General features: G+C 72.5%; 207 protein-coding genes and 1 riboswitch (2 of these 208 running past the window's edge). Of the genes, 88 read left to right on the top strand and 119 right to left on the bottom strand.

The annotated features are described in order from the left end of the window. The 4 genes in view from ACIGAQ_RS15785 to ACIGAQ_RS15770 are tightly spaced (at most 46 nt apart) and all read right to left on the bottom strand, a layout consistent with a single transcriptional unit that may run on beyond the window. Window positions 1-682: the 5' portion of a DUF6286 domain-containing protein gene (locus ACIGAQ_RS15785; RefSeq protein ID WP_399783026.1), read on the bottom strand. The gene continues 53 nt to the left of window position 1, outside the view; the window shows 682 of its 735 coding nt (coding positions 1-682); its start codon is at window positions 680-682; its stop codon lies off the left edge, out of view. Beyond that, window positions 679-1,062 carry an Asp23/Gls24 family envelope stress response protein gene (locus ACIGAQ_RS15780; RefSeq protein ID WP_311683859.1) on the bottom strand — a complete coding sequence of 128 codons (384 nt, stop codon included), beginning with the start codon at window positions 1,060-1,062 and terminating at the stop codon, window positions 679-681. The genes ACIGAQ_RS15785 and ACIGAQ_RS15780 overlap by 4 nt, the downstream gene beginning before the upstream one ends. Beyond that, complete coding sequence (locus tag ACIGAQ_RS15775; protein WP_399783023.1) at window positions 1,059-1,244, bottom strand: hypothetical protein; 186 nt, start codon at window positions 1,242-1,244, stop codon at window positions 1,059-1,061. Before ACIGAQ_RS15775 ends, ACIGAQ_RS15780 begins: the two co-directional genes overlap by 4 nt. Before the next feature lie 46 nt (window positions 1,245-1,290). After that, on the bottom strand, window positions 1,291-1,764 hold the full coding sequence (locus tag ACIGAQ_RS15770) for an Asp23/Gls24 family envelope stress response protein (RefSeq protein ID WP_311683855.1): 474 nt from the start codon (window positions 1,762-1,764) through the stop codon (window positions 1,291-1,293). An 87-nt stretch (window positions 1,765-1,851) separates the two neighbouring features. Between ACIGAQ_RS15770 and ACIGAQ_RS15765 the strand changes: the two genes are divergently transcribed. Next, the gene (locus ACIGAQ_RS15765) at window positions 1,852-2,565 is read left to right on the top strand and encodes a nucleopolyhedrovirus P10 family protein (protein WP_399783019.1); all 714 of its coding nucleotides are present in this window, start codon (window positions 1,852-1,854) and stop codon (window positions 2,563-2,565) included. 406 nt (window positions 2,566-2,971) lie between these two features. Here the strand turns inward: ACIGAQ_RS15765 and ACIGAQ_RS15760 are convergent, their stop codons facing one another. From ACIGAQ_RS15760 to ACIGAQ_RS15750, 3 genes are all read right to left on the bottom strand, one after another. Further along, window positions 2,972-3,775, bottom strand: coding sequence for an enoyl-CoA hydratase/isomerase family protein (locus ACIGAQ_RS15760; RefSeq protein ID WP_399783016.1), 804 nt, complete (start codon window positions 3,773-3,775; stop codon window positions 2,972-2,974). A 150-nt stretch (window positions 3,776-3,925) separates the two neighbouring features. Beyond that, the gene (locus ACIGAQ_RS15755; RefSeq protein ID WP_010037790.1) at window positions 3,926-4,144 is read right to left on the bottom strand and encodes a helix-turn-helix domain-containing protein; all 219 of its coding nucleotides are present in this window, start codon (window positions 4,142-4,144) and stop codon (window positions 3,926-3,928) included. A gap of 362 nt (window positions 4,145-4,506) precedes the next feature. Further along, the gene (locus tag ACIGAQ_RS15750; protein ID WP_362281979.1) at window positions 4,507-6,105 is read right to left on the bottom strand and encodes an ABC-F family ATP-binding cassette domain-containing protein; all 1,599 of its coding nucleotides are present in this window, start codon (window positions 6,103-6,105) and stop codon (window positions 4,507-4,509) included. A 234-nt stretch (window positions 6,106-6,339) separates the two neighbouring features. Between ACIGAQ_RS15750 and ACIGAQ_RS15745 the strand changes: the two genes are divergently transcribed. Next, on the top strand, window positions 6,340-6,750 hold the full coding sequence (locus ACIGAQ_RS15745) for a VOC family protein (RefSeq protein ID WP_399783012.1): 411 nt from the start codon (window positions 6,340-6,342) through the stop codon (window positions 6,748-6,750). Here ACIGAQ_RS15745 and ACIGAQ_RS15740 read toward each other — a convergent pair. From ACIGAQ_RS15740 to ACIGAQ_RS15730, 3 genes are all read right to left on the bottom strand, one after another. Further along, entirely contained in the window at window positions 6,747-8,147 is a 1,401-nt protein-coding gene (locus tag ACIGAQ_RS15740; RefSeq protein WP_362281983.1) for a hypothetical protein, read from the bottom strand. The genes ACIGAQ_RS15745 and ACIGAQ_RS15740 overlap by 4 nt on opposite strands. A 244-nt stretch (window positions 8,148-8,391) precedes the next feature. Beyond that, window positions 8,392-9,519 carry an alpha/beta hydrolase family protein gene (locus ACIGAQ_RS15735; protein ID WP_399783009.1) on the bottom strand — a complete coding sequence of 376 codons (1,128 nt, stop codon included), beginning with the start codon at window positions 9,517-9,519 and terminating at the stop codon, window positions 8,392-8,394. Between the two features lie 72 nt (window positions 9,520-9,591). After that, entirely contained in the window at window positions 9,592-10,323 is a 732-nt protein-coding gene (locus tag ACIGAQ_RS15730; protein WP_311683836.1) for a class II aldolase/adducin family protein, read from the bottom strand. Between the two features lie 346 nt (window positions 10,324-10,669). On the opposite strand from ACIGAQ_RS15730, the gene ACIGAQ_RS15725 reads away from it, so the two are divergent. From ACIGAQ_RS15725 to cobC, 15 genes are all read left to right on the top strand, one after another. Next, on the top strand, window positions 10,670-11,911 hold the full coding sequence (locus ACIGAQ_RS15725) for an anion permease (protein WP_399783006.1): 1,242 nt from the start codon (window positions 10,670-10,672) through the stop codon (window positions 11,909-11,911). Between the two features lie 33 nt (window positions 11,912-11,944). Then, window positions 11,945-12,166: a hypothetical protein gene (locus ACIGAQ_RS15720; RefSeq protein ID WP_053670757.1), complete on the top strand. Its 222-nt coding sequence runs from the start codon at window positions 11,945-11,947 to the stop codon at window positions 12,164-12,166. A gap of 115 nt (window positions 12,167-12,281) precedes the next feature. Continuing rightward, window positions 12,282-12,441, top strand: a riboswitch (cobalamin riboswitch). 99 nt (window positions 12,442-12,540) lie between these two features. After that, window positions 12,541-13,476, top strand: coding sequence for a cobalamin biosynthesis protein (locus ACIGAQ_RS15715; RefSeq protein WP_399783003.1), 936 nt, complete (start codon window positions 12,541-12,543; stop codon window positions 13,474-13,476). Between the two features lie 2 nt (window positions 13,477-13,478). Continuing rightward, window positions 13,479-14,987 carry a cobyric acid synthase gene (locus ACIGAQ_RS15710; protein WP_399783000.1) on the top strand — a complete coding sequence of 503 codons (1,509 nt, stop codon included), beginning with the start codon at window positions 13,479-13,481 and terminating at the stop codon, window positions 14,985-14,987. Further along, entirely contained in the window at window positions 14,984-18,640 is a 3,657-nt protein-coding gene (gene cobN, locus ACIGAQ_RS15705; RefSeq protein WP_399782998.1) for a cobaltochelatase subunit CobN, read from the top strand. The genes ACIGAQ_RS15710 and cobN overlap by 4 nt, the downstream gene beginning before the upstream one ends. Further along, window positions 18,637-20,631 carry a putative cobaltochelatase gene (locus ACIGAQ_RS15700; protein ID WP_362281998.1) on the top strand — a complete coding sequence of 665 codons (1,995 nt, stop codon included), beginning with the start codon at window positions 18,637-18,639 and terminating at the stop codon, window positions 20,629-20,631. The genes cobN and ACIGAQ_RS15700 overlap by 4 nt, the downstream gene beginning before the upstream one ends. Continuing rightward, window positions 20,631-21,230, top strand: coding sequence for a cob(I)yrinic acid a,c-diamide adenosyltransferase (gene cobO, locus ACIGAQ_RS15695; RefSeq protein ID WP_399782994.1), 600 nt, complete (start codon window positions 20,631-20,633; stop codon window positions 21,228-21,230). The genes ACIGAQ_RS15700 and cobO overlap by 1 nt, the downstream gene beginning before the upstream one ends. Then, a complete protein-coding gene (locus ACIGAQ_RS15690; protein WP_399782991.1) occupies window positions 21,227-22,642 on the top strand; it encodes a cobyrinate a,c-diamide synthase in 1,416 nt (471 codons plus the stop codon). Before cobO ends, ACIGAQ_RS15690 begins: the two co-directional genes overlap by 4 nt. Beyond that, window positions 22,639-23,370: a precorrin-2 C(20)-methyltransferase gene (cobI, locus tag ACIGAQ_RS15685; protein ID WP_399782988.1), complete on the top strand. Its 732-nt coding sequence runs from the start codon at window positions 22,639-22,641 to the stop codon at window positions 23,368-23,370. Before ACIGAQ_RS15690 ends, cobI begins: the two co-directional genes overlap by 4 nt. 63 nt (window positions 23,371-23,433) lie before the next feature. Further along, window positions 23,434-24,252, top strand: coding sequence for a precorrin-4 C(11)-methyltransferase (gene cobM, locus ACIGAQ_RS15680; protein WP_094056461.1), 819 nt, complete (start codon window positions 23,434-23,436; stop codon window positions 24,250-24,252). After that, window positions 24,249-25,496 (top strand): precorrin-6y C5,15-methyltransferase (decarboxylating) subunit CbiE, encoded by a 1,248-nt coding sequence (cbiE, locus tag ACIGAQ_RS15675; RefSeq protein ID WP_399782984.1) that lies wholly within the window; start codon window positions 24,249-24,251, stop codon window positions 25,494-25,496. Before cobM ends, cbiE begins: the two co-directional genes overlap by 4 nt. Further along, window positions 25,493-27,193 (top strand): precorrin-3B C(17)-methyltransferase, encoded by a 1,701-nt coding sequence (cobJ, locus tag ACIGAQ_RS15670; protein ID WP_399782981.1) that lies wholly within the window; start codon window positions 25,493-25,495, stop codon window positions 27,191-27,193. Before cbiE ends, cobJ begins: the two co-directional genes overlap by 4 nt. Continuing rightward, a complete protein-coding gene (locus tag ACIGAQ_RS15665; protein ID WP_362282014.1) occupies window positions 27,190-27,777 on the top strand; it encodes a precorrin-8X methylmutase in 588 nt (195 codons plus the stop codon). The genes cobJ and ACIGAQ_RS15665 overlap by 4 nt, the downstream gene beginning before the upstream one ends. Beyond that, a complete protein-coding gene (locus ACIGAQ_RS15660; protein WP_399782978.1) occupies window positions 27,774-28,718 on the top strand; it encodes a sirohydrochlorin chelatase in 945 nt (314 codons plus the stop codon). Before ACIGAQ_RS15665 ends, ACIGAQ_RS15660 begins: the two co-directional genes overlap by 4 nt. After that, window positions 28,708-29,763, top strand: a complete 1,056-nt coding sequence (gene cobC / locus ACIGAQ_RS15655) for an Rv2231c family pyridoxal phosphate-dependent protein CobC (RefSeq protein ID WP_399782975.1) — start codon at window positions 28,708-28,710, stop codon at window positions 29,761-29,763. The genes ACIGAQ_RS15660 and cobC overlap by 11 nt, the downstream gene beginning before the upstream one ends. A 287-nt stretch (window positions 29,764-30,050) precedes the next feature. Here cobC and ACIGAQ_RS15650 read toward each other — a convergent pair whose 3' ends face one another. Next, entirely contained in the window at window positions 30,051-30,944 is an 894-nt protein-coding gene (locus tag ACIGAQ_RS15650; protein WP_399782972.1) for an SCO1860 family LAETG-anchored protein, read from the bottom strand. A gap of 152 nt (window positions 30,945-31,096) precedes the next feature. Continuing rightward, window positions 31,097-32,194: an amidohydrolase family protein gene (locus tag ACIGAQ_RS15645; protein WP_362282018.1), complete on the bottom strand. Its 1,098-nt coding sequence runs from the start codon at window positions 32,192-32,194 to the stop codon at window positions 31,097-31,099. 161 nt (window positions 32,195-32,355) lie between these two features. Between ACIGAQ_RS15645 and ACIGAQ_RS15640 the strand changes: the two genes are divergently transcribed. The 5 genes from ACIGAQ_RS15640 (at window position 32,356) to thpD (ending at window position 37,068) form a co-directional block, all read left to right on the top strand. After that, complete coding sequence (locus ACIGAQ_RS15640) at window positions 32,356-33,456, top strand: pyridoxal-phosphate-dependent aminotransferase family protein (protein WP_399782969.1); 1,101 nt, start codon at window positions 32,356-32,358, stop codon at window positions 33,454-33,456. Window positions 33,457-33,840: 384 nt separating this feature from the next. After that, complete coding sequence (ectA, locus tag ACIGAQ_RS15635) at window positions 33,841-34,347, top strand: diaminobutyrate acetyltransferase (RefSeq protein ID WP_311683799.1); 507 nt, start codon at window positions 33,841-33,843, stop codon at window positions 34,345-34,347. Between the two features lie 91 nt (window positions 34,348-34,438). Then, window positions 34,439-35,710, top strand: a complete 1,272-nt coding sequence (gene ectB, locus ACIGAQ_RS15630; RefSeq protein ID WP_311683797.1) for a diaminobutyrate--2-oxoglutarate transaminase — start codon at window positions 34,439-34,441, stop codon at window positions 35,708-35,710. 38 nt (window positions 35,711-35,748) lie between these two features. Beyond that, a complete protein-coding gene (locus tag ACIGAQ_RS15625; protein ID WP_311683795.1) occupies window positions 35,749-36,147 on the top strand; it encodes an ectoine synthase in 399 nt (132 codons plus the stop codon). Window positions 36,148-36,153: 6 nt separating this feature from the next. Then, window positions 36,154-37,068: an ectoine hydroxylase gene (thpD, locus tag ACIGAQ_RS15620; protein WP_311683793.1), complete on the top strand. Its 915-nt coding sequence runs from the start codon at window positions 36,154-36,156 to the stop codon at window positions 37,066-37,068. Window positions 37,069-37,184: 116 nt separating this feature from the next. Here the strand turns inward: thpD and ACIGAQ_RS15615 are convergent, their stop codons facing one another. The 5 genes from ACIGAQ_RS15615 to ACIGAQ_RS15595 all read right to left on the bottom strand — a co-directional run bounded on the left by ACIGAQ_RS15615 (window position 37,185) and on the right by ACIGAQ_RS15595 (window position 41,919). Continuing rightward, window positions 37,185-38,237, bottom strand: coding sequence for an aminotransferase class V-fold PLP-dependent enzyme (locus tag ACIGAQ_RS15615; protein ID WP_362282025.1), 1,053 nt, complete (start codon window positions 38,235-38,237; stop codon window positions 37,185-37,187). 96 nt (window positions 38,238-38,333) lie between these two features. Continuing rightward, window positions 38,334-39,065 (bottom strand): DsbA family oxidoreductase, encoded by a 732-nt coding sequence (locus ACIGAQ_RS15610; RefSeq protein WP_311683789.1) that lies wholly within the window; start codon window positions 39,063-39,065, stop codon window positions 38,334-38,336. 74 nt (window positions 39,066-39,139) lie between these two features. Continuing rightward, window positions 39,140-39,634 (bottom strand): GNAT family N-acetyltransferase, encoded by a 495-nt coding sequence (locus ACIGAQ_RS15605; RefSeq protein WP_399782962.1) that lies wholly within the window; start codon window positions 39,632-39,634, stop codon window positions 39,140-39,142. Between the two features lie 46 nt (window positions 39,635-39,680). After that, entirely contained in the window at window positions 39,681-40,289 is a 609-nt protein-coding gene (locus ACIGAQ_RS15600) for a DUF1349 domain-containing protein (protein ID WP_311683785.1), read from the bottom strand. Window positions 40,290-40,389: 100 nt separating this feature from the next. Next, window positions 40,390-41,919 carry an aldehyde dehydrogenase (NADP(+)) gene (locus ACIGAQ_RS15595; RefSeq protein ID WP_311683783.1) on the bottom strand — a complete coding sequence of 510 codons (1,530 nt, stop codon included), beginning with the start codon at window positions 41,917-41,919 and terminating at the stop codon, window positions 40,390-40,392. Between the two features lie 132 nt (window positions 41,920-42,051). On the opposite strand from ACIGAQ_RS15595, the gene ACIGAQ_RS15590 reads away from it, so the two are divergent. The 6 genes from ACIGAQ_RS15590 to ACIGAQ_RS15565 all read left to right on the top strand — a co-directional run bounded on the left by ACIGAQ_RS15590 (window position 42,052) and on the right by ACIGAQ_RS15565 (window position 47,823). Then, window positions 42,052-42,825: an IclR family transcriptional regulator gene (locus ACIGAQ_RS15590; protein WP_010037854.1), complete on the top strand. Its 774-nt coding sequence runs from the start codon at window positions 42,052-42,054 to the stop codon at window positions 42,823-42,825. A 3-nt stretch (window positions 42,826-42,828) separates the two neighbouring features. Further along, window positions 42,829-43,299 (top strand): GNAT family N-acetyltransferase, encoded by a 471-nt coding sequence (locus tag ACIGAQ_RS15585; RefSeq protein ID WP_311683779.1) that lies wholly within the window; start codon window positions 42,829-42,831, stop codon window positions 43,297-43,299. An 86-nt stretch (window positions 43,300-43,385) separates the two neighbouring features. Continuing rightward, window positions 43,386-44,381, top strand: a complete 996-nt coding sequence (locus ACIGAQ_RS15580; protein ID WP_399782957.1) for a hypothetical protein — start codon at window positions 43,386-43,388, stop codon at window positions 44,379-44,381. Continuing rightward, complete coding sequence (locus ACIGAQ_RS15575) at window positions 44,378-45,637, top strand: sensor histidine kinase (protein ID WP_399782954.1); 1,260 nt, start codon at window positions 44,378-44,380, stop codon at window positions 45,635-45,637. Before ACIGAQ_RS15580 ends, ACIGAQ_RS15575 begins: the two co-directional genes overlap by 4 nt. Further along, window positions 45,634-46,296, top strand: a complete 663-nt coding sequence (locus ACIGAQ_RS15570) for a response regulator (protein ID WP_399782951.1) — start codon at window positions 45,634-45,636, stop codon at window positions 46,294-46,296. Before ACIGAQ_RS15575 ends, ACIGAQ_RS15570 begins: the two co-directional genes overlap by 4 nt. A gap of 75 nt (window positions 46,297-46,371) precedes the next feature. Beyond that, window positions 46,372-47,823: a peptidoglycan D,D-transpeptidase FtsI family protein gene (locus ACIGAQ_RS15565; RefSeq protein ID WP_399782948.1), complete on the top strand. Its 1,452-nt coding sequence runs from the start codon at window positions 46,372-46,374 to the stop codon at window positions 47,821-47,823. Between the two features lie 72 nt (window positions 47,824-47,895). Here ACIGAQ_RS15565 and ACIGAQ_RS15560 read toward each other — a convergent pair whose 3' ends face one another. Continuing rightward, on the bottom strand, window positions 47,896-49,353 hold the full coding sequence (locus ACIGAQ_RS15560) for an NCS2 family permease (protein ID WP_399782946.1): 1,458 nt from the start codon (window positions 49,351-49,353) through the stop codon (window positions 47,896-47,898). 269 nt (window positions 49,354-49,622) lie between these two features. Here ACIGAQ_RS15560 and ACIGAQ_RS15555 point away from each other — a divergent pair, with 269 nt between their 5' ends. The 3 genes from ACIGAQ_RS15555 to ACIGAQ_RS15545 all read left to right on the top strand — a co-directional run bounded on the left by ACIGAQ_RS15555 (window position 49,623) and on the right by ACIGAQ_RS15545 (window position 53,804). After that, on the top strand, window positions 49,623-50,222 hold the full coding sequence (locus ACIGAQ_RS15555) for a SigE family RNA polymerase sigma factor (RefSeq protein WP_399782943.1): 600 nt from the start codon (window positions 49,623-49,625) through the stop codon (window positions 50,220-50,222). After that, the gene (locus ACIGAQ_RS15550; protein WP_399782940.1) at window positions 50,219-51,067 is read left to right on the top strand and encodes a hypothetical protein; all 849 of its coding nucleotides are present in this window, start codon (window positions 50,219-50,221) and stop codon (window positions 51,065-51,067) included. Before ACIGAQ_RS15555 ends, ACIGAQ_RS15550 begins: the two co-directional genes overlap by 4 nt. A 520-nt stretch (window positions 51,068-51,587) precedes the next feature. Then, the gene (locus ACIGAQ_RS15545; RefSeq protein WP_399782937.1) at window positions 51,588-53,804 is read left to right on the top strand and encodes a family 43 glycosylhydrolase; all 2,217 of its coding nucleotides are present in this window, start codon (window positions 51,588-51,590) and stop codon (window positions 53,802-53,804) included. A gap of 3 nt (window positions 53,805-53,807) precedes the next feature. Here ACIGAQ_RS15545 and ACIGAQ_RS15540 read toward each other — a convergent pair whose 3' ends face one another. The 14 genes from ACIGAQ_RS15540 to ACIGAQ_RS15475 form a co-directional block, all read right to left on the bottom strand. Further along, on the bottom strand, window positions 53,808-54,905 hold the full coding sequence (locus tag ACIGAQ_RS15540) for a dienelactone hydrolase family protein (protein WP_399782935.1): 1,098 nt from the start codon (window positions 54,903-54,905) through the stop codon (window positions 53,808-53,810). After that, window positions 54,887-56,014, bottom strand: coding sequence for a pectinesterase family protein (locus ACIGAQ_RS15535; RefSeq protein ID WP_399782932.1), 1,128 nt, complete (start codon window positions 56,012-56,014; stop codon window positions 54,887-54,889). Before ACIGAQ_RS15535 ends, ACIGAQ_RS15540 begins: the two co-directional genes overlap by 19 nt. Window positions 56,015-56,120: 106 nt before the next feature. After that, on the bottom strand, window positions 56,121-57,428 hold the full coding sequence (locus ACIGAQ_RS15530; protein ID WP_399782929.1) for a polysaccharide lyase family 1 protein: 1,308 nt from the start codon (window positions 57,426-57,428) through the stop codon (window positions 56,121-56,123). A 32-nt stretch (window positions 57,429-57,460) separates the two neighbouring features. Next, window positions 57,461-58,252 carry a rhamnogalacturonan acetylesterase gene (locus ACIGAQ_RS15525; RefSeq protein WP_399782926.1) on the bottom strand — a complete coding sequence of 264 codons (792 nt, stop codon included), beginning with the start codon at window positions 58,250-58,252 and terminating at the stop codon, window positions 57,461-57,463. A 148-nt stretch (window positions 58,253-58,400) separates the two neighbouring features. Further along, on the bottom strand, window positions 58,401-59,750 hold the full coding sequence (locus ACIGAQ_RS15520; RefSeq protein ID WP_399782923.1) for an ABC transporter substrate-binding protein: 1,350 nt from the start codon (window positions 59,748-59,750) through the stop codon (window positions 58,401-58,403). 177 nt (window positions 59,751-59,927) lie between these two features. Continuing rightward, a complete protein-coding gene (locus ACIGAQ_RS15515; RefSeq protein WP_399782920.1) occupies window positions 59,928-61,448 on the bottom strand; it encodes a family 43 glycosylhydrolase in 1,521 nt (506 codons plus the stop codon). Next, window positions 61,445-62,290: a PmoA family protein gene (locus ACIGAQ_RS15510; protein ID WP_399782917.1), complete on the bottom strand. Its 846-nt coding sequence runs from the start codon at window positions 62,288-62,290 to the stop codon at window positions 61,445-61,447. Before ACIGAQ_RS15510 ends, ACIGAQ_RS15515 begins: the two co-directional genes overlap by 4 nt. After that, a complete protein-coding gene (locus ACIGAQ_RS15505) occupies window positions 62,287-63,462 on the bottom strand; it encodes a Gfo/Idh/MocA family protein (RefSeq protein ID WP_399782914.1) in 1,176 nt (391 codons plus the stop codon). The genes ACIGAQ_RS15510 and ACIGAQ_RS15505 overlap by 4 nt, the downstream gene beginning before the upstream one ends. Before the next feature lie 64 nt (window positions 63,463-63,526). Next, on the bottom strand, window positions 63,527-64,423 hold the full coding sequence (locus ACIGAQ_RS15500) for a carbohydrate ABC transporter permease (RefSeq protein ID WP_394814280.1): 897 nt from the start codon (window positions 64,421-64,423) through the stop codon (window positions 63,527-63,529). Then, window positions 64,420-65,355, bottom strand: coding sequence for a carbohydrate ABC transporter permease (locus ACIGAQ_RS15495; RefSeq protein ID WP_399782910.1), 936 nt, complete (start codon window positions 65,353-65,355; stop codon window positions 64,420-64,422). Before ACIGAQ_RS15495 ends, ACIGAQ_RS15500 begins: the two co-directional genes overlap by 4 nt. Before the next feature lie 119 nt (window positions 65,356-65,474). Then, the gene (araD, locus tag ACIGAQ_RS15490) at window positions 65,475-67,205 is read right to left on the bottom strand and encodes an L-arabinonate dehydratase (protein ID WP_399782907.1); all 1,731 of its coding nucleotides are present in this window, start codon (window positions 67,203-67,205) and stop codon (window positions 65,475-65,477) included. Then, window positions 67,202-68,113, bottom strand: a complete 912-nt coding sequence (locus ACIGAQ_RS15485; RefSeq protein ID WP_399782904.1) for a dihydrodipicolinate synthase family protein — start codon at window positions 68,111-68,113, stop codon at window positions 67,202-67,204. Before ACIGAQ_RS15485 ends, araD begins: the two co-directional genes overlap by 4 nt. Continuing rightward, window positions 68,110-68,769 (bottom strand): GntR family transcriptional regulator, encoded by a 660-nt coding sequence (locus ACIGAQ_RS15480; protein WP_311683738.1) that lies wholly within the window; start codon window positions 68,767-68,769, stop codon window positions 68,110-68,112. The genes ACIGAQ_RS15485 and ACIGAQ_RS15480 overlap by 4 nt, the downstream gene beginning before the upstream one ends. Window positions 68,770-68,919: 150 nt before the next feature. Continuing rightward, window positions 68,920-69,516, bottom strand: coding sequence for a TIGR03086 family metal-binding protein (locus tag ACIGAQ_RS15475; protein ID WP_399782901.1), 597 nt, complete (start codon window positions 69,514-69,516; stop codon window positions 68,920-68,922). Between the two features lie 132 nt (window positions 69,517-69,648). Between ACIGAQ_RS15475 and ACIGAQ_RS15470 the strand changes: the two genes are divergently transcribed. Continuing rightward, window positions 69,649-70,866: an MFS transporter gene (locus ACIGAQ_RS15470; RefSeq protein WP_399782898.1), complete on the top strand. Its 1,218-nt coding sequence runs from the start codon at window positions 69,649-69,651 to the stop codon at window positions 70,864-70,866. A gap of 115 nt (window positions 70,867-70,981) precedes the next feature. Here ACIGAQ_RS15470 and ACIGAQ_RS15465 read toward each other — a convergent pair whose 3' ends face one another. Together ACIGAQ_RS15465 and ACIGAQ_RS15460 are read right to left on the bottom strand one after the other, a co-directional pair. Further along, the gene (locus ACIGAQ_RS15465; RefSeq protein WP_399782895.1) at window positions 70,982-72,145 is read right to left on the bottom strand and encodes a hypothetical protein; all 1,164 of its coding nucleotides are present in this window, start codon (window positions 72,143-72,145) and stop codon (window positions 70,982-70,984) included. Next, a complete protein-coding gene (locus ACIGAQ_RS15460; RefSeq protein WP_311683730.1) occupies window positions 72,142-73,083 on the bottom strand; it encodes a 5-dehydro-4-deoxyglucarate dehydratase in 942 nt (313 codons plus the stop codon). Before ACIGAQ_RS15460 ends, ACIGAQ_RS15465 begins: the two co-directional genes overlap by 4 nt. A gap of 223 nt (window positions 73,084-73,306) precedes the next feature. On the opposite strand from ACIGAQ_RS15460, the gene ACIGAQ_RS15455 reads away from it, so the two are divergent. The 8 genes from ACIGAQ_RS15455 to ACIGAQ_RS15420 all read left to right on the top strand — a co-directional run bounded on the left by ACIGAQ_RS15455 (window position 73,307) and on the right by ACIGAQ_RS15420 (window position 80,981). After that, window positions 73,307-74,116: an NAD(P)-dependent oxidoreductase gene (locus ACIGAQ_RS15455; RefSeq protein ID WP_362282094.1), complete on the top strand. Its 810-nt coding sequence runs from the start codon at window positions 73,307-73,309 to the stop codon at window positions 74,114-74,116. 300 nt (window positions 74,117-74,416) lie between these two features. Continuing rightward, window positions 74,417-75,184, top strand: coding sequence for a DeoR/GlpR family DNA-binding transcription regulator (locus ACIGAQ_RS15450; RefSeq protein WP_311683726.1), 768 nt, complete (start codon window positions 74,417-74,419; stop codon window positions 75,182-75,184). 79 nt (window positions 75,185-75,263) lie between these two features. Next, window positions 75,264-76,637, top strand: coding sequence for a sugar ABC transporter substrate-binding protein (locus ACIGAQ_RS15445; protein ID WP_362282097.1), 1,374 nt, complete (start codon window positions 75,264-75,266; stop codon window positions 76,635-76,637). Next, window positions 76,634-77,575: a sugar ABC transporter permease gene (locus tag ACIGAQ_RS15440; protein ID WP_311683722.1), complete on the top strand. Its 942-nt coding sequence runs from the start codon at window positions 76,634-76,636 to the stop codon at window positions 77,573-77,575. The genes ACIGAQ_RS15445 and ACIGAQ_RS15440 overlap by 4 nt, the downstream gene beginning before the upstream one ends. Further along, the gene (locus tag ACIGAQ_RS15435) at window positions 77,572-78,423 is read left to right on the top strand and encodes a carbohydrate ABC transporter permease (protein WP_311683720.1); all 852 of its coding nucleotides are present in this window, start codon (window positions 77,572-77,574) and stop codon (window positions 78,421-78,423) included. Before ACIGAQ_RS15440 ends, ACIGAQ_RS15435 begins: the two co-directional genes overlap by 4 nt. Beyond that, window positions 78,420-79,409, top strand: a complete 990-nt coding sequence (locus ACIGAQ_RS15430) for a zinc-dependent alcohol dehydrogenase family protein (RefSeq protein ID WP_311683719.1) — start codon at window positions 78,420-78,422, stop codon at window positions 79,407-79,409. The genes ACIGAQ_RS15435 and ACIGAQ_RS15430 overlap by 4 nt, the downstream gene beginning before the upstream one ends. An 83-nt stretch (window positions 79,410-79,492) precedes the next feature. Beyond that, window positions 79,493-79,714: a hypothetical protein gene (locus ACIGAQ_RS15425; protein WP_311683717.1), complete on the top strand. Its 222-nt coding sequence runs from the start codon at window positions 79,493-79,495 to the stop codon at window positions 79,712-79,714. Window positions 79,715-79,778: 64 nt separating this feature from the next. Then, window positions 79,779-80,981 carry a TerD family protein gene (locus ACIGAQ_RS15420; RefSeq protein WP_399783196.1) on the top strand — a complete coding sequence of 401 codons (1,203 nt, stop codon included), beginning with the start codon at window positions 79,779-79,781 and terminating at the stop codon, window positions 80,979-80,981. Window positions 80,982-81,096: 115 nt separating this feature from the next. On the opposite strand, the gene ACIGAQ_RS15415 is transcribed toward ACIGAQ_RS15420, so the two are convergent. The 3 genes from ACIGAQ_RS15415 to ACIGAQ_RS15405 all read right to left on the bottom strand — a co-directional run bounded on the left by ACIGAQ_RS15415 (window position 81,097) and on the right by ACIGAQ_RS15405 (window position 83,431). Further along, window positions 81,097-81,672 carry a helix-turn-helix domain-containing protein gene (locus tag ACIGAQ_RS15415; RefSeq protein WP_311683715.1) on the bottom strand — a complete coding sequence of 192 codons (576 nt, stop codon included), beginning with the start codon at window positions 81,670-81,672 and terminating at the stop codon, window positions 81,097-81,099. Between the two features lie 156 nt (window positions 81,673-81,828). After that, window positions 81,829-82,866, bottom strand: a complete 1,038-nt coding sequence (locus tag ACIGAQ_RS15410) for a LacI family DNA-binding transcriptional regulator (RefSeq protein WP_399782885.1) — start codon at window positions 82,864-82,866, stop codon at window positions 81,829-81,831. 112 nt (window positions 82,867-82,978) lie between these two features. After that, a complete protein-coding gene (locus ACIGAQ_RS15405; RefSeq protein ID WP_399782882.1) occupies window positions 82,979-83,431 on the bottom strand; it encodes a VOC family protein in 453 nt (150 codons plus the stop codon). 162 nt (window positions 83,432-83,593) lie between these two features. Between ACIGAQ_RS15405 and ACIGAQ_RS15400 the strand changes: the two genes are divergently transcribed. Beyond that, window positions 83,594-84,109, top strand: coding sequence for a DinB family protein (locus tag ACIGAQ_RS15400; protein WP_311683709.1), 516 nt, complete (start codon window positions 83,594-83,596; stop codon window positions 84,107-84,109). Between the two features lie 36 nt (window positions 84,110-84,145). Here the strand turns inward: ACIGAQ_RS15400 and ACIGAQ_RS15395 are convergent, their stop codons facing one another. The 5 genes from ACIGAQ_RS15395 to ACIGAQ_RS15375 all read right to left on the bottom strand — a co-directional run bounded on the left by ACIGAQ_RS15395 (window position 84,146) and on the right by ACIGAQ_RS15375 (window position 90,929). Then, a complete protein-coding gene (locus ACIGAQ_RS15395; RefSeq protein WP_399782879.1) occupies window positions 84,146-85,162 on the bottom strand; it encodes a 1-aminocyclopropane-1-carboxylate deaminase in 1,017 nt (338 codons plus the stop codon). 89 nt (window positions 85,163-85,251) lie between these two features. Continuing rightward, a complete protein-coding gene (locus tag ACIGAQ_RS15390) occupies window positions 85,252-85,893 on the bottom strand; it encodes a GntR family transcriptional regulator (protein ID WP_311683706.1) in 642 nt (213 codons plus the stop codon). A 106-nt stretch (window positions 85,894-85,999) separates the two neighbouring features. After that, window positions 86,000-87,583: a TROVE domain-containing protein gene (locus tag ACIGAQ_RS15385; RefSeq protein ID WP_399782876.1), complete on the bottom strand. Its 1,584-nt coding sequence runs from the start codon at window positions 87,581-87,583 to the stop codon at window positions 86,000-86,002. A gap of 336 nt (window positions 87,584-87,919) precedes the next feature. Then, window positions 87,920-89,365: an alkaline phosphatase PhoX gene (locus tag ACIGAQ_RS15380; RefSeq protein WP_399782873.1), complete on the bottom strand. Its 1,446-nt coding sequence runs from the start codon at window positions 89,363-89,365 to the stop codon at window positions 87,920-87,922. A 145-nt stretch (window positions 89,366-89,510) separates the two neighbouring features. Continuing rightward, on the bottom strand, window positions 89,511-90,929 hold the full coding sequence (locus tag ACIGAQ_RS15375; protein ID WP_362282124.1) for a hypothetical protein: 1,419 nt from the start codon (window positions 90,927-90,929) through the stop codon (window positions 89,511-89,513). Window positions 90,930-91,236: 307 nt separating this feature from the next. On the opposite strand from ACIGAQ_RS15375, the gene ACIGAQ_RS15370 reads away from it, so the two are divergent. After that, on the top strand, window positions 91,237-93,066 hold the full coding sequence (locus ACIGAQ_RS15370; protein WP_399782869.1) for an endonuclease/exonuclease/phosphatase family protein: 1,830 nt from the start codon (window positions 91,237-91,239) through the stop codon (window positions 93,064-93,066). Window positions 93,067-93,110: 44 nt separating this feature from the next. Here the strand turns inward: ACIGAQ_RS15370 and ACIGAQ_RS15365 are convergent, their stop codons facing one another. From ACIGAQ_RS15365 to ACIGAQ_RS15345, 5 genes are all read right to left on the bottom strand, one after another. Then, window positions 93,111-93,806 (bottom strand): antibiotic biosynthesis monooxygenase, encoded by a 696-nt coding sequence (locus ACIGAQ_RS15365; protein ID WP_311683697.1) that lies wholly within the window; start codon window positions 93,804-93,806, stop codon window positions 93,111-93,113. 241 nt (window positions 93,807-94,047) lie between these two features. Then, window positions 94,048-94,413 carry a DUF3618 domain-containing protein gene (locus ACIGAQ_RS15360; RefSeq protein WP_362282133.1) on the bottom strand — a complete coding sequence of 122 codons (366 nt, stop codon included), beginning with the start codon at window positions 94,411-94,413 and terminating at the stop codon, window positions 94,048-94,050. Beyond that, on the bottom strand, window positions 94,410-94,832 hold the full coding sequence (locus ACIGAQ_RS15355; protein ID WP_311683693.1) for a phage holin family protein: 423 nt from the start codon (window positions 94,830-94,832) through the stop codon (window positions 94,410-94,412). The genes ACIGAQ_RS15360 and ACIGAQ_RS15355 overlap by 4 nt, the downstream gene beginning before the upstream one ends. Window positions 94,833-94,885: 53 nt before the next feature. Continuing rightward, window positions 94,886-95,593, bottom strand: a complete 708-nt coding sequence (locus ACIGAQ_RS15350; RefSeq protein ID WP_399782864.1) for a hypothetical protein — start codon at window positions 95,591-95,593, stop codon at window positions 94,886-94,888. Continuing rightward, entirely contained in the window at window positions 95,590-95,766 is a 177-nt protein-coding gene (locus ACIGAQ_RS15345; RefSeq protein ID WP_399782861.1) for a hypothetical protein, read from the bottom strand. Before ACIGAQ_RS15345 ends, ACIGAQ_RS15350 begins: the two co-directional genes overlap by 4 nt. A gap of 153 nt (window positions 95,767-95,919) precedes the next feature. On the opposite strand from ACIGAQ_RS15345, the gene dapA reads away from it, so the two are divergent. Continuing rightward, window positions 95,920-96,819, top strand: coding sequence for a 4-hydroxy-tetrahydrodipicolinate synthase (gene dapA / locus ACIGAQ_RS15340; RefSeq protein WP_399782859.1), 900 nt, complete (start codon window positions 95,920-95,922; stop codon window positions 96,817-96,819). On the opposite strand, the gene ACIGAQ_RS15335 is transcribed toward dapA, so the two are convergent. From ACIGAQ_RS15335 to ACIGAQ_RS15310, 6 genes are all read right to left on the bottom strand, one after another. Continuing rightward, a complete protein-coding gene (locus ACIGAQ_RS15335; RefSeq protein WP_399782856.1) occupies window positions 96,820-98,031 on the bottom strand; it encodes a WD40 repeat domain-containing protein in 1,212 nt (403 codons plus the stop codon). After that, window positions 98,028-98,585 carry a SigE family RNA polymerase sigma factor gene (locus ACIGAQ_RS15330; protein ID WP_311683684.1) on the bottom strand — a complete coding sequence of 186 codons (558 nt, stop codon included), beginning with the start codon at window positions 98,583-98,585 and terminating at the stop codon, window positions 98,028-98,030. The genes ACIGAQ_RS15335 and ACIGAQ_RS15330 overlap by 4 nt, the downstream gene beginning before the upstream one ends. A 174-nt stretch (window positions 98,586-98,759) precedes the next feature. Next, window positions 98,760-98,993, bottom strand: coding sequence for a hypothetical protein (locus ACIGAQ_RS15325; protein ID WP_399782852.1), 234 nt, complete (start codon window positions 98,991-98,993; stop codon window positions 98,760-98,762). 105 nt (window positions 98,994-99,098) lie between these two features. Continuing rightward, window positions 99,099-100,088 (bottom strand): 2,3,4,5-tetrahydropyridine-2,6-dicarboxylate N-succinyltransferase, encoded by a 990-nt coding sequence (gene dapD / locus ACIGAQ_RS15320; RefSeq protein WP_311683680.1) that lies wholly within the window; start codon window positions 100,086-100,088, stop codon window positions 99,099-99,101. A 53-nt stretch (window positions 100,089-100,141) separates the two neighbouring features. Beyond that, window positions 100,142-100,735, bottom strand: coding sequence for a TetR/AcrR family transcriptional regulator (locus ACIGAQ_RS15315; RefSeq protein ID WP_399782849.1), 594 nt, complete (start codon window positions 100,733-100,735; stop codon window positions 100,142-100,144). Further along, window positions 100,735-101,055, bottom strand: coding sequence for a multidrug efflux SMR transporter (locus tag ACIGAQ_RS15310; RefSeq protein ID WP_311683677.1), 321 nt, complete (start codon window positions 101,053-101,055; stop codon window positions 100,735-100,737). The genes ACIGAQ_RS15315 and ACIGAQ_RS15310 overlap by 1 nt, the downstream gene beginning before the upstream one ends. A gap of 199 nt (window positions 101,056-101,254) precedes the next feature. On the opposite strand from ACIGAQ_RS15310, the gene ACIGAQ_RS15305 reads away from it, so the two are divergent. Next, window positions 101,255-102,088, top strand: a complete 834-nt coding sequence (locus ACIGAQ_RS15305) for an AbfB domain-containing protein (RefSeq protein ID WP_399782846.1) — start codon at window positions 101,255-101,257, stop codon at window positions 102,086-102,088. A gap of 65 nt (window positions 102,089-102,153) precedes the next feature. On the opposite strand, the gene ACIGAQ_RS15300 is transcribed toward ACIGAQ_RS15305, so the two are convergent. Genes ACIGAQ_RS15300 through ACIGAQ_RS15265 form a run of 8 tightly spaced genes read right to left on the bottom strand, consistent with a single transcriptional unit; the run spans window position 102,154 to window position 108,711 of the window. Further along, window positions 102,154-102,486 carry a metal-sulfur cluster assembly factor gene (locus ACIGAQ_RS15300; RefSeq protein WP_003989431.1) on the bottom strand — a complete coding sequence of 111 codons (333 nt, stop codon included), beginning with the start codon at window positions 102,484-102,486 and terminating at the stop codon, window positions 102,154-102,156. After that, on the bottom strand, window positions 102,483-102,953 hold the full coding sequence (sufU, locus tag ACIGAQ_RS15295) for a Fe-S cluster assembly sulfur transfer protein SufU (RefSeq protein WP_094052692.1): 471 nt from the start codon (window positions 102,951-102,953) through the stop codon (window positions 102,483-102,485). Before sufU ends, ACIGAQ_RS15300 begins: the two co-directional genes overlap by 4 nt. 18 nt (window positions 102,954-102,971) lie before the next feature. Next, complete coding sequence (locus ACIGAQ_RS15290) at window positions 102,972-104,228, bottom strand: cysteine desulfurase (RefSeq protein WP_362282160.1); 1,257 nt, start codon at window positions 104,226-104,228, stop codon at window positions 102,972-102,974. Beyond that, window positions 104,225-104,989, bottom strand: a complete 765-nt coding sequence (gene sufC / locus ACIGAQ_RS15285; protein ID WP_311683669.1) for a Fe-S cluster assembly ATPase SufC — start codon at window positions 104,987-104,989, stop codon at window positions 104,225-104,227. Before sufC ends, ACIGAQ_RS15290 begins: the two co-directional genes overlap by 4 nt. A gap of 7 nt (window positions 104,990-104,996) precedes the next feature. Further along, entirely contained in the window at window positions 104,997-105,314 is a 318-nt protein-coding gene (locus ACIGAQ_RS15280) for a non-heme iron oxygenase ferredoxin subunit (protein ID WP_020273986.1), read from the bottom strand. Next, a complete protein-coding gene (gene sufD / locus ACIGAQ_RS15275) occupies window positions 105,311-106,495 on the bottom strand; it encodes a Fe-S cluster assembly protein SufD (protein WP_311683666.1) in 1,185 nt (394 codons plus the stop codon). The genes ACIGAQ_RS15280 and sufD overlap by 4 nt, the downstream gene beginning before the upstream one ends. A gap of 54 nt (window positions 106,496-106,549) precedes the next feature. Continuing rightward, complete coding sequence (gene sufB, locus ACIGAQ_RS15270) at window positions 106,550-107,971, bottom strand: Fe-S cluster assembly protein SufB (protein WP_311683664.1); 1,422 nt, start codon at window positions 107,969-107,971, stop codon at window positions 106,550-106,552. Further along, window positions 107,968-108,711 (bottom strand): ArsR family transcriptional regulator, encoded by a 744-nt coding sequence (locus ACIGAQ_RS15265; RefSeq protein WP_362282167.1) that lies wholly within the window; start codon window positions 108,709-108,711, stop codon window positions 107,968-107,970. Before ACIGAQ_RS15265 ends, sufB begins: the two co-directional genes overlap by 4 nt. A 161-nt stretch (window positions 108,712-108,872) precedes the next feature. Between ACIGAQ_RS15265 and ACIGAQ_RS15260 the strand changes: the two genes are divergently transcribed. From ACIGAQ_RS15260 to ACIGAQ_RS15245, 4 genes are read left to right on the top strand one after another with little or no spacing between them, the layout of a single operon-like run. After that, window positions 108,873-109,667 (top strand): aminoglycoside N(3)-acetyltransferase, encoded by a 795-nt coding sequence (locus tag ACIGAQ_RS15260; RefSeq protein WP_399782838.1) that lies wholly within the window; start codon window positions 108,873-108,875, stop codon window positions 109,665-109,667. Between the two features lie 49 nt (window positions 109,668-109,716). Then, on the top strand, window positions 109,717-110,640 hold the full coding sequence (locus ACIGAQ_RS15255; protein ID WP_399782835.1) for an ABC transporter ATP-binding protein: 924 nt from the start codon (window positions 109,717-109,719) through the stop codon (window positions 110,638-110,640). Next, window positions 110,637-111,413, top strand: coding sequence for an ABC transporter permease (locus ACIGAQ_RS15250; RefSeq protein ID WP_399782832.1), 777 nt, complete (start codon window positions 110,637-110,639; stop codon window positions 111,411-111,413). Before ACIGAQ_RS15255 ends, ACIGAQ_RS15250 begins: the two co-directional genes overlap by 4 nt. Window positions 111,414-111,417: 4 nt before the next feature. Next, a complete protein-coding gene (locus ACIGAQ_RS15245; RefSeq protein ID WP_399782829.1) occupies window positions 111,418-112,467 on the top strand; it encodes a heme A synthase in 1,050 nt (349 codons plus the stop codon). A 45-nt stretch (window positions 112,468-112,512) separates the two neighbouring features. Here ACIGAQ_RS15245 and ACIGAQ_RS15240 read toward each other — a convergent pair whose 3' ends face one another. The 3 genes from ACIGAQ_RS15240 to ACIGAQ_RS15230 all read right to left on the bottom strand — a co-directional run bounded on the left by ACIGAQ_RS15240 (window position 112,513) and on the right by ACIGAQ_RS15230 (window position 115,135). Then, complete coding sequence (locus ACIGAQ_RS15240) at window positions 112,513-113,628, bottom strand: amidohydrolase family protein (protein WP_311683653.1); 1,116 nt, start codon at window positions 113,626-113,628, stop codon at window positions 112,513-112,515. Window positions 113,629-113,781: 153 nt separating this feature from the next. Next, complete coding sequence (locus ACIGAQ_RS15235) at window positions 113,782-114,114, bottom strand: hypothetical protein (RefSeq protein WP_399782826.1); 333 nt, start codon at window positions 114,112-114,114, stop codon at window positions 113,782-113,784. Window positions 114,115-114,181: 67 nt separating this feature from the next. After that, the gene (locus ACIGAQ_RS15230) at window positions 114,182-115,135 is read right to left on the bottom strand and encodes a heme o synthase (protein ID WP_311683649.1); all 954 of its coding nucleotides are present in this window, start codon (window positions 115,133-115,135) and stop codon (window positions 114,182-114,184) included. Between the two features lie 347 nt (window positions 115,136-115,482). Here ACIGAQ_RS15230 and tkt point away from each other — a divergent pair, with 347 nt between their 5' ends. The 5 genes from tkt to pgl are packed head-to-tail and all read left to right on the top strand — an operon-like array spanning window position 115,483 to window position 122,112. Beyond that, window positions 115,483-117,570 carry a transketolase gene (tkt, locus tag ACIGAQ_RS15225; RefSeq protein WP_399782823.1) on the top strand — a complete coding sequence of 696 codons (2,088 nt, stop codon included), beginning with the start codon at window positions 115,483-115,485 and terminating at the stop codon, window positions 117,568-117,570. 34 nt (window positions 117,571-117,604) lie between these two features. Next, a complete protein-coding gene (tal, locus tag ACIGAQ_RS15220) occupies window positions 117,605-118,723 on the top strand; it encodes a transaldolase (RefSeq protein WP_311683645.1) in 1,119 nt (372 codons plus the stop codon). Window positions 118,724-118,727: 4 nt separating this feature from the next. Continuing rightward, complete coding sequence (gene zwf, locus ACIGAQ_RS15215) at window positions 118,728-120,251, top strand: glucose-6-phosphate dehydrogenase (protein WP_311683643.1); 1,524 nt, start codon at window positions 118,728-118,730, stop codon at window positions 120,249-120,251. Then, window positions 120,248-121,330: a glucose-6-phosphate dehydrogenase assembly protein OpcA gene (gene opcA, locus ACIGAQ_RS15210; RefSeq protein ID WP_311683641.1), complete on the top strand. Its 1,083-nt coding sequence runs from the start codon at window positions 120,248-120,250 to the stop codon at window positions 121,328-121,330. The genes zwf and opcA overlap by 4 nt, the downstream gene beginning before the upstream one ends. Continuing rightward, window positions 121,327-122,112, top strand: coding sequence for a 6-phosphogluconolactonase (gene pgl / locus ACIGAQ_RS15205; protein WP_311683639.1), 786 nt, complete (start codon window positions 121,327-121,329; stop codon window positions 122,110-122,112). The genes opcA and pgl overlap by 4 nt, the downstream gene beginning before the upstream one ends. A 65-nt stretch (window positions 122,113-122,177) precedes the next feature. On the opposite strand, the gene ACIGAQ_RS15200 is transcribed toward pgl, so the two are convergent. The 5 genes from ACIGAQ_RS15200 to ACIGAQ_RS15180 all read right to left on the bottom strand — a co-directional run bounded on the left by ACIGAQ_RS15200 (window position 122,178) and on the right by ACIGAQ_RS15180 (window position 128,771). Then, window positions 122,178-123,017: a carbohydrate ABC transporter permease gene (locus ACIGAQ_RS15200; protein ID WP_311683637.1), complete on the bottom strand. Its 840-nt coding sequence runs from the start codon at window positions 123,015-123,017 to the stop codon at window positions 122,178-122,180. Further along, window positions 123,014-124,375 (bottom strand): sugar ABC transporter permease, encoded by a 1,362-nt coding sequence (locus ACIGAQ_RS15195; RefSeq protein WP_311683635.1) that lies wholly within the window; start codon window positions 124,373-124,375, stop codon window positions 123,014-123,016. The genes ACIGAQ_RS15200 and ACIGAQ_RS15195 overlap by 4 nt, the downstream gene beginning before the upstream one ends. A gap of 6 nt (window positions 124,376-124,381) precedes the next feature. After that, entirely contained in the window at window positions 124,382-125,707 is a 1,326-nt protein-coding gene (locus ACIGAQ_RS15190; protein ID WP_399782816.1) for an ABC transporter substrate-binding protein, read from the bottom strand. 37 nt (window positions 125,708-125,744) lie between these two features. Continuing rightward, on the bottom strand, window positions 125,745-127,364 hold the full coding sequence (locus ACIGAQ_RS15185) for a glycoside hydrolase family 13 protein (protein ID WP_311683631.1): 1,620 nt from the start codon (window positions 127,362-127,364) through the stop codon (window positions 125,745-125,747). A 135-nt stretch (window positions 127,365-127,499) separates the two neighbouring features. Further along, a complete protein-coding gene (locus ACIGAQ_RS15180) occupies window positions 127,500-128,771 on the bottom strand; it encodes an ABC transporter substrate-binding protein (RefSeq protein WP_399782813.1) in 1,272 nt (423 codons plus the stop codon). Between the two features lie 122 nt (window positions 128,772-128,893). Between ACIGAQ_RS15180 and ACIGAQ_RS15175 the strand changes: the two genes are divergently transcribed. From ACIGAQ_RS15175 to ACIGAQ_RS15165, 3 genes are all read left to right on the top strand, one after another. Further along, window positions 128,894-129,409 (top strand): PadR family transcriptional regulator, encoded by a 516-nt coding sequence (locus ACIGAQ_RS15175; protein ID WP_399782811.1) that lies wholly within the window; start codon window positions 128,894-128,896, stop codon window positions 129,407-129,409. After that, window positions 129,406-130,161 carry an ABC transporter ATP-binding protein gene (locus ACIGAQ_RS15170; RefSeq protein ID WP_399782808.1) on the top strand — a complete coding sequence of 252 codons (756 nt, stop codon included), beginning with the start codon at window positions 129,406-129,408 and terminating at the stop codon, window positions 130,159-130,161. The genes ACIGAQ_RS15175 and ACIGAQ_RS15170 overlap by 4 nt, the downstream gene beginning before the upstream one ends. A gap of 66 nt (window positions 130,162-130,227) precedes the next feature. Then, window positions 130,228-132,510, top strand: coding sequence for an ABC transporter permease (locus ACIGAQ_RS15165; protein ID WP_311683626.1), 2,283 nt, complete (start codon window positions 130,228-130,230; stop codon window positions 132,508-132,510). Between the two features lie 200 nt (window positions 132,511-132,710). Here ACIGAQ_RS15165 and pgi read toward each other — a convergent pair whose 3' ends face one another. The 12 genes from pgi to uvrC all read right to left on the bottom strand — a co-directional run bounded on the left by pgi (window position 132,711) and on the right by uvrC (window position 148,371). Beyond that, a complete protein-coding gene (pgi, locus tag ACIGAQ_RS15160; protein WP_399782804.1) occupies window positions 132,711-134,366 on the bottom strand; it encodes a glucose-6-phosphate isomerase in 1,656 nt (551 codons plus the stop codon). 76 nt (window positions 134,367-134,442) lie between these two features. Continuing rightward, window positions 134,443-135,711, bottom strand: a complete 1,269-nt coding sequence (locus tag ACIGAQ_RS15155; RefSeq protein ID WP_399782801.1) for an MFS transporter — start codon at window positions 135,709-135,711, stop codon at window positions 134,443-134,445. 119 nt (window positions 135,712-135,830) lie between these two features. Further along, window positions 135,831-136,166: an RNA polymerase-binding protein RbpA gene (locus ACIGAQ_RS15150; protein ID WP_003957010.1), complete on the bottom strand. Its 336-nt coding sequence runs from the start codon at window positions 136,164-136,166 to the stop codon at window positions 135,831-135,833. 207 nt (window positions 136,167-136,373) lie between these two features. Next, window positions 136,374-136,604 carry a preprotein translocase subunit SecG gene (secG, locus tag ACIGAQ_RS15145; protein WP_009300451.1) on the bottom strand — a complete coding sequence of 77 codons (231 nt, stop codon included), beginning with the start codon at window positions 136,602-136,604 and terminating at the stop codon, window positions 136,374-136,376. Window positions 136,605-136,705: 101 nt separating this feature from the next. After that, window positions 136,706-137,482: a triose-phosphate isomerase gene (tpiA, locus tag ACIGAQ_RS15140; RefSeq protein WP_362280804.1), complete on the bottom strand. Its 777-nt coding sequence runs from the start codon at window positions 137,480-137,482 to the stop codon at window positions 136,706-136,708. Between the two features lie 6 nt (window positions 137,483-137,488). Further along, window positions 137,489-138,700 carry a phosphoglycerate kinase gene (locus tag ACIGAQ_RS15135; protein WP_362280801.1) on the bottom strand — a complete coding sequence of 404 codons (1,212 nt, stop codon included), beginning with the start codon at window positions 138,698-138,700 and terminating at the stop codon, window positions 137,489-137,491. 138 nt (window positions 138,701-138,838) lie between these two features. Beyond that, window positions 138,839-139,846, bottom strand: a complete 1,008-nt coding sequence (gene gap / locus ACIGAQ_RS15130) for a type I glyceraldehyde-3-phosphate dehydrogenase (RefSeq protein WP_010039682.1) — start codon at window positions 139,844-139,846, stop codon at window positions 138,839-138,841. 245 nt (window positions 139,847-140,091) lie between these two features. Further along, on the bottom strand, window positions 140,092-143,046 hold the full coding sequence (locus ACIGAQ_RS15125; protein WP_399782797.1) for a M14 family zinc carboxypeptidase: 2,955 nt from the start codon (window positions 143,044-143,046) through the stop codon (window positions 140,092-140,094). Between the two features lie 156 nt (window positions 143,047-143,202). After that, window positions 143,203-144,192 carry a DNA-binding protein WhiA gene (gene whiA / locus ACIGAQ_RS15120; RefSeq protein WP_399782794.1) on the bottom strand — a complete coding sequence of 330 codons (990 nt, stop codon included), beginning with the start codon at window positions 144,190-144,192 and terminating at the stop codon, window positions 143,203-143,205. After that, a complete protein-coding gene (gene yvcK, locus ACIGAQ_RS15115) occupies window positions 144,183-145,262 on the bottom strand; it encodes a uridine diphosphate-N-acetylglucosamine-binding protein YvcK (RefSeq protein ID WP_311683612.1) in 1,080 nt (359 codons plus the stop codon). Before yvcK ends, whiA begins: the two co-directional genes overlap by 10 nt. Beyond that, window positions 145,259-146,218: an RNase adapter RapZ gene (rapZ, locus tag ACIGAQ_RS15110; RefSeq protein ID WP_362280793.1), complete on the bottom strand. Its 960-nt coding sequence runs from the start codon at window positions 146,216-146,218 to the stop codon at window positions 145,259-145,261. Before rapZ ends, yvcK begins: the two co-directional genes overlap by 4 nt. Beyond that, on the bottom strand, window positions 146,215-148,371 hold the full coding sequence (gene uvrC / locus ACIGAQ_RS15105; RefSeq protein WP_399782789.1) for an excinuclease ABC subunit UvrC: 2,157 nt from the start codon (window positions 148,369-148,371) through the stop codon (window positions 146,215-146,217). Before uvrC ends, rapZ begins: the two co-directional genes overlap by 4 nt. Before the next feature lie 262 nt (window positions 148,372-148,633). Here uvrC and ACIGAQ_RS15100 point away from each other — a divergent pair, with 262 nt between their 5' ends. The 4 genes from ACIGAQ_RS15100 (at window position 148,634) to ACIGAQ_RS15085 (ending at window position 152,250) form a co-directional block, all read left to right on the top strand. Next, window positions 148,634-148,786 carry a hypothetical protein gene (locus ACIGAQ_RS15100; protein WP_311683606.1) on the top strand — a complete coding sequence of 51 codons (153 nt, stop codon included), beginning with the start codon at window positions 148,634-148,636 and terminating at the stop codon, window positions 148,784-148,786. A 258-nt stretch (window positions 148,787-149,044) separates the two neighbouring features. Then, window positions 149,045-150,001 carry a hypothetical protein gene (locus ACIGAQ_RS15095; RefSeq protein ID WP_399782786.1) on the top strand — a complete coding sequence of 319 codons (957 nt, stop codon included), beginning with the start codon at window positions 149,045-149,047 and terminating at the stop codon, window positions 149,999-150,001. Between the two features lie 306 nt (window positions 150,002-150,307). Then, complete coding sequence (locus tag ACIGAQ_RS15090) at window positions 150,308-151,345, top strand: LacI family DNA-binding transcriptional regulator (protein WP_399782784.1); 1,038 nt, start codon at window positions 150,308-150,310, stop codon at window positions 151,343-151,345. Then, a complete protein-coding gene (locus ACIGAQ_RS15085) occupies window positions 151,342-152,250 on the top strand; it encodes a carbohydrate kinase (protein WP_399782782.1) in 909 nt (302 codons plus the stop codon). The genes ACIGAQ_RS15090 and ACIGAQ_RS15085 overlap by 4 nt, the downstream gene beginning before the upstream one ends. Before the next feature lie 118 nt (window positions 152,251-152,368). On the opposite strand, the gene ACIGAQ_RS15080 is transcribed toward ACIGAQ_RS15085, so the two are convergent. Continuing rightward, window positions 152,369-153,232 (bottom strand): helix-turn-helix domain-containing protein, encoded by an 864-nt coding sequence (locus ACIGAQ_RS15080; protein ID WP_311683599.1) that lies wholly within the window; start codon window positions 153,230-153,232, stop codon window positions 152,369-152,371. Between the two features lie 102 nt (window positions 153,233-153,334). Here ACIGAQ_RS15080 and ACIGAQ_RS15075 point away from each other — a divergent pair, with 102 nt between their 5' ends. After that, entirely contained in the window at window positions 153,335-153,886 is a 552-nt protein-coding gene (locus ACIGAQ_RS15075; RefSeq protein ID WP_399782778.1) for a YceI family protein, read from the top strand. A 120-nt stretch (window positions 153,887-154,006) separates the two neighbouring features. Here the strand turns inward: ACIGAQ_RS15075 and uvrA are convergent, their stop codons facing one another. Beyond that, window positions 154,007-157,036 carry an excinuclease ABC subunit UvrA gene (uvrA, locus tag ACIGAQ_RS15070; protein ID WP_311683595.1) on the bottom strand — a complete coding sequence of 1,010 codons (3,030 nt, stop codon included), beginning with the start codon at window positions 157,034-157,036 and terminating at the stop codon, window positions 154,007-154,009. A gap of 222 nt (window positions 157,037-157,258) precedes the next feature. On the opposite strand from uvrA, the gene ACIGAQ_RS15065 reads away from it, so the two are divergent. Together ACIGAQ_RS15065 and ACIGAQ_RS15060 are read left to right on the top strand one after the other, a co-directional pair. Further along, on the top strand, window positions 157,259-157,948 hold the full coding sequence (locus ACIGAQ_RS15065; protein ID WP_399782775.1) for a maleylpyruvate isomerase family mycothiol-dependent enzyme: 690 nt from the start codon (window positions 157,259-157,261) through the stop codon (window positions 157,946-157,948). A gap of 35 nt (window positions 157,949-157,983) precedes the next feature. Next, window positions 157,984-158,640, top strand: coding sequence for an MBL fold metallo-hydrolase (locus ACIGAQ_RS15060; protein ID WP_311683591.1), 657 nt, complete (start codon window positions 157,984-157,986; stop codon window positions 158,638-158,640). A gap of 434 nt (window positions 158,641-159,074) precedes the next feature. Here the strand turns inward: ACIGAQ_RS15060 and aroQ are convergent, their stop codons facing one another. Beyond that, on the bottom strand, window positions 159,075-159,548 hold the full coding sequence (aroQ, locus tag ACIGAQ_RS15055; protein ID WP_399782772.1) for a type II 3-dehydroquinate dehydratase: 474 nt from the start codon (window positions 159,546-159,548) through the stop codon (window positions 159,075-159,077). Window positions 159,549-159,649: 101 nt separating this feature from the next. Here aroQ and ACIGAQ_RS15050 point away from each other — a divergent pair, with 101 nt between their 5' ends. Continuing rightward, a complete protein-coding gene (locus tag ACIGAQ_RS15050) occupies window positions 159,650-160,696 on the top strand; it encodes a S66 peptidase family protein (RefSeq protein WP_399782769.1) in 1,047 nt (348 codons plus the stop codon). A 103-nt stretch (window positions 160,697-160,799) separates the two neighbouring features. Then, window positions 160,800-162,068: an MFS transporter gene (locus ACIGAQ_RS15045; RefSeq protein ID WP_399782767.1), complete on the top strand. Its 1,269-nt coding sequence runs from the start codon at window positions 160,800-160,802 to the stop codon at window positions 162,066-162,068. Between the two features lie 87 nt (window positions 162,069-162,155). Here ACIGAQ_RS15045 and ACIGAQ_RS15040 read toward each other — a convergent pair whose 3' ends face one another. The 7 genes from ACIGAQ_RS15040 to ACIGAQ_RS15010 all read right to left on the bottom strand — a co-directional run bounded on the left by ACIGAQ_RS15040 (window position 162,156) and on the right by ACIGAQ_RS15010 (window position 170,834). After that, complete coding sequence (locus ACIGAQ_RS15040; RefSeq protein ID WP_311683582.1) at window positions 162,156-163,256, bottom strand: ionic transporter y4hA; 1,101 nt, start codon at window positions 163,254-163,256, stop codon at window positions 162,156-162,158. 37 nt (window positions 163,257-163,293) lie between these two features. After that, on the bottom strand, window positions 163,294-163,596 hold the full coding sequence (locus ACIGAQ_RS15035) for a hypothetical protein (protein ID WP_311683580.1): 303 nt from the start codon (window positions 163,594-163,596) through the stop codon (window positions 163,294-163,296). 128 nt (window positions 163,597-163,724) lie between these two features. Further along, complete coding sequence (locus tag ACIGAQ_RS15030) at window positions 163,725-164,726, bottom strand: TerC/Alx family metal homeostasis membrane protein (RefSeq protein ID WP_311683578.1); 1,002 nt, start codon at window positions 164,724-164,726, stop codon at window positions 163,725-163,727. A 237-nt stretch (window positions 164,727-164,963) separates the two neighbouring features. Next, entirely contained in the window at window positions 164,964-166,982 is a 2,019-nt protein-coding gene (locus ACIGAQ_RS15025) for a TerD family protein (protein WP_399782762.1), read from the bottom strand. A gap of 76 nt (window positions 166,983-167,058) precedes the next feature. Next, the gene (locus ACIGAQ_RS15020) at window positions 167,059-167,637 is read right to left on the bottom strand and encodes a TerD family protein (RefSeq protein ID WP_311683574.1); all 579 of its coding nucleotides are present in this window, start codon (window positions 167,635-167,637) and stop codon (window positions 167,059-167,061) included. 139 nt (window positions 167,638-167,776) lie between these two features. Continuing rightward, complete coding sequence (gene uvrB, locus ACIGAQ_RS15015) at window positions 167,777-169,921, bottom strand: excinuclease ABC subunit UvrB (RefSeq protein WP_311683572.1); 2,145 nt, start codon at window positions 169,919-169,921, stop codon at window positions 167,777-167,779. A gap of 40 nt (window positions 169,922-169,961) precedes the next feature. After that, the gene (locus ACIGAQ_RS15010) at window positions 169,962-170,834 is read right to left on the bottom strand and encodes an MHYT domain-containing protein (protein WP_311683570.1); all 873 of its coding nucleotides are present in this window, start codon (window positions 170,832-170,834) and stop codon (window positions 169,962-169,964) included. A 291-nt stretch (window positions 170,835-171,125) separates the two neighbouring features. Between ACIGAQ_RS15010 and ACIGAQ_RS15005 the strand changes: the two genes are divergently transcribed. Beyond that, window positions 171,126-172,001, top strand: coding sequence for a glycerophosphodiester phosphodiesterase (locus ACIGAQ_RS15005; protein ID WP_399782758.1), 876 nt, complete (start codon window positions 171,126-171,128; stop codon window positions 171,999-172,001). 66 nt (window positions 172,002-172,067) lie between these two features. Then, window positions 172,068-172,622 (top strand): methylated-DNA--[protein]-cysteine S-methyltransferase, encoded by a 555-nt coding sequence (locus ACIGAQ_RS15000; protein WP_311683566.1) that lies wholly within the window; start codon window positions 172,068-172,070, stop codon window positions 172,620-172,622. 161 nt (window positions 172,623-172,783) lie between these two features. Here ACIGAQ_RS15000 and ACIGAQ_RS14995 read toward each other — a convergent pair whose 3' ends face one another. Next, window positions 172,784-173,212: a VOC family protein gene (locus ACIGAQ_RS14995; protein ID WP_399782754.1), complete on the bottom strand. Its 429-nt coding sequence runs from the start codon at window positions 173,210-173,212 to the stop codon at window positions 172,784-172,786. A 107-nt stretch (window positions 173,213-173,319) separates the two neighbouring features. On the opposite strand from ACIGAQ_RS14995, the gene ACIGAQ_RS14990 reads away from it, so the two are divergent. Further along, window positions 173,320-174,228 carry a pseudouridine-5'-phosphate glycosidase gene (locus ACIGAQ_RS14990; RefSeq protein WP_362280747.1) on the top strand — a complete coding sequence of 303 codons (909 nt, stop codon included), beginning with the start codon at window positions 173,320-173,322 and terminating at the stop codon, window positions 174,226-174,228. Between the two features lie 152 nt (window positions 174,229-174,380). Then, window positions 174,381-175,280: a carbohydrate kinase family protein gene (locus ACIGAQ_RS14985; RefSeq protein WP_399782751.1), complete on the top strand. Its 900-nt coding sequence runs from the start codon at window positions 174,381-174,383 to the stop codon at window positions 175,278-175,280. Window positions 175,281-175,561: 281 nt separating this feature from the next. On the opposite strand, the gene ACIGAQ_RS14980 is transcribed toward ACIGAQ_RS14985, so the two are convergent. Next, on the bottom strand, window positions 175,562-176,356 hold the full coding sequence (locus ACIGAQ_RS14980) for a methyltransferase domain-containing protein (protein ID WP_399782748.1): 795 nt from the start codon (window positions 176,354-176,356) through the stop codon (window positions 175,562-175,564). A 297-nt stretch (window positions 176,357-176,653) separates the two neighbouring features. Between ACIGAQ_RS14980 and ACIGAQ_RS14975 the strand changes: the two genes are divergently transcribed. Next, a complete protein-coding gene (locus tag ACIGAQ_RS14975) occupies window positions 176,654-177,781 on the top strand; it encodes a magnesium and cobalt transport protein CorA (protein ID WP_362280739.1) in 1,128 nt (375 codons plus the stop codon). Between the two features lie 36 nt (window positions 177,782-177,817). Here ACIGAQ_RS14975 and ACIGAQ_RS14970 read toward each other — a convergent pair whose 3' ends face one another. Beyond that, window positions 177,818-178,249, bottom strand: coding sequence for a CBS domain-containing protein (locus ACIGAQ_RS14970; RefSeq protein ID WP_362280736.1), 432 nt, complete (start codon window positions 178,247-178,249; stop codon window positions 177,818-177,820). A gap of 164 nt (window positions 178,250-178,413) precedes the next feature. Beyond that, entirely contained in the window at window positions 178,414-179,046 is a 633-nt protein-coding gene (locus ACIGAQ_RS14965) for a uridine kinase (protein ID WP_399782744.1), read from the bottom strand. Between the two features lie 100 nt (window positions 179,047-179,146). Between ACIGAQ_RS14965 and ACIGAQ_RS14960 the strand changes: the two genes are divergently transcribed. The 3 genes from ACIGAQ_RS14960 (at window position 179,147) to ACIGAQ_RS14950 (ending at window position 182,396) form a co-directional block, all read left to right on the top strand. After that, complete coding sequence (locus tag ACIGAQ_RS14960) at window positions 179,147-179,845, top strand: DUF2293 domain-containing protein (RefSeq protein WP_399782741.1); 699 nt, start codon at window positions 179,147-179,149, stop codon at window positions 179,843-179,845. 263 nt (window positions 179,846-180,108) lie between these two features. Further along, the gene (locus tag ACIGAQ_RS14955; RefSeq protein ID WP_399782738.1) at window positions 180,109-180,588 is read left to right on the top strand and encodes a DUF1772 domain-containing protein; all 480 of its coding nucleotides are present in this window, start codon (window positions 180,109-180,111) and stop codon (window positions 180,586-180,588) included. Window positions 180,589-180,905: 317 nt separating this feature from the next. Then, window positions 180,906-182,396, top strand: coding sequence for a glutamate synthase subunit beta (locus ACIGAQ_RS14950; protein WP_311683549.1), 1,491 nt, complete (start codon window positions 180,906-180,908; stop codon window positions 182,394-182,396). A gap of 165 nt (window positions 182,397-182,561) precedes the next feature. Here ACIGAQ_RS14950 and ACIGAQ_RS14945 read toward each other — a convergent pair whose 3' ends face one another. Then, the gene (locus ACIGAQ_RS14945; RefSeq protein WP_311683547.1) at window positions 182,562-183,047 is read right to left on the bottom strand and encodes a carboxymuconolactone decarboxylase family protein; all 486 of its coding nucleotides are present in this window, start codon (window positions 183,045-183,047) and stop codon (window positions 182,562-182,564) included. A 47-nt stretch (window positions 183,048-183,094) separates the two neighbouring features. On the opposite strand from ACIGAQ_RS14945, the gene ACIGAQ_RS14940 reads away from it, so the two are divergent. Continuing rightward, window positions 183,095-184,507 (top strand): PLP-dependent aminotransferase family protein, encoded by a 1,413-nt coding sequence (locus ACIGAQ_RS14940; protein WP_399782734.1) that lies wholly within the window; start codon window positions 183,095-183,097, stop codon window positions 184,505-184,507. Window positions 184,508-184,529: 22 nt separating this feature from the next. On the opposite strand, the gene ACIGAQ_RS14935 is transcribed toward ACIGAQ_RS14940, so the two are convergent. From ACIGAQ_RS14935 to ACIGAQ_RS14925, 3 genes are all read right to left on the bottom strand, one after another. Continuing rightward, window positions 184,530-185,342: an SAM-dependent methyltransferase gene (locus tag ACIGAQ_RS14935; RefSeq protein ID WP_311683542.1), complete on the bottom strand. Its 813-nt coding sequence runs from the start codon at window positions 185,340-185,342 to the stop codon at window positions 184,530-184,532. A 92-nt stretch (window positions 185,343-185,434) separates the two neighbouring features. Beyond that, entirely contained in the window at window positions 185,435-185,689 is a 255-nt protein-coding gene (locus tag ACIGAQ_RS14930) for a DUF397 domain-containing protein (protein WP_030246665.1), read from the bottom strand. Next, the gene (locus ACIGAQ_RS14925) at window positions 185,690-186,550 is read right to left on the bottom strand and encodes a helix-turn-helix transcriptional regulator (RefSeq protein ID WP_311683538.1); all 861 of its coding nucleotides are present in this window, start codon (window positions 186,548-186,550) and stop codon (window positions 185,690-185,692) included. A gap of 246 nt (window positions 186,551-186,796) precedes the next feature. On the opposite strand from ACIGAQ_RS14925, the gene ACIGAQ_RS14920 reads away from it, so the two are divergent. From ACIGAQ_RS14920 to ACIGAQ_RS14910, 3 genes are all read left to right on the top strand, one after another. Beyond that, window positions 186,797-187,570, top strand: a complete 774-nt coding sequence (locus tag ACIGAQ_RS14920; protein ID WP_399782730.1) for an ATP-binding protein — start codon at window positions 186,797-186,799, stop codon at window positions 187,568-187,570. After that, entirely contained in the window at window positions 187,567-187,998 is a 432-nt protein-coding gene (locus tag ACIGAQ_RS14915) for a hypothetical protein (protein WP_399782728.1), read from the top strand. The genes ACIGAQ_RS14920 and ACIGAQ_RS14915 overlap by 4 nt, the downstream gene beginning before the upstream one ends. Before the next feature lie 250 nt (window positions 187,999-188,248). Continuing rightward, the gene (locus tag ACIGAQ_RS14910; RefSeq protein ID WP_399782725.1) at window positions 188,249-190,204 is read left to right on the top strand and encodes an ABC transporter ATP-binding protein; all 1,956 of its coding nucleotides are present in this window, start codon (window positions 188,249-188,251) and stop codon (window positions 190,202-190,204) included. 89 nt (window positions 190,205-190,293) lie between these two features. On the opposite strand, the gene ACIGAQ_RS14905 is transcribed toward ACIGAQ_RS14910, so the two are convergent. The 3 genes from ACIGAQ_RS14905 to ACIGAQ_RS14895 form a co-directional block, all read right to left on the bottom strand. Beyond that, a complete protein-coding gene (locus ACIGAQ_RS14905) occupies window positions 190,294-190,476 on the bottom strand; it encodes a hypothetical protein (RefSeq protein WP_311683532.1) in 183 nt (60 codons plus the stop codon). Between the two features lie 158 nt (window positions 190,477-190,634). Next, a complete protein-coding gene (locus tag ACIGAQ_RS14900; protein ID WP_362280711.1) occupies window positions 190,635-191,324 on the bottom strand; it encodes a DUF899 domain-containing protein in 690 nt (229 codons plus the stop codon). Window positions 191,325-191,492: 168 nt separating this feature from the next. After that, the gene (locus tag ACIGAQ_RS14895) at window positions 191,493-192,857 is read right to left on the bottom strand and encodes an amidohydrolase (RefSeq protein WP_311683528.1); all 1,365 of its coding nucleotides are present in this window, start codon (window positions 192,855-192,857) and stop codon (window positions 191,493-191,495) included. 134 nt (window positions 192,858-192,991) lie between these two features. Here ACIGAQ_RS14895 and ACIGAQ_RS14890 point away from each other — a divergent pair, with 134 nt between their 5' ends. After that, entirely contained in the window at window positions 192,992-193,939 is a 948-nt protein-coding gene (locus tag ACIGAQ_RS14890) for an endonuclease/exonuclease/phosphatase family protein (RefSeq protein ID WP_399782720.1), read from the top strand. 30 nt (window positions 193,940-193,969) lie between these two features. Here the strand turns inward: ACIGAQ_RS14890 and ACIGAQ_RS14885 are convergent, their stop codons facing one another. Then, window positions 193,970-195,862: an FUSC family protein gene (locus tag ACIGAQ_RS14885; protein WP_399782717.1), complete on the bottom strand. Its 1,893-nt coding sequence runs from the start codon at window positions 195,860-195,862 to the stop codon at window positions 193,970-193,972. Between the two features lie 295 nt (window positions 195,863-196,157). On the opposite strand from ACIGAQ_RS14885, the gene ACIGAQ_RS14880 reads away from it, so the two are divergent. The 3 genes from ACIGAQ_RS14880 (at window position 196,158) to ACIGAQ_RS14870 (ending at window position 198,281) form a co-directional block, all read left to right on the top strand. Next, entirely contained in the window at window positions 196,158-197,129 is a 972-nt protein-coding gene (locus tag ACIGAQ_RS14880; RefSeq protein WP_399782714.1) for an expansin EXLX1 family cellulose-binding protein, read from the top strand. 132 nt (window positions 197,130-197,261) lie between these two features. After that, on the top strand, window positions 197,262-197,663 hold the full coding sequence (locus ACIGAQ_RS14875) for a RidA family protein (RefSeq protein ID WP_311683520.1): 402 nt from the start codon (window positions 197,262-197,264) through the stop codon (window positions 197,661-197,663). Window positions 197,664-197,675: 12 nt separating this feature from the next. After that, the gene (locus tag ACIGAQ_RS14870; protein ID WP_399782710.1) at window positions 197,676-198,281 is read left to right on the top strand and encodes a gamma carbonic anhydrase family protein; all 606 of its coding nucleotides are present in this window, start codon (window positions 197,676-197,678) and stop codon (window positions 198,279-198,281) included. On the opposite strand, the gene ACIGAQ_RS14865 is transcribed toward ACIGAQ_RS14870, so the two are convergent. Both ACIGAQ_RS14865 and ACIGAQ_RS14860 read right to left on the bottom strand, forming a co-directional pair. Then, window positions 198,276-199,004 carry an aspartate/glutamate racemase family protein gene (locus tag ACIGAQ_RS14865; RefSeq protein ID WP_362280693.1) on the bottom strand — a complete coding sequence of 243 codons (729 nt, stop codon included), beginning with the start codon at window positions 199,002-199,004 and terminating at the stop codon, window positions 198,276-198,278. The genes ACIGAQ_RS14870 and ACIGAQ_RS14865 overlap by 6 nt on opposite strands. 5 nt (window positions 199,005-199,009) lie before the next feature. Beyond that, window positions 199,010-200,461: an NCS1 family nucleobase:cation symporter-1 gene (locus ACIGAQ_RS14860; protein WP_362280690.1), complete on the bottom strand. Its 1,452-nt coding sequence runs from the start codon at window positions 200,459-200,461 to the stop codon at window positions 199,010-199,012. Window positions 200,462-200,624: 163 nt separating this feature from the next. Between ACIGAQ_RS14860 and ACIGAQ_RS14855 the strand changes: the two genes are divergently transcribed. Further along, a complete protein-coding gene (locus ACIGAQ_RS14855; protein WP_311683513.1) occupies window positions 200,625-201,278 on the top strand; it encodes a GntR family transcriptional regulator in 654 nt (217 codons plus the stop codon). On the opposite strand, the gene ACIGAQ_RS14850 is transcribed toward ACIGAQ_RS14855, so the two are convergent. The 3 genes from ACIGAQ_RS14850 to ACIGAQ_RS14840 all read right to left on the bottom strand — a co-directional run bounded on the left by ACIGAQ_RS14850 (window position 201,275) and on the right by ACIGAQ_RS14840 (window position 204,065). After that, entirely contained in the window at window positions 201,275-201,985 is a 711-nt protein-coding gene (locus tag ACIGAQ_RS14850) for a uracil-DNA glycosylase (protein ID WP_311683511.1), read from the bottom strand. The genes ACIGAQ_RS14855 and ACIGAQ_RS14850 overlap by 4 nt on opposite strands. Continuing rightward, entirely contained in the window at window positions 201,985-203,340 is a 1,356-nt protein-coding gene (locus ACIGAQ_RS14845; protein ID WP_399782705.1) for an MFS transporter, read from the bottom strand. Before ACIGAQ_RS14845 ends, ACIGAQ_RS14850 begins: the two co-directional genes overlap by 1 nt. A gap of 83 nt (window positions 203,341-203,423) precedes the next feature. Further along, window positions 203,424-204,065 carry an ArsR/SmtB family transcription factor gene (locus ACIGAQ_RS14840; RefSeq protein ID WP_399782702.1) on the bottom strand — a complete coding sequence of 214 codons (642 nt, stop codon included), beginning with the start codon at window positions 204,063-204,065 and terminating at the stop codon, window positions 203,424-203,426. A 356-nt stretch (window positions 204,066-204,421) separates the two neighbouring features. On the opposite strand from ACIGAQ_RS14840, the gene ACIGAQ_RS14835 reads away from it, so the two are divergent. Further along, window positions 204,422-204,907 carry an RNA-binding S4 domain-containing protein gene (locus tag ACIGAQ_RS14835; protein ID WP_399783193.1) on the top strand — a complete coding sequence of 162 codons (486 nt, stop codon included), beginning with the start codon at window positions 204,422-204,424 and terminating at the stop codon, window positions 204,905-204,907. 89 nt (window positions 204,908-204,996) lie between these two features. Here ACIGAQ_RS14835 and ACIGAQ_RS14830 read toward each other — a convergent pair whose 3' ends face one another. The 3 genes from ACIGAQ_RS14830 to ACIGAQ_RS14820 all read right to left on the bottom strand — a co-directional run bounded on the left by ACIGAQ_RS14830 (window position 204,997) and on the right by ACIGAQ_RS14820 (window position 207,381). After that, window positions 204,997-205,470: a DoxX family protein gene (locus ACIGAQ_RS14830; RefSeq protein WP_399782699.1), complete on the bottom strand. Its 474-nt coding sequence runs from the start codon at window positions 205,468-205,470 to the stop codon at window positions 204,997-204,999. Between the two features lie 219 nt (window positions 205,471-205,689). After that, complete coding sequence (locus ACIGAQ_RS14825; RefSeq protein WP_399782696.1) at window positions 205,690-206,364, bottom strand: class I SAM-dependent methyltransferase; 675 nt, start codon at window positions 206,362-206,364, stop codon at window positions 205,690-205,692. 105 nt (window positions 206,365-206,469) lie between these two features. Further along, window positions 206,470-207,381, bottom strand: coding sequence for an acyltransferase domain-containing protein (locus ACIGAQ_RS14820; RefSeq protein WP_399782693.1), 912 nt, complete (start codon window positions 207,379-207,381; stop codon window positions 206,470-206,472). 76 nt (window positions 207,382-207,457) lie between these two features. On the opposite strand from ACIGAQ_RS14820, the gene ACIGAQ_RS14815 reads away from it, so the two are divergent. Continuing rightward, window positions 207,458-207,796: a DUF6343 family protein gene (locus tag ACIGAQ_RS14815; protein WP_399782690.1), complete on the top strand. Its 339-nt coding sequence runs from the start codon at window positions 207,458-207,460 to the stop codon at window positions 207,794-207,796. A gap of 12 nt (window positions 207,797-207,808) precedes the next feature. Here the strand turns inward: ACIGAQ_RS14815 and ACIGAQ_RS14810 are convergent, their stop codons facing one another. The 4 genes from ACIGAQ_RS14810 to rpsA all read right to left on the bottom strand — a co-directional run bounded on the left by ACIGAQ_RS14810 (window position 207,809) and on the right by rpsA (window position 211,632). Then, on the bottom strand, window positions 207,809-208,189 hold the full coding sequence (locus ACIGAQ_RS14810; protein WP_311683496.1) for a tetratricopeptide repeat protein: 381 nt from the start codon (window positions 208,187-208,189) through the stop codon (window positions 207,809-207,811). A gap of 50 nt (window positions 208,190-208,239) precedes the next feature. Continuing rightward, entirely contained in the window at window positions 208,240-208,860 is a 621-nt protein-coding gene (coaE, locus tag ACIGAQ_RS14805; protein WP_311683494.1) for a dephospho-CoA kinase, read from the bottom strand. A gap of 156 nt (window positions 208,861-209,016) precedes the next feature. Then, entirely contained in the window at window positions 209,017-209,955 is a 939-nt protein-coding gene (locus ACIGAQ_RS14800) for a PAC2 family protein (RefSeq protein WP_399782686.1), read from the bottom strand. Between the two features lie 183 nt (window positions 209,956-210,138). Further along, window positions 210,139-211,632 (bottom strand): 30S ribosomal protein S1, encoded by a 1,494-nt coding sequence (rpsA, locus tag ACIGAQ_RS14795; protein WP_114251453.1) that lies wholly within the window; start codon window positions 211,630-211,632, stop codon window positions 210,139-210,141. Window positions 211,633-211,995: 363 nt separating this feature from the next. Here rpsA and ACIGAQ_RS14790 point away from each other — a divergent pair, with 363 nt between their 5' ends. Both ACIGAQ_RS14790 and hrpB read left to right on the top strand, forming a co-directional pair. Continuing rightward, on the top strand, window positions 211,996-212,805 hold the full coding sequence (locus ACIGAQ_RS14790; protein ID WP_399783190.1) for a class I SAM-dependent methyltransferase: 810 nt from the start codon (window positions 211,996-211,998) through the stop codon (window positions 212,803-212,805). A gap of 102 nt (window positions 212,806-212,907) precedes the next feature. Then, a complete protein-coding gene (gene hrpB / locus ACIGAQ_RS14785; protein ID WP_399782683.1) occupies window positions 212,908-215,448 on the top strand; it encodes an ATP-dependent helicase HrpB in 2,541 nt (846 codons plus the stop codon). Here the strand turns inward: hrpB and ACIGAQ_RS14780 are convergent. The 3 genes from ACIGAQ_RS14780 to ACIGAQ_RS14770 form a co-directional block, all read right to left on the bottom strand. Further along, the gene (locus tag ACIGAQ_RS14780) at window positions 215,438-216,430 is read right to left on the bottom strand and encodes a DUF3068 domain-containing protein (RefSeq protein WP_399782680.1); all 993 of its coding nucleotides are present in this window, start codon (window positions 216,428-216,430) and stop codon (window positions 215,438-215,440) included. The genes hrpB and ACIGAQ_RS14780 overlap by 11 nt on opposite strands. A 25-nt stretch (window positions 216,431-216,455) precedes the next feature. After that, window positions 216,456-216,590, bottom strand: a complete 135-nt coding sequence (locus ACIGAQ_RS14775; RefSeq protein ID WP_362280659.1) for an SPW_0924 family protein — start codon at window positions 216,588-216,590, stop codon at window positions 216,456-216,458. A 184-nt stretch (window positions 216,591-216,774) separates the two neighbouring features. Beyond that, window positions 216,775-218,520: a lytic transglycosylase domain-containing protein gene (locus ACIGAQ_RS14770; protein WP_399782676.1), complete on the bottom strand. Its 1,746-nt coding sequence runs from the start codon at window positions 218,518-218,520 to the stop codon at window positions 216,775-216,777. A gap of 317 nt (window positions 218,521-218,837) precedes the next feature. Here ACIGAQ_RS14770 and ACIGAQ_RS14765 point away from each other — a divergent pair, with 317 nt between their 5' ends. Then, window positions 218,838-219,692: a DUF4184 family protein gene (locus ACIGAQ_RS14765; RefSeq protein WP_399782673.1), complete on the top strand. Its 855-nt coding sequence runs from the start codon at window positions 218,838-218,840 to the stop codon at window positions 219,690-219,692. Between the two features lie 507 nt (window positions 219,693-220,199). Here ACIGAQ_RS14765 and polA read toward each other — a convergent pair. Further along, complete coding sequence (polA, locus tag ACIGAQ_RS14760) at window positions 220,200-222,926, bottom strand: DNA polymerase I (protein ID WP_399782670.1); 2,727 nt, start codon at window positions 222,924-222,926, stop codon at window positions 220,200-220,202. Between the two features lie 473 nt (window positions 222,927-223,399). Between polA and ACIGAQ_RS14755 the strand changes: the two genes are divergently transcribed. Continuing rightward, on the top strand, window positions 223,400-224,508 hold the 5' end (the start) of the coding sequence (locus ACIGAQ_RS14755; RefSeq protein ID WP_399782667.1) for an FdhF/YdeP family oxidoreductase. 1,171 nt of this gene lie beyond the right edge of the window; only the first 1,109 of its 2,280 coding nucleotides appear in the window; it begins with the start codon at window positions 223,400-223,402; the stop codon falls past the right edge of the window.

Genomic DNA, 224,508 nt, shown 5'->3' with positions numbered 1-224,508 from the left:
ACAGTCCCAGGCCCCGCACCGCGTCGCCGAGCACGGCGTCCAGGTCGGTCCGCACCTCGTCCAGTTCCCGGAAATGCGACAGGGCCCGGACGTCCGCCCGGCGCCGGCGCACCTTGACCCGCGCCGACTGCACGCCGGCCACCTCCACGGCCCGGTCGCGCAGGGCGCTCGCGGCGGCGTCCCGGTCCAGCCCCGCCCGTACCCCGGCGTGGGTGCGGCGCATAGGCAGCACGTGCCGCAGGCCGGGGGTGACGGCCAGGAGGATCAGCCAGAGGCCGAGCGCGGCGGCGATCCCGGCCCCGACGAGCACCCAGGTGTCGTCCAGGGGCCGTTCGGCGAGCTGCCGGGCCAGGTCCCGGCGCCAGCTCATGCCGGGCCGGCCGGCGCGCACCGAGACGATGTCGTAGAGGAACAGTCCCGCCAGGCCCAGCAGCAGCACCGCGACGATGCCCGCGGGGACGCGGCGCACCGACCAGAAGCGGCCCGCGCGGCCGCCCTCGCCGTCATCCCCGGCCGGCGGCGTGGGCCGGTCGGGTGCGGTGCCGTCGTCCGTGTCCGGCTTCCGCAGGACGGGCAGGCGCTGGGTCACGCCCTCGGGTTCGCTGCCCTGAAGTCCGGCGCCCTCGGGTTCACTGCCCTGGGGTCCGGTGCCCTGGGGTCCGGCGCCTTGGGGTTCGCTCATCGCGTCCTCCGCTGTCCGGCTCCGGGTGCCCCGGCCAGGTGCAGTCCCTCCACCTGGACGACGACCTCCGGCACCTGCATGCCCACCAGCTCGCCCACCCGTTCGACGACCCGGCGCCGCACGCTGCGGCAGCGGTCGCCGATGTCGCAGGGGTAGTCGAGCTCCACGTGCACCCGGACGTGGACGACGTCGTGGTGGACGGTGACACTGGCCGACGGCCGGTCGGCGTCGGGCGGCAGCGTCCCGACGGCCTCGCGGGCCGCCTGGGAGGCGATCTTCGCCACGACCCGGTCGGCGATGCTCGTCGCGCCGCGCTCACCCGGCGGTACGACGGTCGGCTGTCTGTCGAGCTCACCGGCCCCCGTGCTCACGGGCGTCACCGCCGCCCTTCGTCACGGCTACGGAAGAAGTCGCCGAAGTCCATGTCCCCCTCCAGGAACCGGCCGACGACGAAGCCGACGGCGCCCAGCGCCGCCACCAGCAGAAACGCTCCGAATCCGCCGAAATATCCGGCGAAGGCCAGCGCCATGCCGGCGATCATTCCGGCCACGCCCATGCTCATGCGCTCCTCAGCTCCTCTTCCGCAGTGCCGTGCCCTGGCCCGTGCCTCACTGGATCCGGCGTTCCGGTTCCTCTTCCTCCTCGTCCGGCAGCTTCACGTCGCTCACCGCGATGTTGACCTCGACGACCTCCAGGCCGGTCATCCGCTCCACGGCCGTGATGACGTTCTCCCGCACGTCCCGGGCCACGTCGGCGATCGACACGCCGTAGTCGACGACGATCTCCAGGTCGAGGGCGGCCTGCACCTCGCCGACCTCGGCCTTCACACCGCGCGTCACGCCCGCCTTCTGGCCGCCGGGCACCCGGTCGCGCACGGCCCCGAAGGTGCGGGACAGGCCGCTGCCCATGGCGTGCACGCCGTCCACGTCGCGTGCGGCCAGCCCGGCGATCTTCTCCACGACGCCGTCCGCGATGGTCGTCCGGCCCCGGGAGCCCGGGTCTCCCCCGCCGCGCTTGGTGAGAGGGCTTCTGCGCGCCGCCGTCTCGCTCTCCCCGCCCCGGTTCTCGGTCATGTCAGTCATCGCCGTACGTCCTTTTCGGTCGTCGTCCTGCGACCACGGTAAGCACGGTTACGCGGGAGCGCGCCTCTGATGCGGCAGGCTGGAGGAATGACGGCCGACCGATGGACGCGAGCAGTGAGACATCAGCTGGGTCTGGGCAGGCTTCTGCCGCTGGGTGAGGCGCGGGACGGCGCCTGGATCGCCGAACGGGCGGCCGAGGCGGTGCTGGGGCGCGCGGCGCGAGGCACCCCGGGCGTGCGCCTCGACGCGCTGCGGATCGCGCTCGCGGACCCCGCGGACACATCCGAGCCGGCCGTGCCGGCGCCGCCGAGTGCCCTGCCGCCGGGGCCGCTGCGGGTCACGGCGGAGTTCACGGCCACGGCCTCGCAGCCGTTGCCGGCGACGGCTGCGCTGCTGCGGGCGGCGCTGGCGGGCGCGGCGGCCCGGCAGGTCGGCCTGACGGTCACGGAGATCGACCTGAAGGTGACGGGCCTCCTGGAGGAGGACCCGGACGGCGAGCCCGGCGCCGCGCTGCCCGAGCCCCCGCGCGCCGAGCGGGTGGAGGGCGGCGACGAGGGCCGCGTGGCCGCCGCCGCGCTGGAGGTGGCGGGCGTGATCGGGCTGACCGGCACGCTGGGCCACCCGGTGCACATCGAGGAGCGGTCGGCCGAGGCCGCGCTGACGCACCGCCATGTCCGGCTGGAGGTGGCGGTGGCCGCGGACCACCGGGCCGGTGACGTGGCCCGCGCGGTCCGCTCGGCGGTCGCGGAGGCCCTGCCGGACCACCCGACGGTGGCGGTCGTGGTGAGCGCGGTCGGCTGACCACGCCCCGGCCGAGCGCGGGAGTCTCAGCCCCGATGCTGCCCACGCGCCGGCCGAGCGCGGCGGTCCCAGCCCCGAGGCTGCCCACGCGCCGGCCGAGCGCGGCGGTGTCGGTCCCTGACGCTGACCGTGCACCGGCCGGTGCGGCGGTCTCAGTCGCCGACGCTGACCACGCGCCGGCCGAGCGCGGCGGTGTCGGTCCCTGACGCTGACCGTGCCCCGGCCGGTGCGGCAGTCTCAGTCGCCGACGCTGCCCACGCGCCGGCCGAGCGCGGCGGTCTCGGTCCCTGACGCTGACCGTGCCCCGCCGAGCGCGGCGGTCTCGGTCCCCGACACTGCCCACGCCCGGCCGAGCGCGGGAATCTCAACCCCGATGCTGCCCACGCGCCGGCCGAGCGCGGTGGTCTCAGTCGCCGACGCCCGCGAGGTCCCGCAGTCGGCGGGCCTGGGACTGGCGCTCGGCGCGGCGCTGGTCCTCGTAGGTCCGGTCCTGGGCGCCGCGCAGCAGGGCCTTGGTCTCGACGACGGCGTCGCGGGGCGCGGCGAGCACGGCCGCGGTGAGATCGCGGACGGTGTCGTCGAGCTGGTCCGCGGGCACGGCCACGTTGGCGAGCCCGGTGTTGACGGCCTCCTCGGCCGTGACGAAGCGCCCGGTCACGCAGATCTCCAGCGCGCGGGCGTAGCCGACGAGCCCCACCAGCGGATGCGTGCCCGTCAGGTCGGGCACGAGTCCGAGGCTGGTCTCACGCATGGCGAACTGCACGTCGTCGGCGACGACGCGCAGGTCGCAGGCGAGGGCGAGCTGGAAGCCCGCCCCGATGGCATGCCCCTGGACGGCGGCGACCGAGATGATGTCGCTGCGCCGCCACCAGGTGAACGCCTCCTGGTATTCGGCGATGGTCGCGTCCAACTCGGCGTCGTCGCCGCGCGCGAGGTCGATGAACGACGGTTCCCCGTCGAAACCCTCGGGCGTGAACGCCTGCCGGTCGAGTCCGGCCGAGAAGGACTTGCCCTCGGCCCGCAGGACCACGACACGGACGGAGCCCGGCAGCAGCCGCCCGGCCTCGGTCAGCGCCCGCCACAGAGCGGGGCTCTGCGCGTTGCGCTTGGCCGGGTTGGTCAGCGTCACCGTGGCGATCGCGTCGTCGACGGTGAGCCGTACGCCGTCCTTGTCGAGTACGGGAACGAGGTCCTTGTCGGGCGAAGCCATGGGACGCCTCCGATGTGTGCGGTCGTCTTCCGCGCCGTACGCCGGCTGGTGCACCGGCCGACGGCACAGCTAAGTGACTGCACAGTAACCACCCGGTCGATCAGGGATACGACCGGGTGGCCACCATCGAAGCCGAGGGGCCACCCGGGGTCAGGCCGTGGCCTTCTTGCCCCGGGTCGCCCCGCCACGCCCTCGCAGCGTGACGCCCGACTCACTGAGCATGCGGTGCACGAAGCCATACGAGCGGCCGGTCTCCTCGGCCAACGCCCGGATGCTCGCACCGGCGTCGTACTTCTTCTTCAGGTCTGCCGCGAGCTTGTCGCGCGCGGCGCCGGTCACCCGGCTGCCCTTCTTCAGAGTCTCGGCCACCCGTGCCTCCTCATGGGAAGTGCGCTCTGGTCTCCTCATGATCACCCCTCCGGGCCCTGATGGCCACCCATTCGGCAAGGTCCGTGAGACAAGGTTGTGACGACGGGAGCGCATCCCCACAAGCGGAATTCCGAATTCCGAAGCGTGCCGTCACGGTGGCCGAATGCGTCGTTCCGGGAAATGCCAGGTCAGAGAGACGAGGCGGCCGAGCCCCGAAGGATCAGGGGCTCGGCCGCGAATTCGATGTAGGACACACCTCGGTACGAGGAGATCTCACACAGATGATGGATCACCGATGGGCCGAATGATCCATACGCCGTTGATCACGCATTCGATCAAGCGGCACTGACGCCCGGCGTGCCTCAGGCGAGGGCGACGAGGTCCGCGTAGTCTGAGCCCCACAGGTCCTCGACGCCGTCCGGCAGCAGGATGATGCGCTCCGGCTGGAGCGCCTCGACCGCGCCCTCGTCGTGCGTGACGAGGACGACCGCGCCCTTGTAGGTGCGCAGCGCGCCGAGGATCTCCTCGCGGCTGGCCGGGTCGAGGTTGTTGGTGGGCTCGTCGAGGAGCAGCACGTTCGCCGAGGACACCACGAGGGTGGCGAGGGCGAGGCGGGTCTTCTCTCCGCCGGAGAGGACCCCGGCGGGCTTGTCGACGTCGTCGCCGGAGAACAGGAACGAGCCGAGCACCTTGCGGACCTCGACCAGGTCCATGTCGGGCGCCGCGGAGCGCATGTTCTCCAGGACCGTGCGGTCCGGGTCGAGGGTCTCGTGCTCCTGGGCGTAGTACCCGAGCTTGAGGCCGTGGCCGGGGACGACCATGCCCGTGTCGGGCTGCTCGACGCCGCCGAGCAGCCGCAGCAGGGTGGTCTTGCCGGCGCCGTTGAGGCCGAGGATGACGACGCGGCTGCCCTTGTCGATGGCCAGGTCGACGTCGGTGAAGATCTCCAGCGAGCCGTACGACTTCGACAGGCCCTCGGCCATCAGCGGGGTCTTGCCGCAGGGCGCGGGCTCGGGGAAGCGGAGCTTGGCGACCTTGTCGGACTGGCGGACCGCCTCCAGGCCGGAGAGCAGCTTGTCCGCGCGGCGGGCCATGTTCTGCGCGGCGACGGTCTTGGTCGCCTTGGCGCGCATCTTGTCGGCCTGCGAGTGCAGGGCGGCGGCCTTCTTCTCGGCGTTGGCGCGCTCGCGCTTGCGGCGCTTCTCGTCGGCCTCGCGCTGCTGCTGGTAGAGCTTCCAGCCCATGTTGTAGACGTCGATCTGGGCGCGGTTGGCGTCCAGGTAGAACACCTTGTTCACGACCGTCTCGACCAGGTCGACGTCGTGGGAGATCACGATGAAACCGCCGCGGTAGGTCTTGAGGTAGTCCCGCAGCCAGATGATCGAGTCGGCGTCGAGGTGGTTGGTCGGCTCGTCGAGCAGCAGCGTGTCCGCGTCGGAGAACAGGATCCGGGCCAGCTCGATGCGGCGGCGCTGGCCGCCGGAGAGGGTGTGCAGGGGCTGCCCGAGCACGCGGTCGGGCAGGTTGAGCGCGGCGGCGATCGTGGCGGCCTCGGCCTCGGCGGCGTACCCGCCCTTGGTGAGGAACTCCGTCTCCTGGCGCTCGTACTGCTTGAGGGCCTTCTCGCGGGTGGCGCCCTGGCCGTTGGCGATGCGCTGCTCGTTCTCGCGCATCTTGCGGATCAGGACGTCGAGGCCGCGGGCGGAGAGGATGCGGTCGCGGGCGAGGACGTCGAGGTCGCCCGTGCGCGGGTCCTGCGGGAGGTAGCCGACCTCGCCGGAGCGGGTGATGGTGCCGCCGGCGGGCACGCCCTCGCCCGCGAGGCACTTGGTGAGGGTGGTCTTGCCCGCGCCGTTGCGGCCGACGAGGCCGATGCGGTCGCCCTTGGCGACGCGGAAGGTGGCGTTCTCGATGAGGACACGGGCACCGGCGCGCAGCTCGATACCGGAGGCGGAGATCACGGACAGACTCCAGGGCGGATACGGGGGCGGGATGGGCGGCTGAGGACGTTCCCGCCGTCTAATGCGCGAGGAGAATGGCCATGAGGAACAGTCTAACGGGGGCGTGCAACCACTTTTTCTGCGTGCGCGTGTTCGGTTCGTCTCGCGGGGACGTCGCCGGTGCCCGGTGCGAGACTGGACCACGGGTCCGGATCGGCGAGGATCCCGGCGACCGAGCACGAGGGAGTGATCGGTATGGCAGGCACCGGCGGGCGCCCGAGCGTCTATCCGACGCTGCTGTACGACGACGCGAAGGCGGCAATCCGCCAGCTCACGGAGGCCCTCGGCTTCAGGGAGCTGTCGTTGTTCGAGGGCGAGGACGGCTCGGTGCTCCACGCCGAGCTGACGCAGGGCAACGGCGCGGTGATGATCGGCACCCGCGGCACCGGCAGCGTCTTCGACCGGGCCATGAAGGGCGCCGGCACCGCGGGCGTCTACGTGGTGGTGGACGACGTGGACGCGCACCACCGCCGGGCCGTGGAGCACGGCGTGGAGATCCTGATGCCCCCGACGGACCAGGACTACGGGTCCCGGGACTACATGGCCCGGGACGTCGAGGGCAATGTCTGGAGCTTCGGCACCTACGCGCCCGCGACGGGCGGCTAGCTGCCGCCCGTGTGCACCTGGAAGGCGGCCCGGCGCACGGCCTTGGCGAGGGCCGGGTCGGGGTGCGCGGCGGCGAGCGCGACCAGGACCTGAACCGTGCGCGGGTGCCCGACGGCCCGCACCTCGTCCAGCAGCATCGGGACGGTCGGCTGCACGGCGGACTCCAGGTGCCGGACGAGCAGCGGGGCCTCCCCGTGGTCGGCGACGGCGGCGGCGGTGTCCACCCACAGCCAGGTCGCCTCCTCCCGGGTGAGGACCTCGTGGGCGTCCTCGGGGTCGGCGCCGTCGTGCTCGGCCAGCCACAGCAGCGCGTACGGCCGGAGTGTGGGCTCGTCCAGCACGGCGCGCACGTCGGGCTCGGCGGGGGCGCCGACGACGCGCAGCGCCTCGAAGGCCAGGCCGCGCAGCAGGGCGTCCTCGCCACGGGCGGCGTCGAGGAGCTCGGTGACGGCGCTGCCGACGGTGCGGGCGGCGAGCCAGGCGCGGTACTCGGCGCGGGCCGCGTTGGGGCGCAGCTGGGCGCAACCGCGGAGCATGTCCTCGGCGGCCTGCTCGATGTTCCCGGCGGGGCTCTGCGCGGCGACGCAGATCTGCTCCAGCTTGACCCAGACCGCCCAGCTGCCGAGCGGGGTGAGCGTGGCCTGGCCGTCGCCGTAGGTGAGGGCGCCGACCGAGGCGAGGGCGCGCAGGGCCCAGTCGAGGAGGGGCGCGAGCGGGGCGTCGGTGGGCTCCGGTTCGGCCACCGGCTCGGGCTGGGGGCCGTAGGGGATCTCGCAGCGCGCGGTGCGCAACTCGGTGACGCGCTGCTCCAGGAGGTCGAGGAGCTGTTCGACGGGGACGGGGCCGGCGGACAGCTGGAGGAAGGAGAGCACCTGCGGCATGGCCGAGACGACCTCGGCGACGGCGGCGGGCTCGTGCTCCTCGGGCTCCGGGTGGGCGAGGGACCAGGCGTCGAAGAGGGCGACCCAGCCGCGCAGGACGGCGCTGTCGTCGCGGTTCCAGGCGCGCAGCCGCCAGCCGGGGCGGGCGCTGTCGCCGTGCACCTCGATCAGGCCGGCGAGCCGGGCGGTGTCCCAGTCGGCTCTGACCTGAGCCGGGGTCAGGCCGAGGTCGCGGGCCGCCCGTTCGGCGGTCGTCTCGGAGAGGGTGGCCTTGCCGTCGGCGGTGGCGCTGTCCCCTCCGGGGCCGAGCGCGGCGTCGGCCCAGCGGGCGACGCGGGCCGCGTCGGCCAGACCTGAGCGGGCCATTCTGGCCAGCTCCGCCGGTGCCGGGGTGCCCTCCGGGGGGCGCGGGGCGGGTCGGCGCGAGCGCCGCTGGTTCATCGCTGCGGGGGCGGCGGCCAGGGGTCGCGGGCGGACGAGTCGAAGCCTGGAGTCGCGCGGGATACGGGACGTCACGGGGGCAGTCTTCCGGTTGACGGTCCGAAAACCCAAACGGAATGTCACGGCGGGCGACGGGGATGGCCAAGGCACCGGTTCCCGGGAGGGGACGAGGGCCGGGAACAGGCCAGTGGTACGGCGCTAAACGGAATCATCGCGACCGGTCGGTGGAGCGCGGGCCGGGACGTGGTTGCAGGGGGGCGAAGGGGGCGTGAACGGGGGGTGCGTGCGGCCGGGCCGCGGAGCGTCGCGGGTGGTGCCGTCACATGAGTGGGGTCATGAAGCGGCGGAGGGTTTCTTCGTAGGTCTGGGGGTCGGCGTTCCACATGGCTCCGTGGGGGGCGTTGCCGACGGTGCGCAGGGAGACCAGGTCGGGGCGGGCGTCGGCGAGCCGGCGGGAGAGCCGCCAGGGGGCGACCGTGTCACCCGGGCCGTGGAAGATCAGGGCCGGGACGCGCAGGCCGTCGTGCGGGACGGGGGCCGTCGCCCGGCCGCCGGGCATGCCGGTGCGGCCCTGGGCGGCGCGCACGGCGAGGGGCAGCAGCGCGCCCGGGGTGCGCCGGGCCGCGGCGAGGGCGCGCAGGGTGGTCTCCCAGCTGAGCACCGGGGAGTCCAGGACGAGCCCGGAGACGTGCTCGCGCAGACCCGAGCGCTCGGCGGCGCGCAGGGCCATGGTGGCGCCGGTGGACCAGCCGTGCAGGACGACCTGCCGGGCTCCGTGGCGCACGGCGTAGCGGATCGCGGCGTCCAGGTCGCGCCACTCGGTCTCGCCGAGGTGGTTCAGGCCGTCGGCCGGGCGGGGTGCGCCGAGGTCGCCGCGGTAGGCGAGGGCCAGGACCGGGAAGTGGCTGCGGTGCCAGAACCCCATGAGGTTCAGCGCGAGTTCGCGGGTGGTGCCCAGGCCGTGCACGGCGATCACCCAGGTGTCCCGGGCGGCGGGCACGAACCACGCGGGCAGGGCACCGAGTTCGCCGGGCACGTCGACGTCGGCGTGTTCGATGCCGAGGGCGGAGCCCGGGTCCCCGACGTGGACGTTCGGGGTCAGCCAGACCTTGTCGCCGGGTCCCAGGGTGCCGTGGGTGACGCGCTCCAGGCGGCGCACGACGGTGTCGGCGGTGTGCGAGGCACCGGCCAGGACGGGGCCGACGATCGCGTGGGAGCCGTCGCCGGACAGGCCGTAGCGGCCGGGCCGCAGGGCGGCCAGGTCCCGGGTGAGGGTGATCTGCCCGGCGGCGGTGCCGTGCACCGTGAGTCGGGGCTCGGTCGGCAGCGGCCGGCCGGCGGGCGCCTTGAGCGCGGCGTCGCTGGCGAGCCGGCCGACGGCGACCGCGGCGGCCCCGGCCCCCAGCAGGGCGGTGACGGCAGCGGCCGTCGCTCTGACAGTGCGCACGGCTCCAGTGTCCCGGCGCGGTCCGGGGGCGACCAGTGGGAGGCGGCGGCGGGGTGACGCCGCGCTCCGGGGTCAGCGCCGCTGGCCGTAGCCGCGCAGCCGCTCCTCCACCTCCGCCAGCTGTTGTCCGGACAGCAGGCTCGGGGTGAGCCCCGGCACGGACGTGGCGGTGAGCCACAGGCGGCACATCCACTCCAGCTGGGCCGTGCGGTCGTAGGCCTGGTCGAGGGTGGCGCCGTGGGTGACGGTGCCGTGGTTCTGCAGGAGGCAGCCGGAGCGTCCGGCGAGGGCGCGGAGCATGTTCCCGGCCAGCTCGTCGGTGCCGTACGTGGCGTAGGGGGCGACCCGGACGGGTCCGCCGAGCGCCGCGGCCATGTAGTGGATCAGCGGCAGCTCGGTCACGAGCGTGGACACGGCCGTCGCGTGCACGGCGTGGGTGTGCACCACGGCCCGGGCGTCGGTCGTGCGGTGGACGGCGAGGTGCATGGGCAGCTCGCTGGTCGGGACGAGCGTGCCGAGGACCTGCCGGCCGTCGAGGTCGACGCCCGTCACGTCCGCGGGCGTCAGGCGGTCGTAGGGCACGCCGGACGGGGTGACCAGGACGGTGTCCCCGACGCGCACCGAGACGTTGCCGGAGGTGCCGACGACGAGTCCGTCCGCGACCGTGCGGCGGGCCGTCGCGACGAGTTCCTCCCAGGCGCGGGCCTCGTCGGGGCGGGCGCTCCTGCGCGGCCCCTCCCCCGTGTCCGGTCCGCCGCCCCGGACGTCCGGCGTGTCCCGCTCGTCGTCTCGCCGCTCAGCCATGCCGCGATCCTGCCAGGCGGACCGCCGTTCCGGGAGCGCGGGCGGGGGACGCGGCGTTCGTCCACGTCGGGGCGTCCGGGTCCACGACCCACCGCGCCCCCCCGCTTCCGCGCTGCCGGACCGGGGAGACCCCCTGCCGGGCGACCGGAACGTGTGCCGCGGGTCACTCGATCGGCTGAAGAGATTCGCGCGGGGGCCTGGGCCGAGGGGGCGCGGGGAGCCTGACAGCAGGGCGGAACGTCGAACCCCCGTTGAGGACACCCATGCGCCCCTCCCAGTTCATCTTCCGTTCACTCGGGTTACCTACGTTCGTCCAGCCAATGACCTCGAACGATTGCCTGGGTAAATGGAAAGCTTCTCGCTGATCCTCGCGATTGTGGTGGTAACCGCACTCGCGTTCGATTTCACGAACGGTTTCCACGACACCGCGAACGCGATGGCCACGACCATTTCCACGGGCGCCATGCGGCCGAAGGCCGCGGTCGCCATGTCCGCGGTCCTGAACCTGGTCGGCGCCTTCCTGTCCGTCGAAGTCGCCAACACGATCTCCAAGGGCCTGGTCGACGAGGCCGGCATCCGTCCCGAAGTCATCTTCGCCGCCCTGGTGGGCGCGATCCTGTGGAACCTGCTGACGTGGCTGGTCGGACTGCCGTCCAGCTCCTCGCACGCCCTCATGGGCGGTCTGATCGGCGCCACGATCGCCTCGGCGGGCGTCGGCGCGGTGCACGGCGACGTGCTGGTGACCAAGGTGCTCATCCCGGCGATCGCCGCCCCGCTGGTGGCGGGCCTCGCGGCGATGCTGGCCACGCGGCTGACGTTCTCCCTGGGCCGCAAGGCCGACGGCAAGGCGTCCGAGAAGGGCTACCGGGCCGGCCAGATCGCCTCGGCGGGCCTGGTCTCCCTGGCGCACGGCACCAACGACGCGCAGAAGACCATGGGCGTCATCACCCTGGCCCTGGTCGCCGGCGGCGCCGTGGCGCCCGACTCGGACCCGCCCCTGTGGGTCATCCTGTCCGCGGGCGTCGCGATCGCGCTCGGCACCTACCTGGGCGGCTGGCGCATCATCCGCACGATGGGCAAGGGCCTGACCGACCTCCGGCCGCAGCAGGGCTTCGCCGCCCAGACCAGCGCGGCCACGGTCATCCTGGCCTCCTCGCACCTCGGTTTCTCCCTCTCCACGACCCACTCCGTGTCCGGTGCGGTGATGGGCGCGGGCCTCGGCCGCAAGGGCGGTGTGGTCCGCTGGTCGACGGCGACCCGGATGTTCGTCGCCTGGGGCCTGACCCTGCCGGCCGCCGCCCTGGTGGGCGCGCTCGCCGAGTACGTCACCGGCTTCGGTGACTGGGGCACCGCCGTGGTGGCCGCCTTCCTCGTCGCCTCCTCGGCGGCCATCTGGAAGATCTCCCGGCGTGAGGTCGTCGACCACACCAACGTCAACGACACCGCCGCCGACGAGGAGCCGGCCGGCGTGGTGACCACGGCGATGGCCGCGGTGACGCCGCCGCCGGCGGGCACCACCGCCGACGTGCCGCCCATCCCGGCCCAGGCGACCGCCGAGCGGACGCCCTCCACGACCACCACGGTCTGACCCCGCCCACCGGTTAACAAGGAAGAAGCAGAGATGAAGATCGACTGGGCGGCCCTCGGCTCCGTCTTCGGCGTCAGCCTCGTGGTCACCGTGGCCCTCGTCGGCCTGTTCACCCTCGGCATCACCGGCCTGTCGCGCCGCGAGCGGGCGGTGGCGCAGGGCGGCTCCGCCAGCCTCGCGGTGACGGGGGCGTACGCGTGCTTCGCCGCGTGCGCGGCGGCCGTCGGCTACGGCATCTACCTGATCGTGGCCTGACGCCCCGATCGCACAGCGTGTCCGCCGGGCGGCACGGGACCTCGGTCCCGTGCCGCCCGGTCGTCGTGTGCGCGTGGGCGTGGTGTGGGGTTCTCCACACTCTCCCCGCGCAGGTCAAGGGCAAGTTGACGGCGGTTCGCGCCCGTGGTGGACTTCCGGGGCCAGTACGGCGGCAGGAGAGGAAGCCGGTGTGAGTCCGGCGCGGTCCCGCCACTGTCACCGGGGTAGCCATCCCCCGGGAGCCAGGAACTCTCACCGCCGGTCACGTCGAACCAGGGCGCGGACACCCTGAGTGAGGACACGTATCGCCATGCGCGGCTGCCGATCGAGGTTCAGCACCCCACCCCTGCCTGCCCTGTTGGGCGGCTGAGCCCATGGGTGCCGGTCGCGTCTTCGCGTACGGTGCCGCCGCCGGCCTGATCGGTGACCTGCTGCTCGGCGACCCCCGCCGGGGGCATCCGGTCGCCGCGTTCGGGCGGGCCGCGGGTGCCGTGGAACGGGTGCTGTGGCGGGACCACCGCGGGTGGGGCGCCCTGCACACCGCGGTGTGCGTGGGAGGAGCCGTCGCGCTCGGGGCCGTCGCCGAGCGTGCCGCACGGAACTCCGCCGCCGCCTCCGTCGCGCTCACCGCCGCCGCCACCTGGGCCGTCGTCGGGGGCACTTCACTCGCCCGGGAGGCGGAGACCGTCGGGCGTGCCCTGGAGGCGGGGGACGTGGGGGCGGCCCGGGCGCGGCTGCCGCACCTGTGCGGACGGGATCCGCAGGCCCTCGACGCCGACGGGATCGCCCGGGCCGTGGTCGAGTCCGTCGCCGAGAACACCTCCGACGCGGTGGTCGGGGCGCTGGTGTGGGGGGCCGTCGGCGGGGTGCCGGGGCTGCTCGGGTTCCGGGCCGTCAACACCCTGGACGCCATGGTCGGGCACAAGTCGGCCCGATACCGGCGCTACGGATGGGCTTCGGCGCGTCTCGACGACCTCGCGGGATGGCCGGGCGCGCGGCTGACCGCCGTGCTGGCGGTGCTGGCCGGGCCGGATCCGCGCGGGGCCGTGCGCGCCTGGCGGGCCGACGCGGCGCAGCATCCGAGCCCCAACGCCGGGCCCGTGGAGGCCTCGTTCGCCGGGGCGCTCGGCGTGCGGCTGGGCGGGACGCTGTCGTACGGCGGGCGGGTGGAGCACCGGCCCGTGCTGAACACCGGCGGGCGGGCCGTCGCCCGGCGCGATGTCGAACGGGCCGTGCGGCTCTCGCGGCGCGTCACCTGGCTGGCGCTCGGAGTGTGCGCCGGCGCGCGGTTGCTGAAGAGGGGGAAGTGACTATGAGCGGTGGGCTTCTCGTCGCCGGGACCACCTCCGACGCGGGCAAGAGCGTCGTGACGGCCGGGATCTGCCGGTGGCTGGTGCGGCAGGGCATCAAGGTCGCGCCGTTCAAGGCGCAGAACATGTCCCTGAATTCGTTCGTGACGCGGGAGGGCGCCGAGATCGGGCGGGCGCAGGCCATGCAGGCCCAGGCCTGCCGCGTCGAGCCGACCGCGCTGATGAACCCCGTGCTGCTCAAGCCCGGGGGCGAGCAGAGCAGTCAGGTCGTGCTGCTGGGCAAGCCGGTGGGTGAGCTGAGCGCGCGCGGCTATCACGGCGGGCGGCAGCAGAAGCTGCTCGGCACGGTGCTGGACTGTCTGGAGCAGTTGCGGGGCACGTATGACGCGGTGATCTGTGAGGGGGCCGGTTCTCCCGCCGAGATCAACCTGCGGCGGACGGACATCGTCAACATGGGCATCGCCCGGGGTGCCGGGCTTCCCGTGCTCGTCGTCGGCGACATCGACCGGGGCGGTGTCTTCGCCTCGTTCTTCGGCACGGTGGCACTGCTGTCCCGTGAGGACCAGAGGTGCGTCGCCGGGTTCCTGGTCAACAAGTTCCGCGGGGACGTCTCCCTGCTGGAGCCAGGCCTGGACATGCTGCACGGGCTGACGGGCCGGAAGACGTACGGCGTGCTGCCGTTCCGGCACGGGCTGGGGATCGACGAGGAGGACGGGCTGCGGGTCTCCCTGCGGGGAGCCGTGCGGGAGTCCGTCGTCGCGCCGCCGCTCGGCGAGGACGTGCTGCGCGTCGCCGTGTGCGCCGTGCCGCTGATGTCCAACTTCACCGACGTGGACGCCCTGGCCGCCGAACCGGGCGTCGTGGTGCGGTTCGTGGACCGGCCGGAGGAGCTGGCCGACGCCGACCTCGTCGTCGTACCCGGCACCCGCGGGACGGTCCGGGCGCTGGACTGGCTGCGCGAGCGGGGACTCGCCGACGCCCTGGTGCGCAGGGCCGCCGAGCAGCGGCCCGTGCTCGGTGTCTGCGGCGGCTTCCAGCTCCTCGGCGAGCACATCGAGGACGACGTCGAGAGCCGCCGGGGCCATGTCGACGGGCTGGGGATCCTGCCCGTGCGGGTGCGCTTCGCCCGCGAGAAGACCCTCACCCGGCCGGAGGGCGAGGCCCTCGGCGAGCGGGTCGAGGGCTACGAGATCCACCACGGGGTCGCCGAGGTCACCGGCGGCGAACCCTTCCTGGACGGCTGCCGGGTCGGCCAGACCTGGGGCACCCACTGGCACGGCTCGCTGGAGTCGGACGGCTTCCGGCGGGCGTTCCTGCGCGAGGTGGCGGCCGCCGCGGGCCGCCGTTTCGTGCCGGCTCCGGACACCTCGTTCGCCGCGCTGCGCGAGGAGCAGCTCGACCGGCTCGGCGACCTGATCGAACAGCACGCGGACACCGACGCGCTGTGGCGGCTCATCGAGTCCGGCGCGCCGCAAGGACTGCCCTTCATTCCACCGGGAGCACCCGCATGAGCACTGTGTTGTTGTTGTCGACCGCCGACACGGACCTGCTGGCGGCCCGGGCCGCCTCCGGTGCCGACTACCGGATCGGCAACCCGACCCGCGTGGACGTCCGGGAGGAGCTCCCGGCCCTGCTGGACGGGGTGTCCGTCGCCGTGGTCCGGCTGCTCGGCGGCAAGCGGGCCTGGGAGGACGGGCTCGCCGCGCTGAAGGCGTCCGGGATCCCGACCGTGCTGCTGGGCGGCGAGGCCGTGCCGGACGCGGAGCTGATGGCCGAGTCGTCGGTGCCGGCCGGGGTCGTCGCCGAGGCGCTGAAGTACCTCGTGGAGGGCGGGCCGGAGAACCTCACCGAGCTGGCCCGGTTCCTGTCCGACACGGTGCTGCTCACCGGTGAGGGCTTCGCCGCACCGCGCAAGATGCCCGAGTACGGCGTGCACGGTGAGCGGGCGTACGGCGAGGGCCGTCCGACCGTCGGCGTGCTCTTCTACCGGGCCCACGAACTGAGCGGCAACACCGCCTTCGTGGACACCCTGTGCGACGCGATCGAGGCCCACGGCGCCAACGCCCTGCCGGTGTACTGCGGTTCGCTGCGCGGCGCGGACGAGGGGCTGTACGAGATCCTGGGCCGGGCGGACGCCCTGGTCGCCACCGTGCTGGCCGCCGGCGGCACGCACGCCTCGCAGGCCTCGGCGGGCGGCGACGAGGAGGCCTGGGACATCGGCGCGCTGGCCGGGATGAACGTCCCCGTGCTGCAGGGGCTGTGCCTGACGTCCTCGCGGCAGGCGTGGGAGGAGTCGGACGCCGCCCTGTCCCCCATGGACGCCGCGATGCAGGTGGCGATCCCGGAGTTCGACGGGCGGCTGATCACCGTGCCGTTCTCCTTCAAGGAGCAGGGCCCGGACGACGTGCCCGTGTACGTGGCCGACCCGGAGCGGGCCGCGCGGGTCGCCGGCATCGCCGTACGGCACGCCCGGCTCAAGCACAAGGCGAACGCGGAGAAGAAGCTCGCGCTGGTCTTCACCGCGTACCCGACCAAGCACTCGCGCGTCGGCAACGCGGTCGGGCTGGACACGCCCGCCTCGGCCGTGCGGGTGCTGGACGCGCTCCGGGACGCCGGATACGCCGTCGAGGGCTACCCGGACAACGGCGACGAGCTGATCCACCGGCTGATCGAGGCCGGCGGACACGACGTGGAGTGGCTGACGGAGGAGCAGCTCGCCTCGGCGCCCGCGCGGGTGCCGCTGGCGGACTACCGGGCCTGGTTCGGCAAGCTCGACCCGGAGCTGAGGGACGCCATGACCGAGGCGTGGGGCGAGCCGCCGGGCAGTCTCTACGTCGACGGGGAGGACATCGTGCTGGCGTCCCTGCAGTTCGGGAACGTCGTGGTGATGATCCAGCCGCCGCGCGGCTTCGGCGAGAACCCGATCGCGATCTACCACGACCCGGACATGCCGCCCTCGCACCACTACATGGCGGCCTACCGGTGGCTGGAGAACAGCTTCGGCGCGGACGCGATCGTGCACATGGGCAAGCACGGCACGATGGAGTGGCTGCCCGGCAAGGGCCTCGGGCTCAGCGGCGGGTGCGCCCCGGACGCCGTCCTCGGTGACCTGCCGCTGGTCTACCCGTTCATCGTCAACGACCCGGGCGAGGGCACCCAGGCCAAGCGCCGCGGCCACGCCACGGTCGTCGACCACCTGGTGCCGCCGATGGCCCGCGCCGACACCTACGGCGACCTGGCCAAGCTGGAGCAGCTCCTCGACGAGTACGCGCTCGTCTCCGACCTGGACCCGGCCAAGGCCCCGGCCGTGCGGGCGCAGATCTGGACGCTGGTGAAGGCGGCCGAGCTCCACCACGACCTGCACGTCGACGAACAGCCGGACGACGAGGCGTTCGACGAGTTCGTCATGCACATCGACGGCTACCTGTGCGAGATCAAGGACGTGCAGATCCGCGACGGCCTGCACATCCTGGGCGGCGGTCCGGTCGGTGAGCCGCGCGTCAACCTGGTGCTGGCCGTGCTGCGCGCCTCGCAGGTGTGGGGCGGCCGGGCCAACGCGCTGCCGGGCCTGCGGGCCGCGCTGGCGGAGCACTTCGGGCTGGTGGAGAAGGAACTGCTGGCCGAGCCGGGCGCCCCGGTGAAGGTGCCCGTCGAGCTGACGGACCTGGTGGACGGCCCGTCCCGCAGCGCCGCCGACGCGATCGACCTGCTGGAGCAGTTGTGCCGGCGGATCGCGGAGGGCATGGAGGAGCGCGGCTGGGACGCGGCCGCGGTTCCCGCGCTGGTCCGCGAGGTGCTCGGCGCCGAACTGCCCGACGCCGTCGCCGTGCTGGAGTTCGCCTGCGCCGAGGTCGTGCCCCGGCTGGAGAGGACCACCGACGAGATCGGGCACATCCTGCGGGCCCTGGACGGCGGGTACGTCCCGGCCGGTCCGTCCGGCTCGCCCACCCGCGGCCTGGTCAACGTGCTGCCGACGGGCCGGAACTTCTACTCCGTCGACCCCAAGGCGATCCCGTCCCGGCTCAGCTGGGAGGTCGGGCAGTCGCTCGCGGACTCGCTGGTGCAGCGCTATCTCCAGGACACCGGGGAGTACCCGAAGTCCGTCGGCCTGACGGTGTGGGGCACCTCCGCCATGCGCACCCAGGGCGACGACATCGCCGAGATCCTGGCGCTGCTGGGCTGCCGTCCGGTGTGGGACGACGCCTCGCGCCGGGTGACCGGGTTCGAAGTGATCCCGCTCACGGAGCTGGGCCGGCCGCGCATCGACGTCACGGTCCGCATCTCCGGTTTCTTCCGGGACGCGTTCCCGCACGTGGTGGGGCTGATCGACGACGCCGTGCGGGCGGTGGCCGAGCTGGACGAGCCGGCCGAGTCCAACTACGTCCGGGCGCACGCCGACGAGGACACCGCCGAGCACGGCGACCGGCGCCGCGCCACCGCCCGCATCTTCGGCTCCAAGCCGGGGGCGTACGGGGCCGGTCTGCTGCCGCTGATCGACGCCCGCAACTGGCGCTCCGACGCGGACCTCGCCGAGGTGTACGCGGTGTGGGGCGGCTACGCCTACGGCCGCGGCCTCGACGGGCGGGCCGCGCGCGGGGACATGGAGACGGCGTTCAAGCGGATCGCGGTCGCCGCGAAGAACGTCGACACCCGTGAGCACGACCTGGTCGACGCCGACGACTACTTCCAGTACCACGGCGGCATGGTCGCCATGGTCCGCCACCTCACGGGCGCCAGCCCCGAGGCGTACGTGGGCGACTCGGCCACCCCGGACCAGGTGAAGACGCGCACACTGGGCGAGGAGACGCACCGCGTGTTCCGGGCCCGGGTGGTCAACCCGCGCTGGATGGCGGCCATGCGGCGGCACGGCTACAAGGGCGCCTTCGAGATGGCGGCGACCGTCGACTACCTCTTCGGGTACGACGCCACGGCCGGGGTCGTGGACGACTGGATGTACGAGAAGCTCAGCGCCGAGTACGTCTTCGACCCGGAGAACCGGGACTTCATGAAGAAGTCCAACCCCTGGGCGCTGCGCGGCATCACCGAGCGGCTGCTGGAGGCGGCCGAGCGGGGCCTGTGGGCCGAGCCGGACGCGGAGACGCTGGAGCGGCTGCGCGCCACCTACCTGGAGCTCGAAGGCGACTTGGAGGGCGACGACAAGTGACCACCCCGTTCCCGTTCACGGCCGTCGTCGGCCAGGACGACCTGCGGCTCGCGCTGTTGCTGAACGCCGTGTCACCGGCGGTCGGCGGTGTGCTGGTGCGCGGCGAGAAGGGCACCGCCAAGTCGACGGCGGTGCGGGCACTGTCGGCGCTGCTGCCGGCGGTCCCGGTCGTCCCCGGCTGCCGTTTCTCCTGCGACCCCGTCTCCCCCGACCCGGGGTGCCCGGACGGGCCCCACGAGACCGGCGGCGGTGTGGAGCGGCCCGCCCGCATGGTGGAGCTGCCCGTCGGCGCCTCCGAGGACCGGCTGGTGGGCGCGCTGGACATCGAGCGGGCGCTGGCGGAGGGCGTGAAGGCCTTCGAGCCGGGCCTGCTCGCCGACGCGCACCGCGGCATCCTCTACGTCGACGAGGTCAACCTCCTCCACGACCACCTGGTCGACCTGCTGCTGGACGCCGCCGCGATGGGCGCCTCGTACGTCGAGCGCGAGGGCGTCTCCGTACGGCACGCAGCGCGGTTCCTGCTCGTCGGCACGATGAACCCCGAGGAGGGCGAGCTGCGGCCGCAGTTGCTCGACCGGTTCGGGCTGACCGTCGAGGTCGCCGCCTCGCGCGAGCCGGACCAGCGGGTCGAGGTCGTGCGCAGGCGGCTGGCCTACGACGACGACCCGGCCGCCTTCGCGGCCCGGTGGGCCGAGGAGGAGGCCGAGGTACGGGCGCGGATCGTGGCGGCGCGCGAGCTGCTGCCGTCGGTGCGCCTCGGCGACGGGGCGCTGCGGCAGATCGCGGCGACCTGCGCGGCCTTCGAGGTGGACGGCATGCGCGCCGACATCGTGATGGCCCGGACCGCGACCGCGCTGGCGGCCTGGGCCGGGCGGACGGACGTGCTCGCCGAGGACGTCCGGCAGGCGGCGCTGCTCGCGCTGCCGCACCGGCGGCGGCGCAACCCCTTCGACGCGCCGGGGCTGGACGAGGACAAGCTGGACGAGACGCTGGAGGAGTTCGGCGGCTCGCAGGACGACGACCCGGATCCGGACCCCGGGCCGGACGGGCCCGGCGGGGGCGGCGGGCAGCCGGACCCCGGCGAGGGTCCCGAGGGCGGTGACACCGGTGCCTCGCCCGAGGCCGGGGAAGGCGGGCAGCCGCAGCCGTCGGGAGGCGGCGAGCAGTCGGCCGTACGGCCCTCCGAACCGTTTCGCACGAAGGTGCTGAGCGTGCCCGGCATCGGCGAGGGCGTCGCCGGGCGTCGCTCGCGGGCGCGGACCGAGCACGGGCGGACCACCGGGGCCAGGCGGCCCCGGGGCGCGCTCACCAAACTGCACCTGGCGGCGACCGTGCAGGCCGCCGCGCCGCACCAGCGGGCCCGCGGACGGTCCGGGCCGGGCCTGGTGGTACGCCGGGACGACCTGCGGCAGGCCACCCGCGAGGGGCGCGAGGGCAATCTCGTGCTGTTCGTGGTGGACGCCTCCGGGTCGATGGCGGCCCGGCAGCGGATGAGCGCCGTGAAGGGCGCCGTGCTGTCGCTGCTGCTGGACGCCTACCAGCGGCGGGACAAGGTCGGTCTGGTGACCTTCCGGGGCACGGGCGCGGACGTCGCGCTGCCGCCGACCTCGTCGGTGGACGCGGCGGCGGCCCGGCTGGAGTCGCTGCCCACGGGCGGACGCACGCCCCTCGCGGCGGGGCTGCTGCGGGCGCACGACGTGCTGCGCGTGGAGCGGCTGCGGGATCCGGCGCGGCGGCCGCTGGTCGTGGTGGTGACGGACGGGCGGGCCACGGGCGGTCCGGAGCCCGTCGCGCTGGCCGGGCGTGCGGCGCGGCTGTTCGCGGCCGACGGGGTCGCCTCCGTGGTGGTGGACTGCGAGTCGGGGCCCGTGCGGCTGGGGCTGGCCGGGCAGCTCGCGGGTGAGCTGGGCGGCACGGCCGTGACGCTGGACGAGTTGCGGGCCGACTCGATCGCCGGGCTGGTGAAGGACGTACAGAGGAGGGCCGCGTAATGCCGCAGGGACAGCCGAGTGTGGTGCCCGACGACGGGCTGACGACCCGGCAGCGCCGGAACCGGCCGCTGGTCGTGGTGCACACGGGCATCGGCAAGGGCAAGTCCACCGCCGCGTTCGGGCTCGCGCTGCGGGCCTGGAACCAGGGGTGGCCGATCGGGGTGTTCCAGTTCGTCAAGTCGGCGAAGTGGAAGGTCGGCGAGGAGAACGCGCTGCGGGTGCTGGGGGCGTCCGGGGAGGGCGGGTCCGTCGACTGGCACAAGATGGGCGAGGGCTGGTCCTGGGTGCAGCGTGATGCCCAGATGGACAACGAGGAGAAGGCCCGCGAGGGCTGGGAGCAGGTCAAGCGGGACCTGGCGGCCGAGACGTACAGGCTGTACGTGCTCGACGAGTTCGCGTACCCGATGCACTGGGGCTGGGTCGACACCGACGAGGTGGTCGACGTCCTGCGCGACCGGCCCGGGACGCAGCATGTCGTGATCACCGGGCGGAACGCGCCGGCGAAGCTCGTGGACCTCGCCGACCTCGTGACCGACATGTCCAAGGTCAAGCACCCCATGGACGTCGGGCAGAAGGGGCAGAGGGGCATCGAGTGGTGAGTGCTTCCGTCCCCCGGCTGGTCGTCGCCGCGCCCTCCTCGGGCAGCGGCAAGACCACCGTCGCCACGGGGTTGATGGCCGCGTTCGCCGCGCGGGGGCTCGCCGTGTCCCCGCACAAGGTCGGACCGGACTACATCGACCCCGGGTACCACGCGCTCGCGACCGGGCGGGTGGGGCGGAACCTGGACGCCTACCTGTGCGGGCCCGAGCTGGTCGGGCCGTTGTTCCTGCACGGGGCGCGGGGCTGTGACCTCGCCGTCGTCGAGGGCGTGATGGGGCTGTACGACGGGGCGGCCGGGGAGGGGGAGCTGGCCTCCACCGCGCAGGTCGCGAAGTTGCTGCGGGCGCCGGTGGTGCTGGTCGTGGACGCGTCGTCGCAGTCGCGGTCGGTGGCGGCGCTGGTGCACGGGTTCGCTTCCTGGGACCCCGAGGTGCGGATCGGGGGCGTGATCCTGAACAAGGTCGGGTCCGACCGGCACGAGGAGCTGCTCCGGGAGGCGCTGGACTCGGCCGGCGTGCCCGTTCTGGGTGTGCTGCGGCGGGTGGGGCAGGTGGAGACGCCGTCGCGGCATCTCGGGCTGGTTCCTGTCGCCGAACGGCAGGGTGCGGCGGTCGAGGCTGTCGCTGCGATGGCCGCGCAGGTCCTGGACGGTTGCGACCTGGTGGCGTTGGAAGCGCTGGCACGTGCGGCCGGTGCCGTACCGGGGGGCACCGCCCCCTGGACCCCCGCCTCGCCCGCCCATCACCCGACTCGGTCGGACGAAAAGCCGACACCCCGTTCCGGCCCGGCTCCGTCGGACGGACAGCGCGCGCCCGTCGTCGCCGTCGCCGGTGGATCCGCCTTCACGTTCTCCTACGCCGAACACACCGAACTGCTCACGGCCGCCGGGGCCGAAGTCGTCACCTTCGATCCGCTGCGGGACGAGGAACTGCCCGAAGGGACCCGGGGGTTGGTGATCGGGGGCGGGTTCCCGGAGGTGTACGCCACCGAGCTGTCCGCCAACGAGCCGTTGCGGAAGGCCGTCGCCGAGCTGGCGAACGGCGGCGCTCCCGTGGCCGCCGAGTGCGCCGGACTGCTGTATCTGTGCCGGGAGCTGGACGGGCTGCCGATGTGCGGGGTGCTGGACGCCTCGGCGCGGATGAGCGAGCGGCTCACCCTGGGCTACCGGGACGCCGTCGCGGTCGGCGACAGCGTGCTCGCGGCGGCCGGGACGCGGATGCGCGGGCACGAGTTCCACCGGACCGTCGTGGAGCCCGGGTCGGGGGCGGAGCCCGCCTGGGGCGTGCGCACCCCTCGGCCCCGGGTCGAAGGTTTCGTACAGCGCGGTGTGCACGCGAGTTATCTGCACACGCACTGGGCGTCCGAGCCCGGTGTCGCCCGTCGGTTCGTGGAGAGGTGCCGGACGTCATGAGCAGCAGGCTGGTCGGAGTCGGGGTGGGCCCCGGGGATCCGGAGCTGGTCACGGTCAAGGGCGTCAACGCCCTGCGGGATGCCGATGTCGTCGTCGTGCCCGTGATGGACACGGGCGAGCGCGGGCGGGCCGAGGCGACCGTGGTGCACTACGTGCCCGAGGAGAAGGTCGTCCGGGTCGTGTTCGCGCTGAACGAGCGCAGCGACCGGGGCCGCCGCGAGGCCGCCTGGGACGCGGCGGGCGCACGCGTCGCCGAACTGCTGCGGGCGCACGACGCCGTGGCCTTCGCGACCATCGGCGACCCCAACGTGTACTCGACCTTCACCTACCTCGCGCAGACCATCGCCGAGCTGGTGCCCGGGACCGTCGTGGAGACCGTGCCCGGCATCACCGCCATGCAGGACCTCGCCGCCCGGTCGGGCGCCGTGCTGACCGAGGGGACCGAGCCGCTCACGCTGGTGCCCGTCACCGCCGGGGCGACCGTGCTGAAGGAGGCCCTCGCCGGGCCGGGCACGGTCGTCGCCTACAAGTTCGGCCGGCAGGCCCATGAGGTCGCCGAGGCGCTGCGCGAGACCGGGCGGATCGAGGGCGCGGTGTGGGGATCGGCGCTGGGGCTGGCGGAGGAGTCGATCCGCCCGGCCGCCGACCTCGACGGCGCTCCCCTGCCGTATCTGTCGACGCTCATCGCGCCCGCCCGGCGCGAGGGCGGCCGCGGCGGAAAGCTCTGATCTCACCCGTTCACCCGTCTCTTCACCCATCACCGTCGAACCCTGTACGAGAGGACCCACCCCATGGCCGACGCCCCCGCCGGCAAAGTGACCTTCGTCGGTGCCGGCCCCGGCGCCGCCGACCTGCTGACGTTCCGTGCCGCGCGCGCCATCGCCGAGGCCGACGTCGTGATCTGGGCGGCCAGCCTGGTCCAGGCCGAGGTCCTCGACCACGCGCGCGAGGACGCGGAGATCCTCGACTCGGCGACCATGTCCCTGGAGGACGTCGTCGCCGTGTACGAACGGGCCCGTGGCGAGGGTCTGAAGGTGGCCCGCATCCACTCCGGCGACCCCGCCCTGTGGGGCGGCACGCAGGAGCAGCTGGACCGGTGCGCCGAGATCGGCATCGCGACCGAGATCGTGCCCGGTGTGTCCTCCTTCTCGGCCGTGGCGGCGCTGGCGCAGCGGGAGCTGACCATCCCGGAGGTCGCCCAGTCCGTGGTGCTGACCCGGCTCGGCGGCGGCAAGACGCCGATGCCGCCCGGTGAGGAGGTCCGCGAGTTCGCCAAGCACGGCACGACCATGGCGGTCTTCCTGTCCGCCGCCCGCAGCGGGCAGCTGGTGCGGGAGCTGCTGGAGGGCGGCTACCCGACGACGACCCCGGTCGTGGTGGCGTACCAGGCGACCTGGCCGGAGGAGCTGGTCGTGAAGTGCACGATCGGCACGCTGGAGGAGACGGTCAAGGAGCACAAGCTCTGGAAGCACACGCTCTTCCTGGTCGGACCCGCCCTCGACGCGCACGGCACGCGCTCGCACCTGTACCACCCGGGGCACTTCCACGGCTACCGCAAGGCCGACCCCGAGGCCCGCCGGGCGCTGCGCGAGCGGGGGGCGAGTACGTGATCACGGTGGTCGGCACGGGGACGGGACGGGCGCCTGCCGACGGCGTCCTCGCCGACGCCCTCGCCGGTGCCGAGCTGGTCGTCGGCGGGCGGCGGCATCTGGAGGCCGTACCGCTGCCCGACGGAGCGGAGCGGGTCGTGCTCGGGCCGCTCGCTCCCGCCCTCGACACCATCGAGGAGTACGCCGGCGAGGACCGCCCGGTGGTGGTGCTGGCCTCCGGCGACCCGGGGTTCTTCGGGATCGTGCGGGTGCTGGCGGAGCGATTCGGGCCGGAGCGGCTGGACGTGCGGCCCGGGGTGTCGTCCGTCGCCGCCGCCTTCGCGCGCGTCGGGCTGCCGTGGGACGACGCCGTGGTGGTGAGCGCCCACGGGCGGGAGCTGCGGACGGCCGTCAACGTGTGCCGGGCGCGGGCGAAGACGGCCGTACTGACCGGCCCGGGGGCCGGGCCGGCCGAGCTGGGTGCCGCGCTGGCCGGCGAGGACCGGGTGCTGGTGGTCGCGTCCGGGCTCGGCTCCGCCGCCGAGCGCGTGGAGCGGGTGACGCCCCAGGAGGCAGCCGCCCGGGACTGGGGCCCGGCGGTCAGCGTGGTGCTGTGCCTGGACGAGAGCCGTGCGCTCGGGCCGGTGCGGACGGTCGCGGGGCCCGGAGAGCGGCCGGCCGGCTGGGCCCTGGACGAGGCGGAGTTCGCACACCGCGACTCGATGATCACCAAGTTCGAGGTGCGGGCGCTGGCCCTGGCCCGGCTGGGTCCGCGGCCGGGCGACCTGGTGTGGGACGTGGGCGCGGGGTCCGGCTCGGTGGCCGTGGAGTGCGCCCGGCTCGGGGCGGCGGCCGTCGCCGTGGAGAAGGCGCCCGACGGGGTGGAGCGGATCCGCGCCAACGCCGCCGCGCACGGTGTGGACGTGCGCGTGGTGCAGGGCGCGGCGCCGGACGCGCTGGACGGGCTGGCCGACGACCCGGACGCCGTGTTCGTCGGGGGCGGCGGGCGGGAACTGCCCGCGATCGTCGGCGTGTGCGCCCGGCGGGCCCGGCGCGCGGTGGTCGTCGCGATGGCGGCGCTCGACCGGGTGCCCGCCGTGCGCACGGCGCTGACGGGCGCCGGTTTCTCCTGCGACGGGGTGCTGTTGCAGTCGTCCCGGCTCGCGCCGCTGCCGGGTGACGTGACCCGGCTCGCGGCGACCAATCCGGTTTTCCTGTTGTGGGGCGTCAGAAAGCCCCTGGATCGTGAGGGAGTTGCCCAGTGATCGGCCTCATTTCCGCCACCGCGGCGGGGGCGGCGGCGCGCGACCGGCTGGCCGCGGCGTGGCCGGACCGCACCCGCGTGTACGACGGACCCGTGGCGGACGCCGTCCGGCGGGCGTTCGCGGAGTGCGAGCAGCTCGTGTGCTTCCTGGCGACCGGCGCGGTCGTGCGGATCGTCGCCCCGCTGCTGGCGGACAAGGCGAGCGACCCGGGTGTGGTGTGCGTCGACGAGGCCGGACGGTTCGCCGTGTCGCTGGCCGGCGGGCACGGCGGCGGTGCCAACGCCCTCGCCCGCGAGGTCGGGGAGGTGCTGGGCGCCGAGCCCGTGGTGACGACGGCGACGGACGCCGTGGACCTGCCCGGCCTTGACACGCTCGGTCTGCCCGTGGAGGGCGAGGTCGCCGCCGTCTCGCGGGCGCTGCTCGACGGTGAGCCGGTGGCGCTGCGGGCCGAGGTGGCCTGGCCGCTGCCGCCGCTCCCGGTCGCGGCCGAAGGGGCGTACACGATCCGGGTGACCGACCGGCTGGTCGAGGCGGCCGAGCGTGAGGTGGTGCTGCGGCCGCCGTCCCTCGTGGTCGGCGTGGGCGCCTCCTCGGGCGTTCCCGCCGAGGAGGTGCTGGAGCTGGTCGGGTCGGCGTTGCGGGAGGCGGGGCTGTCGGCGCGCAGTCTGGCCGCGCTCACCACGGTGGACGCCAAGGCCGAGGAGCCCGGCGTCGTCGAGGCCGCGCGGCGGCTCGGGGTGCCGCTGGTGACGTACCCGGCCGGGGAGCTGTCCGGGGTCGAGGTGCCGAACCCGTCCGACGCGCCCCTCGCCGCCGTCGGCACGCCCTCGGTGGCGGAGGCCTCGGCGCTGCTGCGCGGTGGTGAACTGCTCGTGCCGAAGCGGAAGTCGCAGCGCGCCGACGGCACGCCGGCGATGGCGACCTGCGCCGTCGTACGGCGGCCCGGGCGCGGGCGGCTCGCGGTGGTGGGGCTCGGGCCGGGCGCCCGGGACCTGCTGACGCCGCGCGCCAGGGCCGAACTGCGGCGCGCCGCCGTGCTCGTGGGGCTGGACCAGTACGTCGACCAGATCCGGGACCTGCTGCGGCCCGGCACCCGGGTGCTGGAGTCGGGGCTCGGGGCCGAGGAGGAGCGGGCCCGCACGGCCGTCGAGGAAGCCCGCAAGGGGCAGGCCGTCGCGCTGATCGGCAGCGGGGACGCGGGCGTGTACGCCATGGCCTCCCCCGCGCTCGCCGAGGCCTCCGACGACATCGACGTGATCGGCGTGCCCGGTGTGACGGCGGCCCTCGCGGCGGCCGCGATCCTCGGTGCGCCGCTCGGCCACGACCACGTGTCGATCAGCCTGTCCGACCTGCACACGCCCTGGGAGGTCATCGAGCGCCGGGTGCGGGCGGCGGCCGAGGCGGACATCGTCGTCACCTTCTACAACCCCCGTTCGCGCGGCCGCGACTGGCAGCTCCCGAAGGCCCTGGCGATCCTCGCCGAGCACCGCGCGCCCGGGACGCCGGTCGGTGTCGTACGGAACGCCTCACGGCCGGACGAGTCCAGCCGGCTGACCACGCTGGGCGCTCTCGACCCGGCGACGGTCGACATGATGACGGTCGTGACCGTGGGCAACACGGCGACCCGGGACATCGCGGGGCGCATGGTGACGCCGCGCGGCTACCGCTGGCAGACCGCACAGGAGGGCGCCCGGTGAACCGCGTGGTGCATCCCATCGAGGTGGAGTCGTACCGGCGGCTGCGCGCCCGGCTGGACACCTCGCACTTCCCGCCGCTGACCCGGGCGGTCGTCGAGCGGGTCATCCACTCCGCCGCCGACCTCGACTACGCCACCGACCTCGTCATGGCCGAGGCCGACCTGGAGAAGGCGCACGCCGCGCTGCACGCCGGTGCGCCCGTGGTCGTGGACGTGGAGATGGTCGGGGCCGGCATCACCCGCCGCGAGACCGTCTGCCGGCTGCGGGACGCCGTGGCCGGTCCGGGACTGACCCGGTCCGCGCACGCGATCCGGCTCGCCCACGAGCAGGTCGGCCCGGGCGCCCTGTGGGTGATCGGCAACGCCCCGACCGCGCTGGAGGAACTGCTGACCCTGGACGCCGACCCGGCGCTCGTCATCGGCCTGCCCGTCGGGTTCGTGGGCGCCGTCGAATCGAAGGCCGCGCTGCGCGAGAGCGGGCTGCCCGCCGTGAGCAACGTGTCCGAGAAGGGCGGTTCGGCGGTCGCCGCCGCCGCGCTCAACGCCCTGCTGTACCACCCCACTTCCGCCGAGGAGAAACTGTGACCACCCCGCCCGCCCTGCTCATCGCCGGCCACGGCACCCGGGACGACGCCGGAGCCGAGGCGTTCCGCGACTTCGTACGGGAGCTGGGGGCCCGCCACCCCGAACTGCCCGTCGCGGGCGGCTTCATCGAGCTGTCCCCGCCGCCGCTCGGCGAGGCCGTGACCGAACTCGTCGAGCGGGGTGTGCGGCGGTTCGCCGCCGTGCCGCTGATGCTGGTGTCGGCCGGGCACGCCAAGGGCGACATCCCGGCCGCGCTGGCCCGCGAGAAGGAGCGGCACCCCGGCATCTCGTACACCTACGGGCGTCCGCTGGGCCCGCACCCGGCGCTGCTGAACGTGCTGGAGCGGCGGCTGGAGGAGGCGCTGGGCGCCGGTCCCGGGCGCACGCCCGGGGACCGGTCCGACGTGACGGTGCTGCTGGTGGGGCGCGGGTCGACGGACCCGGACGCCAACGCCGAGGTGCACAAGGCGGCGCGGCTGCTGTGGGAAGGGCGCGGTTACGCGGGCGTCGAGACGGCGTTCGTGTCGCTGGCGGCGCCGGACGTGCCGAGCGGGCTCGACCGGTGCGTGCGGCTGGGCGCGCGCCGGATCGTGGTGCTGCCCTACTTCCTGTTCACGGGCATCCTGCCGGACCGGGTGCGCCGGCAGACGGAGGGCTGGGCCGCCGCGCACCCGGAGGTCGACGTGCGCTCGGCCGACGTCATCGGGCCGGAGCCGGAGCTGCTGGACCTGGTGTGGGAGCGGTACGAGGAGGCCGTCAAGGGCGATCTGCGGATGAACTGCGACTCGTGCGTGTACCGCATCGCGCTGCCGGGCTTCGAGGACAAGGTGGGGATGCCGCAGCAGCCGCACTTCCACCCGGACGACGACGACCACCACCACGGTCATGGCCACGGGCACGGGCACGGGCATCACCACGGCGCGCACTCGCATGCGCACTGACAGCGGGCACGACCTGCGCCACCACGGCGACGCGGAGGTCCGGGACGACGGCGGCTCGCTGGTCGACCTGGCCGTGAACGTCCGCGCGGACACGCCGCCGGTGTGGCTGCGGGAGCACATCGCGGCGTCGCTCACCGGGCTGGCCGCCTACCCGGACGGGCGGGCGGCGCGGACCGCGGTGGCGGAGCGGCACGGGCTGCCGGTGGAGCGGGTGCTGCTGACGGCGGGCGCGGCGGAGGCGTTCGTGCTGCTGGCCCGGGCGTTGAAGGTGCGTCGGCCTGTCGTGGTGCATCCGCAGTTCACGGAGCCGGAGGCGGCGCTGCGGGACGCGGGGCACACGGTCGGGCGGGTGCTGCTGCGCGAGGAGGACGGCTTCCGGCTCCGCCCGGCGGCCGTCCCCGAGGACGCCGACCTCGTGGTGATCGGCAACCCCACCAACCCCACGTCGGTGCTGCACCCGGCGGACGCCGTCGCCTCGCTCGCCCGGCCCGGGCGGGTGCTGGTGGTGGACGAGGCGTTCATGGACGCCGTGCCGGGTGAGCGGGAGTCCCTGGCCGGACGGACCGACGTGCCCGGTCTCGTGGTGCTGCGCAGCCTGACCAAGACCTGGGGGCTGGCCGGGCTGCGGATCGGTTACGTGCTGGCGGCGCCGGAGACCGTGGCGGACCTGGAGCGGGCGCAGCCGCTGTGGCCGGTGTCGACGCCGGCGCTGGCGGCGGCCGAGGCGTGCGTGGGGCCGCGGGCGGTGGCCGAAGCCGCGCACGCGGCCCACCGCATCGCGGCGGACCGGGCCCACCTCCTGGCGGGTCTCGCCCGCTTCGCCCCGGCCGGGCTGCGGGTGGCCGGGCCCGCGCAGGGCCCGTTCCTGCTGGTCCGCCTGCCCCGGGCGGCGACCGTACGCACCCGCCTGCGCGACCTCGGCTACGCCGTGCGCCGCGGGGACACGTTCCCCGGCCTGGACGACGAGTGGCTGCGCCTGGCGGTACGGGACCGGGCGACCGTGGACGGCTTCCTGCGGGCACTGGAGCAGGCACTGGAACACTGACGCCCGGACCGGGAACAGCGCGAGGAGCACGACCGCGGGCGCCCGGACCGGGGCGGGTCCGGCAGATCGCTCGCATCCCCGCCCGGCGCGGCGTCCCGCGGTCACGGAGCACGGCGGCACCACATCCGCTCGGGAGCGGGGCGCGGCCCACCCGTTCGCGCAGGCCCGACGCGATCCGCGTCATCACCGCCGCCTCCCCTCGTACGGCGCCGCCACCGCCTCCCCTCGTGCGGCGCCGCCACCGCCTCCCCTCGTGCGGCGGCGCCGGCAGCGTCGGCCCCCGCGCGTCAGCCGCGCCGCCGGGCCAGGAACACCGCTCCCCCGCCCCCGGCCAGCAGGGCCACCGCGCCGCCCACGAGGTAGGGCGTCGCCGAACTGCCGCCCGTCTCCGCCAGGTTCTCCTCGGCGGGGGCGCCCTGGGGCCGGGTGCCGGCGGGCGGGGCGGAGGCCTCGGCCGCGGGGCTGGGGGTCTTGCAGGTCGCCTCGGCCAGGGTGAGCGTGCCGTCGACCTCGGCGACGTTGAGCTTCAGCGGGTTGACGGAGACCTTGAGTTCGAGGGCGGTGGCGGCGGCCGACCGGGCCGTGGTCCGGGTGTTCGACAGGTCCAGGCGGACTTCGCCGACCCCCGGCACCGTGACGTCGGTCGGGCCGCCGGCGGTCAGGTTCACGCGCTTGCCGAGCACGGTGACCGAGCCGGGCAGGTCCGTCCTGGCGACCGGCTTCCGGCCGACCTCGCACGTGGCCGTGGAGGTGACCTGCTCGATCTCGATCAGGGACAGCAGCGGCAGGCCCGGGACGTGCAGGCGGGCGTGGGCCAGGGTGGTGGCGCCCTCGGCCTTCGTGGCGGTCGTGGTGGCCGTCGCCCGGGCCACGTCCGCGCGCAGCACGCTGAACGGCCGGCCGCCGTCCACCGCGTCCAGCCGGGCCGTCAGCGTGGTCTTCTCGGCGCTGCTCGGGGCCTCGACCTGGTTGAGGGAGACGGCGAGCGGCACCTGGACCGACTTGTTCAGCAGCGAGACGTCGAGGCCGGTGCGCAGGACGACGGCGCTCGCGCGCCCGTGGTCGCCGGTGGCGTGCGCCGGGCTCGCGCCGGCCAGGACCGCGGGCCCGGCGGCGAGGGCCGTCGCCGTGGCGACGGCCGCCAGACGGCGTGCGGGCATGCGGAAGGAAGGGCTGTTCACGGTGGGGACTCCCAGAAGAGACAGGCTCGGGACCCGGAAAGAATCACCCCGCCGCGCGCCCCCCGTCAGCGATCCGACACCGCTTCACCCCAACGTGGCAAGATCGGCGCTGTATTCGAATCCCACGGCACAGGCGTTCCCCGCCGTCACCCTCACGCCCCGCCCACCACACGCCCGTTGAGCACCACCCGGCGCGGGGCCGCCAGGACACGCACGTCCGCACGCGGGTCCTCGTCGTAGACGACGAGGTCGGCCGGGGCGCCCTCGTCCAGGCCGGGCCGGCCGAGCCAGGCGCGCGCCTTCCAGGTGCCGGCCGCCAGGGCCTCGACGGGCGGGAGGCCCGCGGTGACCAGTTCGGCGACCTCGGCCGCCGCCAGCCCGTGGGCGAGCCCGCCCCCGGCGTCGGTGCCGACGAAGACCGGGATGCCGGCGTCGTAGGCGTTGCGGACCGTGTCGTAACGGCGGGCGTGGAGCCGGCGCATATGGGCGGACCAGCGCGGGAACTTGTCCTCGCCGCCGTCGGCGAGTTGCGGGAAGGTCGCGATGTTGACGAGGGTCGGCACGATGGCGACACCCCGCTCGGCGAACAGCGGGACGAGGTCGTCGGTCAGGCCGGTCGCGTGCTCGATGCAGTCGATGCCCGCCTCGACGAGGTCGCGCAGGGAGCTCTCCGCGAAGCAGTGCGCGGTGACGCGGGCGCCCAGGCGGTGCGCCTCCGCGATCGCCGCCTCGACCGCGCCGCGCGGCCAGCAGGCCGACAGGTCCCCCAGGTCGCGGTCGATCCAGTCGCCGACCAGCTTGACCCAGCCGTCGCCGCGCCGGGCCTCCTGGGCGACGTAGGCGACCAGGTCGTCCGGTTCGATCTCCCAGGCGTAGTTGCGGATGTAGCGGCGGGTGCGGGCGATGTGCCGCCCCGCGCGGATGATCTTGGGCAGGTCCTCGCGGTCGTCGACCCAGCGGGTGTCGGACGGCGAGCCCGCGTCACGGATCAGCAGGGTGCCCGCGTCCCGGTCGGTCAGCGCCTGCCGTTCCGCGACGTCCTGCGGGACCGCGCCGTGCCGGTCGAGTCCGACGTGGCAGTGTGCGTCGACGAGGCCGGGCAGGGCCCAGCCCTCCACCGTGCGGACGTCGCGGGCTCCGGCGGGGCGGTCGTAGCAGACCCGGCCGTCGACGACCCACAGCTCGTCCCGGACGTCCTCGGGCCCGACGAGCACCCGTCCCTTCACGTGCAGCACCGCGTGATCGCTCATGCACGGCACCTTAGTGAGCCGTCGGCGCCACCTCGACGGGGGCCGGGCCTCCCCGGCCTCGCGCACATGGGCGCCGGCTCCCCGGGCCTCGCGTACGGGGGGCGCGGTACCCGCCGGTTACCCTCGTTGCCGTCGAACCTGTGAGTGAAGAGAGCATTGCTGTGACGCATCCGTTTCTGGACCTGGCCCCGCTCGGCGCGGACCGCTTCGCCGCGATCGAGGACCGTGTGGCGCGGCTGCTGAGCACCGAGCAGGACGTCGTGATCATGCAGGGCGAGGCGCTGCTGCCGCTGGAGGGCGCGATCCGCGCCGCGGCCGGTCCGGGGACGACGGCGCTGAACGTCATCACGGGCCCCTACGGGCAGACGTTCGGCGACTGGCTGCGGAACTGCGGCGCGACGGTGATCGACCTGGCGGTGCCCTTCCACACGGCGGTGACGGCCGAGCAGATCCGGGAGGCCTTCGCCGCGCACCCGGAGATCGACTTCGTGTCCCTGGTGCACGCGGAGGCGGCGACCGGCAACACCAACCCGGTCGCGGAGATCGGCGAGGTGGTGCGGGCGCACGGGGCGCTGTTCTACCTGGACGCGGTGGCGTCGATCGGTGCCGAGCCGGTGCTGCCGGATGCGTGGGGTGTCGACCTGTGCGTGATCGGGGCGCAGAAGGCGATGGGCGGCCCGGCCGGGGTGTCGGCGGTGTCGGTGAGCGAGCGGGCCTGGGCCCGGATGGCGGCGAACCCGCGGGCGCCGCGGCGGTCGTACCTGTCGCTTCTCGACTGGAAGGAGCGGTGGATCGACGGTGGCCGCAGGGCGCTGCTGCACGCGCCGGCGCAGCTGGAGATGCTCGCGCTGGAGGCCTGCGTGGAGCGGATCGAGGCGGCGGGCCTGGACACGGTGATGGCGCGGCACACCTCGGCCGCGGCGGCCACGCGCGCCGGGGCGCTCGCGCTCGGTGGCGGACTGGAGCCGTACGTGCACGAGGCCCGGGACGCGGCGCCGGTCGCCACGACCCTGCGCGTCCCGGCCGGGGTGGTGGCCTCGGAGCTCGTGGGGCGGGCCCTGGCCGCGGACCCGGCGCTGCCGCTCGCAGCCGGCGGGGGCGCGCTGGCCCAGGAGATGATCCGGGTCAACCACTACGGCGCCGACGCGACACCGGGAGCCGTCCGCGCGAGCCTGACGGCACTCGGCGTCGCGCTCGACGGGCAGGGCGTGACGGTGGACGTGGCACGCGCACTGCGGGCCGTCGAGACCGCGTGGCGATGACCGCCCGCCTGGCCGGCAGCGGTCGACGAAGTGACCGGCACTTGAATTCCGCGCACTTTTCGAGTGGTCCCACATGTAAGCTGGCACACAATTAAGAATTGTTTCAGGAAAAGCTACCCGTATTCTTCTGCCCGCTTTTCCCGGTCCTAAACGCGCAGATTTCGAGGACCTTCCGCGAGGTAATTCCGACAGGTCTCGTGGGGGTTACATGGCTGTGACGCGTTACACACAGTGACCACTTTGCCCGGTATTAACCGGACAATCTCGGGCATCCCGCCGCCCCTGTGCCGTGAGCCCCGCGCTCGCGCGATAACACAGGGGCGGCTCATATGTAAGCCCGATCGGCGATGCAATTTTGAATTTCGCTGGGTAAGTTCAATTCGCATGACCGCCGTACAAGCAGATCCGCAAATCGACCGACCCACGGTGGCCGATGGAGCCGCACTGTGGCGGATGGCGAAGGACTCGAAGGTTCTCGACGTGAACTCGTCCTACAGCTATCTGCTGTGGTGCCGCGACTTCGCCGCCACCTCGGCCGTCGCGCGTGACGAGCGCGGCGAGCCGATGGGCTTCATCACCGGGTACGTGCGACCGGACAGCCCGCGCACCCTGCTGGTGTGGCAGGTGGCCGTGGACGAGGCGCACCGCGGGCGCGGTCTGGCCGCGGCGCTGCTCGACGGTCTGGTCGCGCGGACCGTCGCCGAGCGCGCGGTGACGACGGTGGAGACGACCATCACTCCGGGCAACGCCGCCTCGGAGCGCCTGTTCACGTCCTTCGCCGAGCGGCACGGCGCGCCGCTGGAGCGCGAGGTGCTGTTCGACACGGGCCTGTTCCCCGACGGGCCGCACGACCCGGAGGTCCTGTACCGCATCGGACCGCTGCCCCGCTGAGACGTCCCGCCCGGCTCCCGCAATTCCCGCAGACCCCCGCCGACTTCACAGACTTCGCCGACTTCCCCCACGCACCGAGGAGCGATTCGTCGTGACCATCACCCAGCCCGACCTGAGCGTCTTCGAGACCCTGGAGTCCGAGGTGCGCAGCTACTGCCGCGGCTGGCCCACCGTCTTCGACCGTGCGGTGGGCAGCCGCATGTACGACGAGGACGGCCATGAGTACCTCGACTTCTTCGCCGGAGCGGGGTCACTGAACTACGGGCACAACAACCCGGTCCTGAAACGCGCGCTGATCGACTACCTGGAGCGTGACGGCGTCACGCACGGGCTCGACATGTCGACCACCGCCAAGCGCCGCTTCCTGGAGACCTTCCAGAACCTGCTGCTGCGCCCGCGCGACCTGCCGTACAAGGTCATGTTCCCGGGCCCGACCGGCACCAACGCCGTGGAGTCCGCGCTGAAGCTGGCGCGGAAGGTGAAGGGCCGCGAGGCGATCGTGTCGTTCACCAACGCCTTCCACGGCATGTCGCTGGGCTCGCTGGCCGTCACCGGCAACGCCTTCAAGCGCGCCGGTGCGGGCATCCCGCTGGTGCACGGCACGCCGATGCCCTTCGACAACTACTTCGACGGCCAGGTCCCGGACTTCCTGTGGTTCGAGCGGCTCCTGGAGGACCAGGGCTCCGGTCTGAACAAGCCGGCCGCCGTGATCGTCGAGACCGTGCAGGGCGAGGGCGGCATCAACGTGGCCCGGCCCGAGTGGCTGCGCGCCCTGGCCGACCTGTGCGAGCGGCAGGACATGCTGCTGATCGTCGACGACATCCAGATGGGCTGCGGGCGCACCGGCGCGTTCTTCTCCTTCGAGGAGGCGGGCATCACGCCGGACATCGTCACCGTCTCCAAGTCCATCAGCGGCTACGGCCTGCCGATGTCGCTGTGCCTGTTCAAGCCCGAGCTCGACGTGTGGGAGCCGGGCGAGCACAACGGCACCTTCCGCGGCAACAACCCCGCCTTCGTCACGGCGACCGCGGCCCTGGAGACGTACTGGGCCGACGGCAGCGCGATGGAGAAGCAGACCCGCACGCGCGGCGAGCAGGTCGAGCAGGCGCTGATCTCCATCACCGAGGAGAACCTGGCCGACGTGAAGGAGTACCGGGGCCGCGGCCTGGTGTGGGGCATGGAGTTCCACGACAAGGCCCGTGCGGGCAAGGTCGCCAAGCGCGCCTTCGAACTCGGGCTGCTCATCGAGACGTCCGGTCCGGAGAGCGAGGTCGTGAAGCTGCTTCCCGCCCTCACCATCACGCCCGAGGAACTGGACGAGGGCCTCAGCACGCTGGCCCGCGCCGTCCGCGAGACCGCCTGACCACACAGCACCACCCACCTAGGAGGCATCGCAGCACCGTGATTGTCCGTTCGTTCAAGGAGATCGAAGGTACCGACCGGCACGTGAAGGCGGCGTCCGGTACGTGGGAGAGCAAACGCATCGTCCTCGCCAAGGAGAAGGTCGGCTTCTCCCTGCACGAGACGATCCTGTACGCGGGTACGGAGACGTCGATGTGGTACGCGAACCACATCGAGGCCGTCGTCTGCGTCGAGGGCGAGGCCGAGCTGACCGACCACGAGACCGGGCAGAAGCACACCATCACGCCCGGGACCATGTACCTCCTGGACGGGCACGAGAGGCACACGCTGCGGGTCAAGGAGGACTTCCGCTGCCTCTGCGTGTTCAACCCGCCCGTGACCGGACGGGAGGACCACGACGAGAACGGCGTCTACCCGCTGCTCACCGAGGAGGTGTGACGTTTCATGACCGCCACGACCGACACGACCACCACCACCGGTGTCCCCGACCTCTACCCCACGCGCGGTGCCGCCGAGGTGCTCACCCCGCGCCAGGACCCGGTCGTCTGGGGCGCGCCCGACGCGCCCGGGCCGATCGTGCCCGCCGACCTGCTGTCCTTCGAGCGTGACGGCTTCCTCGCCATCGACCAGCTCATCACGGACGACGAGGTCACCGTCTACCGCGACGAGCTGAACCGGCTGGTCAACGACCCGGACATCCGTGCCGACGAGCGGTCGATCGTCGAGCCGAAGTCCAAGGAGATCCGCTCGGTCTTCGAGGTGCACAAGATCAGCGAGGTGTTCGCCAGGCTGGTCAGCGACGAGCGGGTCGTCGGCCGGGCGCGGCAGATCCTCGGCTCGGACGTCTACGTCCACCAGTCGCGGATCAACGTCAAGCCGGGGTTCGGCGCCAGTGGCTTCTACTGGCACTCGGACTTCGAGACGTGGCACGCCGAGGACGGTCTGCCGCGGATGCGCACGGTGTCGGTCTCGATCGCGCTGACCGAGAACTTCGACACCAACGGCGGCCTCATGATCATGCCGGGGTCGCACAAGACCTTCCTCGGCTGCGCCGGCGAGACGCCCAAGGACAACTACAAGAAGTCGCTGCAGATGCAGGACGCGGGCACGCCCTCCGACGAGGCGCTGACCCGGTTCGCCACCGAGCACGGCATCAAGCTGTTCACGGGCAGGGCCGGTTCGGCGACGTGGTTCGACTGCAACTGCATGCACGGGTCGGGCGACAACATCACGCCGTTCCCGCGCAGCAACGTGTTCATCGTGTTCAACAGCGTGGAGAACACGGCGGTGGAACCGTTCGCGGCACCGGTACGGCGCCCCGAATTCATCGGCGCGCGGGACTTCACGCCGGTGAGGTGACCGCGGATCGCGGTGCTCCGACCGCGTGAACGAGCTGCCGGGTGGGGCCTCCTCGTGTGGGACGGGAGGCCCCACCCGGTTTCTTCATGCCCTCATGCGCTCATGCCCTCGCGTCCTCATGCCTTGAGGGCGTCCAGGAGCCGGTCCACGTCCGCGGCGGTGTTGTACAGGTGGAACGCGGCCCGCAGGTTGCCCGCCCGGTCGGACACCTGAATGCCCGCCCGGCTGAGCTCGTCCTGCCGGTGGCCGAGCCCGGGCACGGACACGATCGCCGAGCCCGGGGCCGGCACCGGCGCGTGTCCCAGCTCGGCCAGACCGGCCCGGAAGCGGTCCGCGAGCCCGACGTCATGGGCGTGCACCACGTCGACGCCGATCTCCTCGACGAGTTCCAGGGAGGCGCGCAGCCCGGCGTGGCTGAACAGGGACGGGCTGATGTCGAACCGGCGCGCGGAGTGGGCGTGTTCCCGGACCGGGCCGTAGCAGCTGTCCCAGGGGACCTCGCCGGCCACCCAGCCGGCGAGCAGCGGGGTGAGCCCGCCGAAGTCCGGCGGGGCGACGAAGAACGCGGCGCCGTGCGGCCCGAGGAGCCACTTGAAACCGACGGCGGCGACGAAGTCGTCGGCGTCGCCGTCCATCGGCAGCCACCCGGCGGACTGGGAGGCGTCGACGTAGGTGCGCGCCCCGTGCCTGCGGGCCGCCTCGCGCACCGCGGGCAGGTCCGCGAGCCGGCCGTCGGCGGACTGGGCGCTGCTCACCGCGACCAGTGCGGTGCCGGGCCGGACCGACTCGGCGAGCCGTTCCAGGGGCACGGCCCGCACCTTGAGATCACCGCGCTCGTGGAACGGGTTCACCAGGGAGGCGAAGTCCGCCTCGGCGGTGAGGACTTCGGCCCCGGCGGGCAGCGAGGCGGCGATCAGGGCGCCGTACTCCGCGACCGACGCCCCGGTCGCGACCCGCTCGGCGGGCACACCGGCGAGCCGGGCGAAGCAGGCGCGGGCGGCCTCCACGTCCTCGTACAGGGGACCCAGGGGCACGCCCTCGGCCCGCATCCGCACCGCCTGCTGCACGGCGGTGACGGTACGGGCGGGCAGGAGCCCGTTGCTCGCGGTGTTGAGGTAGGTGTGCTTCGGGGCGAACTCGGCACGGACGAGGTTCTCGAAGGTCTCCATGGGACCACTCTGCGTCCGCTCGATCTCCCCGTCCATTGCCTCTTTCTTCGTGATGTCACCAAGAAACGCTTATGCATACGCGCTGAGCTGGGCGTATCAGCGCTGGGGCACCGCGCAGCCGTCCGGGCCGCAGGCGTCGGCGCCGTCCGTGGACCCGTCGGCCGCGCTGCCGACGGGCCGCAGTGGCGTGCGTTCGCCGTAGGCCTGGGCCAGGGCGCGGGCGAAGACCTCGGCGGGCTGGGCGCCGGAGACGCCGTACGTGCGGTCGAGGACGAAGAACGGCACCCCGTTGGCGCCGAGCTGTGCGGCCTCCCGCTCGTCGGCGCGGACCTCGTCGGCGTAGGCGCGTGGGTCGGCGAGCACCGCCCGCACGCCCTCCTCCGCCAGGCCGGCCGCGACGGCGAGTTCCACCAGGCGCTCGTCGTCGTCGAAGACGGACCGCTCGTCGGCGAAGTTGGCGCGGTACAGCAGGTCCAGCAGCCGCTCCTGGCGGCCGTGCTCCTTGGCCAGGTGCAGCAGGCGGTGCATGTCGAAAGTGCTGCCGTGGTCGCGGCCGCGGGTGCGGTAGTCGAGCCCCTCGGCGGCGGCCTGGGCACCCAGGTTGTCCTCACCGGCCTCGGCCTGCGCGGGGCTCATCCCGTACTTCTCGGTGAGCATGGTGATCACGGGCTGGACGTCGTCCTTGGCGCGCCCCGGGTCGAGCTCGAAGGAGCGGTGCACCACCTCGACCTCGTCGCGGTGCGGGAACTCCCGCAGCGCCTTCTCGAAGCGGGCCTTGCCCACGTAGCACCAGGGGCAGGCGATGTCGCTCCAGATCTCGACGCGCATGGCTTCGGCTCTCTCCGGCTCTCGGGGGACGGAGGCTCCCTCCGCCGCGTGCGTGAACGTTCAAGGAGAGCGTTTCATTCCGCGGGCAGGGCGAGCCGCATCCGCAGGTGATGGTCCCCCGGCTCCGCCGGTTCGCCCACCCAGCCCTGCCGCCGGTAGAAACCCTGGGCCCGCGGGTTGTCCACATGCACGTCGAGCAGGGCCGTCCGCCTGCGGTCGGCCTGCCACTCCTCCACACACGCGGCGTGCAGCGCGGAACCGACGCCGCGGCGCCAGTGGTCGGGGTCGACGTGGAACTGGAACAGCTTCACCTGGTCCCGCGGAGCGTCCTCGGGGGTGCGGAAGGACGCCAGGGCGATGATCCGCCCCGCCTCGACGACGCACAGCACCCGCCCGTCCGGCCGCGTGAGGGCGCCGCGCCAGGCGGCGGTCCAGTCCGTGCCGTCCTGCGGCACCCCGTCGGGGTAGTACGTCGCCCTGGCCCGCGCGTGCAGGGCGACGACCTGCTCCACCTCGGCGGGCAGCACGGTACGGATGACACGGCCGGGGGTCACTCTGTCCCTGATCATGGAACGGAGGACGTGCCCGGCCGGGAAGGCGGTTCCCGGCCCGCCCTCAGCTGCCGTCCCGCAGGTCGTCCGGCCAGTGCGGCCGGAACGCGATGTGGTCGTACGTCACCACACAGCCCTCCCCCATCGGCGACTGGGTCATGAAGCCGACCAGGGCCGCGGCCGTCTCCTTCTCGTCGCCGAGGGTGAACAGCCGGACGAAGGTCCAGCGTTCACCGTCGCGGGAGGCGTGGAAGGCGAAGGCGCGGCCGGTGCGGCTCACCCGGAGCCAGACGGAACTGCCGTCCACGGTGAAGGAGTTGGCGTCGTCCGAGTGGCCGCGGGTGACCACCGTGCAGACCGTGGGCACGTCCGGGGAGTACTCCAGGCAGAGCTTGGCCCAGGCCCGCTCGCCCACGTGCACGTAGAGCACCCCCGCGTCGAACGCCGCCGCGAACCCGACCGTGACCTTGGCGATCAGCTGGAAGTCCCCTTCGGGCGCTCCCAGCAGCCGCGGCGCGTCGGAGGCGGGCTCCAGCCCCTCCCCGGTGGGCGGCACGAACCGGTCCTGCCGGGCCCCGGCCCACCCGGTGAGCACACCGTCCTCATAGGTCCAGTGGGCCTCGGGCCCGTAGGAACGCAGCGGGAACGGCAGTTCGGGAAGTTCGAGATCCATTCGGCCCACTCTTCCAGACGCGTCCTTCAGGGGCGCGGGGAACGGCGCGACAGGCAACGACGCACTGGCACCCCGCGATTCCCCCGCACCCCCGCGACGCTCAGCGCTCCAGCCGCCCGTTGAACCGCCGCGGCAGCCCCAGCGGGTTCTCGTCCCGCAACTCCTGCGGCAGCAGCGCCTCCGGGGCGTTCTGATACACGACCGGCCGCAGCCACCGCTCGATCGCCGTCCCGCCCACCGACGTGGACGTCGACGTCGTCGCCGGGTACGGCCCGCCGTGATGCTGCGCCGGGGCGACGGCGACACCCGTCGGCCAGCCGTTCACCAGCACGCGTCCGGCCAGCGGTGTCAGCTCCTGCAGCAGTTCCGCGCCACGGCCCTGGCCGGCGGCCTCCTCCTCGGACAGCTGCACGGTCGCCGTCAGGTTGCCCGGCAGCCGCGACAGCACGGCCTTGACCTCGTCCTCGTCCTCGTAGCGGGCCACCACCGTGACCGGGCCGAAGCACTCCTCCAGGAGCAGGTCGTGCTCGCCCTCCCGGGCCAGCCTGCTCGCCGGGACGGTGAGGAAGCCGGCGCTGACGGTGTGCTCGCCGCCCGCTCCGGGCGTGACCGGGGACTCGACGTCGGGCAGCTCGGCCCGCTCGGCGACACCGGCGACGAAGTTGTCCCGCATGCGGTGGTCGAGCAGGACCCCGGCGTCGGTGTCGCTGACGGCGTCGGTCAGCGACTTGAGCAGGGCGTCACCGGCGGCGCCGGACGGCGCGAGGACCAGGCCCGGCTTGACGCAGAACTGGCCGACGCCCAGCGTCATCGAACCGGCGAGGCCCGAGCCGATCGCCTCGGCCCGCTCGGCGGCGGCGGCCTCGGTGACGACGACCGGGTTCAGCGAACCCAGCTCGCCGTGGAAGGGGATCGGCACCGGTCGGGCGGCCGCCGCGTCGAACAGGGCCCGGCCGCCGCGCACGGAGCCGGTGAAGCCGGCCGCCGAGACCAGCGGATGCTTGATCAGCTCGACGCCGGCCTCGAAGCCGTGGACCAGGCCGACGACGCCCTCGGGGATGTCGTGCCGGGCGGCGGCGCGGCGCAGCACCTTGGCGACGTACTCGGACAGGGCAGGGTGGTCGGGGTGGGCCTTGACGACGACGGGGCAGCCGGCCGCGAGGGCGCTCGCGGTGTCGCCGCCGGCGACGGAGAAGGCGAAGGGGAAGTTCGAGGCCGAGTAGACGGCGACGACGCCGAGGGGCACCTTGTAGCGGCGCAGGTCCGGGATCGGCGGGGTGGCGGTGTCGTCCGGGTGGTTGATGACGACGTCGAGGAAGGCGCCCTCCTCGACGATGTCGGCGAAGGCCCGCAGCTGGTAGCAGGTGCGGGCGAGCTCGCCGGTCAGCCGGACCGGGCCGAGCGCGGTCTCGGCGTCGGCGGTCTCGACGAGTCCGTCCCTGGCCGCCTCCAGTTCCTCGGCCGCGCCGCGCAGGAAGGCCGCGCGGACGGTACGGTCCGCGAGCGAGCCGCGGGCCTCGTGCGCGGCACGGACGGCGGCGTCCACCTCCTGGGCTGTGGCCTCCACCGCAACCTGCTCGCGCTGCTTCCCGGTTCGGGGGTCGACACTCCAGACTGGTGCTGCTGCCACCGCGGGTCCCTCCACACATGTAATGCCGCAGTACTGGGTCATCCACCAGGGACGTTCGATATACTGAACGCTGTCTCCGATGATGAATACGCTGTGGAGACTATTTCCCGTCGAACGAAGGGGTCAAGGGCGATGTCGGCTGGCGAGACGGGCGGCGGGGCGCAGGTCAAGTCCGCGGTACGCACGGTTGAACTGCTCGAATACTTCGCCGGGCGTCCCGGTATGCACTCGCTCGCGGCGGTCCAGGAGGCCGTCGGGTATCCCAAGTCCAGCCTCTACATGCTGCTCCGCACGCTCGTCGAACTGGGCTGGGTGGAGACGGACGCGACCGGCACGCGCTACGGCATCGGCGTACGGGCCCTGCTGGTGGGCACGTCGTACATCGACGGCGACGAGGTCGTCGCGGCGGCCCGGCCGACCCTGGACCGGCTCTCGGACGACACCACGGAGACGATCCACCTCGCCCGCCTCGACGGCACCAACGTCGTCTACCTCGCCACCCGCCAGTCGCAGCACTACCTGCGGCCCTTCACCCGGGTCGGCCGCCGGCTGCCCGCGCACTCCACGTCCCTCGGCAAGGCCCTGCTGAGCACCTACTCCGACGAGCAGGTCCGCAAGATGCTCCCGGAGACGCTGCCCGCGCTGACCGAGAACACCATCACCGACCGGGAGAAGCTCATCGAGGAGCTGCACCAGGTGCGCGAGCAGGGCTTCGCCGTGGACCGCGAGGAGAACACGCTGGGACTGCGCTGCTTCGGCGTGGCCATCCCCTACCGCACCCCGGCGCGCGACGCGATCAGCTGCTCCGTGCCCGTGGCCCGGCTGACGCCCGCGCACGAACAGCTCGTGAAGGACGCCCTGTTCGACGCCCGGGACCGGCTGACCCTGGCCACCCGTAGGCTCTGAGGCATGAACGTCGAGCTGCGCGCGGTCCACGACAGCGATCTGCCGGTCTTCTTCCGGCAGCTGAACGACCCCGAGGCGCTCCACATGGCGGCCTTCACCCCGGCGGACCCGTCCGACCGAGACGCCTTCGAGGCGCACTGGGCCCGGATCCGCTCCTCCTCGGACGTGGTGCGCACGGTGCTGGCCGACGGTGACGTGGTCGGCAGCGCGGCGGTGTACGGAGTGCCGGGCGAGCGCGAGGTGACGTACTGGATCGACCGCGCGTACTGGGGCAAGGGCCTCGCCACGGCCGCTCTGCGGGCCCTGCTGGCGGAGGTTCCGGAGCGTCCCCTGTACGCCCGGGCGGCCTCGGACAACGCGGGATCGCTGCGGGTGCTGGAGAAGTGCGGGTTCCGTGCGGTGGCCTCGGCCAGCGGGTTCGCGCAGGCGCGGGGCACCGAGATCGAGGAGACGGTGCTGCTCCTGGAGGGCTGATCAGCCCGGGTCCTCCCCCGTCCGGCGGAGGCGGATCGTCGGCGCGCAGGAGGTGGTCCGGGACTCCGCCGCGGGAGGCTGGGCGCATGACGCAGTCGATCGCTCCCCGCGCAGTCGTCGGTCCGAGCCGCCCCCGGCGGATGCTCCGTGCCGTCGCCGTCGTCTCCTGCCTGCCGTACCTCGCGCTCAAGACCGCCTGGATCGCCGGAAGTCGGGTCGGGATACCGGAGGGCAGCGCACTGCTGGACGACCGGCTCGCCATGGCCGTGATCAACGCGCTCACCGTGCTGCTGGACAGTGCGGTGATCGTGCTGGCGCTGGGGCTGACCCGGCCGTGGGGGCTCAGGGTGCCGGCGTGGCTCGCGGCGTTCCCGGTCTGGGTCGCCACCGGGCTCCTCGCACCGATCATGGCGGGCTTCCCGGCACAGCTGCTCGTGCGGGCCTTCGGCGGGGGTGGTGCCGAGCCGGAGGGGCGGGACGCCTTCCTGGAGGAGTGGGTGTTCGCCGTGGTGTACACCGGCTTCGTCCTCCAAGGCCTCGCCCTGGGCGGGCTGTTCGCGCTCTACGCCCGGGACCGCTGGGGGCGGCTGTGGCGCGGGCGGGTGGGGGAACTGCCCGTCGGCACCCCCGGGTCGGCCCAGCGCGCACTCGCCGTCGCCGCCGCCCTCGCCGCGCTGCCGCCCCTCACGCTGCACGCGCTGTGGGCCTGCGGCGGCACCGCGGGACTCGGCGCGGGCCGGGCCGCAGAGCGCACCGGTGACTTCCACGTCCTGGAAGCCGTCTTCGTGTGCTTCCTGGCGGCGGCCGTCGCCGGAGCGCTGTCGCTCGCCTTCCGCCGGGGCCGGACCCTGCCCGTGTCGGTGCCGCTGGGCCTCACCTGGGTCGGATCGGGGGCCGCGGCCTGCTGGGGCGGCTGGCTCTCGCTCGCCTCCCTGGGCGGCGTGGCGGAGGTCGCGGACCGGCCCACGCCGCTGATGAGCCTCGCCCACGCCGGCCAGATGCTCGCCGGTCTCCTCGTCGCCGCCCTCGGCGCCCGCTTCCTCGCGGCGCGTGCGGCCACGACCGCGCGGCGGACGGCGTGAAGGGGGCCGCCCGGCTCCTGTTCGGCCGGCGGGCGCGGCTGCGCTGGGTGCACCTGATCCTCGGCGGCGCGCTCGCCATGCCGTACGTCCTGCTCGGCGAGGCGATCATCGGCCCGGCCACCGGCTCGCAGAACGTCTTCGGGTCCTTTCCGCTCCAGCTCGCCTCGTTCGGCGCGGGGCTGCCGATCGCCGCGGTCACGTCCCTGTTCCCGCTGACCCGGCCGCTGGAGGCCGCCGCCGTGCGCTGGCTGTGCGGCGTCGACGCGGACCGGCTGGCCAACGGACCGGCCCGCACACGCGGTGAGAAGGGACGCACGGCCGCCTGGTTCACGCTGCACCTCGGGGTCGGCGGGATCATCGCGGGCATGTCGCTGGCCCTGCCGCCGTTCGCCGCCGTGCTGATCGCGCTGCCGGTCTTCGCGGGACTGCGCGGCACCCGGCTCGGACTGCCCGAAGTCCTCGACCACCCCTGGGCGCCGGCCCTCGCCCCGGTCGTGGGCCTGGCCTCGCTGGTCGCGCTGGCGGGCTGTGCGGCCGGCTGCGGTGCCCTGCTGGCCCACTGGGCGCCGCGGCTGCTCGGGCCCACGCCCGAGGACCGGCTCGCCGCCGCCGAGGCGCGCGCCGCCGACCTCGCGGTGCGCAACCGGCTGGCCCGGGAGCTGCACGACTCCGTCGGGCACGCGCTGAGCGCGGTCACCCTGCAGGCGGGCGCGGCCCGCCGGGTGCTCGACTCCGACCCGGAGTTCGTGCGCGAGGCCCTCGCCGCGATCGAGGACACGACCCGGCGCACGGTGGGCGAACTCGACGCCGTGCTGGGCGTGCTGCGCGAGGGCGACGGACCGGGCACGGCCCCGGCGCCCACCCTCGCCGCCGACCTGGACGGCCTGCTGGCCCGGAGCAGGGCGGGAGGGCGGCGCGTGACCGCCACGATCGCCGCCGACCCCGGGGCGCTGCCCCCGCTGGTGTCCCGCGAGGCCTACCGGATCGTGCAGGAGGGGCTGAGCAACGCCCTCCGGCACGCCGGTGCGGGAGCCGCCGTGGACGTGCGCGTCGAGGTGGCGGACGGGGCGCTGGCGATCACCGTGGAGAACCCGGTCACCGGGCCGGCGGCCTCCCGTCCCGGCGGCGGGCACGGCCTGCGGGGCATCGCGGACCGGGCCCGGCTGCTGGGCGGTGCGATGACGGCGGGAACCACCGGACCCGCCGGGGAGATCTTCCGTCTGCACGTATGCCTGCCGTTGAAGGGACCCGCATGAGCCGCCCCGCCCCGATCCGCGTCGTCCTGGCCGACGACGAGCGCATGGTCCGCACCGCGCTGCGCGCCATCCTCTCCGCCGAGCCGGACCTGGAGGTGGCGGGTGAGGCGGCCACGGGTGCCGAGGCCGTCTCGGTCGTCCGCGACCTGCGCCCGGACGTCGTCCTGATGGACGTCCGGATGCCGGGCGTCGACGGCATCCGCGCCACCGAGCAGATCCTGGCCACTTCGTCCGAGCCGCCCCGGATCGTCGTCGTGACGACGTTCGAGAACGACTCCTACGTGTACGACGCGCTGCGCGCCGGTGCCGCCGGGTTCCTGCTCAAGCGGGCCGACGCGGACGCGCTCGTGCAGGCGGTCCGGCTGGTGGCGCGCAGCGACAGCCTGCTGTTCCCGGCGGCCGTACGCGCCCTCGCCACCGCGCACGCACGGGCGCACCTGGACCCGCCCGCGTGGGTGGCGAAGCTCACGGCACGCGAGGGCGAGGTGCTGCGGCACCTGGCGCGGGGGCTGACCAACGCCGAGATCGCCCGCCGGATGGAGGTCGGCCCGGCCACGGTGAAGTCGCACGTCGCGGCGGTCCTGGCCAAGACGGGCACCCGGGACCGCACGCAGGCGGTGATCGCGGCGTACGAGGCGGGCTTTCTGAACGGCGGATGAGAAAACGGGGCGGCCCGATGAGAATCCGGACGGACGGGAACGATCCGCCCCGCGTGGCTCGTCCTTCTGTTCGGCATGAACAAGACGATCAGGCGCGCCTCGCTCTTCACGCTGCTGCTGGTGCTGGCCCTGCTGGTCAGGGCGACCTGGGTGCAGTTCTACGAGGGCCGGGCGCTCGCAGACGACAAGGACAACCGGCGGAACGCCATCGAGACGTACTCGGCGCCGCTCGGGAACATCATCGTGGGCGGCCGGTCGGTCACGGGCTCGGCGCCGACGAAGACGGGCGACCTCAGATACAAGCGCACGTACACGGACGGCGAGCTGTACGCGGCGGTGACCGGCTACGCCTCGCAGGCCTACGCGCCGACCCAGCTGGAGGGCATCTACACCGACCTGCTCAACGGCACGGACCCCCGGCTGAAGTCGGTGCTGGACACGCTCACCGACCGGCGGGCCGACCCGGGCAACGTGGTGACGACGATCGACCCGGACGGGCAGAAGGCGGCGTACGACGCGCTCGGCGACAAGAAGGGCGGGGCCGTCGCCGTCGACCCCAAGACCGGGAGGATCCTGGCGGTGGTGTCGACGCCGTCGTACGACCCCTCGTCGCTGACCGACGCCAACACGGCCGGGGCCGCGTGGAAGAAGCTCACCACGGACCCGGACAAGCCGCTGACCAACCGGGCCCTGCGGCAGCCGCTGCCGCCCGGTTCGACGTTCAAGCTGGTCGTGGCCGCGGCGGCGCTGGAGGACGGGCTGTACGCGTCGGTGGACGAGCGCACCGACAGCCCGGATCCGTACACGCTGCCGGGCACCTCGCGGCAGCTGACCAACGAGAACCCGGACGCGCCCTGCACGAACGCCACGATCCGCACGGCGCTGGAGTACTCGTGCAACAACGTCTTCGCCAAGATGGCCGTGAAGCTCGGGCAGGACAAGGTCAGGGCGATGGCCGAGAAGTTCGGCTTCAACGACGAGGAGCAGGACGTGCCCGTCCGGGCCTACCCGAGCGTCTACCCGTCGGACATGTACCCGTCGGAGACGGCGCTGACCGGCATCGGCCAGTTCGACGTCACCGCCACGCCCCTGCAGATGGCCATGGTGTCGGCGGCCATCGCCAACGGCGGCAAGCTGGTCTCGCCGCACATGGTCGCGCAGATCACCGACAGCGGCGGTGACGTGCTGCAGGACTACGACGACGAGGCCGGCACGAAGGAGATCCTCTCCTCCTCGACCGCCGAGCAGTTGCAGTCGGCGATGCGGACGGTCGTGGAGCGGGGCACGGGCACCAACGCGCAGGTCCCGGGCGCGACCGTGGGCGGCAAGACGGGCACGGCCCAGCACGGTGAGAACAACAGCCAGGTGCCGTACGCCTGGTTCACCTCGTACGGGAAGTCCGGCGGCAAGGAGGTCGCCGTGGCGGTGGTCGTGGAGCAGTCCGACGCGGCCCGCTCGGAGGTCAGCGGCAACGGCCTCGCGGCCCCGGTCGCGAAGGCGATGATGCAAGCGGCGCTGAAGGACTGAACCCCGGCGGCGCGAAAGCCGTCTGTACCAGCGACGGGCCGCCCCCTTCCCCCCGGGGGCGGCCCGTCGCCGTCACTTCGCGCCCAGGAGCTGCTCGATCGGGTCGATCGCGAAGTACACCAGGAACAGCGCCGAGGTCGCCCACAGCAGCCAGTGCACCTCCCTGGCCTTGCCGAGGACGGTCTTGATGACCACGTAGGCGAGGAAGCCGGCGCCGATGCCGTTGGTGATGGAGTAGGTGAACGGCATCACGGCGATGGTGAGGAACGCGGGCACGGCGATGTCGTAGCGGTCCCAGTCGATGTGCTTGACCTGGGTCATCATCAGGAAGCCGACGGCGACCAGGGCGGGCGCGGCCGCCTGCAGCGGGACGATGGTCAGCAGCGGGGTCAGGAACAGGGCGAGAGCGAACAGGCCGCCGGTGACCAGGTTGGAGAAGCCGGTGCGCGCGCCCTCGCCGACGCCGGCCGCGGACTCGATGTAGGAGGTCGCGGAGGAGGCGGAGGCGGCTCCGCCCGCGACGGCGGCGGCGCCGTCGATGAGCAGTACCCGGCCGAGGTTCGGGACCTTGCCCTCCTCGTCGAGCAGACCGGCCTCGGCGCTGACGCCGACGACCGTGCCCATGGTGTCGAAGAAGTCGGACAGGATCAGCGTGAAGATCAGCAGGACGACGGTGACGACACCGACGCCGGGGGCGCCGAAGGCGCCGAACAGGTCGAAGTCGCCGAGGAGTCCGAAGTCGGGGGCGTCGACGATCGAGTCGGGCCAGGACGGTGTGGTCAGCCCCCAGGTCTTGATGTCGGCGATGGAGTCGATCACTATCGCCACGGCCGTCATGGTGACGATGCTGATCAGGATGGCGCCCTTGACCTTGCGCGCGAGCAGGGCGACCGTCAGCAGCACGCCGAGGCAGAAGACGAGCATCGGCCAGCCGGCGAGGGTCCCGGTGCCGCCGAGCTGCACGGGCACGGTGGTGTTCGCGGCGTCCGGGATGCGGCTGACGAACCCGGCGTCGACGAAGCCGATGAAGGCGATGAACAGGCCGATGCCGACGCTGATCGCCTGCTTCAGCGGCTGGGGGATGGCGTGCATGACGGCCTCGCGCAGCCCGGTCACCACCAGCACGCAGATCAGCAGGCCTTCGAGGACGATCAGGCCCATCGCGTCGTCCCAGGTCATCAGCGGCGCGATCTGGAAGGCGACCACGGCGTTCAGGCCGAGTCCGGCGGCGAGGGCGAGGGGGAGGTTGCCTGCGACACCCATGATGATCGTCATGACCGCGGCCACCAGGGCGGTGGCGGTGGTCAGTTGGACGGCGTCCAGCTGCTGCCCGGTCCTGTCCTTCGCGCTGCCCAGGATGATGGGATTCAGCACGAGGATGTAGGCCATCGTGAAGAAGGTGGCGAAGCCGCCGCGTATCTCCCGGCCGAGGGTGGAGCCCCGCTCGGAGATCCGGAAGAACCGGTCGACGTTGTGTGCGGGGGGCGGGCCGGCGGCCGGCCGGTCGGTGACCTGCTGCGGTTCGGACATCGTGCGTGCTCCTCGGTGCCGGGTGATCGGTGTGCGGATGCTGGCCGGATTGTGCCCGTGCCGAACCCGGTTCGGGTTTTCTCCGTGTTACGGAATCGGAGTCCGGCGCGCCCTACCCCGTTCGAAGCTCCGTACGAACCGTTTCGAGATCGCTGCTACGCTTCCGGATCTCGTCCGGACCCCCTCCGGATGATCACATGTCATCTCCATGACACTCACAGGGCGTCCCGTCCGGGAGTGCCCGCAGCCGCTGCGAGGAGAGGTCGCCCGTGGGCACAGTCGTCGACGACGCCGCCTCCGCGGAGTTCCACGCCTTCTTCGAGCGCCACTACGCCGAACTGTCCCGGCTGGCCCACCTGTTGACGGGCGAGCCGGACACCGCCGACGACCTGGCGGCGGACGCCCTGCTGGCGCTGTGGCACCGCTGGGACCGGGTGCGCGCGGCCGACCATCCGGCGGCGTACGCGCGCGGGGTGGTGGCCAACCTGGCCCGCAGCCGCATCCGCAGCGCGGTGCGCGAGCGGCGGCGGATCGCGCTGTTCTGGTCGCAGCGCGAGGAGAACACCGAGAACCCGGACGTCGCGGGCGTGGTCGACGTGCAGGAGGCCCTGCGCCGGCTGCCGTTCCGCAAGCGGGCCTGTGTGGTGCTGCGGCACGCCTTCGACCTCTCGGAGAAGGACACCGCGCTCGCCCTCGGCGTCTCGGTGGGTACGGTGAAGAGCCAGACCTCGAAGGGGATGGCCGAACTCCAGCGGTTGCTGGGCACGCAGGGGCTGCCGCAGCGGATGCACGCGGCGCTGGGCGCACCCCGCCGCTCGCCCGCCGTGGACGGCGTGCGCGCCGGTGAGGGCGGAGGAAGGGACCGATGACGATGCGGCGGGACGTGCACGAGGAGCTGCGCGCCCGGCTGCAGGAGGCGGCCGGAGGACACCGGCCCGACCGGGAGCGGATCCTGGCCCGGGTCGAGCGCGGGATGGCCGCTCCGGCCGGTGCGGGCCATCGGGCGGCGCGTCCGCCGGTGTTCGGCTGGATGCGGGTGGTGGGCGCGACGGCGGCGGTGGCGGGCGTACTGGCGGTGGGCGGGTACGCGGTCGCGTCGGCGGTGAGGGAGGAGGCGGCCCCGCGGCAGCGGGAGGTGGCGACGTCACCGACGCCCGCCCCGTCGCCCGAGACGTCGAGCCGGGCGCCCGCACCGCCGGTGGACCCGGCGCCGAGCAGCCCGCCCGAGCAGCGGGAGCCGAGCAGCCCGCCGCCCTCGCGCACGCCGAGCCCCTCCGCCCCGCAGCGGGCACCGGCCGCGGCCGAGGACGGGCCGCTGTGGTCGGACGGCTCGGTCGACCCGCACAGCAACGACTTCTGGGCGCAGAGCAACGTCACACTCGAGAACCGTGAGCAACTGACCGCGCTGACGGTGCGGTTGCGGATCGCGCAGACCGGCGGTGTCTCCGACGCGGGCGCCTGGCGCTCCCTGCCCGAGGGCGACTTCACGTTCACGGTCGCCGAGGCGGACGGCTTCCTCGTCTACACCTGGACGCTCAAGAAGGGCCGCACCGTCCCGGCGGGCGAGTGGGTGTTCGCGGGGCAGTACGACCACGACCGCGGCGGCCGCGACGCGGGCGCGGACCGCTACGCGGTGACGGCCGCGACGGGCTCCGCGCACCTGTCCGTGGGCGGCGGTTTCGCCGCCGGGGACGACGGCGACGGCGACTCGTGAAAAAGACCGGAAGACGCGGCAACCCTTTCCTCACCGGTGGCGACCACTTCACGCGAGAGTCACCAGCCATCTGAGGAATCGGTACATGACTGCACCTGGCAAGGAGCCCATGGAGCCGAAGCCGGCCGGACCGGACGGCGAGACCTGCGCGTTCGCCGCCTCGGACATCAAGTACCCGTAGGCACCGCCCCTGCCTGACTCCGGCCGGCCCCGGTCCCCCCTTGGGCCCGCCGGACGCCGGACGTCCGGCCCCCCAGTCGGACGTCCCGGCACCACGACCCTCCGGAGCCCCCCTCCGGACGGTCGGACGGCACCGGCCGAGCCCCCCTCGGCCGGTTCGCCGGGCGCCCCCGCCGGTTCGCACCCGGCGGGGGCGCCGTCGTGTGCGGCACACCGCCGGCGGTTTCGAAATTTTCGGAAACTCCGGTCCCTCCTCCACCCGTTGACGCCCCTCTCCCCTTTGGTGACACTCCGAGGGCCGCCACCCAACAGAATCCCCCATACTCCGACAGGAAGTGTCATGCGTCCCCGCATCGCCCGCACGCTCCTGCTTCCGTTCCTGGCCCTGTCCGGCCTCCTGCTGACCCTCCTCACGGCCCCGCCCAGCACCGCAGACCCCGGAGCCCCATCCGTGAAGCGACCCCAGTACGCCGGATACCTCTTCGCCTACTTCACGGGCGAGGGCACCGCCGACGGCGAGCAGATCCGCTACGCCCTCAGCCGGGGCAACGACGCGCTGCACTGGCGCGAGCTGAACGCCGGCCAGCCGGTGCTGACCTCCACGATCGGCGAGAAGGGCCTGCGCGACCCGTTCGTCATCCGCTCCCCCGAGGGCGACAAGTTCTACCTGATCGCCACCGACCTGCGGATGTACGGGAACTCCAGCGGCAGCTGGGACCAGGTCCAGCGGCACGGCAGCAAGTCGATCATGGTGTGGGAGTCCACCGACCTGGTGCACTGGACCGATCAGCGCCTGGTGAGGGTCTCCCCCGGCAACGCGGGCAACACCTGGGCCCCGGAGGCCTACTGGGACGACGAGCTCGACGCGTACGTCGTCTTCTGGGCGTCGAAGCTGTACGCCGACGACGACCCGGAGCACCGGGGCGAGACGTACAACAAGATGCTGTACGCGACCACGAAGGACTTCCGCACCTTCAGCGAGCCGAAGGTCTGGAACGACCCGGGGTACTCGGTGATCGACTCGACGGTGGTCGAGTACCAGGACGAGTACTACCGCTACACCAAGGACGAGCGGGACCCCGGCTCCGCCGGCCCCTGCTCCAAGTTCATCACCGGCGAGAAGTCCACCTCCCTGACGTCGACGACGTACGACTTCGTGGCCGACTGCATCGGCAGGGGCGCGATGGACCGCGGCGAGGGCCCCACGGTGTTCAAGTCGAACACCGAGAAGAAGTGGTACCTGTTCATCGACGAGTACGGCGGCCGCGGGTACCTCCCCTTCGAGACCACCGACCTCGCCTCCGGCAGGTGGACCCCGTCGACGGACTACCGGCTCCCGGCGAGCCCCCGGCACGGCACGGTCCTGCCGGTGACCCAGGAGGAGTACGACCGCCTGCTGACCGCCTACCCGGCCACCTCCACCTCGGTGACGGACGCGACGGCGAAGCACCAGAAGGGCTACGCGGTCGTCACCGACAGCGCATCGAAGGTGGTGCTGCCGATGCAGCCGGGCGCCGACCTGCGGCGCCTCGCCCCGAAGCTGTGGGTCGGCCAGGGCGCCACGCTGAGCCCGAGGTCCGGCACCCGCCGGGACTTCCGCAGGCCGCAGACGTACACGGTGACGGCCGCCGACGGCACGAAGCGGACCTGGACGGTGGAGGCGGTCCACACCCGCAGCCCGCTGCTGCCCGGCCTCAACGCCGACCCGGACGTGCACTACCTCAACGGCCGCTACTGGATCTACCCCACGACCGACGGCTTCCAGGGCTGGAGCGGCACGCGGTTCAAGGCGTACTCGTCGAAGGACCTCGTCCACTGGAAGGACCACGGCGTCGTCCTCGACCTCGGACCCGACGTGAGCTGGGCCGACAGATACGCCTGGGCGCCCGCGATCGCCGAGCGGAACGGGAAGTACTACTTCTACTTCTGCGCCGAGCAGCAGATCGGCGTGGCGGTGGCCGACTCCCCCGCCGGCCCCTTCGAGGACGCGCTCGGCAAGCCGCTGATCGCCAAGGGCGGATCGCTGCAGGGCCAGATGATCGACCCCGCGGTCTTCACGGACGACGACGGCCGGGCCTACCTGTACTGGGGCAACGGCCGCGGGTACGTGGTGCCGCTCGCCGACGACATGGTGTCGTTCGACGCGTCGAAGGTGCGGGACATCACCCCGGCGAACTTCCGCGAGGGCTCCTTCGTGATCAAGCGGAAGGGCACGTACTACTTCATGTGGTCGCAGGACGACACCCGCAGCGAGAACTACCACGTGGCGTACGCGACCGGGCCGTCCCCGCTCGGCCCGTGGACCGAGCGCGGGACGATCCTGCGGAAGCGGCCCGAGTACGGCATCCTCGGCACCGGTCACCACTCGGTGGTGAACACCCCCGGCACCGACGACTGGTACGTGGTCTACCACCGCTTCGCCCTCGACGGCCCCGGCAGGCCGGGCGGTGACGGCACGCACCGCGAGACGACCGTCGACCGCCTCCGTTTCGCGGCCGACGGCGGCATCGAGCCCGTGGTGCCGACGCTGGAGGGCGTCGACCCGGTCCGGCGGTGAGCGTCACAGGACGTCGTCGAGCCAGCCGAAGACCTCGTCCTGCATCGCGCGGGTGAAGACGTGGCCGAGCTCCGGCCACGTCTTCGTCCGCAGCCGCTCCTCGGCGCCGTGCGCGCGCCAGACGGCGCGCAGCTTGCCGTACGCGACCCGCACGCCCTCGGCGGGGAACAGCGGGTCCCGGCCGCCGTGGAAGAACAGCACCGGCTTGGGGGCGGCGATGCTCGCCACGTCCGGGATGTCGAGGTGCCGGGCGAGCCCGGGGTGGAGCATCCAGTACGCCGACTGCCCGCGCAGCGTGTTGTTGCCCGGCACCATCATCTCCTTGAGCCCGGTCATCCAGCAGACGCTCGCGGCGGCCGCCACGTGGTCGCTGAGGGCGGCCACCTGCCAGGCGCGGCAGGCGCCCATGGAGAAGCCGGCGGCCGCCACCCGCCGGGCGTCGACCCGGTCGAGTCCGGCCAGGAAGGCGGCGGCCCGCTCGTCCTCCCGGGCCATGAGCCCGGCCGGCGAGGAGCCCAGGTGGAAGAGGCTGGACGCCAGGGCCTGCTGCTGCTCGTAGGCCAGGGGCCCGCGATCGCCCCAGCCGAGCGCGTCCAGGCACAGCACGACATGGCCCCGGCGGGCCAGTGCGTCGCCGGGGAACCGCCCCTCGAAGTTCCGGTCCGCCCAGGCGGCGGCGGAGGCGCGGCGGGTGTCGTCGTACCAGGGGCGGACGAGTTTCTCCTTGCCGATGTCGAACCGGGAGCCGTGGTCGTGCAGCAGCAGCACGGCCGGGAAGGGCCCGCGGCCGTGCGGGGTGAGCAGGGCGCCGCGCACCCGGGCGTAGCGGGTCAGGGAGACGGTCACCAGCTCGCGGTCGTACCCGTCGCCCGGCGTGCGGCCGGTGAACTCCGGCGCGAACGGCACCGCGTCCTGCCGCTCGACGAGCAGATGCCGCTCGACGGTCGCCCGGGCGGTCCGCCGCCAGGCGCGGACGTCGCGGACCGGGGACCGGCCCCAGGCGAGTGGGAAGGTCAGGGCGTCCTTGAGCGCGGGGTGGAAGCCGGGCAGCGGACCGTCCACGATCCCCGGCTCCGGCCCGCTCAGCTGCCCTCCTTCCACGGCTCCCAGCCGCCCAGGTGGGCGGCGCGGGTCGCGGACCGGGCCTGCGCGTCGGTCAGTCGGGGCCGGTTCTCCGGAACGGTGATCCTCGCCCCCGGGCCGGTGTTGCGGTACTCGGCGAACCGCATGCTCTGCCAGGGGTGGTCCGCGCGCATGTCGGCGTACGGGGCGACCGCGTCGATGCCCGGGCCGAGCCGGGTGTCCCGGACGGTGAGCATCGGCCGGGCGGTGAGGTCGGAGCTGGGCACCCAGGGCCGGGCCAGCTTGTGGAAGCCGTCGGGGGCCTCGCTGCTGACGCGGCCGCGGGTGACCAGGTAGCCGCGTGGGTTGGCGCCGGCGGTCGACGGCGCGAACACGAACCCGTACGGGGGCCCGGCCAGGTCGGTCCGCGACAGCGTCCGGAAGTGGCACCGCTCGAACACGGCCGTCGCCCGCCCGAAGACGAAGTCGACGTCGCCCTCGGCGTAGCAGTGGGCGAAGTACTGGCGGGCGAAGATGCCCGGTGCCATGGAATCCGCGTACAGGGTGTCCTGGTGGCCGAGGAACCGGCAGTGGTGGAACGCCGACCGGTCGCCCTGGACCTTGAGGGCGACGGCCTGTGTGCCGGTGACCCCGGGGTGGTCGGCGCGCAGCCAGTCGTTGGCGAAGGTGATCCAGCGGGCGGTGAACCCGTCCGCCTGGACGGTCGCGGTGGCGGAACCGCTGGTGCCGTACGTGCCGCCGCCGGGCTTGGGTGTGCCGGCCGCGTTGTCGTACACGATCACCACGTCCCGGGGGTCCTCGCTCGCCCCGATCCAGGTCATGCCGGTGCGGGCCGGGTCGACGGCGACCGTCTGCCGGTAGACGCCCGGGGCGATGACCAGGGTGTGGCCGTCGCCGTCGGCGGCGGCCACCGCGTCGCGGACGGTGGTGACGTCACCGGCGCCGCCCGGGTGGACGTACAGGGTCCCGGGGTGCAGGCGGGCGGCCGGTGAGCCGTACCGGCCGAAGGGGCGCGGACGGGTGGCGGCCCGGGCGGGTCCGGCGGCGAGGCCGAGGGCGGCGCCGGTCGCGGCGCTCGCGGCGAGGCACCCCCGGCGGGAGACGGAACGGTGGGGCTGCTCGGGCATGATGCGGCTGCTCCTTCGCGGTGCGGCGCGTGTGCAGGGGGAGGAGGGAGAAAGGGGCCGGGGCGGGGACGCTGAGCGAGCCCGCCCCGGCTGAGGGCGAGCCGGCTCAGCGGGCGCGTCCGGCGCCCGCCCGGGCGTCGACGATGCCGGGCACGGCCTTCGCGGGGTCGACCCGGGTCCGCAGCGTCGGGGTCCAGCCGGCGCCCGGCTGGAGCGTCTCGCCGGGGATCTCCGCGTTGTGCACGGCGATCAGGTCGACGAGCCTGCCGTTGACGACGTTGCCGTTCGCGGTGACCGGCGCCTCGCTCCACTTCTTGAGGATCTTCGCCGGGCTCAGGCCCTTCGCCAGCGTGAAGGCGTTGTGCTCGGCGACGAGCCGGGACTCCTTGCCGATGCCGTAGACGTAGCCCCACTTCTGGTCCTCGGTGACCACGAAGTGGTTGTTGTACGAGTCGACCTGCCCGAACCGCACCCGGGGAGCCCGCTCGACGATGCCCTCGAAGCGGTTGTGGTGCAGCGTGACCTTCAGCTTCCCCGCGTCGTCGGCGGTGGCGCCGTCGCTGTTGCCGATCAGCATGGTCTTGTCGTGGTCCCGGAACGAGTTCCAGGACACGGTCACGTGGTCGGAGCCGCGCACGACGTCGAGCAGCCCGTCGTGCTGCTGATAGGTCTTGCCGAAGTAGGACGGCAGGGAACTGTCGGGGTGACGGCCGTCGGTGAGCGTGTTGTGGTCGATCCACACGTGGGTGGAGCCGTGGACGACCACGCCGTCGTACTCGGAGTTCCAGGCGCCGGTTCCGTTGTCGTCGGTGGGGTCCCACTGCGGGAAGCAGTCGACCGGTGCCTCGAACGTGAGGTTGCGGACGATGACGTTGTCGACGCCCTTGATCTGCAGGCTGCCGCCGAGGATGCCCGCGCCCTTGCCGACGCCGATGATCGTGGTGTCGGCGGGCACGTTCGCCTTGATGGCCTTGTCCTGGTGGGCCGCGGACGCCGCCCGCAACTCCTCCTGCTCACCGCTGACCGGCTGGTCGTGGCCCCAGACGGCGGGGTCGTAGGCGGCGAGGTACTTCCGCAGGTCGTACCCCTCGGCGGCGAACGCGTCGCAGCCCTCCGAGACGGCGTCGATCATCCCCTTGACCTTGATGATCCGGGGCGCCGTCCCGCCGTCCTCCAGGGCGGCCCGGAACTGCTCCCAGGTGGTGACGGTGTGGACGTGCGCGGCGTCGGCGGCCGCCCCGCCCGTGGTGCCCGTGCCGTACGAGCCCCAGCCGTCGCCGGCTCCCAGGGTCCGGCGTGCCGCGTCCCGGCTCCCGGCCTGCGCACCGGTGCCGGTCAGGGCGAGGACGAGCGCGGTGCAGCCCACGAGCACCACCGTCCTGGTGACATGATCATGACATTCACGAAGCTTCATGGTGCGGCTCTCTTCCTTGGTCGTCGGGGGTGTCACGCGATGGCCTCGGGCCAGTCGATCCAGGATTCGGCGACCGGCTCGTCCAGCCGCCGTAGGTCCCGCGGGCCGAGCACCCGGCGGCGCAGCGACTCCCGCGCCACGAGCCGCGCCACGGCGATGGCTCCCGCCGGGTTGAAGTGCGTGTTGTCCTGCTCGGTGGCGGTCCAGTCGAAGTACTTCTTCGTCCGCTCGGGCCCCAGCTCCTGCCACAGCGCGAGCGACAGCGCCTGGAGGTCGAGCAGTGCCACCCGTTCCTCGGCGGCGAGCGCCCGCACGGCGGCCGGGTACTCCCCGTGCGTCGGCAGGGCCCGCCCGGCCGCGTCGAACCGGCGCCGCTCCACGGACGTGGCGAGCACCGGCCGCGCCCCGCGGGCCCGGGCCTCGTCCACGTACGTCCGCAGATACTCCTGGTACGTCGACCAGGGCTCGGTGTGGCGGGCGGGGTCCTCCGCCTTCTCGTCGTTGTGCCCGAACTGGATGAACAGGAAATCCCCGGGCCGTGTCACGGAGAGCACGGCATCGAGCCGCCCCTCGTCGACGAAGCTCTTGGAACTCCGTCCGTTGACCGCGTGGTTGGCGACAACGAGTTCCTTGCGGAGGAAGAACGGCAGCGCCATTCCCCACCCGGTCTCGGGCGCGGCGTCGGCGTATTTCTGCGCGGCGGTGGAATCGCCGGCGATGTGCAGGGTGCGGCGACCCCGTGCATGGGCGCTACCGCCGAACGCCGGCGCGAGAGGAACAGCGCCCATTGCGGCGGCAGCCACTTGTCTGCGGCTCAAGGACACGCGGGGTTCCTTTCGAAGAGGGTGGGATTCACGCCGTGAGGGGCGCGGGACTGCATCGACGTGCGGCTCCGCCGCGTGGGCGCGACAAGCCGGGGACGGCCCGCTCCCGCGAACGCACGGGCCGTCCCACGGGAAGCCCGGCGGCACCTCACCCGTGCTGCTGGTCCCACTCCTCCTGCGCGGTGTTCAGCTGCTCGGCCATCGTGTCCAGGAATTCCTTCGCGCTCGTCTTCCCGAGCAGCACCTTCTGGAAGTTCGGCTCGTTGTCGGCCTTGGAGATGGTGTTCCAGTCCGGCAGGTAGTACGGCAGCTGAACGATCGTCGTCGAACCGTCCGACAACGCGTCCGCGGCCAGCTTCGTCGGCTCCGCCTTCGAGATCCACGCGTCCTGCGCCGCGTCCGTGTTCGACGGCACCTGTCCCGCCGCCTCGTTGAACTTCGAGTTCTCCGCCTCGGACGTGGCGAACTCGATGAACTTCCAGGCGGCTTCCTTGTTCTTGCCGCTCTTGAACAGCCCCAGTCCGTCCACCGGGTTGGACACCTGCACCCGCTTGCCGCCGGGCCCGGTCGGCTGCGGTATGCCGCGGAACTTGTCGACGCCGAGCGCCTTCACGTGGTCCTGGTACGACCCGAGGTTGTGGTTCAGCATCCCGATCGTGCCGGAGTCCCACTGCGCGACCATCTTGGTGAAGTCGTTGTTGAGGTCCGCGGCCGGCGTGACCTTCTTGTAGAGCGCCGCGTACCTCTCCAGCGCCTTGACGTTCCTCGGGTCGTTGACCGTGGTCCTTTCGCCGCTGGTGTCCCAGAACGAGGTGATCCCGGACTGCCCGTACATCGCGTCCAGCGCCTGGGCGATGGAACCGGCGCCCCCGCGGATGGTGTAGCCGAACTCGTTCCTGCCCTTGTTCGTCAGCTTGTCCGCGGCCTCGTAGAACCGGTCCCAGGTCGTCGGTTCCTGGAGGCCCGCCTTCTCGAACAGGTCGGTGCGGTAGTACAGCACGCCGTTGTTCGCGGAGGTCGGGATCGAGTACAGCCTGTCGTCGCCACCACCGGCCGCCTTCAGCGACTCGACCATGTCCTTGTTGAGCTTGCCGTCGAGCGACGACTCGGCCAGCCGCTCGTCGAGCGGCTCCAGCGCGCCCTGCGCGGCGAACCCGGCGATCATTGCCGATCCGACACCGCCGACGTCCGGCAGCCCGCCGCCCTGGAGGGCGGTGTCGACCTTGGACTGGTACTCGGTCGAGGCGATCCCGACGTACTCCACGTCGATGTCCGGGTGGGCCTTCTCGAAGTCGGCGATGATCTCCTTCCAGATCTCGGTGCGGACACCGCCGTTGTTGTCCCAGAAGACGATCTTGCCCTTGCCGCTTCCCTCGGCGCCCTTGTCGCCGCCCGCCCCGCTGCCGTCGTCGCCGCAGGCGGTCGCGGTCAGCGCCAGGACGGCCCCCAGGGCGACGCCCGTGACGGCGTGCCTGCTTCTGCGATTGCTGATCTTCATTGGTCGGCTCTCTTCTTCTTCCGGATCCAGCGGAACTTGAGGGTGTGGGGGGTCAGTGGCGGGCGCGGGGTGCAGCCTGGACGCGGATCACGTCCGGCTCCCCCGACCGTCCGGGTCTCGACAGGCGCTTGCTACGGAAGTGCGTCATTGCGGCTCCCAACAGGCGTGCGGGGTGGCTCACGAAGGCGTGATCCTGAACCGGGTGAACGTGGCGGCACCGGCGTGGCCGGGGCCGGCGGGCGCGAGCGCGACGAGGCCGAGCAGGGCGCCGACCCAGCGCCACGGGGTCGCGGCGAAGACGGGCCCGGAGGGCCGGAAGCCGTCGCCGGTGTCGGCCGAGAAGCGGCAGCGGGCCCCGGCGCCGATCTCGATCCGCAGCCGGGCCCGACCCTCCGGGGCGAGGCGCGGAGGGGCGGCGTCACGCTCGGACTCCGCGACCCCCTCGGCGAACCGGTGCACCAGGTGCGCGGTCCCGTCCGTGCCCCGTCGCAGGCCGATCCAGGAGAACGCGTCGCCGAGCACGGCGAGTCCGGCCCGTGCCCCGGGCTCGTCGCTGTCGAGCCGCAGCTCCACCTCGACCGCGCAGGGCTTGCCGGGCAGCCGCTGGGTGAGCACGTTCGGCAGTCTGCGCAGGTCGTGGGCGTCGGCCGAGCGGACGCAGGTCAGCCGCAGTCCGTCCCCGCAGTGGTGGATGGCCCAGCCGTCGCCCGGGTTCGCCGTCCACTGCCACTGGCGGCCGAACCGACCGCCGGGGAAGTCGTCGTCGGTGGCCGGAGCGGCGGGCGGCTGGGGCGGCAGGGCGGGGCGGCGGTGCACGGTGACCGGGGCGCCGTCGTCCCCGAGCACCGGCCAGCCGTCCCGCCCCCACGACATCGGCTGAAGGTGCACGACCCGGCCGTAGGGGCCGCGCTGCTGGAAGTGCAGGAACCAGTCCTCCCCGGAGGCGGTGCGCACCCAGCCGCCCTGGTGGGGGCCGTTGACCGCGGTGTCCTTCTGCTCCAGGACGATCCGCTCCTCGTACGGCCCGAAGAAGCCGCGCGAGCGGAAGGCCCCCTGCCAGCCCGTCTCCACTCCCCCGGCGGGCGCGAGGATCCAGAACCAGCCGTCGTGCCGGTACAGCTTGGGTCCTTCCAGGGTGAACCAGCCGGGTATGCGGTCGCCGTCGACGATCACCTTGCCCTCGTCGAGGAGTTCGGTGCCGTCGGGGCGCATCCGGTGGCCGGTCAGGCGGTTCTTGACGCCGGAGCGGGACTTGGCCCAGGCGTGCACCAGATAGGCCTCGCCGGTCTCCTCGTCCCACAGCGGACAGGCGTCGATCAGGCCCTTGCCCGCCTTCAGCAGGTGCGGGCGGGTCCAGGGCCCCCGGATCGCGGGGGCGTTGATCTGGAAGACGCCCTGGTCGGGGTCGCCCCAGAAGATCCAGAAGCGTTCGTCGTGGTAGCGCAGCGACGGCGCCCAGACACCGCAGTCGTGCCGGGGCGCGGCGAACGCCGCCGTCGGCTCCAGGCGTTCGAGGGCGTGGCCGACGAGGGTCCAGTTGACCAGGTCGCGGGAGTGCAGCAGGGGCAGGCCGGGGGCGCGGCCGAAACTGGAGGCGGTCAGGTAGAAGTCGTCGCCGACCCGGACGACGTCGGGGTCGGACCAGTCGGCGTCGAGGACGGGATTGGTGTAGGTCTCCTCGGTCGTCCCGGTGGTCACGGGCTCACCGCCTTGCGGACGAGGGCCGCGGCGGCGTCCCGGTCCAGGCGGCCGTCGGCGACGACGGTGACGATCCGGCGGACGACGGTCCCGCCCGGCGGGACCGGCAGCCGCTCGTCGAACGCCAGCGAGGAGCCGACCCCGGGGTACTCCTCGGTCCGTACGAACCACGGGTCGTGCCGGGTCCGTTCGGTGGCCCCGGCGAAGACCAGGGTCCAGCCGGCCCCGGCCAGGGCGAGCCAGTCGGCGCGGCTGCCGTGCGTCTGCGCCTCGCCCTCGGCCCGGGCCGTGAAGACCTCGGGCGCGGCGGCCTCCTTGCGGGCCCGCCAGAAGAACCCGCCGTAGGCCGCGCCCGGCCGGCCGTTGGTCGCGGGGCTGCCGATCGACAGCGGGGCCCGGGTGACGTTGGTGAGCGAGAAGGTGAGGTCCAGCGCCCAGGCCCGGTCGGTGAGTGCGGTGGCCGCGACCGTGCGGCGCTCGCGCAGCAGTTCCCCGCCGGCGGCGACCCAGCGCAGCTCCTCCACGAAGCCGTCGGGATCGCGCAGCTGGAAGGTGACGTGCCGCTGGCAGCCGTGGTTGTCCAGCTCGGTCGGGCCCCGGTCGCGGACGTAGGTGCGTCCGCCCCAGAAGTTGAACCCCTCGACGTCGGGAACGGCGACACCGACGCCGAGGTGGTGTGCGTGGTCGGCGGGGCCGAGTTCGGTGACCGCCGTGCCGGCCAGGGTGGTGACGGGGTGCAGGTAGGGCCGCGGGGAGAGCCGGGCGGGCAGCTCGGGCCGGGTGACATACCGGCCGACCGGCCGGCCCGCGACGCGCAGGACGGCGGTGTCGTTGCCGGTCATCGGGTGCTCACCTCGTTCGGCGGGTGCTCCGCGGCCAGGGCCCAGGGGGCGCCGAGCTCGGAGTAGAGGGAGAGGGTGTCGGCGGCCGCCGCGACGAGCCCGTCGATGCCGGGCACCACCCGGCGGTTCTCGCCGGGGACGCGGTGCCAGGCGCTTCCGGGCAGCGGCGCCGGGTCGGGAGCGGTGCGGACGGCCTCGACGACCTTCATGAAGGCGCCGGTCTCGTCCGGCGGGACCAGCAGGGCCGCGCCGGTGGTGAGGTGGTCGACGAGGTTCTCCAGCAGGTCGGTCCGGCCGTACTCGGACTCCTCCGGGCCGTGCCCCGCGCGCTGCAGCAGCACGCGGTCCTGCTTGTACCAGAAGGTGATGCGGCCGCTGCTGCCGTGCACCAGCACGTACGGCTCGTCGGCCCGTTCGGCGCACAGGGTCGCGGCGACGGTGACCGGGTGGCCCTGGGCGGTGGTGATCCGCACGCAGGAGGTGTCGTCGGACTCGATGGCGTTGGCGCGCAGCAGTTCGGTCTCGATGGTGAGCACGTCCTCGGCGCGGGTGCTGCCGCCCAGGGCGAGGGCGGTGGCGACGGCGTGCGCGAGGGGGTTGGTCAGCGCCCCGTCGATGACGTCGACGCCGTTCATCCGCCGCTTGCCCGCCCAGGGTGCCCGGCGGAAGTAATCCTCGTCGCGCACCCAGGCGCCGGCCCCGCCGAGCCCGGCCGGCGTGCCGATCGCGCCCTCGGCGATCAGCGCGCGGACGGCGGGCAGGGCGTGCGAGCCCAGCGACTGGAAGCCGATCTGGCAGACGACCCCGGCGGCGGCGACGCCGTCGGCCATCCGGCGGAACTCGGCGTAGGAGGGGGCGGGCGGCTTCTCCAGAAGGAGGTGCACACCCCGCCCGGCCGCCGTGAGGGCCAGGTCGGTGTGGGTGGGGATCGGGGTGCAGATCACCGCGATCCGGGCGCCGGTGGAGTCCAGCAGGGCCCCGAAGTCGGCGGACTGCTCGGGGGTGCCCAGGCCGTCGAGTTCCTCCTCGGTCAGCGGCGTCAGCTCGCAGACGCCCACCAGCCGCACGATGCCCTGCTGCTGCAGACGGCGGATGTTCTCGACGTGCCAGCGGCCGTGTCCGCGGGCGCCGGCGAGGACGACGGGCACCGGGGTGCTCAGGGGTTCGCTCATGGAGCCGATCATGCGGCCGGTCACGGGGTCCTCCCCTCTCTCGCGGCGGCGGGTCGTCCGGCGCTCATCCCTTCACCGCCCCCGCGCTGAAGCCCGTGATCAGCCACTTCTGGATGAAGGCGAAGACGATCACGACCGGCACGGCCGCGATGATGCCGCCCGCGGCGAGCGCGCCCAGGTCGACGCTGTCGGCGCTCATCAGGGAGTTGAGGCCGACGGGGATCGTCTGCTTGTCCTGGTTGTTGAGGAACATCAGGGCGAACAGGAAGTGGTTCCAGGAGTGGACGAAGGCGAACGAGCCGACGGCGATCAGGCCGGGCCGCAGCAGCGGCAGCACGACGATCCGGAAGGCCGTCATGCGGTTGCAGCCGTCGACCCAGGCCGCCTCCTCCAGGGAGTACGGCACATTCTTGATGAAGTTGCTGATGAGGATCATCGACAGCGGCAGCTGGAAGACCGTCTCGGCGAGGATGACGCTGCCCAGCGAGTTGATCATCTGCAGTTCGGCGAAGATCTCGAACAGCGGCACCAGCAGCAGCGCGCCCGGCACGAACTGGGAGCACAGCAGCGCCAGCATGAACGCCCGCTTGACCTTGAAGTCGAACCGGGCGAGGGCGTAGCCGCCGGCCAGCGCGACGAGCGTCGTCATGAGCAGGGTGGCGACGCCGACGAGGACGCTGTTGGCGAAGTAGGTGCCGAAGCTGCGCTCGGTCCACACCTTCTCGAAGTGCTCGAAGGTGACCGGCCAGGGCACGAGCGAGGTCGAGCCGGACGGGCGCAGGGAGAAGAGCAGGATCCAGTAGAAGGGGACGAGGGTGAAGAGCAGGTAGATGCCCAGGGGCAGGTAGATCTGCCAGCGGGGGGCCTCGTCCCATGCCCGGTTCCGCTTCACGGGCCGGGCGGGCTCCGGGGTGGCGCGCACGGGTGCGGGCGCCGTCCTGTTCGCTTCGCTGACGCTCACTTGCCCTCCCCTCCGAACTTGCTCAGCCGCAGGTAGACCATCGAGCAGAAGAGCAGGATCACGAACGCCACCGTGGTCAGGGCCGACGCGTAGCCGAAGTTGTGGGCGTCGACGGATGTGTTGGCGATGTACAGCGGCAGCGTGGTCGTCTCGCCCGCGGGGCCGCCGCCGGTCAGGGTGTAGAGCAGGTCGACGTTGTTGAACTCCCACACCGCCCGCAGCAGCGTGGACAGGATGATGGCGTCCTTCAGGTGCGGCAGCGTGATGTGCCAGAACTGCTTCAGCCGGCCGGCGCCGTCGACCTCGGCGGCCTCGTAGAGGTCCTTGGAGACGGACTGGAGGTCGGCGAGGATGAGGATCGCGAAGAACGGCACCCCGCGCCACAGGTCGGCCACGATCGCCGCCGGGAAGACGGTGGAGGTGTCCGACAGCCAGCTCGTGCCGTAGGAGCCGATGCCGATGTCCGCGAGATAACGGGTGATGCCCGTCTGGGAGTTGTAGAGCAGCACCCAGATCGCGGAGGTGAGCACGCCGGAGACGGCCCAGGGGGAGAAGACCAGGGCGCGCCCCAGGCCCCGGCCCACGAAGGTCTGGTTGACGATGAGGGCCAGCGCAAGACCGAACAGCAGTTGGAGTCCGACCTCGACGAAGACCCACTTGGCGCTGAAGACCAGGGTGTCCCAGAAGACGGGGTCCTCGGTGAAGGCGTGGACGAAGTTGCCGAAGCCCGCGTAGCCGTTCCGCCAGGGCTTGGTGGGGTTGTAGTTCTGCAGGCTGTAGTAGAAGACGCTGACGACCGGGTAGGCGATGAAGCCCAGCATGAGCAGGGCGGCCGGGGCGATCAGCAGGTACGGGAGCCTGCGCGGGGTGGCGGAGGCACGGCGCCGCCGGGGTGGCGCGGGCGGTTTCGCCACGGCTGCGGCTTGGGCCATGACTGTTCTCCGTTCTCGGTACGTCGTGGTACGTCGTGCTCGGTACGGGCGTGGCAAGCGCTTTCTGCCGGGGCAGTGTCGTGCCGGGTCGGGCCGAGGTGCGCGGGTGGTGCGGCCGTTCAGCCCGCGTACGGGTCGGCGACCCGGCCCGGGCGGGCGAGGAACTCGAAGTCGCAGCCGGTGTCGGCCTGCGTGATCTGCTCGTTGTAGAGCGCGCCGTAGCCGCGCTCGTAGCGGGTGGGCGGCGGCGTCCAGGCGGCCCTGCGCCGCCGCAGCTCCGCGTCGTCCACGTGGAGGTGGAGGGTGCGCGCCTCGACGTCGAGGGTGATCGAGTCGCCGGTGCGCACCAGGGCGAGCGGTCCGCCGACGTACGACTCGGGGGCGACGTGCAGCACGCACGCGCCGTAACTGGTGCCGCTCATGCGGGCGTCGGAGATCCGGACCATGTCCCGTACGCCCTGCTTGAGCAGGTAGTCGGGCAGCGGCAGCATCCCGTACTCGGGCATGCCCGGGCCGCCCTTGGGCCCGGCGCCCCGCAGCACGAGCACGTGGTCGGGGGTGATGCCGAGCGCCGGGTCGTCGATGGTGCGCTGCATGGTCCGGTAGTCGTCGAAGACGACGGCGGGACCGGTGTGCTTGAGCAGGCGCGGCTCGGCCGTGATGTGCTTGACGACCGCGCCGTCCGGGCAGAGGTTGCCGCGCAGCACGGCCACCCCGCCCTCGGCGGCCACCGGGTTCTCCCGGGTGCGGATCACGTCGTCGTCGTGGACGACGGCGCCCGCGATCTGCTCGCCCAGGGTGCCGTTGACGGTGGGCCGGTCCAGGTGCAGCAGGTCGGTGATGCGGGAGAGGAAGGCGGGCAGGCCGCCGGCGAAGTGGAAGTCCTCCATGAGGTACGTCCGTCCTCCGGGGCGGACGTTGGCGAGCACCGGCACGGTGCGGGCGATGCGGTCGAAGTCGTCGAGGGTGAGCCGGACGCCGGCGCGGCCCGCCATCGCGATCAGGTGGATGACGGCGTTGGTGGAGCCACCGAGCCCGAGCACCGTGGTGACGGCGTCCTCGAAGGCCTCGCGGGTGAGGATCCGGGACGGCTCGAGCGCGGTCCAGGCGAGTTCCACGGCCCGGCGTCCGGAGGCGGCTGCCATCCGTTCGTGCCCGGAGTCGACGGCCGGGATCGAGGAGGCGCCCGGCAGGGTCATGCCGAGGGCCTCGGCCGCCGCGGTCATCGTCGACGCGGTCCCCATGGTCATGCAGTGCCCGGGTGAGCGCGCGAGACCGCCTTGCAGCTCCCGCAGTTCGCAGTCGGTCAGGTTGCCCGCGCGGTGCTCGTCCCAGTACTTCCACATGTCGGTGCCGGACCCGAGGGTCTCGCCGCGCCAGTGGCCCGGCAGCATCGGCCCCGCGGGCACGAACAGGGCCGGTACGTCGGCCGAGGCGGCGCCCATGAGCAGCGCGGGCGTCGATTTGTCGCAGCCGCCGAGCAGCACCGCCGCGTCGACGGGGTACGACCGCAGCAGCTCCTCCGTCTCCATGGAGAGGAGGTTGCGGTAGAGCATCGGGGTGGGCTTCTGGTACGTCTCGGAGAGCGTGGCGACCGGGAACTCCAGCGGGAAGCCGCCGGCTTGCCACACCCCGCGCTTGACCGCCTCGGCGCGCTCGCGCAGATGGACGTGGCAGGGGTTGATGTCGGACCAGGTGTTCAGCACGGCGATCACCGGGCGGCCCTGGTACTCCTCCGCCTCGTAACCGAGCTGGCGCATGCGGGCGTTGTGCGACCAGGTGCGCAACTGGCCCTCGGCGCCGTACCACTGGTGGCTTCTGAGGTCCTCGGGGGCGAGCCGGCCGGTCATATCGACCACCCCGCGGCGATCGCGGCGACCTCGGCGCGCTCGTCCTCCCGCAGCGTCCGGCTCGGCGGGCGGACCTCGCGGCGGCACAGGCCGAGGGAGGCGAGGGCCTCCTTGACGACGGTGACGTTGTTCGCGGAGCCGTTGGCGGCGCGCAGTTCCTCGAAGCGGCGGATCTGCTCCCAGACCTTCATGGCGGCCGGGTAGTCGCCCGAGCGCAGCGCCTCGATCATGTTCAGGGAGACGGCCGGGGCGACGTTGACCAGCCCGGAGGTGAAGCCGGTGGCGCCCGCGGAGAAGTAGGAGGGGGCGTACGGCTCGGCGAGTCCCGCGACCCACACGAACCGTTCCAGTCCGGCGTCCCGGGCGAAGGCGGCGAACCTGGCGGCGTCCGGCACGGCGTACTTCACGCCGATGACGTTCGGGCAGGCGTCGGCGAGTTCGGCCAGGCGGGCACCGGTGAGCTGCGCGCTGCGGACGTACGGCACGACACCCAGCTCGGGCACGGCCTCGGCGACGGCCCGGTGGTAGTCGACCCAGCCGGCCTGGGAGACGTAGGGGTGGACGGGCTGGTGGACCATCACCATCTGCGCGCCGAGCTCGCGGGCGTGCCGGGCGGAGGCGACGGCGGTCGGGACGTCGTGCCCGACCCCGGCCAGGACGACGGCCCGGTCACCGGCCTCGTCCATGGTCAGCTCCGTGACCAGACGCCGCTCCTCGGGGGCGAGGGCGTAGAACTCGCCGGTGTTGCCGTTCGGGGTGAGGGTCGTGATGCCGCCGTCGAGCAGGCGGCGCAGCAGGGCCCGGTAGGTGTCCGGCGCGACGGAACCGTCCTCGGCGAACGGGGTCACCGGGATCGCCACCACGTCGGCCAGGGCCACCCGCTGGGTCTCGAACGCCACGCTGCTCATTCCTGGCCTTCCTGTTCCAGTGCCGCCTCGGGGAAGGCGCGCTGCACGAAGGACGCGATGTGGGAGTGGAGGGCGCGGGCCGCGCCGTCGGCGTCGCCGTCGAGGGCGAGCCGCAGGATCTCCCGGTGCTCGCCGGCCTCGCGCTCCCAGGAGGGCGAGGCGGCCCAGGCGACGGCGGAGACCAGGGCGGCCTGGTCGCGGACCTCGTCGAGCATCCGGCCGAGCAGCGGGTTGCCGCAGGGCAGGTACAGGGCGCGGTGGAACTCCCGGTTGGCCAGGGAGCGTTCGGCCGTGTCGGTGGCGCCGTCGGCCCGGGTCAGCGCGTCACGGGCGGCGTCCAGGGAGGCGCCGCGCTGCACGGCCCGCCTGAGGGCCTCGGGCTCCAGCAGCAGCCGGACGTCGTAGACCTCGCGCGCCATGTCGGCGTCCACCCTGCGCACCGTGACGCCCTTGTACTGGCTCATCACGACCAGCCCGGTCCCGGCGAGGGTCTTGAGCGCCTCCCGTACCGGGGTCTTGGACACCCCGAACTGCGCGGCGAGCTCGGTCTCGACCAGCGCCTGTCCCGGCGTCAGCTGCCCGGTCAGGATGCGGTGTTTGATCCCCTCCAGCACGTACTGCGTGCGGGAGGGGATCGGCGTGGGCACAGAGGTCATGCGCGCCTCTCGGATCTCGCGGTCACGGTGGATCGCGTATCGGATCTCGCGTATCGCGTCTCATATATGACGTACGAAGTACGACGCGATGACCGTAGGAGGGCGCGTTTGGTTCGTCAATGCTTCCGACGGAAAAACAGCAATCGCTTTCTACGAGCCGGGCTTCCACCCCGGGTCCCGCCCGCTCAGCCCCACCGCCCGCTCCAGCAGGGGCGCCTCGGGACCCACCGGCACGACGGGCCCGAAGATCTCGCCCCGGCCGGGGTCGTCGACGCTCGCGGCGAGGAAGTCGTGACAGACCCGGAGCGCCGCCGGGTCGGGGGTGTACGCCTGGCCGGTGGCACGGGCCAGGTCCCAGCCGTGGATCACCAGCTCGTCGATGGCGACGAGCCCGGCGACCTCGCCGGGCAGGTCGACGCCGCCGGCCCGGGTCATGCCGGTCCAGGCGGCCGGGTCGCGCCAGGCGTCGGCCAGTTCGGCGAGGACCTTGGGCAGCTCCTCGCGCCAGCCGGGGCCGACGTCCGGCAGCGCGGAGTCCGGGCTGGTGTCGGTCGTGACGCCCAAATCCTTGCGGCCGGCGTCGCGGAAGGCGAGGGCCAGCCCGGCCAGGTGCCCCAGCAGGTTGCGCACCGCGTACTCCGGACAGGGTGTCGGGCCCTGCAGTCGCTCGTCGGTGACGCCTTCGGCCAGCCGCGCCAGGACCGCCGTCTGCGGTCCGAGGTCGAGGGTCGGGGTGGTGTCGGTCATCCGGTGTTCCTCCTGGCTCCGAGTCCTGGGAGGTAGACCGACGCGGCCCGCGGAACTCATCGCCCCGCCGCCCGTTCCCTAAGGCACTTTCCCGATCCACGCGCGCGGGCCTTAGCACCACGATGACCTGGCATGACGAACGAAACGACCTGGCCTCCGGTGCGCGTCCTGCGCGACCGCGAGGCCGGGCTCTGCCTCTGTGCCGTGGTGGTCTCCGGCTTCGGCACCTCGGCGCTGTGGCTGGCGTCCGGCGTATGGGTCAAGGACCTCACCGGCTCGGACGGTCTGGCCGCGCTGTGCCTGCTCGCCATGTGGCTGCCGACCCTGGCCGGACCGCTGCTGGGCACGCTGGCCGACCGGGTCCGCCGCAAACCGCTGCTGATCGGCGTGAACGTGCTCCTGGGCGGTCTGCTCCTCACCCTCGCCGGCGTGGACTCCCCGGGCGGGTTGTGGCTGCTGTACGCGGTGCTGTTCGTGTACGGCGCGGCGGGCGTGGTCCACGACGCGGCCGAGTCCGCGCTCGTCACCACCGCCGTGGGCCCGTCCCTGCTGGGCGACTTCAACGGCCTGCGCATGACGGCCGCCGAGGGCATGAAACTGCTGGCCCCACTGGCCGGCGCGGGTCTGTACACCGCGTACGGCGGCCCGGGTGTCGCCCTCCTGGACGCGGCGACGTTCGCGCTGGCCACGGGGGTGTACGCCGCGCTGCGCGTCCGGGAGGAGAAGCCCGCGCCGCCGCCCCGGGGCAGCACCCGGCGCCGCACCGCCGAGGGGGCCCGCCACCTGTGGGCGCACCCCGTGCTGCGCCCCCTGGTCCTCGCGGGCGGCGCCACCATGCTGCTCGCCGGCCTGAACGGGGCGATGGTCTACGCCGTGGTCGACGGTCTCGGGCGTTCCCCCGCGTACGCCGGTGTGCTGTACGCCGTGCAGGGCGCCGGGTCGGTGGCGGTCGGCCTGCTGTCCGGCACCGCCCTGCGCCGGCTGGGGGCGCGGCGCTTCGCGGCGTACGGGATCGCCCTGCTGGCGCTGGGGGTGGCCCTGCGGGCGGTGCCGTCCGAGCCGGTGGCGCTCGGGTGCAGCGTGGCGATCGGGGCCGGGCTGCCCGCCGTGCTGGTCGCCGCGCTGACGTCCGTGCAGCGCGAGACACCCGGCCCGTTGCTGGGCCGGGTCACCGCCACGGCCAACACCCTGGTGTACGCACCGAACGTGGCCGGGCTCGCCGCCGGGGCCGCCCTGGTCGAGCTGGTGAGCCACCGGCCGGTGCTGGTGACCCTGGGCGTGGCCCTGCTGGCGACGGCGGCACCGTTGTTCACCCGCGCGGCCACGGCCGGAGCCGAGTCTCACGGGTGACGGCGGACCGTCACCTCAGGGCGCGGCGCGGGCGGCGGCGCCTCCCCCGGAGAGCCGCCGGGACAGCGAAGGCAGCCACCCCCGGCGAGCCGCCGGGACAGCGGCAGCGTCCGCCTCAGAGGCTCGCGAGGGCGGAACGTACCGCCTCCAGGTCGCTGTCGGAGGCCAGCCCCGCGTGATACAGCCGCAGTTCCGTGGCGCCGAGCCGGCGCGCCTCGGCCGCGTCGGCGGCGAGGGTGCCGGGGCTGCCGCCCATGCCGGAGACGACGGTGAAGTTCGCGGCGACGACCGCGTCCGTTCGGTCCTGCCGCGTGAACGGCGTGAGCGGGCCGGTGCCGGCGGCGCAGGGCACGACCACGCCGTCGGCGACGGACAGGATGTGCGCGGGATCGACGCCGGCGTTGGCGCCGGCGTGGTACGACACCGGGTCCGCGTGCAGCAGCACCTGGAAGCCCTCGGGTGCGGCCGCCCGGACCGCGGCGACGGCCTCTTCCTGGAGCGTGCGGGCGGTTTCGTCGCGGTACGCGCGCGTGGCCCGCGCGAGCGTCTCGCCGAGGAGCTTCTCGATGCCCGGCCAGGCCCCGTCGGAGGGAGCCCCCCGCCACACCGGCTCCAGCGCGGTGCGCACGGCGGCCGCCAGTTCGTCGGCGTCGAGGCCGTGGCGGCCGTAGCCCTCCCGGCAGGACGGGCAGAAGCAGAGCCCCATGAGGTACTGCCCGGCGTCCCCCAGGCCGACGCCGCCGGTCTTGTCGTGCGCGTGCAGGTGCTGCAGTCCGTACCAGCCGAGGGACTCCAGCTCGGTGCCGCGCGCCCCGGGCCGCACGGCCGCCTCCGCCGCGAGGTCGGTCAGGTACGCGCGCGTGGCGGGCTGCGCGATGCAGGGCGCCCAGGGGTAGCGGTCGCCGTAGGCGTTGACCACCGAGGTGTGCGGATGTTCCGCACCCAGACGGGAGTTGTGGGCGAGGACGACCCAGGTGTGCACCTCCGGGCCGGCGTCCGCGAGCGCGGCGGCGGCCCGGCCGAAGGCGTCGCCGGGGGCCCAGTCCCCGGCCGCGTGGGGGCGCAGCTCCCGCCCCTTCCAGCGGTCGTCCGCCGGGTACAGCACGGCGGCGTGCTCGGCGGTGACGACGCGGTGGCGCGGGTGGCGGGGCGTGAGCGCCCGGGTCGAGTGGTAGGCGGCGGCGAGCGTCACCTGGGCCACGCCGAGCGCGGCGATCCGGGCGGGCGCCTCGGGGTCGCCGTCGACGTCCCAGGGGTAGACGAATGCCGACGCCTTCACTTGGCCTCCTCCAGCAACGCGTGGCCGCGTTCGATCAGTTCGGCGAGCTGCTTCACATGATCCTCGGCCGGCTCGTGCAGCGGGGGCCGCACCTCCCCCACGTCGAGTCCGCGCAGGCGCACCCCGGCCTTGACCAGGGCGACGGCGTAACCGCGGCCCCGGGCGCGCAGTTCGACGAACGGGCGGTAGAAGCCGTCCAGCAGCCGCTCCACCAGGTCGTCGTCGCCCGTGCGGAGCGCCCGGTGGAAGGCGAGGGCCACCTCGGGCACGAAGCAGAACACGGCGGAGGAGTAGAGCGTGACACCCAGGGCGCGGTAGGCGAGCTGGGTCTGCTCGGCGGTCGGCAGGCCGTTGAAGTAGAGGAAGTCGCCCGGGGCCTCGGTGCGGACGGCGCTGACGATCCGCTGCATGAGGTCGAGGTCGCCGAGCCCGTCCTTCAGGCCGATGATGCCGTCCGTGCGGGCCAGTTCGACGACGGTCTCCGGGGTGAAGACGGCGTTGTCCCGCTGGTAGACGATGACCGGCAGGGCGGTCGCGGCGGCCACCTGCCGGTAGTGCCGCAGCAGCCCCTCCTGCGCGGCGACGACGAGGTACGGCGGCAGCGCGAGCAGTCCGTCGGCGCCGGCCGCTTCGGCGAGGCGGGCGTAGCGCACGGCGAGCGCGGTGCCGTACCCGGCGCCCGCGACGACCGGCACGCGCCCCTCGGCCGCCTCGACGGCGGCCCGTACGCACCCCTCGAACTCCTCGGGGGTGAGCGCGTGGAACTCCCCGGTGCCGCAGCAGGCGAACACGGCGGCGGCTCCGGCCGCCACGCCGTCGCGCACATGGGCACGGTAGGTGTCGAGGTCCACGGAGCCGTCGGAGCCGTAGGCGGTGACCGGGAAGAACAGCGGCCCGCTGGGGATGTTGAGTCGAGCGGCGAGAGGGGCTGACGTCACGAGCTCTCCCGGTTCCATATTCATGATTGGCGTCTATATTTCTGAACGACTCCACGCTAAGGCGCCGCATCCGCGCCGGTCAAGCGCGCGCAGCCGCGTCACACCAGCGGATTCGCCGCTTCCGCCGGCCCCTTGACGGGCCGAGCCCCGGATCCTTAGCGTGTCCACGCATATGAATGCCGTGCGCCCATGTGCACGATCGGCGAGTCAAGGAGAACCGAGGATGCCCGCTCCCCGCACCGTCCTGCTCACCGGCGCCGCCGGCGGCCTCGGCACCCTCATGCGGGACCTGCTCCCGGCCTACGGCTACGACCTGCGCCTGCTCGACCTGCGCCCGGTCGAGGGCGCGCCCGACGCGATCACCGCCGACCTGGCCGACCGGGACGCCGTGCGCGAGGCGGTCCGGGGCGTCGACGCGATCATCCACCTCGCGGGCATCTCCCTGGAAGCCCCCTTCGAGAAGATCCTCAAGGCGAACATCGAGGGCACCTACCACCTCTACGAGGCCGCCCGCGAGGAGGGCGTCGGCCGGATCGTCTTCGCCTCCTCCAACCACGCCGTCGGCTACACCCCGCGCCCCCGGGGCGACGACCCCCTGATCCCGGTCGACACCCCGCGCCGCCCGGACACCTTCTACGGCCTGTCCAAGTGCTTCGGCGAGGACCTGGCCCAGCTCTACTGGGACAAGCACGGCCTGGAGACGGTGTCGGTGCGGATCGGGTCCTGCTTCCCGGAGCCGACCACCGTGCGCATGCTCTCGGTGTGGATGAGCCCCGCCGACGGCGCCCGCCTCTTCCACGCCGCCCTGACCGCCGAGCGGGTCGGCCACACCGTCGTGCACGGCTCCTCCGCCAACACGCGCCTGTGGTGGGACCTCACCTCCGCCCGGGCACTCGGCTACGAACCGCAGGACGACTCCGAGCCCTGGGCCGCGAAGCTCATCGCCGAGCAGGGCGAGCTGGACCCGGAGAACGAGGCGCACGCCTGTCTCGGCGGCCACTTCGTGACGGACCCGCCGATCTGGCCGTACTGACCGGAAAGAGGCGGCACACACGGGCGGGCGGGCAGAGAACGGGCCTGCCCGCTCGGGCATTCGGGCACGGTCCGGACGCGGCCCGGCAGCGCCCCCGACGGCATGGATACCGCCACCACCAGCGACGACAGGCCCGGATCCGTCGGCATCACGGCACGTACGCCCGGGACCGAACGGGCGCATCCGGGCACGATCCCGCCCGCAACAGACCTGGCCACCGGCGACGCACCCGCTGTAGAACTTCCCCATGACCCACCGGGGGTTTGAACGGGCAGCGCGGCAGGAAGGCGGGTGACAGCCATGAACAGGACCGCGGAGGAACGCCAGCGCGAGATCGTGCTGGCCGCACGGCGCGACGGCTCGGTCGACGTCACCGTCCTCGCGGCCGAACTGGGCGTGGCCAAGGAGACGGTGCGACGGGACCTGCGGGTCCTGGAGGACCACGGCCTGCTCCGCCGCACCCATGGCGGCGCCTACCCCGTGGAGAGCGCCGGGTTCGAGACGACGCTCGCCTTCCGTGCCACCAGCCACGTCCCCGAGAAGCGCCGGATCGCGGCCGCCGCGGCCGAGCTGCTCGGCGACGCCGAGACCGTCTTCGTCGACGAGGGCTACACCCCGCAGCTCATCGCCGAGGCGCTCCCCCGGGACCGGCCGCTGACCGTGGTCACCGCGTCCCTGCCGGTCGCGGGCGCCCTCGCCGGGTCCGACAGCGTGTCCGTGCTGTTGCTCGGCGGGCGGGTCCGTCCCGGCACCCTCGCCACCGTCGACCACTGGACGACGAAGATGCTGGCCGGCTTCGTCGTCGACCTGGCGTACATCGGCGCCAACGGCATCTCCCGCGAGCACGGTCTCACCACCCCCGACCCCGCCGTCAGCGAGGTCAAGGCCCAGGCGATCCGGGCCGCCCGCCGCACCGTGTTCGCCGGGGTGCACACCAAGTTCGGAGCGGTCAGCTTCTGCCGGTTCGCCGAGGTCGGCACCCTGGAGACGATCGTGACGAGCACCCTGCTGCCGACGGCTGAGGCCCACCGCTACTCGCTGCTCGGACCCCAGGTCATCCGGGTCTGATCCACCCCCTTCACTCCCCACCGGGCGCAGCCACGCCCCGTGCTGCCCCTTATCTCCCCATTCATTCCAGGAGCGATCCATGCGAACCCAGAGCCGACGACGGCCTCCGCGAGCCACGCTCGCCCTGGCCGCCGCAGGGACGCTGCTCGCCCCGCTGCTCTCCGGCTGCTGGGTCGGGGCGGGCGGGGCCGGATCCGGCGGCGACGCCATCAACGTCCTGATGGTCAACAACCCGCAGATGGTCGAGTTGCAGAAGCTGACCCGCGCCCACTTCACCAAGGAGACGGGCATCGAGGTCAACTTCACCGTCCTGCCGGAGAACGACGTCCGCGACAAGATCAGCCAGGACTTCGCCAACCAGGCCGGCCAGTACGACGTCGCCACGCTGTCCAACTACGAGATACCGATCTACGCCCGCAACGGCTGGCTGCACGAGATGAACGGCTATGTCGCCAAGGACCCGGGCTACGACGAGCAGGACGTCCTCAAGCCGATGCGCCAGTCCCTCACCGGGGAGGACGGCAAGCTCTACGGCCAGCCCTTCTACGGCGAGTCGTCGTTCCTGATGTACCGCAAGGACGTGTTCGAGAAGAAGGGCCTGACGATGCCCGCGCGCCCCACCTGGCAGCAGGTGGCGGACCTCGCGGCACGGACCGACGGCGCCGAGCCCGGCATGAAGGGCATCTGCCTGCGCGGCCTGCCCGGCTGGGGCGAGGTGATGGCCCCCCTGACCACCGTCGTGAACACCTTCGGCGGCACCTGGTTCGACAAGGACTGGAAGGCGCGGCTCGACTCCCCCGAGTTCGAGAAGGCGACGAAGTTCTATGTCGACCTGGTGCGCGAGCACGGCGAGTCCGGCGCAGCCCAGGCCGGCTTCGCCGAGTGCCTGAACAACATGACCCAGGGCAAGGTCGCCATGTGGTACGACGCCACCTCCGCGGCCGGATCCCTGGAGGCGGACGGCTCCCCGGTCAAGGGCAAGGTCGGCTACGCCCCCGCGCCGGTCGAGAGGACCGAGTCCTCCGGCTGGCTCTACACCTGGGCCTGGGGCATCCAGAAGGCCTCGCGCAACCCGGACAACGCCTGGAAGTTCGTCTCCTGGGCGTCCGGCAAGGAGTACGAGCAGCTGGTCGGGGACGAGGTCGGCTGGTCCAACGTCCCGGCCGGCAAGCGGGCGTCCACCTACGCCAACCCGGCCTACCGCAAGGAGGCCGCCGCCTTCCAGGAGATGACCAAGGAGGCCATCGAGCAGGCCCGGCCCGACGACCCCGGTGTGCAGCCGCGTCCCGCGCCCGGCATCCAGTTCGTCGGCATCCCCGAGTTCACCGACCTCGGCACCAAGGTCTCCCAGGAGATCAGCGCGGCCATCGCCGGACGCCAGTCCGTCGAGTCGGCCCTGAGGAAGTCGCAAGCGCTCGCCGAGAAGATCTCCGAGGAGTACGAGGGACGATGACCGCCATGACCACGGCCCCCGTGGCCGCTCCCGAGACACGCACCCCGGTCCGCCGGCCCTCCGCCCGCCTGCGCGCCTGGGCGACCCGCGCCCCGCTGCTCCCCGCCCTGATCTTCATGATCGTCGTCACCCAGCTCCCCTTCGTGGCCACGCTGGTGATCTCCTTCTTCGACTGGAACAGCCTCTATCCCGACGCCCGGCGGTTCGCGGGTCTGGACAACTACCAGGAGGTCCTCACCGACGCGGACCTGCGCCACTCGGTGTGGACGACCGTGCTGCTCACGGTGGCGGTGGTGCTGGCCAGCCTGGTGCTGGGACTCGTCCTGGCGCTCCTGCTGGACCGCAGGTTCCGCGGCCGGGGCATCGTACGGACGCTGCTGATCGCGCCCTTCCTGGTGGTGCCGGTCGCCGCCGCCCTGCTCTGGAAGCATGTGCTCTACAACCCCGAATACGGCCTGTTCAACGGGTTGTTGCACTATGTGGGCGGGCCACAACCCGACTGGATCTCGAACACCCCGCTGCTGGCCGTCGAGGCCTCGCTCATCTGGCAGTGGACGCCGTTCATGATGCTGATCCTGCTCGCCGGCCTGCAGAGCCGTGACCACGAGCAGATCGAGGCGGCCCGGGTCGACGGCGCGAGCGACTGGCAGATCTTCGTCCACCTGACGCTGCCGCACCTGCGCCGCTACCTCGAACTCGGCGCCCTGCTGGGCTCGATCTACATCGTGCAGAACTTCGACGCGGTCTTCACGATCACGTCCGGCGGCCTCGGCACCGCCAACCTTCCCTACACCGTCTACCAGAGCTTCTACCAGGCCCACGAGAACGGCCTCGCCTCGGCCGCGGGCGTCCTGGTCGTCATCGGCTCGATCGTCATCGCGACCTTCGCCCTGCGCGTGGTGTCGTCCCTGTTCCGCGAGGAGGTGTCCCGCGCATGAGCACGACCGCCCTGCGAGCCCGCCGTGCCCGTGGCAAGGGAGCGGGCCTCGGCCTGCTGGCCTGGCTGCTCGGCATCGCGTTCTTCCTGCCCATCGCGTGGATGGCGCTGACGTCCTTCCACTCGGAGACGGACGCGGCGACCAATCCGCCGTCCTTCGCGGCCGCCCTGACCCTGGACGGTTACCGCGAGTTCTTCGGCGCGGGCGGCGGCGCGAGCCCCTGGCCGGCGCTGATCAACTCGACGGTCGCGTCCGTGGCGTCGACACTCCTCGTCCTCCTGCTGGCCTTCCCGGCGGCCTACGCGCTGTCCATCAACCGCGTCCGCAAGTGGACGGACGTGCTGTTCTTCTTCCTCTCCACGAAGATGCTGCCGGCCGTGGCGGGCCTGCTGCCGATCTACCTGTTCGCCAAGAACGCCGGGATGCTGGACAACATCTGGCTGCTGGTCATCCTCTACACCTCCATGAACCTGCCGATCGCGGTGTGGATGATGCAGTCCTTCCTCGCCGAGATCCCGGTCGCGGTGATCGAGGCGGCCCGGGTGGACGGAGCCCGGCTGCCGACGGTGCTGGCGCGGGTGGTGGCCCCGATCGCCCTGCCGGGCATCGCCGCCACGGCGCTGATCTGCTTCATCTTCAGCTGGAACGAACTGCTTTTCGCCCGGGTCCTGACGGGCGTGGTCGCCGAGACCGCCCCCGTCTTCCTGACCGGCTTCATCACCAGCCAGGGCCTGTTCCTGGCGAAGGTGTGCGCCGCGTCGCTCGTCATCTCCCTGCCGGTGCTCGCCGCGGGGTTCGCCGCCCAGGACAAGCTGGTCCAGGGCCTGTCGTTGGGAGCCGTGAAATGAAGGCCGCCGTCATCGAGTCCGTGGGCCGGGCCGTCGTCGCCGAGGTCCCGGACCCGACGCCAGGGCCGCGCGAGGTCGTCGTCGAGGTCGCGGCCTGCGGCCTGTGCGGCACGGACCTGCACATCCTCCAGGGCGAGTTCGCCCCGAAGCTGCCGATCGTGCCCGGGCACGAGTTCGCGGGCGAGGTCGTCGGCGTCGGCACCCAGGTCACGGAGGTGGCGGTGGGCGACCGGGTCGCGGTCGACCCGTCCCTGTACTGCCATGAGTGCCGCTACTGCCGCACGGGCCACAACAACCTGTGCGAGCGCTGGGCGGCGATCGGCGTGACGACGGCCGGAGGCGCGGCGAAGTACGCCCTCGCCCCGGTGGCGAACTGCGTGAAGCTGCCGGAGCACGTCCGCACGCAGGACGCGGCGCTCGTGGAGCCGCTGTCCTGCGCGGTGCGCGGCTACGACGTCCTGCAGTCCCGCCTCGGCGCACACGTGCTGATCTACGGCTCCGGCACGATGGGCCTGATGATGCTGGAGCTGGCCAAGCGCACGGGCGCGGCGAGCGTGGACGTCGTCGACGTGAACCCGGCCCGGCTGGAGACGGCCCGCCGCCTGGGCGTCTCGGGCTCCGCGGCGAACCCGGACGAGCTGGACCGCCCGCAGGGCTGGGACCTGGTCGTCGACGCCACGGGCAACGCGGCGGCGATCCAGGACGGCCTGGACCGGGTGGCGAAGGCCGGTACGTTCCTGCAGTTCGGCGTCGCCGACTACGCGACCCGCGTGTCCATCGACCCGTACCGCATCTACAACCAGGAGATCACCATCACCGGCTCGATGGCGGTGCTGCACAGCTTCGAACGGGCCGCGGAGCTCTTCGCCAACGGCGTCCTCGACCCCGACGTCTTCATCAGCGACCGCATCCCGCTGGAGCGGTACCCGCAGGCGCTGGAGCAGTTCGCGGCGGGGGTCGGCCGCAAGATCGTGGTCGTGCCGTAGGGCGACCGGCTGCCGTGGGCGGAGCGGGCGGGGCGGGCGGAAATCCGGTGGGACGGCCCGCCCCGCCCCCGTACCCTCACGGCATGCCACGACCCCACGGATTCAGCTACGCGCAGCACACCGGCGGAACCGTCCGCATCAGCCACCACGGCCACCCCGCCACCACCCTGAACGGCGCGCGCGCCGCACGGTTCCTCGCCGAGGTCGAGGCCTCCGACCCGCAGCTCGTCATGGCCCGCTGGACCGGGAACTACAAGCGCGGCAACGAGCGCACCGCCCGCGACCACCCGCGCAACCGCCGCTGACCCGATTGGCCGCAAGGTAAGGGAACGGCAAAACCGCCTCGCTCGTTCACCCGGCATGACAGCTATGACCCCCGGCTCGAACATCCCCCTGTCCGCCGCCCGCGTGACGGTGGACGTCGCCGCCCCGGTGCGGCTCGACGTATCGGGCCTGCTGCTCACCGCCGACGGCAAGGTGCGCTCCGACGACGACTTCATCTTCTACAACCAGCCCTCGGGCCCGGGCGTGACCTACCGCTCGGGCGGCGGCACCGCGCCCGACGCGATCGTGGTGGACACCTCGGCCCTCCCCCCGGGCATCGAGAAGATCGTCGTGACGGCCAGCCCGGACGCCGCGGGCCAGACCTTCCAGGGCATCGAACCGACGGCCACGATCCGCAACGGCGACGACGGCTCCGTCCTGGCCACGTTCACGCCCCCGCAGCTCGGCGCCGAGACGGCCCTGGTGGTCGTGGAGATCTATCTGCGCAACGGCCAGTGGAAGGCCCGCGCCGTCGGCCAGGGCTACGCCAACGGCCTCGCCGGCATCGCCACGGACTTCGGTGTCACGGTGGAGGAGCCGGCCGCGGCCGCCCCGGCCCAGCCGGTGACGCCGCCGCCGGCCCCGGTGCAGCCGCCGGCCCCGCCCGTCACCGCGCCCGCGGCACCGCCGGCCGCCCCGGCCACGCCCCCGCCGCCCGCGCCCGGCGCCGGGAAGATCAACCTGGACAAGGGCCGCGTCAGCCTCCAGAAGAACCAGACCGTCTCCCTGATCAAGGGCGGCCGTCCCCTGCTCTCCCAGGTCAAGATGGGCCTCGGCTGGGAGCCCGCCTACCGCGGCAAGGACATCGACCTGGACGCCTCGGTCATCGCCTACGGGCCGCAGCGCAACCACCTCGACAGCTGCTACTTCGGCAAGCTGCAGATCATCGGCGGCGCGATCCGGCACTCCGGCGACAACCTCACGGGCGAGGGCGGCGGAGACGACGAGGTCATCACGGTCGACCTCGGCCGCCTGCCCCAGGAGGTCACCGGCCTGGTCTTCACGGTCAACTCCTTCTCCGGCCAGAAGTTCACGGAGGTCGCCAAGGCCTACTGCCGCCTCCTGGACGGCACGACCGGCGAGGAGCTGGTCCGCTTCGACCTCACCAGCGCCGAGCCCCAGACGGGCGTGATGATGGCCAAGCTGATCCGCCAGTTCTCCGGCGAGTGGGACATGACGGCGATGGGCGACTTCGTGAAGTCCCGCACGGTGAGGGGCATGGTGAAGCCGGCGGCCCAGGCCTTGTGACGCCACACGCCACGACCGACGTCTCGGACGCCCCCGGCCCGGGGGCGTCCGACGTCCGCACGGCGGCCCGCGACCCGCGCCCGGCCCACGGCGGCGCGCCCGCCTGCTCCCCGTGTCAGCGGCCTCGCGGCCGCAACCCCTCGGTCAGCAGCGCGAGATACCGCCGGATGTGGCGCCCCTGCCCGTCGGCCAGTTCCGAGGCCGTCGCCACGCCGTGGGCCAGCCGCAGCACGTCCATCGGTTCCACGTCCGGCCGCAGCGTGCCCTCCTCCCGCGCCGCCCGGACCAGCCGCCCCGCCGCGCTCCCCAGACAGTCGCCGCAGGCGGTGGCGGCCGCCGAGTCGCCCTCGGTGACGGCCGGGCCGAGGAGTGCCCGCAGGCCGCGCATGCGGATCATCCCGGTGCCGAGTTCATGGAGCCATTCCAGCAGTGCCTCGCCCGGCGGCAGTTCCGCGGCGAGCGCGTCGGCCCGGGCCGCGAGCGCCTCGATCCTGTCCAGGTAGGCGGCCTCCAGCAGGGCGTGCCGCGTCGGGAAGTGCCGGTAGAGGGTCCCGGAGCCGACCCCGGCCCGCTTGGCGATGTCGTCGAGCGACGCCCCTTCCCCGTGCTCGGCGAACGCCTCCACGGCCACCCGCAGCAACCGCTCGTAGTTGCGCCGGGCATCCGCCCGCATGGGCCTGACCTGCGCCACGCGACCACTCCTCACCGACCGGGACTCTCTCCGCACCCTACCGAGACGCGCCCCCCGGACGCCCTGCCCCGCAGGGCCCCGCCTCAAGAGGACTCCCGCACCAGGGGCAGCCCACGAACCCGAAGGGGTGTTCAAGCTCCGGTCGGCAGGCCGCGTTCAGGCGGACTCGCGCACCAGGAGCTCGGGGGTCACCCAGGCCTCCGCTCCGCGCAAGGGCTCCTCGCCGGCCCGCATCCGGGCCACCTGCTCCACCGCCAGCCGGCCCAGCTGCCGCTTGTCGATGTGCAGGGTGGTCAGGGCCGGATCGACCAGCTCGCCCAGGGAGAGGCCGTCGAAGCCCAGCACGGCCAGCTCGTCGGGGACCCGGCGACCGTGCCGGCGGGCGGTGCGCATCGCCCCGACGGCGATCAGGTCGTTGAAGCCGAAGACGGCCGTGATCCCGGGCCGCTCCCGCAGCAGGCGTTCCATGCCGGCCTCGCCGCCCCTCACGCTGTGCTCGGGGCACATGACGACCCAGTCCTCGTCGACGGGCAGGCCGAGCCGCCGGGCCTGTTCCAGGAAGGCCTGCCGGCGGCGGCCGGGGCCGTGCACGCCGTCCAGCATGCCGATCCTGCGATGCCCCCGGCGGTACAGGTGGTCCATGCCCTGGGCGACGCCGGCCGCGGCGTCGATGCCGACGGCCGCGAACCGGGTCTGCTGCGGGCCGCGCTCCAGCAGCACCAGCGGGACACCCCCGAGGTGCCGGGTGAGCACGTCGTCGGGGTCCGTGAAGTAGCCCACCACGGCGTCCGCCTGGTGGGAGAGCACGTCGAGCGCCTGCCGTTCCCGGGCCCCGTCGATCCGCGAGTCCCAGACCACGACCTGCCAGCCGCGCTGCTCGGCGGCCTCCAGCACCCCGGCGGCGACCTCGGGGAAGAAGGGGTTGCGCAGGTCCGGGATGACCAGGCCGGCCGTCACCGCGCCCTTGCGGACGAGCCCGCGCGCGAACCGGCTCGGCCGGTAGTCCAGGAGCCGTGCCGCCTCCAGGACCCGTTCCTTGGTGGCCGCACCGATCTCGCCCTGGTCGTTGACCGCCCGGGAGACCGTCTGGCGTGACACCCCGGCCAGGCGTGCGACGTCGTGGATCGTGGCCCGGCGCCGCGTGCCGTCGGGCCGCTCGGCTCCCGGCTCCGCGGGCTGATTGTCCGTCCGCACGTCCAGCACCTTATCCGGCGCCGGACGCGCCCCGGCGGGACGGACGAGCGGGGCCCGCCCCGCCCTGCCGACGTGGGGCCGGCGGGTCCCCGGCGGGGCGGACCCGGGCGCCTCAGTCGCCGAGCTCGGTGAACAGCGTCAGCTGCAGCGCGCCCGGCGCCTCGAGCCGGGAGTTCAGGGAGTTCCAAGGGGTGCGGGTCGGCTCGGCAACGACCTCGGCGCCGGCCGCGGCGAGCCGGGCGGTGGTGGCGGCGGAGTCGTCGACCTGGAAGGCCACCCGGATATGCCCGGCCACCCGTCGCCCCACCTCGACCTCGTCGATGAACGCGGCGTGGTTCGGATCGGTCAGCTCCAGGGTGGCCCGCCCCGCCTCCAGGATCGTCACCCGGCCGTCCTCGGAGGCGAAGGCGCCCCGCTCGGGCAGGCCGAGCACGTCCCGGTAGAAGTGCAGCGCGGCGTCGTAGTCGTCGGCGGTCACGACCAGCCGGAGTTCCCGGACGGCTGGTTCGACGACCGGTTCGACAACTGGTCCGGCGGCTGATTCGTCGGCTGGTCGGTCCGTCATGGCGGCTCCTCGGTGACGTCGGTCACGGCTGACAACCGGCCGCCCGGACGGTTGATTCCCGGTCGGCAGTCGGCGCACCGATCGGTGTCGCGGGTCATGGGCCTCCGGGGGCGCAGAAAATCCGGCGACAGCCCGACGACGCGCACGCTACGGTCCGCCGGCATGACCCCTTCACTGCCACGTCCGCCCTTCCAGGCCGACGAACGCACCGCGCTCCTCGGATGGCTGGACCTGCAACGCCGGATCCTGCGCTGGAAGTGCGAGGGGCTCGCCGAGGCGGACGCGCACCGCTCCGTGGTCCCGACCTCGCCCGCGATGACCATGGCCGGTCTCGTCCGCCATATGCGGTGGGTCGAGCACACCTGGCTGGAGGTGCTGTTCCTCGGCGGGGACGCGTCGCAGAACCCCTCCTTCGACGAGACCGAGGAGGACGCCGACTGGCACACCGGCTCCCTCACGCTGGCGCAGGTGCTCGCGGACTACGAGGCGCAGTGCGCCCGCAGCGACGAGATCGTGGCGGCGGCGTCCCTGGACGACACCGGCCGCCATCCCGGGTACGCCTCCGCCCGGGCCAACCTCCGCTGGATGCTCATCCACCTCATCGAGGAGACGGGGCGGCACGCCGGGCACGCGGACATCGTGCGCGAGCTGCTGGACGGGACGAAGGGCTACTACTAGGCGGCGCCCCGCAGCGGCCGCTGCCGCACCGCCGCCCTAGAACAGGGCGCTGTACGCGTTCAGCGCCGGCTGGCCGCCCAGGTGGGCGTAGAGCACCGTGGAGTCCCGGCCGATCTCGCCGCGTGACACCAGGTCGACCATCCCGGCCATGGACTTGCCCTCGTAGACGGGGTCGGTGACCATCCCCTCGGTGCGGGCCGCGAGGCGCATGGCCGCCAGGGTGGTCTCGTCGGGGACGCCGTACGTGCCCGCGTGGTACCGCTCGTCGAGCTCGACGTCCGCTTCCGTCAACTCCCGTTTCACTCCGATGAGTTGCCCGGTGCGATGGGCGATGCGCGCGATCTGGGCCCGGGTGGCGGCCGGTTTCGCGGAGGCGTCGACGCCGAGCACGCGCCGGGGCCGCCCGCCCGCCTCCTCCAGGGCGGCGAACCCGGCGACCATGCCGGCCTGGGTCGACCCGGTCACCGAGCACACCACGACGGTGTCGAAGAAGACGCCCAGCTCCCGCTCCTGCCGCTCCACTTCGTACGCCCAGGCGGCGAAGCCGAGTCCGCCGAGCGGATGGTCGGAGGCCCCGGCCGGGATGGCGTACGGCTTCCCGCCCGACTCCTCGACCTCCCTGAGGGCCTGTTCCCAGCTCTCCTTGAACCCGATCCCGAACCCGGCCCGCTCCAGCCGGACGTCGGCCCCGGCGAGACGGCTGATCAGGATGTTGCCGACCTTGTCGTACACGGCGTCCGGCCAGTCCACCCAGCTCTCCTGGACGAGCACGCACCTGAGTCCGGCGCGGGCGGCGACGGCCGCGACCTGGCGGGTGTGGTTGGACTGCACCCCACCGATCGACACGAGCGTGTCGCAGCCCTGGGCGAGGGCGTCGGCGACCAGGTACTCCAGCTTGCGGGTCTTGTTCCCGCCGTAGGCGATGCCGGAGTTGCAGTCCTCCCGCTTCGCCCACAGGGAGGCACCCCCGAGGTGTGCGGTCAGGCGCTCCAGGGGATGGACGGGCGAGGGCCCGAACAGGAGGGGGTAACGCGCGTACGAGGAAAGGGCCATGGGTCCCTCCGGGTCGGTGTCGGTCCGGGTCGTTCCCGGTCGGGTTCGCTCGCCGGTCCGTCTCGGTCTGCGAGCCGTTCCGGTCCGCCTCAGTCGGCGAGCTCTTCCAGGCCCCGCCAGATCTCGGCCGTGACGCGGACCGCCTCGGCCGTGTCGCCGGCCGCGCAGGCGTCGATCAGCCGCTCGTGCAGCCCGGCCGAACGGCAGTTGCCGCCCTCGCCGAAGCGCCGGCGCTCCAGACGGCGGATGAGCGGGGTGTAGCGGGCCACGGTCGCGGCCGCCGCGCGGTTGCCGCCGGCCCGGACGAGTACCTCGTGCAGGTCGTCGTCGGCGCGCAGGGCCGCGTCCACGTCCCCGGCGCGTACGGCCGCGGCGAACCGCTCGTTGGCGGCGCGCATCACGGCGAGGTCCGCGTCGGTCAGCCGGGGCACGGCCGTGCGGGTCACCAGTTCGTGCAGGGCGCCGACCACCGCGGCGGCGTCCCGGACGTCGGCGGCGACGAGCGGGGTCACACGGGTGTGGCTCTGCGGCTTGCTCTCCAGCAGCCCTTCGTCGACGAGCCGGGAGAACGCCTCGCGGACCGGCGCCCGGGACAGCCCGAGCCGTTCGGCGAGGTCGGCGTCCCGCACCACCGCGCCGGGTTCGAGCTCCCCGGCCACGATGGCGTCCCGGATGGCCGCGTGGGCCCGGTCCCTGAGCAGGGTCCGGGGAACGGGCCGGATGGCTTCCATGAACTGAAATGTTAGATGTCAGTCCAGGCTTCAGCAAGGGGTCGGGCCTGGACAAGGGGCCAGAGGTCCGTGACCCGCACTCCCCACGCGGTGCGGGTCACGGCGCTCAGGCCGCCCAGGGCCAGTCGGCGTCGTGGGAGGCCTCGATCAGCGGCACCATCCGGAAGGCCGCGTCCGACAGACCGCCGAAGGTGTGCCGGTTCCCGGTGCCCGACGGGCCGTGGCCCGCCCGGTACCCGGCGAGGTTCCAGGTGTAGACCGGCACGTCGGCCGGGATCTGCTCGGTCGGGTCGCCCAGGTGGTGGTGCGTGTACTGCTCGTCGGTGACGATCAGCACCCGGTCGTGCTTCTCGTAGTGCCGGCGCACCGCCTCCGTGGTGTCGGTGCCGCCGAGGCTGTGGAAGCGGTCGAGGACCCGGAGCACGGACTCGCCCCGGCGGAACGGCACGCGGTCGCTCGTCGTGCCGAACTCGACCAGGTCCGCGCGCTCGGCCCGCAGCGCGAGTGCCGTACCGAAGATCGCCGCCGCGTCGGCCCGGTTGAGCTCGGAGCGGTCGGACAGCCGCGACCAGAACATCGAGCCCGAGCGGTCCACGAGCACCAGCGTCCGGCCGGAGAGCACGGGCACGTGGGCCAGCGAGTGGCCGAGCGCACGCTCCAGGGCGTGGGACCAGCGCAGTGAGGGGGCGTGCCGATGGGCGGCGAGATACCGGAAGGGGAACTGCCGCGAGCGCGCGACCTCCGCCGGGTCGCTGATCCGCGCCGCGACCCGCTCGGCGACCTCGTCGGACACCCCGGCCTCGTCGAAGTTGCGCAGGTTGCGCACGAGCGCCATGGTGCCCATGGACGGGATCACGGCCTCCCAGGCCGCCTTGTCCATCGGGCCCTGCAGCCAGCCGGCCAGCGCCTCCCACGTCATCCCGGCCTCGGCCAGCCGCTCGGCACCGCCCTCGGCGGTCACGAGCGCGCGCCGCTCCGCGACGGGCAGCGCCATGAGCGCGCGGTGCGCGGTGAGCGTGCGGCTGGAAGCGGGCGGCACGGCGGTGTCCGGGTGGTGCCGCCGGTCGAGCGCGTAGCGGAACAGCTCGCCCTGCCACGGCTTGTCCGGGTCGGGCGCCGCGTGCACCAGGTTGAGGACGTCGCCGAAGCGGTAGCCCTTGGAGGCGGTGTCGTACTTCAGCAGCGACTTGCCGTGGTAGAGGCGGCTGACGGCGTCGGCGATGCCGCGCTTGACCGGCTTGGGCACGTTCCGGCCGTATGTCGCGGTCCAGTAGGCGAGCAGCTCGCCGGGCTCGTCGGGGCGCTGGAGCACGGAGTCGACGACCTGCCGGTTCGACGGGCCTCCGGTCGCGCCGGCGTCGAGGCGGGCCTTGACGTACTCGGCCGCGCCGACCACCGAGGCGGTGCGCAGGTTGCCCGCGCCGCGCAGCCAGCCGAGCAGGCCGGCCGTCCACTGCGGGTCCTGGACGGCGAGTTCGCGCACGAGCCGGCGGAACCGGTCGTCACGGTCGGCGCCGGTCTCGTAGAAGGTCTGCTGGGTGACGAAGTTGCTCACGGCGAGCAGGAAGAGCTCGGAGCGGGCGTCCCGCTCCCGGCCCCGGCCGCCCTCGTAGGTCCGCAGCACACGTCCCGTGGACGTCACCCGCGAGACCGGACGGGCCCGTGCCGCCTTGCCGTTGAATCGCGCCATGGTGAATTCCCCCGAATTCTTTCCGTGTTCGAGGGAGCCGCGGCAGGAAAAGGTGGGTGCCCGAGGTCAGAAGTCGGCGACGGACCAATTCAGATGCTCTACCCCTTGAGCTACGGCGGCCCGAAGCCACCGACGGGACTTGAACCCGCAACCGTCCGATCCCAGGAAGTAACCGTTGCCTTCGCACCGGGCACCCACACCATGCCGCGCCTCCCGAGATCAAGTCGGCGGCGGCGTCGGATTCTTGGAGAGAGAAGTAGCCGCCGCCATCGCACCGGGAAGTGCGTGACGTTGTGATCTCACTGTAGGAGGCGCGGAACCGGACCTGCGAGCGAATTAATTCCTCTTCTGCCGCTTCCAGGGACCGGTGATGGCGAGCAGAATGCCGGGCGTCTGGATGCTCGCGAAGAGGGTCCGGCCGTCGGGCGAGAAGGTGACTCCCGCGAACTCGCTGTACTCGGGCTCCTCCGCGGTGCCGATGTTCAGCTCGTTGCGGGCGATCGGGTACGTGCGTCCGCTGTCGGTCGCCCCGAACAGGTGCTGCACGCCCTCGCCGTCCTCGGCGATGACGAGGCCGCCGTAGGGAGAGACGGTGATGTTGTCGGGGCCGTCGAAGGCGCCGTCGCGGGACGGGTCGGGGTTCACGCCGAGCAGCACCTTCAGCGTCAGCGTCCGGCGCTTGGGGTCGTAGAACCAGACCTGCCCGTCGTGCTGAACCGGGCTCTCCTCACGGGCGTAGGAGGAGACGATGTAGGCGCCGCCGTCGCCCCACCACATGCCCTCCAGCTTGCGGGCCCGGGTGACCTCGCCGGCGCCGAACTGCTTGCGCACGGGGGTGGTGCGGGCGTCGCGGTCGGGCACGTCCACCCAGTCGACGCCGTAGACCGTGCCGATCCTGGTGGCACGGGACAGGTCGTCGACGAACTTCCCGCCGGAGTCGAAGCACTTGGGTGCCTGGAGGACACCGGCCTCGTCGGCGAGCCTGCGGAACCTGCCGGGGCCGTACGCGAAGCCCTGGGGCGGGGTCCAGCGGAAGAAGAGGCCGTTGGGGCCGGAGGCGTCCTCGGTCAGGTAGGCGTGGCCGCGCTTGGGGTCGATGACGACGGCCTCGTGGTCGTAACGCCCGAAGAACTTGAGCGGCTTGGGGTCGCGGTTGGCGCGCCGGTCGACGGGGTCGACCTCGAAGACGTAGCCGTGGTCCCTGGTCATGCCGTTGGTGCCGGCCCGGTCGGAGTTCTCCTCGCAGGTGAGCCAGGTGCCCCACGGGGTGCGGCCGCCCGCGCAGTTGGTGGAGGTGCCCGCGATGCCCACCCATTCGGCGACCCGTCCGTCCGGGCGGATCTCGACGACCGTGCAGCCACCGGAGGCGGCGGGATCGTAGACGAGGCCCTCGGTGAGCGGCACCGGGTGCGTCCAGTTGGCGCGGGGGCCCTTCAGCTCGTGGTTGTTGACGAGCAGGGTGGTGCCGCGCGGGCCGTCGAAGGTGGCGGTGCCGTCGTGGTTGGACGGCGTGAACTCGCCCGACTCCAGCTTCGTCCTGCCGCTGTAGGTGATGATCTTGTACGAGAAGCCGGCCGGCAGGGCGAGGATGCCCTCGGGGTCGGGCACGAGCGGCCCGTAGCCGACCCCGTGCCGGGCGTCCGCCGCGCCCTCGGCGCCGTCGGTGTCGTAGGACGCGAGGGCGTTCGGTGCGGTGGCGAGGGCGCCGACGCTGCCCGCCAGCGCGACACCGGCACCGGTGAGCGCGGAGTTTCTGGCGAAGTCCCTGCGGGTGAGCGACATGGAGTCTCCTGTGACGGGGGATGCCGTGGAGGGTGGCGAACCTCGTTCGGCGACACCGTCCCGCTCACATGTGAACTCCGCTTGAACAACACCCCGGGGCCACGGGGAACGGCGCGCCAAGCCGCGACGGCGCGCCGCACCGGCGTCAACCGCCCTGTTGCGATCGCGCCTTGAAGGCGGCCTTCCGCGCTTCCTTCGCCACCTTCTTGTCGGGATGCAACCGCCCCATCGCCTCCAGCACGTCGGCCGTCGCGGGATGGTCGACCCGCCACACCGCCGCGAAGAACCCGCTGTGCTGCTGCGCGAGCCCCTCGACCAGGGCGCGCAGCTCCTCGGAGTTCCCCTCCGCGGCGAGCTGCGCGGCCACCGTGTCGATGGTCAGCCAGTACACCATCGCCTCGGACGGCGCGGGCACGTCCGCCGCCCCGTGCTCGGTCAGCCACACTCGGGCGAGCCCGCCCAGCTCGGCGTCGTCCAGCACCTCGCGCAACGCCGGCTCGGCCGAGGCGCCCACCAGCGACAGCGCCTGCTGGCAGCGCAGCCGCCGCAGCGGCGCCCCGGCGTCGGAGCCGCGGGCCGCCGCCAGCAACTCCCGCGCGGCCGCGAGCGATTCGCGCCGCTGCAGCCACTGCTCGGTCTCGGCCTGCGCCGCGGCCGGCGGGAACGCCGCCGTGCCGTCGAGCAGCGCGTCGGCGCCCTTGTCCGCCAGGTCCCCGACGGCCGGCGCCTCGAACCCGGCCTCCAGCAGCCGCGCGCGCATCCCGTACAGGCCGAGCGGGGTGAGCCGGACCATGCCGTAGCGGGTGACGTCGGTGTCGTCGACGGGCGCCGCGGGCTCCTCGTCGGCGTCGGCCATGAGCGCCTCGTCGACGGGCTGGTACGCCACGAGGCCCACCGGCTCCAGCATCCGGAACTGGTCGTCCAGGCGCATCATCGCGTCGGAGACCTGCTCCAGGACGTCGTTGGTGGGCTCGCCCATGTCGCTGGGCACGATCACGGAGGCGGCCAGGGCCGGCAGGGGCACCGGGGACTCGCCGGGCGCGTCCTCGCCGGCGGTCAGCAGGTAGAGGTTGCCGAGCACGCCGTCGAGGAACTCGGCCTCGGCCTCGGGGTCCCAGTCGAGGGCGGAGAGGTCGACCTCGCCGTCCTCGTCGAGCAGTCCGTCGAGGTCGGGGACGCTCGCGTCGGCGAGCACGGTCTCCAGCGCCGCGAGCCACACGGCGAGCACGTCGTGCGGGGAGCCGCCGGTGAGCAGCGCGAGGTCCTCGCCCGCACGGACGGTGCCCTCCTCCTCGTCGACGATCTCGACGAGCCCGGCGTCCACCGCGACCCGCCAGGCCTCACTGGCGTCGGCGGCGGCGTCGTCCCCGCTCAGCCCGAGCGCCTCGGCGGCCGCGGGCAGCTGTTCCTCGACGAGCCCTCCCCCGGCGTCGACGCGGGTGTCCGGCCCCGCCCAGCGGGCGAGCCGGGCGGCCCGGGACAGCAACGGCGTGGACAGCGCGTCGCGCGCCAGCTCCGCTTCGGTGTGCAGCCGCACCGGCGGCAGGGGGGAGCTGTCTGACATCGGCTGTTTCTCCTAGCGCGCCTCAGGTGACTCAGCCGCTCAGCCTAGACGGATTTCCACCCATGCCGCCCACTTCATCTCTTCGTCGGCTGCCGTACATGGCCGAAACCTTGACAAGTGACATGGACAGGCTGGAGATTGACGCGCGTAGAAGTCGGCGGACACTTGTTCACCGGACCTGCCCCACCAGGCGCCCCACCCGGCGTCTTCTACGCGCGTCACACCCCGCCCGCCCCACGCGTAACGGCGGACAGTCCGAGCACCACCCTCGTCCCGGCGCCCTGTCACGTCCCCGGAGGGATTCCCGTTGCCCAGCAAGTCGTCCGCGCGTCTCGCCGCGCTCACCGTCGCCGCCGCGTGTTCCGCGGCCTCCACGATCGTCCTCACCACCCCCGCGCACGCGGAATCGGTCCGCGTCCACGACATCCAGGGCGACACCCGGATATCCCCGTACGCCGGCAAGCAGGTCACGGACGTGACCGGAATCGTCACCGGCGTGCGCACCTACGGCTCCTCGCGCGGCTTCTGGATCCAGGACCCGAGCCCCGACGCCGACCCGGCGACCAGCGAGGGCGTCTTCGTCTTCACCAGCTCCACCCCGAAGGGCGTCGCCGTCGGTGACTCCGTCAAGGTCAGCGGCACGGTCGCGGAGTACGTCCCCGGCGGCACCGGCTCCGGCAACCAGGCCCTGACGGAGATCACCAAGCCGACGACCACGGTCCTCTCCAGCGGCAACGAGCTGCCCGCCGCCACGGCCGTCACCGCCCGCTCGGTCCCCGCCGCGTACACCCCCACGGGCGACCCGGCGGCGAACGGCTCGATCAACGCGCTCCCCCTCCAGCCCGCGAAGTACGCCCTGGACTACTACGAGTCCCTGGAGGGCATGACCGTCAAGGTCGCCGACACCCGCGTGGTCGGCGCCACCGACCCGTACACCGAGCTCTGGGTCACGGTGAAGCCGCACGAGAACCGCACCCGCCAGGGCGGCACGGTCTACGGCTCCTACGACGCCCAGAACACGGGCCGTCTGCAGATCCAGTCCCTCGGCCCGTCGGCGGACTTCCCGAAGGCGAACGTCGGTGACACCCTCGCGGGCACCACGGCCGGGCCCCTGGACTACAACCAGTTCGGCGGTTACACCCTCGTCGCCGGCGAACTCGGCACACTCGACAGCGCCGGCCGGGAGCGCGAGACCACCCGCAAGCAGCGCTCCTCCGAACTGGCCGTCGCCACCTACAACGTCGAGAACCTCGACCCCACGGACGAGACGTTCGCCGCGCACGCCTCCGCGATCGTGAACAACCTGCGGTCGCCGGACATCGTGTCCCTGGAGGAGATCCAGGACAACAACGGGGCGAAGAACGACGGCACGGTCGCCGCCGACCAGACCCTGACGAAGCTGATCGACGCGATCGTCGCGGCGGGCGGCCCGCGCTACGACTGGCGCTCGATCGACCCGGCCGACGGCACCGACGGCGGTGAGCCCGGCGGCAACATCCGCCAGGCGTTCCTGTTCAACCCGGAGCGGGTCTCCTTCGCGGACCGCCCGGGCGGTGACGCCACGACCGCCACCGGCGTGACGAAGATCCGCGGCAAGGCGCACCTCACGCTCAGCCCCGGCCGCATCGCCCCCGCCGACGAGGCCTGGAAGAACAGCCGCAAGCCGCTGGCCGGCGAGTTCGTCTTCCGCGGCCGCACGGTCTTCGTGATCGCCAACCACTTCAACTCCAAGGGTGGCGACCAGGGCCTGACCTCGCAGTACCAGCCGCCGGCCCGCAGCTCCGAGACGCAGCGCCACCAGCAGGCCACCCTGGTGAACGCCTTCGTCAAGGACATCCTCGACACCCAGAAGAACGCGGACGTCGTCACGCTCGGCGACATCAACGACTTCGAGTTCTCCCGCACCGCCGAGCTCCTGGAGGGCGAGGGCGAACTCTGGTCGGCGATCAAGTCGCTCCCCCGCGGCGAGCGTTACTCCTACGTCTACCAGGGCAACAGCCAGGTCCTCGACCAGATCCTGATCAGCCCGTCGATCCGCCGCGGCTGCGACTTCGAGTACGACAGCGTGCACGTCAACGCGGAGTTCCACGACCAGATCAGCGACCACGACCCGCAGGTCCTGCGGTTCCGTCCCTAGCACCACCCGGGCCGGCCGGACACGGCGTCCGGCCGGCCCACCCCTCAGGGCACCAGCCCCAGGACGTGGTCGTACCGGCGCACCACGCTCTCCGACAGTCCCGGCCAGTTCTGCACCCGCTTCCACTGCTCGGTCGCCGAGCCGACACCGTCCCCCGGTGCGGCCAGGGCGTCGATGTGGGCCCGAGCGCTCTCCCACTCGGCGTAGTTGAGCACCCGCGTGCCGTCCGTACTGAGGTGGAAGTGGGCGGAGATGCCACCGGGATGCGGTTCCGGCTCGCTCTCCAGGGCCTCGAACACCGCGTCGACCCAGGCACGCTGCCGCTGCGCGTCGGGCCCGTCGAAATGGACGTCCACGATCACCACGCACCCCGGAACCGGCGCGTCGTCCCGCCGGGCACTGCGGTACCGCCGGTACCGCCCGAGCCACACCCGCTCGATCCCCGGCACGGCCGTGTCGATCTCGTCGACACGCTCCTGGCGATGGGTCTTCACGAACGCCTCGTAGGCCTGCTCGCTGCGCCACTGCGAGTAGTGCAGCAGGGTGTCCCCGTCGTGCCCGGCGTACACGTGGTACCCGAGCAGATCCCCGGCCGGCCAGGGCCGCCGCTCCCAGGCCCGTGCGATCGCCTCCACGGCCTGCCGCTGCCGCTCGGGACTCCCGACCCGCCAGGTACTGAAGAAGGGAGCACCGATGCGGGGGTCGGTGAGATCCGGGTGCTGTTCGGTCCGCCGGGCCATGGAACGCTCCAGTTCGTGTACGCCGATCGCTACGCCTTCACTCTCCGACCTCGACCGAACTTGAGGTCAAGAGGGCTTTCACGTAACGGCGTTGCGGACACGGCAGTCCACCGCACCCGCGACGACGAGCCACCGAGCCTTCGGCACAAGCCGAGACGCGCCCCGCACCCACCGACGCACGGAAGGGGCCGTGCCGCGCAGGCGAAGGCGCTCCCGCGCCGCACCCGGTCACACCCCGGCGTCACCGATGCCCGTGCGCATACCTCCACCGCACGACCCCGACCGCCACGACGGCCCCCGCCGCCCCGGCCATCAGCACCGGCTTGGGATGCCGCATCCCGGCCTGTACCACGGTCCGCACGGGCCGGGGCCCCACGTGCGAAGCCCGGTCCTGCACGGAGTGCCCCGCCTGCGCCGCGCTGCTGCGCAACTGCACCGTCATCGCTCCGGCCTTGTCCCGCAGGTCGGCGGCCCGCGCCCGCGCGCGCCCCTTCACATCGGCCTTTCCGGCCAGTTCCTCCACGGTGTTCCCGAGTTCACCACGCGTCCGCTCGATCTGCCGCCGCAGCTCATCGGGCCCCTTCGCCCCACCCGTCGGCTCCGTCATCGATGCGCCCTTTCCTTGATCTCCTCGACGTCCGCCTTCACGCTCCCGATCGCCTGCTCCGGCGTCGGCGGCGTGGCCCGCCGCAGCTGGCTCCGCCCCACCGCGGCCAGCACCGCCGCGATCACGAACAGCACCCCCATGACGATCAGCGCGGCGGCCCACACGGGCAGCACCAGAGAGAGCGCCGCCGCACCGGCACCGGCCATCGCGAGGAACCCGGCGTAGGCGACCGCACCCGCCGCCCCGAGCAGTCCGCCACCGCGCCCCGCCCGCCGCCCCTTCTCGGCCAGCTCCTCCTTCGCGAGCGCCATTTCCTGCCGTACGAGCCGAGAGAGCTGTTCCGCGGCCTGCCCGACGAGCTCGCCCACGGAGTGCTGATGCCCGTCGCGCACGGCCCGATGATCCATCGTCCCGGTCACGGTTCCGCCTCCTCTCGAAGTAGGAACCCCCGAGTACCCGTCCGCTCCCCCGGCTACCCCTGCGGCCCGGCGGAGTCCCCGCGCTGCCCGAGCCGCGCCAGCTGCGCCTGGAACCAGTCGAGCCGCGCCTGCAACAACGCGGCCTCGGCCACGAGTTCGGGCACCCCCAACCCGTCCGCGGCCTCGATCCCGGCAGGCCCCGCACCCTCACCGCCGGGGGTACTACCACCCCCGCCCACGACCCGCACCCCGTCGCCCGCCAACCGGGCGAACCGCCCGAGCGACACCGGCAGGCGCCCCCGCGCGCACACCTCACACACGGGCGCGAGCCCTCGCCATCCGGCCCGCCCCCACCCGGCATCGGCCAGCGCACACGCCCCCGCCCCGCACGCGCACCGCCCCACCGTCACGACCCGCACCCGCTGCCGGGCATACCGGAACCCCCGCTCGAAGCGGATGTAGGCCCCGAGGACGGACACCTCCAGCAGCACGGCGGCCCGGTGCTCGGCGGTGCACAGCAGCGCCTCCGCGGCGGCCCGGTGGTGCACACAGTGAAAGCCGCAGTCGCAGCGGCGGTGCGGCGCCCGGTGCCGCAGCCCGTACACACAGGCCGCCTCGGCCACCACTCCGTACGGCAGCGCACCGCCCAGCGACACTCCGGTGAAGCCGGCCCGGGTGCCGTCCTGGGACAGCACCGGGTAAGCGATCTTGTATCCGGTCGGCGGCTCCGTCGGACGTTCCGAGGGCAGCCGCAGCCTCATCGGACGACCGGGACCTCTTCGGCCGAGGAGGTCTCCCGGACCCCGTCAGCCCGAACGCCGTCACCGGCCTCGCCGGCGCCACCGGCTTCGTTCTTCCGCGGCTCGGAGCTCTCGCGCCACGCCTCCGGCTGCTCTTCCGCGATCCCCGTGGCCAGTGCCTTGCCGAGCTTCATGACGCCTCCCGGACCGTTCCGTCGCCGACCGTCACGGCCATGGTGACTCATCCCGTCCCCGCGGGGAAGAACGCCCTCGTCGCAGCGATACTTAAACGAACCATGTAGAAGAATTAAGTAGAGCTACGCGGTCGTCGGACCGACACTCCTCACATGAACCCACCGCACACGAGGCCCTTCGGCCGCACGCTCTGCGCCATGATCACGCCCCTCACCACGTCCGGCGCCCTGGACCTGGACGGCGCCCAGCGCCTCGCCGACCACCTGGTCGGGGCCGGCTGTGACGGCCTCGTCCTCTCCGGCACGACCGGCGAGTCCCCGACCACCACGGACGCCGAGAAGTCCGCCCTGATCACCGCCGTCCGCGAGGCCGTGGCGGGCAGGGCGACGATCGTGGCGGGCATCGGCACCGCCGACACCCGCCACACCGCCGAACTGGCCCGGGAGGCGGAGAAGGCGGGCGCGGACGGCCTGCTGGTGGTGGCGCCGTATTACAGCCGGCCCCCGCAGGACGCCGTCGAGGCCCACTTCCGCGAGATCGCCGACGCCACCGGGCTCCCGCTGATGCTCTACGACATCCCGGCCCGCACCGGGATCCGCGTCGAGGCGGAGACGATCCTCCGTCTCGCCGGTCACCCCCGGATCGTCGCGGTCAAGGACTGCTCCTGCGACTTCCTGGCCGCGCAGAAGGTCCTGGCCCGTACGGACCTGGCGTACTACGCGGGCTGCGACGAACACGATCTCGCGCTCTACGCCGTGGGTGGCGCCGGCTACGTCAGCACGGTCGCGAACGTGATCCCGCGCCACCTGCGGGCCGTCCTGGACGCGTTCGACGCGGGCGACACAGCGGGGGCCGCCCGTCTCCAGCAGCGGGCCACGCCCCTGATCGAGGCGATGATGTCGGCGGGCCTGCCGGGAGCCGTCACGGCGAAGTCGCTGCTGAACGACCTCGCCCTCCCCGCGGGCCCGGTCCGCCCCCCTCTGCGCCCCGCCGACCGCACCACGGCCGACGGCCTGCTCGCACTCCACAGGGCCCTGATCAGCGGCCGGTGATCACCGCTCGGCGAACACCGGCTCCCACCGCCCCTTGGTGTTGTCCTTGGGCGACCGGAAGTCACTGAGCGGTGTCGTCTTCTCCCCGCCGACCGTCACCAGCACCAGCCTCTGGTGGAACTCGATCCCGTCCGGCCCGATGTCCCAGGCGATCAGCGTCTTCCCGTCCGCCCAGGCGAGCAGCTGCTGCCCGCGCACCTCGTGCTGCTTGCCGGTGCGCGCGTCGAGGACGAAGGAGGACGTCTTCCACTTCCGCCCCGCGAACGGACCGGCGACGAGCCGCCCGTCCGGGGACACCCTCGCCTCGACAGACCAGTCCAGGTACCGGTCCGGCGCGCCTCCCGGCACTTCCTTCCCGGTGAAGTCGTAGAACTTCAGCCTGGGTTCGCTGGGCATCCCGGACCAGACGAGACGGCCGTCGCGGGAGAACGCGAAGTCCTGCCGGGAGTTGATGAACGCGTCGGGGTCATGCGCACTCCCGCCGATCCGCACCCCGGCCCAGGAACTGCTTCCGGAGGCCACGTCGATGACGTGGAACCCGGTCCGGTCCGACTCCGTGAAGGGGGCGTCCCAGCCCTCGGAGCCCTCGATCTTCACCCGCCGGTCGGGGTTGTCGCTGTAGGACGTGGCGACGAGCTTCCTGCCGTCGGCGGAGAACTCCACGCCCGCGACCGGCCGGTCGACCGGGATCCACCGTTTGACCTGGCGGCTCGCCAGATCGAGCAGCCCGATGCGCGGCACGGGCAGGTTCCGCTCCAGGACGGCGGCCGTGGTCATCCCGGGGGCGATGGCGACGTAGGCCCAGCGGTCGTCCTTCACGTACTTCTGCGTCCGCGGATCCAGCAGCCAGTACGTGCGCTGCGACACGGCGCGGTCGGCGGACTGCTCGACGGTCGCCCGGGTGAAGTACGCGGCCAGTGCGACCCGCCCGGCCGCGATCATGTCCCGCGGCGGCGACTGGTCCGGGTGGCCGGTGACGCCCAGTTGCTCCACCCCGCCCGAGGGACGGACGTCCTCCTTGCCGGAGTCCAGCACGGGCACGGCCACGGCCACGGCGATCACGGCCGCGGCGGCCGCGGCGACGGACGCGAGCCGCCTGCCGCGGCGGCGCCGGCGGACCGACAGCACGCGGTCGGCGAAGCCGGGCGGCGCGGGCTGCTGCCCCTCGGCCTGGTCGCGCAGCGCGTCACGCACGAGTTCGTCGACGTTCACTGACGGACCTCCACGGGCGAGTAGTCACGGGACGACGGCTGCTCGGCGGCGGCCGGGCCGAGGGCGGCCAGCTCGGGCGCGAGGGCGCGCAGCCGGGCCAGGGAGCGGTGGGTGGCGGACCGGACGGTGCCGACGGAGCAGCCCAGGATCCGGGCCACCTCGCTCTCGGGCAGGTCCTCGAAGTAGCGCAGCACGAGCACGGTGCGCTGCCGCGCGGTCAGCCGGGCCAGCGCTCCGCGCATCACCAGGCGCAGCTCTGCCGCGCCCGAGGCGTCCTGGCCGGCGGCGGACTCCGGCGGTTCGGCGACGCTCAGTTCGCGTCTCGGCCACTTCAGACGCCAGCGGCTCACCTGCTGCCGGTACAGGACCTGCCGGACGTAGGCCTCGGGTTCCTCGATGCGGTGCCAGCGGCCCGCGGCCTTGATCAGCGCGTTCTGGAGCAGGTCCTCGCCGGCGTGCCGGTCGCCGCCGCTCAGCAGCACCGCCGTCTTCAGCAGCGCGGACGACCGGTTCGCCACGAATTCCCGGAAGCTCTCCTGCGCTTCGGCATCCATCGTCACCTTCGCTCTCCCCCGGGGCGGGCCCTGTGCCCGCACCCCGTACTCCCTGGGACGCGTGCGGGGGCGCCGCGCTATGCCACCTGCGCGAAAGAAAAACGGGACGGCCCGTGCCGCGGTCGTCCGCGGCACGGGCCGTCCCGCCGGTGCGGGGCAGAAGCCCCGCCCGGTTCACTTCCAGACGTAACCGTCCCCGAAGAGCAGCGTGTGCTCCAGCACGTCCTCCGCCGGGTCGTCGATCTGACCGACGTTGACGTTGATCAGACCGACCCGGTGGCCGTTGTGCGAGTCCTTGTTGGTCTCGTCGGCGTGCGCGGCGCCCACGGGCAGCCAGCACACCACCATCCCCGCGGCGGCTCCCGCCACCCAGCGACGCACCGCGCCCCGCCCCCGCTCGTTCTTCATGCCCCGGCCCTCGTTTCATCGGTTCGGCTTCTGATCGGACCCTGCGTCCACCCGTTCATCTGCCGAAACCACCACGAGGTCACGCCGGGTACCTCGTACGGGGCGTCAGTTGTGGCTGTGCAGGATCTCGTTCAGGCCGCCCCACACCGCGTTGTTCGGCCGGGCCTCGACGGCGCCGGTGACCGAGTTGCGGCGGAAGAGGATGTTGGAGGCGCCGGACAGCTCGCGGGCCTTGACGATCTGGCCGTCGGGCATGGTGACGCGGGTGCCGGCGGTGACGTAGAGGCCGGCCTCGACGACGCACTCGTCGCCGAGGGCGATGCCGACGCCCGCCTCGGCGCCGACCAGGCACCGCTCGCCGATGGAGATGATGACGTTGCCGCCGCCGGAGAGCGTGCCCATCGTCGACGCGCCGCCGCCGATGTCGGAGCCGTCGCCGACCACGACACCCGCGGAGATACGGCCCTCGACCATCGACGTGCCGAGCGTGCCGGCGTTGAAGTTGACGAAGCCCTCGTGCATGACGGTGGTGCCCTCGGCGAGGTGCGCGCCGAGGCGGACCCGGTCGGCGTCGGCGATCCGCACGCCCTTGGGGGCCACGTAGTCCGTCATGCGCGGGAACTTGTCCACGGAGGTGACCTGGAGGTGCAGGCCCTCGGCGCGGGCGTTGAGCCGGACCTTCTCCAGGTCGTCGACGGCGACCGGGCCGAGCGAGGTCCAGGCGACGTTGGCGAGGAAGCCGAAGATGCCGTCCAGGTTCTGGCCGTGCGGCTTGACCAGGCGGTGGGAGAGCAGGTGCAGGCGCAGGTAGGTGTCGTGCGCGTCGATCGGCTTCTCGTCGAGCGAGGCGATGACCGTGCGGACCGCGACCACTTCGACGCCCCGGCGGGCGTCCGGGCCGATCGCCGCGGTGGCGCCGCCGCCGAGCAGTTCCGCGGCACGCTCGGCGGACAGCCGCTCGGTGCCGGACGGGCCGGGCGCGTCGGCCAGCTCGGGCGCGGGGAACCAGGTGTCGAGAACGGTGCCGTCGGCGGCGATCGTGGCGAGGCCGGCGGCCACGGCGCCGGTGGTGCGAGGAGCAGTCGTGTCGGTCATGAGGGCAACCTAACCGGCGGACACGGGTCGATGCGAACCGGTCCCCGGACGTCTCACGAGCCGGTCGGCATCACCCCGGCGACGGTCTCCCGTTCGCCCGTCCCGGCCGCCCCCGTCAGCACCCGCCCCAGCACCTGCCGCGCATACTCCTCGTCGTACGGCACCCCCGTCAGCAGCACCTGGAGGCAGATCCCGTCGACGACCGCCACCAGGGCCCGCGCGGTGACCGGATCCGTGCGGCGGGACAGCTGCTCGGCGACGTCCTCGGCCCACTCGGCGGCGACGGGCCGCAGGGCGGGCCGGCGCAGTGCGGCCAGGTACAGCTCGTACTCCAGCTCCACCCCCGTGCGGTCGCCCGACAGCCACTGCCCGATCCACCCGGCGAGGGCGGCGGCCAGGTCGGTCCGGGGGTCGTCCAGGTCACCGCACGAGGCGATCAGCTTGGCGAAGCCCTCGTTGGTCTGCCGCAGTGCGGCCACCAGCAGCTCGTCGAGGGTCGCGAAGTGGTACGTCGTGGAGCCGAGCGGCACATCGGCCTCGGCGGCGGCCGTGCGGTGGCTGAGCCCGGCGATGCCCTTGGACCCGACGACCCGGATCGCGGCGTCGATGATCCGCTGCCGGCGTTCGGGGTCGTGCCGCCGGGGCATCAGTGCGCACCCCCCAGGTTCAGCACCACGACCCCGATGATGATCAGCGCGATCCCGGCGGCCTTGGCGACGGTGAGCCCCTCGCCGAGGAAGGCGATGCCGATCGTGGCGATGGCGGCGGTGCCGACCCCGGCCCAGATGGCGTAGGCCGTGCCGACGGAGACGGTCTTCAGCGTCTGGGCGAGCAGCGCGAAGGAGAGCACGTATCCGAGGAGGGTGAGGAGCGAGGGCCCGATCTTGCTGAACCCGTCGCTGTACTTCATGGCGGTGGTCGCGGCCACCTCGGCGGTGATGGCACCGGCCAGCAGCAGGTATCCCATGTGTACGAGCGTACACACCATCTGTACGGGCGTACACAAGCGCGGTACGGACCTGCCGACAACGGCTTGATATCGGCGAGAAACCGCTCTCTTCAAACGAGTCTCAGCCGTCTCACCTGTCCACTACGGTGTCACCGATCACACACCGGGTCACCACAACTGCGCCGCCGTCAAGGGTGCCCGGCCGGAGGAACCGCGCATGGCAGAAGAGAAGTCCCGCCCGCCACAGGACCGCCCCTGGGAGAGCGGCTGGGCCCCGGACACCACCCGGGCATCGGGAACCCGACGGCTCTGGCTGGCGGGCGCGCTGGCCCTGGCCACGATCACCGCGTGCGTCACTGCGATCACCGTGACGGAGAACGGCTCCGACGAGCCGGCCCACCGGGCGGCGGAGCCGACCACGCTCGGCAGCTCGGCCCCCGGCGGCCTGATCTCCTTCGCGACCCCCTCCGAGAGCTCCGGCGCCACTCCGGGCGCGCACCGCGGCAGCCCCTCCCCCGCTCCGGCCACGAGCGCGCCCACCGGCTCCGCCACCGCACCGAAGCCGCAGCGGAAGACCCCCCGGCCGCCGGAGTCCACCAGCCCCGCGAAGCCCTCGAAGCGGCCCGCCTCCCCCGGCACCTCCATACGCTCGGTCAGCCACCCCGACCGCCACTGGCGCGTGAGCGACGGCTCGGTGCGCCTGGACCCGATCGGCCCCGGCGCCCGGCAGCGCCAGGCCGCCACCTTCCGGCGCGTCCCCGGCCTCGCCGCCCCCTCCTGCTCCTCCTTCGCCACGGCGGACGGCCGCTACCTCCGCCACCGCGGCTTCGTCCTGGTCGAGGACGCCGACGACGGCTCGCCGCTGTTCCGCCAGGACGCCACCTTCTGCCCCCGCCCCGCGGCCTCCTCGGGCGCGGTCATGCTGGAGTCGGTCAACTTCCCCGGCCGCTTCCTGCGCCACCGCGACTTCCGGCTCCGCCTGGACCCGTACGAGCACAGCGCCCTGTACCGCGCGGACTCGGCGTTCCGGCTGGTGGCCGGCCTGGGCTGAGCGGGCACGACGAGAAGGGGCGGCACCTCGCGAGGTGCCGCCCCTTCTCGTCGTGCCGAGGACTCTCAGACGTTGAACCCGAGCGCCCGCAGCTGCTCACGGCCGTCGTCCGTGATCTTGTCGGGGCCCCACGGCGGCATCCAGACCCAGTTGATGCGCAACTCGCTGACGAGGCCGTCCGTGGCGGACTTGGCCTGGTCCTCGATGACGTCCGTCAGGGGGCAGGCCGCCGACGTGAGGGTCATGTCGACGGTCGCGATGTTCGACTCGTCGACGTGGATGCCGTAGATCAGGCCGAGGTTGACGACGTCGATGCCCAGCTCGGGGTCGACGACGTCCATCAGGGCCTCGCGGAGTTCCTCCTCCGAGGCCGGCTTCATCTCCACGGTCTCGCTCATGCCGTCGTCTCCTTCTCGGCGTCGGCTCCGCCCAGTACCTGGGCCGTCGCGTCCTTCCAGGCCATCCAGCTCAGCAGGGCGCACTTGACCCGGGCCGGGTATTTCGACACCCCGGCGAACGCGACCGCGTCCTCCAGGATGTCCTCCATCGCCTCGTCGGGTTCGAGCTTCCCCTTGGACTGCATCAGCTCCAGGAAGGTCTCCTGGATCTTCCGCGCGTCGGAGAGCTCCTTGCCGACGAGGAGGTCGTTCAGTACGGACGCGCTCGCCTGGCTGATCGAGCAGCCCTGGCCCTCGTACGAGACGTCCTCGATCGTGGTGCCGTCGTACTTCACGCGCAGCGTGATCTCGTCACCGCACGTCGGGTTGACGTGGTGCACCTCGGCGTCGCCATCCCGCAAGCCCCGCCCGTGCGGGTTCTTGTAGTGGTCCAGGATGACTTCCTGGTACATGGAGTCCAGCTTCACGGTCTCAGCTCACGCCCTTCAGCCGAAGAAGTTCCGAACGTGCTCCAGGCCGTCGACCAGCGCGTCGATCTCGGCCGGCGTGGAGTACAGATAGAACGACGCTCGCGTGGTCGCAGGAATTCCGTACCGCAGGCAGACCGGCCGGGCGCAGTGGTGGCCGACCCGGACCGCGATGCCCTGCTCGTCGAGGACCTGGCCCACGTCGTGCGGGTGGATGTCGCCGAGCGTGAAGGAGATCGCCGCGCCGCGCTCCTCGGCCGTGGTCGGGCCGATGATGCGCAGGTCGGGGACCTCCAGCAGCCGCTTGACCGCGTACTCGGTCAGCGCGTGCTCGTGGGCGAGGATCTTGTCCATGCCGATCGAGTTGAGGTAGTCGATCGCCGCGCCGAGACCGACCGCCTGGGCGATCGGGGGCGTGCCCGCCTCGAACTTGTGCGGGGCGGGGGCGTACGTCGAGGAGTGCATCGACACCGTCTCGATCATCTCGCCGCCGCCGAGGAACGGAGGCAGGTCCTCCAGCAGCTCCTGGCGGCCCCACAGGACGCCGATGCCGGTCGGGCCGCACATCTTGTGACCGGTGAAGGCCACGAAGTCGGCCTGGAGGGCCTGCACGTCCAGCGGCATGTGCGGGGCGGCCTGGGAGGCGTCGACGCAGACCAGGGCGCCGACCTCCTGGGCGCGGCGCACGATGGCCTCGACCGGGTTCTGCGTGCCGAGGATGTTGGAGACCAGCACGAAGGAGACGATCTTCGTCTTCTCGGTGATGACCTCGTCGATGTTCGACAGGTCCAGGCGGCCGTCGTCGGTGAGGCCGAACCACTTCAGCTTCGCGCCCGTGCGCTGCGCGAGCAGCTGCCACGGCACGATGTTGGAGTGGTGCTCCATCTCCGTGATGACGATCTCGGTCTCGGCGTCCACGCGGTAGGGCTCGTCGGCCCAGCCCAGCATGTTCGCCACGAGGTTGAGCGACTCGGAGGCGTTCTTGGTGAAGATCACCTCGTCGCGCGAGGGCGCGTTGACGAACTCCGCGACCTTGTCGCGCGCGCCCTCGTACAGCGCCGTGGCCTCCTCGGCGAGCACATGCACACCGCGGTGGACGTTGGCGTTGTAGCGCTCGTAGTACTCACTGAGTGCGTCCAGCACCTGACGCGGCTTCTGGCTGGTGGCCGCGTTGTCCAGGTACACGAGCTTCCGGCCGTCGTGGACCTGGCGGTCCAGGATGGGGAAGTCCTTGCGGATCGCCTCGGTGTCGAGGAGGCCCGGCAGCTGTGTCACGCGGATGCGCCACCCTTCGTGTATGCCTCGTAGCCCTCGTTCTCCAGCTTGTCGGCGAGCTCGGCGCCGCCGGACTCGACGATCCGGCCGCCCGAGAAGACGTGGACGTGGTCGGGCTTGATGTAGCGCAGGATGCGCGTGTAGTGCGTGATCAGCAGCGTGCCGACCTCGCCGGTCTCGCGGACGCGGTTCACGCCCTCGGAGACGACGCGCAGGGCGTCGACGTCCAGGCCGGAGTCGGTCTCGTCGAGGATCGCCATCTTCGGCTTGAGGAGCTCCAGCTGGAGGATCTCGTGGCGCTTCTTCTCACCCCCGGAGAAGCCCTCGTTGACGTTGCGCTCGGCGAAGGCGGGGTCCATGTTGAGGCGCTCCATGGCCTCCTTGACCTCCTTCACCCAGGTGCGCAGCTTGGGGGCCTCGCCGCGGATCGCGGTGGCGGAGGTGCGCAGGAAGTTGGAGACGGAGACGCCGGGGACCTCGACCGGGTACTGCATGGCCAGGAACAGGCCGGCGCGGGCGCGCTCGTCGACGGACATCTCCAGGACGTCCTCGCCGTCGAGGGTGACGGTGCCGCCGGTGATCGTGTACTTCGGGTGCCCCGCGAGGGAGTAGGCGAGGGTCGACTTGCCCGAGCCGTTGGGGCCCATGATGGCGTGCGTCTCGCCCTGCTTCACGGTGAGGTCGACACCCTTGAGGATTTCCTTCGTGCCGTTCTCGACCTCGACGGTGACGTGCAGGTCTCGGATTTCAAGCGTAGCCATGGGTGCCTCAGGACTCCTGGGTGAGGGAGACGAGCACGTCGTCCCCTTCGATCTTTACGGGGTATACGGGGACGGGGCGCGTCGCCGGGAGGGCGTCGGGCTTGCCGGAGCGGAGGTCGAAGCGCGAGCCGTGCAGCCAGCACTCGATGTGGCAGTCGTCGACCTCGCCCTCCGACAGGGAGACGTTCGCGTGCGAGCAGATGTCGTGGATCGCGAACACCTCCCCCTCGGTCTGCACGATGGACACGGGCGTGCCGTCGAGTTCCACCCGCTTGGGGGTGTCCTCCTCCAGCTCGCCCAGTCCACAGGCGCGTACGAAGGTCATGCGACGGCCGCCTCCAGCTCCTCCTCGATCTTGGCGATCAGGCGCTCCTCGATGTCGGGGAGGCCGATCTGCTGGACCAGCTCGGCGAAGAAGCCGCGGACCACCAGGCGGCGGGCCTCGTGCTCCGGGATGCCGCGGGCCATGAGGTAGAAGAGCTGCTCGTCGTCGAAGCGGCCGGTGGCCGAGGCGTGGCCGGCGCCGACGATCTCGCCGGTCTCGATCTCCAGGTTGGGTACGGAGTCCACGCGCGCCCCGTCCGTGAGGACCAGGTTGCGGTTCATCTCGTACGTGTCCGTGCCCTCGGCCTTGGCCTCGATGAGCACGTCACCGATCCACACGGCGTGCGCCGCGTCGCCCTGGAGCGCGCCCTTGTAGACGACGTTCGACTTGCAGTGCGGGACGTTGTGGTCGACCAGGAGGCGGTGCTCCTGGTGCTGGCCCTGGTCGGTGAAGTAGAGGCCGAACAGCTCGGCCTCGCCGCCGGGGCCGGCGTACTGCACGCGCGGGTGCAGCCGGACCACGTCGCCGCCGAAGGTGACGACGACGGACTTGAAGGAGGCGTCACGGCCGATCAGCGCGTTGTGCTGCGCGACGTGCACGGCCTTCTCGTCCCAGTCCTGGACGGAGACGACGGTGAGCTTGGCGCCGTCGCCGAGCAGGTAGTCGACGTTGGCGGCGAGCACCGCGTCCCCGGTGTGGTCGATGACCACGACGGCCTCGGCGAAGGCGCCCAGCTCGATCACCTGGTGGCCGAAGGCGGTGCCGCCCTCGCCGTGCACCGCGATGCGGATGGGCTCGGTGAGGACGGTCTCCTTGGGGACGGTCACGACCGAGGCCTTCTCGAAGGCCGAGTAGGCCTGGGCGGCGATCCGGTCCACCGGGGTGCCGGCCTTGCCGAGCCGCGCGTCGTCGCGGCCCACGGCCTCGACGGTGACGCCCTCGGGGGCCTGGACCTCGACCTTCACACCGTTGCCGGTGGCGACGGCGGTGCCGTCGTGCAGGCCGCGCAGGCGCTCCAGCGGGGTGAACCGCCACTCCTCCTCGCGGCCGTGCGGGACGGGGAAGTCCGCGACGTCGAAGGAGGGGGGCGCGCTCATGCGGGTGGCGACGGTCGACTCCGCCGCGACCGCGATCGAGCCCGCGGTCGTGGATCCCACGGGGATGTTCTGGGCCTCAGCCATGGCTGTCGTAGTGCTCTCTTTCCTGAATGGGACGTCTGCTGTCGAGGGGGCGGGTCAGCCGACCGCGCCCTCCATCTGCAGCTCGATCAGCCGGTTGAGCTCCAGCGCGTACTCCATGGGGAGCTCCTTGGCGATGGGCTCGACGAAGCCGCGCACGATCATCGCCATGGCCTCGTCCTCGCTCAGGCCGCGGCTCATCAGGTAGAAGAGCTGGTCCTCGGAGACCTTGGAGACGGTCGCCTCGTGGCCCATGGACACGTCGTCCTCGCGGACGTCCACGTAGGGGTAGGTGTCCGAGCGGGAGATCGTGTCCACCAGCAGCGCGTCGCAGAGCACGTTCGACTTGGAGCCGGGGGCGCCCTCGCCGATCTCGATCAGACCGCGGTAGGAGGTGCGGCCGCCGCCTCGCGCCACCGACTTGGAGACGATGTTCGAGGAGGTGTTCGGGGCCATGTGGACCATCTTGGCGCCGGCGTCCTGGTGCTGGCCCTCGCCCGCGAAGGCGATGGACAGGGTCTCGCCCTTGGCGTGCTCGCCCATGAGGTAGACGGCCGGGTACTTCATCGTCACCTTGGAGCCGATGTTGCCGTCGATCCACTCCATGGTCGCGCCCTCGTAGGCCACGGCGCGCTTGGTGACCAGGTTGTAGACGTTGTTCGACCAGTTCTGGATGGTCGTGTAGCGGCAGCGGGCGTTCTTCTTGACGATGATCTCGACGACCGCGGAGTGCAGCGAGTCCGACTTGTAGATCGGGGCGGTGCAGCCCTCGACGTAGTGCACGTAGGCACCCTCGTCGACGATGATCAGGGTCCGCTCGAACTGGCCCATGTTCTCCGTGTTGATGCGGAAGTAGGCCTGGAGCGGGATCTCCACGTGGACGCCCGGCGGCACGTAGATGAAGGAGCCGCCGGACCACACGGCGGTGTTCAGCGCGGCGAACTTGTTGTCACCGGCGGGGATGACGGTGCCGAAGTACTCCTTGAAGAGCTCCGGGTGCTCCTTCAGCGCGGTGTCGGTGTCGAGGAAGATGACGCCCTGCTCCTCCAGGTCCTCGCGGATCTGGTGGTAGACGACCTCCGACTCGTACTGCGCGGCGACACCGGCGACGAGGCGCTGCTTCTCCGCCTCGGGGATGCCGAGCTTGTCGTAGGTGTTCTTGATGTCCTCGGGCAGGTCCTCCCAGGACTCCGCCTGCTTCTCCGTGGAGCGCACGAAGTACTTGATGTTGTCGAAGTCGATGCCGGAGAGGTCGGAGCCCCAGTTCGGCATGGGCTTCTTCTCGAACAGGCGCAGGCCCTTGAGGCGGAGCTTGGTCATCCACTCCGGCTCGCTCTTCTTGGAGGAGATGTCCCGGACGACGTCCTCGCCCAGGCCGCGACGTGCCGACGCACCGGCCTCGTCCCGGTCGGCCCAGCCATATTCGTACTTGCCCAGACCCTCGAGCTCAGGGTGGGCAGTCTCCGTGGGGAGAGTCATGCGGGGTTCCTCCCGGCCGTGCTTGCAGATGCGTTGTGGGAAATCTTGGGGATGAACGTCGTGCAGACGCCGTCGCCGTGCGCGATGGTGGCGAGCCGCTGTACGTGCGTACCGAGCAGCTCCGCGAAAAATTCCGTCTCCGCCTCGCACAGCTGCGGGAACTGCTCGGCGACGTGGGCGACCGGGCAGTGGTGCTGGCAGAGCTGTTCACCCTGTTGCGGGTGGGGCGCGCTGCGCGCGGTAGCAGCGTACCCGTCCGCGCTGAGGGCCTTGGCCAGCGCTTCGGTCCGCTTCTCCGGCGGGGCCGTCTCCACCGCCCGGCGGTAGGCGCCCGCCTGCGCGGCGATCCGTGCGCGGGCGAAGGCGGCGATCGCCTCGCTGCCGCCCTCGCGGTCGGCGATCCAGCGCAGCGCGTCCGCGGCGAGCTTGTCGTAGGACTGGTCGAAGGCGTCCCGGCCGCAGTCGGTCAGGGCGAACACCTTGGCGGGCCGGCCGCGGGTGCGCGCGCCGTAGATCCGCTGCTCGCGGGGTTCCACGACGCCGTCGCCCGCGAGGGCGTCGAGGTGCCGGCGTACGGCCGCCTGGGTCAGGCCCAGCCGCTCGGCGAGTTCCGCGACGGTCGAGGGGCCGTGGTCCAGGATGGATCGCGCGACCCGGTTGCGGGTGGACCGCTCCCCGGTCGCGAGCTCCTCCTGAGGGGCCCCCGTGGGGGTCTCCCGAGCCTCGCCGACGTTTTTCACAACGCCATTGTTGCGTAATTCCTCAGGACCGGGCAAGCCGCGTCCGGTCCGCCCGACGGTGCCCTGCGTCACTTAGGTGAACCTAAGCTGACCTGCGGAAACGATCTCTGATCGATCAAAGCGGTGGCATGGCACAGCGACTTCGGGGAGACTCCCCCACCATGGTCACACCCCCTCCCACCGGCCCACTTGTCACCCGGGACACCCTGCGCGATCAGGTGCGCGAGCTGGGTGTGCGCCCCGGCGAAACCCTCCTGGTGCACTCCTCGCTCAGCGCCCTCGGTTGGGTCAACGGCGGCGCCGTCGCGGTGGTGCGGGGCCTGCTCGACGCGCTCGGCCCCGGGGGCACCCTGGTGGTTCCCACCCAGACCGGCGACCTCTCCGACCCCGCGCTGTGGAGCAACCCTCCCGTGCACCCGGAGTGGTGGGCCGAGATCCGCGCCACGATGCCCGCCTACGACCCGCTCGTCACGCCCAGCCGCGGCGTCGGCGTCGTCCCGGAGGCCGTGCGCACCTGGCCCGGCGCCCTGCGCAGCGCGCATCCGCAGACCTCCTTCGCGGCGCTCGGCCCGCGTGCGGCGGAGGTCGTCGAGGGGCACGCCCCCGACTGCCGGCTCGGCGAGCGCAGCCCGCTCGCGAAGCTGGAGGCGATGGACGCCCGGGTCCTGCTGCTCGGCGCCGGCTACGCCTCCTGCACCAGCTTCCACCTCGCCGAGTACCGGATCCCCTCCCCCCGGGTGGCCGTCGGCCGCCCCGGCCCGCACGGCTGGGAGACCGTGACCGAGGTGTCGATCAGCTCCGACCGTTTCGACGAGCTGGGCTACGACTTCGAGCGGGACCGCCCCGTCCTGCGCGGCAAGGTCGGGGCGGCCGAGGCGCGGCTGTTCCCGGTGAAGGACGCGGTGGACTACGCCGCACGGTGGCTCGCGACGCACCGGCCGCGCGAGGAGGAGTAGCCGCACCCCCCGCTCCGGACCCCCGGGCGCCTACCTAGACTCTGGAGTCATGCGAAGCGAGCCCGTGGTCCAGGTCCAGGCCCTGGTGAAGCGGTACGGCACGAAGACCGCGGTGGACGGGCTGGACCTGGTGGCCCACCGGGGCGTGACCGCCGTGCTCGGACCCAACGGGGCGGGCAAGACGACCACGGTCGAGACGTGCGAGGGGTACCGGAAGCCGGACTCCGGCACGGTGCGCGTCCTGGGCCTCGACCCGGTCCGGCAGTCCTCGGACCTGCGGCCCCGCATCGGCGTGATGCTCCAGTCCGGCGGTGTCTACTCGGGCTCCCGCGCCGACGAGATGCTGCGCCACGTGGCGAAGCTGCACGCCCACCCGCTGGACGTGGACGCCCTCATCGAGCGCCTCGGGCTCGGCTCCTGCGGCCGTACGTCCTACCGGCGGCTGTCGGGCGGGCAGCAGCAGCGGCTCGCCCTGGCCATGGCCGTGGTGGGACGCCCCGAGCTGGTGTTCCTGGACGAGCCGACGGCCGGCCTCGACCCGCAGGCCCGCCGCGCCACCTGGGACCTGGTCCGCGACCTGCGCGCCGACGGCGTCTCCGTGATCCTCACCACCCACTACATGGACGAGGCGGAGCAGCTCGCCGACGACGTGGCGATCATCGACGCCGGCCGGGTCATCGCCCAGGGCTCCCCGGAGGAGCTGTGCCGGGGCGGCGCCGAGAACACCCTCCGCTTCAGCGGCCGGCCCGGCCTCGACGTGGGGTCGCTGCTGAAGGCCCTGCCCGCCGACTGCACGGCCGCCGAACTGACGCCGGGCTCCTACCGGGTCTCCGGCAAGGTCGATCCCCAACTGCTCGCGACGGTCACCTCCTGGTGCGCCCAGCACGGCGTGCTGCCGGAGAGGATCTCGGTGGAGCGCCACACCCTGGAGGACGTCTTCTTGGAGCTCACCGGCAAGGAGCTGCGCTCATGACCGCCCCCGGCACCGGGACGTACACGCCGAGGCCCGGCGCGGCCCCGCTCCCCCGCATGATCACGGCCCAGGCGCTGCTCGAGACGAAGATGCTGCTGCGCAACGGCGAGCAGCTGCTGCTGACGGTCGTCATCCCGACGCTGCTGCTCGTCCTGTTCAGCACCGTGGACATCGTCGACACGGGCTCCGGGGAGGCGGTCGACTTCCTCGCCCCGGGCGTCCTCGCGCTCGCGGTGATGTCGACGGCGTTCACCGGCCAGGCCATCGCGACCGGCTTCGAGCGGCGCTACGGCGTCCTGAAGCGGCTCGCCTCCTCGCCCCTGCCCCGCTGGGGGCTGATGACGGCGAAGACGCTGTCCGTGCTGGTCACCGAGGTGCTCCAGGTGATCCTGCTGACGGTGATCGCCTTCTCGCTGGGCTGGTCGCCGCAGGGCAACCCGTTCGCGGTGTTGCTGCTCCTGGTCCTCGGCACGGCGGCCTTCTCGGGCCTGGGGCTGCTGATGGCCGGGACGCTGAAGGCCGAGGCGACCCTGGCCGCGGCGAACCTGGTGTTCCTGCTGCTGCTCGTCGGCGGCGGGGTCGTCGTGCCGCTCGACAAGTTCCCGCAGGGCGCGCAGGACGTCCTGGGCCTGCTGCCCATCGCGGCGCTCTCGGACGGCCTGCGCGACGTCCTCCAGCACGGGGCCGGCATGCCCTGGGGCGATGTGGGGATCCTCGCGGTCTGGGCGGTCGCGGCCCTCACCGCGGCCGGGGCGTTCTTCCGCTGGGAGTGAGGCCATGACGGACCCTCGTGAAAGCGTGCACAAGCAGCCGCCTACGATGGGACGCGTGCCAAAAGTGACCCGTGCCGACGCCCTGGCGGCCCTGCGGAACCCGCTCGCCTTCATCGCCGCACGCTGGACCCCGGAACCCCGGACCGTCCGGCGCGCGACCCTGTCCGCGCTCGTGATGTCGGTGCTGATCGTCGTCACCGGCGGTGCGGTCCGCCTGACCGGCTCGGGCCTGGGCTGCCCGACCTGGCCCAAGTGCACCGACGACTCGCTCACCTCGACCGCCGAGATGGGCGTGCACGGCGCCATCGAGTTCGGCAACCGCATGCTGACGTACGTGCTGTGCGCCGCCGTCGGCTGGGCCATCATCGCCGCGCGCTCGCAGAAGCCGTACCGGCGCGGCCTGGTGCGGCTGGGGTGGGCGCAGTTCTGGATCGTGATGAGCAACGCGGTGCTGGGCGGCATCGTGGTGCTGGTCGGTCTCAACCCGTACACGGTCGCGGCGCACTTCGTGGCGACGTCGGCACTGATCGCGGTGGCCACCGTGATGTGGCAGCGCGCCGGCGAGGGCGACGGCGAGCCGCGGCCGCTGGTCGGCAAGGCCGTGCGGCAGCTGGTGTGGTTCCTGGTCGCCGCGTCCGTGCTGCTCATCCTGGTGGGCACGGTCGTCACCGGGGCGGGCCCGCACGCCGGTGACTCCAGCGAGGTCGAGCGGATGCCGGTCGACTGGGAGACGGTGAGCAAGCTGCACGCCGTGCTGGCCTGGATCGTGGTGACCCTGACGTTCGCCCTGTGGTTCGTCCTCAAGGCCGTCGACGCGCCCGGGGGCCCGCTGCGCCGCACCCGCGAGCTGTTCCTGATCCTGCTCGCCCAGGGCGCCATCGGCTACGTCCAGTACTTCACCGACCTGCCCGAGGTCCTGGTCGGCCTGCACATGTTCGGCTCGGCCGTGATGTGGATCTGGGTCCTGCGCGTGGTGCTGTCGCTGCGCGAACGCCCGGAGACCCTGGCCGGCGTACCGGCCCCCGCCGGCGAGGCCACGCTCACCAAGGCCTAGCCCGGCTCGGGCTGCCACGGCCTCCCCCTCGGGCAGGACCGGCGCTCACCCGTCCTGGCCGAGCCGGTAGACCCGGCGCGCGTTGGCCGAGGCCAGCATGCCCGCGACGCGCTGGGCGTCGCTCAGGGACCAGGCGCCCTCGGCGACCCAGGTGCCCAGGACGCGGCCGAGCGCCTCACGGAACAGGCGGGCGCCCACCACGTGCAGCTCGGGCAGCCCCTGGGCGCCGGTGGAGAAGAGGATCTTGCCGAAGGGCGCCAGCTCCAGGATCTCCGCCAGGACCGTCGCGGCCCGGGCACCGGTGCGGACCAGGGCGGCACCGCAGTCGACGTGCACGTGCGGGAAGACACCGGCGAGATGGGCGGCCTGCCGGTGGTACGGGTACGCGTGCAGCAGCACGAGGTCCGTACCGAGCCCCGCGGTGGCCTTGACGAAGTCGGTCAGCAGCACCGGGTCCGTACGGTCGATGCGCAGGCCGGGGGCGCCGAGCCCCGCGTGCAGCTGGAGCGGCAGCCCCGAGGCGACCGCGCTCCACAGCAGGTGCCGCAGCAGCACCGGATCGCTCAGCTCCCCGCCGACGCCGCGCCCGGCGAGCCAGCGGCCGGCGGCCCCGCGCACCTCCCCGGGCCCGGGCGGCTCCGGGGCCAGCGCGAGGCCGTGCCGTACCCCGGCTACGGAGGTGAAGGCGACGGCGTGCGCGGCGGCCGCGTGCACCGACTCGGCGAGGTTGGCGAGGAAGGACTCGACGGTCCCGGAGGTGTCGGCGACCTGCTCGGCGAGGAGTTCCAGCCGGACGATCTCATGGGCCTCGGCGGCCGAGGCGGAGGCCAGCTCGCCGGGTTCCGTGAGGTCGCCGGGGAGGCCGGAGTCGACCAGGTAGGTGGTGATGCCGCTGCCGCGCAGGAGTCTGCGGCCGGCTTCCAGTACGCCCAGTTCGCGGCGGCGGGCCAGATAGCGGGCCGGTGCGCAGTGGGGCTCCAGGCCCAGCAGGGGCGGGCACCAGCGTCTGACGGCGAAGCCGGTCTGCGTGTCGAAGAGGGTGGTGCCGGGAGCGGGCGGGCCCTCGGTGCGCAGGAGGTGGGCCTCGAAGGTGCCGAGGCCCAGCTCCGTGCGGAGTACGCCGTGGCAGTACTGGTCCACAAGTGACGGCGTTTCGATCATCCGGGCCTCCCGGTGTGGACCCTGTTGCTCTTACGGGTCCTAACGGGTGAACCGGGTGTGAGGTCGCGGTCCCGGGGTGGGCGGCCGGTGCCGTACGGCGGCTGCGGACCGGAGGGGGTTGCTCGCGCGGTTCCCCGCGCCCCCGGAAGCCGGTCAGTCGTTCGTGGGGCCGCCCACCTGGATACCGGCCATGCGGGACCACTCGTAGCGGCCCGTCTTCACCTTCGCGGCGAACTCCCCGTCGAAGGACTCGTGGCGGGTGATGCCCGCCTTGTCCACCGCCTTCTCGGCGATCTCGAAGGAGGGGGCGACCAGGTCGCCCCAGTTGCCGTCCTCGCCGACCAGGACGATGCGGGCGCCGCGCTGGCCGAGGTGCGCGATCTGGCCCTCGGCGCCGCCGTGGCTCTTGGAGAAGGAGCTGATCTGCTTGGCGAGCCGGGCGACCTTGCGCTCGGCCTTCGGGTCAACCTGCTGCGTGTCTGCCATGACCAGGATGCTACTCACGAGTAGATCCACTCGCGAGGGCAGGGCGGTGTGACGTACGTCGGTCGCGTCAGCGCAGGAACGGGTCGACCGCGACGGCCACGAACAGCAGCGACACGTAGGTGATCGACCAGTGGAACAGGCGCATCTCCTTCAGCTTCGCGCCCGTCACCTCGGCCTTCGCGCGGTTCTGCAGGCCGTGCGCCTCCCAGAGCCAGAAGCCGCCCGCCAGCAGGGCGACCGCCGTGTAGAACCAGCCGGTGTAGCCCAGCGGCGTGAGCAGCAGCGATACACCCACCATGACCCAGCTGTAGATCACGATCTGCTTGGCGACGACCTTGTTGGAGGCGACCACCGGAAGCATCGGCACGCCCACGCGCGCGTAGTCCTCCTTGACCTTCATGGACAGCGGCCAGTAGTGCGGCGGCGTCCAGAAGAACATGACGAGGAACAGGATGATCGGCGCCCAGGACATCGAGTTCGTGACCGAGGACCAGCCGATCAGCACCGGCAGGCAGCCGGCGATACCGCCCCAGACGATGTTCTGCGAGGTACGGCGCTTGAGGATCATCGTGTAGACGACCACGTAGAACAGCAGCGCGCCGAGGGAGAGCCAGGCGCTCAGCCAGTTCACGGTGAGGCCGAACAGCAGGGTGGACGTGATCGCCAGGGTGATGCCGAAGGCGAGGCACTCGCGCGGGCTGACCATGCCGGTGACCAGCGGGCGCTGCGAGGTGCGGTCCATCAGCGCGTCGATGTCGCGGTCGATGTACATGTTGAGGGCGTTGGCGCCGCCCGCGGACATGTACCCGCCGACACACGTCAGCAGCACCAGCGTCAGGTCGGGCACGCCCTGCTGCGCCAGGAACATCACCGGCACCGTGGTGATCAGCAGCAGCTCGATGATCCGCGGCTTGGTGAGAGCCACGAAGGCCATCACACGGGCCCCGAACGGCCGGTGGGCCGGGCTCTGGTCCGTCCCGAGCAGACCCGCTGGACGGGATTCAACGGCCGTCACGCACACCCCTACAGAGACATCCCAGCAAGCCTCAGCCGTGTGAAGTCCCGGTAAAGGCTCGCGCGTACCACGCCACTTTAGACGTTGCCCAGACTCGGACATTCGCGGGGGTCGCCTCGTGTTGGCGGGCGGCTTCCGACGGGCGGCCGGAAGCTCGATTGAGCACCCGGATGAGCGGCTCCGTATTCACCTGTCGAATGCGGTACGGCCCAGTCAGGAGGCGGATCGGGATGAGTCCCTGCACTCTGGAGTGACTCGGAAAAACGCACGTCCCACGGGGGTAGGCTCGGCTGCGGCCGGTGGGCGCCCCGAGACACCGGCATCCGACATGTGGAGAGGAGCCCTGACCCAGGGTGAGCATCAAGCCGACCACCACAGACCTCGAGTGGACCGAGTTGGACCAGCGGGCCGTCGACACCGCGCGTGTCCTGGCCGCCGATGCCGTACAGAAGGTCGGTAACGGCCATCCCGGCACGGCGATGAGCCTGGCGCCTGCCGCCTACACCCTCTTCCAGAAGGTGATGCGGCACGACCCGGCGGACGCCGACTGGGTCGGGCGGGACCGCTTCGTGCTGTCCGCCGGCCACTCGTCCCTGACCCTCTACACCCAGCTCTACCTGGCCGGCTTCGGCCTGGAGCTGGACGATCTGAAGTCCTTCCGCACCTGGGGCTCGAAGACCCCCGGCCACCCGGAGTACGGGCACACGACCGGTGTGGAGACGACGACCGGCCCGCTCGGCCAGGGCGTCGCCAACGCGGTGGGCATGGCGATGGCCGCCCGCTACGAGCGCGGCCTGTTCGACCCGGAGGCCCCGGAGGGCGAGTCGCCCTTCGACCACTTCATCTACTGCATCGCCGGTGACGGCTGCCTCCAGGAGGGCATCTCCGCCGAGGCGTCCTCGCTGGCCGGCCACCAGAAGCTCGGCAACCTGATCCTGCTGTGGGACGACAACCACATCTCGATCGAGGGCGACACCGAGACGGCCGTCTCCGAGGACACCGTCAAGCGGTACGAGGCCTACGGCTGGCACGTGCAGCGCGTCGAGCCGCAGGAGAACGGCGACCTGGACCCGGCCGCGATCTACCAGGCGATCCAGAAGGCCAAGGCCGTCACGGACCGGCCGTCGTTCATCGCGATGCGCTCGATCATCGCCTGGCCGGCCCCGAACGCGCAGAACACCGAGGCCGCGCACGGCTCGGCGCTCGGCGACGACGAGGTCGCCGCCACCAAGCGCGTCCTGGGCTTCGACCCGGAGCAGACCTTCGAGGTCTCCGAGGAGGTCATCACGCACACCCGCAAGGCCCTGGAGCGGGGCCAGGCGGCCCGCGCGGTGTGGGAGAAGGCGTACCAGCAGTGGCGCGACAACAACCCCGAGCGCGCCGCCGAGTACGACCGGATCGCCAAGGGTGAGCTGCCCAAGGGCTGGGAGGAGAAGATCCCGGTCTTCGAGGTCGGCAAGGGCGTGGCCACGCGTGCCGCCTCCGGCAAGGTCCTCCAGGCGCTCGGCGGGGTCGTCCCGGAGCTGTGGGGCGGCTCGGCCGACCTGGCCGGTTCGAACAACACCACGATCGACAAGACCAGCTCCTTCCTCCCGGCGGACAACCCGCTGCCGGAGGCGGACCCGTACGGCCGCACGATCCACTTCGGTATCCGCGAGCACGCGATGGCCGCCGAGATGAACGGCATCGCGCTGCACGGCAACACCCGCATCTACGGCGGCACCTTCCTGGTGTTCTCCGACTACATGCGCAACGCGGTGCGGCTGTCGGCACTGATGCACCTGCCCGTGACGTACGTGTGGACGCACGACTCCATCGGTCTCGGTGAGGACGGCCCGACGCACCAGCCGGTGGAGCACCTCGCCTCGCTGCGCGCCATCCCGGGCCTGAACGTCGTGCGCCCGGCCGACGCCAACGAGACGGCCATCGCCTGGCGCGAGATCCTGCGCCGCTGGACGAAGGAGTTCGGCAAGGGCCAGCCGCACGGCCTGACGCTGACCCGGCAGGGCGTGCCGACCTACGAGCCCAACGACGACGCGGCCAAGGGCGGCTACGTCCTGTTCGAGGCCGAGGGCGGCGACGCCGAGGTGATCCTGATCGCCACCGGCTCGGAGGTGCACGTCGCCGTCGAGGCGCGCGAGCAGCTCCAGGGCGCCGGCGTGCCCACGCGCGTGGTGTCGATGCCGTCCGTGGAGTGGTTCGAGCAGCAGGACCAGGGGTACCGGGACAGCGTCCTGCCGCCGTCCGTCAAGGCGCGTGTCGCGGTGGAGGCCGGGATCGGTCTCACCTGGCACAAGTACGTCGGGGACGCCGGCCGCATCGTTTCCCTGGAGCACTTCGGTGCTTCGGCCGACGGCAAGGTGCTCTTCCGGGAGTTCGGCTTCACTGCCGAGAACGTGGCCGCCGCCGCCCGGGAATCGATCGCCGCAGCCCAGCGCTGACGCTCATATACGACACGTAGGAGATGGAATTTCCATGACAGACGCACTCAAGCGCCTCTCCGAGGAAGGCGTGGCGATCTGGCTGGACGACCTGTCGCGCAAGCGGATCACGTCCGGCAACCTCGCCGAGCTGATCGACCAGCAGCACGTCGTGGGCGTCACCACCAACCCGTCGATCTTCCAGAAGGCGATCTCGCAGGGCGACGGCTACGACACGCAGCTGACCGACCTGGCCGCCCGTGAGGTCACCGTCGAAGAGGCCATCCGCATGATCACCACGGCGGACGTCCGCGACGCCGCCGACGTGCTGCGCCCCGTCTTCGACGCCACCGGCGGCAAGGACGGCCGCGTCTCGATCGAGGTCGACCCCCGCCTGGCGCACAACACGCGGGCCACGGTCGCCGAGGCCAAGCAGCTCGCCTGGCTGGTGGACCGCCCCAACACCCTCATCAAGATCCCGGCGACCGAGGCGGGCATCCCGGCCATCGCCGAGACCATCGGCCTGGGCATCAGCGTCAACGTCACGCTGATCTTCTCGCTGGAGCGCTACCGCAAGGTGATGGACGCGTTCCTGACCGGCCTGGAGAAGGCCAAGGAGCGCGGCCTGGACCTGTCGCAGATCCACTCCGTGGCCTCGTTCTTCGTGTCCCGCGTGGACACCGAGATCGACAAGCGGATCGACGCGCTGGGCACCGACGAGGCCAAGGCGCTGCGCGGCAAGGCCGCCGTCGCCAACGCCCGGCTGGCCTACCAGGCGTACGAGGAGGTCTTCTCCTCGGACCGCTGGAACGCGCTGGAGAAGGCGGGCGCCAACAAGCAGCGTCCGCTGTGGGCGTCGACCGGCGTCAAGGACAAGGCGTACAGCGACACCATGTACGTCACCGAGCTGGTCGCGCCGAACACCGTGAACACCATGCCGGAGGCGACCCTGTTCGCCACCGAGGACCACGGCGAGATCACGGGCGACACCGTCGCCGGCACGTACGAGCAGGCCCGGGCCGACCTCGACGCCGTCGAGCGGCTGGGGATCAAGTACGACGAGGTCGTGCAGCTGCTGGAGAAGGAGGGCGTCGAGAAGTTCGAGGACTCCTGGAACGACCTGCTGAAGTCGACCGAGGCCGAGCTGAAGCGCCTCGCCCCCTCGGAGGGCTGAACAGGTGTCGAGCAGCAATCCGCTGCGTGACCCCGCGGACCGACGGCTCCCGCGCATCGCGGGGCCGTCGGGCCTGGTCATCTTCGGCGTCACGGGCGACCTCTCCCGCAAGAAGCTGATGCCCGCCGTCTACGACCTCGCCAACCGGGGTCTGCTGCCGCCGGGCTTCTCGCTGGTGGGCTTCGCCCGCCGCGAGTGGGCGCACGAGGACTTCGCGCAGGAGGTGCACGACGCGGTCAAGGAGCACGCCCGCACGCCCTTCCGCGAGGAGGTCTGGCAGCAGCTCATCCAGGGCATGCGCTTCGTGCAGGGCACGTTCGACGACGACGACGCGTTCGAGCGGCTGCGCTCCACGATCGAGGAACTGGACAAGGCGCAGGGCACGGGCGGCAACTTCGCCTTCTACCTCTCGGTGCCGCCGAAGTCCTTCCCGGTGGTCATCCAGCAGCTGAAGAAGCACGGGCTGGCGGACCAGACCGGCGGTTCCTGGCGGCGCGCGGTGATCGAGAAGCCGTTCGGGCACAACCTGAAGTCGGCCGAGGAGCTCAACAAGGTCGTCCACGAGGTCTTCGCCCCGGAGCAGGTCTTCCGCATCGACCACTACCTGGGCAAGGAGACCGTCCAGAACATCCTGGCGCTGCGCTTCGCCAACACGATGTTCGAGCCGATCTGGAACCGGTCCTTCGTGGACCACGTGCAGATCACCATGGCCGAGGACATCGGCATCGGCGGCCGCGCCGGCTACTACGACGGCATCGGCGCCGCCCGCGACGTCATCCAGAACCACCTGCTCCAGCTGATGGCCCTGACGGCCATGGAGGAGCCGGCGTCCTTCGACGCCGACGCGCTGGCGGCGGAGAAGACCAAGGTGCTCGGGGCCGTGCGGCTGCCGCAGGACCTGGGCCGTGACACCGTGCGCGCGCAGTACGCGGCCGGCTGGCAGGGCGGCACGAAGGTGCGCGGCTACCTGGAGGAGGACGGCATCGACGCCTCCTCCAAGACCGACACCTACGCCGCCGTGAAGCTGGAGATCGACAACCGCCGCTGGGCGGGCGTCCCCTTCTACCTGCGCACCGGCAAGCGGCTGGGCCGCCGGGTGACGGAGATCGCGGTCGTCTTCCAGCGGGCCCCGCACTCCCCCTTCGACACGACCGCCACCGAGGAGCTCGGCTCCAACGCGATCGTCATCCGCGTCCAGCCGGACGAGGGTGTGACGGTCCGCTTCGGCTCGAAGGTGCCGGGCACGTCGATGGAGATCCGGGACGTGTCGATGGACTTCGCGTACGGCGAGTCCTTCACGGAGTCCAGTCCTGAGGCGTACGAGCGGCTCATCCTGGACGTCCTGCTCGGCGACTCGAACCTCTTCCCGCGCACCGAGGAGGTCGAGCTGTCCTGGAAGATCCTCGACCCGATCGAGGAGTACTGGGACACCAACGGCAAGCCCGCCCAGTACCCGGCCGGTACCTGGGGGCCCGTCGAGGCGGACGAAATGCTCGAGCGACACGGACGGAGCTGGCGCCGGCCATGAAGATAGACCTGACCGACACCACGGCCAGCAAGATCAACAAGGCGCTGGTGCAGGGCCGCCGGGCGATCGGCACCCCGGCGGTCGGCATGGTGCTCACGCTGGTCATCGTGACGGACGAGGAGAACGCCTACGACGCGCTGAAGGCCGCGAGCGACGCCTCGCGCGAGCACCCCTCGCGCACGCTGGTGGTCATCAAGCGCGTCTCCCGCTCGCCCCGCGACCGTACGCAGTCCCGCCTGGACGCGGAGGTCCGGGTCGGCGCGGACGCGGGTACCGGCGAGACGGTGGTGCTGCGGCTGTACGGCGAGGTCGTCGACCACGCCCAGTCGGTGGTGCTGCCGCTGCTGCTGCCGGACGCCCCGGTGGTGGTGTGGTGGCCGGTGAACGCGCCGCTCGACCCGGCGAAGGACCCCCTGGGGGCCCTGGCCCAGCGCCGCGTCACCGACACGTACGCCTCCGAGCAGCCGGTGCGGGACCTGGCCACCCGGTCGGGGACCTACACCCCCGGTGACACGGACCTGTCCTGGACCCGCATCACGCCCTGGCGTTCCATGCTGGCGGCGGCCCTCGACCAGGTCGCCTGCGAGGTCAGTGCCGTCGAGGTGGAGGGCGAGGAGTTCAACCCGAGCTGCGAGCTGCTGGCGATGTGGCTCGCGGACCGGCTGGACGTCCCCGTGAAGCGCTCCCTGTCGAGCGGCCCGGGTCTGACGGCGGTCCGCATGGACACCGACTGCGGCCCGATCCACCTGGACCGCGCCGACGGCTCCCTGGCGACGCTCTCCATCGAGGGCCAGCCCGACCGTGCGGTGGCGCTCAAGCGCCGCGACACGGCCGAGCTGATCGCGGAGGAGCTGCGGCGGCTGGACCCGGACGACACCTACGCCTCGGCCCTGCGGTACGGGGTGGACCGGCTGAAGTCCTCGGGGCCGGTGCCCAAAAGTGACGGGCGGGCCCGACTCGCCCTCCCCGCTCCCGTCGAGGCGGCTGCGAAAGCTCCCGCTGCGCAGGCGACGGCGCAGGCACCGGTGAAGCAGGAGCCGCCCGCTCCGGAACCGGCCCGGAAGGCGGAGGTCAAGTGAGTACGGCACCGCAGCTGGTCGTCCACCGGGACAAGGAGCTGATGGCGCAGGCCGCGGCGGCCCGGCTGATCACCAGGATCGTGGACGCGCAGGCCTCCCGGGGCGCGGCGTCCGTGGTCCTGACCGGCGGCCGCAACGGCAACGGCCTGCTGGCCGCGCTGGCGGCGGCGCCGGCGCGGGACGCGGTCGACTGGTCCCGGCTGGACCTGTGGTGGGGCGACGAGCGCTTCCTGCCGGAGGGCGACCCGGACCGCAATGTCACGCAGGCGCGGGAGGCACTGCTCGACGCGGTGCCGCTGGACCCGAAGCGGGTGCACGCGATGCCCGCGTCGGACGGCCCGCACGGCGACGACGTGGAGGCGGCCGCGGCCGCGTACGCGGAGGAGCTGGCGGCCGCGGCCGGCCCGGAGAACCACGGGCCCGTCCCCGCCTTCGACGTGCTGATGCTGGGCGTCGGCCCGGACACGCACGTCGCCTCGCTGTTCCCGGAGCTGCCGGCGGTCCGGGAGACCGACCGCACGGTGGTCGGCGTGCACGGCGCGCCCAAGCCGCCGCCGACGCGGGTGACGCTGACGCTGCCGGCGATCCGCGCGGCCCGCGAGGTGTGGCTCCTCGCGGCCGGTGAGGACAAGGCCCGGGCGGCGGCGATCGCCCTGTCGGGCGCGGGCGAGATCCAGGCCCCGGCGGCCGGGGCGTACGGCCGCAGCCGCACGCTGTGGCTGCTGGACGCGGCGGCGGCTTCGCAACTGCCGCGGTCCCTGTATCCCCCGGCTTCGGCATAGGACTTCGCCCACCCGCCGGCGGCCTCGGGGCCGTGGCGGGTGGGCGAAGGAGCACAAGGATCCGGCTACTTGACCGACCCTGCCATCACGCCCTGCACGAAGTGCTTCTGGAACGCGAAGAACACCACGACCGGGACGATCAGGGACAGGAACGCCCCCGGTGCCAGGACGTCGATGTTGCTGCCGAACTGGCGTATCTGGGACTGCAGTTCCACCGTCAGCGGCTGTGCGCTGCTGTCCGCGAACAGCAGCGCCACCAGCATGTCGTTCCAGACCCACAGGAACTGGAAGATGGCCAGGGAGGCGATCGCCGGGCGTCCCACGGGCAGGACCAGGCGGGTGAAGATGCGCCACTCGGTGCCGCCGTCCATGCGGGCGGCCTCCAGCATCTCCTTCGGCATCTCGGCGAAGTAGTTGCGCAGGAGGAACACCGCGAACGGGAGGCCGTAGGCGACGTGGAAGAGCACGACTCCGGGGATGGTGCCGAACAGGCCGAGCTGCCCGAAGAGTTTGGCGACCGGGAGCAGGCCGATCTGCACGGGCACCACCAGCAGCGCGACCACGACCAGGAAGATCGTCTCCCGTCCCGGGAAGTCCAGCCACGCGAAGGCGTACCCGGCGAGCGCCGCCACGACCACGACCAGCACCGTCGTCGGCACCGAGATGAGCACCGTGTTCCAGAACGCCTGGGTGATGCCGGCGTTCTGCAGCAGCGCCGAGTAGTTGTCGAAGGACAGCTGGCCGGGGCTGGAGAGCACCGTCCACCAGCCGCCCTTGGCCGTGTCCTCGGCGGATCGCAGGGAGGACAGGAACAGCCCGGCCAGCGGGGTCATCCACACCAGCCCCACCAGCACGAGGAAGGCCTGGACGACTCCGTTGCCCAGGGAGCGCCGCACCGCGTTCATCGCTGACTCCTTCGGAAACGGCGGACGTTGAACACCATGGCCGGGACGACCAGCAGCAGGAGCAGCACTCCGAGCGCGCTGCCGAGGCCCTGGTTGTTGCCGCCGCCGAACGACACCAGCCACATCTGCGTGGCGAGGACGGTCGCGTCCTCCTGCACGGGCCCGGGCGCGATGATGTAGACGAGGTCGAAGACCTTCATCACGTTGATGACGAGGGTGACGAAGACGACCGTGAGGACCGGGGCCAGCAGCGGCACCGTGATGCGGCGGAAGATCTGCCACTCGTTGGCGCCGTCCATCCGCGCCGCCTCCAGCGCGTCCCGGGGCAGCGTGGACAGGCCCGCACCGATGAGGACCATCGCGAAGCCGGTCCAGATCCACAGGTAGGCCCCGATGATCGCCGGGGTGACCAGCGCCGGGCCAAGCCAGGAGACGCCCTCGTAGGGCGGGGCGAAGTTGGACGCCGGCAGCTTCACCGCGTAGGAGCCCGACTCCAGGCCCTGGAAGCGGAAGGAGCCGTCGGCGGCGGTCGTCGTGGTGGCGACCGCCTCGCCGTCGCGGACCGCCTCGACCTTCATCCCGGGCAGTCCGCTCTCCCGCGCGTCGACCTTGCCCTGCTCCCCTCCCCCGCCGGGGGTGAAGTCCAGGTAGACGACACCGCGCAGTTCGTCCGCTGCGGCCCTCCGCTCCGCCGCCGGTGAGGCGGGCCGGGCGTCGCCGGGCAGGTCGGCGGGCTGTACGCCGACCAGGCCCAGCGTCAGCGCGTCCCCGGGCGCGGCGGCCGCACTGCGGTACGAGCCGTCCTTCTCCTTCGTCAGCCCCTGCCCGTCACGCGCCCGGGCCGTCGGGTAGGAGGACTCGCCCTTGAAGGCGTCGTGGACCGAGACGACCGCGGCGTTGAGCACGCCCTTGTCGGGGTCCTCGTCGTAGGCGAGGCGGAAGATGATGCCGGCGGCGAGGAAGGAGACCGCCATCGGCATGAAGAGGAGCAGTTTGAAGGCGGTGGCCCAGCGGACCTTCTCCACCAGGACGGCCAGGATCAGGCCGAGTCCGGTGAGCAGGGCCGGGGCGACGACGACCCAGATGGCCGTGTTGCGCACGGCCTTGAGGGTCGCCGGGTCGCGGAACATCTCGGTGTAGTTCTCACCGCCGACGAAGGTCGTCCCGGAGGCGTCGAAGAAGCTCCGGCCGACACTGAACAGCACGGGGTAGACGACGAGCGCGCCGAGCAGCAGCAGCGCCGGGAAGACGAACAGCAGGGCGACGATCTTGCCGCGCCGCCGCAGCCGCCGGGTGCGTTCGGCGACCGGGCCGGGCGGGGCCGGCGGGCTCGTCTCTTTCACGAGGGTGGCTGTCATGGCGTATCAGTCCTGGTACGCCTTGGCCGCCGCGGCCTCCAGCTTCGCCGCGGTGCCCTTCGGGTCGGAGGGGTCGCGCAGGAAGTCCTGGAGCAGTTTCCACTCGCCGGTTCCCTTGGTGCCGCCGAAGGCCGCCGGGGCCTGGTCGGACATGTCGAAGCGGACCGAGTCACCGGCGTCGACCAGGGACTTGGCGGTGGCGCGGGTGACGTCGTCGCCGTAGGAGGCGAGGTCGAGCTTCTTGTTCGGGGACAGGAAGCCGCCGGCCTCGGCCCACACGGCGGAGGCCTCCGGGGTGGCCAGGTACTCCAGGAGGGCCTGGGCGGCCTTCTGGTTCTTGCCGTCCTTCAGGACGACGGCGGCGTCACCGCCGCTGACGACCGGGGCCTCACCCCCGCCGACGGCCGGGAAGGGGAAGAAGTTCGCGTCCTCGCCGACCTTCTTGCCGAACTGGTCCTTGGCGACACCGGCGACGAAGTCGCCCTCGTAGACCATGCCCGCCTCGGGCTCGGGTCCGAACACCTTCTCCACCGAGCCGGGGAAGTCGGTGTTCAGGGCGCCCTTCTGGCCACCCGCGATGAGCTGCTTGTCCTTGAAGAGCTTGCCGAGGGTGGTGAGGGCGTCGACGACGGAGGAGTCGGTCCACTTCAGCTCGTGGGCGGCGAGGGCGTCGTACTTCTCGGGTCCGGCCTGGGAGAGGTAGATGTTCTCGAACCAGTCGGTGAGCGTCCAGCCGTCCTGACCGGCGACGGAGAACGCGGCGAGCCCGGAGTCGGAGACGGTCTGCCCGGCCTCGAGCATCTCGTCGTAGGTCTTCGGGGGCTTCACGCCGGCCTGGGCGAGGGCGTCGGGGCTGTACCAGACGGTCGACTTGTGGGCGGCCTTGAAGTACAGGCCGTACAGCTTGCCGTCGACGCTGCCGTAGTTCTTCCACACCGGCGCGTAGCCGGCGTCGACGGCCTGCTCGGTCTTCTTCGACAGGGGCTTGAGCCAGCCCTTCTGCGCGAACTGCTTGAGGACGCCGACCTGCGGGACCATCACGACGTCGGGGGCGTTGCCGCCCTCGATCTTGCTGCCGACCACGGTGGAGACGTTGTCGCCGGTGGACGTGAACTGCGTCTTGGCGCCGGTCTTCTCGGTGAAGGCGTCCAGCACCTTCTGGAAGTTCTTCTGCTCGGTGCCGGACCAGACGCCGGCCACGGTGACGGTCTGGCCGTCGAGGGCCTTGTCGCCGCCGCTGGCCGCGACGGGGCCGCCGCCGCAGGCGGTCGCGCCGAGTGCCAGGACGAGCGCGGTGCAGCCGGTGAGCAGGGTGGTACGTCGTCGCATCATCGTTGATGTCCCTTCGGGGAGTTGACTTGCGGGGCGGTCAGGAACGGATCCACCAGGCGGCCGTCGAGCCGGAGAGGACTCCGGGCGGGCAGGGGCCGCTGGCGAGCAGGGGGGAGCCGGGGACCGGCGCCGGGGTGGGGGCGGTGCCGAAGTTGACGGCGCACACCAGGTCGCCGCGCTCGAAGGCGAGGACGCCGGGCGGGGCGTCCAGCCAGCGCAGGGTGCCCTCCCCCAGCTGCGGCAGGGCGGCGCGCAGTTGCAGGCCGTCGCGGTACAGGTGCCAGAAGGAACGGGTGTCGGCGAGGGCGCGGTCGGTGGCGTACTCGGCGAAGTACTCGGGCTGCGGCAGCCACGGCTTGGCGCTCTCCGCGCCGGGCGTGAAGCCGAACGGCGAGGCCTGACCCGACCAGGGCAGCGGCACCCGGCAGCCGTCGCGGATGCGGGCCCTGCTTCCGGTACGGCGGAAGATCGGGTCGGTGAGCACGTCGTCGGGCAGGTCGACGACCTCGGGCAGACCGAGCTCCTCGCCCTGGTAGATGTAGGCGGCGCCGGGCAGCGCCAGCATCAGCAGGGCGGCGGCGCGGGCCCGGGCGGCGCCGAGTCCGCTGCCCTCGGTGGCGGGTTCGCCGTAGCGGGTGACGGTGCGGACCTGGTCGTGGTTGTTGAGGACCCAGGTGACCGTGGAGCCGGTGCCGGCGATGTCCTGCATGGCCTCGGAGATGACCTTGCGGAAGGCGTCCGGGTCCCAGGGCGCGCTGAGCAGGTCGAAGAAGAAGGCCTGGTGCAGTTCGTCGGGGCGCACGTACTGGGCGTGTTCGCGGGCGGTGGGCACGGAGACCTCGCCGACGAGGAGGCGTTCGCCGCCGTCGCGCTCGGTGTACTCCTCGCATATGGAGCGCCAGCGGCGCCACACGTCGTGGACCTCGGGCTGGTTCCAGGCGAGGGGGTTGACCGAGTCGCGGGTGCGGGCATCGGCCTCCGGGTCGTCGGAGTCGGGCAGCTCCGGGTGCTTGAAGAGGCCGGCGGCGACGTCGATGCGGAAGCCGTCGATGCCCCGGTCGAGCCAGAAGCGCAGGATCCGCTCGAACTCGGCCGCGATCTCGGGGTTGCGCCAGTTCCAGTCGGGCTGCTCGGGCGCGAACATGTGCAGGTACCACTGGCCGGGCCGGCCGTCGGGCTCGGTGATCCGGGTCCAGGCGGGGCCGCCGAACATGGAGTGCCAGTTGTTGGGCGGCTCGGACCCGTCGGGGCCGCGGCCGTCGGCGAAGTGGAAGCGGGCCCGGGCCGGGCTGCCGGGCGGGGCGGCGAGCGCCTCACGGAACCAGGGGTGCTCGCTGGAGCAGTGGTTCGGGACGATGTCGAGCAGCACCTTGATGCCGAGCCGTCGCGCGGAGCCCATCAGCAGGTCGAACTCGCCGAGGTCGCCGAAGAGCGGGTCGACGTCGCAGTAGTCGGCCACGTCGTAGCCGTGGTCGTGCTGCGGCGAGGGATAGAAGGGGCTCAGCCAGATCCCGTCGACGCCGAGCTTCTTCAGGTACGGGAGCCCGGCCCGGACCCCGGCGAGATCGCCGATGCCGTCGCCGGTGCTGTCGAGGAAGCTGCGGACGTAGACCTGGTAGATGACCGCGTCCCGCCACCAGTGGTACTTACTCAGCATGCATGCATGTTAGGTAGCGGCGTCAGAGAGGTGTCAACGAAAAGAACAGAAGCTACCGGCCAGTTGAGCTTGCAAACAGGGGCATAATCGGACACACCGAAGCCAGTTGAGATGCCCTCGTTACCTAACATGTAACTAGCGGTTGGAGATGACCGCCAGTTCACGCGCCAGCCGGCGCACCGCCGCCTCGGGCGTCTGCCGCCCGGCCATCGCGTCGCGCACGACCGCCTGCACCACCAGGCTGACCTGGTCGTAGCGGGGGCTCTTGGGGCGCGGCTCCGCCGCCAGCACGCTCTGGCGCAGGGTCGGCAGATACGGGAACCGGCTGATCAGCTCCGGGTCCGCGTACAGAGCGGCCCGCACGGGCGGCAGCGCGCCGCGCGTGAGGACCTGGCGCTGCACGGGCGCACTGGTGAGGTAGGCGATCAGCCGGGCCGCGGAGTCGGGGTGCCGGGCGTGCGCGCTCACGGCCAGGTTGGATCCGCCGAGCACACTGGTCCCCGGCCCGTCCGGCCCCGGCAGCGGTACGGCACCGACGTCGCCGGCGACCTTCGAGCCGGGGGCGGAGGCACCGACGTAGGCGTAGGGCCAGTTCCGCAGGAAGAGCAGCCGGCCGTCCTGGAAGGCCTGCTTGGACTCCTCCTCCTTGTACGTCAGGGCCTGTCTGGGGATCCAGCCCTCGCGCACCCCGCGCGCCAGGAAGCCGATGCCCTCACGGGCCGCCGCCGAGTCGACGGTGACGCGCTCGCCCTCGTCGCCGAGGATCGAGCCGCCCGCCGAGTAGACCGCCTCGGCCGCGTTGACCGTCAGGCCCTCGTAGGGCAGGAACTGCCCGGCGTACCCGTCCAGGCCGTACTTCGGGGCGATGGTCCTCGCGTACCGCTCCAGCTCCGCCCAGGTGCGCGGCGGCTCGACGCCCTCCTTCGCGAGGACGTCCTTGCGGTACAGGAGCAGCCCGGCGTTGGTGACGTACGGGACCGCGTAGAGCTGTCCGTCGTAGGTCGCCGTGTCCACGACGGGCTGGAGGAAGGACTTCAGCGGGAAGCGGTCGCGGGGCAGGGGCCGGATCCAGCCCGCCGCTGCGAACTCCGAGGTCCAGTTGACGTCGATGTTGAGCACGTCGAACCGGCTGCGGTCGCCGTCGCGCAGGTCGGTGGCCATCTGCGCCCGGGTCTCGTCGGCCGAGTCGGGCAGCTCCACGAGCGTGACCTTCTCGCCCGGGTGAGCGCGGTTCCAGCCCTCCAGCAGGGGGCCGAGATAGCCGGTGAGGTCCCCGGCGGTCGCCAGGGTGAGCGGTCCGCGGCCGCCGGCGGGAGGCTCGCCGGCCTGCGCCCCGGCGGCGACGTACCCGGTCAGAACCACCACGAGAACCAGAAGGCCCCTACCCGCGGCATGGATCCACCGCATAGGTTCCTCCCTGTACACCCGGCGACGGGCACCCTTGCCCGGAACAGAGGCCATGTATACCTGTTAGGTATGGGCGATACTAGGGCCTGGAGCACATTGGACCGGACAGGAGGACTGCACGCGTGCGCCTGCCCCTCCTGGCACTCCTCGCCCGCGGACCCGCCCACGGCTACGAGCTCAAGCAGGACCTTGAGCAACTGCTGGGCTCCGCGTACCCTCAGCCGAACGTCGGCCAGATCTATGTGACCCTCGGCCGCCTCGAGAAGTCGGGACTGATCGAGGGCGAGGACGTGGCGCAGTCCAGCCGGCCCAACAAAAAGGTCTACCACCTCACCGAAGCCGGGCGGGAGGCGCTGCGCGCCTGGTTCGAGGAGCCCGAGGACGAGCCGCGGGTACGGGACGAGTTCTTCATGAAACTGGCGCTCGCCCCGCAGACCGGCCTCGCCGACCAGATCGCCCTGATCAACCAGCAGCGGCGCCAGTACCTGAACACCATGCGGCAGATGTCGAAGCTGGCCGCCGCCGAAGACCGCGACAACCGCATCGCCCACCTGCTGATCGAGGGCGCGATGCTGCACCTGCAGGCCGACCTCGACTGGCTGGAGCGGTGCCAGGAAGAGCTGGAGGAGCTGGAGTGAGCGACGACCGTCCCGCTCCTGTGCTGCGCGCCGAGGGGCTGGTGAAGACCCATCACGGCGAGGGCGCGCCCGCCCACGCCGTGCGCGGGGTCGACCTGTGCGTCCGCCGGGGCGAGTTCGTGGCGATCACCGGCCCGTCCGGCGCCGGCAAGTCGACGCTGCTGCACCTGCTCGGCGGGCTCCAGCGCCCGGACGCCGGCAGCATCCACCTGGACGGCGAGTCCACCGACACCTACAGCGAGGCCCGCTGGGCGGTGGAGCGCCGCAAGCGGATCGGGATCGTCTTCCAGTTCTTCAACCTCGTGTCGAATCTCTCCGTCGCGGACAACGTGGAGCTGCCCGCCCTGCTCGCCGGGGTGGCGCCGAAGCGGGCCCGGGCCGAGCGGGAACAGCTCCTGGCCGAGCTGGGTCTGACCGGCAAGGAGCGCAGCATGCCGGGCGAGCTGTCCGGCGGCGAGCAGCAGCGCGTGGCCCTGGCCCGGGCCCTGGTCAACCACCCTCCGCTGTTGCTGGCCGACGAGCCCGCGGGCAGCCTCGACAGCAAGGGCACCCGCGAGGTGATGCGGCTGCTGTCCCGCTTCCACCAGCGCGGCCAGACGATCCTGCTGGTCACGCACGACGCCCGGCTGGCCAGCGCCGGGGACCGGGTGATCAGCTTCTTCGACGGGCGCATCGCCGACGACGCCACCCTCGACGGCGGCACCCCGCCCCGCCGCGCCGGCATATCCGGCGTGCTGGAGCTGAAGGACTGAGATGCGCGTGTACGACGTGTACGACGTGTACGACGTGTACGACGGTCCCCGGAAGGGCTGACCCGTATGCGAGCCACCCTGCGCTGGGCCCACTCCGATCTGCGCACGCACCGCGGCGAGGCGCTGTTCCTCGTGCTCGCCACCGCGGGCATCGTCGCCTCCCTGCTGCTGGCCACGGCCCTGTTCGGGTACGCGACCAACCCCTGGCAGCGGGTCTTCACGCAGTCGCACGGCGCGCACGTGTGGCTGCACACCGACACCGCCGCCGACACCGGCGAGCTGACGGCGCTGGACGGCGTCGACGAGGTCGCCGGTCCCTACCCCACCGCCGCGACCACCGTCTCCTCACGCGGCAGCCGCGCCTCCGTGGAGCTGCGCGCCACCGCGGAACGCCCGTCCGTCGGCCGCCCGCCCCTGGTCTCCGGCCACTGGCTCGACCCCGCCACCCCGAACGGCGTGGTCCTGGAGAGCCGCCTGGCGCGCGCCCTGCTCGCCCAGCCCGGCGACACCCTCACCGTGCCCGGCACCGCGCGCCGGCTGACCGTCGTCGGCGTCGCCGACAGCGCCGAGCCGCGCTACCGGCCCGGGGAGCAGCCGGGCCTGGTGTGGGCGCTGCCGCAGGCCGTGCCCGACCCCGGCGGCCAGGTGATCGGACTGCGGCTGACGGACCCCGAGGACACGTCCTACGTCGTGCAGCGTGCCGTGACCGTGCTGGGCGCCGGGGCCATCGGGGAGGTCTCCACCTGGCAGCAGGCCCGGGCCGAGGCGCAGGGCGACAACCGGCTGCTCGGCCAGGTGCTGGGCCTGTTCGGGCTGGGCGCGCTGGTCGCCGCCGGACTCGCCGTGCACGGCGCGATCGGCACCCGCATCCGGGGCCATCTGCGCGACTTGTCCGTCCTGAAGGCGATCGGCTTCACCCCCGGCCAGGTGGTCCGGATCTTCCTGCTCCAGCACCTGGCCTACGCCCTGCTGGGCGCCGTGGCCGCCGCCGGGCTCGCCGAGGCGCTGGGCAGTCGGATACCGGGGCGGCTCGGGGACGCGGTCGGTGTGTGGCAGGGCCTGCCCGGGCACACCGTGGCCCTGCTCGTGATCCCGGCCGGCGCGGTGCTGTTCATCGGCGCCACCACCGGGCTCGCCGCGTGGCGGGCCGGGCGGGTGCCTCCGGTGCCGGTGCCGCGGCCCGCCGCGACCCCGGGCGGGCGGCTGTCGGGTGTGGCGCGCCGGGCCCTCGGGGTGCGGGTCCCGCCCGCGCTGGTGCTGGGCTGGCACAAGGCGTTCACCCGCCGGCCCCGGTCCCTGGCCACCGTCGCCCGCCTCACCCTGCCGCTGCTGCTGATCGTCGTGGCGATGAGCGCCTGGACGACCATCGACCGGTTCCACAGCGAGCCCGAGCAGGTCGGCCTGCCCACCACGCTCAGCGTCCGCGCCGACGCGGGCCTGAGCGAGCGGCAGGCCCGCTCCCTGCTGGAACGCGACCCGGAGGTGGCCGCCGCCTACCCCGGCGTCGAGACGGCCGCGCTGGTCCCCGGCCAGACGGCGACCATCGCCCTGCGCGGCCTGGGCACCCGCCAGGAGCCCTACCCGTACACCCTCGCCGAGGGCCGCGCCGCCCGCGGCGCCGACGAGGCCGTGGCCGGGCAGGGGCTGCTCGACCTGCTGGACGTGCGCGTCGGCGACTGGGTCCGCATGACCGTCGGCGACCAGCCGCAGATCCTGCACATCGTGGGCCGCAGCATCGAGCCGGAGAACGCGGGCCGGGTCATCTCCACGTCCCTCGACACCCTCCGCGACAACGACCCCGGCCTGCGCCCGACCCTCTACGAGCTCCGGCTGGCACCCGGCGCCGACCCCGGGCAGGTCGCCGACCGGCTGACCACGGCCGGGCGCGGCCATCTCGACGTGCACACCGTGACCAACCCCGCCGACGGCCTCTCGCCCCTGCGCGCGGTGGTCGCCGGGCTGATCGCCGTCCTGGCCCTGATCGGGCTGATCGAACTGCTCACCGCGATCGGCGGCACCGTCCGCGAGGGCGAGCGGGATCTGCTCGCCCTGAAGGCCATCGGCCTCTCCCCCCGGCAGATCACAGCGATCACCGTCACCGCGACCGGCCTCACGGCCCTCGCGGCCGTACTCGCCGCCTCCGCGCTGGGGTTGCCGCTCGCCCACTGGCTGATCGACGCGCAGGGCCGCTCCAGCGGCATCGGCGCCGGGATCGCCCGGGGCCCGTCGGCCGTACTGATGCTGCTGCTCGGGGCGGCCGCGGTGCTCTGCGCCGCCGCCCTGGCCGCCGTCCCCGCGGCCCGGGCGGCCCGCCGCCGCCTCGCGGACACGCTCAGCGCGGTGGCCTGACCTGCCCCGGCCCCGGCCCCGGCCGCCGAGGCGGCAGGGGATGGCAGGGCCGGCCGGAGCGGTCCGGAGCGGCGCCTTCGGACGACCGCGTCCGCCGCCGGCCGAGGCCGTCCCGCGCGGGACGCCCTGCGGTGCGGCCGTGTCGGCCGCACAGCGCGAGGACACGGCAGTGCGGCCGCGGCATCCCGGAACCGATGGCCCTACTTCCGGCCCCGCAGCTCCCGGTAGGTCGCGACCAGCGCGGCCGTGGACGGGTCGAGACCGGGGACGTCCGCTCCCTCGGTCAGCGCGGGCTCGACGCGCTTGGCGAGGACCTTGCCGAGTTCGACGCCCCACTGGTCGAAGGAGTCGATGTTCCACACCGCGCCCTGCACGAACACCTTGTGCTCGTAGAGGGCGACGAGCTGGCCGAGGACCGACGGCGTCAGCTCCGGCGCCAGGATCGTCGTCGTGGGGTGGTTGCCGCGGAACGTCTTGTGCGGCACCAGCTCCTCCGGCACTCCCTCACCGCGCACCTCCTCCGGCGTCTTGCCGAAGGCGAGCGCCTGCGTCTGCGCGAAGAAGTTGGCCATGAGCAGGTCGTGCTGCGCCTTGAGCCGGTCGCTCAGCTCGGCGACGGGCCGGGCGAAGCCGATGAAGTCCGCCGGGATGAGCTTGGTGCCCTGGTGGATCAACTGGTAGTAGGCGTGCTGCCCGTTGGTGCCCGGCGTGCCCCACACCACCGGCCCGGTCTGCCACTCCACCTCACGGCCGTCCCGGCCGACGTACTTGCCGTTGGACTCCATGTCGAGCTGCTGGAGGTAGGCGGTGAACTTGGACAGGTAGTGGCTGTAGGGCAGGACGGCGTGCGACTGGGCGTCGTGGAAGTTGCCGTACCAGATGCCCAGCAGGCCCAGCAGCAGCGGCACGTTCGACTCGGGGGGCGCGGTCCGGAAGTGCTCGTCGACGATGCGGAAGCCGTCGAGCATCTCCCGGAAGCGGTCCGGGCCGATCGCGATCATCAGGGACAGGCCGATCGCGGAGTCGTACGAGTAGCGCCCGCCGACCCAGTCCCAGAACTCGAACATGTTGGCCGTGTCGATGCCGAACTCGGAGACCTTCTCGGCGTTGGTCGACAGCGCCACGAAGTGCCGGGCCACCGCCTTCTCGTCACCGCCGAGCCCCGCCAGCAGCCAGGCGCGCGCGGACGTGGCGTTGGTGACCGTCTCGATGGTGGTGAAGGTCTTCGACGCGACGATGAACAGCGTCTCCGCCGGATCGAGGTCCCGGATCGCCTCGTGCAGATCCGCTCCGTCGACGTTCGACACGAAACGCACCGTCAGCGAGCGGTCCGTGAAGGCGCGCAGCACCTCGTAGGCCATCGCGGGGCCCAGGTCGGAGCCGCCGATGCCGATGTTGACCACGTTGCGGATGCGCTTGCCGGTGTGGCCGGTCCACTCGCCCGAGCGGACCCGGTCGGCGAAGGCGGCCATCCTGTCGAGCACGGCGTGCACGCCCGGCACGACGTTCTCCCCGTCGACCTCGACCACCGCGTCCCGCGGGGCCCGCAGCGCGGTGTGCAGCACGGCCCGGTTCTCGGTGGTGTTGATCCGCTCGCCGCGGAACATGGCGTCCCGCAGCCCGAACACGTCGGTGGCGGCCGCCAGTTCGCGCAGCAGGCGCAAGGTGTCGTCGGTGACCAGGTGCTTGGAGTAGTCGACGTACAGGTCCCCGACCCGGAGGGTGTACGCGCTGCCGCGGCCGGGATCGGCGGCGAACAGTTCGCGCAGCCGGACCTCGCCCAGCTCCTCGCGGTGCTTGGCCAGCGCGGTCCACTCGGACGTCTGGTTGAGCCTGGTACGGCCGTCTGCGTTCATCTCGGACTTCAGCCTTCTTTCCTGTCCTGCGTGTGCTGCTGCGTACCTGCCCCGCTGCCGGTCCCAACCTAATTGATCAGCGGTTGCCGTGACCTGTCGTCCCACCGTCGTCCGGCACGACAACAGGTACGTCCCGGCGGCTCCCGGGTATCAGCGCGAGGACGGACAGGACGAAGAAGGCGGCCGCGAGCAGGGCCGGGGTGTTCTCGCCCCGGGCGGTGGCGACGGCGCCGCCCAGCAGGGCGCCCAGGGGCGCGCCGGCGACGGCGAGCGTCCGGTAGGCGGAGCTGACGCGGCCCAGCATCCCGGCGGGGCTGCGCTGCTGCATCAGCGTCGTGGTGTTGACGTTCCACACCATGCCCATGAATCCGAAGAGGGCCAGGGCGGCCGTCAGCGCGATCATGCTGCGCACGGACCCCATGACCAGGAGCGCGCCCGTCTGCGCCGCGCCGGCGACGAGCACCGTGCGCAGCCGTCCGAAGCGGGCGACGAGCCGGCCGCCCGCCACTCCCCCGGCCAGGCTGCCGGTCGTGTACGCGGTCATCGCGGCCGCGTATCCGGCGTTCCCGGCATCCAGCCAGCCGGTCACGAGGACGACGAGGGTGGCGACGAGGGCTCCCATGCCGATGTTGCACAGCGCGGTGGCGGCGCAGAGGCCGCGCAGGGCCTTGTCACGCGCCAGCGTGCGCAGCCCTTCGGCGATCTCGCGGCGCAGGGTGCTGCCCGCCGGTCTCGGCTTCCGCTCGGCCGCGGCGGCGGGCAGGGAGGCGATCAGCGCGGCGGCCACGAGGAACGTCACGGCGTCGGCGGCGAAGGGCACGGCCGCCCCGGCCATCAGCAGCAGCGGCACGGCCGGGGCGCCGAGCAGACCGCCGGCGATGCGCTGGCCGGTCAGCAGCCGGGCGTTGGCACTGCCCAGCGCGTCGTGGTCGACCAGGGCGGGCAGCAGTGCCGTGGCGGCGTTGTCGAAGAGGGTCTGGAGCGTGGTGAGGGCGAAGGCCAGCACGAGGAGCAGGCCGATCGACGCGTGGCCGAGGGCGACGGCCACCGCGAAGGCGCCGACGAGCAGCCCGCGCACGGCGTCCACGAGCCACATGGCACGCCGCTGGTCGACGCGGTCGGCGACGGCCCCGCCGAGCAGACCGAAGACGATCCAGGGCAGATAGCCGCAGGCCGTGACCGAGGCGATGAGCAGCGGCTCGTCGGTCAGCGTGACGGCGAGCAGGGGCAGCGCGGCCGTGCGCAGGGCGTCGCCGAAGCTGGACAGCACGGCGGCGCTCCACAGCCGTCCGAACCCCCCGCGCCACGCGGGCGCGCGCACTCCCCGCACCTCGACCGTCGCCACCGCTCCCCCTCAGTTCGCCCGATGCACAAACCGTAGAGGGCACCACTGACAATCGGCCGGCGGCGGAGCGGGAAAGCAGCTCCGGCCGGGCACCCGCTGGTGCCCGGCCGGTTCGACTCCTAGATCTCGCCCCGCAGTTTGGCGAGCGCCTCGGCGAGGATCGCCTCGCCGTCCGCGTCGCTGCGCCGCTCCCGCACGTACGCCAGGTGCGTCTTGTAGGGCTCGGTGCGCGGCGGGTCCGGCGGGTTGTCCCGGTCCTGGCCGGCCGGGAAGCCACAGCGCGGGCAGTCCCAGGTGTCGGGCACCTGCGCGTCGCTGGCGAAGCTCGGCTGGGTCTCGTGTCCGTTGGAGCACCAGAAGGAGATGCGCAGCCGCGGCGCGGACTCGCCGCGCTCGGCCTCGCCCATCGGCCCCGCCCCGACCCGGCTCCCCCGGATCGCGTTGCCACTTGCCACGGTCGTAACTCCCTGCGTGATGGTGCCGCGAAGCGAGTCGGCGTTCCGCTTCGCCGCGAGCGCCTCAGTCTACGTAAGGCCCAACGCGCGTCCAGTGATTGGAGTTACAACCCTCACACCTAGACGCAAGCCCCATGATAGGCCGCGCTCAGCTGCGCGTACCGAACATGGGGCCTTACGTACGGGTTCCGTGCGATTGCGGCTCGGTCAGTTGTTCACCTTCATCAGGATGCCGAGCACGACAATGCACGCGAACCACAGCAGACCGACCACGACGGTGATCCGGTCGAGGTTGCGTTCGGCGACCGAGGAGCCGCCGACGGAGGACTGCATGCCGCCACCGAACATGTCGGAGAGGCCGCCGCCCTTCCCCTTGTGCATCAGCACCAGCAGCATCAGCAGCAGGCTGAAGACGATCAGGGCGATCGAGAACCCCAAAACCACGGCTGGACCAACTTCCTCGGACTCGGATGGACGACGCGGGGCCCAGCACGGCGCTGGACCCCGCAAGGGTACGACGAATCGCCGTTAGCGCATACTCACTGGTCGCGGAAGCGCACGATCTTGACGAACTCGTCGGCGTCCAGGGAGGCGCCGCCGACCAGGGCGCCGTCGATGTCGGCCTGCGCCATGATCTCCGCGACGTTGCCGGACTTCACGGAGCCGCCGTACTGGATGCGGACCTTGTCGGCCAGCTCCTGGGTGTACAGCTCGGCGATCTTGCCGCGGATGGCGGCGCAGACCTCCTGCGCGTCCTCGGCACCGCAGACCTTGCCGGTGCCGATGGCCCAGACGGGCTCGTAGGCGATCACGACGGTCTCGGCCTGCTCGGCGGGCAGGTCCTTCAGACCGCCCTCGACCTGGGCGAGGGTGTGGGAGACGTGGTTGCCCGCCTCGCGGACCTCCAGCTCCTCGCCGACGCACAGGATCGGGGTGAGGCCGTGCTTGTAGGCGGCCTTGACCTTGGCGTTCACCAGTTCGTCGGTCTCGCCGTGGTACTGGCGGCGCTCGCTGTGGCCGATGGCGACGTACGTGCACTTCAGCTTGGCCAGCATCGGGCCGGAGATCTCGCCGGTGAAGGCGCCGCCGTCGTGGGCCGAGATGTCCTGGGCGCCGTACTTGATCTTGAGCTTGTCGCCGTCGACCAGGGTCTGCACGGAGCGCAGGTCGGTGAAGGGCGGCAGGACGGCGACCTCGACGGCCTCGTAGTCCTTGTCGGCCAGGGCGAAGGCGAGCTTCTGGACGTGCGCGATGGCCTCGAGGTGGTTGAGGTTCATCTTCCAGTTGCCCGCCATCAGCGGCGTGCGCGTGCTCATAAAGGGTCAGTCCTCCAGTGCGGCGAGGCCGGGGAGCGTCTTGCCCTCGAGGTATTCGAGGGAGGCGCCGCCACCGGTCGAGATGTGGCCGAATGCGTTCTCGTCGAAGCCCAGGATGCGGACGGCGGCGGCGGAGTCGCCACCACCGACCACCGTGAAGGCCTGGGAGTCGAGGAGGGCCTGGGCGACCGCCTTGGTGCCCTCGGCGAAATCGGGGTGCTCGAAGACGCCCATGGGGCCGTTCCAGAAGACGGTGGCGGCGTCGGCGATCTTCGAGGCGTACAGCTTGCGGGACTCGGGGCCGATGTCCAGGCCCATCTGGCCGGCCGGCATGGACTCCGCGGCGACCGTGCTGGGCCGGCCCGGGGCCTTGGTCTTGAGGTCCGGGAACTCCGGCGCGACCACGACGTCCACGGGCAGGACCAGCTCGACACCGTTCTTCTCGGCACGCTCGATGTACTCCCGGACGACCGGGAGCTGGTCCTCCTGGACCAGGGACGAGCCGATCTCGTGGCCCTTGGCCTTGAGGAAGGTGAAGACCATGCCGCCGCCGATGAGCAGCCGGTCGGCCTTGCCGAGCAGCTGGTCGATGACGGCGAGCTTGTCGGAGACCTTGGCGCCGCCCAGGACGACGGCGTAGGGCCGCTTGACGTCGTCGGTGAGCTTGCGCAGGACGCCGACCTCGGTGGCGATGAGGTAGCCGGCGTGGTGCGGCAGCCGGGCCGGGAGGTCGTAGACGCTGGCGTGCTTGCGGTGCACCGCGCCGAAGCCGTCACCGACGTAGACGTCCGCGAGGGCGGCGAGCTGGTCGGCGAAGGCGGCGCGCTCGGCGTCGTCCTTGCTCGTCTCGCCGGCGTTGAAACGGAGGTTCTCGATGACGGCGACCCGGCCGTCCGTGAGCCCGGCGACGGTGGACCGGGCCGACTCGCCGACCGTGTCGGTCGCGAACGCCACGTCGGCGCCGAGGAGTTCCCCGAGGCGGGCGGCGGCGGGAGCGAGGGAGAAGGCCGGGTCCGGGGCGCCCTTGGGGCGGCCCAGGTGCGAGGCGACGACCACGCGGGCGCCCGCCTCGGCGAGGGCCTTGACGGTGGGCAGCACGGCGCGGATACGGCCGTCGTCGGTGATGGTCGTGCCGTCCAGCGGCACGTTCAGGTCGGCGCGGACGAAGACCCGCTTGCCCGCGACTCCTCCGGCGAGGAGTTCGTCGATCGTCTTCATGGGGACTCCTGCAAGTGCTCGTGTTCGCTCGGAAGCGATCGTGATCGAACAGGTCGGTTCTGTACGTGAGTCAGGGCTCGGACCGCGCGGTCACGCGCTGCCCGAGCCCTGCCCTCACATGAGGCCTGCTCTATTCGATCAGAGCTGGTTGCCGACGAAGACCGTGAGGTCGACGAGGCGGTTGGAGTAGCCCCACTCGTTGTCGTACCAGCCGATGACCTTCACGTTCTTGCCCTCCTGGACCATGGTCAGGGAGGAGTCGAAGGTGCAGGACGCCGGGGCGTTGACGATGTCGGACGAGACGATCGGGTCCTCCGTGTACTCGAGGATGCCCTTCAGCTCGCCCTCGGCCGCCTTCTGGAAGGCGGCGTTGACCTCTTCCTTGGTGACCTCGCGGCCCAGCTCCAGGACCAGGTCGGTGACCGAGCCGGTGGGGACCGGGACGCGCATGGCCATGCCGTCCAGCTTGCCCTTCAGCTGGGGCAGGACCAGCGCGGTGGCCTTGGCGGCACCGGTCGTGGTCGGGATGATGTTCTCGGCGGCGGCACGCGCGCGGCGCAGGTCCTTGTGCGGGAAGTCCAGGATGCGCTGGTCGTTCGTGTACGCGTGCACCGTCGTCATCAGGCCCTTGACGATGCCGAAGTTCTCGTCGAGGACCTTGGCCATCGGCGCCACGCAGTTGGTGGTGCAGGAGGCGTTGGAGATGACGTGGTGGTTCGCCGGGTCGTACGTGTCCTGGTTGACGCCCATCACGATGGTGACGTCCTCGTCCTTGGCCGGGGCCGAGATGAGGACCTTCTTGGCGCCGCCGGCGATGTGCTTCTCGGCGTCGGCCTTCTTGGTGAAGATGCCGGTCGACTCGATGACGATGTCGACACCCAGTTCGCCCCACGGGATGTCGGCGGGGTTGCGCTCGGCGAGGACCTTGATGGTCTTGTCGCCGACGGTGATGGTGTCCTCGGTGTGCGAGACCTCCTGCTTGAGGCGGCCGAGGATGGTGTCGTACTTCAGCAGGTGAGCGGTGGTCGCGGTGTCACCCAGGTCGTTGACAGCCACGATCTCGATGTCTGCACCCTGCTCCAGCAGCGCGCGGAAGTAGTTACGACCGATGCGGCCGAAGCCGTTGATGCCTACGCGGATCGTCACGAACCGATCTCCTCGTTGGTACGCCGGCCATGAAGAGCCGGCGAGCTCTGTTTGGGATGTCCCCGACCGCCTCCGACCCTACCTCCCTGAGGCCCCGGTGGTGACATCCAGATGCCTCATACACGGCAGGGCGGTCCGTACCGGCCAGTAGGGGTACGGACCGCCCGACCCCGAGCGGGAGGATCACCCGATCCCGCTACTCGGAGTGGTGCCGGTCGATCGCGGAGTTCCCCCTTCGGGGGAGGTCACACGTCGAGGGAGGCGAGCGCCTTTCTCATCAGGGCCGCCCGGTCGGCGGCGGTGGCGATGTGCTCCAGGCCGAAGCCCAGCAGCACGGTGTCGTCCGTGGTGACCGCGCCGTAGGTCTGGAACAGCGCTCCGGTGCGGGTCCAGTCCTTGGTGACGGCCGGGCTGCCGGCGGGCGGTCCGGCGACCTTCCAGGCGCCCAGCGAGGTCTCGAAGCCCTCGGTCTCCCTGACCGTGCCGCCCACGACGAGCGAGGCCTCGTCGGCCAGGACGCCGTGGCCGCCGGTGCCCGGGTCGGTGACGTAGCTGATCGCGACCTCGACCGTCCGGCCCGCGTAGGCGCTCAGGTCGAATTCCACCTGCTCCCAGCCGCCGGAGCTGCCGGTGAGGCTGTGCCACGCGCCGGTGCTGCCGGTGGCCGTGCAGCCGTCGTCGGACTGGGTCAGGTAGTGCGTCAGCCAGGGGTGCTCGCGGACGTAGAAGCCGCCCTCGCACTCCGTCGGCACGGTCGCCTTCGTCGCGCCGCCCTTCTCGGGCAGGGTCGTCCAGTCGTCGGTACCGGCGGTGTGGGCCTCGATCAGGACGTTGTCGTAGCCGGGCTCGGTGTCCCACATCAGCCGGGTGCGCAGCGTGGGCTGCTCGGCCGCCGTGACTCCGGTGAGGTCCACGGTGCGCATGAGGCGCTTGTAGCCGTCGTCGGTGTGGACGGCCGCGGCCATCGAGGAGCCGGCGTACGGGCCGTAGGGGTTGACGGCCCCGGCGAACTGGCCGGCGCCCTTGCTCGCGAACCGCGGGAACTCCTCGGCGGGCAGCTCGTCGGAAGTGACGCCGTACCGCCCCGCCTTGTCCAGCGGGTTGCCCGGTGCGGCGGCGAGCGGGCCCGTGAAGCCGCGCAGCTCACCCGCGCCGGTGAACCCGGTGGCTCCACCGGCCGAGGTGCGGCTGTACGCGCCCAGGTAGTACTGGCTGAAGTCGTCCGAAAGGGCGCCGCCGCCGAGGTCGACGCTGCCGCCGGCCTGCTCACCGGCCTCGATGAGCCGGCCGCCCTCGTTGAGGAAGGCCCGCAGCTGCAGCTGGGTGGCGTTGCCGGGGACGCTCGCGCCCGTGTAGTGGACGACGGTGTCGAAGTGGCTCAGCACGCCCAGGGCGTCCGGCGCTCCGCGCTGGGCGACGTCCCAGACGGCCGCCTTGCGGCCACTCGCCTTGAGCGCGTCCACGTACGTCTGCGCCTGTGTGGCGGTCGCGCCCTCCTCGGCGACGACGAGGGTGTTCGCCCGGGGCCGCTCGGCGACGGTGTAGGTGAAGCGCTCGCTGGAGACCTTCTTGCCGTTGCGGGTCTCGGCGGTGAACCACACCTCGACCTTGTCGCCGGGTTCGCCGTCCTTGACCTTCGCCCGGTACTCGTCGAAGAAGAGGTTGTCCTCGCCGCCGTAGGTCTCGCCGCCCTTCCAGGGCCTCAGCGCCATGTCGTGGGTGCGGCCGCCGTTGACGCGGTACCTCAGTTCCTTGTCGCGCAGTGCCTTCCGCGCGACGACGGAGACCTCCTGGTCGGCGCCGCGCGAGTACGACGTCGGGAACGCGGCCGGGGTGAAGTCGGCGGCGCTCAGCCCCACCGACGACTTCGGCCGGTCGGGGTGGGCGGCGGACTCGGCGACGGAGAGCGCGAAGGGGACGTTCTTGGCGAACTCCTGCTGGATGAGCTTCTCGTCGTCCGGGAAGGTGAAGACCGAACGGCAGTCGGAGGCCTTCCACTCGTCGTCGGGGTCCAGGTTGGAGACGGTCTGGCAGGTCGACATCTCCGGGGTGAACATGGCCAGCCCGTTGACGTTCGCCGCGTGGCCGTCGGCCTCGCCGTTGGTGGTGTACAGCTCGGAGGAGACCTGCGGGTGGTAGCCCGGGACCGCGGGGTTCTCGGGCGTGCCGGCGAGCGCCTTGTACGCGACGTCGTCCGGGGTGTTGGTGGCCACCTGCCAGCCGACTCCGTAGAGGATCAGTTCGGCGGCGGAGTGGTAGTTGATGCCGTACGTGAAGCCGATGCGCTTCTGGAAGGCGTCCAGGGCCTGGGTCTCCGGCTCGGAGTTCGGGCCGGCGCCGCGGTAGGTCTCACTGGTGGGGTTGGGGGACGAGCCCTCGTTGTCGTAGCCCCACTTGTAGGCGAAGTTGCGGTTGAGGTCGACACCGTCGCCGGTGGTGATGGCGCCGTCGCCGTTGACGTCCCGGAGGTTCTTGCGCCACATGCGGTTGGCGTCGGCGGCGTGGGTGAAGTCGTAGCCGTCGGGGTTGGCCGAGATCAGGAACCACAGTTCGGTGCCGTCGACGATCTTCTTGACGCGCCGGTCCTTGCGGTAGTTGTCCAGGTAGTGGTGCATCAGGCGCCGGGTCATCTCCGGCGTGATCCACTCGCGCGCGTGCTGGTTGGACATGTAGAGGACGGCGGGCTTGGAGCCGTCCTTGCTCTTCTTCGCGCCCTTGGTGAGCTTCAGGGCGAGGATGTCCTGGCCCTTCACGGTCTTGCCGATGGAGACGACCTTGGTGAGGTCCGGGTTCTCCTGCGCGGCCCTGAGGATCTCCTCCTTCAGTCCGCCCTGCCCGCTGTACGGGCGGAACACGCCCTCGGCGGCGGCCTCGACGCGGGCGTCCGCGCGGGTGGAGAGGGTGTGTTCGGCGAGGTCGACGCCCTGCTTCTCCAGCTTCTTCGCCTGACGGGCGGTCAGGTAGACCTCGACGGTCGCGGTGCCCTTCTCGGGCACCCGTTCACTGAGCTCGTGGCCGTCCTGGCCGGCCGCCAGCAGCAGGGGTACCTGCTTTTGGGTGACGTCGGCGCGGAAGACCTTGACTTCGTCCGGGTCGGTCGGGTTCGAACTCCCCGGTTGTGCCTGGGCGATGGGTGCGATGCTCGCTCCGCCGATCAGGAGCGCGCCGACAGCGAGGATCGATCTCGCTCTTCGTCTCATGAACCCCCCTAGCGTGGGTCCGCCACAGCAGCGAACAGATGCCAGGCTCATGACAGTCCATGATCGAGTCAAGGGTGCCCCAACGACACGCGAAAGCCGGTGACGACCACCCAAGTGGCGGCCGGCACCGGCTTCTTGACACTCCGTGGGCCGAAGTCAGCCCACGAGGTTGTCGGCGAGCTCCTCGCCGAGGTTGGCCTCCGTGCCCGGGATGCCGAGGTCGGAGGCGCGCTTGTCGGCCATGGCCAGCAGGCGGCGGATCCGGCCGGCGACCGCGTCCTTGGTGAGCGGCGGGTCGGCGAGCGCGCCCAGCTCCTCCAGGGAGGCCTGCTTGTGCTCCATGCGCAGCCGGCCGGCCGCGGCGAGGTGCTCGGGCACGTCCTCGCCGAGGATCTCCAGCGCCCGCTGCACCCGGGCACCGGCGGCGACGGCGGCGCGGGCCGAGCGGCGCAGGTTGGCGTCGTCGAAGTTCGCCAGCCGGTTCGCCGTGGCGCGCACCTCGCGGCGCATCCGGCGCTCCTCCCAGGCCAGCACCGACTCGTGGGCGCCCAGGCGCGTCAGCAGCGCGCCGATCGCGTCACCGTCACGGACGACGACCCGGTCCACCCCGCGCACCTCGCGGGCCTTCGCCGCGATCGACAGCCGGCGGGCGGCGCCGACCAGGGCGAGCGCCGCCTCGGGACCCGGGCAGGTCACCTCCAGGGAGGAGGAACGGCCGGGCTCGGTGAGCGAGCCGTGGGCCAGGAACGCACCGCGCCAGGCGGCCTCGGCGTCGCAGGTGGCCCCCGAGACCACCTGCGGGGGCAGGCCGCGGATCGGGCGGCCCCGCCCGTCGACCAGACCGGTCTGGCGGGCCAGCTGGTCGCCGCCGGCGACCACCCGCACCACGTAGCGCGAGCCCCGGCGCAGCCCGCCCGGGGCCATCACGATCAGCTCGGAACTGTGGCCGAAGATCTCCAGAATGTCCCGCTTGAGGCGGCGGGCCGCCATCGCGGTGTCCAGCTCCGCCTCGATCACGATCCGACCGCTCACCAGGTGGAGGCCGCCGGCGAACCGCAGAATGGCGGAGACCTCCGCCTTTCTGCAGCAGGTCCGGGTGACGGGGAGCCGGGAGATCTCGTCCTTCACCGCTGCCGTCATCGCCATGGGCCGATCCTTCCATGCATCCGAAAAATACGGTCGTACGCGGCGGCCAACAGCTCCGGGTCGTGCCTCGGGGTGCCGTCGGGCCGGGCCACCGGCGCCAGCTCGACCGCGGCCCCGAACCGCTTGGCGGCATCGGTCAGGGAGTCCCGGTCGGGCACGGCGGCCTCGTCGGCCAGCACCACGTCCAGGGCGAGTTTAGGGGCGTGTCGTCCCAAAACCTCCAAATGACGCTGCGGGGAGAAGCCCTCGGTTTCTCCGGGCTGCGGGGCGAGGTTCAGCGAGAGTACCCGGCGGGCCTTGGTCTGCGTGAGCGCGTCCAGCAGCTCGGGCACCAGCAGGTGCGGGATGACCGAGGAGAACCAGGAGCCGGGGCCGAGCACCACCCAGTCGGCGTCCAGGACGGCCTCGACCGCCTCGGGCACGGCCGGCGGGTCGCAGGGCACCAGGTGCACGGACTGCACCTCGCCCGGGGTGAGGGCCACCGTGGCCTGGCCGCGGACCGTGTCGACCTCGTCCGGGCGCTCCGGGTCGTGGCCCCTGACCAGGGCCTGCAGCTCCAGCGGCACGGCCGACATGGGCAGCACCCGGCCCTGGGCGCCGAGCAGGCGTCCGACCAGGTCGAGGGCCTGGACGTGGTCGCCGAGCTGCTCCCACAGGGCGACGATCAGCAGGTTGCCGACCGCGTGCTCGTGCAGGTCGCCCTGCGACTGGAAGCGGTGCTGGATGACCCGGGCCCAGGTCTGACCCCAGTCGTCGTCACCGCACAGGGCGGCCAGCGCCTTGCGCAGGTCGCCGGGCGGCAGCACGCCCAGCTCGTCGCGCAGGCGGCCGCTGGAGCCGCCGTCGTCGGCAACGGTGACGACGGCGGTGAGGTCGCCGGTGATCCGGCGCAGAGCGGCGAGCGAGGCGGACAGGCCCATGCCGCCGCCGAGGGCGACGACCTTGGGCTGGGTGCCGCGGCGGCGCGGCCGGCCGCCCCGGGCCTCGGCGGTCCGGGCGCCCTTGCCTCCGGTGTTGCCCTCGGGCACCACCCGGCGCAGCCGGCTCAGCCGCGGAGTACGTCGTGTCATTCGCGTCCCATGTCCCGGTGTACGACCACCGTCTCCACGCCCTCGGCGGCGAGCCGGGCGGCGAGCTTCTCCGACATGGCGACCGAGCGGTGCTTGCCGCCCGTACAGCCCACGGCGATGGTCACGTAGCGCTTGCCCTCGCGGCGGTAGCCGGTGGCGACGAGCTGGAGCAGCTCGGTGTACCGGTCGAGGAACTCCTTGGCGCCGGGCTGGTTGAAGACGTACCCCGACACCTCCTCGTTGAGGCCCGTGTACGGGCGCAGCTCCGGGACCCAGTGCGGGTTCGGCAGGAAGCGGCAGTCGACCACGAGATCGGCGTCGACCGGCAGGCCGTACTTGTAGCCGAACGACATCACCGTCGCCCGCAGCTCCGGCTCCTCCTCGCCGGCGAACTGGGCGTCCATCTTGGCGCGCAGCTCGTGCACGTTCAGGCTGGAGGTGTCGATCACCAAGTCGGCGTCGCCGCGCAGCTCGCGCAGCAGCTCGCGCTCGGCGTCGATGCCGTCGACGATGCGGCCGTCGCCCTGGAGGGGGTGCGGGCGGCGCACCGACTCGAAGCGGCGCACCAGGGCCTCGTCGGAGGACTCCAGGAAGACGATCCGCCGGGTGACGTTCTTCGCCTCCAGGTCGGCGAGGGACTCGCGGAGGTTGTCGAAGAACCGGCGGCCGCGGACGTCGACGACGACGGCGATCCGGGCCACGTTGCCCTGGGAGCGGGCGCCGAGCTCCACCATGGTGGGGATCAGCGCGGGCGGCAGGTTGTCCACGACGAACCAGCCGAGGTCCTCCAGGCACTTCGCGGCCGTCGAGCGGCCCGCCCCGGACATGCCGGAGATGATCACCAGCTCGGGGATGGCCGCGTCCGGGACCGGGGCCTTGTCGTTCGCCGTGCCCGTGCTCACCTGTGCTCCCGCTGCGGTCTGTGCTTGCTGCCCGTGGTGCTCGTTCACATTCATGTCTCCTGCCCCCGTCGTTCGTCCGGTGCGCCCGTCCGTACGGGCTCGCCGCCGGAACCCATGGTGCCGGGTTCCTCTTCCATGATCTCTCCAGTCGCGGTGTTGACGGCGGGTGCGGCCGGGGCCGAGCGGGCCAGGGCCACGACGATCGTCTCCGCCGTCTTGCGGCCTATGCCGGGGACCTCGCAGATCTGGTCGATGGTGGCGGATCGCAGTCTCTTCAACGAACCGAAGTGCTTCAGGAGTGCCTGCTTGCGCGTGTCGCCGAGGCCGGGGACGTCGTCCAGGGGGCTGGAACGGAAGCGCTTGGAGCGCTTGGCGCGCTGGTAGGTGATCGCGAAGCGGTGGGCCTCGTCGCGGACCCGCTGGAGCATGTAGAGGCCCTCGCTGGTGCGGGGCAGGATCACCGGGTCGTCGTCGCCGGGCAGCCAGACCTCCTCCAGGCGCTTGGCGAGGCCGCAGACGGCGATGTCGTCGATGCCCAGCTCGTCCAGGGCCCGGCGGGCCGCGGCGACCTGCGGGGCGCCGCCGTCGACCACCACGAGCTGCGGCGGGTAGGCGAACTTCCTGGGGCGGCCGTCGTCCTCCGTGAGGCCGCCCGGACCGACCGGGGCGCCCGAGGCGGTGAGGACGTCGGGACCGGCCGGTGTCTCCGGGCCCATGAGGGCGTCCGGGCCGGCGAGGGTGCCCTCGCCGCCCTGGCCGTTCTCCGCGCCCCGGCCGTTCTCCCCGTCGGTCCACTCGCCCGTCTTCTCCTTCTCGGCGAGGTAGCGACGGAAGCGGCGGGTGATCACCTCGTGCATGGAGCGGACGTCGTCCTGCCCCGCGAAGCCCTTGATCTGGAAGCGGCGGTACTCGCTCTTGCGGGCGAGCCCGTCCTCGAAGACGACCATGGACGCCACGACGTCGTCGCCCTGGAGGTGGGAGATGTCGTAGCACTCGATCCGCAGCGGGGCGCTGTCGAGGTCGAGGGCGTCGGCGATCTCCTCCAGCGCGCGCGAGCGTGTGGTGAGGTCGGAGGCGCGCTTGGTCTTGTGCAGCACGAGCGCCTGCTGGGCGTTGCGCTGCACGGTCTCCATCAGCGCCTTCTTGTCGCCGCGCTGCGGGATCCGCAGGGAGACGCCGGAGCCGCGCCGCCCGGCGAGCCACTCCTGGATGGGCTCGACGGGGTCGGGCAGGGCCGGGACGAGGACCTCCTTGGGGACGGCGTCGCCCGTCTCCTCCCCGTACAGCTGCTGCAGGGCGTGCTCGACCAGGGCGCCGGTGGTGATCTCCTCCACCTTGTCGGTGACCCAGCCGCGCTGGCCCCGGACGCGTCCGCCCCGCACGTGGAAGATCTGGACGGCCGCCTCCAGCTCGTCCTCGGCGACCGCGATCAGGTCGGCGTCGGTCGCGTCGGCGAGCACGACCGCGTTCTTCTCCATGGCCTTCTTCAGGGCCCCGATGTCGTCGCGCAGGCGAGCCGCCCGCTCGTACTCCATCTCCTCGGCCGCCTCGCCCATCTGCCGCTCCAGGCGGCGGATGTACGTGCTCGTGCGGCCGGTCATGAAGTCGCAGAACTCCTCGGCCAGTTCACGGTGCTCCTCGGCGGAGACGCGGTCCACGCAAGGGGCCGAGCACTTGCCGATGTAGCCGAGGAGGCAGGGGCGGCCGGTGCGGGCGGCGTTCTTGAACACGCCCGCCGAACACGTGCGCACCGGGAAGACGCGCAGGAGGAGGTCGACCGTGTCGCGGATCGCCCACGCGTGCGCGTACGGCCCGAAGTAGCGCACGCCCTTCTTCTTGTGACCGCGCATCACCTGCACGCGCGGGTACTCCTCGTTCATCGTCACCGCGAGGTACGGGTAGCTCTTGTCGTCGCGGTACTTGACGTTGAACCGGGGGTCGTACTCCTTGATCCAGGAGTACTCCAGCTGGAGCGCCTCGACCTCCGTGGACACCACCGTCCACTCCACGGACGCGGCCGTGGTGACCATGGAGCGGGTGCGCGGGTGCAGGCCCGCCAGGTCCTGGAAGTAGTTCGCCAGGCGCTGGCGCAGGCTTTTCGCCTTCCCGACATAGATCACCCGGCGGTGCTCGTCACGGAACCTGTAGACCCCCGGAGAGTCGGGGATCTCGCCCGGTTTGGGGCGGTAGCTGGAAGGGTCGGCCATGTCTCACACCCTACTGGCGAGCACCGACAGTCCGAGCGGACGGCAGGTGTGATCACGGTCCGGGCGGGCGGCGATTTTCCACGGCATGTGCCGCCACGGGGTTACGGCAGGCCGGGAGCGGGAATGCAGGCTTCCCACGGGACACGGCGGCGTCCGGCGACGCCGGGCCGTGCCGGTGCGAGCACGGATTGTCGGTGCGGACCGGCCGCTCCCCCACGGAGCGGCTCGGGCCACGGGTCGGAGGGCTGCGCAGATGAAGCGGATGCGGATCGAGAAAACCCGGCGGACGGTCCGTGCCCGCCGGCACGCGGACGAGACGTTCGGGCTGCGCGACCTCCTGGACCCGCGTGACGCCGACATAGTGAGGGCCAAGCGCCTCTCGCTGGAGGAGCGGGGCGGCGGCGACCGCTCCTAGAGGCCGTCGTCCACCGAGAACGCCCGGGGCGCCTCGCCCCGGGCGTTCGCATGTCCGGACGCGTGCGGCCGGGTGTACATCACTGTCCGGCATCAGGTGTTGTCGGGACCAGGTCAACACGCTTCAATGCGGGGGAACTCGGGACCCTGAACGACGGCGTACGGATGTGAAGACCCGCCCGGCGCCGGCGGGACGGCCCCGGGCGGCCCGCGCGAACGGTCTGACCAGCCGTCCGCCGACTCACAGAGAGGCCCCTGCATGCCGCACGCGCCACAGCACGCGGACGTCGTCACCGCCGAACTGGACTCGGCCCTGCGAGGCGGCCCCTTCCACGTCGCCCTGCGGGCCGCGATCGCCGCCCGCGGGCTGCCGCTGCAGCGGGTGCAGCACCATCTGTCCCGCCACGGGGTGAAGGTCGGCGTGACGAGCCTCAGTTACTGGCAGCAGGGGGCACGGCGTCCGCAGCGGCCCGAGTCGCTGCGGGCCGTCCGCGCACTGGAGGAGATCCTGCAGCTCCCCGAGGAGTCGCTGATCCGGCTGCTCGCCGCGTCCGGCGACGGCCTGTCCGGACAGCGGTCCGCGGCCCGCTCCTACCGTTCCCTCGTCGAGGCCTCCGGGGTCCTGGACCAGCTGCTGGCCGAGCTGGAGTGCCCTCCGGACGGCGGCCTGCACACCCTCGGGCACCACGAGCGGCTGCGCATCGGGGCGCACCGCGAACTGGCCGAACGCGAGTCACACCACATCGTGCGCGCCCACCGCGACGGCGTCGACCGCTTCGTCGCCGTCCACCACGGGGAGCGGGGGGCCGTGCCGGAGCGCATGCGGGTGCACGCGCTGGAGAACTGCCGTACCGGACGGGTCCGTTGGCACAGCGACACGGGGGTGCTCGCCGCCGAGCTGCTCTTCGACACCCGGCTGCGGGCCGGGGACACGTTCCTGTTCCGCTACGGCGTGGAGGACGGCACCGCCGGCGTCTCGCGCGAGTACGTCCGCGGCTTCGACTCCCCCGGTGGCCAGTACGCGCTCCAGGTCTCCTTCGACGCCACGGCCCTCCCGCTGCGCTGCCACCGGTTCGCCCAGCACACCGCGGCGGCGCCCCGCAGCGGGTGCCAGGACCTGACGATGAGCGGCCGGCACCGGTCGGTGCATCTGGTCGAGCCCCGGGTGCGGGCGGGGTTCCTCGGGATCGGCTGGGACTGGGAACCGGGGGTGTAGGCGCGGGCGGGGGCGGGACAGGGGCCCTGGGGGCGCGAGGCCGTCGTGCGGGGCGCGAGGCCGCCGTGCGGGCGCTGGCGCGGAGGGGGTGGCCGCCGTGGCCGTGAGGGGGTGTCGGGGGGGCGTAAGCGCTTGCGCAAACGCTTACGGCGACGGACCGGGCGGCGAGGCATGTCGTGGAGCGGGCACGTCGGTCCATCAGGCCGCACGTAAACGCTTGCGCAAACGTTTACGTGCGCCGCGGAATGCGGTACGTTCCCCGCCTGGAACGACCGAGGACCGGACCCCACCGAGGAGGCGCACGGCATGCCCACGATGGCCGACGTCGCGCGGAGCGCCGGCGTCTCCGTGGCGACCGTCTCGCACGTGCTCAACGGCACCCGGCCCGTGCTGCCGCACACCCGCCAGGCCGTCCTGGACGCCGTCGAGGAGCTCGGTTACACCACCAACACCCTGGCCCGCGCCCTGGTGACGTCCCGCACCCGGTCCATCGGACTGGCGGTGTCGGCGATCAGCAACCCGTACTTCACGGAGATCCTCCAGGGCGTCGAGGCCGCCGCGCTGGACGCCGGCTACAGCCTGCTGCTCGCCGATCCGCACGACGACCCCGGGCACGAGCGCAAGGTGGTCCAGTTGCTGCACGAGCGCCGGGTGGACGGCATGATCGTCGCCCCCTCCGCCGACCCGCGCGGGCTGCTCTCCTACCTGGAGCGGCACGACGTGCCCGCCGTCTTTCTCGACCGGCTGGTGAAAGCCCCGGAGAGGGACGGCGGCCCGCGGTTCGACCAGGTGTGCGCGGACAGTGCCGAACCGACGTCCCGGCTGGTCGCCCATCTGGCCGGGCTCGGACACCGGCGGATCGGGATGGTGGCGGGACTGCCCGGGCTCAGCACCACGACCGAGCGGATCATGGGCTACCGCAGCGGCCTCGCGTTCGCGGGGCTGCCGTACGACGAGCGGTTCCTGGTGCACGGCGACTCGGAGTCGGCCGGCGCCGAGGTGGCCGTCTCCGCCCTGCTGTCGCAGGCCGTGCCGCCCACCGCGCTGATCACCGGCAACAACGCGATGACCATCGGAGCGCTGCGGGCCCTGCGCGCCCACCGTCTGTCCGTGCCGGACGACATCGCGCTGTGCTGCTTCGACGACTTCGCCTGGGCGGATCTGTTCTCGCCCCGGCTCACCGCGATCGCCCAGCCCAGCAAGGACATCGGTGCCCGGGCCGTGCGCGTGCTCCTGGAGCGGCTCGCCGAGCCGGACCGGCCGGCCCGGACGCTGCGGCTGCCCTGCGCCTTCGTCCACCGCACGTCGTGCGGCTGCCCGTCCGAGGAAGGAACCCCGTCGTGATCGTCGTCGCCGGTGAGGCACTGATCGACCTGGTACCGCGGGGCACGGGTGCCCTGACGGCACTGCAGCCGGCGCTCGGCGGCGGCCCCTACAACACGGCGGTGGCCCTGGGCCGCCTCGGCTCCCCCGCCGCCTTCTGCTCCCGGGTGTCGTCCGACGCGTTCGGGGAGGCCCTGCTGGACCGGCTGCGCGAGACCGGGGTGGACGTGTCGACGGTGCAGCGCGGCACCGAGCCCACGACGCTGGCCGTCGCCACGGTCGGCGCGGACGGCTCGGCGGCGTACTCCTTCTACGTCGAGGGGACGGCGGACCGGCTGTTCGCGGCACCTTCCGCGCTGCCGGACGGCACCCGAGCGGTCTCCTTCGGCACCTGTTCGCTGGTGCTGGAGCCGGGGGCGAGCGCGTACGAGGAGCTGATGCGGGCGGCGGCCGCCCAGGGCGTGTTCACCGCGCTCGACCCGAACATCCGGGCCGGTCTGATCCCCGACGCGGACGCCTACCGGGCGCGGTTCAAGAGCTGGCTTCCGTCGGTGACGCTGCTGAAGCTGTCCGAGGAGGACGCCCGGTGGCTCGGCGGCACGCCCCGGGAGTGGCTCGCGGCCGGTCCGGCGGCGGTCGTGATCACCCGTGGCGGCGACGGGCTGACCGCGTTCACGGCGGACGGCGGCACGTACTCCGTGCCGGGCGAGCGGGTGGAGGTCGTGGACACGATCGGCGCGGGCGACACCGTGAACGCGGCCCTGCTGCACGGGCTCACGGTACGGGACGCGCTGAGCGGCCCGGCGCTGGCGGCGCTGGGGCCGGACGGCTGGTCGGAGCTGCTGGGCTTCGCGGCGCGGGCGGCGGCGGTGACGTGCTCGCGCGCGGGGGCGGAGCCACCGTACGCGCACGAGCTGGACGACTGACTCCGGCCGCCCTCGCCGAAGAGGCCTCGCGCCGCTCCCCGGCACTCGGTGAGCACTGCGGAACCCTGCCTGACCCGCACCGGCCGAGGTGCCGCGTCCGGGCCGACTCGGGGCCGCCTCAGCCGGTCTCCCCCACCGCCCTCAGCGCGCCGGGGCGGCGGCCGTCGAGGCGGTCCAGGGCCGCGGCCGTGGCCTCGTCGGCGGGCAGGTGGATGATCACGCGCTGTCCCTCGTCGGGGAGCGCGAGAGTCTCGTGCAGCAGCCGCAGGGGGCCGGCCTCCGGGTGGTCGAGGTGCTGGGAGCCCGTCGTCCTGGGTGTCATGGCGAGATCGGCGAACCGGTCGGCGAAGTCCGCGCCCGCGGTCACCGTCAGTTCGTCGGCCAGCTCGGTGAGGTGCGGGTCCCTGAGGGGGACACCGTGCCGGAGCCGGGCGACCAGGTCGTCGGCCACCCGCTCCCAGTCGCGGTAGGCGCTGCGGGCCCGTGCGTCGGTGAACAGGTACCGCAGCAGGTTGGGCCGCTCGCCGTCGAGCAGGCCGATGGGGCCGACCAGCCGCGCGTAGCCGGCCGTGTGGGCGAGGACGTCGCCGATCCAGTTGACCACCAGCGCGGGAGCGGGCTCCAGGCGGTCCAGTACGGCCCGTACGGTGGGGCGGGCCGTACGGCTCAGAGCCGGGGCGGCGGCGCAGACCAGCGGGTCGCCGCCGTCGGCCTCCTTGGTCAGGCGGCGCAGCAGCATCCGGTCGGCCAGGGACAGGTTCAGGGCGTCGGCGAGGGCGCCGAGCACCTGGGCGGAGGGGTTTCGGTCGCGTCCCTGTTCCAGCCGGGTGAGGTACTCGACGCTGATGTCGGCGAGCATGGCCAGTTCGGCACGCCGCAGACCCGGGGTGCGGCGCCGCGGGCCCGTGGGAAGTCCGGCCTCGGCGGGGGTGACGGCTTCGCGCCTGGTGCGCAGGTACGTGCCCAACTCGTTGTCGCTCACCCGCCCGAACGTACCGTCCCGGTGGACGCGGAGCATGGCCCTGTCACTACCAGCCTCGGGCCGGTCTCCCTGCCGGACCGCGCGGGCCGCAGGGTGGAGGGCATGACGAATGACACCGCCACCACCACCCTGCCGCTGGCCCCGGGGCACTGGGCCCTGGACCCGTTCCACTCCTCCGTGAACTTCACCATCCGCCACCTGGGCATCGCCAAGGTGCGGGGCCGTTTCGAACGGCTGGAGGCCGAGCTGTTCGTCGGGGAGCGGATCGAGGACGTGCGGGTCTCCGCCACCGTCGACCTGGCCTCGATCGACACGGGCAACGCCGACCGGGACGCCCATGTCCGCGCCTCCGACCTGCTGGACGTCGAGAAGCGCCCGACGATGACGTACCGCTCGACGCGGGTGTCGGGCGCGGGCGAGGACTGGACGATGGAGGGCGAGCTGACGATCGGCGGCGTGACGCGTCCGGTGACGCTCGCCGTGGAGTTCGGCGGGCTGGTCGAGGTGCCGATGGACGGCAGCCGGCACGCCGGGTTCGAGGCGACGGGCGAGATCCGGCGCAGCGAGTTCGGGCTGGACTTCGCTCCCGGGCTGCTCGGCGAGGTGGTGAAGATCCAGCTCGACATGCAGTTCGTGGAGCCGAAGGGCGCCTGACCTCCGGCACATGTGCCGACGCGGAACGCGCCGTGCCCCACGGGTGACTCCCGTGGGGCACGGCGCGTTCGGCGGGTGCGATCGGCAGAGCGCGAGCGGCGGGGCGTTCGGCGGGGGCCGTCAGCCCTTGGTCGTCCGCGTGGTCTTCTGCGCGGCCGCCTTGGTGGTCCTGGCGGTCTTGGTGGCCGCCTTCTTGGTGGCGGTGGCGCCGACCCGCTTGGTGGCGGTCTTCTTCGCCGTGGCCTGGGCCGGGACCGTCTTCTTCGCCGCCCGGCGCGGTGCCTTCACCGAGGAGGCGTCGCTGATGCGGTCGGCGCCGAGGATCTCCCGCAGGAACTTGCCGGTGTGGCTGGCCGGAACGGCGGCGACCTCCTCGGGCGTGCCCTCGGCGACCACCAGGCCGCCGCCGGCGCCGCCCTCGGGGCCCATGTCGACGACCCAGTCGGCGGTCTTGATCACGTCGAGGTTGTGCTCGATGACGATGACCGTGTTGCCCTTGTCGACCAGGCCGGACAGGACCTTCAGCAGCTTGCTGATGTCCTCGAAGTGCAGGCCGGTGGTCGGCTCGTCCAGGACGTAGACCGTGCGGCCGGTGGAGCGCTTCTGCAGTTCGCTGGCGAGCTTCACGCGCTGTGCCTCGCCGCCGGACAGGGTGGTCGCGGCCTGGCCGAGGCGGACGTAGCCGAGGCCGACGTCCTTGAGCGTGTTGAGGTGCCGGGCGATGGCGGGGACGGCCTCGAAGAACTCGGTGGCCTCCTCGATCGGCATGTTCAGGACCTCGGCGATGGACTTGCCCTTGTAGTGGACCTCCAGGGTCTCCCGGTTGTACCGGGCGCCGTGGCAGACCTCGCACGGGACGTAGACGTCCGGGAGGAAGTTCATCTCGATCTTGATGGTGCCGTCGCCCGCGCAGTTCTCGCAGCGGCCGCCCTTGACGTTGAAGGAGAAGCGGCCGGGCATGTAGCCGCGGACCTTCGCCTCGGTGGTCTCGGCGAACAGCTTGCGGATGTGGTCGAAGACGCCGGTGTACGTCGCCGGGTTCGAGCGCGGGGTGCGGCCGATGGGCGACTGGTCGACGTGGACGACCTTGTCGACGAGGTCGTCGCCGTCCACGCGCGTGTGCCGTCCGGGCACGCTCCTCGCGCCGTTCAGCTCACGGGCCAGGTGCGTGTACAGGATGTCGTTGACCAGCGTCGACTTGCCGGAGCCGGAGACGCCGGTGACGGCCGTGAACACGCCCAGCGGGAAGGAGACGTCGATGTCCTGGAGGTTGTTCTCCCGGGCGCCGTGCACCGTGAGCTGCCGGGACGGGTCCAGCGGGCGCCGGACGTCGGGCAGCGGGATGGCCTTCTTGCCGGACAGGTACTGGCCGGTCTGCGACTCGTCGTTGGCGAGGAGCTCCTTCAGGGAGCCGCTGTGCACCACCTTGCCGCCGTGCTCACCCGCGCCGGGGCCGATGTCGACGATCCAGTCGGCGGTCTTGATGGTGTCCTCGTCGTGCTCGACGACGATGAGCGTGTTGCCCATGTCGCGCAGCCGGACCAGGGTCTCGATCAGCCGGTGGTTGTCGCGCTGGTGCAGGCCGATGGACGGCTCGTCGAGGACGTACAGCACGCCGACCAGGCCGGAGCCGATCTGGGTGGCCAGGCGGATGCGCTGGGCCTCGCCGCCGGAGAGCGTGCCCGCGGCGCGGTTGAGCGAGAGGTAGTCCAGGCCGACGTCGACCAGGAACCGCAGCCGCTCGTTGACCTCCTTCAGGACGCGCTCGGCGATCTTCTTGTCGCGGGCGGTGAGCTTCAGTTCGCCCAGGAAGTCCGCGCAGTCGCTGATCGACATCGCGGAGACCTCGGCGATGGACTTGCCCATGATCGTGACCGCGAGGACGATCGGCTTCAGGCGCGTGCCCTCACAGGTGGGGCAGGGCACCTCGCGCATGTAGCCCTCGAAGCGCTCGCGGCTGGAGTCGCTCTCGGCCTCGCTGTGCCGGCGCTTGACGAAGGGGACGGCACCCTCGAAGGCCGTGGTGTAGCGGCGCTCGCGCCCGTAGCGGTTGCGGTAGCGGACCTCGACCTGGGTCTTGTGGCCGTGCAGCAGGGCCTTCTTGGCACGCTGCGGCAGGCCGGCGAAGGGGATGTCCGTACGGAAGCCCAGGGCGTCGGCGAGGGCGCCGATCAGGCGGCCGAAGTAGTCCTTGGTGTGGCCGTGCGACCACGGGTGGATGGCCCCCTCGTCCAGGCTCTTGTCCGGGTCGGGGACGATCAGCTCCGGGTCGACCTCCATGCGCGTGCCGATGCCGGTGCAGTCCGGGCAGGCGCCGAAGGGCGAGTTGAAGGAGAAGGAGCGCGGCTCCAGCTCCTCGAAGGACAGGTCGTCGTACGGGCAGTACAGGTGCTCCGAGAACATGCGCTCGCGCTCGGGGTCGTCCTCGGGGAGGTCGACGAAGTCGAGCACGACCATGCCGCCGGACAGGCCGAGGGCCGTCTCGACGGAGTCGGTCAGGCGGCGCTTGGCGCCGTCCTTGACCGTGAGGCGGTCGACGACCACCTCGATGGTGTGCTTCTCCTGCTTCTTCAGCGTCGGCGGGTTCGACAGCTGGACCGTCTCGCCGTCGACCCGCGCGCGGGAGTAGCCCTTGGTCTGCAGGTCGGCGAAGAGGTCGACGAACTCGCCCTTGCGCTCGCGCACCAGCGGCGACAGCACCTGGAAGCGGCTGCCCTCGGGCAGCTCCAGGACCCGGTCGACGATGGCCTGCGGCGACTGGCGCGAGATCGGGCGGTGGCACTCGGGGCAGTGCGGCTTGCCGATGCGGGCGAAGAGCAGGCGCAGGTAGTCGTAGACCTCGGTGATCGTGCCGACCGTGGAGCGCGGGTTGCGCGAGGTGGACTTCTGGTCGATGGAGACGGCCGGGGAGAGGCCCTCGATGAAGTCGACGTCCGGCTTGTCCATCTGGCCGAGGAACTGCCGGGCGTAGGAGGAGAGGGATTCGACGTAGCGCCGCTGTCCCTCCGCGAAGATGGTGTCGAAGGCCAGCGAGGACTTGCCCGACCCCGACAGGCCCGTGAAGACGATGAGCGAGTCGCGCGGGAGGTCGAGCGAGACGTTCTTGAGGTTGTGCTCGCGCGCTCCACGAACGATGAGACGGTCGGCCACGCCGGTCCGCACCTTTCTTGAGAGAAGTGACAGGGGCGGGGCCCCCGTCTTTCTCAGACTAGGGGGAGCCACTGACAACGCCGGTCGGATTCACGGGTTGCCAACAAACCCCGGCTCTCCAGCATGCCCGACGCCACGCCCGACCATATAGCACGCGCATTCGATTTACGGCACTCCTTCACCACCTTCACCCGAAGGAGTGGCGGAGCTAGGGTCAGCAGCATGATTGATCACGCTCATGACCTGGCGTCTGTACGTGACGCGACGGAGCGGCTGCTGACCGCAGTCGGCTCCCTGGACAACGCCGCTGTGACGCAGCCGTCACGGCTGCCCGGCTGGACCCGCGGCCACGTCCTGGCCCACCTCGCCCGGAACGCGGACGCCCTCGTGAACGTCCTGGCGGGCCGCCCCATGTACGTCTCCGGCGAGGCCCGGGACGCCGACATCGAGCGGGACGCCCCGCGCGCCCTCGATGCCCAGCTCACGGACCTGCGGGAGAGCGCGGCCCGCTTCCAGGAGGCCGGGGACGCCCCGGCTGACTGGTCGCGCACGGTGGAGCTGCGCAACGGGGTCAAGGACACCGCGGCCCGGGTGCCGTTCCGGCGGTGGGTGGAGGTGGAGCTGCACCACGTGGACCTCGGCATCGGGTACGAGCTGGAGGACCTGCCCGAGGAGTTCACCGAGCGGGAGATCGAGTTCCTCGCGGACCGGTTCGCCGGGCACACCGACGTGCCGTCCACCCGCGTGACGGACGGCACACGCGCGTGGCGCACGGGACGCGCTCCGGACGGCGACCCCGAGGTGACCGTCACCGGCACGCCGGCGGACCTCTTGGGGTGGCTCGCGGGACGCCGTGACGGGGCCCCGCTGCGGGTGGACGGCGGACCGCTGCCGGCACTGCCCCCGTTGTAGGACCCGGTCCCCTCCCCCGCTATAGGCTGGCGGACATGACGTACAGCGGACAGGTGACGGTCGGCGGGCCTGCCGACGTGCACGAGCTCAAGGACCTGATGATCACGAAGATCGCGGTGGGTCCGATGAACAACAACGCCTATCTGCTGCGCTGCCGGGCCACGGACGAGCAGCTGCTGATCGACGCCGCGAACGAGGCGCAGACGCTGCTCGGCATGATCGGCGACGACGGGATCGCGTCGGTCGTCACGACCCACCGGCACGGCGACCACTGGCAGGCGCTCGCCGAGGTCGTGGCGGCCACCGGCGCCCGCACGTACGCGGGCCGGGAGGACGCCGACGGCATCCCCGTACGGACCGACGTACCGGTCGACGACGGCGACACGATCCGGGTGGGGCAGGTCGAGCTCACCGCGCGCCACCTGGTCGGGCACACCCCCGGCTCGATCGCCCTCGTCTACGACGACCCGCACGGGCACCCCCATGTGTTCACCGGGGACTGCCTGTTCCCCGGCGGCGTGGGCAACACCCATCAGGACCCCAAGGCCTTCGCCAGTCTCATCCACGACGTCGAGACCAAGATCTTCGACGTCCTCCCGGACGAGACGTGGGTCTACCCGGGACACGGCAACGACACGAGCCTGGGCGCGGAGCGCCCGCATCTGCCGGAGTGGCACGCGCGCGGGTGGTGAGCGACTGCGGCTCGTGAGCGACCGCACGGCTCGTGAGCGACCGCCGACTGGTGAGCGACCGCGTGGGGCGGAGTACGCCGGGGCGGGAGTGAGCAGGCCGGGGCGTGAGCACGCCGGGCAGTGCGCCGGCGCGCGAGCACACCGAGCAGTGAGCCGCGCGCGCCCCGTGTGAAGCGTTCGCACACGCCGGACTCGCACATGCGCTCCCCTCTCGTGCGCGCACGCGGTCAACTGGGGGCAGCCCCGCGCAGGATGACGGCTCCTGGGCGGACGGGCCGCCGGTCTGTCGTTCCCCGCCCTCGACCGGCGGCCCCGGCGCATGCCGAACAGGGCGCCGGCCGGAGGCGGTTCGCACGGCTGCACACGGCCGTTCCTGCGCCGGATCGTGGAGACGGGGCGGCTGTAAGGAGGACCGTGCGCCAGGCGGGCGGGGGCTACGCCTCGGTCCGGGCCGGTCCCGCCAGTGCGGCGACGCGCTCCACGCCGAACACGTACCCCTGCACGCCGCATCCGGCGATGACGCCGTCGGCGCGCAGCGAGACGTAGGAGTGGTGGCGGAACGACTCGCGCCGGTGGATGTTGGAGATGTGGACCTCGATCACGGGCATGCCGTCACAGGTGTTGAGGGCGTCCAGGAGGGCGACGGAGGTGTGGGAGTAGGCGCCCGGGTTGATCACGATCCCGCAGTGGCCGAGCCGCGCCTCGTGGATCCAGTCCACCAACTCGCCCTCGTGGTTGGACTGCCGGAAGTCCACCGTGCCGCCGTGCGCTGCCGCCACCTTGGCGCACAGGGCCTCGACGTCGGCGAGCGTGTCGGAGCCGTAGATCTCCGGCTGGCGCTGGCCGAGCAGGTTCAGGTTGGGGCCGTTGAGGATCATGATCGGGGCGTTGGCCAGGGTGCGGGGCACGGTTCCTCCGGTCCGTTCGGCGTCGGGCGGCCCGTGACGGACCGCTGCACAGCCGGTTTATCACGGTGCGCCGACGGACCGCCGGGCCGTAGCCTCCCGGCATGAGGAGCCCTGTCTGTCCGCCCAAGCCGTCGCCCGGTGACCGCATCGCCGTGCTCTCGCCCTCGTCCGGCCTTCCGGGGCTCTTCCCGCTCCCTTACGAGCTGGGCCTGGAGCGGCTGCGCACGGAGTACGGGCTGGAGCCGGTCGAGTATCCGACGACCCGGAAGATGGGTTCCACGCCAGGGGAACGGGCCGCCGACCTCCACGCCGCCTTCGCCGACCCGGACATCAAGGCGGTCATCGCCTCCATCGGCGGGGACGACCAGATCACCGTGCTGCCGCACCTGGACCGTGAGGTGTTCCGGGCGAACCCGAAGCCGTTCTTCGGGATGAGCGACAACACCAACCTGCTCGCCTTCCTGCGCACCTGCGGCATCGTCGGCTACCACGGCGGCAGCGTCATGTGCGAACTGGGCCGTCCCGGAGCCATGCATCCGCAGACCGCCGAGTCCCTGCGGGCGGCCCTGTTCACGTCGGGCCCGTACGAACTGAGGCCCGCCGAGCGCTGGCGGGACGTCGACCGGGACTGGGCCGACCCCGCGACCTTCGACGCCGAGCCGGAGACCCGTCCGGGGAGCGGCTGGACCTGGGTGAACCCCGACCGGGTGGTGGAGGGCCGCACGTGGGGCGGCTGCCTGGAGATCCTCGGCCGGCTGCTCATGGCCGACCGGGAGGTCGCGCACGACCTGTCCGTGTACTACGGCGGTGTCCTGCTGCTGGAGACCTCGGAGGACATGCCCAGCGCCACGGAGGTCCACGCCACGATCCGGAACATGGGCGAGCGCGGGCTGCTCCAGCGCTTCTCGGCCCTGCTGATGGGCCGTGCGAAGACCTGGTCCCTGGAGCGCCGCAACAGCCCCGAGGAAGGCGCCCGTTACGCCTCCGAACAGCGCGAGGCCGTCCTGCGTGCCATGCGGACCTACGCCCCGGACGCCACCGTCGTCTTCGACGTGGACTTCGGGCACACCGACCCCCAACTGGTGATCCCGTACGGGGGGATCGTGCGCGTGGACGGGCCGGCCCGGCGCATCACGGTGATGTACTGAAGCCCCCCGAGCCCTCCGCGCCCCTCACACGCCCCCGTAACCGCCGGTCACGGCGGGTAGTTGACGCGGCATGCACGATGTACGCACCGTAAGGGCACCCTCCATGCCGCGCCTCGCCGCCGCCTCACTCGCCGGCACGGCCATCGAGTTCTACGACTTCTTCGTCTACGGCACCGCGGCGGCCCTGATCCTGGGGCCGCTGTTCTTCCCGACGTTCTCGCCGGTCGCGGGGACACTGGCCGCCTTCGCCACCTTCGGCGTGGGGTTCGTGGCCCGGCCGCTGGGGTCGGTGCTGTTCGGGCACATCGGCGACCGGCGCGGGCGGCGGCCGGTCCTCGTCGCCTCCCTGCTGCTGACCGGCGCGTCCACGGTCGCGGTGGGCTGCGTCCCGACCTACGACACGATCGGCGTGGCCGCTCCCCTGCTGCTCCTGGTCCTGCGCTTCCTGCAAGGGCTGGGCCTCGGCGGCGAATGGGGCGGGGCGGTGCTGCTGACGGTGGAGCACGCGCCCGCCGAGCGGCGCGGACTGTGGTCGAGCTTCCCGCAGGTCGGGCCCGCACTGGGATTCCTGCTCGCCAACGGGGTGGTCCTCGGACTGTCCGCGACCCTGTCCGAGGCGCAGTTCGCCGCGTGGGGGTGGCGGGTGCCGTTCTGGGCGGCGGGCGTGCTGGCCCTGGTGGGGCTGTGGCTGCGCTCGTCACTCGCCGAGAGTCCGCGCTTCCTCGAACTCGACGAGCACGCGCGCGTGCCGCTCGTCGAGGTCGTACGCCACCACTGGCGCCTCCTGCTGCTGACCGGCGGAGCCCTGGCCATCGGCTACGCCATCTTCTACGCCGTGACGACCTGGTCCCTCGCCTACGGCACGGAGCGGCTCGGTGTCGACCGCGGCGTCATGCTGACGTGCATCATGGGCGCGGTGGTCGTGAAGGGCGCGCTCACGCCCCTGGTGGCCCTGCTCGGGGACCGCTACGGACGACGGCCCCTGTGTCTGCTCGGGTGCGCCGCCGCGGCCCTGTGGATGTTCCCGATGGTCGCTCTGCTCGCCACCGGCGCGCCGCTGCCCATGTTCCTCGGCTTCCTCGGCGCGATGCTCTCGTTCATCACGATGTTCGCGGTGATCGCCGCGTATCTGCCGGAGCTCTACGAGCCGCGGGTGCGTTGCACCGGGGCCGCCGTCGGCTACAACCTCGGCGGCGTCCTCGGAGGTGCGCTCACCCCGATCGTGGCCACGGCCCTCGCCGAACAGGGCGGGCGGGTGCCATGGGGCGTGGCCGCGTACCTCACGGTGATCGCGCTGTGCAGTCTGGTGTGCTTCGCGATGCTGCCGGAGACGCGGCCGGTGCCGGCGGGGACGGCTGCGGAGGCGGCGTGAGATCGATGCTCACCGGACGAGGTCGGTGTCATGCCGACGGGCGCGTAAACGCTTGCGCAATCGTTCGCGCAAGCGTTTGCGTCGCCCTCATGGGTTGATCGCCAGCTCCAGGTACGCCGCGAACAGCACCAGGTGGACACCGCCCTGGAGTGGTGTCGCCCGCCCCGGCACGACCGTCAGCGAGGCGACCACCACCGTCAGGGCGAGCAGCACCATGTGGACGGCGCTCAGGCCGAGGACCAGGGGCCCGGAGAGCCAGAGTGAGGCGAGTGCGACGGCGGGGATGGTCAGGCCGATGCTGGCCATCGCCGAGCCGAGGGCGAGGTTCAGGCTGGTCTGGACACGGTCGCGGCGGGCGGAGCGCAGAGCGGCGATGGTCTCCGGCAGGAGGACCAGCAGCGCGATGATCACACCGACGACGGCGTGGTGCAGACCGGCGGCCTCCACCCCGGACTCGATGGTGGGCGACACCCCCTTGGCCAGGCCGACCACGCCCACCAGTGCCAGACCCAGCAGTCCCAGGCTCGTCAGGGCGGTGCGGGCGGTCGGCGCCTCGGCGTGGGCCTCCGCGGTGATCACCTCGCCGTGCCGGGTGATCGGCAGGAAGTAGTCCCGGTGCCGCACGGTCTGCGTCGTGACGAAGAGGCCGTAGAGCACCAGCGAGGACAGCGCCGCGAACGTCAGCTGGACCGTGGAGAACTCGGGGCCCGGCTTGCTGGTGGTGAACGTCGGCAGGACCAGGCTGAGCGTGGCCAGGGTGGCGACGGTCGCGAGGGCGGCCCCCGTGCCCTCGGGGTTGAAGACGGCTGTGCCGTGCCGCAGCGAGGCGACCAGGAGGCACAGTCCGACGATGCCGTTGCAGGTGATCATCACGGCGGCGAAGACCGTGTCCCGGGCCAGCGTCGAGCTCTTGTCCCCGCCGTCGGCCATGAGGGTGACGATCAGGGCGACCTCGATGATCGTCACGGCGACCGCGAGGACGAGGGAACCGAACGGTTCACCCACCCGGTGGGCCACCACCTCGGCGTGGTGCACGGCGGCCAGGACGGCTCCCGCGAGCACCAGCGTGACCAGCGCGACGACGGGGCCGGGCAGATCGCGGCCCCAGGTGAACACGAGCAGCACGGCGGCGAGCAGGGGCACCAGGGTCGTCCACTGCGCCGCGAGCGGCCGCCGCCGATCGATCATGCGGTGATCCTGTCAGAGGTGACGGAGCCCCGCATTCCTACTTGAGGTCACGCGCGTCCAGGAGGTCGCAGTTGGTGTAGACCCGGTCGCCGATGCAGAGCGCGCCCAGCCGCTCCGCCATCCTGCCGGTCTCGGGGTCGTCGCTGTTGCTCATGGCCTCCTCGTACGAGTCGAACTCGATGAGGGCCAGGTAGCGGCGGGGGTTGTCACGGTCCTTCAGGAGCATCCGGTGGGTGGGGCCGCCGGTCCGGCCCGCGCTGCGCTGCCCGGCCTCCTCGAAGATCTGCTCCATCTCGTCCAAGCGCTCGGTCTCGAAGTCGATGATCTGAACGAACTTCATGGCACCTCCAGCCGGCCACGGCGTCCCCGGGCCGGGAACGCGCTCAGGACCAAGCAAGCACCAGGACCGGTGGTCGGCAATTCGCCGAGCACCGGTCCGGGTGATGGTTGTTCCTGTGTCCGACGTGGTCAGACGTCGATGCTGTCCTTCGGGGCGCTTCCGCTCTGCCCCTGCGCCGCCTCGGCCGCCGCCTGCTTCTTGGAGGCCCGCAGGCTGGTGATCGTGGTGACGATCAGCACGGCGCAGATCACGCCGAGGGAGACCGGAATGCTGATCTCCGGGACGTGCACCCCGGACTCGTGCAGTGCGTGCAGCACGAGCTTCACGCCGATGAAGCCCAGGATGATCGACAGGCCGTAGCTGAGGTGGACCAGCTTCTTCAGCAGACCGCCGATGAGGAAGTACAGCTGGCGCAGACCCATCAGGGCGAACGCGTTGGCGGTGAAGACGATGTACGGGTCCTGGGTCAGGCCGAAGATCGCGGGGATGGAGTCGAGGGCGAACAGGACGTCCGTCATGCCGATCGCGAGCATCACGACCAGCATCGGGGTCATGACCCGCTTGCCGTTCTCCCGGATCCACAGCTTGGTGCCGTGGTAGCGGTCGGCCACACCGAAGCGGCGCTCGACGGCCTTGAGGAGCTTGTTCTCCTCCCACTCCTCGTCCTCCTCGTCCGCGCGGGCCTCCTGGATGAGCTTCCAGGCGGTCCAGATGAGGAAGGCACCGAAGAGGTAGAACACCCACGAGAAGCTGGCGAGGATCGCGGCGCCGGCGGCGATGAAGATCGCGCGCAGGACCAGGGCGATGAGAACGCCGATGAGCAGCACGCGCTGCTGGTACTGCGAGGGCACCGCGAACTTCGCCATGATCAGGACGAAGACGAAGAGGTTGTCGACGCTCAGCGACTTCTCGGTGATGAAGCCCGCGAAGAACTCACCGGCCGGCTGGCCGCCGCCGAACACCAGCAGTCCGAGCCCGAAGAGCACGGCGAGGACGATCCAGACGACCGTCCAGATTCCGGCTTCCTTGATCGACACGTCGTGCGGCTTGCGGCCGATGAAGAAGTCGACCGCGATGAGGGCCGCCAGGCCCACGATCGTCAGGACCCATAGGGTCACGGAAACATCCACTGCGCCTCCGGCAGTCGTAACGGCAAATGTCAGCGTCGTAGCTGCCGGAGGTCTCTTCCACCCAACGATGGGCCGACGCCCCGGGTCCAGGTCGGATCTTCGCCGACCTGTTCCGTATTGACGGGTACGCCGCAGCAGACAGGGAGTACTCCCCTCCGTGCCCACAACAGTACCCAATCACCAAGAACAGGTAAAGCGGTTGGCAAAAGAAAGACCAAAAACCCTGGTCAGAGGGCTTTACACATACTTGGTACGAGCGGCCGCGACCTGCGCGAGCACCTGCTGCAGGACCTCACTGCCGGGCGGCACGAGCGACGGCTCGTACGTCCAGGCGTGGCCGACCCACGGGTCGGCCAGGTGGTCGTCGGCCACCGGCGTCAGTCGCAGCAGGGAACGCCACAACGGGTCGAGCAGCGGCCCGTACGCGGAGGACTCCTCGCGGTCGGCCACCATCATCAGATGGACCCCGAAGGCGGGGCCCTCGTCGGCGAGGTAGCGCAGCTGGTTCACGGCACGGTCGTCGAAGCCGTGCGGGAAGTCGTTGACGATCAGCAGTTGCTGGGCGGTGTCGAAGCCGGGCGGCAGGGCGTCCGCGGCGCCGCCCCGGACCGCCATCTGCACCAGGTCGACCCGCTGGGTCAGCCGCGTCAGCACGTCCGTGACGCCCGCCGCGCCGAGCGCGGGCGGGGCCGCGAGGACACCGGTCTGCACGAGGGGCACCAGCGGCTGCGCCCCCGAGCCGGCCGGGTCGATGACGTGCACGGTGAACTCGCCCGCCGGATAGACGGCGAGCAGCCGCGCCGCGTGCGCGACCGCCGTCTCCATCGCGAGACGTCCCAGGGAGTGGGCGTCGGTGAACGAACCGTCGGACGACGCCGTGCGACCGCTGTCGATCCACAGGCCGCGCTCCAGCGGCAGCCGGACCAGCATCGGGATGCGGATCCCCTCGGCCTCGGGCAGGTGCAGGTCGCCCAGGCGCAGGGCCATGGGGATCTCCATCGGCACCCGGTAGGCGTGCCACACGGGGTTGTCCCAGCGGGCGAACGCCGGCGGCAGGGCCGGTTCCACGACGTCGGCCTCGGCCCGCAGCTGGGCGAGGTCCCGGTCGAGGGCTTCCGTCGCCTGGTCGACGAGCTGGGCGTGCCGGGCGCGGGCCGCCTCGCGGGCGGCGTCGCCCTGCCCGCCGATCCGGCTGCGCGGGTCGGACAGGACCTGTTCGACCTCCTTGTCCATACGGGACTCGGCGAAGTCGACGGCGCTGCGGTAGGCGGCCGTGGTGCGGGCAAGGTCCTCGAACATGCCCCACACCTGGTTGTACAGCCGCTCCTCCATGGACCAGCCGGTCGCGTCGCCCGCGACGGGCCGGGCGGGCTGTCCCGGTGCGGCAGGGGGCGCGGTGGGCGGCGGCGGGGGCGGTGCCGCGTTCTGACGGCGCGGGTGGCTGTAGTCGATCGGCCCGCCCGCGGTGGTGGCGGACGGCTGGGTGACGGCGCTCGGGTCGGGCGTCGCGCCGGGGTAGGACGGCGGCTGCGGCGGGGTCTGTCCGGGACCGCCAGGCGTCTGGCCGCCGTACGGGGACACCGGCGGTACCGGTCCGGGCTGGGGCGTGGCGCCGGCCTGGTCCGGGCCGAGGGCGGGGGCAGCGGCCTGGCGGGAGCGGTCGCCCTCCGCCGTGCGCGGCGGGGGTGCCTGCACCGAGCGGGCCAGCCCGTGGGCCACCGCCTCGTTGATGCTGCCCGCGAGCTGCTGGGCCTGCGGCAGGCCCTGGTCGGTGAGGAGTTCGGCGAGGCCGCCCGCGTAGCCCTGGCCGACGGCGCGCACCTTCCAGGCGCCCTGCCGGCGGTAGAGCTCCAGGGCGACGACGGCGGACTCCGCGTCCAGGCCGTGGATGGTGTAGCTGGCGATCTCGGCGCCGTCGAGGCCGGTGACGGCGACGAACGGGGCGGCCACGGAGCCGAAGCGGACCGGGCCCGCCCCGCCGGTGGGCAGGGCGAGCAGCACACCGACCCGGTGGACGGTCTCGCTCACGGCGTCCAGGTCCACCGCGAGGCGGTGGTCCGCGGCCGCCTGCCGGGAGACCTCGAGACCCGGCTGGGTGGGCGCGCCCGGGTGGGCGACCCACTCCACGCCGTGGATGCGGCCGTTCTCGTCGCTGAGCGCGGCCGCGGCCACGATCGGCGTGCCGGCCGAGATCCGGATCTCGAGACGGGCCTGGGAGAGCGGGTGGTTCTGCCCCCGCACCAGCTCGGCCGTCATCGCCTTCGTCCCCCTGTGTCGTTGTGTGGTGTCGTGTGCTGCCCGCCGGGCCCGCCGGTCCCGGCCCGGCGTGCTGTCAGAGCACCGGCAGGATCGCCGGCATCAGGTCCTGGAAGGTGCGGCCGTTGGCCGGGTTGCCCAGGGCCGTCATCGTCCAGCCGGAGCCCGAGCGGTGCACCTTGGCCATGATCTGGGCCGTGTACTGGCCGCCGCCGGCCAGCGTGTAGCGGGCGAGCTCCTGGCCGTTGGTCTCGTCGACGAGGCGGCAGAACGCGTTCTGCACCTCCTGGAACGTCTGGCCCGTGAAGGAGTTCACGGTGAAGACGATCTGGTCGATGTGGACCGGGACCCGCGAAAGGTCGACGAGGATCGCCTCGTCGTCGCCGCCCTGGCCGACACCGCCGACGAGGTTGTCGCCGGTGTGGCGGACCGAGCCGTCGTCGCTCACCAGGTGGCGGAAGAAGACCACGTCGACCGGCTGCTTGTCGGCGAACAGCACGGCGGAGGCGTCGAGGTCGATCTCTCGCGTGCGCGAGCCGAACAGGCCGCGCCGGGGGGCCGCCTGCCAGCCGAGACCCATGCGCACCGCGGTCAGGCTGCCCCCGTCGTTCTTCTGCAGACTGATGGCCTGACCCTTGGTCATGTTGACGGTCACGCGCCGATTCCCCTCTCGAACGTCCCCTGTTGCCGCGCAGTCGCGGTTGACCAGCACCTTACGCAGGGGCACTGACAGCGACGTACCCCGGTCCGCACTTTGTGTCGGTCTTGCAACACACCGCGTGCGCGGTGCGCCGTCAGGCCAGGCCCGCCTCCTTCATCTGGCGCAGTTCCTTCTTCATCTCGGAGACCTCGTCGCGCAGTCGGGCCGCGATCTCGAACTGGAGGTCCGCGGCGGCGGCCCGCATCCGCGTGGTGAGTTCCTCGATCTGCTCGGCGAGCTCGGCCGCGGGGCGGTCGGTGGGCACCGTCTCCTTGGCCTTGCCCTTGCCCCTGGCGGGCTTGGCCAGCTCGGCCGCCTTGCCGAGGGAGGGCACGGGCGCCTTGGTGCCGCCGCCGTCCTTCCTCGACTTGCGGTAGCCCGAGCCGAGGAGCTGCTCGGTGTCGACGTCCTCGCGGGCGATCTGGGCGACGATGTCGTTGATCTTCTTGCGGAGGGGCTGGGGGTCGATGCCCCTCTCCGTGTTGTACGCGATCTGCTTCTCCCGGCGCCGGTTGGTCTCGTCGATGGCCTTCTCCATCGCCGGGGTGATCTTGTCGGCGTACATGTGGACCTGGCCGGAGACGTTGCGCGCGGCGCGGCCGATGGTCTGGATCAGGGACGTGCCGGAGCGCAGGAAGCCCTCCTTGTCGGCGTCCAGGATCGCCACCAGGGACACCTCGGGCAGGTCCAGGCCCTCGCGCAGCAGGTTGATGCCGACGAGCACGTCGTACTCACCGGCGCGCAGCTCGCGCAGGAGCTCGACGCGGCGGAGGGTGTCGACGTCGCTGTGCAGGTAGCGCACCTGGATGCCGAGCTCCAGGAAGTAGTCCGTGAGGTCCTCGGCCATCTTCTTGGTGAGCGTGGTGACCAGGACGCGCTCGTCCCGCTCGGTGCGCTGGCGGATCTCGTGCACCAGGTCGTCGATCTGGCCCTCGGTGGGCTTGACGACGACCTCCGGGTCGACGAGGCCGGTGGGGCGGATGATCTGCTCGACGACGCCGTCGGAGCGGGACATCTCGTAGGTGCCCGGAGTGGCCGACAGGTAGACCGTCTGGCCGATGCGCTCCTGGAACTCCTCCCACTTCAGGGGGCGGTTGTCCAGGGCGGAGGGCAGCCGGAAGCCGTGGTCGACGAGGGTGCGCTTGCGGGAGGCGTCGCCCTCGTACATGGCGCCGATCTGCGGCACGGTGACGTGCGACTCGTCGATGACGAGGAGGAAGTCGTCCGGGAAGTAGTCCAGCAGGGTGTTGGGCGGGGAGCCGGGCAGGCGGCCGTCGAAGTGCATCGAGTAGTTCTCCACGCCGGAGCAGGTGCCGATCTGGCGGAGCATCTCGATGTCGTAGGTCGTGCGCATGCGCAGGCGCTGGGCCTCCAGCAGCTTGCCCTGCTTCTCCAGCTCCGCGAGGCGCTCGGCGAGCTCCTTCTCGATGTCGTTGACGGCCCGCTCCATGCGCTCGGGGCCCGCGACGTAGTGGGAGGCCGGGAAGACGTAGAGCTGCTGGTCGTCGCTGATGATCTCGCCGGTGAGCGGGTGCAGAGTGGAGAGCGCCTCGATCTCGTCGCCGAACATCTCGATGCGGACGGCGAGCTCCTCGTAGACCGGGAAGATCTCGATGGTGTCGCCGCGGACGCGGAAGGTGCCGCGGCTGAAGGCCATGTCGTTGCGCGTGTACTGGATGTCCACGAAGCGGCGCAGCAGCTCGTCGCGGTCGATCTCCTCGCCGACCCGGAGCGGGACCATGCGGTCCACGTACTCCTGCGGGGTGCCGAGGCCGTAGATGCAGGAGACCGAGGCGACCACGACGACGTCGCGGCGGGTGAGCAGCGAGTTGGTCGCGGAGTGGCGCAGGCGCTCCACCTCCTCGTTGATCGAGGAGTCCTTCTCGATGTAGGTGTCCGACTGCGGGACGTACGCCTCGGGCTGGTAGTAGTCGTAGTACGAGACGAAGTACTCGACGGCGTTGTTCGGCAGGAGCTCGCGGAACTCGTTCGCCAGCTGGGCGGCCAGCGTCTTGTTCGGCGCCATCACGAGCGTGGGGCGCTGGAGCTTCTCGATCATCCACGCGGTGGTGGCGGACTTGCCGGTGCCGGTGGCGCCGAGCAGGACGACGTCCTTCTCGCCCGCCTTGATGCGCCGGGCGAGCTCGTCGATGGCCGCCGGCTGGTCGCCGCTGGGCTGGTAGGGGCTGACGACCTCGAAGGGCGCCACCGTGCGTTCGATCTGGGAAACGGGCCGCATGGGTTCCACCGTACGACCTCCCACTGACAACCGGCTCTGATCAGCGGTTTTGCGGGGCGCGAGAGCTCTGGTGCCGCACGGGGCGGCGAGGGCGGAACCGCAGGCGGGCCGGGTTGTGGTGGACGGTGTCGTGGGCGCGGGCGGGGATGCCGGGCTTGTGCTCGACGGGGGTGACGGCGGGCTTGCCCATGACCATCAGCGGGTCGAACATCACCACGACCCCGGCGAGCAGGAGGAAGGCCAGGGGGCCGATCAGCATGGGGGCGAGCAGGCCTGCGGGCGACTCCCCCGTGGTGGGCTCGGCCGTGCCGTGGAGGTGGACGCTGAGGGCGGCCATCCCGGTGTAGTGCATTCCGCTGACGGCCAGGCCCATGACGAGACTGGCGCCGACGCTCCACATCAGGCCCCGGATCTGGCCGGCCGCCCACAGTGCCGCGGTGGCGGCGCACATGGCGATCACGACGGAGGCACCGACGGTGAGGGTGTTGTACTCCAGCTTCCCGTCCAAGCTCATGCTCGCCATGCCCAGGTAGTGCATGGAGGCGATGCCCAGGCCGGTGATCGTGCCTCCGGTGAACAGGGCCGTGCCGCGGGCGCCCTTGTAGCCGACGATGAAGATCCCGACGCCCACCATCACGATCGCGACGGCCAGGCTCGCGAAGGTCATCGCCTTGTCGTAGTGGATCGGGACCCCACGGACCGTGAACCCCATCATGGCGATGAAGTGCATGGTCCATATGCCGGAACCGATGGCGGCCGAGCCGAGGGCGAGCCAGCCGGGGCGCCAGGACTGGGCGACGAGCATGGATCTGGTGGTGCAGCGCAGCCCCAGGGCGCCGCCGAGGCAGGCCATGAGGTAGGCGACCAGGGGTGTGACCAGGCCGTAGCTGAATCCGTCGACCGTGCCCTGCATGCGCGGCTGCCCTTCCCGCCCTTTGCGTCCCGTAATACCTGATGTGCGTCCCCTCGCAGGACCGCACCGGCCGTCAGGGTTGACGCAGAGAGTATGACCCCCACCGGAATGGTCGAACGACTTTCCGGCAAAGAAACACGGCCCCGCCCCAGTTGTGCGGCACCAGTGAGCGGCGTTGGGCCGCCTCCGTTCAACCTGTGGCCATCCTGCACCCCTCTCGCGTTGACCCTCTGCTGTCACAGTTGTGCTGTCCGTGATGACGCCGATGACCGTTCGACGCGAGGAGTACGCATGCACGCGCGCGCTGTTGCCGCCTCGACCACCGCGCTCCTGGGGACCGCCGCCCTCCTCTTCCCCGTCTCCCCCGCGCGGGCCGCCACCGACGGCGGCGGCCCGCCCCGTGTCATCGCCCACCGGGGTGCCTCCGCCTACGCGCCGGAGAACACGCTGGCCGCTGTGGACAAGGCGGCGGAGCTGGGCATCCGCTGGGTGGAGAACGACGTCCAGCGGACCAGGGACGGCGAACTGGTCGTCCTCCACGACGACAACCTGCGGCGCACCACCGACGTCGAGGAGGTCTTCCCCGACCGGGCGCCCTGGAAGGTGAGGGACTTCACGGCCAGGGAGATCGCCCGACTGGACGCGGGCAGCTGGTTCGGCCCCGCGTACGCGGGCGCGCGCGTGCCGACGCTGGAACAGTTCGTGCACCGCGTCGAGCGCCACCACCAGAAGCTGCTGCTGGAGATCAAGAACCCGGAGCTGTACCCGGGCATCGAGCGGCAGACGCTGAAGGTCCTCAGCAACGAGGGCTGGCTGGACCGGTCGCATCTGGCGGGCCGGCTGATCGTGCAGAGCTTCAGCGCGGACAGCGTGCGGACGGTGCACGCCCTGAAGCCCGGGGTGAAGACCGGGCTCCTCGGGACGCCGCCCGTGTCGGACCTGCCGGGGCTGGCCGGCTTCGCCGACCAGATCAACCCGTCGCACGGTTCGCTCACCCTCGCGTACGTGTCGTCCGTACAGGCGTTCACCGGACCGCACGGCAGGCCGCTGGAGGTCTTCGCCTGGACGGTCGACGACGCGGCCACGGCCCAGCGGGTCGCCGGGTACGGCGTCGACGGGATCATCACGAACAGGCCGGACGTGGTCCGGAAGGCCGTCGGGGGCTGACCGGCCGCCTCCGCCCGTGATCGTCGTCGTGGCGGCGTTGTCGGTGGCGGGTCGTACCGTGGGCGCATGGACAGTCAGGGGCAGGACGGGCAGCGGGTCGTGTGGACCGTGGTCGGCACGGGGATCGGTCCGTTGCTGCTGGCCGCGACGAAGGACGGCCTGGTCAATGTGGTGTTCCATGCCACGGACGCGGTGCGGGACCGGGCGGTCGAACGGCTGGCGTCGCGATTCGGCACCGAGCCCGTCGAGGCACCCGACTCTCCTCTGCTGGCCGAGGCCATAGGCCAGGTGGAGGCCTACTTCGCCGGTGAACGCCGGGCCTTCGACCTGCCGCTGGACTGGTCGCTGATCTCCGGCTTCAACCGGCAGGTCCTGCGTGCGCTCGCCGACGGCGTGCCGTACGGCTCGGTCGTGGGGTACGGCGATCTCGCCGGGCGGGTCGGGCAGCCAGGTGCCGCGCAGGCCGTGGGCATGGCGATGGGGGCCAATCCGCTGCCGGTGGTGGTGCCGTGCCACCGGGTCGTCGAGAGCGGCGGCGGCATCGGTGGGTTCGGGGGCGGGCTGGAGACCAAGCGGAAGCTGCTCGCCCTGGAAGGCGTGCTGCCCGAGCCGCTCTTCTAGGCGTACCGGGCCGGTGCGCGCTCCGATAGCGCTGCGCGGGCGTGCGGCGGACCGGCCCGCTGGGTCTGTGCGGTTCGCCGTCTGTGCGGTCCGCCGTCTGTGCGGTCCGCCGTCTGTGCGGTCCGCCGTCTGTGCGGTCCGTCGTCTGTGCGGTCCGCCGGTCAGTCGTAGTGCCGTGCCTCGAAGACGTTGCCGTCCGGGTCGCGGAAGTAGAAGCTGCGGGTTGCCTTGCCCCGTGCCCCGAAGGAGTCGTACGAGAGGTCCGACACCGGCACGGAGCGTTCCTGGAGGCGGCTGAGAAGCGCGTCGAAGTCGCCTCGGGACAGGGCCAGGCAGACGTGGTTCACCGGGTGGCCGGCACTGTCCGCGGCGTCGGGCAGCATCGTCATGCGTTCGACGAAGGTCAGCGGCATGAGGTCGAGGATGGTCTCGTCGTTGACACGTACGGAGGGGAACGGCACCTCACCGGCGGCGAACTCGCTGAGCCTGAGCGACCCCATCCCGACGGCCTTCTCGTAGAAGTCGGCGGCGGCGAGCGGGTCGCGCACCCAGAGGACGACGTGGTCGAGACGTGCTGTGTGGTCCGTCATGCACCCCAGGCTCGTGAGGTGTCCGACGGCTGGCAAGGGTTTGGCCCGGTGTGCCGCCCGCCAGAGATGAGGGAAGACCGACTGGCCGACTGACGGGAGGCAGGCGCGTGGTGCTGGTGGTGTCCGAAGAGGTGCGGGAGGCGCTCGACGCGGGTCGGCCCGTGGTGGCGCTGGAGTCCACGATCATCGCCCATGGGCTGCCGCGTCCCCGCAACCTCCAGGTGGCGCTGGAACTGGAGACGGCCGTGCGGCGGGAGGGCGCGGTGCCGGCGACGATCGCCGTGCTCGACGGGCGGCCCCGTGTCGGGCTGGACAAGGAGCAGCTGGAGCGGGTCGCGAACGAGGACGGCATCCGCAAGCTGGGCCATCGCGACCTGGCGCTCGCGGTGGCCTCCGGGGCGAGCGGGGCGACCACGGTGTCGGCGACGGCGCTGCTCGCGGCACGGGCCGGGGTGCGGGTGTTCGCGACGGGCGGGCTCGGCGGGGTGCACCGGGAATGGACGGTGACGCAGGACGAGTCGGCGGATCTGGGCCTGCTCGCCCGGACGCGGATCACGGTGGTGTGTGCCGGGGTGAAGTCGATCCTGGACGTGCCGGCGACTCTGCAGCGGCTGGAGACGCTCGGGGTGGCGGTGGCCGGGTACGGGACGGGCCGCTTCCCCGGCTTCTACCTGTCCGACTCGGGACATCCGGTGGACTGGACGCTGGGGACGCCGGAGCAGGTGGCGGACGTCATGCGGGCGCAGGACGCGTTGGCCGGGCCCGAGTCGGCGCTGATCGTCGCGAACCCCGTCCCCGAGGAGGAACAGCTCGATCCGGACCTGCACGCACGCGTGCTCGCGGACGCGCTGCACGCGTGCGAGGCGGAAGGGGTCACCGGGCAGGCTGTCACTCCGTTCCTGCTCGACTATCTGGTACGGCACACCGACGGTGCCTCCCTTGAGGCCAACCTGGCGGCGGTCCGCGGCAATGTCCGCCTGGCGGCGCGGATCGCGGCGGCCTGGACCCGGGGATGAGTGGGGGCGGGGCCGAGGGCGGGTCCGGGCCCGTGGACGGGTCCGTGTACGGGCCCGTGGACGGCGGTGCCGGAGTGGGCTCTGCCGGGGAAGGTGCCCGGAATGCGGGCGATACCGCAGCGGGCTCCGCGTCCGGGGGTGCCGGCTCGGCGGTGCCTCGGGGGCTGCTCGTCGTCGGGGACGTCGTCACGGATGTCGTCGCGCGGCATCGCGCGCCGCTCGCCGCCGGTACGGACACGGCCGCCACCATCCGGACGGTGCCGGGCGGGGCGGGCGCGAACGTGGCGTGCTGGGCCGCGCACCGGGGCGCCGACGTGCGGCTGCTCGGACGGGTCGGGGCGGAGGCGGCCGCCTGGCACGAACGGGAACTGACGGCGCAGGGCGTACGGCCACGGCTCGTGGTCGATCCGCAGGCTCCGACCGGGACGGTGATCTGCCTGGTCGACGAGGGCGCTGCGGCGGAGCGGACGTTCCTCACCGACAGCGGCGCGTCGCTGCGGCTCGAACCCGCCGACTGGTCGGACACGCTGCTCGACGGAGCCGCCCGTCTCCATCTGTCGGGCTATCTGCTGTTCTCGGAATCGAGCCGCGCACTGGCGGCCGTGGCCCTGGAGGCGGCACGCGCGCGTGGCGTGCCGGTGAGTGTGGACCCCGCCTCGGCCGGTTTCCTCGGACAACTCGGCGCGGAGCGCTTCCTGTCACTCGTCGAGGGCGTGGACGTCCTGCTGCCCAGCCGGGACGAGGCGTGCCTGCTGACGGGCGTGACCGACGCGGCCGGTGCGGCGGCCGCACTGAGCCGGCGCGTTCCGCTGGTGGTGGCCAAGCAGGGCTGCGAAGGGGCGCTCGTGGCGCGGGCGGGGGCGGTGTGCGCCCGTGTTCCGGCCGTACCGGCGAGGGCTCGGGACACCACGGGCGCCGGGGACGCGTTCACCGGCGCGTTCCTCGCCGCCCTGCTCGCGGGCGCCGATCCGGGGTCCGCGGCGGCGGAGGGCTGCCGGGCCGGCGCGCGGGCGGTGGAGCGGGTGGGTGGACGACCGCCGTCGCCGGAGTGACGCTGCGCCCTGCGCCACTCGTGCAGCTGTGCCGCCCAGCGGTGCTGGTGCCGGTGCGCTGCCCCATGCCACCCGTGCCGGTGCGCTGCCCCGCGCCACTGTGCCGGTGCGGGGGCCCCGCGCAACTGGTGCCGGCGTGTGGCCCAGTGCCAGGTGTGCACGCGTCGCCCCGTGCCGCTGGTGTCGATGGCTGCCCCGTGCCGCTCGTGTCGATGCGCTGCCCCATGCCGCTGGTGCGACGCGCTGCCCCGGTTCCTGGCCGGTCTTCACGCCCCAGCCCGTTACGCCCTGCGCCCCCACGCCGAGATCATCGGTGGGGTCGTCAGGTCGAGCGCGCCGGATGTGACGTTCGTGAGGTGCCGGTCGATCTCCTGGTGCGTCGCGAGCCCGGCGGCGACCAGCTGGTCGCGGATCTGGCGGATGGTGACGGACTCCAGGGCCGCGCAGGCCGGCGAGGCGAGCGGGAAGTACGCGTCGGCGTGGACGCGGGTCAGGCCGGCCTCCCGCAGCAGGCGGGGCAGGGTACGGCCACAGGGCAGTTCGGTGCCGCGATCGGCGAGCAGCTTGCGGAAGCCGCTCCGCAGCCGGTTCGCCAGCTGCTGTTCGGGGCCGTGCTCGTCGGGGCACAGCAGGGGCTGCAGGCCGGGGTCGGCGTCCTCCACGAGGAGACGGCCCCCGGGCCGCAGGGCCCGGACCATGGACCGCAACGCCCGCTCCCGGTCGGTGACGTGGACGAGGGCGAGGCGCGCGTGCACCAGGTCGAAGCCCTCCCCGGGCGGTTCCTGCGACCCGAGCTCATGGGCGCGCACCTCGACGGGCGGCCGGGCCGCGGAGGCCAGTCGTGCGGTGTCGGTGTCGGTCGCGAGGACGCGTCCGGTCGGGCCGACCTTCTTCGCCAGCCAGGACACCACGGTCGTGCCGGCCCCGACCTCCCAGCAGCGCCAGCCGGATCCCACGCCGAGCGCTTCGAGATGCCGGAACGTCGTCGGGTCGAAGAGTGCGGCGAAGGCGCTGAAGTGCTCGGCCGCCTCGGTCTGCCGGGTGGTGTCGAGGAGGTACCCATCGGTTCGCGTCATGCCGCGATCATCCCAGTTGTCCGACTTATCCGGAACGGTCGACGCTCCCGAGGACGGAGAAGACCATGCCGACGCCCGGCCTCCACGGAACCCGTCCGGCTCCGCTCCCGCAGAACCATCGGGCCCGGGCAGGCGTCGATATGGCGGGGCGTCACCGCCGACGCGTCGTTCGTCCACAGCCGGGAACCAAGCGGAACGGGCCGTTTCCACAGGCTTACCCGCAGCTCACGCAGGGCTGGCAGACTGACGGGCCAGGGCGCAGGGACGGCGCGAGGAGTTCCACGCAAGGAGATCGGGATGTCCATGGCAGGGAATCTGCGGAAGGTCACGAGCCTCGGCGGGGTCGATGGCCTGCGCAGGGTGGCCCGGCTGGCCCGGCGGCGCCCGCGCGTCGACCTGAGCCACCCGGCCCGCTCCCCGCTGGGCTCCTCGGTGGTGAACTGCGTGTCGTACCGGGACGGTGTCCGCACGCCCATGCGCGGCGATCTGGTGGACGTCGTGGAGCGGGTGCGCAAGCACCGGGAGGGCTTCGTCTGGCTCGGCCTGCACGAGCCGACGGACCAGGAGTTCGCGGGCATCGCCGAGCTCTTCGACCTGCACCCCCTGGCCGTCGAGGACGCCGTCGAGGCCCACCAGCGTCCCAAGCTGGAGCGCTACGGCGAGACGCTGTTCGCGGTGTTCAAGACGGTCTGCTACGTCGAGCACGAGGAGCTCACGGCCACCAGCGAGGTGGTGAACACCGGCGAGATCATGGTGTTCGTCGGCCACGACTTCGTGATCACGGTGCGGCACGGCCGGCACGGCTCGCTGGGTCCGCTGCGCGAGGAGCTGGAGTCCGACCCGCAGCAGCTCGCCAAGGGCCCCTCCGCGGTCCTGCACGCGATCGCGGACCACGTGGTCGACGACTATCTGACCGTCACGGACTCCGTGCAGCTGGACATCGACCAGGTCGAGACGGACGTGTTCGCGCAGGACGGCGCGCGGGCCGACCCGGGCCGCATCTACCAGCTCAAGCGCGAACTGCTCGAACTGAAGCGGGCGGTGGTGCCGCTCAGCCGGCCACTGGAGGATCTCGCCACCCGGCCGATCCGCGCGGTCGACCCCGAGATACAGGCGTACTTCCGCGACGTCTCGGACCATCTGCTGCGGGCGAAGGAGCAGATCGCCGCCTTCGACGAACTCCTCAACTCCATCCTCCAGGCCCACCTCGCTCAGGTCACGGTCGCGCAGAACGAGGACATGCGGAAGATCACGGCGTGGGCCGCGATCATCGCCGTGCCGACCATGGTCTGCGGGGTGTACGGCATGAACTTCGACCACATGCCGGAGCTGCACTGGAGGTACGGCTACGGCATGGTCATCGGCGTCATATCCGTGGCGTGTCTGTCGCTGTACCGGATGTTCCGGCGCAGCGGCTGGCTCTGACACGGCCTCCCTCGCAGCACCGGGGAGCCCGCGAGATCAGGCCGTGGTCGTGTCCCTGGCGTAGACGCCCTCGGTGAAGGAGGCGATCTGGTCGTCGGCCAGGCGCCGGGCCAGGTCGGATTCGCTGATCATGCCGACCAGTCGCTTGTCCTGGATCACGGGCAGGCGGCGGATCCGGTGTTCGCGCATCTCGCGGAGCACCTCGCCGACATCGGCGTCCGCGTCGATCCAGCGGGGCGTGCCCTTGGCCATCTCGCCGGCGGTGACCCGGGCGGGGTCGTGGCCCATCGCGACGCAGCCGACGACGATGTCGCGGTCGGTGAGGATGCCGCAGAGCCGCTCGTTCTCGTCGCTGATGGGCAGGGCGCCGACGTTCAGCTCGCGCATGAGCTGGGCGGCGCGGTCGAGGGTTTCGTGGGCGGGGATCCACTGGACGCCGCGGTGCATGATGTCTCCGGCGGTGGTCATGAAGTACCTCCCTGTGCCGGACGGCCGGCGCGGCGCGGGGACGCACCGCGAGTCCCGGCGTCCTTCATTCTCGCCGCGCCGCCCGACGCCCGCACACGCAGAACCCGCCCAGCCGCACAGCAGCCCAGCAGCCCAGCAGCCCAGCAGCCCAGCAGCCCAGTCTCTCAACCGCTCCAGGCGGGATGGCGTGGGTCGTCGGCGCGTATCAGGACGTCCGCCGTGCCCGCCGGGTCCGTCTCCCGCTCGTAGCGCTCGAAGGCCGGCAGGGTCCAGTGCTCGTCCTCGGGGGTGCGGCGGCGCAGGGCGCCCGGGGAGAGGAGGACGTGGACGCTCAGGTCGAAGGGGAACCAGTGCCGAAGGAGGAAGGGACCGTGCATCAACAGCAAACCTTCAGGCGGGAGTTGGACGTAGGGACTGCGGGTGGCCCGGTCGGCGGCCGGGTCCCAGAGGTCGGGCAGGACGCGGCCGTCACCACCGGCTTCGAGCGGGCCGAAGACCTCACGCCACAGGGCGCCGGTGTCGTACCAGCCGCTGTAGTAGGCCTCCACGTCCCGGTGGCCGTACTCCAGCCGGACGGAGGCGGGGCGCAGGAAGCCCTCCGTGCCGACGACGAGCGCGGAGCGGCCACGGACGCGCAGCGCTTCGCGGACGCGGTGGGCCAGGTCGCCCGGGTGGGCCGCCGGGGCGCCGTCGAAGGCGATGCGCGGCCAGGGACTGCCGTCGGCGGGCTTCAGGTCGAGCAGGCGCTCGGCGAGCAGGTCGCCGAGCCGGTCCCAGGTGATCGCTTCGAGTCGCACACGGCCCATGATGCGGCAGGCCGAGGCAGCGTCCCCGAGGTTTCCCCGCCGCTCCCCGGCCCGGCCGGTGCGCACGGCCACCGGGGGGAATGAACACGGTATGGCCGTTCGCGCGACGCTTCCGCCCCATTCCGGACTTCTCGTCTTCCAGCCGCTGAAGCAGCGGCAGTGCGCCGAGTGCCGGCGGGGGCCGCTGCCGCTGCTCGTCCTGGAGGACAGCGCTCCGCGCTGCCTGGACTGTGCCGACCTGGGACATCTGGTGTTCCTGCCGCGCGGCGACACCGCGCTGACGCGCAGATCGCGGGAGGAGAGCGCGTTGTCGGCGGTGGTGGTGCGGTTCAACCGGCGCAAGAGCCGTTACGAGCGGCAGGGCGTCCTGGTCGAGGAGGCGGCCCTGACCAGGGCGGAGCAGCGGTGTCTCGCGGACTCCGAGGCGAGACGGAGGCGCCGGGCCCGGGACGCGCGGCGCCGGGCGGATCAGGACGCCCTGTTCGCGCAGGCTTTCGCGGCGGAGATACTCCGGCTGTTTCCGGGGTGCCCGCCCGACCGGGCGCGGGCCATCGCCGCGCACGCCTCGAAGCGGGGCAGTGGGCGGGTGGGCCGCAGCGCGGCGGGGCGGGCGCTGACCGAGGACGCGGTGATCGCGGCGGTGGTGGCGTCCGTACGGCATCTGGACACTCCGTACGACCGGCTGCTGATGAGCGGTGTGCCGCGGCACGAGGCGCGACGGCGGATCGCGGCGGCGGTGGAGACGGTGCTCAGGGGGTGGACGCGGACAGGGCTCGGTTCCACCGGGTGACGTTCCATCGTCGCGGTTCCACGGCCGACGCTCCACGGCCGGCGCTCCACGACCGACGCTCCACGAATGGCGCTCCACGACCGGCGCTCCACGGCCGGCGCTCCGCAGGCGGCAGGTGAAGGACGCGGCCGTCCGAGGGTCCGTGGACGTTCGCGTATGCCCCCGCGCCGCTCGGCGATGGTCACGGTGCCCGTACGGAATTTCACTTGTGGTGGTAGCGGGTGCCGGGCAGGATCCCGGCTCGACGGGCGGGAGAGGCTGAGATGATCGACGGACCGTACTTCTGGCTGACGGTGCTGGGTGTGCTCGGGACCGGCCTGGTGGCCGGGGTGTTCTGCGCCTTCTCGACCTTCGTCATGCGGGGCCTCGCCGCCCTGCCGCCCGCACAGGGGGCCGCCGCGATGAAGGCGATCAACGTGGCCGCGGTGACACCGCCCTTCATGGCCGTGTTCCTCGGCTCGGCCGTGCTGTGCGCGGTGATCGCCGTGGTGACGTTCGTGCTGTGGCCGGACGAGGGGACGCTGGAGCTGCTGGTGGGCAGCGCGCTGTACCTGTTCGGCTCGTTCGGGCTCACCATGGTCGCCAACGTGCCGCGCAACGACAGGCTGGCCAGGCTGGAGCCGGGCACGTCGGAGGCGGCGGCGTACTGGCCGGTGTACCTACGCGAATGGACGCTGTGGAACCACGTCCGCACGGTGGCCTCGGCCGGGGCGGCCCTGGCGTACGTCCTGGCCCTCACCTGACCCCGGACGGCCCCCACGCACCCCCACCCACATAGCGCACCCCCCACCCGGCACCCTCCACCCAGCACCCGGCACCCGGCACCCCACACCCCGCACCCCGCACCCACTAACCCGCTCCCCCGCACCGCACTGCCCCCGGCTCTGCCCGCACCGCAACACACCCCACCACACCGCACCACACCGCCCCGCACCACACCGCCCCGGGCTGTACCACCAACCCGCCCGCAGGCGGCGCCCGGGAGGCGGACGTATCGTGGCGAGAAGAGTGCCGCCCGACGACGCACGGCCTGTCACCCGCGCACGCAAGGAACACGGCCATGGCCGATCCCAAGGGTTTTCTGACCACGCCCCGCCAGGACTGGCCCCGCCGGCCGGTCGAGGAGCGGGTGCGGGACTGGGACGAGGTCTACGTCCCCGGGGCGCTGCTGCCGATCATCGCCGAACAGGCGGACCGCTGCATGGACTGCGGCATCCCGTTCTGCCACGAGGCCTGCCCGCTGGGGAACCTGATCCCGGAGTGGAACGACCTGGTGTCGCGGGAGGACTGGCGGGCGGCCGCGGACCGGCTGCACGCCACGAACAACTTTCCCGAGTTCACGGGCCGGTTGTGCCCGGCACCCTGTGAGGCGGGGTGTGTGCTGGCGATCAACCAGCCGGCCGTGACCATCAAGAATGTCGAGTGCGCGATCGCCGACCGGGCCTGGGAGGAGGGGTTCGCGCCGCCGCGGCCGCCGGACCGGCTGTCGGGCAGGACGGTCGCGGTGATCGGTTCGGGACCGACCGGGCTGGCCGCCGCCCAGCAGCTGACCCGGGCGGGGCACACGGTGGCGGTGTACGAGCGGGACGACCGGCTCGGCGGCCTGATGCGGTACGGCATCCCCGCGTTCAAGATGGAGAAGCACCATCTGGAGCGTCGGCTGGAGCAGATGCGGGCCGAGGGGACCAGGTTCCGCACATCGACGGCGGTGGGGCGGGACATCGGGGCCGACGAGCTGCGGACCCGCTACGACGCCGTCGTGATCGCGACGGGCGCGACGGCGTGGCGCGAACTGCCGGTGCCGGGCCGCGAGCTGACGGGCATTCATCAGGCGATGGAGTACCTGCCGCTGTCCAACCGGGTGGGCGAGGGCGATCTGGAGACGTCCCCCCTGTCGGCCGCGGGCCAGCACGTCGTGATCGTCGGCGGCGGCGACACCGGCGCGGACTGCCTGGGCACGGCCGTCCGGGAAGGTGCCGCGTCCGTGACCCAGCTGGACATCTACGCGCTGCCGGATGTGGAGCGCGACGAGGACGCCGAACCGTGGCCGACCTACCCGATGCGGGTCTACCGGCTGTCCGCCGCGCACGAGGAGGCCCGTGACCTGCGGACCGCCCCGGTCGCGGACGCGGACGCGCGGCTGTTCGCGGCGTCCACCCTGCGCTTCGACGGTGACGCGCGGGGGCATGTCCGTTCGCTGCACCTGGTGGAGGTGGACGAGCGGCGCCGCCCGGTGGACGGCACCGGGCGGACGCTGCCGGCCGACCTCGTGCTGCTCGCCCTCGGGTTCTCGGGGCCGGACCGGCAGGACGGGCTCGTCGACCAGCTCGGGCTGGAGCTGGAGCCCCGCGGCACGATCGCGCGGGACTCCGGGTTCGCCACCAACGTGCCCGGTGTCTTCGCCGCGGGCGACGCCGCCCGAGGACAGTCGCTCATCGTCTGGGCGATCGCCGAGGGGCGGGCGGTGGCGGCGGCCGTCGACCGTCATCTGACGGGCGGTTCGGCCCTGCCGGCGCCGATCGGCCCGTACGACCGCCCGATGACGGTGTGACCTCCCGCACCGGCACCTGTTGCCCGCTGCTCCGTCGCCGCATTGCTCCATTGTCCCGCCGGCTCGACGGCCCGTCGCGCCACCACCCCGATGCTCCGCTGCCCGCTGCTCCGCTGCCCGCAACCCCGCCGCCCGCCGTCCCGCGCCCGCAAGGCGGCCCCTCCCTCAGCGCTCGTCCGTCCCCGCCGCCTTCGCCGTGGACAGCGCCACCCGGTTCCAGGTGTTGATCGTGAAGATCAGGGCGAGCACCTGGGCCAGTTCCCGCTCGTCGAACCGCGCGGCGGCCTCGGCGTAGACGTCGTCCGGGACGCCCGCGCCGGCCACCAGCGTCACGGCCTCGGTGAGGGCGAGGGCCGCCTGCTCCCGTTCGGTGAAGAAGTGCCGGGCCTCGCGCCACACGGCGACCATGTGCAGCCGGTCCTCGCTCTCACCGGCCTTGCGGGCGTCGTTGGTGTGCATGTGGAGGCAGTACGCGCAGTGGTTGAGGTGGGAGGCGCGGATCTGGATCAGTTCGACGAGGGCCGGGTCGAGGCCCTCACGGGCGGCGGCGTCGAAGGCGATCAGGGCCCTGAAGGCCTTCGGGGCGGCCTTGGCGAACTCCAGCCGGGGCGCCCGCACGGGAGTGCTGTTCGTGCTCGTGTTCGTCGTCATGCGCTTCAACCTACGGGCCGGAAAGACCGGCGGTAGGGTGCATTTCCATGGCGGATTCGTGGGTCAATGCGGCGGAGCGGATCGGGTCGGACCTGCATCTTGAGCTGACCGGCCCGGGCGGCCGGCAGGCGGCGCTGATCCGGGCCCTGCGGGAGGCCGTCCGCAGCGGGCGGCTGGCCCCGGGCACACGGCTGCCGCCGTACCGGTCGCTCGCGGCCGACCTCGGCGTGGCCCGCAACACGGTGGCGGACGCGTACGCCGAACTCGTCGCGGAGGGCTGGCTGACCGCCCGGCAGGGCTCGGGCACGCGGGTCGCGGAGCGCGCCGCCCCGCTGCGGCCGGCCGCCCGTGTGCCCCGGCGCGCTCCCGCACGCGCGCGTGGCCCCCGGCACGACCTGTCGCAGGGCACCCCGGACGCCTCGGCGTTTCCGCGCACGGCCTGGCTGGCCTCCTACCGGCGGGCCCTCCAGCAGGCGCCCACCGAGGTGTTCGGACCGGGCGACCCGGCGGGCCGCGCCGAACTGCGCGAAGCGCTGGCCGAGTACCTGGCACGCGCGCGGGGCGTACGCACCGAACCGGGCAGGATCGTGATCTGCTCCGGCTTCGCGCACGCGCTGCGGCTGCTGTTCGGCGGGGGCGTGCTGCGCGGGCCCCTGGCGGTGGAGGCGTACGGGCTCGGGTTCCACCGCGAGGTCCTGGCCGCGGCCGGGGTGCGGACGGTGCCGCTCCCGCTCGACGAACACGGCGCCCGGGTGGAGCGGTTGGGCCGCGAGCGGGCCGTGCTGCTCACGCCGGCGCACCAGTTCCCGACCGGAGGCCCGCTGCACCCGGCGCGCCGGACGGCCGTGATCGACTGGGCCAGGGCCCGGGACGCGCTGGTCCTGGAGGACGACTACGACGGGGAGTTCCGCTACGACCGCAAGCCGGTGGGCGCCGTCCAGGGTCTCGACCCGGAGCGGGTGATCCACATCGGCTCGGTCAGCAAGAGCCTCTCCCCGGCGGTGCGGCTGGGCTGGATGGTGCTGCCGGAGCGGTACGTCGACGCCGTGCGGGCCGCCAAGGGCGAGCGGGAGGCGTGGGCGAGCGTCCTGGACCAGCTGTGCCTGGCGGACTTCATCGTGTCGGGGTCGTACGACCGGCACGTGCGGCGGATGAGGCAGCGGTACCGCGGCCGCCGGGACCGGCTGGTCGCGGCGCTCGCCGCGCACGCGCCGCACATCGAGGTCACCGGTGTCGCGGCCGGGCTGCACGCGGTGCTGCGGCTGCCGCCCGGCACCGAGGCGTCCGCGGTCAAGGCCGCCGCCTGGCAGGGCATCGCCCTCGACGGCCTGGCCGCGTTCCGCCACCCGGAGACGGACATGCCGGTGGGCGACGGGCTCGTCGTGGGGTACGCGACCCCCTCCGAGCACGCCTACGGGCCGGCCCTGGAGGCGCTGTGCGGCGCGCTGCCGCCTCCCTGACCGGCCCGTGCGGAAGGACGGGCTACGGCTTGCGGGCCACCGCCCCGTACCCCGGGATCACTCCGTCGTCCTGCCCGGGCACGGGCTCACCGAGCTCGGGGTGCCAGTGGTGCGGCACGTCGACGCCGGGCTCGATCAGTTCCAGGCCGTCGAAGAAGCGGGTGAACTCGGCGCGGGAGCGCAGGGCGAGGGTGACGCCGGCGGCGCGGAGCTTCTCGGTGGCCGCCTTCGACTCCTCCGGGGTGAAGTCGGAGGTCGCGTGGGTGATCACCAGGTAGCTGCCGGAGGGCAGTTCGGCGAGCAGCCGGCCGACCAGGTCGTGCGCACCGTCCTCGTCGGAGACGAAGTGCAGCAGCGCGATGAGGGACAGTGCGACGGGCCGGGTGAAGTCCAGGACCTTCCGCGCGCCCTCCAGGATGGCGGCCGGGTCGCGCACGTCGGCCTGGAGGTACTCGGTCACCCCTTCGTCCGTGCCGCGCAGCAGGGCCGCCGCGTGGGCCAGCACGATGGGGTCGTTGTCGCAGTAGACGACCCGGGCGTCGGGGGCGATCTCCTGGGCGACCTGGTGGAGGTTGGGCTCGGTCGGTATGCCCGTGCCGATGTCCAGGAACTGCCGGACGCCGTGCTGGGCCAGCCAGCGCGTGGTCCGGTGCATGAACGCGCGGTTGACGCGCGCCATCACCGGCACCCTCGGGTCGAGGGTGAGCATCTGCCGGCCCATCTGCTCGTCGACCGGATAGTTGTCCTTGCCGCCGAGGTACCAGTCGTACATCCGCGCGGGATGGGGTCTGGTCGTGTCGATCCTGGCGGACGACGTGGGGTCCTGCCCGGTCATGAGGCACTCCATAAGGCACAGAGGGTGGTCACTTCAGTACCAGCGATTCAGCATCAGCAAAGGGAAGTCGAGCGTGAGCAACGGCGAGCACGTCAGGACAGCAGGAAGTCCGCCTCTCCCGCCTTCGCCCCTTCGATGAAGGCGGTCATCTCGGCGGTGGTGTAGATCAGCGCGGGCCCGTCCGGGTCGGTGGACTGGCGGACGGCGATCCGGCCGTCGGCGAGCTTCATCGCCTCCAGGCAGTTGCCTCCGTTGCCGCCGCTCCACGGCTTGTGCCAGCCTTCGCTGCCCAAGTCGCGCGCGGGCATGCCGTTGTAGACGTGTTTGCGCGGCTTGATGCGATCCATTCACAGCTCCTTGCGGAGATCCCGGAGGATCTCCTTCGTGCGATGTGCCGTGGCGGCCTGCGCCGCCATGCGGTCCATGACCTCCAGGTGGGTCGCCACCTCGGCGCGCGCGTCCAGGTAGACCGCGCCGGTCAGGTACTCGCTGTAGACCATGTCCGGCAGTTCGGGCATGGCGAATCGGAACAGCACGAACGGTCCGTACGTGCCGGGGTGCGGCCCGGCCGCGAACGGGGCGATCTGCAGCGTCACATTGGGCAGCGCGGTCGCCTCCAGCAGTCTGTCGATCTGGGCGCGCATCACCTCCGGGCCGCCGACCGGGCGTCGCAGCGCGGTTTCGTCCATCACGACCCACAGCCGGGGCGCGTCCTCGCGGGTGAGGAGGGTCTGGCGCTGCATGCGCAGGGCGACGTGGCGCTCGATGTCCTCGGGCCGGGTCTGGCCGATGGCGCCCGAGCGGAGCACCCCGCGCGCGTAGTCCTCGGTCTGGAGCAGGCCGGGGACGAAATGCGGTTCGTAACTGCGGATGACGCCGGCCGCGCCCTCCAGGCTCACGTACATCGAGAACCAGCCGGGCAGGATGTCGTGGAAACGCTGCCACCAGCCGGGTCTGTTGGCTTCCTCGGCCAGCTGGACGAAGGCGTCGGCCTCGTCGTCGGAGATTCCGTAGGCCTTGAGGAGCAATTGCAGGTACGGGATTTTGAGCCCGACCTCCGCCATCTCCATCCGGCGGACCGTGGCCGGGGCGACGCGCAGGATGCGGGCGGCTTCCTCGCGCTTCATCCCGGCGCGTTCGCGCAGGTCCAGCAGGCGGCGGCCGAGAACGACCTGGCCGACCGTCGGCGCGGACCGCGGTTCGCTCACGCTCCACCTCCACGAAGAGTTCTGACGACGAGCCGGCCACAAAAGAACGCTGACAGCCCTGCGGCGCCATTCGAAGACCTTTTCGAAGAACCGATCCGAACGTGCGTTTCGAACAAATCTTCGAGGGTCTCAACTGGCGCCGCGCGGGGTGCTGTTGCGAGCAGTGTGCCACGCCCTTCCAGACCGTCACACCGCACTCTGCAATTTTCAGAGTGACACTTGCCAAGTGTTCACGGCGGGGCGATAGTGGCAAGCGTGATTCCGTCCGCGCCCTTAGGAACAGACGCCGCCGCAGGCCCTCCCGGGCTTGGCGCGGCCACGGGAGCAGGCCCGCTCGGGCCGGCTGCCGAGCGCCGGTTCCGTTTCGAGCTGGCCGCACACCCGGGCTCTCCCGCCCGGGCCAGACGCCTGACGCGGGCCCGGCTGACCGGCTGGTCGGTGTGCGAGGACACCTGCGACAGCGCGGCCCTGGTGGTCTCCGAGCTGGTCACCAACGCCATCGTGCACACGGCGAGCACCCACATAGTGTGCGAGCTGCACGACGGCGACGACCTGGTGCGGATAGCCGTGCGGGACGAAGGCTGCGCGCCGGGCCAGCCCCACGCCGCCAGCCGCACCCGGCCCGAGGAGGAGCACGGGAGGGGACTGCTCCTCGTCGACGCCCTCTGCCATGCCTGGGGAGCCCATGAACACGGGCCCGGGCTGCTGGTCTGGGCCGAGCTGCCCCGTGCGGCGGACGCTCCGCAGGACCCCCTCGCGGCCTTCGACGACCCCGACTGGGGCGACGTCCCGGACGGCCCGGAGTTCGCCGGTCCCCGTGCCGGCGCGGGCCACCCCGCCACCGTGGGCCCGGAGGCGCCCCGCGACGACCTCGGCTGGGGCGCCCGCCCCAAGCGCGGTCCGTCCGAGGAACCGGACGACGGGCGGGACACCCACCAGGCGCGGCACGGGGCTCACCCGGCCGGCACCGCCCCCGAAGTTCCCCCGCAGGGGCGACGGCGCGAGCGGGGAACGGCATGAGGCCCGGCGGCGGCCGGGTCCTGCACCTGGACACCCTGGCCCGCCTCCGGCGCGCGCAGCGCACCCCGCTCCCGGTCCTGCGCCTGCCCGTACCCGAGGGCATGACCGCCCCGCTGGGCTGCGACGCCGTCGCGATGCCCGCCCGGTACGGCCCTCTGATCATGCCCCGCCTGCCCCGCGTGGGCTGCGTCTACGGCAACGCCACGCACTGGTGGTGGCTGGTGCCGTCGGACTCCGACCACGCCCTGGAGTGGCCGGCCCCCGCGCGCTACGCCACCGGAGCGGTCGTGCCGGACGTCCCGGAACTGCCCGAACTGATCCACCGGCCGGACGGCACGCTTCCGTACACCCCGCCGATCCCCCTGTACCTGACCCTCTGCCGCCTCACGGGCACGGCCCCGGCCTGGTCACGGCCGGTCAGCGCGTAGGCGTGGAACGCCGCCCCACACGGAGCCGTAACCCGCGTCCCACGCTCCCCTAGCCACCGTTCCCGCACTCCGGTCGCCGCCCCCGTCCCGCCTCCCGCGCCGTCCCGGGCCTCTCTCGGTCGCGTCGTGCGCCCGCGCGCATCCGGCGCCCCGGGCTGCGCCCTGCCCCGGTGGACTCCACCCCGCGATAGTGGCCGCTCACGAGCCGGGACGAACCGGGCGGCGGGATGAGCGGGGAGGTCGGTCGACGGTGGCGAAGAAGCGGACCGCGCCGGAGGTGTCCGAGTCGGAGCGGCTGCTCTTCGGCGGGCCGCTCCGCTACGACATGGGCTGGAACCGGCACGCCGACGCGTTCCTCGAACTGAACTTCCGCGCCATGATCACCCGGCTGCCGTCCCTGCTGGCGTCCAGTCTCCGGCTCGCCCGGCAGGCCGACCCGGGCGCCGCGCGGATCGTGCTGGTCGCCGAGGGGGGCCGGGGCGTGGCGCAGGCCGTGAGCCTGCTCGCGGTCAACAGCGTGCTGGGTCGGCTGATGGGCGGCGGCCCCATCGAGGAGCGGCTGCGCGGTGCCGTCCCCGCCCTGGTCACGGTGGCCGTCGTGATGCTGATGGCGGCCCTGCTGCGGGCCGCCAGCACCTACGCCACGGGCCGTCTGGAGCCCAAGGTGGAGCGGGTCGCGACCGAGCGGTACCTGGAGCGGGCCGCGGCCGTGGAACTGGCCGCCATCGAGGACCACGCCTTCCACAAACTGCTGGACACCGCGCAGTACGGGGCGGCCTCGGCCCGCCGGATGATCTCGTACGGGACGCGCGTGATCAACGCGATGATCTCGCTGGTCGCCGCCGCCGGCGTGCTGACCGTGCTGCACCCGGCCCTGCTGCCGCTGCTGGTGACGATGGTGCTGCCGAGCGCCTGGAGCGCCCTGACCGTGGCCCGGCGGCGCTACGAGTCCTTCCACGCCTGGGTGCAGCACGCCCGGGCGGGCCGGCTGCTCGGCAACCTGCTCATCGAGCCGGAGGCGGCCCCCGAGATCCGGGTGCACGGAGTGGGCGCGTTCCTGCTGCGCCACTTCCGCGCGATGTCGGAGACGGCCGAGGCGGAGCAGGCCCGGCTCGCCCGGCTCGCCGCCCGCACCGGCCTGATCGCGGCGGCCTGGACCGGCCTCGCGACCGTGGCGACGTACGCCACGCTCGGCGCGCTGCTGCTGGCCGGGGCGATGGCCCTGTCCGTGGCGGGTACGGCCGTGATCGCCATCCGCACCGGCTCGCAGAGCCTCGACACGCTGGTGGTGGAGGTCAACGCGCTGCACGAGGAGGCGCTCTTCGTCGGCGACCTGCACCGGCTGTACGCGGAGGCGGCGCAGCGGGCGATCCCCGCGGGCGGCCGCGCGCTGCCGGAGGACCCGCGCGAGATCCGGTTCGAGAACGTCACGTTCCGCTACCCGGGCGACTCGGCCCGCCCCGCCCTGGACGACGTCACGCTCACCCTGCCGCTGGGCCGGATCGTGGCCCTGGTCGGGGAGAACGGCTCCGGCAAGACTACCCTGGTCAAGCTGCTGGCCGGGCTCTACAAACCGGAGCGGGGGCGGATCCTGTGGGACGACGTGGACGCGGCGGGCGCCGACCGGCACCGGCTGGCCGAGCGGATCGCGATGGTCGCGCAGGACTTCAAGCGGTGGCCCTTCACGGCCCGGGTGAACGTCGCCCTGGGGCGGCCGTCGGCGCCCGTGAGCGAGGAGCGGCTGGCGTCGGCGGTCGCCGAGGCCGGGGCGGAGCCCGTGATCGCGGATCTGCCGCGCGGGCTGGACACCCTGCTGGCCCGCAACTTCTCCGGCGGGCACGAGCTGTCCGGGGGCCAGTGGCAGCGGCTGGGCATCGCCCGGGCGGCCTATCGCAGGGGCCGCATCCTGATCGTGGACGAGCCGACGGCGGCCCTGGACGCACGGGCCGAGCTGGAGGTGTTCGAGCGGATCCGCGCGCTGGCGGACAGCGGCCAGACGGTCGTGCTGATCACGCACCGGCTGGCGTCCGTACGTCACGCGGATCTGGTGCACGTCCTGGACCAGGGGCGGCTGGTGGAGTCGGGGACGCCGGAGGAGTTGCTGGCGACGGGCGGGCTCTACGCCGAGCTGTACGCGCTGCAGGCGGAGCAGTTCGCCGCGTCGCCCCCACCGGCCCGGAAGGTGCCGGCGCCGAAGGCGGGCTGACTAGAAAGGAGGGCGAGTCGACTGGAGGGCGGGCTCGGCTGAAGGCGGGCTCGGCTGAAGGCGCCGGCCGTGCGGCGCCCACGGCATGGTCAGGCGGTGGCGTCGGCACCGTCCCCGCTGCGCACGATGACCAGGAACATGTCGGATGCCAGATCCATGACGACCTCGGCGGGCAGGCCTTCCAGACGCCGCGCCTGCGCGAACTCCTCCGCCGGCCAGGAGCCACGCGGCCCGCCGGCGGGAAAGCGCTCGAGCACCGTTCGCCCGTTCACCACCCTGCACCTCCATGTAGCGCTGTACTCGTAGAGTTAAACGCCAACCATGGGGTGAACGGCTCGCGAAGTGACGGTTCTGAGACGTAGTTGACACGCGTTCACCGTCAAGTGTGAGCAAACTCTCAGCCGCTTGGCTGATTTCCTCACTTTGGGTGTCAGTCGTCGTACTCGTCGTGATACCTGATGCGCTCACTTCCCGCAGGCGCCCCAAGAGCCGACGCACGCCCCTTGGGCTCCTCCCACTCCTCCTGCCTGCCCAGCGCGGTGAGGTCCAGCAGGCTGGTGGTCGACCCGAGGCCGTCGAGGCCGCGCTCGTACGTGGAGTACGTGTGGAAGACGCGGTCGCGGTCCCGCAGGAAGCAGCTCAGGCCGGGGCGCTCGACGAGCTCGCCGTCCTGTTCGAACGTCACCTCGAAGTCGCGGTTGAAGTCGCTGCCGTACGACGAGTACCAGGGCAGCGTCCAGCCCATCCGCGCCTTGAAGGGCAGGATCCTCGGGTACGGCGCCCGGGACACGGCGGCGAACGACGTACCGCGCGCCGCGAGATGGGCGAGATGCCCCACTTGGTCCAGGAACGCGGAGCAGCTGCGGCATCCGGCCTCCCACTCGGGCGCGAACATGAAGTGGTAGACGACGAGCTGGTGCCGGTCCTCGAACAGGTCGAGCAGGGTGGCCTTGCCGTCCCCGCCCTCGAAGACATACTCCTCGTCGACCGCCACCATGGGCAGTCCGCGCCGCTCGGCGTTGAGCGCGTCCCGCGCGCGGGTGGCGGCCTTCTCCTTGACCAGCAGTTCCGCGCGCGCCGCGCGCCACTGTTCGCGCGAGACGATCTCCGGAAGCGACATGGGCCCCTCCTGTGACAACGGTCCGTCCGGGGTGGTGACCGGCGGGAGGGGCGGAACTCATCGCCGCACCAGACATCTCCCGGAAAAAGTTTCCGGAGGACTTCCCGGAAGACTTTCCGGAGCGCCTCCAGGAGGACTTCCCGGAGGACCTTCCGGCGTCCCCCGGGGTCAGGTGTCGTACTCCTGGACGCGCCGGCCGTGGCTGCGGTCGACGAGCGCGGGCAGCCGCTCCTCCAGTTCCTGTACGACCGACGGCACGTCGATGCTCAGCAGTTCGCGGTCCCGCATCAGGATCCGCCCGTCGACGACCGTGGTGCGCACGTCGGCGGAGCGGGCGCTGTGCACGAGGGTGGCGGCGAGGTCGTGGACCGGCCGGGTGTGCGGCCCGGTGAGGTCGACCAGGATGATGTCGGCCCGGCGGCCGGGCGCGATCCGGCCCACGTCCTCCCCCAGCCCCACGGCCCGGGCGCTCTGCAGGGTGGCGTGGTGCAGGGCCTGGCGGGAGGTCAGCCAGCGTGGATCGCCCTCGGCGGACTTCTGGACCAGCGAGGTGAGGGCCATCGACTCCCACACGTCGAGGGAGTTGTTGGAGGCGGCGCCGTCGGTGGCGAGTCCCACGTCGACGCCGATGTCGCGCAGGGCGCGCACGGGCGTGGTGCCGGGCCAGGCGAACTTGAGGTATCCGCGCGGTGCGCTGGCCACGGCCGTACGGCCGTCCGCCCGCTCCAGCAGGGGCAGGTCGCGGTCGGTGATGCCGGTGCCGTGGGCGAGGAGCACGTCCGTGCCGAGGACGCCGGTGCGGTGCAGGACCTCGATCGGGGTGACCCCGTGCCGGGCGAGGCTGGTCTCCGTCTGGTCGCGGTTCTCGGCGGCGTGCAGATGCACGGGCAGGCCGTGCTCGCGCGCGAGGTCCGCGGTGGCGGCGAGGTCGGCGTCGTCGACGGTGTAGGGCGCGTGCGGCGCGAGGGCCGTGGTGACGCGCCCGCCGGCCGAGCCGCGCCGGCGCAGCGCGAAGTCCAGGGAGCGCTCGCGGCCTTCGGGCCCCTGGGAGGAGAAGTAGGCCTGGCCGAGCAGGGCCCGCATGCCGCACTCGGCGACCACGTCGGCCACCGCGTCCATCGCGAAGTAGTGGTCGGCGAAGCAGGTGACGCCGGCGCGGATCATCTCGGCGCAGGCGAGCCGCGCCCCCAACTCGACGTCCCGGCCCGTGAGGTTGGACTCCACCGGCCAGACGACGTCGTTGAACCACTCCTCGGTGGGCAGATCCTCGGCGAGGCCGCGCAGCGCGACCATCGGCGCGTGCGTGTGACAGTTGATCAGGCCGGGCAGGGCCACCTGGCCGCGGGCGTCGAGACGCTCGGCGGCGGGCAGGTGCGCCGCCTCCGCGGAGCTCGTGACCGCCGCCACGGTCCCGTCCCGCACGACGATCGCGGCGTCCTCCAGGAACCCGATCCGCTCTTGATCGTCGTGCACGAGGACCGTACATGCGCTGATGATGAGCTCGGCGGGACTGTCCGCGGCAGAAGGCGTCATCACGCCAACGTACGACGGGGTCGTAGGGCGGTATGAGCCGAACCGCACATCCTGCCGCGGCTCTGTCGCGGGACGGGCCGGGCGAGCACCCTGGCCCCACCACCCCGCCTGTCGGCTTCGGAAAGGAGCCCGGCATGCTGCTCGGCACCTGGAACCTGGAGAACCTCTACCGGCCCGGCGGCCCGTACGGCCCGCGCGACGAGGCCGCGTACGGGGCGAAACTCGCCGCGCTCGCCGCGGTGATCACGGAACTCGACCCGGACCTGCTCGGCGTGCAGGAGGTCGGCGACCCCGAGGCCCTGAAGGACCTGGCCGGGATGCTCGGCGACGACTGGCACATCGCCCTGTCCGAGCATGCGGACGGCCGGGGCATACGGGTCGGGTTCCTCAGCCGTGCCGAGCCGGTGGTCCTGGCCGACACGACCGGGTTCCCGGCGGGGCTGCGGCCCGTGCAGGCGGACGACTCCGGGGCGACGGTGACGGCGGCGGGCCGTGGCCTGCTCGCGGTGGAGGTCGGGGACGCGCCTGTGCGGGTGGCCGTCTGTCACCTGAAGTCGAAGCTGCTGTCGTATCCGGACGGCCGGTTCCACCCCCGCGACGAGGGCGAACGCGCCCGCTACGGCGCCTACGCCCTGTACCGGCGGGCGGCGGAGGCGACGGCGCTGCGCGCCCTCGCGGACGAGTTGCTCGACGGTGACGGGCAGGGCAGGGACGTGGCGATACTGGGCGACCTGAACGACGACGTGCAGGCCGCGACCACGCAGATCCTGCTGGGTCCGCCCGGCTCGGAGATCGGCACGGCGGGCCACGACCGGCCGGACCGGGGCGACGCGGCGCGGCTGTGGGACGTGGCCCCGCTCATCCCGGCCGGACAGCGCTGGTCCCGCGTCAACTCCGGGCGGCGGGAGCTGATCGACCACGTGCTGCTGAGCCACCGCCTGGTGCGCCGGGCGTCGGCGGCGGGCACGGGTCTGCCCGGCGAGGGCCCGCCCGCCCTGCCCTCGGTCGGCCCCGATCCCGGGGAGCGGCGGGGCGCCCCCGGCTCGGATCACGCGCCGGTGTGGGTCCGGATCGACGGCTGAACGGCCACGGGGTTCCGGCGCCGGGGCGTGCTATCCGGCGAGGGAGGTCCGGGGCGGGCGCAGCCCCAGGCGCTCCGCCGGTGCGGCGAGTTCGGCGAGGACGGCGGTCAGCCGTTCCCGGTGGCGGGACCCGATCCGGCCCGTGTCGTCCAGGTGCACCGCGCAGGCCGTCGTCGTGTCGACGAGCCGTTCGAGGAGGCCGGCCACCTCGTCCGCGCCTTCGGTGTGCCGGGCGAGGGCGGGCAGTTCGTGAGCGGCGAGGGAGATGGCCGTGCGGGCCTCGGCGAGGGTGCGGTACGCCTCGCGGCGCAGGGTCCAGCGGGTGGCCCGGTGGCCGGAGGGGGTGCCGGCGGTGCCGATGCGCGGGGTGCCGGCCTCGTCGAGGACGTGGGTGAGGTAGGCGTGGGCGGCCTCGCTCGCCGCCGCGAGCCGGGCGCGTACTCCGCCGCCGTACTGCCCGGGCATCGGCAGGTGGCCGACGATCAGCACGATCGCGCAGGCCAGCAGGGTCTCGCCGATCCGGCCCGCCGAGGCCTGCGGTTCGCCGCCGACCATGACGAGGGCCAGGACGAGGACGGTGACGACGGCGGTCTGGGCGGCGAAGTGCCGGGTGGCGACGGGGATCAGCGCGCCGCTGAGGGCGACGAGCGCGATCAGCCCCTCGGGCCGGGGCAGGACCGCGGCGAACCCGGCGAAGAGAAGCGCGCCGAGCACGGTGCCTGCGGCCCGGTTCAGCACGCGTGAGGCGAGCGGTCCCAGGTCGGGCTTGACGAGGAAGACGGCGGTGGCGGGCAGCCAGTACCAGTGCTCGTGCTGCCCGTACCACCGGCTGAGGTGCAGGGCCTGGGCGACGGCCGCGCCGGCTCCGAAGCAGAGGGCGACGCGCAGCCCGTACTCGCGTCCGGCGCCTCCGAAGGCGGCGCGCAGCCGGCTCCCGGCGGTACGGGACCGGGTGTGCAGCTCGCCGCCCCGGCCCTGGTCGAACACCTCGGCGGCGTGCAGCAGGGCGTCGTCGAGGGCGCGCAGGGCGGGAGCCGAGCGGGAGGGGGCGGGCAGGGGGCCGGTGTGGGTGTTGCCGCGTACGGCGGCGGCGAGTCGCCTGGGGCCTTCGGACGCCCGCTCGGACACGGTCTCCTCCGCCCAGGCCAGCGCGGTGGCGGCCTCGGCCAGCGGGAGGGCGGCGGCGTACTGCGCGTGCAGCCGCCGCTCGGCGGACGAGGAGGCGTAGCGCCGCAACCGGGGTCCGGCCAGGGCGTCCTGGGCATGGTCGAGGGCGGCGGTGAGAGCGGCCCGGCGGCGGATGGCGTCGGGCCCGCCGACGGCGTCCAGGAGGCCGGCGACGGCGTCGTACACCCCGGCCACCGCCTCCCGCTCCCCGTCGAACCGGAAGTCCCCGGCGAGCGATCCGGGTGTGGGCAGCGCCAGCCGGAGCAGCAGCAGCCAGCCGGCGCCGGCGAGGAAGGCCAGCGCGCGCTCCCAGCCGGGTTCCGGCAGGGGCATCCCGGCCCCGACCGCGAGGCCGACGAGCAGGTGCGTGCCGGTGGCGGACGCGACGGGCCCCACCGCGCTCATCCCGCCGGCGACCAGGCCGACGACCGTGAACAGCGCGGTGAGCACGACCGCGCCGGTCTCCTGGCCGGCGTAGGTGCCGACGACCAGGCCCAGGGCCCCGCCCAGCGCGGGCACCCCGAGCCGCTTGACGGAGGCGCGCCGGCTCCCGGGACGGTCGTTGATCCCGGCGAGCATTGCGGCGATGGCGGCGACCACGCCGAGGGAGGTGTGCCCGGTCGCGACGGCCACGAGGAGCAGCGGCCCGGCCGACAGGGCACCCCGCGTCACCGCGCTCCAGGGGACCGGCCCCCGCTGAGCGCGCAGAGCGTGCGCGAGCCAGGGCGGAAGGTGCGGCGCGGGGCGGCGGGACACGGGGCTCCTGTCGGCTGCTCGGAGGCGGGGGTGGGCCTTCCGGGCGACGGTGGCCGGGGCGTGGTGTGGCTTCCACGGTAGGCGGCCTTCCTGGGGGAGAGGTTTCCGGAACGTGACGAAGGGCCCCGGCAGCCGCGTTCTTTATGTACGCAATCGGTGGTGGGCGGGCGACGGGCCGCCCGTCGGATACGCACGCGGTGGGCTGCCCCGCGGCAACCTTTCCGGCACCGGCGGCCACTGAAGGGGCGCAAGCGCGCGTTCTCCCGAATCGCGCAGGGACCCGAAGGACTCATCCGTGGCATCCGCATCGCACCGCCGTCCCCGTCCTGCCCGCAAGCGGCGCACGGCACTGCTCGCCACGGCCGTCGTGGCGGCCGTGGGACTCGTCGTCTGTCTCGTGGTGGCGCTGCGCCCCGGCGGTGAGCCGGACACCGTGCGCACGGCGGCCGCGCCGGACGCGAGCAGCCGGCCGAGCGCCCGGACCACGGCCGGGGAGCCGGCACCGGCGGGGAAGACGAAGCCGGCGGAGGGGAAGTCCTCCTCGGCGTCCCCCAGCCGGACGGCCGCGCCGGCCACCCCGTCCGCACGCCCCTCCCCCGTCGCGACCCCGCGCTCCCCGGCGCGGCCGGCGTCCGGCACGGCGCCGCTGGCCGGGCGTATCCAGCCCGGGGTCACGTACCGGGGCGTCGCCACCCACTACGACGCCGCGGACGGTGACGGTGCCTGTTCGTACGGCCCGAGCCCCGACCTGATGGTCGCGGCGATGAACCACACCGACTACGAGACGTCGGCGGCGTGCGGGGCGTACCTCCTGGTCCGCGCGGCGAACGGCGCGTCCGTCACGGTCCGGGTCACCAACGAGTGCCCGCTGCCCTGCGCCCCGGGGCAGCTGGACCTCAGCAAGGAGGCGTTCGCGAAGCTCGCGGGTCTGTCCGCGGGCCGGATACCGGTCAGCTGGAGCCTGCTGAGCCCGGGCACCTCCGACACGATCTCGATCCGCTACAAGACCGGCTCCAGCCGCCACTGGTGCGGCGTCCAGGCCCTCGGGCACCGCAATCCCCTGGCCCGGCTGGAGATCCGCACGGGCGGCGGCTGGCAGCGGCTGACCCGCACGGAGTACAACTACTTCCTCTCCCCCGACGGCACCGGCTGCGGCGGCCCGCTCCGGCTGACCGACATCCACGGTCAACGCCTCACCGTCGACGGCGTCGCCGTGCGGCCGGACGTGGTGCAGCCGACCCGCGTCCAGTTCGCGCGGGTCACGTGAGGGTGCCGTCCGCTTTTCCGGGGGCCGCGGTGGGCCGAAATGCGGGTGCGTGTCGGCCCCCGGGCCGCGCATGATCGGCGGGTCGCCCGGTTGCCGTCCGGAGCGCCCTCGCGCGCAGATCGGAGCCCTCACGTGATTCGCCGTGTCACCGTCCCGAGCCTCTTCCCGCCTCCCGCCTACTCCCACGCCTCCGTCGTCGAGGCCGGCACGCGCCTGGCGTTCCTCGCCGGGTCCGTGCCCCTGGACGCCCGGGGAGAGCTCGTCGGGCCCGGGGACCCCGTCCGGCAGGCCGAGCAGGTGATCGCCAACCTGCGCGAGCAACTGCGCGCCGTGGGCAGCGATCTGGAGCACGTCGTGGCGACCGACGTGTACGTGGTGAGCGGCGAGCCGTCGGTACTGTCCGCCGTCTGGGCCGTCGTCGAGGCGTCGGGGCTCAGCGCCGGTCCGCACTCCTCGACGCTGATCGGGGTGGCGTGCCTGGGGTACTCGGGACAGCTGGTGGAGATCACGGCGACAGCCGTCGTACCCGAGTAGGCGAGGACCGCCATGTTGATCGAGCACCGCGGGCAGCGCCCCGTCGTCCCCGAGTCCGCGTACGTCGCCCCGACGGCCGTGCTGTGCGGGGCCGTCGTCCTCGGTGAGCGCAGCCGGGTGCTGCACGGGGCCGTGCTCACGGCCGAGGACGGGCAGGTGCGGGTGGGCTCGGACGTCGTCGTCATGGAGAACGCGCTGGTTCGGGGGCGGGCCCGGCACCCCGCCGTGCTGGGGGACGCCGTCCTCGTGGGGCCGCACGCGCACGTCAACGGGGGGACGCTGGAGGACGAGGTCTTCGTCGCCACCGGCGCCTGCGTCTTTCCCGGAGCCGTCGCGGGAGCCGGCTCCGAGCTGCGCATCCACAGCGTGCTGCACGTCAACTCCGTGCTGCCGCCCGGGACGGTCCTGCCCATCGGCTGGATCGCGGCGGGGGCTCCCCGGGCGCGGCTGTTCGCGCCCGGGGAGCACGACGAGCTGTGGCAGGTCCAGGAGGCGCTGGATTTCCCCGGGACCGTGTACGGCCTTCCGCGCTGCACCGCGATGCGTGAGGTCATGGCCCGCCAGGCGGCCTTCTACGGGGCCCATCGCGACGACGTCCCACTCGACGGCCCGTCATGAGCCACCGCCGTCCGGTCTGCCCCACACCCGGCGTTTGGGCAGCGGCTCGGCGTAGCTGCCGGCCCGGCTGGTGGTCAGCCCCAGCGCCACCAGCGACTCGGCCAGTCTGACCGCCGCACCGACCCCGTCGACGACCGGCAGGCCCAGCTTCTCGCCGACCGCGCGCTGCAGGCCGGTCATGCCGGCGCAGCCCAGCACCAGCACCTCCGCCCCGGCCGCGCAGGCCCGCTCGGCGGCGGCGAGGAACGCCGTCTCGGTCCGTTCGTCGTCGGCGAGGTCGAGGACGTTCAGGCCGGTGCCGACGACCGCGGCGCAGTTCCGGGCGACGCCTGCCGTCTCCAGGCTGTCCTCGATCTGGCCGCGGGACCGCTCCAGCGTGGTGACGACGCCGTAGCGGCGGCCCAGCAGGCAGGCCAGGTGGGCCGCCGCCTCGGTGATGTCGACGACCGGGACGCCGACGAGCTCCCGTACGCCCTCGCGCCCGTGCTCGCCGAACCCGGCCATGACCACGGCGTCGTACGGCGGTCCGTCGTAGGTCCGCAGTGTGTCCAGGACGGCCGCCGCGGAGAGGTAGCTGTCGAGCCAGCCCTCCGCGGACGCGGGTCCCCAGGCGGGGGTCAGTCCGGTCACGGTGGTGCCCGGGCCTGCGGCGGCCCGGGCACCTCGCACGATCTCCTCGGTCATCTCCTGCGTGGTGTTGCAGTTGGTGACGACGATCCGCACGTCTCTCAGACCTCCGCGGTGGCGCGCTCGGGGCGGCACAGCGCCGCGTACAGTCCGGCCGCGATGGCCGTGCCGATGAACCAGGAGTAGGGCGCCACGTCGCCGAAGGTCTTCACCAGGGCGAGCACCGCCGCGACACCGGCCGCCGGCAGGAACGCCCACAGGGCCTTGGGGTTGACGCCCTTGCGGTAGTGGTAGCGGGAGCCGGGCGTGGCGTCGAAGAGTTCGTCGACGTTCACGCGGCCGCGCTTGACCCAGTAGTAGTCGACCATGATCACGCCGAACAGCGGGCCCAGGAAGGCGCCGAGGCCGCCGAGGAAGTAGTTGACGACGGTCGGGTTGGAGAAGAGGTTCCAGGGGGTGACCAGCAGGGCAGCGACGGTGCTGATCATGCCGCCGACCTTGAAGGTGATCTTCTGCGGCCAGACGTTGGCCAGGTCGTAGGCCGGGGAGACGAAGTTGGCGACGATGTTGACGCCCATGGTGGCGATGGCGAAGGTCAGGGCGCCCACCACCAGCACCCAGGTGTTGCCGATCTCGGCGACCAGGTAGGCGGGGTCGGTGATCTCCTTGCCGAAGACCTCGAAGGCGCCCGCGGTGACGATGACCGAGACGATGACGAAGGCCGTGGAGTTGACCGGCAGGCCCCAGAAGTTGCCGCGCCTGACGGACTTGTAGTCGGGCGCGAAGCGGGAGAAGTCGCAGAAGTTGAGCATCAGCGTGCCGTAGGTGGCGAGGACCAGGCCGATCGCGCCGAACCACTGACGCCACTGCTCGCCGACCGACACCGGGTGCGGGGTGGAGGTGAGGGAGATCGTCCAGCCGGCCTTGGCCAGGATCCACACGGCCAGCGCGATCATCACGAGCCAGATCGCCGGGCCGCAGAAGTCCTGGAACTTGCGGACCGACTCCATGCCCCGGCTGATGATCGCCGCCTGCACCAGCCACAGGGCGACGAAGGAGACCCAGCCGAGCGCGTCCAGGCCCAGGAAGGAGCTGTGCGTCCAGGACTCCAGACCCGGCCAGGCCGCCAGCAGCATGACGTTGACGGCGACGGAGGCGAGATAGGTCTGGATGCCGTACCACATGATGGCGATCACGGCCCTGATCAGTGCCGGGATGTTGGCGCCCCAGACGCCGAAGGCGATCCGGCTGACCACCGGGAAGGGCACGCCGTGGCGCTGGCCGATCTTCCCCATCCAGTTCATGCCGATGTAGATGATCACGAACCCGACGAGCAGGGACGTGAAGATCTGCCAGACGTTCATGCCGAGGAAGAGCAGTCCGGCGGCGAACGTGTAGTTGCCGAGGTTGTGGACGTCGGACATCCACATGGCGAAGAGGTCGAAGACCTTCCAGTTGCGCTTCTCGGCGGGGGCGAGGTCTTCGTTGGTGAGCCGGGGATCGGGGACGAACGCGGGGGTGCCGGTGGCTGCGGCACGGTCGGCGAGGGACACGGGGCCTCCAGGGCAAGGGGACGACGGAGGACTGCGCTGTGAGGGGCTGCACGGCGTTTGGTATACCAAACTGCCGCCATGGTCTCGTCGTCAACCGTTCTGACGGATATCGCTCCTGTTAACGCTCCGTAAAAGACCCCTCGCGTCGGCGAGGATGGGCGGCATGACGAAGATCGAACCCCTGGGAGCGGTGCGCGAACGCGTCACGTCCGAGCTGCGGCAGCAGATCATCGCGGGCAGCCTGCTTCCCGGCGACCGCCTGGTCGAACGCGAACTGGCGGAACGCTTCGGCGTCTCACGCGTGCCGGTGCGAGAGGCCATCCGGTCCCTGGTCGCCGAGGGCTTCGTCCACTTCGAGACGCCCCGCCGCTCGGTGGTGCGCCGCCTCACACCGACCGACGTCAAGGAACTGTTCGAACTGCGCGAGGCCCTGGAGGTCTACGCCGCCGGACTCGCCGCGTCCCGCGCGACCCCCGAGGCGCTGGCCGAGGTCCGGGATCTCCTCGACCGCGCGGCCGCCGCCACCGAGGCCGCGGACGCCGAGGCGATCACGGACGTCAACAGCCGTCTGCACGACCGCATCATGGCGATGGCCGGCAACAGCCTGCTCACCGAGGCCCTGGAGCCGGTCGCCGGCCGGCTGCGCTGGATGACCCGCCGCAACGAGGAGTGGCCCCAGTTGCTAGTGGAGCACCGCGAGCTGTACGAGGCCATCGCCTCGGGCGACCCGGACCGGGCCCGCGCGCACGCGCTGACGCACGTGCGGACCAACTACCGCTCCACCGTGCGCCACCTGTTCGGCGAGGAGGCGCCCTAGACCTCGTCGGCCGCGTCGAGTCCCGCCGCACGGGCCGCCGTGCGCAGCACGTCGCGCAGCATCACGGGGGTGAGCCGCCCGGTGAAGGTGTTGCGCTGGCTGACGTGGAAGCAGCCGAAGAGTTCCAGGTCGTCGTCCAGCCGGTACCGGGCCCCGTGGGCGAAGGCGGGCCGGGGCCGGGGCACGGGCCGGCCCGCCTCGGCGAACGCGGGCAGCGCGGCCTGCCAGCCGAAGCGGCCGAGGACCACGACGGACCGCAGCGTCGGGCGCAGCAGCCGGAGTTCCTGCACGAGCCAGGGCCGGCAGGTGTCCCGTTCGCCGGGCGTGGGCTTGTTCGCCGGCGGGGCGCAGTGCACGGGCGAGGTGACGCGTACGCCGTACAGCTCCAGCCCGTCGCCCACGTGCGAGGAGGTGGGCTGCGAGGCGAGCCCCACGTCGTGGAGCGCCTTGTAGAGGACGTCCCCGGAGCGGTCGCCGGTGAACATCCGGCCGGTGCGGTTGCCGCCGTGGGCCGCGGGGGCCAGGCCCACGATCAACAGCCGTGCGTCCGCCGGCCCGAACCCGGGCACCGGCCGGCCCCAGTACGTCCAGTCCGCGAAGGCGGCCCGCTTGCTGCGGGCCACTTCCTCGCGCCAGGAGACCAGCCGCGGGCAGGCCCGGCAGTCGGCGATGCGCCGGTCGAGGAGGGAGAGACTGCTGGCGTCCATCACTCCACGGTAGGCGCGGGTGAAGCGGGTGGTGCGCACGGGGTCCGGGGCGGCTGGGCGCGACGGACCCACAGGAGCGCTCCGGCCAGCAGGAGCGCCCCGGTCAGCAGCCAGGGCAACGGCCCCGGCCGGAGGGCCCCGACGACGAGGCCGATGAGCGCACCCGTGAGCTGCTGGGCGAGGGACTGCACGGACAGGGCGGTGGCCCGGCCCGTACTGGGGACGCGCCGGTGCAGCAGGTCGTTCTCGTTCGGGGACGCCGCGCCCAGGCCGAGGTAGACCAGACCGAAGCCGGCGACCGCGAGGGCCGTCGTCACGGGGTGCGCGCCGGACGCGGTGACGCCGAGCAGCAGCAAGCCGGCCGCCCCGGTCGCGAGACAGCCCAGCACGGCCCGCTCGCCGCCGCCCGAGAGCCGGGCGGCGAGCGGCGCGAGATGGCTGCCGACCCCGAGGCAGACGAAACCCGCGCAGGCCAGTACCGCGTAGGCCATCGCCCCCGAACCGGTCCCACCGGTCAGTTCGACGGTACGGCCCGGGACGAGCAGTTCCACGGTGGCCAGTGCGCTGCCGACGGTCGCGGCGGTGAGCACCACCCGGCGCACCAGCGCGTCCCGCCCGCCCAGCCGCACCCCGCTCAGCACGGTGGCCGGGACGCCGCGCAGCACCGCACGCAGCGTGGCCGGTGGCCGCGGCGGCTCCAGCAGGGCGGTCAGCACGTAGCCGACGAACACGATCCGCAGCGCGGCGCCGAGCAGCAGCGGAACGGACAGCGGCAGCACCGCTCCGCCGGTGGCCTCGCTCAACCGGGCTCCGGGATCGGGACCCAGGCTCAGCAGCCAGGGCAGGGCACCGCCGACCAGCAGGCCCGCCGCGAGCGCCGCCGAGGTCGCGGAACCGCCCCGGGCCAGCCCCGTACGCAGGTCGGCGTCCGGGCCGGCACACCCCTGCACGGTGTCGACGTACCAGGCCTCCGCCGTCCCGCTGGCCAGGGCACGGGCCGTGCCCATGAGTACCATGCCCGTGGCGAGGACGCCCAGGGTGGTACCGAGGCCGACGAGAGCGAAGGCGACCACGTTGAGCGCGCCGGCCAGGGCCAGGACCGGCCGCCTGCCGAGGACGTCGGACAGCCCGCCCGTGGGCAGTTCCAGCGCGGCCACGGTCAGCGAATGGGCGGCGAACAGCCCCGCGACGGCGGCGAGGGACATGCCCCGCTCGCCGATCAGGAGCACCATCGAGGCCAGACTCAGCCCCGGCGGGAACCAGAAGAGCGCGCAGACGACGACATACCGACGCCGAGCGGCCCGCACGCCGGCCGCCTCGCTGGGCTTGGTCGGCCCGGCCGCCTTGGTGGGCATGCTGGGCTTGGGGGGATCAGGGGGATCGGTGGGCTCGGGCGGCCGGGTCTCAGGAGCCTCGGATGTCTCGGTCAGCCGGTCGCTCACGAGTCGGCCTCGCGGGACGCGTCCTGCCCTGCGGCCGTGTCGTCTTCGCTCCGCTGCGGTGGGGCGAGCGGCAGCCCGGCGGTGAGGAGCACGACGTGCCGGGCGCGCGGGTCGTCCGCGTCCCGGGCGGTCAGTTCCTCCAGTTTCCCGGCGATGGTCTCCCACAGCTCCGTGAGCGACTCGGCCGTCAGCCGGGGCATGAGATCGCTGATCCCGGACGGTTCCACCCACTCCTGACCGAACCGACCCGCCACCATGTCCGCCTCGTGCTGGGCGAGGGACGCCTCCAGGTGCTCGATCTGCCGCCGCCGCGCCAGCCCGACGAAGGCGCGGCCCGCCGCGGAGGACTCCATCGACTCGTTGCTCCAGGAGGTCACGGTGTGCAGCGCCCGCCACCGCCGCTCCCGCCCGTCCCGGTGCTCGGCCTCACCGATGAACGCGTACTTCGCCAGCACCCGCAGGTGGTAACTGGTCGACGCCGACGACTCCCCCGTCCGCGCGGCGAGTTCGCTGGCCGTCGCAGGTCCGTCCTGCCGCAGCAGCCCGAGCAGGCGGATCCGCAAGGGATGAGTGAGGGCCTTGAGGGCGGCGGTGTCCCGCTCGGGGTCGAGTACACGCCGTTGCTCGTCGCTGTCCATGCCGGGAGCGTAGGGCGCGAGAGCCATTTCGCATAAGAGTTTTTGCAAAATAAGTTTGGGGTATTCGGACGGGTGCCCCTCCCGTGCAGAAATCCCCGCACGATCGGCCGGCCGAGAGGACTAAGGTCGGACCCATGGCTTCACGAGGTGCGGAGTACGGCAGGTCGGACGGAACCGGAGGCACGGCGCCCCAGGACCGGACGTCCACGGAGACGACCTCCGAGGACACGGCGCCGGAGGAAGCAGCGGCCACCGAGCCCACTCCCGCGCCCGCGCCCGCGCCCACAGCGAAGGCCAAAACCGAATCCAAGTCCGAAGCGGCAGGCCGGGTCTCCGGGCCCGGTGAGGCGAAGGCCCTGGACCCGAAGGTCGCCGCCGCCGTCGCCGCCGCCGAGGCTGCCGGTCCGCAGAGCGGCCAGACCGTCCGCGTCGACAGCTGGATCTGGTCCGTGCGCCTGGTGAAGACCCGTTCCCTGGGCGCCAGTGCGTGCCGCGGCGGTCACGTGCGGGTCAACGGCGAACGTGTGAAGCCCGCCCATGCCGTGCGCGTCGGCGACGAGGTCCGCCTGCGGCACGAGGGCCGGGAGCGGGTCGTCGTCGTCACCCGGCTGATCCGCAAGCGGGTCGGCGCCCCCGTGGCCGTGCAGTGCTACATCGACAACTCGCCCCCGCCGCCACCCCGCGAGGCCGTCGCCCCCGCCGGCATCCGTGACCGCGGGGCGGGCCGCCCGACCAAGCGGGACCGCCGCGAGATGGAACGCCTGCGCGGCATGCCCGGCCCGGGCCCCGCCGCCGGCTTCCGCCCCGGACCGGGCAGCGGGTCGGGCAAGCCGAGGCCCTGATCCGGACCGGGCAGATCGAGGCCCTGATCCGGTTCGCCCCGTCCGGGCCAGCCCGGGGGACCGCCCCGTCCGGGCCGGCCCGGGGGACGTCACGCACCCCGCCGCAGCAGCCGTACCAGGTCGGCGTTGTGTCCCCGCCGGGCCCAGGCTATGAGGGCGAGCGGCACGAGCAGGATGAGGGGCGTCGCCGCGTACTCCCCGTCGAAGACGGCTGTCTGCACGACGAACGCGCCCACCATCAACGCGCCCAGCGCCATCGCCGCCACCGACTGCAGCACCGGGATCAACAGGGCGACCGCCCCGGCCAGTTCGAGCGCGCCGATCGTGTACATCCCCGCGCTGCCCCAGCCGAGTTCGTCGAAGGACTCGGCGGCCGAGGCGTGCCCGATCAGCTTGGGCAGGGCACTCGCGATCGCGTAGAAGAGCGCGAGCAGCACCTGCAGTCCCCGCAGGGCGATACGGGCACGCCGCCCGCGCGGAGTCGCGGACTCGGCGATGACGACGCCGGCCCGGGTGGCGGCGGTGGAGGGAGCGGCGGTGGAGGGAGCGGTGGTCTCGGACATGGAGGTCTCCTCGGAAAGCGGTCCGTAGGGTGCGTGCGCCCGCGTGTACGTGTGGTCCCGTGCGGTGCGCGCGTCGTCGCGCACGTGCGGCTCGCGCCGTGTGCGCGTACGCGCGGTGCGTACTGGTACGCGCGTACGTGCGGTGCGTGCCGGTGTCGCAGAGGTAGACCGCCCGCCGCTCCGGAACTCATCGCGGCCCGGCGGCGGATCCGCTCCGCTCTACGCCACCGCCCTCACCCAGGTCCGGTCGTCCGTCAGATACCGGTCCACCCGCAGGCCCGCCTCCCCCAGCGCCTCCTCGAACTGCCCCCTGCTCAGCGGCCGGGCCCGGAACGTCTGGGTCCAGACGGCGTCGGGGAACGCGTACTCGGCGCGGACCGAGTTGACGCCGTCGCCGACCGGCTCCGAGGACACGATCCGTACGGTGAAGCCGCCCGGGTCCACCCGCTCGCGCGGCACGTTCGCGTGGTAGTCCTCGCCCTCCCGCTGGATCAGCACGCAGCCGCCCTCGGCGACATGGCGCGCGCACGTGCGCAGCAGGCCCCGCCGCACCTCGGCGTCTCCGGCGTGCACCAGGAACGACGCGAGCAGCACCACGTCGAACGTCTCGCTCAGGTCCAGCTCCTCGATGGGGCTGCATATCGTCCGCGCTCCGCGCACCCGCTCCAGCATCTCGGGCGACTCGTCCACCGCCGTGACCGTGAACCCCCGCTCCAGCAGCGCGTGCGTGATGCGCCCGACCCCGCTGCCCAGCTCCAGGATGCGCGCGCCCGCGGGCACCGCGGCGGCGACGATGTCCGGCTCGTCCCCGACGGGCAACCGCGCGTACAGCTCCACCGCGCAGCCGTCCGGGGTGATGGCCCCAGGCCCTGTCCCCTCGTACCCCTCACGCATTTTCAGCTCCATGCCCGTCCAACGGCCGCTGTCCGCACGCCCGTTCCCGTGCCCGGCACCTTCACCCGACCGGGTGACGCCACCCGGGGACGGGCCACCGGGCCGCTACAGCGGGAACCAGCCGTGTCCCAGGTTCCAGTGGCCGCCGGCCCGCAGATGGTCCCCGACCGCCCGCTCCACCGACGTACGCCCCGGCAGGCTCTCCACCGGCAGGTTCGGGTCGCCGAAGACGAAACGGACCGGGTCGGTGTCGGCCCGGTCGGGTTCCGCACCGGGCTCCCGAGCGGACCGGAAACGCTCCTGGAAACGGACGATGTTGGAGTCCGGGTCCAGGTAGCGCTTCAGCTGCGGGTCCAGCAGCCAGGAATGGCAGACCGCCACCCGGTACCGCTCCTGAGGGAAGTGCCGGGCGAAGAAGGCGCGCGCCAGACCGAGGGAGCGGTCGCAGGCCTCGGGTGACAGCGGTCCGTAGAAGCCGGGGATGTGCAGGTTGAGGCAGGGCTCCCCGGGCGTCACGTCGGTCCCGGAGGCCGCCACCGCCCGCCCCGTCCGCTGTCCGAGCCGCACCCGCTCGAACTGCAGTCGCCCGAGCTGGTACAGCTCGCCGCGGAAGTGAAGCGTGAGCCACTGCGGGACCAGCACCCCTCCCGTGCCGTGCTGCCGCCGATGGAACGCCATGTTCCGCCCGAAGTCGGCAAGGGTGTGACGGCCGATGTCGTCGGGGACGCCCCGCTCGCGGTGAAAGGCGCGGGTGTGCGGCAGTGCCGCGACGAACACGTACGCCGCGAAGTACCGGCCCATCGCAGCCGGGGCCTCGGCGAGGCGGTCACCGAGCGGCATCCCGGCGCCGACCTCCCCGATGTCCCGCACCAGCTCCTCGACGCACTCGTCCAGGAGCCGCAGGGCTCCGGCGTCCGCGGTGAGCGTCCGCCGCAGCGCGACCAGCTCGTTGATGTCCTCGTGCGGCACCGCGAGGTCGAGCAGAATCCCGGGCAACGCGTCGGCGTCCGGCAGCATGCGCGGCTCCCCCTGTCAGCCCTTGGTGAACCCTGGCCTCGAAGAGTACGTTGCCCTCAGGAGTGGTGATCGAACGATGCGGACGGGCAGTGAACCGAGGACGGCGCGCAGCGCGCTGCGGGCCCGCTTCTGGCTGAGCCTGTGGGGGCTGGTCTGGGCGGTCGTCGGGACGGTCGCCTTCACCCTGGCGGGGCGGACCGGCTGGGCCATCGCCTGCGGGGTGCTGCTGCTGGTCGTCACGACCGACCTGACCATCGTCCTCCGGCACATCCGGCAGGGTCCGCACTACCAGCCGGGGCCCGACATCCCGCCCTACCGGCCGGTGGACGACCGGCCCGCTCGCCACCGGGCGCCCGGCCACCCGCCGGCGGAAGACCGGCAGGCGGGGGACCCGCCACCGGACGAGCGCCCCTGAAGGGCGCCGGCCTCACGAGTCGAAGCGCGCCGCCTTGAGGAACTCCGGGTTCGGATCCAGCGCGGCCGCCAGCCGGAAGTGGCGTTTGGCCTGGTCGGGGCGGCCCTGCCGTTCGAAGGTGCGGGCGAGCGCGAAGTGCGCGAAGGCGTTGTCCGGCTCGCGCTCCAGGACGATCGAGAATTCGAGCTCCGCCGGTCGCAGCTGCGCCGCCGCGAAGAAGGCACGCGCGCGCAGCAGCCGCGCGGCGGTGTTCTCCGGGTGGGCGGCGATGACCTCGTCGAGCAGCTTCACCGCGCCCCGCGGGTCCCGCGCCGCGAGCAGTTGCTCGGCGGCACGGAAGTCGATGACGTGCGTCTCCGGGGTACGTCCGGTCGAACCGCTGGTCTCGGGCACGGCAGAGTCCTTCCCTCACTCCCCCGGTTCAACGCCCTCTCGGGGGGCCGCTATTCCTGAGGAGACCGCTGGGACGCCTGCGACCTGCGCACGAGCTCGGCCCACACGTCCTTCACGCGGCGCTCCAGCTCCTCCAGCGGCACGTCGTTGTCGATCACGATGTCCGCGATCGCGCGGCGCTGCTCCCGGGAGGCCTGGGCGGCCATCCGCGCGCGGGCATCCGCCTCGGTCATGCCCCGTCGCCGCACGAGCCGGTCGAGCTGGGTCTCGGGACCGGCGTCGACGACGATCACCAGGTCGTACAGGGGTGCCAGGCCGTTCTCCGTGAGGAGCGGGACGTCGTGGACGACGACCGCGTCCGCCGCTGCGGCCTCCTCCAGTTCGCGGGAGCGGGCGCCGACCAGCGGATGCACGATCGCGTTGAGCGTGGCGAGCTTCGCCGGGTCGGCGAAGACGATGGAGCCGAGCCGGGGCCGGTCCAGGCTGCCGTCCTCGGCGAGGATCTCCTCGCCGAAGGCCTCCACGACCGCGGCGAGGCCGGGCGTTCCCGGCGCGACGACCTCCCGGGCGATGCGGTCCGCGTCGATCAGCACGGCCCCGCACGCGACGAGCAGCCGTGACACCTCACTCTTGCCGGCACCGATGCCACCGGTCAGGCCCACCTTCAGCATGGCCGCAGCCTAGACGCTCCGCCCGGGGCGCCGAGGAGAGGGTGCGGCCGCGACGTGCCTCGTGCGGGGTCCGTACCGCCGACGTGCCGGGGGCGGGGCCGCGAGAGCTGCTCGCGCAGTGCCCCGCGCCCCTTGAGGGGGCGCGCCGGCCCCGGGTCAGCCGTCGCCTTCTCGTTCCGCGAGGAACTTCTCGAACTCACGGCCGATCTCGTCCGCCGACGGAATGTCCACCGGCTCGGCGAGCATGTTGCCGCGGGTCTCGGCGCCGGCCACGGCGTCGTACTGGTGCTCCAGGCCTTCGACGAGGGCGGTGAGGTCCTCGTCGCCCTCGCGGATCTGCCGGTCGATCTCCGTCTGGGTCCGGTGGGCGTCCGAGCGCAGGGCGTGGGCGATGCCGGGCAGGACCAGTCCGGTCGCCGCCGTGATGGCCTCCAGGACCGTCAGGGCCGCGTCGGGGTAGGGCGAGCGGGCGATGTAGTGCGGGACGTGCGCGGCCACACCCAGGACGTCATGGCCGGCCTGGAGCAGCCGGTACTCCACGAGGGACTCGGCGCTGCCGGGCACCTGCGCCTCGTCGAACGGGCTGCGGTGGCCCGGGACGAGGTCGGTGCGGTTGCCGTGCGGGGTGAGGCCGACCGGCCGGGTGTGCGGGACGCCCATCGGAATGCCGTGGAAGTTCACGGAGAGGCGGACGCCGAGCCGCTCCACGATCTGCCGTACGGCTGCCGCGAAGCGCTCCCACTCCACGTCCGGCTCGGGGCCGGAGAGCAGCAGGAAGGGAGCGCCGGTGGCGTCCTGGACGAGCCGCACCTCGATGGCGGGCTCCTCGTAGTCGCTCCAGCGGTCGCGCTTGAACGTCAGCAGCGGACGGCGGGCGCGGTAGTCGACCAGCCGGTCGTGGTCGAAGCGGGCGACGACCTGGTGGGGCAGCGAGTCGAGCAGCCGGTCGACGACCTGGTCGCCCGTCTCGCCCGCGTCGATGTATCCGTCGAAGTGGTAGAGCATGACAAGTCCGGCCGACTCCTGGGCGAGCGCCATGTCGACGACGGCCAGCCCCTTCGGCTCCCATGCGTACAAATCCTGCGGATCAAGCACAGTGACCGCTCCTCCTCGTGTCCGTACTCGACAACGCCCTTGCGGCCGTGGCCATTCCCGCAGGAGGAGAGATTCGATCTTGGGAGGCCGTTCGACGTCCTCCCCGAGGGGTCCGGACAACGCCAAGGGGCCGCACCTCGAAAGGTACGGCCCCTCGGTCAGGAGCTACTGCTCAGTGAGCGTTCAGCTCTGGCCGCCGGCCAGCTTCTCGCGGAGCGCGGCGAGCGCCTCGTCCGAGGCCAGCGCGCCGGAGTTGTCCGGGCCCTCGGAGGAGTACGAACCGCCACCGGACGCGGCCGGAGCGGCGGCCTCGCCACCCTCGGCAGCGGCCTTCTCGTCCGCCTCGCGGGACTTGATGACCTGCGCCTGGTGCTGCTCGAAGCGCTGCTGCGCCTCGGCGTACTGGCGCTCCCACTCCTCGCGCTGCTTCTCGTAGCCCTCGAGCCAGTCGTTGGTCTCGGGGTCGAAGCCCTCGGGGTAGATGTAGTTGCCCTGGTCGTCGTAGGACGCGGCCATGCCGTACAGGGTCGGGTCGAACTCGACCGCCGACGGGTCGGCACCGAAGGACTCGTTGGCCTGCTTCAGCGAGAGGCTGATGCGACGGCGCTCGAGGTCGATGTCGATGACCTTGACGAAGATCTCGTCGTTGACCTGGACGACCTGCTCCGGGATCTCCACGTGGCGCTCGGCCAGCTCGGAGATGTGGACCAGACCCTCGATGCCCTCGTCCACGCGGACGAACGCACCGAACGGAACCAGCTTCGTGACCTTGCCGGGCACGACCTGGCCGATCTGGTGGGTGCGGGCGAACTGCTGCCACGGGTCTTCCTGGGTCGCCTTCAGCGACAGGGAGACGCGCTCGCGGTCCATGTCCACATCGAGGACCTCGACGGTGACTTCCTGACCGACCTCGACGACCTCGGACGGGTGGTCGATGTGCTTCCAGGACAGCTCGGAGACGTGGACCAGACCGTCGACGCCACCCAGGTCCACGAAGGCACCGAAGTTGACGATCGAGGAGACGACGCCGGAACGGACCTGACCCTTCTGGAGGGTCGTGAGGAACGTCTGGCGGACCTCGGACTGGGTCTGCTCCAGCCAGGCACGGCGGGACAGGACCACGTTGTTGCGGTTCTTGTCCAGCTCGATGATCTTGGCCTCGAGCTCCTTGCCCACGTAGGGCTGGAGGTCGCGGACGCGGCGCATCTCGACCAGGGAGGCCGGGAGGAAGCCACGGAGGCCGATGTCGAGGATGAGACCACCCTTGACGACCTCGATGACGGTACCGGTGACGATCCCGTCCTCTTCCTTGATCTTCTCGATGGTGCCCCAGGCACGCTCGTACTGGGCGCGCTTCTTCGAGAGGATCAGGCGGCCTTCCTTGTCCTCCTTCTGGAGGACGAGGGCCTCGATCTCGTCACCGACGGCGACGACCTCGTTCGGGTCGACGTCGTGCTTGATCGAGAGCTCGCGGCTCGGGATCACACCTTCGGTCTTGTAACCGATGTCGAGCAGGACCTCGTCCCGGTCGACCTTCACGATGACGCCGTCGACGATGTCGCCGTCGTTGAAGTACTTGATCGTCTCGTCGATCGCGGCGAGGAAGGCTTCCTCGTTACCGATGTCGTTGACCGCTACCTGCGGGGTGGTGGCGGTGGTCTCGGTGCTGCTCGTCATGTGGGAAAGGGCTCCGGTACGGACATTGAAGTCGTAGGTACTGCTACGCCGGGAGCCCGTTTCGCTCTGCAGAAGCCGGACAGCCAAGGAAGCGCCACACAACAACGGTGGCGCCTCGACAACCGAGGGGACATACATACAGATGCGAGCGCAGCCTGCTACGTCTGAGGTGCGCAGGCCCGCAGCGCAACTTGTAGCATACGGGGGCAGCCGGGCGGGGTCAATGCGCGAAGCCGCCCACGCGGGGCGGAACACCGCATTCCCGGCACAAGTCGTGTCGTTCGAGGCCACGCGGGCCCTGCGACGACCCCTTCGTGACCTCCGGGACCGGCTGGACGGAAGAGTACGACGAGGGAGCCGATCATCCAAGAGCCCGAAGCGTCCGAACCCGAGGCCACGCGGCGTACCGCCGATGTCACGGAGAGCTCCCGCGCCAACCGTGGCTGGTGGGACCGCAACGCGGACGAGTACCAGACCGAGCACGGCACGTTCCTCGGCGACGACCGCTTCGTGTGGGGTCCCGAGGGTCTGGACGAGGTGGAGGCGGAGCTGCTCGGCCCGCCGGAGGAGCTGAAGGGCCGGGACGTGCTGGAGATCGGCGCCGGCGCCGCCCAGTGCTCGCGCTGGCTGGCCGCCCAGGGGGCGCGTCCGGTGGCCCTGGACATCTCGCACCGGCAGCTGCAGCACGCGCTGCGGATCGGCGGATCGTTCCCCCTGGTGTGCGCCGACGCCGGTGCGCTGCCCTTCGCGGACGGTTCGTTCGACCTGGCCTGCTCCGCGTACGGGGCGCTGCCCTTCGTGGCCGATCCGTGCCTGGTGCTGCGCGAGGTGCGCCGGGTGCTGCGGCCCGGGGGTCGGCTCGTCTTCTCGGTGACGCACCCGATCCGCTGGGCGTTCCCGGACGAGCCGGGCCCCGAGGGGCTGACGGTGTCGGGCTCGTACTTCGACCGCACGCCCTACGTCGAGCAGGACGAGGAGGGGCGCGCGGTCTACGTGGAGCACCACCGCACGCTGGGCGACCGCGTCCGCGACGTCGTCGCGTCGGGCTTCCGGCTGGTCGACCTGGTGGAGCCGGAGTGGCCGGCCTGGAACACGTCCGAGTGGGGTGGCTGGTCGCCGCTGCGCGGGAACCTGATCCCCGGCACGGCCATCTTCGTGTGCGAGCGAAGCTAGTGGTCCCCACGACCGAAGGGGTCCCCCACGACCGAGGGCCGGGGAGGGACTGAGGCACCCGCGCGTGCGGGGCCCCTCCGCCGCCGTACGACACTGAGAACCGTGATCCGTTACGACGCCCTGGACGCCCTGCCCGTACGCGGTGCCCTGCCCGCCCTGGACGACGCCCTGGAGGGGCACGGCACCGCCGTGCTCGTGGCGCCGCCGGGCACGGGGAAGACGACCCTGGTGCCGTTGGCGCTGGCAGGCCTGCTCGGGGAGGGGCCGGAGCGGCGGGTGGTGGTCGCCGAGCCGCGGCGGATCGCGGCCCGGGCGGCGGCGCGGCGGATGGCCTGGCTGCTGGGTGAGCGGGTCGGCGGGAGCGTCGGCTACACCGTGCGCGGGGAGCGGGTCGTCGGGCGGCACGCGCGCGTGGAGGTCGTGACGACCGGTGTGCTGCTCCAGCGGCTGCAGCGCGACCAGGAGCTGGCGGGCGTGGACGTGGTGGTGCTCGACGAGTGCCACGAACGGCATCTGGACGCGGACACCGCGGCGGCGTTCCTGTGGGACGTGCGCGGGACCCTGCGGCCGGAGCTGCGGCTGGTGGCGGCGTCGGCGACGACCGACGCCCAGGGCTGGGCGGAGCTGCTGGGCGGCGCGCCGGTGGTCGAGGCGCACGGGGCGGCCCACCCGGTCGACGTGGTGTGGGCGCCGCCGGCGCGCCCGGTGCGGCCGCCGCACGGCATGCGGGTCGATCCGGCGCTGCTGGCGCACGTGGCGTCGGTGGTGCGGCGGGCGCTGGCCGAGCGGGAGGGCGACGTGCTGTGCTTCCTGCCGGGCGTCGGGGAGATCGCCCGGGTGGCCGGGCAGCTCGGGGAATCGGGCGAGGTGGACGTGGTGCAGGTGCACGGGCGGGCCCCGGCTGCCGTGCAGGACGCCGTGCTGGTCCCCGGGGAGCGGCGGCGGGTGGTGCTGTCGACGTCGCTCGCCGAGTCGTCCCTGACGGTGCCGGGGGTGCGCGTCGTCGTGGACTCGGGACTGGCCCGCGAGCCGCGGGTCGACCACGCGCGCGGACTGAGCGCGCTGACGACGGTGCGGGCGTCCCGGGCGGCCGGACGGCAGCGGGCGGGGCGGGCCGGGCGCGAGGCGCCGGGGGTGGTGTACCGGTGCTGGGCGGAGGCCGAGGACGCGCGTCTGCCGCGTTTCCCCGCTCCGGAGATCAAGGTGGCCGACCTGACGGCGTTCGCGTTGCAGGTGGCGTGCTGGGGTGATCCGGACGCGTCCGGGCTGGCACTGCTGGACGCACCGCCCTCCGGGGGCATGGCGGCGGCCCGGGAGGTGCTGGAGGCCGTGGGGGCGGTGGACTCCGCCGGTCGGGCCACCGAGCGCGGTGCCGCGCTGGCCCGGCTGGGACTGCATCCGCGGCTGGGGCGGGCCCTGCTGGACTCCGTGCCGTTCGTGGGGGCCGAGCGGGCCGCCGAGGTCGTCGCGCTGTTGAGCGAGGAGACGCCCCGGGAGTACGGGGACGACCTGGCGGGTGCGTTGCGGCGGGCCCGGCGTGGGGGTGACGCCTACGCCTCGCGGTGGCGGAGTGAGGTACGGCGGCTGCAGGGCGTCGCCTCGGGGGTCGCCCTTCCTCCGGCCGGCGCCTTGTCGCGAGAGGCCGGCGCCGGGATTCCGGCGGACTCCCGGGAGGAGCGGCAGGTCGGTGTCGTCGCCGCCCTCGCCTTCCCCGAGCGGGTCGCCAGGAGCGACGGCGGGTCGTATCTGATGGTCTCCGGGACCCGTGCCGAGGTCGGTGACGGGAGCGCGCTGCGGGGCGTTCCGTGGATCGCCGTGGCCGTCGCCGACCGGCCCGTCGGGAAGGGGCACGCACGCGTGCGGCTCGGGGCGGCGGTCGACGAGGACGTGGCGCGGCTCGCGGCCGGGACGCTGCTGGAGGAGCGGGAGGAGGTCGGATGGGACGGCGGGGACGTCGTGGCGCGGCGGGTGGAGCGGCTGGGGGCCGTGGAGCTGACCGTGCGGGCGCTGCGGGACGCCGACCCGGGGCTGGTGCGCGGGGCGCTGCTGGAGGGGCTGCGGCAGGAGGGGTTCGGGCTGCTGCGGTGGTCGCCGGAGGCCGGGGTGCTGCGGCAGCGGCTCGCGTTTCTGCGGCTGCATCTCGGTGAGCCCTGGCCGGACGTCGGTGACGATTCCCTCCACGCGCGCGTGGAGGAGTGGCTGGAGCCGGAGCTGAGCCGGGCCCGCAGGCGGGCGGATCTGGCGCGGATCGATGCCGGCGAGGCGCTCGCCCGGCTGCTGCCGTGGGCGTCCGGCGAGGCCGGCCGGCTCGACGAGCTGGCGCCGGAGCGGATGACCGTGCCGAGCGGGTCGCGGATCCGGATCGACTACTCGCGCCCCGAGCAGCCGGTGCTCGCGGTGAAGCTGCAGGAGATGTTCGGCCTCCAGGAGTCGCCCCGGATCGCCGGGGTGCCGCTGCTGGTCCACCTGCTGTCCCCGGCCGGGCGGCCGGCCGCCGTCACCGCCGATCTCGCCTCCTTCTGGCGGGACGGCTACCAGGGCGTGCGGGCGGAGCTGCGCGGGCGGTACCCGAAGCACCCGTGGCCGCAGGACCCGGCCGGGGCCGAGCCGACCCGGCACACCAACGCGCGGCTCAGGCGGTGACGGGCGACGGGTCGTCTGCCTTCGTGGCGGTGGGTCCCGGCCGGCGGCGGCCCCGGGCCTCCACGTACAGCGCGAGGGCCAGCAGGAGGACGGCGAGCGCCAGGAAGCCCCACGGCAGCCAGGACGTGAGCAGCAGCAGGAGCAGGCGCTGCGACGTCACCAGGTCGACGGTGTGCGCGGTGTAGTCCTCGCGCATCTTCACGTGGCCCGCGAACGCGGTGACCTTGTCGCGGTCGCCGAGGAGGGTGCCGCCGCGCAGTTCCTCCCGGTGGATCTCCTCGCCGTAGACGGGGGCGCCGGTGAGGGGTTCGACCCAGAACTTGCGGACCGTGGTGTACCAGCGGGTCGTGCCGGTCTTGGCGACCGCCTCGGCGGTGAGGCCCTCGACGGGCAGGGTCTTGGGGATCGGGACCTCGGTCCAGGGGATGGTCTGCTCGAAGTAGTAGACCTCCAGGCCCCGGAAGTCCCGGGTGCCCTTGTAGTGGATGGGGGCGGTGACGCGGGCCTGGGCGTCGAAGTAGGCGTAGTCCCTCTTCTCGGTGAGGAACGGCCATTTGAACTCGATGCCCTCGCGGCGCACCGGGTCCCCGTCGACCATCTCGCCGGTGGCGTGCACGGGCTCCTGGGTGTGCGCGTCGAAGATGTAGCGCTCGGGAATCTTCGAGACCATCCTGCCGTCGGGGCCGACGACGTAGGACAGGCCGTCCCAGACGACCACGTCCCGGCCCGCCGACTCCTCGATCCGCTCGGAGGCCTCCACGTTGCCCTTGAGGGTCTGCACGACGGTGACCTTGGGGACCTGCTTCGCCCGCATGGTGGCGTAGTCGAGGAGGGTGGCGTCGCGCGCCTCCAGGACCATGTCCTGGTAGTGGTCGGCGGGGATCTTGGCCAGGCGCGGGAAGGCGTACCAGCGCAGCAGCGGGGACAGGGCCGCGAAGAACACGGCGAGGGCGAGCAGGACCAGGCCGGCCTTGCGGCGCATCTCGGCCTCCCTCCCGGGCGGGCGGTCAGGGGTGTGCGGGCACGGTCGTCAGCAGGGGCTTCGGGGACGTGCCGCCGGAGGGCTGGCCGAGGGCGGTCACCGTCAGCACCAGGGCGAACGCGGCGGCGAGACCGATGGCGGCGGCGATGAGGGCACGCATACGGGGCCTCCCCACGGACGGAGCTGATGCACCGTCAGGTTTCTCGGCACCGTAGCAACGCCCGGCGGAGATGAGAACACGTTGCACACACAACGACGACCGTCCGCACGCACACTCGCACGCACGCAAACACGAAGAACGGCGCCCCTCCTGAGAGAGGGGCGCCGTCCGTCGTACCCGGGAGCTACGCGCTCGGGTCGGCCGAGGGGCTCGGCGAGGACGTCGCGGCGGCCGTCACGGTCAGTTCGACGGTGAGGGTCGCACCGCCCGCGGTGGTGACGCGCAGCAGGAAGGTGCCGGCCGTGTCGTCCGCGTACAGCTTCGGCAGCGTCAGCAGGCCGTTCGCGTCGGTCTTCAGGCCCGCCAGGGTGCGCACGGGCTTGCCGGCGGCGTCCTTGAAGTAGGGGCCCTTGTCGTTGGCGGCGGTATCGGCGGCCGATTTGACGAGGGTGGCCGTGGCCGCGACCCCGTCGGCGACGGCGCCCTGGTACGTCGCCTTCACCTGGACCGCGTCGGCGAACTCGCCGCCCGCCACGCAGGTCAGCGCCGCGTCACCGGTGCGGGCGAGCTTGTCGGCGGCGCGTTCGGTGACGGTGGCCGTGTAGTCGAGGCCGGGGACCGTCCGGCCCACGACGGTGGCCCGGATCGTGACGGCGCCGGTCTTCTCCCCGGCCTGCAACGCGGGCGCGACGGCCACGCCGGAGCTGTTGGTGGCGACCGTGGCCACGCTCTCGCCACCGGTGAAGGTCGTGTCCGTGTCACCGAGGATGGTGAACCGGACGCGGACCTTGGCGACGGCCTTGCCGGCCTTCGTCTCGGCGCGGGTGCTGATGCGCTGGGTGAAGGCGTCGCCGGCCATGGCGGTGAGCTTCGCCGCTCCCGCGTTCTCCAGGTGGTCCACCGTGTCGGTGGGCGTGGGGGACGTCGAGGGCGGTGGGGTCGGCGAGCCGGGTGGGGTGGTGGGCGGCTTGGGGCTCGGGGTGCCGCCGCCGGGCTTCTCCGGCTTGGGGCTGGGCTTCGGCTTGCCGGCGCCCTGGCCGGGCGTGCTCGGCGCGGCCGGACTGGACGGTGTGGACCGGTCGCTGCCCGCGCCGGAGCCGCCGTCGCTGCGGTTGCCCGGCAGCGTGCCCGTGCCGTCGGGGACCTCGTGCGTGCCCTTGCGGTAGAAGTCCAGCCACCTCATGACGAGGTTGAGGTACTCGCGCGAGTTGTTGTAGCTGAGGATCGCCCTGTCGAGGTCGTCCTGGACGGACAGGTCCCAGTTGTTGCGGCAGAGGTAGTGGCCGGCGGCGAGCGCGGCGTCGTAGATGTTGTTGGGGTCCTTCTTGCCGTCCGCGTTGCCGTCGCGGCCCGCCCACGCCCAGGTCGACGGGATGAACTGCATGGGGCCGACGGCCTGGTCGTACGCGCTGTTGCCGTCGTACGCGCCGTTGTCGGTGTCCTTGATGAGGGCGAAGCCGTTGCCGTCGAGCTGCGGGCCGAGGATCTTCCCGATCGTGGTGCCCTCGGCGTCGACCCGGCCGCCGCGGGCCTGCCCCGACTCCACCCGGCCGATGGCCGCGAGGAGTTGCCAGGGCAGGTTGCAGCCGGGCTTGGACGCGCGCAGCGAGGCCTCGGCCTTCTTGTACGCGTCGAGGACGGTGGCGGGGATGCCCGACTCGGTCTCGCCCTGGCCGCTCGGGGACGGCCCGGTGGACGGGGAGGGGTTGGGGCTCTTCAGCGGCGGCAGGTCCGTGTAGTACGGCGAGTTGCCGGTGGCGCTGCCGTCGGAGGCGCTCACGTCGGGCGACGGGGTGGCGTCGGCGGCGGTCTGTCTACCGTGGTCGTTCACGCCCGGGGCCTGGGAGGCGGACAAGGCCGCGACCGCCACCGCGGCCACGGCGGTCGTCGCCGCCCCTTTGCGCAGCCTCCTGCCGAATTGCGCCGCCATAGAGTGAACCCCTCCCGTGGACGCCCGAGCGCCCGTCTCTGTCTGTTGCGCTCCGTGTGGTGCGTTCGCGTACTGCTGTTGCGTTCGCTCTGTTGTGACGATCGACCGGCCCGGGTGGTTGCCCTCCGGAAGGCATCTCTCCGGCACCGGATCGGTGACCCTGGCGACCCTACGACAACTTGCTTTCCTCAGACACCCGTTCGTGCCCGGTTTTCACCGGTTGGCCACGCGGAGGGCGTCCGGCATTGCAGCGCGTGCCGTCGCCCATACTGGGGCCCTGTGATCGCCCCTGGTAACGACCGTCGCGAGGAGCCGAGTTGCCGTTCACGCTGAGCCACGCGGCGGCCGTGCTGCCCGTCCTGCGCACCGACGGGAGCGGCCGGGGCCGGCTGGTGCCCGCCGTGCTCGTGGCGGGAACCTTCGCGCCCGACATGACCTATTACGCGGCGAGTGTGCTGCCCGAGGCGATGGCGTTCGGGGATGTCACGCACGCGTTTCCCGGTGTGTTCACGGTCGATGTGCTGGTCACCTGGGCGCTGGTGGGGCTGTGGCTGCTTCTGCGCGAGCCCTTGGTGGCGCTGCTGCCGCGGGCCCGGCAGGGGCGGTTGGCCGCGCTGGTGCGGTGCGGTTCGCCCCGTGCGCGGGTGCGGCCCGCGCTGGTGGCGCGCTGGTACGGGTCCGCGGTGCTCGGGTCGCTGACGCATGTCGTGTGGGACGCGTTCACGCATCTCGACCGGTGGGGGATGCGGGTGTTCCCGGTGCTGGGGCGGGAGGTGGCGGGCTCGCCGCTGTACTGGTACCTGCAGTACGGCGGTTCGGCGGTGGCGGCGGTCGTGATCGCCCTGTTCGTGGCGCGCGGGCTGCGGCGGATGCCGGCGGGCGAGCCGGTGGGGGTTCCGGTGCTGTCGGTCCGGGACCGGTGGGCGGCCGTGGCCGTGATCGGTGGTTTCGCGCTGGTGGGTGCGGTGCAGCGGGCGGCGCGGTGGTGGGCCTACTGGGGGTCGGCGGCGAAGCCGTGGGAGATCATCCCGACGGTGTGCTTCGGCGCGGGCGCGGGGCTCGTCCCGGCGCTGCTGCTCCACGCCGTGGCCGTCAGGGCGTGGCGTCCGGTTCCGGCCTGCGGCGGTCCCGGCCGCGTCGGTGAGGAACCGAGCCGCTCGGCGGTTCGCTGAGGGTGGCCTCACGGCCGTGCGCCAGACGCCGGCGGACATCTGCCGCTGCCCGGCCGAGGGCGGCGGCCCGTCGACCGTGGGGCCTGCGTGGCCGGCGGTGTGCCGCGCCGCCGCTCGGGGCCGCGGAGGAACCGGCCGGGACGCGCACGGTGCTGACGCCGACCGCGACGACCGGGACAGGGACCCACGGGAGCGCGGCGCGGAGGGCCCGTGGGAGCGCCGCGTGGAGGGCCCGTGGGAGCGCCGTGCGGAACGCCGGCGGGGGCGCCACGCGCGGGACGACCGACGGGAGCACCGCGCGGAAGACCGGTGGGAGCGTCGCGCGGAGTGTCACGTCTGGGGCCGTGCGGCGGATGAGCGTGCGTATACCCATGCCCGCATCCTTGCGAGGACCGGGAGGCGGAGCGTCTTCTCGGCGGCCACGCGAGTGACGGGTCCCCGGCGGGATGCCGGGGGTGTCGAGGGCCCTGCCCGAGGGGGCCGGCCCCCGACACCACGGCACAGACGTCAGTGCGCCGCCGACTCCCAGTCCGGTCCCGCGCCCACCGAGACGCCCAGCGGGACACGGAGCCGGACCGCGTCGGCCATCTCACGGCGGACCAGTTCCTCCGCGGCCGCCCGCTCGCCGGGAGCGACCTCCAGGACGATTTCGTCGTGGACCTGGAGGAGCATGCGGGACGACAGGCCCGCCTCCTTCAGGGCGCCGTCCACCTTGAGCATGGCGATCTTCACGATGTCGGCCGCCGTGCCCTGGATCGGCGCGTTGAGGGCCATCCGCTCGGCGGCCTCACGGCGCTGGCGGTTGTCGCTGTTGAGGTCGGGCAGGTAGCGCCGGCGTCCGAAGAGCGTGGCGGTGTAGCCCGTCGCCCGGGCCTCGTCGACCGCCCGGCGCAGATAGTCCCGCACGCCGCCGAACCGCTCGAAGTACGCGTCCGTCAGGGCGCGGGCCTCCGCCGCCTCGATGTTCAGCTGCTGGGAGAGCCCGAAGGCGGACAGCCCGTAGGCCAGGCCGTACGACATGGCCTTGATCTTGCGGCGCATCTCGGCGTCCACCGCGTCCGGCTCGACCGCGAAGACCTGGGACGCGGCCGTGGTGTGCAGGTCCTCGCCCGAGGTGAACGCCTCGATCAGGCCCTCGTCCTCGGAGAGGTGGGCCATCACGCGCAGCTCGATCTGGCTGTAGTCGGCCGTCATGAGGGACTCGAACCCCTCGCCGACCACGAAGCCGCGGCGGATCGCGCGGCCCTCGTCGGTGCGGACCGGGATGTTCTGGAGGTTCGGGTCCGTCGAGGAGAGGCGGCCGGTGGCGGCGACCGTCTGGTTGAACGTCGTGTGGATGCGGCCGTCCGCGGCGATCGTCTTGATCAGGCCCTCGACCGTGACGCGCAGCTTGGCCTGCTCACGGTGGCGGAGCATGATCACCGGCAGTTCGTTGTCCGTCTGGCCGGCCAGCCAGGCCAGGGCGTCCGCGTCCGTGGTGTAGCCGGTCTTGGTGCGCTTGGTCTTGGGCAGGGCCAGCTCGCCGAAGAGGACCTCCTGGAGCTGCTTGGGCGAACCCAGGTTGAACTCGTGCCCGGCCGCCGCGTGCGCCTCCTTCACCGCCTGCTGGACGGCGCCGGCGAACATCTGCTCCATGGCCTCCAGATGGGCCCGGTCGGCCGCGATGCCGTGCCGCTCCATGCGGGCGAGCAGCGCGGACGTCGGCAGCTCCATGTCGCGCAGCAGGTCCGCGGCGCCGACCTCCTCCAGGCGGCTCTCGAAGGCCTGGCCGAGGTCGAGGACGGCACGGGCCTGGATCATCAGGGCCTCGGCCTCGGCACCCTCGTCCGCGCCGAAGGCGAGCTGGCCGTCGGCCGCGGCGGCGGGGGCGAGCTCGCGGTGCAGGTACTCCAGGGACAGCGCGTCCAGGTCGAAGGAGCGGCGGCCCGGCTTGACCAGGTAGGCGGCCAGCGCGGTGTCCATGGTGACGCCCTCGACGCTCCAGCCGTGCTCGGCGAAGACCCGCATGGCGCCCTTGGCGTTGTGGAAGATCTTGGGCCGCGCGGCGTCGGCGAGCCAGGCCGCGAAGGCCCTCTCGTCGGCCTCGTCCAGCTGGGAGGGGTCGAACCAGGCGGCCGGTCCGCCGGGCGCGGCCAGGGCGACCTCGGCGACGGAGCCCGTGCCCAGCGCCCAGGTGTCGACCGTGGCGATGCCGACGGGCCCGGTGGCGTGCTCCGTGAGCCAGGCGGTGAGTTCGCCGGTGGCGAGCACCGTGCCGTCCAGCTCCACGCCTTCGGCGCTGATCGGGGTGGTCTCGGCCTCCTCGGCGCCGGGATCCACGGCGAAGAGCCGCTCGCGCAGCGAGGGGTTGCGGATCTCCAGGGTGTCCAGGACCATCGCGACGGCCTTGCGGTCGTACGGGGCGCGCTCCAGGTCCGTGACTCCCTTGGGGAGCTCGACCCGGCGCTCCAGCTCGGTGAGGCGGCGGTTGAGCTTGACCGCCTCCAGGTGGTCGCGGAGGTTCTGGCCGGCCTTGCCCTTGACCTCGTCGACGCGCTCGACGAGCTCGGCGAAGGAACCGAACTGGTTGATCCACTTCGCGGCGGTCTTCTCACCGACCCCGGGGATGCCGGGGAGGTTGTCGGAGGGGTCGCCGCGCAGGGCCGCGAAGTCGGGGTACTGCGCGGGCGTCAGCCCGTACTTCTCGAACACCTTCTCCGGGGTGAAGCGGGTCAGCTCGGAGACGCCCTTGGTCGGGTAGAGCACCGTGATGTGCTCGCTGACCAGCTGGAACGAGTCCCGGTCGCCGGTGACGATCAGGACGTCGAAGCCCTCGGCCTCGGCCTGCGTGGCGAGCGTGGCGATGACGTCGTCCGCCTCGAAGCCGTCGACGGCGAAGCGGGCGGCGCCCATCGCGTCGAGGAGCTCGCAGATCAGCTCGACCTGGCCCTTGAACTCGTCCGGGGTTTTGGAGCGGTTCGCCTTGTACTCCGTGAACTCCTGGGAGCGCCAGGTCTTGCGGGAGACGTCGAAGGCGACCGCGAAGTGCGTGGGCGCCTCGTCGCGGAGCGTGTTCGCCAGCATCGACGCGAAGCCGTAGATCGCGTTCGTCGGCTGGCCCGTCGCGGTCGTGAAGTTCTCCGCGGGCAGCGCGAAGAACGCGCGATAGGCCAGCGAGTGCCCGTCCATGAGCATCAGTCGCGGACGGCTGCCGCCGGAGGTCGTGTCGGTCGTCTTCGATGCTGTCTCTGCCACGCCCCCGATCCTGCCACGCCCCACTGACACTCGGCCCCGCCCCGGTCCGCGCCGGGCCGGGACGAAGCCGGACCGAGTGACGGCGCGGGTCGTACGGAGCGGGGCTGCGCACCGGGCGGACGGTGTGAGGGCCTCGTGGCCCTGTGGGGGCGGGCCGGGTCAGGTGCCGGCGAAGATCCGCTCCGGGCCGGGCTTCCGGCAGGGACCGGCGACGGCAAAGGCCGTGCGCAGGTAAGCCCTGAGGCCCAGGCCCTCAGCTCCAGGCCGGCCCCTGAAACCCAGGCCCGGGCCCCGTCTCCGGCTGCGGGGCCCCACGCCCCAGGCCCCGCCCCCGGGCCCGGCGCCCCAGACCTCAAGCCCCAAGCCCCAAGCCTCAGGCCCATCCCCCGGGCCCGGGCCGCCCTCACCCGTTGTCACCGCCGCGTGCGAGGATCGGAGACGTACCTCACAGCGCAGCCGAAGGGGAGCGTGCGATGGCGTCGAAGCCACCCAAGAGTGATCCGGTCCAGGACGCGCCGCAGGTCGCCGGGCCGAAGCACGCGGCGGCGGGGCTCCCCGCGATCGGGCACACCCTGCGCATCGCCCAGCGGCAGATGGGCGTCAAGCGCACGGCGCTGACGCTGCTGAGCGTGAACCAGAAGGACGGCTTCGACTGCCCGGGCTGCGCCTGGCCGGAGCCGGAGCACCGGCACAGGGCGGAGTTCTGCGAGAACGGCGCGAAGGCGGTGGCCGAGGAGGCCACGCTGCGCCGCGTCACGCCCGAGTTCTTCGCCGCGCACCCGGTCGCCGACCTGGCCGGCCGCAGCGGCTACTGGCTGGGGCAGCAGGGCCGCCTCACCCACCCCATGTACCTCCCGGAGGGCGGCACGCACTACGAGCCGGTCACCTGGGAGCGCGCGTTCGACATCATCGGCGAGGAGATCGCCGCCCTCACCTCCCCCGACGAGGCCGTCTTCTACACCTCGGGCCGCACCAGCAACGAGGCCGCGTTCCTCTACCAGCTCTTCGCGCGCGAGCTCGGCACGAACAACCTCCCCGACTGCTCGAACATGTGCCACGAGTCGTCCGGCTCGGCCCTGTCGGAGACGATCGGCATCGGCAAGGGCAGCGTCCTGCTGGAGGACCTGTACCGGGCGGATCTGATCATCGTCGCCGGCCAGAATCCCGGCACGAACCACCCGCGCATGCTCTCCGCCCTGGAGAAGGCCAAGGCCAACGGCGCACGGATCATCACCGTCAACCCCCTGCCCGAGGCGGGCCTGGAGCGCTTCAAGAACCCGCAGACCCCGCAGGGCATGCTCAGGGGCGCCGCGCTCACGGACCTGTTCCTGCAGATCCGCATCGGCGGCGACCAGGCGCTGTTCCGTCTCCTCAACAAGCTCATTCTGGAGCGGGAGGGCGCGGTCGACGAGGCGTTCGTGCGGGAGCACACGGACGGTTTCGAGGAGTTCGCCGAGGCCGCCCGCGCCGCCGACTGGGACGAGACGCTCGCGGCGACCGGCCTGACCCGGGAGGACATCGACAAGGCCCTCGCCCTGGTCCTCGCCTCCGAACGCACCATCGTGTGCTGGGCGATGGGCCT

It is taken from the genome of Streptomyces sp. NPDC085932 (genome assembly GCF_044540525.1).
GTDB lineage: Bacteria > Actinomycetota > Actinomycetes > Streptomycetales > Streptomycetaceae > Streptomyces > Streptomyces levis.
This window is presented reverse-complemented; position numbering and strand designations above follow the sequence as displayed.

What these genes read in the sequence shown, in the direction of transcription:
- ACIGAQ_RS15025 (WP_399782762.1), bottom strand. Translation starts at nt 166,982, where the DNA reads ATGACGGCCGAGCTGGTGCGGGGGCAGAACCACCCGCTCTCCCAGGCC.
- ACIGAQ_RS15600 (WP_311683785.1), bottom strand. Translation starts at nt 40,289, where the DNA reads ATGGATCTCGAACTTCCCGAACTGCCGTTCCCGCTGCGTTCCTACGGG.
- ACIGAQ_RS15535 (WP_399782932.1), bottom strand. Translation starts at nt 56,014, where the DNA reads ATGCCCGAGCAGCCCCACCGTTCCGTCTCCCGCCGGGGGTGCCTCGCC.
- yvcK (WP_311683612.1), bottom strand. Translation starts at nt 145,262, where the DNA reads ATGACACGACGTACTCCGCGGCTGAGCCGGCTGCGCCGGGTGGTGCCC.
- ACIGAQ_RS15430 (WP_311683719.1), top strand. Translation starts at nt 78,420, where the DNA reads ATGAAGGCCGCCGTCATCGAGTCCGTGGGCCGGGCCGTCGTCGCCGAG.
- rapZ (WP_362280793.1), bottom strand. Translation starts at nt 146,218, where the DNA reads ATGAATGTGAACGAGCACCACGGGCAGCAAGCACAGACCGCAGCGGGA.
- uvrC (WP_399782789.1), bottom strand. Translation starts at nt 148,371, where the DNA reads ATGGCCGACCCTTCCAGCTACCGCCCCAAACCGGGCGAGATCCCCGAC.
- ACIGAQ_RS14945 (WP_311683547.1), bottom strand. Translation starts at nt 183,047, where the DNA reads ATGACGACGAACACGAGCACGAACAGCACTCCCGTGCGGGCGCCCCGG.
- ACIGAQ_RS15610 (WP_311683789.1), bottom strand. Translation starts at nt 39,065, where the DNA reads ATGCGCGTCGAGATCTGGAGCGACATCGCCTGCCCCTGGTGCTACGTG.
- ACIGAQ_RS15440 (WP_311683722.1), top strand. Translation starts at nt 76,634, where the DNA reads ATGACCGCCATGACCACGGCCCCCGTGGCCGCTCCCGAGACACGCACC.
- ACIGAQ_RS15365 (WP_311683697.1), bottom strand. Translation starts at nt 93,806, where the DNA reads ATGGCCCGGCGGACCGAACAGCACCCGGATCTCACCGACCCCCGCATC.
- ACIGAQ_RS15090 (WP_399782784.1), top strand. Translation starts at nt 150,308, where the DNA reads ATGCCCACGATGGCCGACGTCGCGCGGAGCGCCGGCGTCTCCGTGGCG.
- ACIGAQ_RS15005 (WP_399782758.1), top strand. Translation starts at nt 171,126, where the DNA reads ATGCACGCGCGCGCTGTTGCCGCCTCGACCACCGCGCTCCTGGGGACC.
- ACIGAQ_RS14960 (WP_399782741.1), top strand. Translation starts at nt 179,147, where the DNA reads ATGGCCGTTCGCGCGACGCTTCCGCCCCATTCCGGACTTCTCGTCTTC.
- ACIGAQ_RS15395 (WP_399782879.1), bottom strand. Translation starts at nt 85,162, where the DNA reads ATGGCCCTTTCCTCGTACGCGCGTTACCCCCTCCTGTTCGGGCCCTCG.
- ACIGAQ_RS15510 (WP_399782917.1), bottom strand. Translation starts at nt 62,290, where the DNA reads ATGACCGGCAACGACACCGCCGTCCTGCGCGTCGCGGGCCGGCCGGTC.
- ACIGAQ_RS15010 (WP_311683570.1), bottom strand. Translation starts at nt 170,834, where the DNA reads ATGCAGGGCACGGTCGACGGATTCAGCTACGGCCTGGTCACACCCCTG.
- ACIGAQ_RS15605 (WP_399782962.1), bottom strand. Translation starts at nt 39,634, where the DNA reads ATGATCAGGGACAGAGTGACCCCCGGCCGTGTCATCCGTACCGTGCTG.
- ACIGAQ_RS14955 (WP_399782738.1), top strand. Translation starts at nt 180,109, where the DNA reads ATGATCGACGGACCGTACTTCTGGCTGACGGTGCTGGGTGTGCTCGGG.
- ACIGAQ_RS15040 (WP_311683582.1), bottom strand. Translation starts at nt 163,256, where the DNA reads ATGATCGATCGGCGGCGGCCGCTCGCGGCGCAGTGGACGACCCTGGTG.
- ACIGAQ_RS15400 (WP_311683709.1), top strand. Translation starts at nt 83,594, where the DNA reads ATGACCCCTTCACTGCCACGTCCGCCCTTCCAGGCCGACGAACGCACC.
- ACIGAQ_RS15125 (WP_399782797.1), bottom strand. Translation starts at nt 143,046, where the DNA reads ATGAGACGAAGAGCGAGATCGATCCTCGCTGTCGGCGCGCTCCTGATC.
- cobI (WP_399782988.1), top strand. Translation starts at nt 22,639, where the DNA reads ATGAGCAGCAGGCTGGTCGGAGTCGGGGTGGGCCCCGGGGATCCGGAG.
- ACIGAQ_RS15445 (WP_362282097.1), top strand. Translation starts at nt 75,264, where the DNA reads ATGCGAACCCAGAGCCGACGACGGCCTCCGCGAGCCACGCTCGCCCTG.
- ACIGAQ_RS15065 (WP_399782775.1), top strand. Translation starts at nt 157,259, where the DNA reads ATGATTGATCACGCTCATGACCTGGCGTCTGTACGTGACGCGACGGAG.
- ACIGAQ_RS15180 (WP_399782813.1), bottom strand. Translation starts at nt 128,771, where the DNA reads ATGCGGTGGATCCATGCCGCGGGTAGGGGCCTTCTGGTTCTCGTGGTG.
- ACIGAQ_RS15100 (WP_311683606.1), top strand. Translation starts at nt 148,634, where the DNA reads ATGCGGATCGAGAAAACCCGGCGGACGGTCCGTGCCCGCCGGCACGCG.
- ACIGAQ_RS15345 (WP_399782861.1), bottom strand. Translation starts at nt 95,766, where the DNA reads ATGAAGCTCGGCAAGGCACTGGCCACGGGGATCGCGGAAGAGCAGCCG.
- coaE (WP_311683494.1), bottom strand. Translation starts at nt 208,860, where the DNA reads ATGCTGAAGGTGGGCCTGACCGGTGGCATCGGTGCCGGCAAGAGTGAG.
- ACIGAQ_RS15050 (WP_399782769.1), top strand. Translation starts at nt 159,650, where the DNA reads ATGAGGAGCCCTGTCTGTCCGCCCAAGCCGTCGCCCGGTGACCGCATC.
- dapA (WP_399782859.1), top strand. Translation starts at nt 95,920, where the DNA reads ATGAACCCACCGCACACGAGGCCCTTCGGCCGCACGCTCTGCGCCATG.
- ACIGAQ_RS14940 (WP_399782734.1), top strand. Translation starts at nt 183,095, where the DNA reads ATGGCGGATTCGTGGGTCAATGCGGCGGAGCGGATCGGGTCGGACCTG.
- ACIGAQ_RS15570 (WP_399782951.1), top strand. Translation starts at nt 45,634, where the DNA reads ATGAGCCGCCCCGCCCCGATCCGCGTCGTCCTGGCCGACGACGAGCGC.
- ACIGAQ_RS15765 (WP_399783019.1), top strand. Translation starts at nt 1,852, where the DNA reads ATGACGGCCGACCGATGGACGCGAGCAGTGAGACATCAGCTGGGTCTG.
- ACIGAQ_RS15245 (WP_399782829.1), top strand. Translation starts at nt 111,418, where the DNA reads ATGACGGACCCTCGTGAAAGCGTGCACAAGCAGCCGCCTACGATGGGA.
- tal (WP_311683645.1), top strand. Translation starts at nt 117,605, where the DNA reads ATGACAGACGCACTCAAGCGCCTCTCCGAGGAAGGCGTGGCGATCTGG.
- ACIGAQ_RS14775 (WP_362280659.1), bottom strand. Translation starts at nt 216,590, where the DNA reads ATGCGTGCCCTCATCGCCGCCGCCATCGGTCTCGCCGCCGCGTTCGCC.
- tpiA (WP_362280804.1), bottom strand. Translation starts at nt 137,482, where the DNA reads ATGAGCACGCGCACGCCGCTGATGGCGGGCAACTGGAAGATGAACCTC.
- ACIGAQ_RS15730 (WP_311683836.1), bottom strand. Translation starts at nt 10,323, where the DNA reads ATGGCTGAGCGGCGAGACGACGAGCGGGACACGCCGGACGTCCGGGGC.
- cobO (WP_399782994.1), top strand. Translation starts at nt 20,631, where the DNA reads ATGCCGCAGGGACAGCCGAGTGTGGTGCCCGACGACGGGCTGACGACC.
- ACIGAQ_RS14830 (WP_399782699.1), bottom strand. Translation starts at nt 205,470, where the DNA reads ATGTCCGAGACCACCGCTCCCTCCACCGCCGCTCCCTCCACCGCCGCC.
- cobM (WP_094056461.1), top strand. Translation starts at nt 23,434, where the DNA reads ATGGCCGACGCCCCCGCCGGCAAAGTGACCTTCGTCGGTGCCGGCCCC.
- ACIGAQ_RS15235 (WP_399782826.1), bottom strand. Translation starts at nt 114,114, where the DNA reads ATGGCAGACACGCAGCAGGTTGACCCGAAGGCCGAGCGCAAGGTCGCC.
- ACIGAQ_RS15350 (WP_399782864.1), bottom strand. Translation starts at nt 95,593, where the DNA reads ATGAGGCTGCGGCTGCCCTCGGAACGTCCGACGGAGCCGCCGACCGGA.
- ACIGAQ_RS15480 (WP_311683738.1), bottom strand. Translation starts at nt 68,769, where the DNA reads ATGACCTCTGTGCCCACGCCGATCCCCTCCCGCACGCAGTACGTGCTG.
- cobN (WP_399782998.1), top strand. Translation starts at nt 14,984, where the DNA reads ATGAGCACTGTGTTGTTGTTGTCGACCGCCGACACGGACCTGCTGGCG.
- ACIGAQ_RS15405 (WP_399782882.1), bottom strand. Translation starts at nt 83,431, where the DNA reads ATGACGGACCGACCAGCCGACGAATCAGCCGCCGGACCAGTTGTCGAA.
- ACIGAQ_RS15185 (WP_311683631.1), bottom strand. Translation starts at nt 127,364, where the DNA reads ATGCTGAGTAAGTACCACTGGTGGCGGGACGCGGTCATCTACCAGGTC.
- ACIGAQ_RS15375 (WP_362282124.1), bottom strand. Translation starts at nt 90,929, where the DNA reads ATGTCAGACAGCTCCCCCCTGCCGCCGGTGCGGCTGCACACCGAAGCG.
- pgi (WP_399782804.1), bottom strand. Translation starts at nt 134,366, where the DNA reads ATGAACGCAGACGGCCGTACCAGGCTCAACCAGACGTCCGAGTGGACC.
- ACIGAQ_RS15455 (WP_362282094.1), top strand. Translation starts at nt 73,307, where the DNA reads ATGCCCGCTCCCCGCACCGTCCTGCTCACCGGCGCCGCCGGCGGCCTC.
- sufB (WP_311683664.1), bottom strand. Translation starts at nt 107,971, where the DNA reads ATGACTCTCCCCACGGAGACTGCCCACCCTGAGCTCGAGGGTCTGGGC.
- ACIGAQ_RS15250 (WP_399782832.1), top strand. Translation starts at nt 110,637, where the DNA reads ATGACCGCCCCCGGCACCGGGACGTACACGCCGAGGCCCGGCGCGGCC.
- whiA (WP_399782794.1), bottom strand. Translation starts at nt 144,192, where the DNA reads ATGGCGATGACGGCAGCGGTGAAGGACGAGATCTCCCGGCTCCCCGTC.
- ACIGAQ_RS15190 (WP_399782816.1), bottom strand. Translation starts at nt 125,707, where the DNA reads ATGATGCGACGACGTACCACCCTGCTCACCGGCTGCACCGCGCTCGTC.
- ACIGAQ_RS15470 (WP_399782898.1), top strand. Translation starts at nt 69,649, where the DNA reads ATGACGAACGAAACGACCTGGCCTCCGGTGCGCGTCCTGCGCGACCGC.
- ACIGAQ_RS15045 (WP_399782767.1), top strand. Translation starts at nt 160,800, where the DNA reads ATGCCGCGCCTCGCCGCCGCCTCACTCGCCGGCACGGCCATCGAGTTC.
- ACIGAQ_RS15565 (WP_399782948.1), top strand. Translation starts at nt 46,372, where the DNA reads ATGAACAAGACGATCAGGCGCGCCTCGCTCTTCACGCTGCTGCTGGTG.
- ACIGAQ_RS15240 (WP_311683653.1), bottom strand. Translation starts at nt 113,628, where the DNA reads ATGATCGAAACGCCGTCACTTGTGGACCAGTACTGCCACGGCGTACTC.
- dapD (WP_311683680.1), bottom strand. Translation starts at nt 100,088, where the DNA reads ATGACCGACACGACTGCTCCTCGCACCACCGGCGCCGTGGCCGCCGGC.
- ACIGAQ_RS15325 (WP_399782852.1), bottom strand. Translation starts at nt 98,993, where the DNA reads ATGAAGAACGAGCGGGGGCGGGGCGCGGTGCGTCGCTGGGTGGCGGGA.
- ACIGAQ_RS15255 (WP_399782835.1), top strand. Translation starts at nt 109,717, where the DNA reads ATGCGAAGCGAGCCCGTGGTCCAGGTCCAGGCCCTGGTGAAGCGGTAC.
- ACIGAQ_RS14915 (WP_399782728.1), top strand. Translation starts at nt 187,567, where the DNA reads ATGAGGCCCGGCGGCGGCCGGGTCCTGCACCTGGACACCCTGGCCCGC.
- uvrB (WP_311683572.1), bottom strand. Translation starts at nt 169,921, where the DNA reads ATGCGGCCCGTTTCCCAGATCGAACGCACGGTGGCGCCCTTCGAGGTC.
- ACIGAQ_RS15300 (WP_003989431.1), bottom strand. Translation starts at nt 102,486, where the DNA reads ATGAGCGAGACCGTGGAGATGAAGCCGGCCTCGGAGGAGGAACTCCGC.
- ACIGAQ_RS15390 (WP_311683706.1), bottom strand. Translation starts at nt 85,893, where the DNA reads ATGGAAGCCATCCGGCCCGTTCCCCGGACCCTGCTCAGGGACCGGGCC.
- ACIGAQ_RS15195 (WP_311683635.1), bottom strand. Translation starts at nt 124,375, where the DNA reads ATGACAGCCACCCTCGTGAAAGAGACGAGCCCGCCGGCCCCGCCCGGC.
- ACIGAQ_RS15720 (WP_053670757.1), top strand. Translation starts at nt 11,945, where the DNA reads ATGAAGATCGACTGGGCGGCCCTCGGCTCCGTCTTCGGCGTCAGCCTC.
- ACIGAQ_RS14855 (WP_311683513.1), top strand. Translation starts at nt 200,625, where the DNA reads ATGACGAAGATCGAACCCCTGGGAGCGGTGCGCGAACGCGTCACGTCC.
- ACIGAQ_RS15420 (WP_399783196.1), top strand. Translation starts at nt 79,779, where the DNA reads ATGACCCCCGGCTCGAACATCCCCCTGTCCGCCGCCCGCGTGACGGTG.
- ACIGAQ_RS14820 (WP_399782693.1), bottom strand. Translation starts at nt 207,381, where the DNA reads ATGCTGCCGGACGCCGACGCGTTGCCCGGGATTCTGCTCGACCTCGCG.
- ACIGAQ_RS14900 (WP_362280711.1), bottom strand. Translation starts at nt 191,324, where the DNA reads ATGTCGCTTCCGGAGATCGTCTCGCGCGAACAGTGGCGCGCGGCGCGC.
- ACIGAQ_RS15585 (WP_311683779.1), top strand. Translation starts at nt 42,829, where the DNA reads ATGAACGTCGAGCTGCGCGCGGTCCACGACAGCGATCTGCCGGTCTTC.
- ACIGAQ_RS15520 (WP_399782923.1), bottom strand. Translation starts at nt 59,750, where the DNA reads ATGAAGATCAGCAATCGCAGAAGCAGGCACGCCGTCACGGGCGTCGCC.
- ACIGAQ_RS15425 (WP_311683717.1), top strand. Translation starts at nt 79,493, where the DNA reads ATGCCACGACCCCACGGATTCAGCTACGCGCAGCACACCGGCGGAACC.
- ACIGAQ_RS15645 (WP_362282018.1), bottom strand. Translation starts at nt 32,194, where the DNA reads ATGAGCGATCACGCGGTGCTGCACGTGAAGGGACGGGTGCTCGTCGGG.
- ACIGAQ_RS14980 (WP_399782748.1), bottom strand. Translation starts at nt 176,356, where the DNA reads ATGACGCGAACCGATGGGTACCTCCTCGACACCACCCGGCAGACCGAG.
- ACIGAQ_RS15075 (WP_399782778.1), top strand. Translation starts at nt 153,335, where the DNA reads ATGACGAATGACACCGCCACCACCACCCTGCCGCTGGCCCCGGGGCAC.
- ACIGAQ_RS15725 (WP_399783006.1), top strand. Translation starts at nt 10,670, where the DNA reads ATGGAAAGCTTCTCGCTGATCCTCGCGATTGTGGTGGTAACCGCACTC.
- ACIGAQ_RS15315 (WP_399782849.1), bottom strand. Translation starts at nt 100,735, where the DNA reads ATGCCCCGGCGGCACGACCCCGAACGCCGGCAGCGGATCATCGACGCC.
- ACIGAQ_RS15385 (WP_399782876.1), bottom strand. Translation starts at nt 87,583, where the DNA reads ATGGCGCGATTCAACGGCAAGGCGGCACGGGCCCGTCCGGTCTCGCGG.
- ACIGAQ_RS15330 (WP_311683684.1), bottom strand. Translation starts at nt 98,585, where the DNA reads ATGGATGCCGAAGCGCAGGAGAGCTTCCGGGAATTCGTGGCGAACCGG.
- ACIGAQ_RS14935 (WP_311683542.1), bottom strand. Translation starts at nt 185,342, where the DNA reads ATGACCGGGCAGGACCCCACGTCGTCCGCCAGGATCGACACGACCAGA.
- ACIGAQ_RS15060 (WP_311683591.1), top strand. Translation starts at nt 157,984, where the DNA reads ATGACGTACAGCGGACAGGTGACGGTCGGCGGGCCTGCCGACGTGCAC.
- ACIGAQ_RS15495 (WP_399782910.1), bottom strand. Translation starts at nt 65,355, where the DNA reads ATGGCCCAAGCCGCAGCCGTGGCGAAACCGCCCGCGCCACCCCGGCGG.
- sufD (WP_311683666.1), bottom strand. Translation starts at nt 106,495, where the DNA reads ATGGCTGAGGCCCAGAACATCCCCGTGGGATCCACGACCGCGGGCTCG.
- ACIGAQ_RS15435 (WP_311683720.1), top strand. Translation starts at nt 77,572, where the DNA reads ATGAGCACGACCGCCCTGCGAGCCCGCCGTGCCCGTGGCAAGGGAGCG.
- cobC (WP_399782975.1), top strand. Translation starts at nt 28,708, where the DNA reads ATGCGCACTGACAGCGGGCACGACCTGCGCCACCACGGCGACGCGGAG.
- ACIGAQ_RS15305 (WP_399782846.1), top strand. Translation starts at nt 101,255, where the DNA reads ATGGCAGAAGAGAAGTCCCGCCCGCCACAGGACCGCCCCTGGGAGAGC.
- ACIGAQ_RS14970 (WP_362280736.1), bottom strand. Translation starts at nt 178,249, where the DNA reads ATGACCACCGCCGGAGACATCATGCACCGCGGCGTCCAGTGGATCCCC.
- ectA (WP_311683799.1), top strand. Translation starts at nt 33,841, where the DNA reads ATGACCGCCGTACAAGCAGATCCGCAAATCGACCGACCCACGGTGGCC.
- ACIGAQ_RS15550 (WP_399782940.1), top strand. Translation starts at nt 50,219, where the DNA reads ATGACGATGCGGCGGGACGTGCACGAGGAGCTGCGCGCCCGGCTGCAG.
- ACIGAQ_RS15715 (WP_399783003.1), top strand. Translation starts at nt 12,541, where the DNA reads ATGGGTGCCGGTCGCGTCTTCGCGTACGGTGCCGCCGCCGGCCTGATC.
- ACIGAQ_RS14895 (WP_311683528.1), bottom strand. Translation starts at nt 192,857, where the DNA reads ATGACGCCTTCTGCCGCGGACAGTCCCGCCGAGCTCATCATCAGCGCA.
- ACIGAQ_RS14770 (WP_399782676.1), bottom strand. Translation starts at nt 218,520, where the DNA reads ATGGCGGCGCAATTCGGCAGGAGGCTGCGCAAAGGGGCGGCGACGACC.
- opcA (WP_311683641.1), top strand. Translation starts at nt 120,248, where the DNA reads ATGAAGATAGACCTGACCGACACCACGGCCAGCAAGATCAACAAGGCG.
- ACIGAQ_RS15485 (WP_399782904.1), bottom strand. Translation starts at nt 68,113, where the DNA reads ATGAGCAGCGTGGCGTTCGAGACCCAGCGGGTGGCCCTGGCCGACGTG.
- ACIGAQ_RS15280 (WP_020273986.1), bottom strand. Translation starts at nt 105,314, where the DNA reads ATGACCTTCGTACGCGCCTGTGGACTGGGCGAGCTGGAGGAGGACACC.
- ACIGAQ_RS14995 (WP_399782754.1), bottom strand. Translation starts at nt 173,212, where the DNA reads ATGACGGACCACACAGCACGTCTCGACCACGTCGTCCTCTGGGTGCGC.
- ACIGAQ_RS14890 (WP_399782720.1), top strand. Translation starts at nt 192,992, where the DNA reads ATGCTGCTCGGCACCTGGAACCTGGAGAACCTCTACCGGCCCGGCGGC.
- ACIGAQ_RS14930 (WP_030246665.1), bottom strand. Translation starts at nt 185,689, where the DNA reads ATGGATCGCATCAAGCCGCGCAAACACGTCTACAACGGCATGCCCGCG.
- ACIGAQ_RS15360 (WP_362282133.1), bottom strand. Translation starts at nt 94,413, where the DNA reads ATGACGGAGCCGACGGGTGGGGCGAAGGGGCCCGATGAGCTGCGGCGG.
- ACIGAQ_RS15260 (WP_399782838.1), top strand. Translation starts at nt 108,873, where the DNA reads ATGGTCACACCCCCTCCCACCGGCCCACTTGTCACCCGGGACACCCTG.
- ACIGAQ_RS14950 (WP_311683549.1), top strand. Translation starts at nt 180,906, where the DNA reads ATGGCCGATCCCAAGGGTTTTCTGACCACGCCCCGCCAGGACTGGCCC.
- ACIGAQ_RS15615 (WP_362282025.1), bottom strand. Translation starts at nt 38,237, where the DNA reads ATGGAGACCTTCGAGAACCTCGTCCGTGCCGAGTTCGCCCCGAAGCAC.
- ACIGAQ_RS15560 (WP_399782946.1), bottom strand. Translation starts at nt 49,353, where the DNA reads ATGTCCGAACCGCAGCAGGTCACCGACCGGCCGGCCGCCGGCCCGCCC.
- araD (WP_399782907.1), bottom strand. Translation starts at nt 67,205, where the DNA reads ATGACCGGCCGGCTCGCCCCCGAGGACCTCAGAAGCCACCAGTGGTAC.
- ACIGAQ_RS14870 (WP_399782710.1), top strand. Translation starts at nt 197,676, where the DNA reads ATGTTGATCGAGCACCGCGGGCAGCGCCCCGTCGTCCCCGAGTCCGCG.
- ACIGAQ_RS14825 (WP_399782696.1), bottom strand. Translation starts at nt 206,364, where the DNA reads ATGCGTGAGGGGTACGAGGGGACAGGGCCTGGGGCCATCACCCCGGAC.
- ACIGAQ_RS15770 (WP_311683855.1), bottom strand. Translation starts at nt 1,764, where the DNA reads ATGACTGACATGACCGAGAACCGGGGCGGGGAGAGCGAGACGGCGGCG.
- ACIGAQ_RS15310 (WP_311683677.1), bottom strand. Translation starts at nt 101,055, where the DNA reads ATGGGATACCTGCTGCTGGCCGGTGCCATCACCGCCGAGGTGGCCGCG.
- ACIGAQ_RS15165 (WP_311683626.1), top strand. Translation starts at nt 130,228, where the DNA reads ATGCGAGCCACCCTGCGCTGGGCCCACTCCGATCTGCGCACGCACCGC.
- ACIGAQ_RS15760 (WP_399783016.1), bottom strand. Translation starts at nt 3,775, where the DNA reads ATGGCTTCGCCCGACAAGGACCTCGTTCCCGTACTCGACAAGGACGGC.
- ACIGAQ_RS15530 (WP_399782929.1), bottom strand. Translation starts at nt 57,428, where the DNA reads ATGAAGCTTCGTGAATGTCATGATCATGTCACCAGGACGGTGGTGCTC.
- ACIGAQ_RS15000 (WP_311683566.1), top strand. Translation starts at nt 172,068, where the DNA reads ATGGACAGTCAGGGGCAGGACGGGCAGCGGGTCGTGTGGACCGTGGTC.
- ACIGAQ_RS15380 (WP_399782873.1), bottom strand. Translation starts at nt 89,365, where the DNA reads ATGTCGCTCACCCGCAGGGACTTCGCCAGAAACTCCGCGCTCACCGGT.
- ACIGAQ_RS15505 (WP_399782914.1), bottom strand. Translation starts at nt 63,462, where the DNA reads ATGAGCGAACCCCTGAGCACCCCGGTGCCCGTCGTCCTCGCCGGCGCC.
- ACIGAQ_RS15135 (WP_362280801.1), bottom strand. Translation starts at nt 138,700, where the DNA reads ATGAAGACGATCGACGAACTCCTCGCCGGAGGAGTCGCGGGCAAGCGG.
- sufC (WP_311683669.1), bottom strand. Translation starts at nt 104,989, where the DNA reads ATGGCTACGCTTGAAATCCGAGACCTGCACGTCACCGTCGAGGTCGAG.
- rpsA (WP_114251453.1), bottom strand. Translation starts at nt 211,632, where the DNA reads ATGACGAGCAGCACCGAGACCACCGCCACCACCCCGCAGGTAGCGGTC.
- thpD (WP_311683793.1), top strand. Translation starts at nt 36,154, where the DNA reads ATGACCGCCACGACCGACACGACCACCACCACCGGTGTCCCCGACCTC.
- ACIGAQ_RS15590 (WP_010037854.1), top strand. Translation starts at nt 42,052, where the DNA reads ATGTCGGCTGGCGAGACGGGCGGCGGGGCGCAGGTCAAGTCCGCGGTA.
- ACIGAQ_RS15545 (WP_399782937.1), top strand. Translation starts at nt 51,588, where the DNA reads ATGCGTCCCCGCATCGCCCGCACGCTCCTGCTTCCGTTCCTGGCCCTG.
- ACIGAQ_RS15035 (WP_311683580.1), bottom strand. Translation starts at nt 163,596, where the DNA reads ATGAAGTTCGTTCAGATCATCGACTTCGAGACCGAGCGCTTGGACGAG.
- ACIGAQ_RS14850 (WP_311683511.1), bottom strand. Translation starts at nt 201,985, where the DNA reads ATGGACGCCAGCAGTCTCTCCCTCCTCGACCGGCGCATCGCCGACTGC.
- ACIGAQ_RS15775 (WP_399783023.1), bottom strand. Translation starts at nt 1,244, where the DNA reads ATGAGCATGGGCGTGGCCGGAATGATCGCCGGCATGGCGCTGGCCTTC.
- ACIGAQ_RS14815 (WP_399782690.1), top strand. Translation starts at nt 207,458, where the DNA reads ATGCGGACGGGCAGTGAACCGAGGACGGCGCGCAGCGCGCTGCGGGCC.
- ACIGAQ_RS15710 (WP_399783000.1), top strand. Translation starts at nt 13,479, where the DNA reads ATGAGCGGTGGGCTTCTCGTCGCCGGGACCACCTCCGACGCGGGCAAG.
- ACIGAQ_RS14845 (WP_399782705.1), bottom strand. Translation starts at nt 203,340, where the DNA reads ATGCCCACCAAGGCGGCCGGGCCGACCAAGCCCAGCGAGGCGGCCGGC.
- ACIGAQ_RS15475 (WP_399782901.1), bottom strand. Translation starts at nt 69,516, where the DNA reads ATGACCGACACCACCCCGACCCTCGACCTCGGACCGCAGACGGCGGTC.
- ACIGAQ_RS14780 (WP_399782680.1), bottom strand. Translation starts at nt 216,430, where the DNA reads ATGCGCCGCAAGGCCGGCCTGGTCCTGCTCGCCCTCGCCGTGTTCTTC.
- ACIGAQ_RS15450 (WP_311683726.1), top strand. Translation starts at nt 74,417, where the DNA reads ATGAACAGGACCGCGGAGGAACGCCAGCGCGAGATCGTGCTGGCCGCA.
- ACIGAQ_RS15745 (WP_399783012.1), top strand. Translation starts at nt 6,340, where the DNA reads ATGGCAGGCACCGGCGGGCGCCCGAGCGTCTATCCGACGCTGCTGTAC.
- ACIGAQ_RS14840 (WP_399782702.1), bottom strand. Translation starts at nt 204,065, where the DNA reads ATGGACAGCGACGAGCAACGGCGTGTACTCGACCCCGAGCGGGACACC.
- ACIGAQ_RS14975 (WP_362280739.1), top strand. Translation starts at nt 176,654, where the DNA reads ATGTCCATGGCAGGGAATCTGCGGAAGGTCACGAGCCTCGGCGGGGTC.
- ACIGAQ_RS15580 (WP_399782957.1), top strand. Translation starts at nt 43,386, where the DNA reads ATGACGCAGTCGATCGCTCCCCGCGCAGTCGTCGGTCCGAGCCGCCCC.
- ACIGAQ_RS15200 (WP_311683637.1), bottom strand. Translation starts at nt 123,017, where the DNA reads ATGAACGCGGTGCGGCGCTCCCTGGGCAACGGAGTCGTCCAGGCCTTC.
- ACIGAQ_RS15095 (WP_399782786.1), top strand. Translation starts at nt 149,045, where the DNA reads ATGCCGCACGCGCCACAGCACGCGGACGTCGTCACCGCCGAACTGGAC.